At 42.2% G+C, this 226,805-nt stretch carries 262 protein-coding genes, 1 other RNA gene and 4 riboswitches (2 of these 267 running past the window's edge); of the genes, 61 read left to right on the top strand and 202 right to left on the bottom strand.

Going from position 1 to position 226,805, the window contains the following annotated elements:
* From ACSVDE_RS07660 to ACSVDE_RS07645, 4 genes are all read right to left on the bottom strand, one after another.
* Window positions 1-8,012 carry the 5' portion of a carboxypeptidase regulatory-like domain-containing protein gene (locus ACSVDE_RS07660; RefSeq protein WP_439300334.1) on the bottom strand. It extends 2,284 nt beyond the left edge of the window, so 8,012 of the gene's 10,296 nt are visible here — the first part of the coding sequence; it begins with the start codon at window positions 8,010-8,012; the stop codon falls past the left edge of the window.
* 188 nt (window positions 8,013-8,200) lie between these two features.
* On the bottom strand, window positions 8,201-9,136 hold the full coding sequence (locus tag ACSVDE_RS07655; RefSeq protein WP_439300333.1) for an NADP-dependent oxidoreductase: 936 nt from the start codon (window positions 9,134-9,136) through the stop codon (window positions 8,201-8,203).
* Window positions 9,137-9,352: 216 nt separating this feature from the next.
* Window positions 9,353-9,781 (bottom strand): DUF1801 domain-containing protein, encoded by a 429-nt coding sequence (locus ACSVDE_RS07650; RefSeq protein ID WP_439300332.1) that lies wholly within the window; start codon window positions 9,779-9,781, stop codon window positions 9,353-9,355.
* Entirely contained in the window at window positions 9,774-10,121 is a 348-nt protein-coding gene (locus ACSVDE_RS07645) for a VOC family protein (protein WP_439300331.1), read from the bottom strand. Before ACSVDE_RS07645 ends, ACSVDE_RS07650 begins: the two co-directional genes overlap by 8 nt.
* Window positions 10,122-10,260: 139 nt before the next feature.
* On the opposite strand from ACSVDE_RS07645, the gene aldA reads away from it, so the two are divergent.
* Window positions 10,261-11,709: an aldehyde dehydrogenase gene (gene aldA / locus ACSVDE_RS07640; RefSeq protein WP_439300330.1), complete on the top strand. Its 1,449-nt coding sequence runs from the start codon at window positions 10,261-10,263 to the stop codon at window positions 11,707-11,709.
* A gap of 61 nt (window positions 11,710-11,770) precedes the next feature.
* Here the strand turns inward: aldA and ACSVDE_RS07635 are convergent, their stop codons facing one another.
* The 4 genes from ACSVDE_RS07635 to ACSVDE_RS07620 all read right to left on the bottom strand — a co-directional run bounded on the left by ACSVDE_RS07635 (window position 11,771) and on the right by ACSVDE_RS07620 (window position 18,442).
* A complete protein-coding gene (locus ACSVDE_RS07635) occupies window positions 11,771-12,724 on the bottom strand; it encodes an aminoimidazole riboside kinase (RefSeq protein ID WP_439300329.1) in 954 nt (317 codons plus the stop codon).
* Between the two features lie 148 nt (window positions 12,725-12,872).
* A complete protein-coding gene (gene odhB / locus ACSVDE_RS07630; RefSeq protein ID WP_439300328.1) occupies window positions 12,873-14,168 on the bottom strand; it encodes a 2-oxoglutarate dehydrogenase complex dihydrolipoyllysine-residue succinyltransferase in 1,296 nt (431 codons plus the stop codon).
* Complete coding sequence (locus tag ACSVDE_RS07625; protein ID WP_439300327.1) at window positions 14,165-17,041, bottom strand: 2-oxoglutarate dehydrogenase E1 component; 2,877 nt, start codon at window positions 17,039-17,041, stop codon at window positions 14,165-14,167. The genes odhB and ACSVDE_RS07625 overlap by 4 nt, the downstream gene beginning before the upstream one ends.
* Window positions 17,042-17,323: 282 nt before the next feature.
* The gene (locus tag ACSVDE_RS07620) at window positions 17,324-18,442 is read right to left on the bottom strand and encodes an MBL fold metallo-hydrolase (protein WP_439300326.1); all 1,119 of its coding nucleotides are present in this window, start codon (window positions 18,440-18,442) and stop codon (window positions 17,324-17,326) included.
* 232 nt (window positions 18,443-18,674) lie between these two features.
* On the opposite strand from ACSVDE_RS07620, the gene ACSVDE_RS07615 reads away from it, so the two are divergent.
* From ACSVDE_RS07615 to ACSVDE_RS07605, 3 genes are all read left to right on the top strand, one after another.
* Window positions 18,675-18,821, top strand: a complete 147-nt coding sequence (locus ACSVDE_RS07615) for a hypothetical protein (protein WP_439300325.1) — start codon at window positions 18,675-18,677, stop codon at window positions 18,819-18,821.
* A gap of 116 nt (window positions 18,822-18,937) precedes the next feature.
* The gene (locus ACSVDE_RS07610; protein ID WP_439300324.1) at window positions 18,938-19,375 is read left to right on the top strand and encodes a hypothetical protein; all 438 of its coding nucleotides are present in this window, start codon (window positions 18,938-18,940) and stop codon (window positions 19,373-19,375) included.
* 84 nt (window positions 19,376-19,459) lie between these two features.
* Complete coding sequence (locus ACSVDE_RS07605) at window positions 19,460-20,710, top strand: YeeE/YedE family protein (protein WP_439301952.1); 1,251 nt, start codon at window positions 19,460-19,462, stop codon at window positions 20,708-20,710.
* Window positions 20,711-20,845: 135 nt separating this feature from the next.
* Here ACSVDE_RS07605 and ACSVDE_RS07600 read toward each other — a convergent pair whose 3' ends face one another.
* Both ACSVDE_RS07600 and ACSVDE_RS07595 read right to left on the bottom strand, forming a co-directional pair.
* Window positions 20,846-22,792: an aconitate hydratase gene (locus ACSVDE_RS07600; RefSeq protein ID WP_439300323.1), complete on the bottom strand. Its 1,947-nt coding sequence runs from the start codon at window positions 22,790-22,792 to the stop codon at window positions 20,846-20,848.
* Window positions 22,793-22,911: 119 nt separating this feature from the next.
* Window positions 22,912-24,120, bottom strand: a complete 1,209-nt coding sequence (locus ACSVDE_RS07595; protein WP_439300322.1) for an MFS transporter — start codon at window positions 24,118-24,120, stop codon at window positions 22,912-22,914.
* Between the two features lie 180 nt (window positions 24,121-24,300).
* Here ACSVDE_RS07595 and ACSVDE_RS07590 point away from each other — a divergent pair, with 180 nt between their 5' ends.
* On the top strand, window positions 24,301-24,603 hold the full coding sequence (locus ACSVDE_RS07590) for a hypothetical protein (protein WP_439300321.1): 303 nt from the start codon (window positions 24,301-24,303) through the stop codon (window positions 24,601-24,603).
* Between the two features lie 23 nt (window positions 24,604-24,626).
* Here ACSVDE_RS07590 and ACSVDE_RS07585 read toward each other — a convergent pair whose 3' ends face one another.
* The 3 genes from ACSVDE_RS07585 to ACSVDE_RS07575 form a co-directional block, all read right to left on the bottom strand.
* Window positions 24,627-25,655, bottom strand: coding sequence for a serine hydrolase domain-containing protein (locus ACSVDE_RS07585; RefSeq protein WP_439300320.1), 1,029 nt, complete (start codon window positions 25,653-25,655; stop codon window positions 24,627-24,629).
* Between the two features lie 145 nt (window positions 25,656-25,800).
* On the bottom strand, window positions 25,801-26,634 hold the full coding sequence (locus ACSVDE_RS07580) for a response regulator (protein ID WP_439300319.1): 834 nt from the start codon (window positions 26,632-26,634) through the stop codon (window positions 25,801-25,803).
* 48 nt (window positions 26,635-26,682) lie between these two features.
* Window positions 26,683-28,320 (bottom strand): GspE/PulE family protein, encoded by a 1,638-nt coding sequence (locus ACSVDE_RS07575; RefSeq protein WP_439300318.1) that lies wholly within the window; start codon window positions 28,318-28,320, stop codon window positions 26,683-26,685.
* A gap of 74 nt (window positions 28,321-28,394) precedes the next feature.
* Window positions 28,395-28,483: riboswitch (cyclic di-GMP riboswitch) on the bottom strand.
* 335 nt (window positions 28,484-28,818) lie between these two features.
* Here ACSVDE_RS07575 and ACSVDE_RS07570 point away from each other — a divergent pair.
* Window positions 28,819-29,889 carry a GGDEF domain-containing protein gene (locus ACSVDE_RS07570; RefSeq protein ID WP_439300317.1) on the top strand — a complete coding sequence of 357 codons (1,071 nt, stop codon included), beginning with the start codon at window positions 28,819-28,821 and terminating at the stop codon, window positions 29,887-29,889.
* A gap of 48 nt (window positions 29,890-29,937) precedes the next feature.
* On the opposite strand, the gene ACSVDE_RS07565 is transcribed toward ACSVDE_RS07570, so the two are convergent.
* The 13 genes from ACSVDE_RS07565 to shc form a co-directional block, all read right to left on the bottom strand.
* Window positions 29,938-30,387: a PCYCGC motif-containing (lipo)protein gene (locus tag ACSVDE_RS07565; protein WP_439300316.1), complete on the bottom strand. Its 450-nt coding sequence runs from the start codon at window positions 30,385-30,387 to the stop codon at window positions 29,938-29,940.
* Window positions 30,388-30,492: 105 nt separating this feature from the next.
* Entirely contained in the window at window positions 30,493-31,038 is a 546-nt protein-coding gene (locus ACSVDE_RS07560; protein WP_439300315.1) for a ribonuclease H-like YkuK family protein, read from the bottom strand.
* A gap of 258 nt (window positions 31,039-31,296) precedes the next feature.
* Complete coding sequence (locus ACSVDE_RS07555; RefSeq protein WP_439300314.1) at window positions 31,297-32,013, bottom strand: ATP-binding protein; 717 nt, start codon at window positions 32,011-32,013, stop codon at window positions 31,297-31,299.
* Window positions 32,010-32,501 (bottom strand): ECF transporter S component, encoded by a 492-nt coding sequence (locus tag ACSVDE_RS07550; RefSeq protein WP_439300313.1) that lies wholly within the window; start codon window positions 32,499-32,501, stop codon window positions 32,010-32,012. Before ACSVDE_RS07550 ends, ACSVDE_RS07555 begins: the two co-directional genes overlap by 4 nt.
* A complete protein-coding gene (locus tag ACSVDE_RS07545; RefSeq protein WP_439300312.1) occupies window positions 32,491-33,081 on the bottom strand; it encodes a cob(I)yrinic acid a,c-diamide adenosyltransferase in 591 nt (196 codons plus the stop codon). The genes ACSVDE_RS07550 and ACSVDE_RS07545 overlap by 11 nt, the downstream gene beginning before the upstream one ends.
* Window positions 33,081-33,524 carry a bifunctional adenosylcobinamide kinase/adenosylcobinamide-phosphate guanylyltransferase gene (locus ACSVDE_RS07540; protein WP_439300311.1) on the bottom strand — a complete coding sequence of 148 codons (444 nt, stop codon included), beginning with the start codon at window positions 33,522-33,524 and terminating at the stop codon, window positions 33,081-33,083. Before ACSVDE_RS07540 ends, ACSVDE_RS07545 begins: the two co-directional genes overlap by 1 nt.
* Window positions 33,476-34,075 carry a histidine phosphatase family protein gene (locus ACSVDE_RS07535; RefSeq protein WP_439301951.1) on the bottom strand — a complete coding sequence of 200 codons (600 nt, stop codon included), beginning with the start codon at window positions 34,073-34,075 and terminating at the stop codon, window positions 33,476-33,478. The genes ACSVDE_RS07540 and ACSVDE_RS07535 overlap by 49 nt, the downstream gene beginning before the upstream one ends.
* Entirely contained in the window at window positions 34,042-34,830 is a 789-nt protein-coding gene (gene cobS / locus ACSVDE_RS07530) for an adenosylcobinamide-GDP ribazoletransferase (RefSeq protein WP_439300310.1), read from the bottom strand. Before cobS ends, ACSVDE_RS07535 begins: the two co-directional genes overlap by 34 nt.
* Window positions 34,831-35,373, bottom strand: coding sequence for a bifunctional adenosylcobinamide kinase/adenosylcobinamide-phosphate guanylyltransferase (locus ACSVDE_RS07525; protein ID WP_439300309.1), 543 nt, complete (start codon window positions 35,371-35,373; stop codon window positions 34,831-34,833).
* A gap of 60 nt (window positions 35,374-35,433) precedes the next feature.
* On the bottom strand, window positions 35,434-36,900 hold the full coding sequence (locus tag ACSVDE_RS07520; RefSeq protein ID WP_439300308.1) for an adenosylcobinamide amidohydrolase: 1,467 nt from the start codon (window positions 36,898-36,900) through the stop codon (window positions 35,434-35,436).
* 1 nt (window position 36,901) lies between these two features.
* On the bottom strand, window positions 36,902-37,963 hold the full coding sequence (locus tag ACSVDE_RS07515) for a FecCD family ABC transporter permease (RefSeq protein ID WP_439300307.1): 1,062 nt from the start codon (window positions 37,961-37,963) through the stop codon (window positions 36,902-36,904).
* On the bottom strand, window positions 37,923-38,897 hold the full coding sequence (locus tag ACSVDE_RS07510) for an ABC transporter substrate-binding protein (RefSeq protein ID WP_439300306.1): 975 nt from the start codon (window positions 38,895-38,897) through the stop codon (window positions 37,923-37,925). The genes ACSVDE_RS07515 and ACSVDE_RS07510 overlap by 41 nt, the downstream gene beginning before the upstream one ends.
* 151 nt (window positions 38,898-39,048) lie before the next feature.
* Window positions 39,049-39,242, bottom strand: a riboswitch (cobalamin riboswitch).
* A 165-nt stretch (window positions 39,243-39,407) separates the two neighbouring features.
* Window positions 39,408-41,288 (bottom strand): squalene--hopene cyclase, encoded by a 1,881-nt coding sequence (gene shc, locus ACSVDE_RS07505; RefSeq protein WP_439300305.1) that lies wholly within the window; start codon window positions 41,286-41,288, stop codon window positions 39,408-39,410.
* Between the two features lie 70 nt (window positions 41,289-41,358).
* Here shc and ACSVDE_RS07500 point away from each other — a divergent pair, with 70 nt between their 5' ends.
* Window positions 41,359-42,402, top strand: a complete 1,044-nt coding sequence (locus tag ACSVDE_RS07500) for a DUF2515 family protein (RefSeq protein ID WP_439300304.1) — start codon at window positions 41,359-41,361, stop codon at window positions 42,400-42,402.
* 3 nt (window positions 42,403-42,405) lie between these two features.
* Here ACSVDE_RS07500 and ACSVDE_RS07495 read toward each other — a convergent pair whose 3' ends face one another.
* The 4 genes from ACSVDE_RS07495 to ACSVDE_RS07480 are packed head-to-tail and all read right to left on the bottom strand — an operon-like array spanning window position 42,406 to window position 46,499.
* The gene (locus tag ACSVDE_RS07495; protein WP_439300303.1) at window positions 42,406-43,503 is read right to left on the bottom strand and encodes a GerAB/ArcD/ProY family transporter; all 1,098 of its coding nucleotides are present in this window, start codon (window positions 43,501-43,503) and stop codon (window positions 42,406-42,408) included.
* Between the two features lie 15 nt (window positions 43,504-43,518).
* Window positions 43,519-43,752, bottom strand: coding sequence for a hypothetical protein (locus ACSVDE_RS07490; protein ID WP_439300302.1), 234 nt, complete (start codon window positions 43,750-43,752; stop codon window positions 43,519-43,521).
* Between the two features lie 4 nt (window positions 43,753-43,756).
* Window positions 43,757-44,953, bottom strand: coding sequence for a Ger(x)C family spore germination protein (locus ACSVDE_RS07485; protein WP_439300301.1), 1,197 nt, complete (start codon window positions 44,951-44,953; stop codon window positions 43,757-43,759).
* Window positions 44,954-44,966: 13 nt separating this feature from the next.
* Window positions 44,967-46,499, bottom strand: coding sequence for a spore germination protein (locus ACSVDE_RS07480; protein WP_439300300.1), 1,533 nt, complete (start codon window positions 46,497-46,499; stop codon window positions 44,967-44,969).
* 179 nt (window positions 46,500-46,678) lie between these two features.
* Between ACSVDE_RS07480 and ACSVDE_RS07475 the strand changes: the two genes are divergently transcribed.
* Window positions 46,679-48,436 (top strand): Rieske (2Fe-2S) protein, encoded by a 1,758-nt coding sequence (locus ACSVDE_RS07475; protein WP_439301950.1) that lies wholly within the window; start codon window positions 46,679-46,681, stop codon window positions 48,434-48,436.
* Between the two features lie 161 nt (window positions 48,437-48,597).
* Here the strand turns inward: ACSVDE_RS07475 and ACSVDE_RS07470 are convergent, their stop codons facing one another.
* Entirely contained in the window at window positions 48,598-48,687 is a 90-nt protein-coding gene (locus tag ACSVDE_RS07470; protein ID WP_439300299.1) for a YjcZ family sporulation protein, read from the bottom strand.
* Window positions 48,688-48,931: 244 nt separating this feature from the next.
* Between ACSVDE_RS07470 and ACSVDE_RS07465 the strand changes: the two genes are divergently transcribed.
* Both ACSVDE_RS07465 and ACSVDE_RS07460 read left to right on the top strand, forming a co-directional pair.
* Window positions 48,932-49,084: a hypothetical protein gene (locus tag ACSVDE_RS07465; RefSeq protein WP_439302032.1), complete on the top strand. Its 153-nt coding sequence runs from the start codon at window positions 48,932-48,934 to the stop codon at window positions 49,082-49,084.
* On the top strand, window positions 49,018-49,206 hold the full coding sequence (locus tag ACSVDE_RS07460) for a hypothetical protein (protein ID WP_439301949.1): 189 nt from the start codon (window positions 49,018-49,020) through the stop codon (window positions 49,204-49,206). Before ACSVDE_RS07465 ends, ACSVDE_RS07460 begins: the two co-directional genes overlap by 67 nt.
* 86 nt (window positions 49,207-49,292) lie before the next feature.
* On the opposite strand, the gene ACSVDE_RS07455 is transcribed toward ACSVDE_RS07460, so the two are convergent.
* Entirely contained in the window at window positions 49,293-49,898 is a 606-nt protein-coding gene (locus ACSVDE_RS07455; protein ID WP_439300298.1) for a tetratricopeptide repeat protein, read from the bottom strand.
* A 45-nt stretch (window positions 49,899-49,943) separates the two neighbouring features.
* A complete protein-coding gene (locus ACSVDE_RS07450; protein ID WP_439300297.1) occupies window positions 49,944-50,081 on the bottom strand; it encodes a TlpA family protein disulfide reductase in 138 nt (45 codons plus the stop codon).
* Window positions 50,082-50,198: 117 nt separating this feature from the next.
* Here ACSVDE_RS07450 and ACSVDE_RS07445 point away from each other — a divergent pair, with 117 nt between their 5' ends.
* Entirely contained in the window at window positions 50,199-50,357 is a 159-nt protein-coding gene (locus ACSVDE_RS07445) for a YjcZ family sporulation protein (RefSeq protein WP_439300296.1), read from the top strand.
* 137 nt (window positions 50,358-50,494) lie between these two features.
* Window positions 50,495-50,809 carry a hypothetical protein gene (locus tag ACSVDE_RS07440; protein ID WP_439300295.1) on the top strand — a complete coding sequence of 105 codons (315 nt, stop codon included), beginning with the start codon at window positions 50,495-50,497 and terminating at the stop codon, window positions 50,807-50,809.
* A 173-nt stretch (window positions 50,810-50,982) separates the two neighbouring features.
* On the opposite strand, the gene ACSVDE_RS07435 is transcribed toward ACSVDE_RS07440, so the two are convergent.
* The 4 genes from ACSVDE_RS07435 to ACSVDE_RS07420 are packed head-to-tail and all read right to left on the bottom strand — an operon-like array spanning window position 50,983 to window position 54,422.
* The gene (locus ACSVDE_RS07435; protein WP_226548971.1) at window positions 50,983-51,279 is read right to left on the bottom strand and encodes a 4Fe-4S dicluster domain-containing protein; all 297 of its coding nucleotides are present in this window, start codon (window positions 51,277-51,279) and stop codon (window positions 50,983-50,985) included.
* A complete protein-coding gene (locus ACSVDE_RS07430; RefSeq protein ID WP_439300294.1) occupies window positions 51,279-52,574 on the bottom strand; it encodes an FAD-dependent oxidoreductase in 1,296 nt (431 codons plus the stop codon). The genes ACSVDE_RS07435 and ACSVDE_RS07430 overlap by 1 nt, the downstream gene beginning before the upstream one ends.
* Window positions 52,558-53,592, bottom strand: a complete 1,035-nt coding sequence (locus tag ACSVDE_RS07425; protein ID WP_439300293.1) for an electron transfer flavoprotein subunit alpha/FixB family protein — start codon at window positions 53,590-53,592, stop codon at window positions 52,558-52,560. Before ACSVDE_RS07425 ends, ACSVDE_RS07430 begins: the two co-directional genes overlap by 17 nt.
* A complete protein-coding gene (locus ACSVDE_RS07420) occupies window positions 53,589-54,422 on the bottom strand; it encodes an electron transfer flavoprotein subunit beta/FixA family protein (protein ID WP_439300292.1) in 834 nt (277 codons plus the stop codon). Before ACSVDE_RS07420 ends, ACSVDE_RS07425 begins: the two co-directional genes overlap by 4 nt.
* Window positions 54,423-54,767: 345 nt before the next feature.
* On the opposite strand from ACSVDE_RS07420, the gene ACSVDE_RS07415 reads away from it, so the two are divergent.
* Genes ACSVDE_RS07415 through ACSVDE_RS07405 form a run of 3 tightly spaced genes read left to right on the top strand, consistent with a single transcriptional unit; the run spans window position 54,768 to window position 57,243 of the window.
* Window positions 54,768-55,085, top strand: a complete 318-nt coding sequence (locus ACSVDE_RS07415) for a DUF4212 domain-containing protein (RefSeq protein ID WP_439300291.1) — start codon at window positions 54,768-54,770, stop codon at window positions 55,083-55,085.
* Entirely contained in the window at window positions 55,082-56,767 is a 1,686-nt protein-coding gene (locus ACSVDE_RS07410; protein WP_439300290.1) for a sodium:solute symporter family protein, read from the top strand. The genes ACSVDE_RS07415 and ACSVDE_RS07410 overlap by 4 nt, the downstream gene beginning before the upstream one ends.
* A 53-nt stretch (window positions 56,768-56,820) precedes the next feature.
* Window positions 56,821-57,243 (top strand): hypothetical protein, encoded by a 423-nt coding sequence (locus ACSVDE_RS07405; RefSeq protein ID WP_439300289.1) that lies wholly within the window; start codon window positions 56,821-56,823, stop codon window positions 57,241-57,243.
* Between the two features lie 7 nt (window positions 57,244-57,250).
* Here the strand turns inward: ACSVDE_RS07405 and ACSVDE_RS07400 are convergent, their stop codons facing one another.
* Window positions 57,251-58,846 carry a multicopper oxidase family protein gene (locus ACSVDE_RS07400; RefSeq protein ID WP_439300288.1) on the bottom strand — a complete coding sequence of 532 codons (1,596 nt, stop codon included), beginning with the start codon at window positions 58,844-58,846 and terminating at the stop codon, window positions 57,251-57,253.
* Between the two features lie 134 nt (window positions 58,847-58,980).
* Here ACSVDE_RS07400 and ACSVDE_RS07395 point away from each other — a divergent pair, with 134 nt between their 5' ends.
* On the top strand, window positions 58,981-59,439 hold the full coding sequence (locus tag ACSVDE_RS07395) for a DUF2512 family protein (protein WP_439300287.1): 459 nt from the start codon (window positions 58,981-58,983) through the stop codon (window positions 59,437-59,439).
* A gap of 50 nt (window positions 59,440-59,489) precedes the next feature.
* Here the strand turns inward: ACSVDE_RS07395 and ACSVDE_RS07390 are convergent, their stop codons facing one another.
* From ACSVDE_RS07390 to ACSVDE_RS07360, 7 genes are all read right to left on the bottom strand, one after another.
* Window positions 59,490-60,251 carry an NRDE family protein gene (locus ACSVDE_RS07390; protein ID WP_439300286.1) on the bottom strand — a complete coding sequence of 254 codons (762 nt, stop codon included), beginning with the start codon at window positions 60,249-60,251 and terminating at the stop codon, window positions 59,490-59,492.
* Between the two features lie 85 nt (window positions 60,252-60,336).
* Window positions 60,337-60,798 (bottom strand): DinB family protein, encoded by a 462-nt coding sequence (locus tag ACSVDE_RS07385; protein ID WP_439300285.1) that lies wholly within the window; start codon window positions 60,796-60,798, stop codon window positions 60,337-60,339.
* Between the two features lie 11 nt (window positions 60,799-60,809).
* A complete protein-coding gene (locus ACSVDE_RS07380; protein WP_439301948.1) occupies window positions 60,810-61,466 on the bottom strand; it encodes an HAD family hydrolase in 657 nt (218 codons plus the stop codon).
* 14 nt (window positions 61,467-61,480) lie between these two features.
* Window positions 61,481-61,927: a GNAT family N-acetyltransferase gene (locus ACSVDE_RS07375; RefSeq protein WP_439300284.1), complete on the bottom strand. Its 447-nt coding sequence runs from the start codon at window positions 61,925-61,927 to the stop codon at window positions 61,481-61,483.
* Window positions 61,928-62,043: 116 nt separating this feature from the next.
* On the bottom strand, window positions 62,044-62,241 hold the full coding sequence (locus ACSVDE_RS07370) for a hypothetical protein (protein WP_439300283.1): 198 nt from the start codon (window positions 62,239-62,241) through the stop codon (window positions 62,044-62,046).
* Between the two features lie 96 nt (window positions 62,242-62,337).
* Window positions 62,338-62,943 (bottom strand): superoxide dismutase family protein, encoded by a 606-nt coding sequence (locus ACSVDE_RS07365; RefSeq protein ID WP_439300282.1) that lies wholly within the window; start codon window positions 62,941-62,943, stop codon window positions 62,338-62,340.
* Window positions 62,944-63,103: 160 nt separating this feature from the next.
* Window positions 63,104-64,162 carry an alkene reductase gene (locus ACSVDE_RS07360; protein WP_439300281.1) on the bottom strand — a complete coding sequence of 353 codons (1,059 nt, stop codon included), beginning with the start codon at window positions 64,160-64,162 and terminating at the stop codon, window positions 63,104-63,106.
* A gap of 182 nt (window positions 64,163-64,344) precedes the next feature.
* Here ACSVDE_RS07360 and ACSVDE_RS07355 point away from each other — a divergent pair, with 182 nt between their 5' ends.
* Together ACSVDE_RS07355 and ACSVDE_RS07350 are read left to right on the top strand one after the other, a co-directional pair.
* Entirely contained in the window at window positions 64,345-64,782 is a 438-nt protein-coding gene (locus tag ACSVDE_RS07355; protein WP_439300280.1) for an Lrp/AsnC family transcriptional regulator, read from the top strand.
* Between the two features lie 77 nt (window positions 64,783-64,859).
* Window positions 64,860-65,366, top strand: a complete 507-nt coding sequence (locus tag ACSVDE_RS07350) for a GNAT family N-acetyltransferase (protein WP_439300279.1) — start codon at window positions 64,860-64,862, stop codon at window positions 65,364-65,366.
* 98 nt (window positions 65,367-65,464) lie between these two features.
* Here ACSVDE_RS07350 and ACSVDE_RS07345 read toward each other — a convergent pair whose 3' ends face one another.
* The 14 genes from ACSVDE_RS07345 to trpD all read right to left on the bottom strand — a co-directional run bounded on the left by ACSVDE_RS07345 (window position 65,465) and on the right by trpD (window position 76,708).
* A complete protein-coding gene (locus tag ACSVDE_RS07345) occupies window positions 65,465-65,800 on the bottom strand; it encodes an MGMT family protein (RefSeq protein WP_439300278.1) in 336 nt (111 codons plus the stop codon).
* Window positions 65,797-65,991, bottom strand: a complete 195-nt coding sequence (locus tag ACSVDE_RS07340) for a hypothetical protein (protein ID WP_439300277.1) — start codon at window positions 65,989-65,991, stop codon at window positions 65,797-65,799. Before ACSVDE_RS07340 ends, ACSVDE_RS07345 begins: the two co-directional genes overlap by 4 nt.
* Complete coding sequence (locus tag ACSVDE_RS07335; RefSeq protein ID WP_439300276.1) at window positions 65,992-67,134, bottom strand: amidohydrolase family protein; 1,143 nt, start codon at window positions 67,132-67,134, stop codon at window positions 65,992-65,994. It lies immediately after the preceding gene.
* Window positions 67,135-67,689 carry a GrpB family protein gene (locus tag ACSVDE_RS07330; protein WP_439300275.1) on the bottom strand — a complete coding sequence of 185 codons (555 nt, stop codon included), beginning with the start codon at window positions 67,687-67,689 and terminating at the stop codon, window positions 67,135-67,137. It lies immediately after the preceding gene.
* 6 nt (window positions 67,690-67,695) lie between these two features.
* A complete protein-coding gene (locus ACSVDE_RS07325) occupies window positions 67,696-68,223 on the bottom strand; it encodes a 5' nucleotidase, NT5C type (protein WP_439300274.1) in 528 nt (175 codons plus the stop codon).
* 26 nt (window positions 68,224-68,249) lie between these two features.
* Window positions 68,250-68,726, bottom strand: a complete 477-nt coding sequence (locus ACSVDE_RS07320; RefSeq protein ID WP_439300273.1) for a GNAT family N-acetyltransferase — start codon at window positions 68,724-68,726, stop codon at window positions 68,250-68,252.
* Between the two features lie 11 nt (window positions 68,727-68,737).
* Window positions 68,738-68,989, bottom strand: coding sequence for a hypothetical protein (locus ACSVDE_RS07315; RefSeq protein WP_439300272.1), 252 nt, complete (start codon window positions 68,987-68,989; stop codon window positions 68,738-68,740).
* Window positions 68,990-69,150: 161 nt separating this feature from the next.
* On the bottom strand, window positions 69,151-71,331 hold the full coding sequence (locus ACSVDE_RS07310) for an anthranilate synthase component I (RefSeq protein ID WP_439300271.1): 2,181 nt from the start codon (window positions 71,329-71,331) through the stop codon (window positions 69,151-69,153).
* 34 nt (window positions 71,332-71,365) lie between these two features.
* Entirely contained in the window at window positions 71,366-72,322 is a 957-nt protein-coding gene (locus ACSVDE_RS07305) for an aldolase catalytic domain-containing protein (RefSeq protein ID WP_439300270.1), read from the bottom strand.
* On the bottom strand, window positions 72,309-73,109 hold the full coding sequence (gene trpA, locus ACSVDE_RS07300; protein ID WP_439300269.1) for a tryptophan synthase subunit alpha: 801 nt from the start codon (window positions 73,107-73,109) through the stop codon (window positions 72,309-72,311). Before trpA ends, ACSVDE_RS07305 begins: the two co-directional genes overlap by 14 nt.
* Window positions 73,102-74,310 (bottom strand): tryptophan synthase subunit beta, encoded by a 1,209-nt coding sequence (gene trpB / locus ACSVDE_RS07295; RefSeq protein WP_439300268.1) that lies wholly within the window; start codon window positions 74,308-74,310, stop codon window positions 73,102-73,104. The genes trpA and trpB overlap by 8 nt, the downstream gene beginning before the upstream one ends.
* Window positions 74,285-74,935, bottom strand: coding sequence for a phosphoribosylanthranilate isomerase (locus ACSVDE_RS07290; protein WP_439300267.1), 651 nt, complete (start codon window positions 74,933-74,935; stop codon window positions 74,285-74,287). Before ACSVDE_RS07290 ends, trpB begins: the two co-directional genes overlap by 26 nt.
* Entirely contained in the window at window positions 74,932-75,693 is a 762-nt protein-coding gene (trpC, locus tag ACSVDE_RS07285; protein ID WP_439300266.1) for an indole-3-glycerol phosphate synthase TrpC, read from the bottom strand. Before trpC ends, ACSVDE_RS07290 begins: the two co-directional genes overlap by 4 nt.
* Entirely contained in the window at window positions 75,686-76,708 is a 1,023-nt protein-coding gene (gene trpD, locus ACSVDE_RS07280; RefSeq protein WP_439300265.1) for an anthranilate phosphoribosyltransferase, read from the bottom strand. Before trpD ends, trpC begins: the two co-directional genes overlap by 8 nt.
* Before the next feature lie 419 nt (window positions 76,709-77,127).
* Between trpD and ACSVDE_RS07275 the strand changes: the two genes are divergently transcribed.
* From ACSVDE_RS07275 to ACSVDE_RS07265, 3 genes are all read left to right on the top strand, one after another.
* A complete protein-coding gene (locus ACSVDE_RS07275; RefSeq protein ID WP_439300264.1) occupies window positions 77,128-78,186 on the top strand; it encodes a DUF4489 domain-containing protein in 1,059 nt (352 codons plus the stop codon).
* The gene (locus tag ACSVDE_RS07270) at window positions 78,186-78,662 is read left to right on the top strand and encodes a DUF4489 domain-containing protein (protein ID WP_439300263.1); all 477 of its coding nucleotides are present in this window, start codon (window positions 78,186-78,188) and stop codon (window positions 78,660-78,662) included. Before ACSVDE_RS07275 ends, ACSVDE_RS07270 begins: the two co-directional genes overlap by 1 nt.
* A 446-nt stretch (window positions 78,663-79,108) precedes the next feature.
* On the top strand, window positions 79,109-79,387 hold the full coding sequence (locus ACSVDE_RS07265) for a DUF3817 domain-containing protein (protein WP_439301947.1): 279 nt from the start codon (window positions 79,109-79,111) through the stop codon (window positions 79,385-79,387).
* A 93-nt stretch (window positions 79,388-79,480) separates the two neighbouring features.
* Here ACSVDE_RS07265 and ACSVDE_RS07260 read toward each other — a convergent pair whose 3' ends face one another.
* Window positions 79,481-79,915 carry a hypothetical protein gene (locus ACSVDE_RS07260; RefSeq protein ID WP_439300262.1) on the bottom strand — a complete coding sequence of 145 codons (435 nt, stop codon included), beginning with the start codon at window positions 79,913-79,915 and terminating at the stop codon, window positions 79,481-79,483.
* A gap of 186 nt (window positions 79,916-80,101) precedes the next feature.
* Here ACSVDE_RS07260 and ACSVDE_RS07255 point away from each other — a divergent pair, with 186 nt between their 5' ends.
* Window positions 80,102-80,626, top strand: a complete 525-nt coding sequence (locus ACSVDE_RS07255; RefSeq protein ID WP_439300261.1) for a hypothetical protein — start codon at window positions 80,102-80,104, stop codon at window positions 80,624-80,626.
* 76 nt (window positions 80,627-80,702) lie between these two features.
* The gene (locus ACSVDE_RS07250; RefSeq protein ID WP_439300260.1) at window positions 80,703-81,371 is read left to right on the top strand and encodes a TVP38/TMEM64 family protein; all 669 of its coding nucleotides are present in this window, start codon (window positions 80,703-80,705) and stop codon (window positions 81,369-81,371) included.
* A 40-nt stretch (window positions 81,372-81,411) separates the two neighbouring features.
* Here ACSVDE_RS07250 and ACSVDE_RS07245 read toward each other — a convergent pair whose 3' ends face one another.
* Window positions 81,412-81,672 carry a glutaredoxin family protein gene (locus ACSVDE_RS07245; RefSeq protein ID WP_439300259.1) on the bottom strand — a complete coding sequence of 87 codons (261 nt, stop codon included), beginning with the start codon at window positions 81,670-81,672 and terminating at the stop codon, window positions 81,412-81,414.
* A gap of 124 nt (window positions 81,673-81,796) precedes the next feature.
* Between ACSVDE_RS07245 and ACSVDE_RS07240 the strand changes: the two genes are divergently transcribed.
* On the top strand, window positions 81,797-82,474 hold the full coding sequence (locus tag ACSVDE_RS07240; protein ID WP_439300258.1) for a Crp/Fnr family transcriptional regulator: 678 nt from the start codon (window positions 81,797-81,799) through the stop codon (window positions 82,472-82,474).
* Between the two features lie 36 nt (window positions 82,475-82,510).
* On the opposite strand, the gene ACSVDE_RS07235 is transcribed toward ACSVDE_RS07240, so the two are convergent.
* From ACSVDE_RS07235 to ACSVDE_RS07210, 6 genes are read right to left on the bottom strand one after another with little or no spacing between them, the layout of a single operon-like run.
* Window positions 82,511-83,944: a dihydrolipoyl dehydrogenase family protein gene (locus ACSVDE_RS07235; protein WP_439300257.1), complete on the bottom strand. Its 1,434-nt coding sequence runs from the start codon at window positions 83,942-83,944 to the stop codon at window positions 82,511-82,513.
* The gene (locus ACSVDE_RS07230) at window positions 83,928-84,614 is read right to left on the bottom strand and encodes a TVP38/TMEM64 family protein (RefSeq protein WP_439300256.1); all 687 of its coding nucleotides are present in this window, start codon (window positions 84,612-84,614) and stop codon (window positions 83,928-83,930) included. The genes ACSVDE_RS07235 and ACSVDE_RS07230 overlap by 17 nt, the downstream gene beginning before the upstream one ends.
* A complete protein-coding gene (locus ACSVDE_RS07225) occupies window positions 84,592-85,611 on the bottom strand; it encodes an ABC transporter ATP-binding protein (RefSeq protein ID WP_439300255.1) in 1,020 nt (339 codons plus the stop codon). The genes ACSVDE_RS07230 and ACSVDE_RS07225 overlap by 23 nt, the downstream gene beginning before the upstream one ends.
* Window positions 85,612-85,630: 19 nt before the next feature.
* Window positions 85,631-86,425 carry an ABC transporter permease gene (locus ACSVDE_RS07220; protein ID WP_439300254.1) on the bottom strand — a complete coding sequence of 265 codons (795 nt, stop codon included), beginning with the start codon at window positions 86,423-86,425 and terminating at the stop codon, window positions 85,631-85,633.
* A 2-nt stretch (window positions 86,426-86,427) separates the two neighbouring features.
* Window positions 86,428-87,294: an ABC transporter permease gene (locus ACSVDE_RS07215; protein ID WP_439300253.1), complete on the bottom strand. Its 867-nt coding sequence runs from the start codon at window positions 87,292-87,294 to the stop codon at window positions 86,428-86,430.
* On the bottom strand, window positions 87,275-88,510 hold the full coding sequence (locus tag ACSVDE_RS07210) for an ABC transporter substrate-binding protein (RefSeq protein ID WP_439300252.1): 1,236 nt from the start codon (window positions 88,508-88,510) through the stop codon (window positions 87,275-87,277). The genes ACSVDE_RS07215 and ACSVDE_RS07210 overlap by 20 nt, the downstream gene beginning before the upstream one ends.
* A gap of 180 nt (window positions 88,511-88,690) precedes the next feature.
* Here ACSVDE_RS07210 and ACSVDE_RS07205 point away from each other — a divergent pair, with 180 nt between their 5' ends.
* Window positions 88,691-89,275: a CDP-alcohol phosphatidyltransferase family protein gene (locus tag ACSVDE_RS07205; RefSeq protein WP_439300251.1), complete on the top strand. Its 585-nt coding sequence runs from the start codon at window positions 88,691-88,693 to the stop codon at window positions 89,273-89,275.
* Between the two features lie 31 nt (window positions 89,276-89,306).
* Here ACSVDE_RS07205 and ACSVDE_RS07200 read toward each other — a convergent pair whose 3' ends face one another.
* From ACSVDE_RS07200 to ACSVDE_RS07180, 5 genes are all read right to left on the bottom strand, one after another.
* Window positions 89,307-89,594 (bottom strand): peroxidase-related enzyme, encoded by a 288-nt coding sequence (locus ACSVDE_RS07200; protein WP_439301946.1) that lies wholly within the window; start codon window positions 89,592-89,594, stop codon window positions 89,307-89,309.
* On the bottom strand, window positions 89,595-89,834 hold the full coding sequence (locus tag ACSVDE_RS07195; RefSeq protein WP_439300250.1) for a peroxidase: 240 nt from the start codon (window positions 89,832-89,834) through the stop codon (window positions 89,595-89,597). It abuts the gene before it with no gap.
* A gap of 28 nt (window positions 89,835-89,862) precedes the next feature.
* Complete coding sequence (locus ACSVDE_RS07190; protein ID WP_439300249.1) at window positions 89,863-90,405, bottom strand: hypothetical protein; 543 nt, start codon at window positions 90,403-90,405, stop codon at window positions 89,863-89,865.
* A 141-nt stretch (window positions 90,406-90,546) separates the two neighbouring features.
* Entirely contained in the window at window positions 90,547-91,161 is a 615-nt protein-coding gene (locus ACSVDE_RS07185; RefSeq protein ID WP_439300248.1) for an alpha/beta hydrolase, read from the bottom strand.
* 24 nt (window positions 91,162-91,185) lie between these two features.
* Window positions 91,186-92,160 (bottom strand): ring-cleaving dioxygenase, encoded by a 975-nt coding sequence (locus ACSVDE_RS07180; RefSeq protein WP_439300247.1) that lies wholly within the window; start codon window positions 92,158-92,160, stop codon window positions 91,186-91,188.
* 155 nt (window positions 92,161-92,315) lie between these two features.
* Here ACSVDE_RS07180 and ACSVDE_RS07175 point away from each other — a divergent pair, with 155 nt between their 5' ends.
* Entirely contained in the window at window positions 92,316-92,759 is a 444-nt protein-coding gene (locus ACSVDE_RS07175) for an OsmC family protein (protein WP_439300246.1), read from the top strand.
* On the opposite strand, the gene ACSVDE_RS07170 is transcribed toward ACSVDE_RS07175, so the two are convergent.
* The 12 genes from ACSVDE_RS07170 to ACSVDE_RS07115 all read right to left on the bottom strand — a co-directional run bounded on the left by ACSVDE_RS07170 (window position 92,746) and on the right by ACSVDE_RS07115 (window position 104,781).
* Window positions 92,746-93,576 (bottom strand): hypothetical protein, encoded by an 831-nt coding sequence (locus ACSVDE_RS07170; protein ID WP_439300245.1) that lies wholly within the window; start codon window positions 93,574-93,576, stop codon window positions 92,746-92,748. The genes ACSVDE_RS07175 and ACSVDE_RS07170 overlap by 14 nt on opposite strands.
* A gap of 138 nt (window positions 93,577-93,714) precedes the next feature.
* Complete coding sequence (locus tag ACSVDE_RS07165) at window positions 93,715-95,031, bottom strand: M15 family metallopeptidase (RefSeq protein ID WP_439300244.1); 1,317 nt, start codon at window positions 95,029-95,031, stop codon at window positions 93,715-93,717.
* Between the two features lie 12 nt (window positions 95,032-95,043).
* Window positions 95,044-95,760 carry a hypothetical protein gene (locus tag ACSVDE_RS07160; RefSeq protein WP_439300243.1) on the bottom strand — a complete coding sequence of 239 codons (717 nt, stop codon included), beginning with the start codon at window positions 95,758-95,760 and terminating at the stop codon, window positions 95,044-95,046.
* Window positions 95,757-96,305, bottom strand: a complete 549-nt coding sequence (locus ACSVDE_RS07155; RefSeq protein ID WP_439300242.1) for a sigma-70 family RNA polymerase sigma factor — start codon at window positions 96,303-96,305, stop codon at window positions 95,757-95,759. Before ACSVDE_RS07155 ends, ACSVDE_RS07160 begins: the two co-directional genes overlap by 4 nt.
* Window positions 96,306-96,492: 187 nt before the next feature.
* Window positions 96,493-96,999, bottom strand: coding sequence for a hypothetical protein (locus tag ACSVDE_RS07150; protein WP_439300241.1), 507 nt, complete (start codon window positions 96,997-96,999; stop codon window positions 96,493-96,495).
* Window positions 97,000-97,152: 153 nt separating this feature from the next.
* Window positions 97,153-98,331 carry an acyl-CoA dehydrogenase family protein gene (locus ACSVDE_RS07145; RefSeq protein ID WP_439300240.1) on the bottom strand — a complete coding sequence of 393 codons (1,179 nt, stop codon included), beginning with the start codon at window positions 98,329-98,331 and terminating at the stop codon, window positions 97,153-97,155.
* A 105-nt stretch (window positions 98,332-98,436) separates the two neighbouring features.
* Window positions 98,437-98,637: a hypothetical protein gene (locus tag ACSVDE_RS07140; protein ID WP_226548824.1), complete on the bottom strand. Its 201-nt coding sequence runs from the start codon at window positions 98,635-98,637 to the stop codon at window positions 98,437-98,439.
* A gap of 422 nt (window positions 98,638-99,059) precedes the next feature.
* Window positions 99,060-99,710: a methanogen output domain 1-containing protein gene (locus tag ACSVDE_RS07135; protein WP_439300239.1), complete on the bottom strand. Its 651-nt coding sequence runs from the start codon at window positions 99,708-99,710 to the stop codon at window positions 99,060-99,062.
* A 116-nt stretch (window positions 99,711-99,826) separates the two neighbouring features.
* Entirely contained in the window at window positions 99,827-101,242 is a 1,416-nt protein-coding gene (locus ACSVDE_RS07130; RefSeq protein ID WP_439300238.1) for an alanine/glycine:cation symporter family protein, read from the bottom strand.
* A gap of 249 nt (window positions 101,243-101,491) precedes the next feature.
* Window positions 101,492-102,013, bottom strand: a complete 522-nt coding sequence (locus ACSVDE_RS07125) for a DinB family protein (protein ID WP_439300237.1) — start codon at window positions 102,011-102,013, stop codon at window positions 101,492-101,494.
* A gap of 93 nt (window positions 102,014-102,106) precedes the next feature.
* Window positions 102,107-102,541, bottom strand: a complete 435-nt coding sequence (locus ACSVDE_RS07120) for a DUF4395 domain-containing protein (protein WP_439300236.1) — start codon at window positions 102,539-102,541, stop codon at window positions 102,107-102,109.
* An 80-nt stretch (window positions 102,542-102,621) separates the two neighbouring features.
* The gene (locus ACSVDE_RS07115; protein ID WP_439300235.1) at window positions 102,622-104,781 is read right to left on the bottom strand and encodes a beta-propeller domain-containing protein; all 2,160 of its coding nucleotides are present in this window, start codon (window positions 104,779-104,781) and stop codon (window positions 102,622-102,624) included.
* Between the two features lie 98 nt (window positions 104,782-104,879).
* On the opposite strand from ACSVDE_RS07115, the gene proC reads away from it, so the two are divergent.
* Both proC and ACSVDE_RS07105 read left to right on the top strand, forming a co-directional pair.
* Window positions 104,880-105,707 (top strand): pyrroline-5-carboxylate reductase, encoded by an 828-nt coding sequence (proC, locus tag ACSVDE_RS07110; protein ID WP_439300234.1) that lies wholly within the window; start codon window positions 104,880-104,882, stop codon window positions 105,705-105,707.
* Between the two features lie 58 nt (window positions 105,708-105,765).
* Complete coding sequence (locus ACSVDE_RS07105; RefSeq protein ID WP_439300233.1) at window positions 105,766-106,143, top strand: PH domain-containing protein; 378 nt, start codon at window positions 105,766-105,768, stop codon at window positions 106,141-106,143.
* A gap of 52 nt (window positions 106,144-106,195) precedes the next feature.
* Here the strand turns inward: ACSVDE_RS07105 and ACSVDE_RS07100 are convergent, their stop codons facing one another.
* Entirely contained in the window at window positions 106,196-106,387 is a 192-nt protein-coding gene (locus ACSVDE_RS07100) for a hypothetical protein (RefSeq protein WP_439300232.1), read from the bottom strand.
* 213 nt (window positions 106,388-106,600) lie between these two features.
* Here ACSVDE_RS07100 and ACSVDE_RS07095 point away from each other — a divergent pair, with 213 nt between their 5' ends.
* Complete coding sequence (locus ACSVDE_RS07095) at window positions 106,601-107,107, top strand: DoxX family protein (RefSeq protein WP_439300231.1); 507 nt, start codon at window positions 106,601-106,603, stop codon at window positions 107,105-107,107.
* 41 nt (window positions 107,108-107,148) lie between these two features.
* Here ACSVDE_RS07095 and ACSVDE_RS07090 read toward each other — a convergent pair whose 3' ends face one another.
* The 3 genes from ACSVDE_RS07090 to egtD form a co-directional block, all read right to left on the bottom strand.
* Complete coding sequence (locus tag ACSVDE_RS07090; RefSeq protein ID WP_439300230.1) at window positions 107,149-108,042, bottom strand: DUF3307 domain-containing protein; 894 nt, start codon at window positions 108,040-108,042, stop codon at window positions 107,149-107,151.
* Window position 108,043: 1 nt separating this feature from the next.
* Window positions 108,044-108,742, bottom strand: coding sequence for a hypothetical protein (locus ACSVDE_RS07085; protein ID WP_439300229.1), 699 nt, complete (start codon window positions 108,740-108,742; stop codon window positions 108,044-108,046).
* 154 nt (window positions 108,743-108,896) lie between these two features.
* A complete protein-coding gene (gene egtD / locus ACSVDE_RS07080) occupies window positions 108,897-109,856 on the bottom strand; it encodes an L-histidine N(alpha)-methyltransferase (protein WP_439300228.1) in 960 nt (319 codons plus the stop codon).
* Window positions 109,857-110,083: 227 nt separating this feature from the next.
* Between egtD and ACSVDE_RS07075 the strand changes: the two genes are divergently transcribed.
* Both ACSVDE_RS07075 and ACSVDE_RS07070 read left to right on the top strand, forming a co-directional pair.
* A complete protein-coding gene (locus tag ACSVDE_RS07075) occupies window positions 110,084-111,703 on the top strand; it encodes an ABC-F family ATP-binding cassette domain-containing protein (protein WP_439300227.1) in 1,620 nt (539 codons plus the stop codon).
* A gap of 501 nt (window positions 111,704-112,204) precedes the next feature.
* Complete coding sequence (locus ACSVDE_RS07070; RefSeq protein ID WP_439300226.1) at window positions 112,205-112,483, top strand: hypothetical protein; 279 nt, start codon at window positions 112,205-112,207, stop codon at window positions 112,481-112,483.
* A gap of 372 nt (window positions 112,484-112,855) precedes the next feature.
* Here ACSVDE_RS07070 and gvpU read toward each other — a convergent pair whose 3' ends face one another.
* From gvpU to gvpA (ACSVDE_RS07000), 14 genes are read right to left on the bottom strand one after another with little or no spacing between them, the layout of a single operon-like run.
* Window positions 112,856-113,272, bottom strand: a complete 417-nt coding sequence (gene gvpU, locus ACSVDE_RS07065) for a gas vesicle accessory protein GvpU (protein ID WP_439300225.1) — start codon at window positions 113,270-113,272, stop codon at window positions 112,856-112,858.
* Between the two features lie 24 nt (window positions 113,273-113,296).
* Window positions 113,297-113,953, bottom strand: a complete 657-nt coding sequence (gene gvpT, locus ACSVDE_RS07060) for a GvpT/GvpP family gas vesicle accessory protein (protein WP_439300224.1) — start codon at window positions 113,951-113,953, stop codon at window positions 113,297-113,299.
* A 22-nt stretch (window positions 113,954-113,975) separates the two neighbouring features.
* Window positions 113,976-114,308, bottom strand: coding sequence for a gas vesicle protein GvpJ (gene gvpJ / locus ACSVDE_RS07055; protein ID WP_439300223.1), 333 nt, complete (start codon window positions 114,306-114,308; stop codon window positions 113,976-113,978).
* A 37-nt stretch (window positions 114,309-114,345) separates the two neighbouring features.
* The gene (locus ACSVDE_RS07050) at window positions 114,346-114,630 is read right to left on the bottom strand and encodes a gas vesicle protein K (RefSeq protein ID WP_439300222.1); all 285 of its coding nucleotides are present in this window, start codon (window positions 114,628-114,630) and stop codon (window positions 114,346-114,348) included.
* A complete protein-coding gene (locus ACSVDE_RS07045) occupies window positions 114,581-114,859 on the bottom strand; it encodes a gas vesicle protein (protein ID WP_439300221.1) in 279 nt (92 codons plus the stop codon). Before ACSVDE_RS07045 ends, ACSVDE_RS07050 begins: the two co-directional genes overlap by 50 nt.
* A gap of 16 nt (window positions 114,860-114,875) precedes the next feature.
* Complete coding sequence (locus ACSVDE_RS07040) at window positions 114,876-115,679, bottom strand: GvpL/GvpF family gas vesicle protein (protein ID WP_439300220.1); 804 nt, start codon at window positions 115,677-115,679, stop codon at window positions 114,876-114,878.
* Window positions 115,680-115,689: 10 nt separating this feature from the next.
* Window positions 115,690-115,941, bottom strand: coding sequence for a gas vesicle protein GvpG (locus ACSVDE_RS07035; RefSeq protein WP_439300219.1), 252 nt, complete (start codon window positions 115,939-115,941; stop codon window positions 115,690-115,692).
* Window positions 115,941-116,708, bottom strand: coding sequence for a GvpL/GvpF family gas vesicle protein (locus ACSVDE_RS07030; protein ID WP_439300218.1), 768 nt, complete (start codon window positions 116,706-116,708; stop codon window positions 115,941-115,943). The genes ACSVDE_RS07035 and ACSVDE_RS07030 overlap by 1 nt, the downstream gene beginning before the upstream one ends.
* A 28-nt stretch (window positions 116,709-116,736) precedes the next feature.
* Entirely contained in the window at window positions 116,737-117,648 is a 912-nt protein-coding gene (gene gvpN / locus ACSVDE_RS07025; protein ID WP_439300217.1) for a gas vesicle protein GvpN, read from the bottom strand.
* 22 nt (window positions 117,649-117,670) lie between these two features.
* A complete protein-coding gene (gene gvpO, locus ACSVDE_RS07020) occupies window positions 117,671-117,937 on the bottom strand; it encodes a gas vesicle protein GvpO (RefSeq protein ID WP_439300216.1) in 267 nt (88 codons plus the stop codon).
* Between the two features lie 58 nt (window positions 117,938-117,995).
* Complete coding sequence (gene gvpA / locus ACSVDE_RS07015) at window positions 117,996-118,259, bottom strand: gas vesicle structural protein GvpA (RefSeq protein WP_439300215.1); 264 nt, start codon at window positions 118,257-118,259, stop codon at window positions 117,996-117,998.
* Between the two features lie 23 nt (window positions 118,260-118,282).
* On the bottom strand, window positions 118,283-118,729 hold the full coding sequence (gene gvpQ / locus ACSVDE_RS07010; RefSeq protein ID WP_439300214.1) for a gas vesicle protein GvpQ: 447 nt from the start codon (window positions 118,727-118,729) through the stop codon (window positions 118,283-118,285).
* 30 nt (window positions 118,730-118,759) lie between these two features.
* On the bottom strand, window positions 118,760-119,152 hold the full coding sequence (locus ACSVDE_RS07005) for a GvpT/GvpP family gas vesicle accessory protein (RefSeq protein ID WP_439300213.1): 393 nt from the start codon (window positions 119,150-119,152) through the stop codon (window positions 118,760-118,762).
* A gap of 41 nt (window positions 119,153-119,193) precedes the next feature.
* The gene (gene gvpA / locus ACSVDE_RS07000; RefSeq protein ID WP_439300212.1) at window positions 119,194-119,451 is read right to left on the bottom strand and encodes a gas vesicle structural protein GvpA; all 258 of its coding nucleotides are present in this window, start codon (window positions 119,449-119,451) and stop codon (window positions 119,194-119,196) included.
* A gap of 381 nt (window positions 119,452-119,832) precedes the next feature.
* On the opposite strand from gvpA (ACSVDE_RS07000), the gene ACSVDE_RS06995 reads away from it, so the two are divergent.
* Complete coding sequence (locus ACSVDE_RS06995; RefSeq protein WP_439300211.1) at window positions 119,833-121,224, top strand: S8 family peptidase; 1,392 nt, start codon at window positions 119,833-119,835, stop codon at window positions 121,222-121,224.
* Window positions 121,225-121,271: 47 nt separating this feature from the next.
* Here the strand turns inward: ACSVDE_RS06995 and ACSVDE_RS06990 are convergent, their stop codons facing one another.
* Both ACSVDE_RS06990 and ACSVDE_RS06985 read right to left on the bottom strand, forming a co-directional pair.
* A complete protein-coding gene (locus tag ACSVDE_RS06990) occupies window positions 121,272-121,739 on the bottom strand; it encodes an Hsp20/alpha crystallin family protein (protein WP_439300210.1) in 468 nt (155 codons plus the stop codon).
* A 26-nt stretch (window positions 121,740-121,765) separates the two neighbouring features.
* Window positions 121,766-121,990, bottom strand: a complete 225-nt coding sequence (locus ACSVDE_RS06985) for a spore germination protein (RefSeq protein WP_439300209.1) — start codon at window positions 121,988-121,990, stop codon at window positions 121,766-121,768.
* A 142-nt stretch (window positions 121,991-122,132) separates the two neighbouring features.
* Here ACSVDE_RS06985 and ACSVDE_RS06980 point away from each other — a divergent pair, with 142 nt between their 5' ends.
* The 6 genes from ACSVDE_RS06980 (at window position 122,133) to ACSVDE_RS06955 (ending at window position 124,351) form a co-directional block, all read left to right on the top strand.
* Window positions 122,133-122,357, top strand: a complete 225-nt coding sequence (locus ACSVDE_RS06980; protein ID WP_439300208.1) for a spore germination protein — start codon at window positions 122,133-122,135, stop codon at window positions 122,355-122,357.
* A gap of 112 nt (window positions 122,358-122,469) precedes the next feature.
* Window positions 122,470-123,108, top strand: a complete 639-nt coding sequence (gene gerPC, locus ACSVDE_RS06975) for a spore germination protein GerPC (RefSeq protein ID WP_439300207.1) — start codon at window positions 122,470-122,472, stop codon at window positions 123,106-123,108.
* Window positions 123,098-123,277, top strand: a complete 180-nt coding sequence (locus ACSVDE_RS06970) for a spore gernimation protein GerPD (protein WP_226548758.1) — start codon at window positions 123,098-123,100, stop codon at window positions 123,275-123,277. Before gerPC ends, ACSVDE_RS06970 begins: the two co-directional genes overlap by 11 nt.
* 4 nt (window positions 123,278-123,281) lie before the next feature.
* Window positions 123,282-123,653: a spore germination protein GerPE gene (locus ACSVDE_RS06965; protein WP_439300206.1), complete on the top strand. Its 372-nt coding sequence runs from the start codon at window positions 123,282-123,284 to the stop codon at window positions 123,651-123,653.
* A gap of 12 nt (window positions 123,654-123,665) precedes the next feature.
* Entirely contained in the window at window positions 123,666-123,908 is a 243-nt protein-coding gene (locus tag ACSVDE_RS06960) for a spore germination protein GerPB (RefSeq protein WP_439300205.1), read from the top strand.
* 14 nt (window positions 123,909-123,922) lie between these two features.
* The gene (locus ACSVDE_RS06955) at window positions 123,923-124,351 is read left to right on the top strand and encodes an Hsp20/alpha crystallin family protein (protein WP_439300204.1); all 429 of its coding nucleotides are present in this window, start codon (window positions 123,923-123,925) and stop codon (window positions 124,349-124,351) included.
* Between the two features lie 96 nt (window positions 124,352-124,447).
* Here ACSVDE_RS06955 and ACSVDE_RS06950 read toward each other — a convergent pair whose 3' ends face one another.
* Window positions 124,448-124,669: a spore germination protein gene (locus ACSVDE_RS06950; RefSeq protein WP_439300203.1), complete on the bottom strand. Its 222-nt coding sequence runs from the start codon at window positions 124,667-124,669 to the stop codon at window positions 124,448-124,450.
* A gap of 163 nt (window positions 124,670-124,832) precedes the next feature.
* Entirely contained in the window at window positions 124,833-124,931 is a 99-nt protein-coding gene (locus tag ACSVDE_RS06945) for a YjcZ family sporulation protein (RefSeq protein ID WP_226548748.1), read from the bottom strand.
* Between the two features lie 351 nt (window positions 124,932-125,282).
* Here ACSVDE_RS06945 and ACSVDE_RS06940 point away from each other — a divergent pair, with 351 nt between their 5' ends.
* Window positions 125,283-126,650, top strand: coding sequence for a YjiH family protein (locus tag ACSVDE_RS06940; RefSeq protein ID WP_439300202.1), 1,368 nt, complete (start codon window positions 125,283-125,285; stop codon window positions 126,648-126,650).
* A gap of 44 nt (window positions 126,651-126,694) precedes the next feature.
* On the opposite strand, the gene ACSVDE_RS06935 is transcribed toward ACSVDE_RS06940, so the two are convergent.
* A complete protein-coding gene (locus ACSVDE_RS06935; protein WP_439300201.1) occupies window positions 126,695-126,940 on the bottom strand; it encodes a hypothetical protein in 246 nt (81 codons plus the stop codon).
* Window positions 126,941-127,070: 130 nt separating this feature from the next.
* Window positions 127,071-127,385: a thioredoxin family protein gene (locus ACSVDE_RS06930; protein WP_439300200.1), complete on the bottom strand. Its 315-nt coding sequence runs from the start codon at window positions 127,383-127,385 to the stop codon at window positions 127,071-127,073.
* 143 nt (window positions 127,386-127,528) lie between these two features.
* On the opposite strand from ACSVDE_RS06930, the gene ACSVDE_RS06925 reads away from it, so the two are divergent.
* On the top strand, window positions 127,529-128,416 hold the full coding sequence (locus ACSVDE_RS06925; protein WP_439300199.1) for a cation diffusion facilitator family transporter: 888 nt from the start codon (window positions 127,529-127,531) through the stop codon (window positions 128,414-128,416).
* Window positions 128,417-128,430: 14 nt separating this feature from the next.
* On the opposite strand, the gene ACSVDE_RS06920 is transcribed toward ACSVDE_RS06925, so the two are convergent.
* Together ACSVDE_RS06920 and ACSVDE_RS06915 are read right to left on the bottom strand one after the other, a co-directional pair.
* Window positions 128,431-128,937 carry a DUF6141 family protein gene (locus ACSVDE_RS06920; RefSeq protein ID WP_439300198.1) on the bottom strand — a complete coding sequence of 169 codons (507 nt, stop codon included), beginning with the start codon at window positions 128,935-128,937 and terminating at the stop codon, window positions 128,431-128,433.
* Between the two features lie 14 nt (window positions 128,938-128,951).
* A complete protein-coding gene (locus ACSVDE_RS06915; protein ID WP_439300197.1) occupies window positions 128,952-129,818 on the bottom strand; it encodes a GNAT family N-acetyltransferase in 867 nt (288 codons plus the stop codon).
* A 362-nt stretch (window positions 129,819-130,180) separates the two neighbouring features.
* Between ACSVDE_RS06915 and ACSVDE_RS06910 the strand changes: the two genes are divergently transcribed.
* A complete protein-coding gene (locus ACSVDE_RS06910; protein ID WP_439300196.1) occupies window positions 130,181-130,954 on the top strand; it encodes a DeoR/GlpR family DNA-binding transcription regulator in 774 nt (257 codons plus the stop codon).
* Between the two features lie 59 nt (window positions 130,955-131,013).
* Here the strand turns inward: ACSVDE_RS06910 and ACSVDE_RS06905 are convergent, their stop codons facing one another.
* The 5 genes from ACSVDE_RS06905 to ACSVDE_RS06885 form a co-directional block, all read right to left on the bottom strand.
* Entirely contained in the window at window positions 131,014-131,730 is a 717-nt protein-coding gene (locus ACSVDE_RS06905) for a class I SAM-dependent methyltransferase (protein ID WP_439300195.1), read from the bottom strand.
* Window positions 131,731-131,832: 102 nt separating this feature from the next.
* Window positions 131,833-133,059: a S41 family peptidase gene (locus tag ACSVDE_RS06900; RefSeq protein WP_439300194.1), complete on the bottom strand. Its 1,227-nt coding sequence runs from the start codon at window positions 133,057-133,059 to the stop codon at window positions 131,833-131,835.
* 20 nt (window positions 133,060-133,079) lie between these two features.
* Window positions 133,080-133,817, bottom strand: a complete 738-nt coding sequence (locus ACSVDE_RS06895) for a hypothetical protein (protein ID WP_439300193.1) — start codon at window positions 133,815-133,817, stop codon at window positions 133,080-133,082.
* A 17-nt stretch (window positions 133,818-133,834) separates the two neighbouring features.
* The gene (locus tag ACSVDE_RS06890) at window positions 133,835-134,455 is read right to left on the bottom strand and encodes a LysE family translocator (protein WP_439300192.1); all 621 of its coding nucleotides are present in this window, start codon (window positions 134,453-134,455) and stop codon (window positions 133,835-133,837) included.
* A 95-nt stretch (window positions 134,456-134,550) separates the two neighbouring features.
* A complete protein-coding gene (locus ACSVDE_RS06885; RefSeq protein ID WP_439300191.1) occupies window positions 134,551-135,561 on the bottom strand; it encodes an NADP-dependent oxidoreductase in 1,011 nt (336 codons plus the stop codon).
* A gap of 122 nt (window positions 135,562-135,683) precedes the next feature.
* Here ACSVDE_RS06885 and ACSVDE_RS06880 point away from each other — a divergent pair, with 122 nt between their 5' ends.
* Both ACSVDE_RS06880 and ACSVDE_RS06875 read left to right on the top strand, forming a co-directional pair.
* Window positions 135,684-137,063 carry an MATE family efflux transporter gene (locus ACSVDE_RS06880; protein ID WP_439300190.1) on the top strand — a complete coding sequence of 460 codons (1,380 nt, stop codon included), beginning with the start codon at window positions 135,684-135,686 and terminating at the stop codon, window positions 137,061-137,063.
* Between the two features lie 56 nt (window positions 137,064-137,119).
* On the top strand, window positions 137,120-137,305 hold the full coding sequence (locus tag ACSVDE_RS06875) for a polyribonucleotide nucleotidyltransferase (protein WP_439300189.1): 186 nt from the start codon (window positions 137,120-137,122) through the stop codon (window positions 137,303-137,305).
* A 233-nt stretch (window positions 137,306-137,538) separates the two neighbouring features.
* Here the strand turns inward: ACSVDE_RS06875 and ACSVDE_RS06870 are convergent, their stop codons facing one another.
* The 16 genes from ACSVDE_RS06870 to gltB form a co-directional block, all read right to left on the bottom strand.
* Window positions 137,539-137,868 (bottom strand): four-helix bundle copper-binding protein, encoded by a 330-nt coding sequence (locus tag ACSVDE_RS06870; RefSeq protein WP_439300188.1) that lies wholly within the window; start codon window positions 137,866-137,868, stop codon window positions 137,539-137,541.
* 88 nt (window positions 137,869-137,956) lie between these two features.
* Window positions 137,957-138,463 (bottom strand): mismatch-specific DNA-glycosylase, encoded by a 507-nt coding sequence (locus tag ACSVDE_RS06865; protein ID WP_439300187.1) that lies wholly within the window; start codon window positions 138,461-138,463, stop codon window positions 137,957-137,959.
* Window positions 138,456-139,064, bottom strand: coding sequence for a DUF502 domain-containing protein (locus ACSVDE_RS06860; protein WP_439300186.1), 609 nt, complete (start codon window positions 139,062-139,064; stop codon window positions 138,456-138,458). Before ACSVDE_RS06860 ends, ACSVDE_RS06865 begins: the two co-directional genes overlap by 8 nt.
* 75 nt (window positions 139,065-139,139) lie before the next feature.
* Window positions 139,140-139,781 carry a TetR/AcrR family transcriptional regulator gene (locus tag ACSVDE_RS06855; RefSeq protein WP_439300185.1) on the bottom strand — a complete coding sequence of 214 codons (642 nt, stop codon included), beginning with the start codon at window positions 139,779-139,781 and terminating at the stop codon, window positions 139,140-139,142.
* A gap of 15 nt (window positions 139,782-139,796) precedes the next feature.
* Entirely contained in the window at window positions 139,797-140,594 is a 798-nt protein-coding gene (locus ACSVDE_RS06850; RefSeq protein WP_439300184.1) for an ABC transporter permease subunit, read from the bottom strand.
* Window positions 140,584-141,489 carry an ATP-binding cassette domain-containing protein gene (locus ACSVDE_RS06845; RefSeq protein WP_439300183.1) on the bottom strand — a complete coding sequence of 302 codons (906 nt, stop codon included), beginning with the start codon at window positions 141,487-141,489 and terminating at the stop codon, window positions 140,584-140,586. Before ACSVDE_RS06845 ends, ACSVDE_RS06850 begins: the two co-directional genes overlap by 11 nt.
* A 135-nt stretch (window positions 141,490-141,624) precedes the next feature.
* Window positions 141,625-141,816, bottom strand: coding sequence for a hypothetical protein (locus tag ACSVDE_RS06840; protein WP_439300182.1), 192 nt, complete (start codon window positions 141,814-141,816; stop codon window positions 141,625-141,627).
* A 75-nt stretch (window positions 141,817-141,891) separates the two neighbouring features.
* On the bottom strand, window positions 141,892-142,365 hold the full coding sequence (locus ACSVDE_RS06835; protein WP_439300181.1) for a glycine/sarcosine/betaine reductase selenoprotein B family protein: 474 nt from the start codon (window positions 142,363-142,365) through the stop codon (window positions 141,892-141,894).
* A gap of 73 nt (window positions 142,366-142,438) precedes the next feature.
* On the bottom strand, window positions 142,439-143,272 hold the full coding sequence (locus ACSVDE_RS06830) for an aldo/keto reductase (protein ID WP_439300180.1): 834 nt from the start codon (window positions 143,270-143,272) through the stop codon (window positions 142,439-142,441).
* A 76-nt stretch (window positions 143,273-143,348) separates the two neighbouring features.
* Complete coding sequence (locus tag ACSVDE_RS06825; RefSeq protein ID WP_439300179.1) at window positions 143,349-144,209, bottom strand: lipase/acyltransferase domain-containing protein; 861 nt, start codon at window positions 144,207-144,209, stop codon at window positions 143,349-143,351.
* Between the two features lie 4 nt (window positions 144,210-144,213).
* Complete coding sequence (locus ACSVDE_RS06820) at window positions 144,214-144,942, bottom strand: nucleotidyltransferase domain-containing protein (RefSeq protein WP_439300178.1); 729 nt, start codon at window positions 144,940-144,942, stop codon at window positions 144,214-144,216.
* 205 nt (window positions 144,943-145,147) lie between these two features.
* Window positions 145,148-146,095 (bottom strand): S8 family peptidase, encoded by a 948-nt coding sequence (locus tag ACSVDE_RS06815; RefSeq protein ID WP_439300177.1) that lies wholly within the window; start codon window positions 146,093-146,095, stop codon window positions 145,148-145,150.
* A 134-nt stretch (window positions 146,096-146,229) separates the two neighbouring features.
* Window positions 146,230-147,501, bottom strand: coding sequence for an ergothioneine biosynthesis protein EgtB (gene egtB / locus ACSVDE_RS06810; protein ID WP_439300176.1), 1,272 nt, complete (start codon window positions 147,499-147,501; stop codon window positions 146,230-146,232).
* Window positions 147,502-147,616: 115 nt separating this feature from the next.
* A complete protein-coding gene (locus tag ACSVDE_RS06805; RefSeq protein ID WP_226548700.1) occupies window positions 147,617-147,760 on the bottom strand; it encodes a hypothetical protein in 144 nt (47 codons plus the stop codon).
* A gap of 76 nt (window positions 147,761-147,836) precedes the next feature.
* On the bottom strand, window positions 147,837-149,318 hold the full coding sequence (locus tag ACSVDE_RS06800; RefSeq protein WP_439300175.1) for a glutamate synthase subunit beta: 1,482 nt from the start codon (window positions 149,316-149,318) through the stop codon (window positions 147,837-147,839).
* Window positions 149,319-149,332: 14 nt separating this feature from the next.
* Window positions 149,333-153,859 carry a glutamate synthase large subunit gene (gene gltB / locus ACSVDE_RS06795; protein WP_439300174.1) on the bottom strand — a complete coding sequence of 1,509 codons (4,527 nt, stop codon included), beginning with the start codon at window positions 153,857-153,859 and terminating at the stop codon, window positions 149,333-149,335.
* Between the two features lie 192 nt (window positions 153,860-154,051).
* Between gltB and ACSVDE_RS06790 the strand changes: the two genes are divergently transcribed.
* The gene (locus ACSVDE_RS06790) at window positions 154,052-154,957 is read left to right on the top strand and encodes a LysR family transcriptional regulator (protein ID WP_439300173.1); all 906 of its coding nucleotides are present in this window, start codon (window positions 154,052-154,054) and stop codon (window positions 154,955-154,957) included.
* 386 nt (window positions 154,958-155,343) lie between these two features.
* Here ACSVDE_RS06790 and ACSVDE_RS06785 read toward each other — a convergent pair whose 3' ends face one another.
* The 4 genes from ACSVDE_RS06785 to ACSVDE_RS06770 form a co-directional block, all read right to left on the bottom strand.
* Window positions 155,344-155,796: a hypothetical protein gene (locus ACSVDE_RS06785; protein WP_439301945.1), complete on the bottom strand. Its 453-nt coding sequence runs from the start codon at window positions 155,794-155,796 to the stop codon at window positions 155,344-155,346.
* 60 nt (window positions 155,797-155,856) lie between these two features.
* Window positions 155,857-156,117, bottom strand: a complete 261-nt coding sequence (locus tag ACSVDE_RS06780) for a hypothetical protein (protein ID WP_439300172.1) — start codon at window positions 156,115-156,117, stop codon at window positions 155,857-155,859.
* Window positions 156,118-156,132: 15 nt separating this feature from the next.
* The gene (locus tag ACSVDE_RS06775) at window positions 156,133-156,657 is read right to left on the bottom strand and encodes a GNAT family N-acetyltransferase (RefSeq protein WP_439300171.1); all 525 of its coding nucleotides are present in this window, start codon (window positions 156,655-156,657) and stop codon (window positions 156,133-156,135) included.
* Window positions 156,658-156,723: 66 nt separating this feature from the next.
* Window positions 156,724-157,377, bottom strand: a complete 654-nt coding sequence (locus tag ACSVDE_RS06770; RefSeq protein ID WP_439300170.1) for a ribonuclease H family protein — start codon at window positions 157,375-157,377, stop codon at window positions 156,724-156,726.
* A gap of 100 nt (window positions 157,378-157,477) precedes the next feature.
* Here ACSVDE_RS06770 and ACSVDE_RS06765 point away from each other — a divergent pair, with 100 nt between their 5' ends.
* A complete protein-coding gene (locus ACSVDE_RS06765) occupies window positions 157,478-159,280 on the top strand; it encodes a dihydroorotate dehydrogenase (protein WP_439300169.1) in 1,803 nt (600 codons plus the stop codon).
* A 26-nt stretch (window positions 159,281-159,306) separates the two neighbouring features.
* On the opposite strand, the gene ACSVDE_RS06760 is transcribed toward ACSVDE_RS06765, so the two are convergent.
* The 3 genes from ACSVDE_RS06760 to ACSVDE_RS06750 form a co-directional block, all read right to left on the bottom strand.
* Complete coding sequence (locus ACSVDE_RS06760; protein WP_439300168.1) at window positions 159,307-159,630, bottom strand: hypothetical protein; 324 nt, start codon at window positions 159,628-159,630, stop codon at window positions 159,307-159,309.
* Between the two features lie 162 nt (window positions 159,631-159,792).
* Window positions 159,793-160,773: an NAD(P)-dependent alcohol dehydrogenase gene (locus tag ACSVDE_RS06755; protein WP_439300167.1), complete on the bottom strand. Its 981-nt coding sequence runs from the start codon at window positions 160,771-160,773 to the stop codon at window positions 159,793-159,795.
* 181 nt (window positions 160,774-160,954) lie between these two features.
* Window positions 160,955-161,824 (bottom strand): 50S ribosomal protein L11 methyltransferase, encoded by an 870-nt coding sequence (locus ACSVDE_RS06750; protein WP_439300166.1) that lies wholly within the window; start codon window positions 161,822-161,824, stop codon window positions 160,955-160,957.
* Between the two features lie 75 nt (window positions 161,825-161,899).
* On the opposite strand from ACSVDE_RS06750, the gene ACSVDE_RS06745 reads away from it, so the two are divergent.
* Window positions 161,900-162,151: a hypothetical protein gene (locus tag ACSVDE_RS06745; RefSeq protein WP_439300165.1), complete on the top strand. Its 252-nt coding sequence runs from the start codon at window positions 161,900-161,902 to the stop codon at window positions 162,149-162,151.
* Window positions 162,152-162,235: 84 nt separating this feature from the next.
* Here ACSVDE_RS06745 and ACSVDE_RS06740 read toward each other — a convergent pair whose 3' ends face one another.
* Both ACSVDE_RS06740 and ACSVDE_RS06735 read right to left on the bottom strand, forming a co-directional pair.
* Window positions 162,236-162,679, bottom strand: a complete 444-nt coding sequence (locus ACSVDE_RS06740) for a YhcN/YlaJ family sporulation lipoprotein (RefSeq protein WP_439300164.1) — start codon at window positions 162,677-162,679, stop codon at window positions 162,236-162,238.
* Window positions 162,680-162,700: 21 nt separating this feature from the next.
* Complete coding sequence (locus ACSVDE_RS06735; RefSeq protein WP_439300163.1) at window positions 162,701-163,819, bottom strand: MGDG synthase family glycosyltransferase; 1,119 nt, start codon at window positions 163,817-163,819, stop codon at window positions 162,701-162,703.
* Between the two features lie 152 nt (window positions 163,820-163,971).
* Here ACSVDE_RS06735 and ACSVDE_RS06730 point away from each other — a divergent pair, with 152 nt between their 5' ends.
* Together ACSVDE_RS06730 and ACSVDE_RS06725 are read left to right on the top strand one after the other, a co-directional pair.
* Complete coding sequence (locus ACSVDE_RS06730) at window positions 163,972-164,541, top strand: YkoP family protein (RefSeq protein ID WP_439300162.1); 570 nt, start codon at window positions 163,972-163,974, stop codon at window positions 164,539-164,541.
* A 147-nt stretch (window positions 164,542-164,688) separates the two neighbouring features.
* Window positions 164,689-165,456, top strand: a complete 768-nt coding sequence (locus ACSVDE_RS06725; RefSeq protein ID WP_439301944.1) for a metallophosphoesterase — start codon at window positions 164,689-164,691, stop codon at window positions 165,454-165,456.
* A gap of 49 nt (window positions 165,457-165,505) precedes the next feature.
* Here ACSVDE_RS06725 and ACSVDE_RS06720 read toward each other — a convergent pair whose 3' ends face one another.
* Window positions 165,506-166,186, bottom strand: a complete 681-nt coding sequence (locus tag ACSVDE_RS06720) for a GDSL-type esterase/lipase family protein (RefSeq protein WP_439300161.1) — start codon at window positions 166,184-166,186, stop codon at window positions 165,506-165,508.
* A 170-nt stretch (window positions 166,187-166,356) separates the two neighbouring features.
* Here ACSVDE_RS06720 and ACSVDE_RS06715 point away from each other — a divergent pair, with 170 nt between their 5' ends.
* Window positions 166,357-167,412 (top strand): M20/M25/M40 family metallo-hydrolase, encoded by a 1,056-nt coding sequence (locus tag ACSVDE_RS06715; protein ID WP_439300160.1) that lies wholly within the window; start codon window positions 166,357-166,359, stop codon window positions 167,410-167,412.
* A 33-nt stretch (window positions 167,413-167,445) separates the two neighbouring features.
* On the opposite strand, the gene ACSVDE_RS06710 is transcribed toward ACSVDE_RS06715, so the two are convergent.
* Window positions 167,446-168,075, bottom strand: coding sequence for an NUDIX hydrolase (locus ACSVDE_RS06710; RefSeq protein WP_439300159.1), 630 nt, complete (start codon window positions 168,073-168,075; stop codon window positions 167,446-167,448).
* A 37-nt stretch (window positions 168,076-168,112) separates the two neighbouring features.
* Entirely contained in the window at window positions 168,113-169,954 is a 1,842-nt protein-coding gene (locus ACSVDE_RS06705) for a PAS domain S-box protein (protein WP_439300158.1), read from the bottom strand.
* Window positions 169,955-170,159: 205 nt separating this feature from the next.
* On the opposite strand from ACSVDE_RS06705, the gene ACSVDE_RS06700 reads away from it, so the two are divergent.
* Window positions 170,160-170,501: a hypothetical protein gene (locus ACSVDE_RS06700; protein ID WP_439300157.1), complete on the top strand. Its 342-nt coding sequence runs from the start codon at window positions 170,160-170,162 to the stop codon at window positions 170,499-170,501.
* Between the two features lie 51 nt (window positions 170,502-170,552).
* On the opposite strand, the gene ACSVDE_RS06695 is transcribed toward ACSVDE_RS06700, so the two are convergent.
* The 4 genes from ACSVDE_RS06695 to ACSVDE_RS06680 form a co-directional block, all read right to left on the bottom strand.
* Window positions 170,553-171,077, bottom strand: a complete 525-nt coding sequence (locus ACSVDE_RS06695; RefSeq protein WP_439300156.1) for an acyl-CoA thioesterase — start codon at window positions 171,075-171,077, stop codon at window positions 170,553-170,555.
* A 94-nt stretch (window positions 171,078-171,171) separates the two neighbouring features.
* Window positions 171,172-171,567: a DUF350 domain-containing protein gene (locus ACSVDE_RS06690; RefSeq protein WP_439300155.1), complete on the bottom strand. Its 396-nt coding sequence runs from the start codon at window positions 171,565-171,567 to the stop codon at window positions 171,172-171,174.
* A 27-nt stretch (window positions 171,568-171,594) separates the two neighbouring features.
* Entirely contained in the window at window positions 171,595-172,848 is a 1,254-nt protein-coding gene (locus ACSVDE_RS06685; RefSeq protein WP_439300154.1) for a glutathionylspermidine synthase family protein, read from the bottom strand.
* Window positions 172,849-172,850: 2 nt separating this feature from the next.
* Entirely contained in the window at window positions 172,851-173,171 is a 321-nt protein-coding gene (locus ACSVDE_RS06680; RefSeq protein WP_439300153.1) for a hypothetical protein, read from the bottom strand.
* A 54-nt stretch (window positions 173,172-173,225) separates the two neighbouring features.
* Here ACSVDE_RS06680 and ACSVDE_RS06675 point away from each other — a divergent pair, with 54 nt between their 5' ends.
* Window positions 173,226-173,675 (top strand): hypothetical protein, encoded by a 450-nt coding sequence (locus tag ACSVDE_RS06675; RefSeq protein ID WP_439300152.1) that lies wholly within the window; start codon window positions 173,226-173,228, stop codon window positions 173,673-173,675.
* 25 nt (window positions 173,676-173,700) lie between these two features.
* On the opposite strand, the gene ACSVDE_RS06670 is transcribed toward ACSVDE_RS06675, so the two are convergent.
* From ACSVDE_RS06670 to trhO (ACSVDE_RS06630), 9 genes are all read right to left on the bottom strand, one after another.
* Window positions 173,701-174,213: a 2'-5' RNA ligase family protein gene (locus ACSVDE_RS06670; protein ID WP_439300151.1), complete on the bottom strand. Its 513-nt coding sequence runs from the start codon at window positions 174,211-174,213 to the stop codon at window positions 173,701-173,703.
* The gene (locus ACSVDE_RS06665; protein WP_439300150.1) at window positions 174,210-175,004 is read right to left on the bottom strand and encodes a DUF817 domain-containing protein; all 795 of its coding nucleotides are present in this window, start codon (window positions 175,002-175,004) and stop codon (window positions 174,210-174,212) included. Before ACSVDE_RS06665 ends, ACSVDE_RS06670 begins: the two co-directional genes overlap by 4 nt.
* A 214-nt stretch (window positions 175,005-175,218) precedes the next feature.
* Complete coding sequence (locus ACSVDE_RS06660) at window positions 175,219-176,190, bottom strand: HD domain-containing protein (RefSeq protein WP_439300149.1); 972 nt, start codon at window positions 176,188-176,190, stop codon at window positions 175,219-175,221.
* Window positions 176,191-176,261: 71 nt separating this feature from the next.
* Entirely contained in the window at window positions 176,262-176,744 is a 483-nt protein-coding gene (locus ACSVDE_RS06655) for a dihydrofolate reductase (protein ID WP_439300148.1), read from the bottom strand.
* Entirely contained in the window at window positions 176,741-177,535 is a 795-nt protein-coding gene (locus ACSVDE_RS06650; RefSeq protein ID WP_439300147.1) for a thymidylate synthase, read from the bottom strand. Before ACSVDE_RS06650 ends, ACSVDE_RS06655 begins: the two co-directional genes overlap by 4 nt.
* Window positions 177,536-177,671: 136 nt before the next feature.
* Window positions 177,672-178,325: a YpjP family protein gene (locus tag ACSVDE_RS06645; RefSeq protein ID WP_439300146.1), complete on the bottom strand. Its 654-nt coding sequence runs from the start codon at window positions 178,323-178,325 to the stop codon at window positions 177,672-177,674.
* Between the two features lie 114 nt (window positions 178,326-178,439).
* Window positions 178,440-179,624 carry a stage II sporulation protein P gene (spoIIP, locus tag ACSVDE_RS06640; protein WP_439300145.1) on the bottom strand — a complete coding sequence of 395 codons (1,185 nt, stop codon included), beginning with the start codon at window positions 179,622-179,624 and terminating at the stop codon, window positions 178,440-178,442.
* Between the two features lie 121 nt (window positions 179,625-179,745).
* On the bottom strand, window positions 179,746-180,129 hold the full coding sequence (kapB, locus tag ACSVDE_RS06635; RefSeq protein ID WP_439300144.1) for a sporulation phosphorelay system protein KapB: 384 nt from the start codon (window positions 180,127-180,129) through the stop codon (window positions 179,746-179,748).
* Window positions 180,130-180,143: 14 nt separating this feature from the next.
* Window positions 180,144-181,043: an oxygen-dependent tRNA uridine(34) hydroxylase TrhO gene (gene trhO, locus ACSVDE_RS06630; protein ID WP_439300143.1), complete on the bottom strand. Its 900-nt coding sequence runs from the start codon at window positions 181,041-181,043 to the stop codon at window positions 180,144-180,146.
* A 113-nt stretch (window positions 181,044-181,156) separates the two neighbouring features.
* On the opposite strand from trhO (ACSVDE_RS06630), the gene ACSVDE_RS06625 reads away from it, so the two are divergent.
* Window positions 181,157-181,687, top strand: coding sequence for a D-glycero-alpha-D-manno-heptose-1,7-bisphosphate 7-phosphatase (locus ACSVDE_RS06625; protein WP_439300142.1), 531 nt, complete (start codon window positions 181,157-181,159; stop codon window positions 181,685-181,687).
* A gap of 32 nt (window positions 181,688-181,719) precedes the next feature.
* Here the strand turns inward: ACSVDE_RS06625 and sleB are convergent, their stop codons facing one another.
* The 9 genes from sleB to ACSVDE_RS06580 all read right to left on the bottom strand — a co-directional run bounded on the left by sleB (window position 181,720) and on the right by ACSVDE_RS06580 (window position 189,573).
* Window positions 181,720-182,373: a spore cortex-lytic enzyme gene (gene sleB / locus ACSVDE_RS06620; RefSeq protein WP_439300141.1), complete on the bottom strand. Its 654-nt coding sequence runs from the start codon at window positions 182,371-182,373 to the stop codon at window positions 181,720-181,722.
* Between the two features lie 167 nt (window positions 182,374-182,540).
* Window positions 182,541-182,729 (bottom strand): glutaredoxin family protein, encoded by a 189-nt coding sequence (locus tag ACSVDE_RS06615; RefSeq protein ID WP_439300140.1) that lies wholly within the window; start codon window positions 182,727-182,729, stop codon window positions 182,541-182,543.
* A gap of 120 nt (window positions 182,730-182,849) precedes the next feature.
* A complete protein-coding gene (locus ACSVDE_RS06610; protein ID WP_439300139.1) occupies window positions 182,850-183,626 on the bottom strand; it encodes an ABC transporter permease in 777 nt (258 codons plus the stop codon).
* A complete protein-coding gene (locus ACSVDE_RS06605; RefSeq protein ID WP_439300138.1) occupies window positions 183,623-184,531 on the bottom strand; it encodes an ABC transporter ATP-binding protein in 909 nt (302 codons plus the stop codon). The genes ACSVDE_RS06610 and ACSVDE_RS06605 overlap by 4 nt, the downstream gene beginning before the upstream one ends.
* 2 nt (window positions 184,532-184,533) lie before the next feature.
* Window positions 184,534-184,731, bottom strand: a complete 198-nt coding sequence (locus ACSVDE_RS06600) for a PLD nuclease N-terminal domain-containing protein (RefSeq protein ID WP_439300137.1) — start codon at window positions 184,729-184,731, stop codon at window positions 184,534-184,536.
* Between the two features lie 203 nt (window positions 184,732-184,934).
* Entirely contained in the window at window positions 184,935-185,849 is a 915-nt protein-coding gene (trhO, locus tag ACSVDE_RS06595) for an oxygen-dependent tRNA uridine(34) hydroxylase TrhO (RefSeq protein ID WP_439300136.1), read from the bottom strand.
* Between the two features lie 120 nt (window positions 185,850-185,969).
* Window positions 185,970-187,004: a threonine aldolase family protein gene (locus ACSVDE_RS06590; RefSeq protein ID WP_439300135.1), complete on the bottom strand. Its 1,035-nt coding sequence runs from the start codon at window positions 187,002-187,004 to the stop codon at window positions 185,970-185,972.
* A 136-nt stretch (window positions 187,005-187,140) separates the two neighbouring features.
* A complete protein-coding gene (locus ACSVDE_RS06585) occupies window positions 187,141-188,454 on the bottom strand; it encodes an MDR family MFS transporter (RefSeq protein ID WP_439300134.1) in 1,314 nt (437 codons plus the stop codon).
* Between the two features lie 342 nt (window positions 188,455-188,796).
* Complete coding sequence (locus tag ACSVDE_RS06580; protein ID WP_439300133.1) at window positions 188,797-189,573, bottom strand: class I SAM-dependent methyltransferase; 777 nt, start codon at window positions 189,571-189,573, stop codon at window positions 188,797-188,799.
* A 137-nt stretch (window positions 189,574-189,710) separates the two neighbouring features.
* Here ACSVDE_RS06580 and ACSVDE_RS06575 point away from each other — a divergent pair, with 137 nt between their 5' ends.
* Complete coding sequence (locus tag ACSVDE_RS06575; protein ID WP_439301943.1) at window positions 189,711-189,905, top strand: YjcZ family sporulation protein; 195 nt, start codon at window positions 189,711-189,713, stop codon at window positions 189,903-189,905.
* Between the two features lie 203 nt (window positions 189,906-190,108).
* Window positions 190,109-192,280 carry an MMPL family transporter gene (locus ACSVDE_RS06570; protein ID WP_439300132.1) on the top strand — a complete coding sequence of 724 codons (2,172 nt, stop codon included), beginning with the start codon at window positions 190,109-190,111 and terminating at the stop codon, window positions 192,278-192,280.
* 41 nt (window positions 192,281-192,321) lie between these two features.
* On the opposite strand, the gene ACSVDE_RS06565 is transcribed toward ACSVDE_RS06570, so the two are convergent.
* The 4 genes from ACSVDE_RS06565 to ACSVDE_RS06550 form a co-directional block, all read right to left on the bottom strand.
* Entirely contained in the window at window positions 192,322-193,104 is a 783-nt protein-coding gene (locus tag ACSVDE_RS06565; protein ID WP_439300131.1) for an ABC transporter permease, read from the bottom strand.
* Window positions 193,101-194,069, bottom strand: a complete 969-nt coding sequence (locus ACSVDE_RS06560) for an ATP-binding cassette domain-containing protein (RefSeq protein WP_439300130.1) — start codon at window positions 194,067-194,069, stop codon at window positions 193,101-193,103. Before ACSVDE_RS06560 ends, ACSVDE_RS06565 begins: the two co-directional genes overlap by 4 nt.
* A gap of 97 nt (window positions 194,070-194,166) precedes the next feature.
* Window positions 194,167-194,601 (bottom strand): BrxA/BrxB family bacilliredoxin, encoded by a 435-nt coding sequence (locus ACSVDE_RS06555; RefSeq protein ID WP_439300129.1) that lies wholly within the window; start codon window positions 194,599-194,601, stop codon window positions 194,167-194,169.
* 74 nt (window positions 194,602-194,675) lie between these two features.
* Window positions 194,676-195,806, bottom strand: a complete 1,131-nt coding sequence (locus tag ACSVDE_RS06550) for a conserved virulence factor C family protein (protein ID WP_439300128.1) — start codon at window positions 195,804-195,806, stop codon at window positions 194,676-194,678.
* Window positions 195,807-196,022: 216 nt separating this feature from the next.
* Here ACSVDE_RS06550 and ACSVDE_RS06545 point away from each other — a divergent pair, with 216 nt between their 5' ends.
* The gene (locus ACSVDE_RS06545; RefSeq protein ID WP_439300127.1) at window positions 196,023-196,163 is read left to right on the top strand and encodes a hypothetical protein; all 141 of its coding nucleotides are present in this window, start codon (window positions 196,023-196,025) and stop codon (window positions 196,161-196,163) included.
* Window positions 196,164-196,227: 64 nt separating this feature from the next.
* Here the strand turns inward: ACSVDE_RS06545 and ACSVDE_RS06540 are convergent, their stop codons facing one another.
* The 3 genes from ACSVDE_RS06540 to ACSVDE_RS06530 all read right to left on the bottom strand — a co-directional run bounded on the left by ACSVDE_RS06540 (window position 196,228) and on the right by ACSVDE_RS06530 (window position 200,535).
* Window positions 196,228-196,770, bottom strand: coding sequence for an SWIM zinc finger family protein (locus ACSVDE_RS06540; RefSeq protein WP_439300126.1), 543 nt, complete (start codon window positions 196,768-196,770; stop codon window positions 196,228-196,230).
* A complete protein-coding gene (locus ACSVDE_RS06535; protein WP_439300125.1) occupies window positions 196,767-199,793 on the bottom strand; it encodes an SNF2-related protein in 3,027 nt (1,008 codons plus the stop codon). Before ACSVDE_RS06535 ends, ACSVDE_RS06540 begins: the two co-directional genes overlap by 4 nt.
* Window positions 199,794-199,926: 133 nt before the next feature.
* A complete protein-coding gene (locus tag ACSVDE_RS06530; protein WP_439300124.1) occupies window positions 199,927-200,535 on the bottom strand; it encodes a DUF3298 domain-containing protein in 609 nt (202 codons plus the stop codon).
* Window positions 200,536-200,615: 80 nt separating this feature from the next.
* Between ACSVDE_RS06530 and ACSVDE_RS06525 the strand changes: the two genes are divergently transcribed.
* Window positions 200,616-201,107 (top strand): GNAT family N-acetyltransferase, encoded by a 492-nt coding sequence (locus tag ACSVDE_RS06525; protein WP_439300123.1) that lies wholly within the window; start codon window positions 200,616-200,618, stop codon window positions 201,105-201,107.
* A gap of 181 nt (window positions 201,108-201,288) precedes the next feature.
* On the opposite strand, the gene ACSVDE_RS06520 is transcribed toward ACSVDE_RS06525, so the two are convergent.
* The 5 genes from ACSVDE_RS06520 to ACSVDE_RS06500 form a co-directional block, all read right to left on the bottom strand.
* Window positions 201,289-201,603 (bottom strand): hypothetical protein, encoded by a 315-nt coding sequence (locus ACSVDE_RS06520; RefSeq protein ID WP_439300122.1) that lies wholly within the window; start codon window positions 201,601-201,603, stop codon window positions 201,289-201,291.
* Window positions 201,590-202,159, bottom strand: coding sequence for a cysteine hydrolase family protein (locus ACSVDE_RS06515; RefSeq protein ID WP_439300121.1), 570 nt, complete (start codon window positions 202,157-202,159; stop codon window positions 201,590-201,592). Before ACSVDE_RS06515 ends, ACSVDE_RS06520 begins: the two co-directional genes overlap by 14 nt.
* Before the next feature lie 241 nt (window positions 202,160-202,400).
* Entirely contained in the window at window positions 202,401-204,089 is a 1,689-nt protein-coding gene (locus ACSVDE_RS06510) for a formate--tetrahydrofolate ligase (protein ID WP_439300120.1), read from the bottom strand.
* Between the two features lie 123 nt (window positions 204,090-204,212).
* Window positions 204,213-205,070 (bottom strand): CvfB family protein, encoded by an 858-nt coding sequence (locus tag ACSVDE_RS06505; RefSeq protein ID WP_439300119.1) that lies wholly within the window; start codon window positions 205,068-205,070, stop codon window positions 204,213-204,215.
* A 55-nt stretch (window positions 205,071-205,125) separates the two neighbouring features.
* Window positions 205,126-205,539 (bottom strand): VOC family protein, encoded by a 414-nt coding sequence (locus ACSVDE_RS06500; RefSeq protein WP_439300118.1) that lies wholly within the window; start codon window positions 205,537-205,539, stop codon window positions 205,126-205,128.
* A 92-nt stretch (window positions 205,540-205,631) separates the two neighbouring features.
* On the opposite strand from ACSVDE_RS06500, the gene ACSVDE_RS06495 reads away from it, so the two are divergent.
* Entirely contained in the window at window positions 205,632-205,952 is a 321-nt protein-coding gene (locus ACSVDE_RS06495) for a 2Fe-2S iron-sulfur cluster-binding protein (RefSeq protein WP_439300117.1), read from the top strand.
* Between the two features lie 45 nt (window positions 205,953-205,997).
* Here ACSVDE_RS06495 and ACSVDE_RS06490 read toward each other — a convergent pair whose 3' ends face one another.
* From ACSVDE_RS06490 to ACSVDE_RS06475, 4 genes are all read right to left on the bottom strand, one after another.
* A complete protein-coding gene (locus ACSVDE_RS06490; protein WP_439300116.1) occupies window positions 205,998-206,639 on the bottom strand; it encodes an HD domain-containing protein in 642 nt (213 codons plus the stop codon).
* A gap of 50 nt (window positions 206,640-206,689) precedes the next feature.
* Window positions 206,690-206,968 carry a DUF6123 family protein gene (locus ACSVDE_RS06485; RefSeq protein WP_439300115.1) on the bottom strand — a complete coding sequence of 93 codons (279 nt, stop codon included), beginning with the start codon at window positions 206,966-206,968 and terminating at the stop codon, window positions 206,690-206,692.
* A gap of 87 nt (window positions 206,969-207,055) precedes the next feature.
* A complete protein-coding gene (locus tag ACSVDE_RS06480; RefSeq protein ID WP_439300114.1) occupies window positions 207,056-207,250 on the bottom strand; it encodes a zinc-finger domain-containing protein in 195 nt (64 codons plus the stop codon).
* Window positions 207,251-207,365: 115 nt separating this feature from the next.
* The gene (locus ACSVDE_RS06475; RefSeq protein WP_439300113.1) at window positions 207,366-207,899 is read right to left on the bottom strand and encodes a type 1 glutamine amidotransferase domain-containing protein; all 534 of its coding nucleotides are present in this window, start codon (window positions 207,897-207,899) and stop codon (window positions 207,366-207,368) included.
* A gap of 330 nt (window positions 207,900-208,229) precedes the next feature.
* On the opposite strand from ACSVDE_RS06475, the gene ACSVDE_RS06470 reads away from it, so the two are divergent.
* Window positions 208,230-208,622, top strand: a complete 393-nt coding sequence (locus tag ACSVDE_RS06470) for a reverse transcriptase-like protein (protein WP_439300112.1) — start codon at window positions 208,230-208,232, stop codon at window positions 208,620-208,622.
* Here ACSVDE_RS06470 and ACSVDE_RS06465 read toward each other — a convergent pair.
* From ACSVDE_RS06465 to ssrS, 6 genes are all read right to left on the bottom strand, one after another.
* On the bottom strand, window positions 208,619-209,635 hold the full coding sequence (locus tag ACSVDE_RS06465) for a hypothetical protein (RefSeq protein ID WP_439300111.1): 1,017 nt from the start codon (window positions 209,633-209,635) through the stop codon (window positions 208,619-208,621). The two genes, ACSVDE_RS06470 and ACSVDE_RS06465, sit on opposite strands and share 4 nt — an antisense overlap.
* Window positions 209,625-210,590, bottom strand: a complete 966-nt coding sequence (locus ACSVDE_RS06460) for an ABC transporter permease subunit (RefSeq protein WP_439300110.1) — start codon at window positions 210,588-210,590, stop codon at window positions 209,625-209,627. Before ACSVDE_RS06460 ends, ACSVDE_RS06465 begins: the two co-directional genes overlap by 11 nt.
* Window positions 210,591-210,683: 93 nt before the next feature.
* Window positions 210,684-211,691 carry a hypothetical protein gene (locus ACSVDE_RS06455; protein ID WP_439300109.1) on the bottom strand — a complete coding sequence of 336 codons (1,008 nt, stop codon included), beginning with the start codon at window positions 211,689-211,691 and terminating at the stop codon, window positions 210,684-210,686.
* A complete protein-coding gene (locus tag ACSVDE_RS06450; protein ID WP_439300108.1) occupies window positions 211,681-212,646 on the bottom strand; it encodes an ABC transporter permease subunit in 966 nt (321 codons plus the stop codon). Before ACSVDE_RS06450 ends, ACSVDE_RS06455 begins: the two co-directional genes overlap by 11 nt.
* 86 nt (window positions 212,647-212,732) lie before the next feature.
* A complete protein-coding gene (locus ACSVDE_RS06445; RefSeq protein ID WP_439300107.1) occupies window positions 212,733-213,608 on the bottom strand; it encodes a 5'-3' exonuclease in 876 nt (291 codons plus the stop codon).
* Window positions 213,609-213,714: 106 nt separating this feature from the next.
* A non-coding RNA gene (ssrS, locus tag ACSVDE_RS06440) (6S RNA) lies at window positions 213,715-213,900 on the bottom strand.
* A 263-nt stretch (window positions 213,901-214,163) separates the two neighbouring features.
* Window positions 214,164-214,245, top strand: a riboswitch (cyclic di-GMP riboswitch).
* 30 nt (window positions 214,246-214,275) lie between these two features.
* On the opposite strand from ssrS, the gene ACSVDE_RS06435 reads away from it, so the two are divergent.
* Entirely contained in the window at window positions 214,276-214,419 is a 144-nt protein-coding gene (locus tag ACSVDE_RS06435) for an anti-repressor SinI family protein (RefSeq protein WP_439300106.1), read from the top strand.
* Window positions 214,420-214,508: 89 nt separating this feature from the next.
* Window positions 214,509-214,835 carry a helix-turn-helix domain-containing protein gene (locus tag ACSVDE_RS06430; protein WP_439300105.1) on the top strand — a complete coding sequence of 109 codons (327 nt, stop codon included), beginning with the start codon at window positions 214,509-214,511 and terminating at the stop codon, window positions 214,833-214,835.
* A gap of 40 nt (window positions 214,836-214,875) precedes the next feature.
* Here ACSVDE_RS06430 and ACSVDE_RS06425 read toward each other — a convergent pair whose 3' ends face one another.
* From ACSVDE_RS06425 to ACSVDE_RS06385, 9 genes are all read right to left on the bottom strand, one after another.
* Complete coding sequence (locus ACSVDE_RS06425) at window positions 214,876-215,187, bottom strand: helix-turn-helix domain-containing protein (RefSeq protein WP_439300104.1); 312 nt, start codon at window positions 215,185-215,187, stop codon at window positions 214,876-214,878.
* Between the two features lie 25 nt (window positions 215,188-215,212).
* Window positions 215,213-215,464, bottom strand: a complete 252-nt coding sequence (locus ACSVDE_RS06420; RefSeq protein WP_439300103.1) for a hypothetical protein — start codon at window positions 215,462-215,464, stop codon at window positions 215,213-215,215.
* 139 nt (window positions 215,465-215,603) lie between these two features.
* Window positions 215,604-216,221: a class D sortase gene (locus ACSVDE_RS06415; RefSeq protein WP_439300102.1), complete on the bottom strand. Its 618-nt coding sequence runs from the start codon at window positions 216,219-216,221 to the stop codon at window positions 215,604-215,606.
* A gap of 6 nt (window positions 216,222-216,227) precedes the next feature.
* Entirely contained in the window at window positions 216,228-216,908 is a 681-nt protein-coding gene (locus ACSVDE_RS06410; RefSeq protein WP_439300101.1) for an LPXTG cell wall anchor domain-containing protein, read from the bottom strand.
* Between the two features lie 108 nt (window positions 216,909-217,016).
* Window positions 217,017-217,613, bottom strand: a complete 597-nt coding sequence (locus ACSVDE_RS06405; protein ID WP_439300100.1) for a TasA family protein — start codon at window positions 217,611-217,613, stop codon at window positions 217,017-217,019.
* Between the two features lie 79 nt (window positions 217,614-217,692).
* The gene (gene sipW, locus ACSVDE_RS06400) at window positions 217,693-218,265 is read right to left on the bottom strand and encodes a signal peptidase I SipW (RefSeq protein WP_439300099.1); all 573 of its coding nucleotides are present in this window, start codon (window positions 218,263-218,265) and stop codon (window positions 217,693-217,695) included.
* Window positions 218,266-218,270: 5 nt separating this feature from the next.
* Window positions 218,271-218,969: a SipW-dependent-type signal peptide-containing protein gene (locus tag ACSVDE_RS06395; RefSeq protein WP_439300098.1), complete on the bottom strand. Its 699-nt coding sequence runs from the start codon at window positions 218,967-218,969 to the stop codon at window positions 218,271-218,273.
* Window positions 218,970-219,220: 251 nt separating this feature from the next.
* The gene (locus tag ACSVDE_RS06390; RefSeq protein WP_439300097.1) at window positions 219,221-219,358 is read right to left on the bottom strand and encodes an anti-repressor SinI family protein; all 138 of its coding nucleotides are present in this window, start codon (window positions 219,356-219,358) and stop codon (window positions 219,221-219,223) included.
* A 43-nt stretch (window positions 219,359-219,401) separates the two neighbouring features.
* A riboswitch (cyclic di-GMP riboswitch) is annotated at window positions 219,402-219,483 on the bottom strand.
* Between the two features lie 129 nt (window positions 219,484-219,612).
* The gene (locus tag ACSVDE_RS06385) at window positions 219,613-219,744 is read right to left on the bottom strand and encodes a hypothetical protein (RefSeq protein ID WP_318289917.1); all 132 of its coding nucleotides are present in this window, start codon (window positions 219,742-219,744) and stop codon (window positions 219,613-219,615) included.
* A gap of 93 nt (window positions 219,745-219,837) precedes the next feature.
* Here ACSVDE_RS06385 and ACSVDE_RS06380 point away from each other — a divergent pair, with 93 nt between their 5' ends.
* Window positions 219,838-220,098: a DNA alkylation repair protein gene (locus ACSVDE_RS06380; RefSeq protein WP_439300096.1), complete on the top strand. Its 261-nt coding sequence runs from the start codon at window positions 219,838-219,840 to the stop codon at window positions 220,096-220,098.
* A gap of 31 nt (window positions 220,099-220,129) precedes the next feature.
* On the opposite strand, the gene ACSVDE_RS06375 is transcribed toward ACSVDE_RS06380, so the two are convergent.
* The 6 genes from ACSVDE_RS06375 to ACSVDE_RS06350 form a co-directional block, all read right to left on the bottom strand.
* A complete protein-coding gene (locus ACSVDE_RS06375; RefSeq protein ID WP_439300095.1) occupies window positions 220,130-220,540 on the bottom strand; it encodes an ester cyclase in 411 nt (136 codons plus the stop codon).
* A gap of 101 nt (window positions 220,541-220,641) precedes the next feature.
* Window positions 220,642-222,072 carry a hypothetical protein gene (locus ACSVDE_RS06370; protein WP_439300094.1) on the bottom strand — a complete coding sequence of 477 codons (1,431 nt, stop codon included), beginning with the start codon at window positions 222,070-222,072 and terminating at the stop codon, window positions 220,642-220,644.
* A 54-nt stretch (window positions 222,073-222,126) separates the two neighbouring features.
* A complete protein-coding gene (locus tag ACSVDE_RS06365; RefSeq protein WP_439300093.1) occupies window positions 222,127-223,635 on the bottom strand; it encodes a hypothetical protein in 1,509 nt (502 codons plus the stop codon).
* A gap of 18 nt (window positions 223,636-223,653) precedes the next feature.
* Window positions 223,654-225,057 carry a hypothetical protein gene (locus ACSVDE_RS06360; RefSeq protein WP_439300092.1) on the bottom strand — a complete coding sequence of 468 codons (1,404 nt, stop codon included), beginning with the start codon at window positions 225,055-225,057 and terminating at the stop codon, window positions 223,654-223,656.
* 237 nt (window positions 225,058-225,294) lie between these two features.
* The gene (locus ACSVDE_RS06355; RefSeq protein ID WP_439301942.1) at window positions 225,295-226,539 is read right to left on the bottom strand and encodes a peptidase; all 1,245 of its coding nucleotides are present in this window, start codon (window positions 226,537-226,539) and stop codon (window positions 225,295-225,297) included.
* A 46-nt stretch (window positions 226,540-226,585) separates the two neighbouring features.
* On the bottom strand, window positions 226,586-226,805 hold the 3' end of the coding sequence (locus ACSVDE_RS06350; RefSeq protein ID WP_439300091.1) for a 3-oxoacid CoA-transferase subunit B. It continues 446 nt past the right edge of the window; the window shows 220 of its 666 coding nt (coding positions 447-666); its start codon lies off the right edge, out of view; it ends in the stop codon at window positions 226,586-226,588.

The raw sequence follows: 226,805 nt of genomic DNA, 5'->3' as shown, positions 1-226,805 counted from the left end.
CCGCTAATCACTCCGAATATGGAAAGCAGGTTGAAATTTGCTGTAGCCGTCTCGTTACTTATTACGACTGCGCCAATAGAAGCCATACCATATCCAGGTTGATCTGCAGTTAATTGATAAGACTGTGGTTGGAGATCCTGGAACGAATAGCTGCCGTTTTCATCTGTTAAATTAGAACCAATGATTAAACCATTCAAGAGGACATTAATGACGGTCCCTGAAATAGGTGTTCCGTTTTCATCTAATACCGTACCAGCAATTGAACCTGGTTCCGGAACCAGGGTGAAGCTAAGCGTTTCAAATTCACCTGGAGAAATGGTGACTCCTTGTGAGATGCTATGATGATTAGCAGCAAGGATGGTTACTGCAAACGTTCCTACTGGTAAATTTCCAATGGAGAAGGTGCCGTCTCCATCTGTTATACCGGAACCTATACTCGATCCATTCACATCAATGACTTTCACTGCCGCTCCTTCTAGCGGACCTTCTGTCCCCGTAACGGTACCAGAAATAACGCCTGGATCTGGTGCTAAGAAGCCGTCAATCGTTATCGTTTCATTTGCATTAATGATCGCTCCTGTTGTGAAAGTCTTATAGTTTGATGATGTCATTGTTAATGTATAGTTTCCTGGAGCAAGGCCTGAAATGACATAGCTTCCTTCAGGGTCTGTTATAGCACGATTCGCAGGCTGCAAACTGTCTGCATAGAAGACTTGGATGAGAGCACCGGGAAGTGGTGATCCCTCTTCGTCAAAAATGGTTCCGATTAAACTACCTGGTTGAGCTATCAAATCAAAATCAAGGTTAATGGCTTCCCCAGGTAGTGACGTAAATCCTTGTTTTCCAGTCTGATAATCTACATGATTGACCAACAAAGCGTAACTACCAGGTTTGAAATTTTCAATCAAGTATTGCCCTTGTTCATCTGTTTGAACCTCAAACACATTTGCCCCAGAGGTGTCTACAAGCCTAATCAGTACGTTCGTTAAAGGTACACTTCCGGTTGTAACAGTTCCACTGATGCTGGAAGGATTGAGCGAAAGTGAAAAGTCGTGTGTATGTGTTACGCCATTCTCAATCAAAACAGAGCCACTTTTATCTCCATAGTTGTCTTTCGTGACAACGATCGTATAGGTACCGACAGAGAGTGTTCCGAAGTTATAATTCCCCTCACTGTCAGTCAGAACATTATTGATGACTGGTCCGAACGGACTTATTGATCTGACTTCGACAGACGCCCCAGTTAATGGTGTTTCTGTATCAACATCAATTATGTTACCGATTAGTATTCCGCCAATTGGAGTCAAGGTGATATTGACGACTGTTTCTTCATCTGCGCGAATGGTCCCGGCAATTGAATTGCTCCCGAAATTAGTGGCATTTGCCAATATGGTATATTCATCTACTTGAAGCGTAGCGGTGTAAGATCCATCTAAATCTGTAATGAACGTTGCGACGGTTGTGTTGGTCGGGTCAACAATTTGCACCGTGCTGCTACTGATCGGTATGCCGTCTGGATCCATGACTGTACCTGATAAAAGACCAGTGATCGGTGAGAGGGTGAGTTGGGTGTTCGATATTTCTCCAGGTTCAACAATAATTCCAATGGAGGAAGGGCTGAATTCTGGAGCAGTTGCTTTCAAGTTTAGCGCACCTGGCTGAATATCTGTTAGAAGGAATTCCCCATTCTGGTCACTCGTAATGGTAGCTACGATCACTCCCGTGACATCAAAGATTTCGATGAAACTCCCAGGAATCGGAATGCCTGTTTGGGATGATACAATCCTTCCTTCAACGGTGCCGCCTTTTAAGGTAAGCGGAACTGTCAGGTCAGCAATTTCACCGTTTTTTATGTTCGCTCCTACTGTTGTCGTTTGATAGGTGTCTGCAATGACATTGACTTGATATGTCCCAGCAGAAAGGTTCAGAACTTCAAACGTTCCATCAATCAACGCCTGTAGAGTTTGCAGTAATGCCCCGTTATTGTTCAATAATCGAATGGCGATTGGAGTATTTGTAATAGGATTCCCGTTTTCATTAACCGCTCTTCCCTTAATCGAACCGCCGATGCCTTCAAGTTGGAAAATTACTTCACTCGTCTGATTGGAAACGATGATAACGCCTTTTTCATCCTGGACGTAATACGGCGAGCTTGCGATTACTGTATACATACCTGGTGATAGCAGTGGAGATACGAAATTCCCGATTGGATCAGAGTTGGTTGATATGATGGGGATTCCTTCAGGTGTCAGTATGGAAATGAGGACTCCTGCTATCCCTTCACTACTTTCAACACTGGTTACATTTCCTCTGAACATCCCTCCAAGTGCGATCATTTGGATGTTTAAATCATCATATTCTTCGCCCGGCTGTACAGAAATGCCTGTAGTAAACTCTGCATAATCATCTATACCTGCTATGATTGTGAAGTTACCGCTCGGGAGATTTCCAATGGCAAAGTTACCGTCGATATCTGAGATCCCATTTCCGATTTCAACTTCGTTTTCATCAATGATCCGCACACTGACATTCGCTAAAGGATTATCATTCTCATCAAGTACCGTTCCTGATACGGTCACTGGGTCAGGGTCAAGTTGAAATTCCACTTCTGTTATCCCGTTCGGCTCAACGATTATACCTTTGATTTCCTCACTGTAATTAAGTGTATAAGCCGTGATGGTAAATGACCCCGGAACGACTCCTTCAATGAGGAAGTCTCCGCTTGCCCCTGCTGTTCTTCTGGCTACCGGTACGGTTGAACCGGGGGAATACACTTCAGCCTGAGCGCCGACTAGAGGAGATCCTGTCTCGGCATCCAGTATCAGACCCGATATTTTACCTGGTTCAGGTTGGAAAAAAATATCTGCAATGACAGTCTCTCCAGGTTCCGGATTTATAGAGATTTGAACTCTCTGATAAATTGGAAAGATGGCGGAAATAAGATACTGACCGGATGTGAAACCCGAAAAACGATAAAAACCATTCATATCGGTATTAATAACTTGAATGGAGCTTCCATGTATGTCTAACAATCTTACGAAAACATTCGGTACAGGTTCTCCGGTTGCTTCGTCGCGTATTGTACCTTCAACTGTAGATGGGAACGGTTCTAGTGCAAAGTCCACTGTTCGTGTACCGTTCGCTGGTATCATGACGGATGCGCTTGAGGATCCGTAACGATCATCCGCAAACACGATGACTGTATAAGTACCTGCATAGAGGCCTTGTGTTTGATAATTCCCCTGGTCATCGGTCAATGTATTTGCATACACCGGACCCGCAGGTGTCAAATAACGCACTTGGATATTGACGCCAGGAATAGGTGCACCTGTAACAATATCTGTAATGGTACCTAACAAATTCCCTGGCTCTGGTGTCAGTATGAAACTCAGTGAAGTCGTTTGATCGGATAATACAACGAATGTTGCACTTTGACTTGAGAATCCTTCTGCCGTGACGAGCGCGCGGTAAGAACCTGGAGAAAGGTTTGGAAACGTAAATTGGCCATAACTATCGGTCACAACGTGGTTTTCTAATGATTTCCCTGCATTGATGACCGTCACGACTGCAGTTGTTAGCGGGTCACTTGATAGTTGGTTCGTCACATAACCCGTTACTGCTCCTGGATTTTTGGTCAGGGCAATATCGATATCTGTGCCACTTTCAGGCACTGTTACCGTCACGATTTGATTACCGTAACCTTCTGCATTCACGTTCAACAGATAGATTCCAGGAGATAAGGAATTGAATGAAAATAGTCCAGTTTCACTAGGGTACTGGTTCGTCACGAATACGCCAGTATTTTTCGTTAAAGAAATAGTAACAGCTGTTCCCGTAATAGGATTTCCTGATTCCGAATCCACTACTGTACCAGATAAGGTTGTAAGAATAGGAGATAATTGTATGTTTATGTTATTGATTTCACCAGGTGTCAGGATGACGGATACGAGATTAGAAGTATAACCTTCTAAAGCGGCTGTAACGAAATACGTCCCTTCAGACAAATTGGGTATGATGAAAGAACCATTTGGCTGAGCCAGCAGTGCTTGCAAGAGTTCTCCATTTGCTCCTTTGAGCTTGATTTGTACATTGTCACCACCAATTGGATCTCCCTTGTCATCAGTGACCTGCCCAGCAATGTTTCCGACTAAGCTTTTTAAAGCAATGTTGAGTCCCGAAGTTTGTTCACTCTGTACAATCACCCCTGATATCTCTGTCGAATAATTGGGAGCTGAGGCTGTGACAGTATAAGACTCAGGCCCAATATTCCTGAACAAGAATTTTCCGAACTGATCGGTGGTCGTGTATTTGATGAGAATCCCTTGACTGTTACGTAGCAAAATGGAAGCTCCTGTTATCACACTACCAGAAGTAAAATCAAAAACGCCGCCAGAAATCGTCCCTCTCGTTCTAGCCATGTTGAAATTTATATCCGTTACATCCTGCCCCGGACTTACGGTAACTGTACCTGTGGTCGTTGTGTGCATCATCAATTTAGCAATGAGGGCATAGCTTCCGGGAGGAACATTACCTATATAATAATTCCCATCAATATCGGTATTGCCATATGCAATTGGTGTTTCGTTCGCATCCAATAACGAGATCGTAACGTTCGGTAAGACAGTCCCGAGATCATTGATCACATTACCACTGATTGAACCAGGAGAAGGCTTGATGGTCAGTGAAACGTTCGTCTCCGAACCAGTTTCTACGTAGGCGCCTGTGCATGCTATTGAATAATTAAGCGCAGAGGCTTTAAGGATGTAATTCCCTTGAGCAAGGTTTTGGAATTGAAAAGTACCAGTAGGATCTGCAGCAGTAGAGTTGACGAGCTGGTTATCCATTGAGATCAGCTGTATGATTGTATTCTCAGCAATTGGAGTGACGGTCCCTCGGATGGAACCTGGATTAGGTGTCAACTGGATATCGATACTTTTAGTGAATCCCCAAGGAACAATCTCCCCGACAAGGTTGGTTTCGTATCCTTCCGCAACAACTGCAAGTGTATAGATACCCGCTGGTAAACCCATCGACAAAAAGTGCCCATCTGTACTCGTAATCATAGAGTCTACTTGGAATCCAAGTGCATTACTGATATTAATCGTCGCACCAGCAATTGGATCCCCTGAGTTGATGTCTGTTAATGTACCGGTTATGAATCCAGGTAATGGTTCCAGTCCGATACGTGTCGAAGTAGTTTGGCCGGGTTCGGTTTTCACACTTGCATACGAACTACGGAAGCCGTCTGTGCTCGCATTGACGGTGTAGGTATTCGGCAAGATGTTTTCAAAAATGAATTCACCCTCTATGTTGGAAAACGTTGTCGCCAATACCACTCCATTCGAATCAATCAATTGCATTTGGATGGATTCGCCTTTGATTGGCTCTTGTGTATCTATATTGATGACTGAACCTATGATAGTAGATGGATTCGGTTTAAGTGAGAAGCTTAGCTGTGACTCGTTTCCGGAAGTAACAATGGCTCCACCTAGTTGTGTTTGGTAATTCGTGAAGGATGCAGTCACAGAATAACTGCCTGGATTGAGGTCATTCACATTATATCCACCATTAGAATTGGTGAGGATTCTTGCAACGAGAACATCTGAATCTGAATTATTCACAAGGATAACAGCACCTGGAAGCGGATCACCGTTTTCTTTGGTAACTAAACCATTAATCGTGCCAAAAATCGTTTTGATGTTTGCATTGAGAAGAGTCGTTTCATTGTTTTCAATGATGGCACCAAGAGAAGTAGTTGAATATCCATCAGCTGTGAAAATCACCGTGTACCTACCAGGACTCAATCCACTGATGGTATATGTGCCATCTGAGTTGGCAAACGTTTTGGCCATGACCACGTGGTTGGACACAACATCTACTTTGGCTCCACTGACCGGTAGCCCATCCGACCGTACCGTTCCGGTTAGAACACCTGTCAACTTTTTTAGTGAGACATTCAATTCAGTCGTCTGATCGGGCTCAATGTATGCACTGATGTTTTTGGCTCCACGTCCATCTGCAGCAATGGTAATGACATAATTCCCTGGTGTGAGTGAGTCCACGGCATATTGTCCATTTATATCTGTTATTGCATGTGCGTTTGTGATACCAAAGGCATCGGTTATTTTCAGACTAGCCTCTGATAATGGATCGCCTGTATCCTCGTCTGTAATGGTACCGGTTAGTGAACCCGGATTCGGTAACAGATTCATGTTGACTTCCTCAGTCTCCCCAGATCCTACTGTGAAACCGATATTCCTTGTTTGGAACGAGGTAGCACTTCCTCGTAGTCGATAAGAGCCTGGAGCAAGTTTGTTGATTACGTATTCCCCAATACCATTTGTAGTGGTAGAAGCTACTACGATCCCAGTAGCTCCGATTACTTCCACATTGGCATTTGATAATGGACTTCCATCGCCACTTATGGTTCCTTGTACGGTTCCTGGGTTAGGTGATAAGACAAAATTGGTTGTAGTGGTCTGATTTGGGAAGATATCTTCTCCGATTGACGCAGATTGAAAGTTATTTGCTGTAGCGGTTATGACATAGTGGCCAGGTTGTATGTTCGGAATTACATATTGCCCTGTAGGAGAGGTCGTGGTCGAAGCGACAACACCCCCTATATTGTTTGCTATGAAAACATCGGCATTGTTGATCGGGGTTGCATCATTGGCAGTTACGGTTCCTTGTAGGTCTCCGGACAATGGAACTAAATAAAGGTTTAGGATTGTCACGTTATCTTCGGTTATTTGAATATTACTTGTCGCAGTCGAAAAATTGGATTTCGTAAATTCTAACGTGTACGTTCCAGGAGGAATATTCGTAAAGTTATAATCTCCGTAAAAATCGGTTTGTGTCACGGCTACTTCGGTTCCACCAGATAGTAGACGTACATTTACATTTTCTTCTGGTAGCCCATCTACATTGTCAAGGGCATTTCCTGCCGCACCACCTGTTGATTGGACATCAACTGAAACAGCGGTCGTTACAGGGATGAGCTCTCCTCCAGTGAACAAGTCATAGCCAATACCAGTCGCTGAATTCAATATTTGATTACCAGAAGTATAGAACAATCCATTTTCCACAAAGTTCAATGTTGCACTCTGACCGGCCTCTAAATCTCCAACCGTCCATGTAAGCGTTTTGGTAGCTTGGTTATATGCAGTAGAACCTTGAGTGGTTGATTGGACATTAAATGAGGAGACCACATCTAAATTGACCATATCGAGCACATTCAATATGGTAGCCTGACTTTTCCCAACATTTGTGAGTGTGATGCTGCCGCTCCACTCTTCATTTTGTCCTGCAACCGGCGAACTCGGTCCAGAATCAATTTCTTTCGTAATCTGGAGGCGAGCTCTTACATTTCCATCTTCCATCGTGACCGGGTCGGATAGTGCATCTTTAAATTGATAGTCTTCAGATCTTCTTAATGAGTCTTTATTATAATTGTTGTTATTCGCTGCAGTGAATGCGACCATTTGTAAAGGACTGTTTGGTGATACATCTAAATAAGAAAAAAATGTGGAAGCTGGGATCAGGAAATCAACAAAATAGTTTTGAGTGTTTCCGAATGTGGAGTCAGCTTGCAACACACGAGCCACATCGAAGTTGATGATTTGTCGTGAATAATTTGGTTCTCCTCTCCCATTCGTTCCCTCGGCTCGATCAGTCCAGGAATTAAATCGCTTTTTGACATTTTGAATAAGATTGACTCTATTCTTACGTCCATTGACAGCTAGTAGCCAGTCGTAAGTCCCTTCTACTCCTGTTGTGTTCAATAAGACACCCCAGGCGTAATTCGCAAACGAAGTTTTTGCCTTGTTTCGTGGATCTGAACGGATACGCATTCGAAAATAGACGTTAACAGTATCATAAGCGAAGTAAAAAGAAGGGAAAATTGCGTTCCCTACAATATCCGTACCTGCGGGATTGATATCCTTCACCACATCTGCATAATCATTACCACCTACTGTTATAGGGGTAAATTGACGAGTATTCGGAAAAGGCATTTCTACACCCCCTAGAAAAGAAAATAATCCCATTAACATTATGCAGAAATGTCAACATAAATTACTTTTATACTTCTAGTATCTAGTATGTGGATTTAAATGACATTTTTGGATTGATTGAATTAAAAAACATCAACTGCTTTGACCAAACAGTTGATGTTTTGGATGTTGAGGTGCAAACGGCAAATTTACTTTACTTTGATAACAATTTTACCTTTCGCATGGTGCGTTTCACTAAGAGCATGTGCTTCTTGAAGGTTTTCCTCTGTGAAATCAAAAGCTTCCCCAATGATCGGTTTTAATTGACCTGCTTTATATAATTCTGCAAGTTTTTGCAGTTGATCTCCATTTGGTTCCAACCATACAAACCCTGCCTCGACTTTATGTTCATTTGCTTCATCCTCGTTAGGTGGTTGTACGATCGATACAAGCTTTCCATTTTCTTTCAAGACTTCATAACTCTTGGATTGAACTTCTCCGCCAATTGAATCCAGAACGAGATCAAAGTCTTGAAGAATATCAGAGAAATCTGCATGCTTATAATCAATCACTTGATCTGCTCCAAGTGACTTTAAGAACTCATGGTTTTTCTCACTGGCCGTTGTCGCTACATATGCTCCGTAACTTTTGGCAATCTGAATAGCGAAATTACCGACACCACCAGCACCAGCGTGAATAAGAACCTTATCGTTTTCCTTGATTTTACCGAAATCAACTAAACATTGCCAGGCCGTCAGTCCTGCAAGAGGAATGGAAGCGGCTTCTTCGAAGCTCATTTCCTCAGGCATATGCGCAAGTAGATTCTCCTCAACTGGCACGTATTCTGCATAAGTACCTTGGTTGGTTGTAGCAGGTCTTGTGAAAACCCGGTCTCCAACATTGAACCCAGTGACATTTTTCCCTTTTTCCACTATTACACCCGCTGCATCCCAGCCAAGAATCAACGGAAATTCGAATGGTAGCATATCTTTAAGATAGCCTTCTCTTACCTTCCAATCTATAGGGTTGATGGATGTTGCATGAATCTCCACTAACACCTGTTCATCATTGATCGTTGGTCTTTCGACCTCTCTTTCCTTTAAGGTCTCTTTTCCTCCATATTGATCAATTACGATAGCTTTCATGATTCAAAACCTCCTTCTGAGTGGAAATGATAATACACTTTCAACAAAAGATAAAACTTCCTGCTTGTTAGGATGACGTTATCCCGACAGCATTATTCAAAATATGGATGAAGTTGAATACATTAACTAACTTATGAATAAAAGAAAAAAGAAACTGGAATAAATTCAGTTTCTTTTTGTACAGATAAGGTGTCTCTATTGTTATATTCGGACCCTTTAGTTCCTCACCTCATAGGTCTCCCTTAAGAATTCTATGGACCGGTTGATAAGTGCTTTCAGTACATCTACGTCGATGTCTGCCACTTTATTGATATACACACAAGCTTTCCCAGAGGTGTGCTTTCCGAATTGATTTAGTAATTCCTCGCGTTTTATATCATCACCAGTAGCGAAATACAGGCTGATTTTTGCTTTTCTTGGAGAAAATCCGACTAGTGGTGCATCTCCTTCATGTCCTGTTTTATATTTGTAATGGTACGAGCCGAAGCCGATAATGCTAGGCCCCCACATTTTCGCTTTATAACCTGTCGTTTCCGTAAAAATGTCCAATAGTCGGTAGGCATCTTCCTTTTTCTTCGGACTTTCTACATTTTCAATGAACTCGATGACACTGTTGTCATTTTCTTTCGTTTTCAATTCATACATTTTCTGCTCCTCCTTTATCTTCCCATACATTGAATACCATTCCGTAAGGGTCCCTCACATAGCAGTCTTTCCCTTTTCCTTCCCATCGGACAATGGCACAACCGTTATGAACGAGGTAATCCTTCGCCTCTGATAAATCCTCAACAATCAACTCCATGACAGGTCCCATGTTTTCCTCCCCATCAATGAGAAAAATGTTGTTATGAAAAGTTCTGAATTCAACTTCGTCTACAACACTGTTACGCGGTTGCTGAAAGCCTAGGACTCTTTCATAAAACGATTGGGCTTCTGAAACATTATGTACTTGGAAACCGATATTTTTTGAGACTTTAAATTTCATATCTGCGCCCCCTTCTTTGCCTATTGGCTCTTATCTTCTTTCGTTTCACTTCTATCATTCTCCTCCTTGAGCATGAAATGTTTAGCACACACCCCGGAGTGGAAGGTACAGAGTAACTTTATTTAGGGAGGAAGCGCTTTTGCAGACACATCAACTTTATATTAATGGAGAATATGTGCAATCCACAGGAAATGAAACGATAGATGTGATCAATCCTGCTACCGAAGAGGTGATCTCTCGTATACCGAACGGAACCGAAGAGGATGCAAATAAAGCCATTGAGGCGGCATACAATGCTCAAAAGAAATGGGCTAAGGTCCCTTCCAATGAACGGGGTCAAATCGTTCGTAAGCTCGGTGATGAGTTGGAAGCGAGACGCGAACGATTCATCGAGCTCTTAATAGAAGAACAAGGAAAAAGCTACGAGCATGCGTCTGCTGAAGTGGAACTTGCGATCGACTATTTCCGATACATGTCCGAATGGGCGCGAAGAATTGAAGGTGAAATATTACCGAGCGATCGGCCGAATGAAAACATATTGATCAAACGCAAGCCAATCGGCGTGGTTGCAGGTATCGTGCCTTGGAACTTTCCTGTCTTTATATTGGCACGAAAAGTGGCAACTGCACTGATTTCAGGATGTACAATCGTCTTAAAACCGAGTCAACAAACCCCGAATACAGCAGTTGAATTTACCCGTATCATCTCAGAAATGGATATTCCAGCAGGCGTTTATAATCTTGTGACCGGGAAAGGGTCAGAGATTGGGAATGCGATGGCCTCCCATCCAAAGGTGCGCATGGTTTCTATGACAGGTAGTATCGGAGCAGGTACGAAAATCATGGAGGCTGCTGCTCAGAATATCACGAAGATGAATCTGGAACTTGGCGGAAAAGCGCCAGCGATTGTTTCCGAACATGCCGATTTGGATCTTGCTGTAGAAAACATCAAGCTGTCCAGAATCGTTAATGCCGGGCAAGCGTGTACCAATGCTGAACGCGTATATGTCCACGAAAAAGTAGCGGATACATTCATAGAGAAGCTGACGAAAGCCTTGAGTGAAGTTCGATATGGCAATCCAGCGGAAGATCGCGAAGCGGACATTGGTCCACTCGTAAGTAAGGACCGCCTTGAAACCGTCCATGAAATAGTCGAACGTGCCAAAGAACAAGGTGCAAAAATTCTTACCGGTGGAAAACCAGCTGATGTAGAGAGAGGTTTCTTCTATGAGCCCACTCTTATCACCAATGTCACGCAGGATATGGAAATCATGCGAGATGAAATTTTCGGACCGGTCCTCCCTGTTATGACCTACAAAACGTTTGATGAAGCAATTGAATTGGCTAATGACACCGATTATGGCCTCTCCTCTTCCATCTATACGGAAAATGTGCACGAAGCGATGCGAGCTGCCAACGAGTTGGAGTTCGGTGAAACTTTCGTGAATCGCGAAAACTTTGAAGCTGTGCAAGGATATCATGCAGGTATGAAGAAGTCAGGACTAGGAGGCGCAGATGGGAAACATGGACTAGAAGATTTCTTAGTCACTCATGTCGTATACATGCAGTATAAAGATGACATCCAGTAACCAAAGCGTATGGAATATGAAACAGGGTGACACGATACGTGTCACCTTTTTTTGAATTGAATCATCTTCCATCCAATATTTCGGATACTTCTTTTAAAGTAGGGAGAGCTGTCATTGCACCTTTCGTAGAAGCGGCTAATGCTCCAGATACGCTTGCAAATTGAGCCATCTGGGTAACCTCTTCAATTGTAATTGATTGTACCTCACCTTGATATTGATGCAAGGAATAAAGGAAAGCGGAAACGAATGCGTCTCCTGCTCCCGTCGTATCGATCGCTTTTACATTCATGGCCGGAATGTGAGCTTGATCGTCCGTTGTATGTACATAACTTCCTTCACTTCCAAGAGTGACAAGAATGAGTGGTATGTCATATGTCTTTCTCAGCTGTTCGATGCCACTCTCCATATCCGTTTCACCCGAAAGGAATGAGAGCTCCTCCTCTGATACCTTCAGCACATCGACTTCATTCAGTACACTCATAATTGTATCACGTGCCTGTTCTTCAGAATCCCACAAAGCCATTCGAAGGTTAGGATCATATGACACCATCATTCCATTTTCTTTCGCAAGCTTGATGGCGCACTTTGTCGCATCTTTAGCAGGATTGCTGATCATCGAAATGGAACCGAAGTGGAGGATTTTACTTTCCTTGAAGAGTTCTGTATTTATTTCGTCCTTGTGCAAAAACCAATCAGCACTAGGATTGATATAAAAATCGAAACTTCTTTCTCCATCCTCATTGTTCGTCACGAAAACAACACCAGTCCGTACTTCTGGTGTCAGGATCATGTTGTTCGTATTCACGTTAAATCCTGTTAATGTCTCCATTAGGAAATGCCCTAACACATCATCTCCTACTTTACCGATAAAAGTGGAAAGCAAGCCTAATCTCGCTACACCAACTGCTACATTCGCCGGGGCACCTCCAGGGCTTTTCTGATAATTGGTATTGTCATCATCCAATGGGATGAAATCGACGAGTGCTTCGCCGAGGGACAAAATTCCTCTTTTCAAACCTCTAACCTCCCATAGACATTTTCGCTAAACCTAGTTGTAGCTTATCACGAACCATCTTGGAAATCCGCTAATATCCTTTTCATCGATAGAAAAAACTCAACCGGACGTTTCCGGGTGAGTTCATCGTCTAACAACTTATTTGTAATTAACCTTCTAAAAGAAGTGATTCTGGATCTTCAAGAAGCTCTTTTACTTTCACTAAGAAGCTTACGGCTTCACTACCGTCTACGATACGGTGGTCGTAGGACAATGCGATGTACATCATCGGACGGTTTTCCATGCGTTCCTTATCAATTGCAACCGGACGCCATTGGATCTTATGCATTCCAAGGATACCGACTTGAGGTGCATTCAAGATCGGGGAAGACATTAATGAACCGAACACTCCACCATTGGTAATCGTGAATGAACCACCTTGCAACTCATCTAGCGTCAATTTCTTGTTACGTGCTTTCTGTGCAAGGTTCTTGATTTCTTTTTCAATACTCGCAAAGCTCAACTTATCTGCATCACGTACGACTGGTACGACGAGTCCTTCTTCTGCACCTACCGCGATACCGATGTCATAGAACTTTTTAAGTACGATTTCATCGCCTTGGATTTCAGCATTCAAGCGAGGGAACTTCTTCAACGCTGCAACAACAGCTTTCGTGTAGAAGGACATGTATCCAAGCTTGACATCATTTTGCTCTAGGAACTGTTCTTTACGACGTTCACGGAGCTCGTTGATGGCTGTGAGATCCACTTCGTTATACGTTGTCAACATTGCAGCTGTTTGTTGTGCTTCAACGAGACGCTTTGCAATTGTTTGACGACGGCGAGACATCTTAACGCGTTCAACTGGTTTTTCATATTGCTGCTGATCAGAAGAACTTGTGGTCTGCTTCCCTTTTGACTCTTGTTTTGGAGCGGATGGTTGTTCTGACTTAGGTCCCTCTGCATGCGCACGAACATCTTCAGAGCGTACTCTTCCAAGTGGATCCGTAGCTTTCACTTTGTTCAAGTCGACACCTAGCTTGCGCGCCAACTTACGAGTAGCAGGAGATGCCATCGGACGATCCGTATCGTCACGATCTTCTTCCGCCGCTTCGTTCTCTTCTTTTTGTTCTTCTTTAGTACTTGGAGCTTCTTCTTTCTTATCTTCTTTAGAAGCATCCTTACTTTCTTCCTTACCGGACTCTTCTGATTTCGCGCTGGAAGCTTCACCGTTTTCGTTCAACTTCGCGATCGTTTCACCAACTTCAACTGTATCGCCAGCTTCTTTCAAGAATTCTTCAATGACACCATCAATTTCTGCACTTACTTCTACATTGACTTTGTCTGTTTCCAATTCACAGACAGGGTCACCTTTGCTGACTTTGTCTCCAACATTCACTAACCATTCGGAAATGGTTCCTTCTGAGATAGATTCTGCAAGTTCTGGTACTTTGATATCGCTCACGATACATTACCTCCTTCAGTTGTCACAGTGTTCGTTTGATTTAGGTTCAATGCTTGATTTAGGATGCGTTCTTGTTCTTTTTTATGAACATCTGGTTCCCCACCAGCAGGGCTGGATCGATCAGGGCGTCCAACATAAGAGATCGTTACACGATTGGAAGCGATGGACTTGATTCTGGATTCGATGTAGAACCATGCTCCCATGTTTTTCGGCTCCTCTTGCACCCATACGATTTCTTCTAGGTTTTCATACTGTTCAAGGTGTTCAACGATTTCATCTTCTGGGAATGGATACAGTTGTTCCATACGTAGTACGTCGACCCAATCCCAATCTTTTTCGTTTGATTCCATTGCTGTCTGAAGATCGATTGCCACCTTACCTGTACATAAAAGAAGTCGTTTCACTTTTTCCTTCTTCACTTCACGGTTCGGTTGTTTCATTACAGGCTTGAACTCACCTTCACTGAATTCTCCTGGTTTAGAAGCTACCCGTGGATTACGAAGCAAGCTTTTTGGTGTCATGATGACCAATGGCCGTACTTCATCCCGTTCTAGAATAGCAGCCTGTTTCCGTAAAATGTGGAAATATTGTGCTGCGCTTGTCAGGTTTGCGACTGTCCAGTTGTTTTCTGCAGACAGTTGAAGGAATCGTTCTAAGCGTCCGCTTGAATGCTCTGGTCCTTGTCCTTCATAGCCATGAGGTAATAAGAGGACCATTCCGGAGCGTTGTCCCCATTTCGCCCGACCAGCAGAGATGAATTGGTCGTAAATGACCTGTGCCGCATTGGCAAAGTCACCATATTGAGCTTCCCAAAGAACGAGCGTTTCCGGAGCAATGACATTATAGCCATATTCATATCCGACAACAGATGCTTCGGATAGTGGGCTATTATGAATTGCGAAGGATGCATTCGCTTCTGTCAATTTGTGCAATGGTGAGTACACTTCTCCTGTTTCAGGATCATGTAAGACGATATGTCGTTGAGCGAATGTTCCGCGCTCCGTATCCTGACCGGTAAGGCGGATCGGAGTTCCGTCCTTCAAGATACTTGCATATGCCAGTATTTCAGCGAGAGCCCAGTCGACTTTACCGTCTTCATCCAATGCCTTATCACGACGGGTCAAGATCTTCTTCAACTTAGGATAAACTTTGAATTCTTCAGGCCATTGTAGCAAACCTTCATTCATTGAACGCAATTCATCCAACTCAACAGATGTTTTGATTTTCGGTAATCCGTTTACGATTTCTTCGGGCGCATTGACTTCATCGATTTCACGCTTGTCTTTTGACACTTTGTCATATTCGGACTGAAGCATGTCCTGAACATCGGATTGGATTTGTTTCGCTTGTTCTTCATCGATCGTTCCATCATTTTGTAGAACTTCAGAATAAAGATGACGGACGGTCGGATGGTTGTTTACGATTTCATAAAGCTTAGGGTTCGTTGCATTCGGATCATCCATCTCGTTATGCCCATATCGACGGTAACCGATCAGGTCGATCAAGAAATCTTTCTTGAAGCGCATACGATACTGATACGCCAGATGCATCGCTGCAAGGCAAGCTTCCGGATCATCAGCGTTTACATGGACAATCGGTATCTCAAATCCTTTTGCAAGGTCACTCGCATATTTCGTAGAGCGTGAGTCTGTACTTTTCGTTGTAAAACCAAGTAGGTTATTCGCAATGATATGTACAGTCCCACCGATTTGATATCCAGGCAATTGACTCAAGTTCAATGTTTCCGCCACAATTCCTTCTCCAGGGAAAGCTGCATCCCCGTGGATCAAGATGGAAAATGCTTTGGATACATCTTGCTTCGGATATCCTGCTGAGCTTCGGTCCTCTTGGGCTGCACGTGTATATCCTTCTACTACAGGATCGACATACTCCAAGTGACTTGGATTGTTTGCGAGTGTGAGTACCGCCGGTTCAGTCGTTCCTTCTTCAATTTCACGATTTCCACCTAAGTGGTACTTCACATCACCCGTCCATCCGTAATTGATTCCCATAGAACCTTCTGATGGTACAAGTTCTTTGTTTGGTGAGTGCTGGAATTCTGCAAAGATTTTTTCATACGGCTTCCCTAATACGTGAGCAAGCACGTTCAATCGACCACGGTGAGCCATTCCAATCATCACATTTCGTGCTCCATCCTTTATACCCGACTGAATGATGTTGTCGAGCATCGGAACCATTGAATCCAATCCTTCGATGGAAAATCTTTTCTGACCGACGAATGTACGATGAAGGAAGTTTTCGAATCCTTCGACTTCTGCCAAACGCTTCAGCAGTGACACGCGGTCATCATTGGATAGCTTCTGGTAGACAGAACCGCTCTCCACCATTTCATAAAGCCAGTTGCGTTCTTCATCTTCATGTACGTGGCTGAATTCGTACGCTAGAGATTTCGTATAGACCTCTCTTAGACGTAGGATGGCATCGTAGCCTGTACGGATGTTGTTTGGTGCTTCGGACCACACGATATCGGCAGGAATCTCTTTCAAGTCTTCATCAGAAAGACCGTATTCCTTAGGATCGAGTAATCGTACTTCTTCAGCATTTTTCATTATTGGGTTAGTTTCTGCAGCTAAATGACCATATGTGCGGATATTCTCTGCTAGTTTGACCGCTGCAACCACTTTCTTCATTGTGCCTGCGTCCTGTTTCATTTCAACTGGTGCAGTTGAATGGTCAGCAACATCATCACTAGAAGTTGGTGGAGGTCCCCATTTATCAAATAATTCCTTTAATTCAGGTTCGACCGAATCTGGATCCTCTTTGTACTGATCGTATAGTTCGATCGCATAGCCAAGGTTTGGACCAGAAAATCCTTGCCATGGCTTCTCGTTGTTTGGTCCATTTGTAGCCATTTCATTTAACCTCCTAGTTACATATGGGATAACTGTGTTTGAACCATCTTCAAGCTTTTTATCAACAATAGAAATGACAGTCGTTTTCGAAGTCTAATCTACTCTTAGAATTCCTTAAAAGCAAGTAAACTAAACTTCCTAGACCATAGTAACATAACAACGCTTTCAGTGGGTTATAAAGCGTTCAATTTCTGATAAATTTCGAACAAAACCGACAATTTATAATATTAGAAAAGGCTGAACGTTCAAGTTCAGCCTTTCAACCTCATCTATTCCGACTTTTCAGCTGATTGCACAGCGGTTTGGACCGACTTCCATCTCTTGTTGCTCTTCCGCATCAGGAGTTTTTTGACCCATGTTCGTTTTTCGGATTTGTTCATGACTGTTCGGTTGTGGTGGCAAATTATCCGTAACCATATGATTGAATTGATCCGGATCTTCTATATTCAATCGTTCGTTTTCCTTATAAAGAGTACTTAGTTTGGCTTGAACACTGCCATCCTCATTCATCTCTTCCATTTCTCCAAAATGTGAAGGGAGTACTGTCAGGTCATCTGACAATTGTTCGTATCGTTCGTATAAGGTGTTTCTCAGATCGTCTACCCAGTCGTCAGCTTTCCCAGCCAGATCCGGACGTCCGATCGAATCGACGAATAAGATATCTCCTGTCAATAAATATTCATCATCGACAATTAGGCTCGTACTACCAATGGTATGTCCAGGCGTATAAATCGGCTTGATTTCGGTATCTCCTACCTTAATAACCTTCCCATCTTCTAAAGGTTGATATTCAAATTGAACACCTTCATCATCTTTTGGCGGGAACCAATAATCCGCATTTGAATCGTCTGCCAATTGTCTTCCTCCGGATATATGATCTGCATGTAAATGAGAATCAACGACGACTTTGATGGTCCATCCTTTTTGACGCACAAAATCTTCATAAACCTCAGTCATCCGGTTTGAATCAATGATTGCGACTTCCCCATTTGATTCAATCAGATAAGACAAACAACCTTTCCCGATTCTTACGAATTGATGGATTGAACCTCCATTCTTCGTTTCTCCAATATGAATAGGTTCGAGATGTTCACTCCAAGCAGTCATGCCTCCTTCCACATATGTGATATCTTGTACACCTGCATCCTTCAATATCGATACTGCTTTTTGTGAAGAAACGCCTTTTGCGCACATGACATAGATGTTTTTGTCTGTTGGCAGTTGCTCCTTTACATCCTCGACGCCATTTTCCAGTTCATTAAAGGGTATATTCATGCTCCGGACGGTGTTTCCTTCAACCGACCAATCTTCATAGTCTTCTTGTTTCCTTACATCCAGGAGAAATACTTCTTCTTTGTTTAAGATTTTCTGCACGAGTTCTTTGACTGTTAAAGGTTCCATAATTGATCTACTCCTCCATTCTTGGATTTGTCTCATCATAGCTTTCCCTGTAGTACTTGATGAATGCCCTCATTTTTGCCATACCCCAATACGTATGTAAGCTAACATAAATCATGGAGCTCCTTTAATTGTAATTGTCAGAATATTTAGGTGTATCACTTGCAAAATGTAGCGAATCGAGGGACAATAATAGTAACAATCCAATAAAATACTCGTGAGGAGTGACGAAAAAATGCATTCGTTGAGGAAGGGCTTGCGGATTTTCGTATTTTCTAACCTTGCAGTCTTTGGATTCTTGTTATTGCTCCCTGCACTCATGATTACAGGTGATCTCGAAATCGTAAAAGAGTTCATCAGTTACCTGAACAAAGATAAATAATTCGAATCTTCTTTAAGAAAACCAGCTGTTACGCTGGTTTTTTTGTTTGGTAGCAAGAGTACAAGCAAGAGCGTCATACAATACCTCTAGACAAATATCTATAAGGAGGGATTGTATTGAGACAGAATAACATTTGGGAACCAACAGCTACTGCAATCAACAGAAGTTTGTACGGTGAATTGATGGTCTGCTCTATGAGCACTCAACTCTTTTATATTCCAGAGACGGCACAATTGGAGGGCAATAAACAAATGCATGACCATCTCGTACCCGCTTCTTATCACCGTGTTACAGCTGCCGGCTCTGCACTGAGAATGATGAACGGCGAAACTCAGCCTGCAGTCATTCAGACGTACGTGGGATGTATTAAAAATGCAGAAAAAGAAGACCAACAGGTACGTGCTGGTTTAGAGGTCATGTTAGAAAATGCTCCGAGCAACTATGAATCATTCGTACAAACCATCATCCAATGGCAAGACTATGCTGAACAAAACTTACAAGAAGCGAAAAAATCTGCAATGCAAGTGACTGGTCCAAATGTTTGGCAAAGTTAGACGACGTGTTCAATCATTTTACATGGTATAGGTTTTGTATTATGATTCCTTCATATCCGAGTAAACAAATAAGAAATGGAGGAAATTAATTTGGCTATAAAAGAAACAGCTTTGCATGAAGATACGCCACTTGGATCACCCGTCCTCCCATCGCCTCAAGCTTTACTTGTCACGGGTGGACTGATTACGACTGCAGTGCTGAGTTATGCGATTCTTTCTTCATCAGGTTTGCAACAAAGTATGACGATGTGGCTTGGTCTTTTACTAGGTTATACATTATTCCATGCTCGATTTGGATTCACATCTGCATTCAGAAGGCTGCTCTCGGTTGGAAATGGTGAAGCGATGCGCGCGCACATGATTATGTTGGCGGTCGCATGTACTCTCTTTGCACCGATCCTTTCCATAGGAGTCGGATTCTTCGATCAAGCACCTGCAGGTTATGTTGCGCCAGTAGGCACGAGTGTCGTCGTCGGAGCGTTCCTGTTCGGTATCGGTATGCAGTTAGGTGGAGGCTGTGCTTCAGGAACCTTGTATGCGGTCGGTGGCGGTCGTTCCGCTATGTTCATCACATTGTTCGCGTTCATCATTGGTTCGGTTTTGGGTGCGTGGCATTGGGATTTCTGGGTGAATCAAACCCCTTCTTTCCCTGCTATTTCTTTGGCAACTAGTACGAACCTCGGCTACACAGGCGCTTGGGTTGTACAACTCGGCATTTTTGCAGCCATATTTGGTGGGACATACTTGATTGCAAAAAAACGTAGACCTCCTTCTATTAAACCCTTACCTACTACAAAAGGCTGGAAAAGGGTTTTACGTGGCTCATGGCCATTATGGGTAGCAGCAATCGCGTTAGGCGTACTGAATGCTGTGACTTTGATGGTAAGAGGAAACCCTTGGGGAGTGACGAGTGCTTTTGCATTATGGGGTTCCAAGATGGCGATGGCACTTGGCATTGATGTGACTCAGTGGGTCTATTGGTCAGGCGATCGAGGAAATGCATTGAACCAATCCATTCTGGCTGACTCCACAAGTGTATTGAATTTCGGAGTCATTTTGGGTGCATTCCTTGCATCAGCAACCGGCGGTGTGTTTGCACTGAAGAAAGTCGGTCTGAAACGAGTCGCAGCTGCGATTGTTGGTGGTTTACTGATGGGTTATGGAGCACGAATAGCATTTGGTTGTAACATAGGAGCATACTTCGGAGGAATCGCTTCCTTCAGCCTTCATGGTTGGGTTTGGATGGTGATGGCACTTGCCGGAACTTTTCTCGCACTTTATCTACGACCGTTGTTCGGCATGTCTGTACCTAAACCAAAAGACACCTTTTGTTAAATGGAAAAAAGGACTGTCCCAGAGTTTCGTATTGAACTCTGAAGGACAGTCCTTTTCTTATAACAAACCTGCTCCATCACAAGCTTTACAAATTTGATTGCGATCCACCATAGTTGATCCTCCTTATCTAGGCTGTTATTTCTGGCGATCTCTTTCCCAATTGATTAAGCCACCTTTTAACATCATCTCTACCTGTCGCTCGGACATGGTATGCTTCGCTTTAATTTCTTTATTTTTACCTTTCACTGTTACCGTGATTTCTTTACCGGATTTCAATTGTTCCCTCAAATTGGAAAGTTGGAGGATGTCTTGGTCATCCAATGCATCAAAATCTTCTTCATTACTGAAGGTGAGTGGCAGTACCCCGAAGTTCACGAGATTTTGCCAGTGGATCCTTGCAAAATCCTTCACCAAGGCGATCCGTAAACCTAAATACCGCGGAGCAAGTGCGGCATGTTCTCGACTAGATCCCTGACCATAGTTGAATCCGCCGACAATGGCATGTCCGCCTTTATCCTTGATATCCATTGCACGATCATAATAGTTCTCATCAACGATTTCGAAGGTAAACTTACTGATCTCAGGGAGATTGCTTCGATACGGAAGGACTCGAGCCCCACCTGCTAATATCTCATCGGTCGAAATGTTATCTCCCATCTTCAATAGAATCGGTAACTCCATTTCGTTTGGAAGTTCGTTCATTTCAGGAATGGATGCGATATTCGGTCCTTTTGCCAACTCTACCTGCTTGGCTTCCTCTTCAGGGAGCGGCTGTTCCAGTAATGCATCATCCACAGTCGGATGGTCTTTATCTTTTACAATTGGATAATCCATGTCCAACTTACGAGGATCCGTAATTTTTCCTGTCAATGCTGAAGCGGCAGCTGTTTCTGGACTGCACAGGAATACGCTGTCTTCCTTCGTACCTGATCGTCCAGGGAAATTCCGTGGTGTCGTCCTCAAGCTGTTGCGACCAGTTGCGGGTGCTTGACCCATCCCGATACAACCGTTACAACCGGCCTGATGAAGTCGAGCTCCAGCCGTTAAAAGACTCCCGATATGCCCGTCCTCAACCAAATCTGTCAACATTTGACGAGATGTTGGATTGATATCGAAAGAAACCCCTTGAGCGATTTTCTTCCCTTTCACGATTTCCGCTGCAATCGCAAAATCACGGAACCCAGGATTTGCTGATGAACCAATATAAGATTGATAAATCGGTTCGCCTTCCACTTCACGAACTGGGACCACATTCCCAGGGCTTGAAGGTTTTGCAATCATCGGTTCAATTTCAGAGAGATTGATCTCTTCATGGAGGTCATACTCTGCTCCATCATCTGCTAAAAGCTCTGTCCAGTCCTCTTCCCTCTCCTGACTTTTCAAGAATCGCTTCACTTCCTGATCTGATGGGAAGACAGTGGTCGTCGCACCAAGTTCAGCACCCATATTTGCGATGACATGCCGATCCATTGCGGTCAGATTTTCAAGTCCAGGTCCATAATATTCGATGATTTTACCGACTCCGCCTTTTACGTCGTGACGCCGTAAAAGCTCTAAAATGACGTCCTTCGCACTTACCCATTCCGGAAGTTTACCCGTCAATTTGATGCCCCAGACCTTCGGCATTTTGATATAAATCGGCTCACCTGCTATCGCCATCGCAACGTCGATCCCCCCTGCACCCATGGCAAGCATTCCCATGGACCCGTTTGCACATGTGTGGCTATCTGAGCCGAGTAATGTTTTACCAGGTTTCGCTAATCGCTGCATATGTACTGGATGACTGACCCCATTACCTGGGCGACTGTAAAATAATCCAAACCGTTTGGTCGCACTTTGCAAGAATAAGTGGTCATCCGGGTTCTTGCTGTCCTCCTGGATGATGTTATGGTCAACGTACTGAGCTGATACTTCTGTTTTGGCTCGATCGAGTTTCATCGCTTCAAGCTCTAACATCACCATCGTACCTGTCGCATCTTGAGTGAGGGTTTGATCGATTTTCAAACCGATTTCACTCCCAGGTTTCATTTCTCCAGAAACTAAATGGTCTTTGATTAACTTTTGTGATACGTTCATTGCCATGACTCTTCCCTCCTAGGATTATTGGTCTAAGTTCACGTACGGTGTTGATGTGATCATGGTCCAATTTCACATCATTTAATAAACCTGTACCCCTTTTCAAATCGTCTTACACGTTGAAATCAGGCTTTTCTTACTACTTGTGTTTTCCATTCAAGCATGAAAATTGTCATTAGAATGGCAGCTGCACCAATCAATGCCAAAACGATAAAAACAGCGTTCATTGAACTTTTAAGAAGGATGGAAACGATCGGTGGCCCAACTGCTACACCAATGAAACGAGTGCTGCTGTAAAAAGACGTAATCGTCCCCCGCTCTTCCTTTTCTATCCCTTCCGTAATCAACGCATCTAGGCAGGGTAACGTAATTCCGATTCCAAGACCTGTCACAGATAACGCAATTAGGATGGTGATCAATTGAGAATCTAGAAACAGCAGTGACACGAGTGAAAGCAAAGCAATGAACCCGCCAAACAAGACGATTCTGTTCATCAGCATCACTTCTTTTCCGATTTTCTTCCCGGTGAAATAAGATGCGATACATAAGACGAGTAATGGAACGGCTAAATAAACCCCTTTTAACACGCCTTCAATTTTATAGGTCTTTTCAAGGATAAAGGACAAATAAATCAGGAAACCAAACAATATGAAAGTCATCATTCCACCAATGAATAAGACGCCTGCTAACCAACGACCGTTTTGATGGAAAATCTTCTTGATTTGCTTTACAAATTCCCCGAACGGAATCGGTTCGTCTTCACGTTTAGGAGGTTTAATGAAAAAAAAGATCAATATGATTGCAATAATCGATAAAAATGGAACGGACCAAAACGGAATATGCCAAGCCCAAATTGCAAGAAAAGCACCTAAGATCGGGCTGAGCACTTTACCAAACGTATTGGAGGTTTCAATTAGTCCTAGTCCTGCGCTCACCTCTTCTTCTGTTTTGAAAAGGTCACCTACGGTAGGTATGACGACTGGGAAGGCACCAGCTGCACCGGCACCTTGAAGAAACCTGCCTAGAAGGATCATCCCGTATGGGTCTTTCAAAGAAACTGCAGCCCAACTGCTGATCAAACCACCTATACCTACTAGAACTAGGCTAGGGATGATGATCTTTTTACGTCCAAAGTGATCGGATAAATAACCAGCAATGGGTATTAAGAAAATCGCGACCACCGAATAAATGGTGATGATCATGCTGGATTGAAACGGTGTGATATTGATTTCTTTTTCTATGATAGGAAGTACCGGGATGAACATGGAGTTCCCCAGAGTCATCAATAACGGAATGGATGCTAATGCGTATAAGGACCATTTCAGTTCTTTCATTTCCTTCTCTCCATGGGTTCAGATCGATTGATTGGGTTAGTGTGTGGGTAGATATCGGGAGCAAGCATGCCCTACACATTTTTACCTATTTAAGTTGAAATATGCATGCTAAGGTTATTGTGTAAGCCTTGAAATGTCCGCTATAATGAGCGTTATAAGAGGAAAAAAGGGGAAATGAAAGTGGATTCAAAAGATCTGGAGAACAAAATCATTCAGAACTACCAAAAAGACGAACATATGATGATCCTTGTATTTGCACAGTGGTGTATCAATCATGACCTGGACCCTCACGCTTTATACGTAAAAGCCTATCCGAATCAAGCAGCGAATCCTGCCCTTCAGCAAGCGATCGACCTGACCGTATCGAAAGAGGAATCTGAAGACATTGCCGATCAGACATTGCTTGGTGTCTTATCGTTGTTTGGGAATGATGATCTGGCTTTTGTGGTGAATGAAGAAATCGATAATCGGAAGAAAAAATAACCGCCGGACTCGGCGGTTATTTTTTAAGCATTCACTAGTTCTTCTTCAATTGCTTTCATGATGAAAAACGGACCGTCAGCTTGATTTGATGGAATCGCGATGATCAAACCAAATTCAGGGTATACAGCAGAGTGGAAGCTTACCCCAGGGTCATATCCCATGACATGGTATTTTAACAATTGCCCATCTTTCATGTTCAACCAGACGCCATAGCCGTAATAAGCATCCTCACGCGCTTTCATATGTCTAGACAGTAAGGTTTTGGTCATCGACTCACTCAATAATTTGTCCGCTAACAATCCTTCCCAAAGCTTGATCATATCGGCAGAGGTCACATAAGCCCCACCATCGGATCCACCTTTCAACGGCATAGTAAAGGTATTCGTCCGGTATGAGCCATCATCTTCATCAATATAGCCGATTGCCGTGTTACGAGGTAGACGGTCCAGTGAAAAATAACCTGAATTCGTCATATCGCACCGCTTAAAAATATTCTCTTCTACATAATCTGTGAAATCCATTCCAGTCAATTGTTCCACGACAAGTCCTAACACAATGTAACCGGCGTTATTGTAATGAAACCTTTCGCCAGGTTTGAACATCTGTTCTTTTTGTTGGAACAAAGGTAGAAAGTCTTCCAATTTTCGTACTTGGTACATGGGGATCGTTTTCCACAGGTCTTCATAATCATCCATTACGGATTCATCAAAATAGTCCGGAATACCAGACGAATGTGTGAGTAGGTGATGAATGGTCAACTCCCTTGAGAAGTTCGGAAACGCGATATCCAAACAATCTGTCAAACGGGTATCAAATGTTAACAATTCTTTCTCAACCAACTGGCAAATGGCAATGGCCGTGAACAACTTGCACCCGGATGCAATGGCGAATCGGGTATCGGATTGTACAGGAAGTGATTCTGACCGGTTGTAAAGGCCAGAAGTTTTTTGAAGTACGGTCTCTCCCTCTTTTTTTATGTGGACAACTCCAGAAAAAGAGTGTTCCTCTATTATTTCATCTACTCTCTTTTCAAAAGTTAAGCTTTTCATCATTCTCAATCATCTCCATATTGTTAGAACTGCTTAACTACCTTCTCTATTCCCATCGGGAGACCTGCAATGAATTTATAAATGAGCCAACTTACTCCAAATTCAGTAAAAAAGCTGCTCCCTTTCAAAAAAAGGAAACAGCCTACCTTCATGATCCATTCATTCTTTTACCTTCTTCAAGACGTTGCTCAAGCCAATCATGTAGTTCTCTGAACCCATCTAGGGTCAATTGGATGGATTGTTTCTCGTTCTGTTCATCCATCATATCAATTGTGATGTTGTTATCATTTTCTGTATAGGTGAATGAGTAGGCTCTGTTCTCCCCCTGAATTTCTTCTTCCCAGTTGCACATATAACTTGTCTTAAATTGTATTTTCTTATCTGATTTAGAAATCATAGATCGTTTTCTCTTTTCTACTGGTTGAGCTAGCGCTGTCTGGTCTGACTCCTGTTCAATCGCGGTTGCTTCAATTGAAGCTGCGACCTCTACGGGACCAATTTCAGTGGTTGGAATATGGTTAACATTCTCTACCATGCTTACAGACTCTTCCACTACTTCTTCCTCTATAACATCATTCTTCGGCTCTTCCTCATCTTCAGGTGTCAGGGGTTTTAAATGGGGTTCTGCGTAACGTTTAACGATTTCTTGCATGTAGTCTGGTTTGAATGGCTTCATAAGGTATCCAACTGCTCCTGCATCCAATGCTTCTTGAATCAGATCTTTTTGATTGCTTGCAGAACAAACGAGAATGACGGCTTCCGCATCATACACTAATATCTCCTTAATCGCATCCAACCCGTTCATTTCAGGCATGGTCAGATCCATCATGACTACATCCGGTTCCAATTCCTTGAATTTTTCCACAGCTTCCTTTCCGTTCACCGCTTCACCTACAACATGGTACCCGTGTTGGATCAGACATTCTCTTGCCATTTTTCTCATAAAGCTTGTATCATCTACGACTAGAAAATTGTAAGACATCCCATTTTTCCCCCTTAATCAATTTAAATGCAAACATTGATTCATTCCTCATTGGATATTGGTTAGAACGTCATCGACGGTTGTTATACCCTCTTTGACTTTTGTAAGGCCATCGTGAAGGAGCGTTTGAAATTCTTTTTCTTCCAGGTGTTCTCGGAACGCTTCTGCTGGACGGTTCTGTAAGATCATGTCTCTAAGTACATCGTCGATTGTCAATACTTCGTGGATTCCGACCAATCCTTTATAACCTGTATTGTTGCACAGCTTACATCCATCACCACGTACAACAGCAATCTTCGAACTTTTATTTGTCGTTACGAAGGAGCGGAAATTCCCGATTGCACTTTTGCTTTTCGCATCATCTGAAGGAACCAGTCCATGTGCTTCAAAAAGCTTGGATTCTTCATCAGACGCAGGCATGCTTTTCGCACACCGCTCACAAACCTTTCTCACCAATCGTTGGCTAACGATACAAGTTAAGGAGGTTGCGAGGAGATATGGCTCGATGCCCATATCAAGAATTCTTCGGATCGTTCCAACTGCATCTTTCCCATGGATCGAACCTAGAACGAGCCGTCCGGATAGTGATATTCGAGTTGATGCTTCTACTGTTTGTTTGTCCTCTAGATGACTGACCATGATGACATTAGGATCTTGAGTTAGCATTGTGCTTAATCCATTCGTGAAATTAAATCCGATTGAATCATTCACTTCCACTTGGGTAATTCCATCCAGCCGTCTATCAACACTTTGTTCAACGGATACAATTTTATGTTTTGGGTGATTGATATGGTCGAGAATGGAATACAGTGAAGTCGTTTTTCCACTCATTGATGGTCCTGAGATAAGGACAAAGCCGCTGCGACGATCAATGGCTGATTCCACTTGTTTCAGGTTGTTTTCACTAAAGCCGAACTCATTAAGTTTCAACAATTGATCCGTACGATCGATTAATTTTAAGACCGCACTTTCCCCATTAATGGTTGGAACCGTAGAAACCCGAATGTCGTAATCCGTATTATACGCTTCCTTATGTATGTACCCGGTTTGCGGGAGTCCCCTTTTTGACGCATTTAAACTCGCTATTGTTTTGATCCTACCTATAATTGATTCTTTCAGATCGTTTGAAATAACCTTTTGTTTTTCAAGCATCTGATTGATGCGATACTTGACTGAAAGACCATCTTTTTCAGCATCCAAGTGAATATCACTCGCATTTTGCTGGACAGCATACTCGATGATATCATTCAGCTCTTTAACAGAACTCAAAACCCCATAGTGATCGATAATCGCCATCTCTAGTTCACTTCTTGTTGCAATACAAGGTTGGACGATCATACCAGTCGTCTCCTGGATATCTTTGATGGCCTCTTGATTAAGGGGATCCACCATAGCCACTTTAAGCTTTCCACTCATTTGTTCAATCGGTATGAAGCAATGTTTTCTGGCTAGGGCTTCATGTATGAGTTGAATGGTACTACGGTTCGGTACAATCTCATCCATATTCACGACAGGTATGCCAAGTTGAAATTCTAGGGCTTCAGCGAGTTGACGTTCGGTTATGAGATGATCCTCTACTAATATTTCCCCTATCTTTTTAAAGGAATGGGTTTGTTTTTGGAGCGCGTTTTCAAGTTGATCCTCTGTAATCAGTCCATTCATGACCAATAATTCACCTATGCGCATATACAACCTCCTTTTGGTACTATTCCGACATTGATAGAAATAAAAGGATATTAATAGACATAAAAAGCCAATGTTTGAGCGGCCCGACGATCATGCCTCGTGAAGAGGATTAGACTCGTAGCTTTGCGTCCCCAACTTTCGTATGGGTTTGCCTTTTTTCATTCATTTGGCTTGAGTGGAATTTATTTTCTGTCTAGGAAAAATGACCCTTTTCTGTATGTTTCAATTATACTGTAAACCTATAGTTGGAAAAATAGAGCATTATCACTAAATTGAATGCTAGATAAAAAGGACCAACAAGTGAGTATTTTATGTTTTCAGAAAATAATACATAGGTATTTGTAACTAAGTTACAAACCAAGGGATTAGGTATAATGATGTGTTTCTAGATTACTCGATTATGTCGAAATAAAGAATATTATAGATTTTTAATCCATGAACCCTACCTGATTATGGTAAAATACTCATTACATCATGTTCTTAGGGTGATCTTACATAATGAAGGACTTAATATTTCACACAACACTGATCTTATCGTATTTGTTTTTAGTTGGATTCATCATGGGTTGGCGTGAACAGAACTTTTCACGGTTTGTAAACAGGCTGTTCATTGGAACTGGTACAGGGCTAATGGGAATCGTATTGATGTATTATTCTATAAGAATCACAGAAACAGTAATACTTGATATGCGGCACTTGTTCATGATTATCGCTGCCTTGTTTGGTGGTCCTATTTCGGCAATGCTTTCAGCAGTAATTATTGCCTCCGGAAGAATTTTACTCTTCGGAGTTACAGAAGCGTCATTGACGGTAGCTGTCTTGTTTGTATTCATCGGTGTCATTTACAGTTTGATTGCGAAATTGAGATACAACAATTACATTAAAGGATTCATCATGAACATGGTCACATTAGTGCTCGTATTCATGGTCATCAATCATCTTGTCAGTTTTACTCAAGCTATGGAAAGCACCATTTATCTATTCGCCATCTCAATTCCAGTCGGTTTTTTGACCGTTTCCCTTTGGATCTATCTTTATCGGTATAACGAGATGGTCAAGACTTATAAAGCACAAGCGAAGGTCGATTTTTTGACCAGCTTGAACAATGTCCGTAAGTTTGATGAAGAGATGAACGCATTTAAAAAACACCGGCTCCCAAAAGGCGAACGGTTATCGATTTTATTGATTGATATCGACTTCTTTAAGAAAGTGAATGATACTTATGGGCATGAAGCTGGAGATGAAGTCCTCCGCCAATTAGGTCAGGTATTGAAATCGAAAGCCAGGATGAAAGATATCGTGTCCAGAAATGGTGGCGAAGAGTTTTCGATCTTACTTCCAGATTGTGATTTGGAAACTGCTGAGGAAATAGCAGAACGCATACGAAATGCTGTAGAGAACCATATTTTCGATTTACCGGATGGGTCTGGCATCCAAATTACTGTATCCATCGGTGTAGCGAGCTTTCCGGACACCGTTAAAGTGTTTGATAAGTTATATAAGGAAGCGGATGAGGGTCTTTATAAAGCAAAACGCACAGGCAGGAATAAAGTTTGTGTCCCTACATAAAAAAGTGCGACCACGATGTTTTTCTAACTCATCGTGGTCGCTTTTTCATTACATCGGTTTAGGTGTTGGAGTAGGCTCCATCCCACTTTGACCGTATTTAGCTTCAATCATTGCTCTAATGTCTTTCAGGTCTGTCCCTTTTTCATATTCGAATTTAGCCTCACGGGCTATATTGACACAAATTCCTCAGCCAAGTCCCATATCATCCAGAACCGCCACGTTGTCTTCGATCTGATCTACGAAACAATCGGTATTGTTATTGTGGCCGGCATCATGGTGACACCCACAATAACACGGTATGTAATCCAATACTTCAGGATGGTGGACAGCAAAATCATAGGCTTCAATAGTAGCAGCATCAACCCCAAGATCCTTGAGGTGCGTCCAATCATTATTGTGCATATCATGGGTCATTTTGGTTGGTTGTTCTTCACTGCTACAAGCAGAAAGGAATAGAAACAGAGAAACCATCAGTAGGAAAATCCTTTTTCGGCACATGTTGTTCACCTCATACCTATCGTTACATAGTAACAGTATATCTGATAAATCAAAATAAAACATGTACCGATCTAACCTTTTTTGTTACTTTTTTATGAACGATTATTACTTCGTATAACGGTTCGCATAACTGGAAGCGACAAGTGACTCAGGTTTGATTTTTGCTTCAATGCCGTGCGCTTCAATCCGTGCGACCATTTCGGCGACGAATTCCCGTGTCTTATTCTGTTTTCCTTTCCCAATATCTAGATGCCCTTCCATAATGAAGCTTGATCCTTTATATACATGAGGAAGGACGATGTTGATGAACTGATTCTTGAGGTTTTCATCGAAAAGTGAGGCGACTTCTTCTGTCAAAGAGGTTTCATAGGAGATTTTCTGATGTAAATTCCGTATAGGATCGGGGTATCGGATTTTTCGATAGCATGCCCATGCTCCTTTTCCGACCCGTTGCATAACAAGCCCGGTAATGAAGATCGTTTCATTTTGATATACATGAGAATCGGTTCCAATCATGAGCTTATAGTTACCTAGTGGCTCTTTCCTCATGAAAGTAAGCATATGTTCACGGACTTCTTCAAAGGTCAGATGAGCGAAGGTCAGATTTCTGAAAGTCATCGGCTGATCCGCAAAGAAATAATGGTCTACCATATGCCGTTATCTCCTTTTTCTTAGCTTTGGAATTCTGAAATTCTGAAATATCAAATCCTGAGAGTAAATATAATCTTAAAATACCCATAAAACACTTTTGTTATAAAAATCATATGTCATTTCTTGTCTCACATACATAAATCATTGAAAAACTTACAGGAAATTTACAGTGTTATACTACTATCTTATTCAACCGAAGTACAAGATGTGTGGGACTTTACTATATGCAAAAAAGGAAGACCAATGATGGTCTCCCCTTCAACCCTTTATTCTGTCTATCATTTCAAGTGGATAAAATAATTCTCTGCATTTAGAGTGGATTTCCTCTTCGTGATTGATTGGATAAGATACGATCGTGCATGTGGAAGGTCCTGCGGATGCATGGAGGTCAAGTTCAGAGTTAACTTTAAAATCCTTGTGAAAGATTTGTTCCAGTTCCGCTTGTATTCCTTTTGAACCGACTGGCCATAAGTAAACATCCTCAAGTGCAGAAAGAGATTTAAACATTTCCAAAGGGATGACGAAACTCGAATGATCCATAACGCCTTGTCCGACCAAAGGTTTTCCAATGACAGCCCATCCGAACTCAGGACGAAACGATGGCATACTCCTTTTGACATGTTTGGCCTTCCCCGCCACTGCAATCCCGATGGCGGACTGGACCATTGAAAAATTACTTTCCGAACTTCCAGAAACATTTATGTGTCGCATTTCTAGCTCTTCTAGACCTTTATGTATCCCTTTCATCAATGAATGCCAATGACCTTCACCGTTGAAATTATGGAGGATGATCGAGGTTGGCTCACCACCTGCAGCCAAACACTCCATGACGGCAACTCGGAAGGAGTAATAGGCTAAGATGTCATATGGGACCTTTACCTCATCATTGTCTTTCTCACCAATTCCTCCACTGTTATCGCTTGTAAATATCAAGAATTGTTCAGACGTAATAGGTTGAATGACCGCATTTCTCAAGAGCTCCACTCCTTCATCGGACTTTTATTGAACATATTAGCACCCTTATGAACACTTATGACCGCGAGAATTGTATTCACGACTGCGCTCAACAATAAGGAAGGAACGATTGCGGTGTAAAAGGAAGCCCCGATGATCCAAATGAACGGTAAAGGCGCTAACAAAGCATTGCCACATACGAAAACGACACATGCTAGTCGCTTGATGCCTCTTTGGTATAGTCCACTAAAAAGGTATACAAAAAACGCCATCTCAAGACTGATGAGGACATGAAAAGGTCCAAGTGGCATACCTCCGAACAGAGCAGAAATCAAATGTCCAATGCCCGCCACAATCGCTCCAGGTATGCTGCCAATAAGCATACCTGCCATGAGGGCTGGAAATGTGTCTAATCCGATACTCCCAATAACAGCGGGTATCTTAATGGCGCCACCGATTGCCGAAAATGCTGTGAACAATGCTACTAGGCTGATGATTTTAGTTCGCATCTTCCGATCTTCCTTTAGGTTTTTTGAAAACAATCGCACTCCTCGCATATTCAACATCTTTCACATTCAGTCTGAAGTTGATGACTCTTGATAGCGCAAAAAAATAGTCCGATAGACGATTCAAGTATTGGAGTGGGCGTTCAATATCCTCAGCACCTGATTTCATAAGGTGTACGACCAATCTCTCTGCTCTTCTTGTAATCGTCCTGGCTATGTGGATGGATACTGCCGGTTTTGTACCGCCTGGAAGGATGAACTTTTCCAATTCAGGCGTTTCTGCAATCATTATATCGATCCGTTTTTCCAAGTAGGTGATTGATTCATGAGTGAGCTTCGGTTCATTCTTTTTCGTAATGTTGGAAAGATCTCCTCCACAGTCAAATAATTCATGCTGGATTTTCTCCAAATCAAAGCACACATCATTAAACAAGTCGGCATCCAATTCCGCTATCGCTTGGCCCACGAAAGCATTCAATTCATCTATGGTCCCATATGCTTCGACGCGGATATCGTCTTTATCGACTCTTCCTCCAATTACACTGGTTGTACCTGAATCACCTGTACGCGTATAAATTTTCATCATTTCGCCTCCGATTTAATGGTTTGATGAATGCCATACCAGATCAAATCTACCCGGCTAGCATGTTTGCTGATTTGTTGATAGCACCTTCCTGTGAGATCTCTCCAGTTACGTTCCTCGGACGAAATAGGGACAATTCCTTTCGTGATATCCGTACCGATCAGGATCATCTGTTTCGTGGTTTGTCTCTCCCAATCCATCCATCTTTCCAATAACTGCTCCCAATAGAATTCTGGTTGATCTTGCCTCATCACCTCATGCCGAATCCAGTTTTCTAGTCCTTCAAGGACGACCAGTGTGTGAGACAAATGATTGACATCTGTTGGTAACGAAGCGTTTTCATATTGTGATATCCAGATATACTCATCCCTGAGCGTTAAATTATAGTGTTGCTTTACCCAAGCACGCTTCCCGTTGAAGGAACCTCCTGTAACGAAGTGCATCGCTCTCCCCTCCTTAATTGACTCTCGGTAAAAGTAAGTTCGTAACCTGCTGCAAACGGGACTTCCCATTCCCAGAAGTTCTTGGGAACCGGAGCAAATCGGTGTAGCAAGCTTCGAATGACACCACCATGTGTGACGAGCGCAAGCCGTCTTCCCTTCCGATCGGCTAGTATTTTACTCCAGCCTTGCATAATCCTTTCTTGAAATTCATCCAACCCTTCTCCATCGGGAGGAGCGATTTGATCAGGATCGTCCAGCCATTTTTGGTAGTGAAGGTCGTGTTTCAGAGATTCATAGGTATGTCCTTCCCATGAACCGAAATTCATTTCCCTGAATTCCTTCAACAAAGTCGGTTCAGAATGTGGAAACAGTCGAAGACATGTTTGCTGACATCGCTTCAAGTCACTTGAAAAAAATTGGTCATATTCCTTGTGTGCAGGAGATATCCTATGTGCTTCATCTTCACCCAAAGAAAGATCATCCCATCCACAATATGTCCGGGTTCGATTGGCTTTCGTTATACCATGTCGATAGAGAGCAATATCCACCATGTCATCCATGCGAATAGTTCAACACCTTCCACTGAAGCCCCTATTACATCTCCGGTCATCCCGCCGAACCACTTCACGCTCTTCTTTCGAATGAACAGAAAAGTAATAAGACCCATTCCTGTTAAGGTAACGAAAAGGAAGATATTTATATCTGTTATTACCCATACGATAAACATGATGCCCCAAAATACCCAGTATTGAGGCATTCTCTTCTTCTTCACTGACTGATGGAATAAAGAAGCTAATCCTTCGTCTTTCGCGGGTGTGACGTGGACTAACAAATACCCCATGACCGTTCTGCTGATAAACGGAATGAGAATGATCGTAATGAATGCCTCGTTATTGGTAAATGATAAAATTTCATATATGAATAGGAACTTAGCGGCAAGTAGAATGATGACCGAAAGAACACCAAAGGCACCTGTTCTAGGATCTTTCATGATTTCAATCCGTTTTCTGACATCTTGATGAGAAAAAAACGCATCACTCGTATCCATCCAGCCGTCCAGATGGATCCCTCCTGTCAATACAATAGACAATACCCAGAGAGCAAAGGCAATGGCTATGGTTGAAAAAGGAGAAAACTGACTCAAAGCCACCACGATTAGATAATAGATGATACCTTGTAAAAGACCTAACAACGGAAATGTTTTGACCGCACGCTCAAGATGTGGCTGGTCCATCGGTATTTCCATTCGGATCGGTATGGAAGTGAAAAATTGCAGGTTCAGTAAGAACCCTTTTATGTATCCCACTTAAGTCACCCCTTTCATTACGATAGGAATGCCACATTCAACATGGAAAGCTTCGGAAGCTCGTTCCACAACTTGTTGATGGATCTTCCCCAGGACTTTTTTATAAGTCAGGACAACCTCGGAGTCCGTAGCTGCATCAAAAAAGACATCATTGCTGACAAGGATAAGGGTATGACAAGACCTGGCGATCATCTCAATATCCTCTACCATTTTAGCTCTGATGTGCTCTCCCCTTTTTTCACCGCCAATAAAAAACTCATTGTTCAACCATGTTGTCAAACAGTCCAAAAGTACAATATCTGTCTTTTGAAAATGCTTCGCTACAACTCGGATGTCTGTTGCTTGTTCAATGGTATTCCAGCTATCTAGTCGTCTGTCTTGTTGATGTCGTTGGATGCGTGATTCCATTTCTGGGTCGGTGGGAACCCCTGTTGCCACGTATTGAAGTTTACCAACAGAGTTCAGCGAAGCCTTCTGAGCCAATTTTTCTGCAAAGCGGCTTTTTCCACTTCGTACACCTCCACTGATGAAGACGATTTTCATCCTTATCCCCCTTCTCCTGATAAAACAAAAAGGAGCATTCACTCCTTTTTGTACATCCGTTTAATTGTCCATTCTTTTCCGATAATGCGCGATTGCTTCACTTGTACATGTGTAAACGGCCTGGCTGATCATTTTTCCTAATGGGGTGATGGTGCCTCCGAATTCGATCTCTTCTCCCTGCTGGGTAGAAGCGATTAAGATGCTGTCGGTTGCTGTCCCTGTGGCTAATGTCCCTGTAACCGGATCACGGACTTCCAGATCATGAAGTACCTTCGTTTTCACCTCTGTAGCGGTCATCATGCTTTGAATGAATGCTTCTTCGGTCATGCTCCCATTCACAAAAATCCAAGTATTGATTGTACCTGGCTGCAATTCCATCTCGTGGTGTCCACTCTTCGAAGCATCGATGGCATGTCCTACTCCAGCAGTAACGACGACGAACATGGAGAATCCTTCGCCATCCAAGAAGAGGTAAGAAAAATCCTCCAGATTGACTGCTGTCATCATCCCTACACAATCAGAGGGCTCATAACCGGTTTCTTTCAAATAATGCCGCATTTCCTCCCGATGGTCATTGCAATCGTAATCGAGTCCGACTCGACGATTGATGAACGTATCATGCCAACCCGTTCCGGAACCGATGACCCCGGAAGATAAGGTTTTCATGGGCTGAGGGGTTCGGATGACAATTCGTTCTTGGGTTCTATTCAACATCTCTGCATTGACTTTAAAAATGTGTCGGTCTTCCTGCTTTTCTGGAAGAAGCACCATTTGTGGTGCCGGGACCTTCGGGTGTGCCTGTTTCTTTATTTTCGTCCGGTAAACCGCCTGCACCCGATCTTCTCTTAACACTTCATTTGGTTTATGATGGATGTTCAGTTTGCCGTCTTCCATCAACAGCAATTGATCACAATATAATCCTGCAAGATTCAAGTCATGGAAGATGGAGATGACGGTCAATCCTTTTTCTCGTGTCCATGCTTTCAGCACATCCAATAATTCTTTCTGGTAAGACAGATCTAAATGGTTCGTCGGTTCATCAAGCAGGAGGATCTGAGGTTCTTGTGCAAGAGCTTGTGCGAGGAACACCCGTTGTTTTTCTCCTCCAGACAACGCTTGTATATCTTTGTTTTGAAAATGATGAATACCGGTTTGCTTCATGACAGATTGAACGATTGCTTCATCTTTGGGACTCCATGTTTGGAACCAACCTGATTGATGAGCATACCTTCCTAGCGCGACCGTATCTTTTACCGAATATGAAAAGCTCTGATTCGAATGCTGTGGTAGAACGGCTATGATTTTAGCCAATTCTTTCGCGGAGAAGGATTGTATCGGTTGATTCGCGATATCAACTGTACCTTTTTGGAAGGGTAAGATTCCGCTGATCATTTTCAACAACGTCGTCTTCCCACTTCCGTTGGGACCCAGTATACCGAACATTTCCCCATTGTTGACTCGAAATGATAGATCTTTGACGATCGGTACGCCAGCATATCCACCTGTCAGATTTTGAACGTTCAACATATTAACCACTTCTTTCTGATCTGCTCTTCATTAAGATCAGTGCAAAAACAGGCGCACCAATCAATGCAGTGATGACCCCGATCGGGAGTTCAGTCGGAGATATGATCGTCCGAGCAACAAGATCTGCTAAAATTAAGAAACCACTACCTGTCAAGATGGAAAGTGGCAGAAGATGCTTGTGGTCCGATCCCCATAACAATCTCGTCAGATGCGGAATAACAAGGCCGACGAATCCGATTGTTCCAGAAACAGCGACGGCAGCCCCAGTCAATATCGAACCTGCCGTCAGCACCGATAACTTTCTACGGTGAACATCTACACCGAGATGATGTGCCCGTTCTTCCCCAAAGGACATCGCGTTCAATTCTCTTGCATTGAAAAGGAGTATCCCAGCTCCTATGATCAAGAATGGCAGGATGATCTTGACATACACCCATCCACGCATGGATACACTGCCTAACAGCCATCCAATGATCTGTCTCAATTCATCTCCAGTAAGTGCAATCATCAATGAGATGACGGCGCTGAGAAAGGAACCGAATATGATACCCGTCAATATGATTGTTTCCACTCTCATGGATTTTTCAATTTTACGAGCAAAACTTAAAACAAGGACGATTGTCATAAACGATGAAACAATACTCAATAATGGTAATGTGAATGCTCCGACAAATGGTATGGATATTTGAAAAAACAACGTGACGACTGCTCCGACGGATGCACCGGAAGAGACTCCCAAAGTATACGGATCAGCTAACGGATTTCGGAGTAAGCCTTGAAAAGCGGCTCCTGCTATAGCAAGAGATGCGCCGACAAGGCTTGCCAGTATCACTCTTGGCAGCCGGACATTCAATACGATGTTCGTATGCATAGAATCAACTTGAGCTAAAGATATAAACGGAAAAATTTCATGACCTACAATGCGGATAATGCTTGAAATTGGTACATGCACGGTTCCGATTGAGATTCCGAGCACCATACTGATCAGTAGAAACAAGACGGAGCAAGCATAAGCGAGCAGTCTATTGTTCGCCAAACGCTTCCGGATAGACCGATTTTGCAAGCTCCTCTACTCCTTCAACCAATCTCGGACCTGACCGAGTGACCAGATCAGAGTGCACATCATATACCTGCTCCTCTTCAACAGCTGTCACATTGCTCCATCCTTCTCGTTGTAACACTTGTTGTTTTGGATTCTCTGTATAATAGCCATAGGTGGTAATAATGACATCTGGATTCTTATCAATGATCGTCTCTTGGTCGATTTTGGCCCATCCATCTATATCCTTTGAAACATTTTCTGCATTGATGATTTGGAGCATTTCATGCATGAACGTGTTTTTACCTGGTGTATAGATTTCCGGCTCTGGAGATACCTCGATGAACACAGATTTCTGATCTTCTATTTTCGCTACCTTCTTTTTAATGTCTTCCACTTTTGTTTTCATGTCTTCAATGATGGTATCGGCTTTGCTAGTTTCACCAGTTGCTTTACCGATCATTTCAATAGAGTCATAGACCTCTTCGAAATTTGCCGCTTCATTCACAACGATGACTGCGATGCCAGAATCACGTAGCTGTTGAATCGCATCAGATGCCATTTGGACACCAGATTCATGTGCGAGTACCAGGTCAGGATTCAAGGAGATGATTTTCTCCACATTCAGTTCTTGACCTCCAACCTTCTCTTTTTCACTTACCTCTTCAGGGTAGTTGTCATAGTCAGAAACCCCGACGATTTTTTTCCCTAAACCTAATTCATAAGCAACCTCTGTATTACTCGGTATGAGAGAGATGATGTTTTTTGGTTGGTCCTCAATCGTCACCTCTTGATCTGCGGCATCTTTAATCGTTACTGGAAAAGAAGCTTCATCTGTCTGTTCTGCAGTCTGATCGTTCGAAGAACCATTTTCAGATTGAGTTGGTTCATCATTACAGCCTGCCATTAAACCAAGGACGAGAAATAATGATAGAAAGATAGATAATACGTTTTTCATGAAGAATCCTCCTGAATGTTAGTGTAGTACGCTTTCATTTTCTGCAAAATAAAAAACATCTCCACGTAAGAACATGAAGATGTCGTATTGAACAAGTGATCGTGCAGAGCAATCAAATATCCGTGACACACCTCCCTATCCGCGTAGGTTTCAAGTGCTTGCAGAAATGGCAGGTCTCCTGGCTCATGGTCATTGTGGTCTACACCTTCCCGTACTTGACCGTACAGTGGCTAATCGCAGATTCACTCCCAATTACAGTGGCGGGACCGCGTTGGAATTACACCAACTTCCCTTTTAAGAGTTTGATGTTCTAACATCAAACTCACCAATTTCTTTATGTATGAAATTTTCCTAATATCGATTATACACCAGACTGATGGTTCAAAAGCAACCTTTTTTCGTAGATTGTGTAAAAATTTGATAGACGATGTCTACTATTCCTACAACTATTAATGAGCATTGTGAACGGTAAGAGAGTGATCTTTGAGTAAGGACCACCCTCCTAAGCACCTATACCAACCCATACTTGTTCCGATAATGACTCAATGCCATAAGTGGCCAAATATACCGGTAACTGTGGTAGTGGATGTAAAATCCAGCTGCCATCCCCTGACCTTTCGGGTATTGTTCGGTCCATCCTTCTTTATTGCCATTTCTGACTAGAAAATCGATGCCATTGTCTATCTTCGCATTTGGGACGTCTGATATCGAAATCAGAGCATCTAAAGCCCAGGCGGTCTGTGTCAACGTACTTTCTCCAAGGGGGATGTATTTTCGTTCAATATCACTATTGCAGGACTCCCCCCATCCGCCATCCTGGTTTTGTATGGAGTAAAGCCAATCGACGGCTCGCTTTACGGTCTTATCATCCTTACCTTTTCCACATGCAGCCATGCCGGTCAGAGCCGCCCAAGTCCCATAGATGTAACAGATGCCCCACCTCCCATACCAGGAACCATCTTCACGTTGGTTTTGTGCGAGCCATTTCAGCCCCTTTTTGATGGCGGGATGATTTCTATTCAATTGCGTATAGTTCCCTAGAAACTCTAACGTTCTCCCTGTCAAATCTGCAGTAGAGGGATCCAGGAGAAGGTATTCCGCTCCTTGAATGGGAGCAAGCGCCAACCATTTCTTATCAACCCCTCTTTCAAAAGCAGGCCACCCACCATCCTGATTCTGCATCGACAGTATCCATTTCAGGCCGCTCTTCCAATATTGCTGATAGGAGGGATTTTCGGACACTTGCGTTCGAATGGCACGTAGACTTGCGGTCGTATCATCTACATCTGGGTTGATTGTATTGATATTGGAAAAACCCCATCCTCCTGGAATGGTGTCTGGATTGTTCAACACCCAATCACCGAATTTGTATTGTTGACGGGTCAATAAATACTGATTCGCTTTTTGTATGGCTGGTATTGTGTAAGACAAACCAGCATCTTGTAGCGTATGACTGATCAAGGAAGTATTCCACACATCTGCAGTCGTATATTGCATATGGATGGTTCCATCCATATGATCCGCCATGCTGAAAATACCTCTACATGCGTTGATGATTAATGGATGATTTTTAGGATAACCGAGCGACAACAGAGCAAAGATCATGAAAAAGGTCGCACTGTAGTAGCTTAGGAGTGTTCCATCAGGTTCAATTCGTTTCAGCATATATTGTAAAGCCGCTTCGATGCTTTTTGCTTTCAGTTTCTCAGGTGTTTCTGATAATTTTTGTAATTGTTCATTGATTATTGTTAACATGCCACGCCATTCTCTCGTCTGAGATACACTCGTTCTCTTTTGTTCAGATGTATACAGATGCTTAAGATCTGGAGTATATGAAGTTGGCAATTGAAATTTCTTTTCCCTAAGAATCAACACGGGGGCAAGGTTCGCTCTCCCGAATACAGAAAAATCATAAAAATTTAATGGAGCTTTTAAGGGGAAAAGCATAATCTCAATCGGCATGGATACGATGGAAGACCAGTCATACTGTCCTGTAAGAGCGAGCAGGAATTTCGTAAATGTACCAGCATGCTCTATACCTCCCTCTCGTGTTATGAAGGATGAAGCCTTCTCCATATAGGGATCATCTTTCTTTACATAGCCTGAATAGAGTAAGGCATTATAGGCTTGAATAGTCGATGACAAGTCTCCATTCGGTTGGTCCTTGAACAGTTTCCACGATCCATCTCCCTCTTGCTTTCGGAGGAGTCTTTCCTTTAACGACTGAATGAAACCCTCCTCATGTATTCCCAAACTTCGTAATAAAATGATGGTATAGGCATCGGTCGCTATACCCGTTTCAAATGCATAATTCCAAGATCCATCTGAAGATTGATTGCTCAACAATTTGGCTACGATCCGTTCCATTTCTTGTTCAATGTTATCTACCAACGTCATCAACCTCCTTTCACCATCTTATTCAGAGGTTTGAGTGGACATCACACTTAGAGGAGGTGCAAATATGCATGATTCTCATTATATGGAGCTTGTACACTCCATCCAACAAGAGACCAAAGCATTGAACGTAAACAACGTAACCAGGACGATGGCTTACTTGGACTATTTTCGAAGGAACCCTGAAATTGACTGGTCTTTCCTTGCCCACATGGTCTCGAGAAATGCTGGTTGGAATATGACGGATCTGAAAGGAGAATTTCTTCCTAAGCTTCTTTCTGAAGAGGAAAGGACTCATTATTTCATGTGGCTTGAACGGGGAAATTGGTTGATTTTCCAGGATGCTTTTCCTCAGTTATTGCTTTATGAAGCTAGTAAGAGACAGCGAGCTCCTTTGTTTTCATTACTTCATCATTTTCATGTTTCACGTTTCATGGAAAAGAACTGGAATGACTTTTGGCGCGACGAGGATCAGTCCAAGTTGACCATCGCTCTGATCATCAATGAACAGAACTATATTGAAACAAGAATTATCCAGAATGAAGAATATAAAGTGAAGATCATGGACAAAACATCGTTTGCCCTCCAAGACCTGTTGAATCTCAACTACATTCTATTTCCCTATGAAGAAGGATCCAGTAGAGTTAATTTACTTGGTCGCATCGTTCACGATTTTACGTCCCTAGAGGAACGAATCAGCATCGGAAAATGTCTGTATGCGATTCTTTTCCAGTCTTCAGGTCACCTACAATCCGTACTCAACTGGGCTTTCAAACAAAATCATACGGCATCAAGAAAAGACTTCTGGCCACACCTCTTCCATGATGTGAAAGTTTCCTTGCCAGGTAGACTATTCAACCCACAAATCAAATCCTGCAACTTGAAAAAAGGTGTCCCGAAACTTTACAGTCCACAACTTCAATATGTATGGCCTGATGTGGACCATGAAGCTCCAATGATTCACGATTGGTACCAAGGAGCATTGCCGAATGACTTGTTTTCTCCAACACTTGGAGATGAGAGTAACAGTGTTAAAAAGAACTACTGCAGCTCACTGGAAAAACTCAGCCTTGCGGTATACACAAAGAAAGCGATATTTGAGCGTAGGTGAGGTTCAATTTAGTGTATCTTCTCTTCTTACGAGGGAAACGCCCCATAAAATGAGAGGAAACACAAATCCGAACAGAAATACGTAAATTTGCATCGTTTCGGTGAACTCAATGAGAAATGCCACATTTGGAAAAATATTATTTGCCAGTACGTACATAAGCAATCCTAGTGGCAAAGTCAGCACTTTATAATCCTTGATTTCGAGTGTCTGTGCGAGCCCTAGCGATACGACGTATGTTAAGATCGTCAGCTTCATGAAGACCGTTGTAAACCAAATGAATGCCACCATCGCTTCAACTCGTTGGAAGAATCCTCCCAGATTGATTTGTTTTGCAAGGTCATAACTTGAATATATGCTTTCTGTCGTCTCTTCTACTCCAGCAACCAGTATAGAAACTGATGAAACAAGTATAAGAAGAACGCCACCAACCATTGTGCCGATCAACATTCCATTCTTCGTTTTTTCAGGTCGGTTCACATACGGTATGATCATCATGAATACGATGAGTTCTAAAAAAGGAAATGTGAGAAAGGAAAAGCTTGCATGAAGGACCGGTTTGAGTCCGTTCTCTAACACAGGTTGTACCTTACGTATGTCGATTTGAGGAGCAATCGTGAACAATAAAACAAAATATAACAGAAGGACCCAGGGAAGAAATAATTCACCAGCACGGGAAAACGTCTCCAACCCTAGTCGAACCGCTAGGATGACAACAAGTAGAAAACTGATATGGATAGCTTGTATCGGTGTTTCGACCATCATCACCGTCACCATGAAATCCCCTATGTCCCTAAGTACAAAAACACAAAGCAGAAACACGAACAAGATGAGGTAAATGATGGAGACGATCTTTCCGATCCATTTCCCAAAGAGGGCTTCCAGGATCTCCGCAAAATTTTTCTCTGGGTACTTTGATGCAAGCTTATAATATAAGAGGGTTACAGATAACCCTATCCCTAAACTGATTAAGCCGGATATCCATGTATCTTGTTTCGCATTAGTAGCAAGGATAGATGGAATGACCAAAATCGTTGTTCCGATGACATAAAAAAGAACGAGGATCGTAAATTGGCGGACACTGATCTTTCCCTTTTCAATCATCTCCATCCTCCTTTGTTACTTGAAGATTTCATAAAACTTTTCTGTGATCGGACTTAATATCGATTGTATCCATAATAATGGTGATGGAATCATTCTTCCCGTATTCTGATAGATCAACAATCCGAGACCGATACACAATGTAACCCCGAATACCAACAATGCCCTTTTGTTGCGTACCTTCCATAAGGGAACACCATCCATACCGATAATAATAATGATTGCAATGAAAATGAATAAGAAATTCCACATGGGATTACTCCTTCAAGTTATTGATGAATGGATTACTTCTTCTTCCGGATTGACGGATATTCACCTCAACCTTGACGTTAATTGGCATATCGACGAAAGTTTCATCCCATTTTGATTTGATGCGTTTCCAATAAGCAGGATGTGCACGATGGATCTCATCTCCAAAACCAAAAATATCAAGCTGGAAATCTTCTTTCGCTACAGTGATTGCATGGTTGATTTGCATTTCAATATCTTTCTCGGTTTGCTTCTCCAATCGCTCGATCGTTTCGGAAGTCTGCAAATTGATAGGACACTCGACCTCTCCTACGTTCCCAGTAGCTTTTACATTTACCTCCATATGAGGCTGACCATTCATCATTTTGCTGGTCATTTTTGAATTTGTATTCAATATCTCTATGGATATGCTGTCCTTTTCTTCCTTACAAGGAATGTTCACAATTGTGCTGGTGACATCACTGATGATATAGTTGTACCCTTTGCTCTGAGACTCATCCAGCCAGCCTTTTAATCGATCCCCTTCAAAAACTGCCAAATCATTGTATTGAAGTCTCGTCGATGGATCTACTGACTGTAAATTTTCCATCTGTTTTCCTGCTTTCTCATCCCCTATAATCTGTACACCACTGATGACAGGATGCTTACCCTGGCTTGTAAACTGATCCAGCAAATCTCCGAATTTCAAAGCGGCGGTAGGTGCCCAAACTTTTGATGAAGTTTCCAGCTTGGTAAAAAGGTTTTGCGCTGTAATCTTTTCGACAGGTACCAAGAGATCAAGAATGTCTTGTGCATCGTGATCCTTTGCAATGACGACGTAAAAATCAGGTCGGAATTCCTGATCACGTTCCATTAAATCTAGCGAAGTGGCAATACCTTCTTCAGCAGCCTTCTCTCCAATTACGAGCATCCGTAGGTGTGGAAAATACGTTTTACGAGGGACGGTTTTGGTCATCCTTCGTAAGGCTTCAAACAGTGAATCCCCTTTTTCTTGATACGTTACAATCGGTGCACGTGATCCACCGGATTGTTTTGTCGAGATTTCAGCAGGATTGACCAGTTGGACAGTGAGAAGAACTTGATCATCTTCTGTCTTATCGATTCCTAAACCCACCGCTATTCCAATTTCATTCAATTCCCTGCTGTTCCAACACCCGCTTAAGATGAGAAGGGAAATATAGACTACGATCAATCTCAGTTTCATCACGATCTCCCTTTCATTTTGACCCTTTTGTCTTTTGTCGGACGACATCCTTCTGACTCAACAGTTTAGGTCGAGTGAATAAAAGATTTTGTGGCAAACGGATAAGGGTATCTTTCTGGTCTTGCAAATTTGATGGTGCCAATGGCGACATGTATGGAATACCAAATGAACGTAAGCTACAGAGATGTAAGGAAAGCGCGAATAATCCTAAAGCTATTCCATAAAGACCGAATGTAGCAGCAAACATCATAAATAAAAATCGAAGTATACGGATTGAAATGGCCAAATTGTACGAAGGAATGATGAAATTTGAAATCGCTGTGATGGAAACGACGATGACCATGGCAGGCGAAACGAAGCCAGCTTCCACAGCTGCCTGTCCAACGACTAATGCCCCTACAATGGATATCGTCTGTCCAACAGCGACAGGCAATCGAATTCCCGCTTCTCTCAGTATCTCAAGCGTCACTTCCATTAAAATCGCTTCGAAAATGGCTGGAAAAGGGATCCCTTCTCTTTGTGCAGCAAGACTGATCAACAGATTCGTCGGCAACATCTCTTGATGGAATGTACTCAGTGCAATGTAAAAAGCAGGCCCAAGCAAGGAGACGAAGAAGCTGAAAACCCTTAATAATCGCAGTAAACTTGATATGTCCCACCGCTGGTAGGAATCTTCTGCTGAATGGAAGAATTGTACGAAAAGGGCTGGAACCAATAAGACGAATGGGGATCCGTTTACAATAATGGCGACTTTGCCTTCCAACAATCCAGCAGCGATGACATCCGGTTTTTCAGAATTGAATGTAGTTGGAAACGGTGAATACGTCTCATCTTCTATCAATTCCTCTATGTTTCCACTTTCTAAAATCGCATCGATGTCGATCCGGTCAAGCCGTTGATTGACTTCTTCTACGATCTTTTCATTGACCACTCCTTCAAGAAACAAGACTGCTACATCTGTCCGGGTGGAGCGTCCAATGACCTTGGATTTGACCCGTAAGTTCGGATCTCTGATTTTTCTCCGAACCATAGCTGTATTCAGTTCAATGGATTCCGTGAAGGCCTCTTTCGGTCCCCGGACCACAGGTTCAGCCGTAGACTCCTGAACACCTCTGAAATTTTGATTGTCCGCATCAATTACATAACCAAGCTCTTCACCCTCCATCAGTAATACCGCATCACCTGATAGGATGGATTGTATTAATTCATTCAGATTCTCAAACTGTTCAAGTTCACCGATCGGCAATTCCTTAGATTGTTGAGTAACCTCATCCGTTCTTTGAATGACCAAATTCGTCGTAAAATGATTGACTGTTGAAGCATCTACAATCCCCTTCAAAAAGATCAGAGACGCGTTCTTCGATTTTGCCGACATGAGCGTGAATCTTTTCACTTGTAAATCGGAACTGTTTCCCAGGGCTTGTGTAATGACCTCCACATTTTCTTCCATGTTTGAAGAAAGCGGTCTTGGTCGATCGGTAACTTCGAAAGCGTGAGGTTCTGACTTGTCTAAAGATTTTCGGATCGGTTTTTTTCGATAGCCCATGAAGAACTCTCCTGCTGTTCATTTCTTTTAGCTTTCCATGTAGATTCGCCTTTATGCATTATTTGGAAATTGTTCATCTCAGACTTTTGAATGAGAGATGTTTCTACTTATGAAGGATTCAAGATGAAAATCGTTAATTTAAACTAATAGGTGTAGAAAAACAAAGGAGGGTTCACATGTTGGAAGAAAAAATCGAAGCAGGATCAATTGAAAATTTGAAACAAGAAGGCGCAAAAGTCATTAAAGGCGGGAATCATGGAATTGCTGTCTTTGTGCATGATGGAGAAATTCACGCTGTGGATAATCGTTGCCCACATATGGGGTTCCCGCTTCATATGGGAAGCTTGTGCGATGGTATCCTCACTTGTCATTGGCACCATGCACGCTTTGATGTGAAAAGTGGCGGAACACTCGACCCATGGGCAGATGATGTACCGACTTATCCGGTTGAAGTTGTAAATGATCAAGTGTATGTCGTACCGGTCCCTCATCAGAAAACCACCATCCAGAAACTCCAAAGACGGTTACGAGAAGGACTAGAACAAAGTTTAAGCCTTGTAATTGCCAAGGCAGTCGTCGGGTTGGTCGAAGCAGGCGTGTCCCCTACTGAAATTTCCAAAGTAGGAATTGAGTTCGGCACGAAACATCGGCAAAGTGGCTGGAGATCAGGTTTGACAATTTTGACAGCCATGACGAACGTCTTGCCCAAACTTGATAAAACAGGTCAGATTTTAGCGTTGTATCAAGGATTGGTACATGTTGCAAGAGAAAGTTCAGGGATGGGGACACGTTTTTTGTTAGGCTCTTTGCCGCAAACCGATCTTGGAGAAAATCAAACGAAAGAACAATTGATGAAATGGTATCGACATTGTGTCGAAGTCCGGGACCAGCAAGGTGCTGAACGAGTACTGTTGACTGCAATTGAAACGTGTTGGTCCGATGAACAGATTTCAGATATGATGATGACTGCTGTTACAGACCACTTTTACATCAATGCCGGACATACCCTTGATTTCCATAACAAAGCGTTCGAAATATTGGAGCATATCGGGGATGAATCTCGTCCGTACATTCTTTCTTCCCTCTTACCAGGGATTTCGAATGTAACTCGAAGTGAAGAATCACACAGTTGGCAATCGCCGGTCAATTTGGTTAAACCCTTACACCAAGCGTTTGAAAAACTTCCTGATATTCTAAAAAATGAAGGATCAGAGACATCCATTGATGAAGAAGCGATTCTTGAGCAGATCCTATCTGATCGACCTGTGGAAACCGTACAGGTTATGATGGAATCATTAGAAAGTGGTCTTTCTCCTGAGAGACTTGCGCAGCTGGTTTCATTAGCAGCAGCCGAACGGATCGCCCATTTTCATACGCAGAATGATTTCAGCGATTGGATTACAGTATTGCACACTTTCACCCATGCGCATGCGGTGCATCAATCGTTGAAACGTTCGAGAACGGTTGAATTGACACGCGGTGTTTTCCATGCGGCGATGAGCGTTTATTTGGACCGGTTTTTGAACATGCCGAAAGCAAGAAAGCCGAAACCGACCGACGAGCCGTTAGATTCTGATAACCTATCTGAACTGCTGGATCTTATGAATAAGCAGCAGCAAGTTACGGAGGCTGCGAAATGGGTGGTGACCTATCTTTCCAATAATGGTGATAAATCAAGTCTCTTCAATACATTAGGGCATGCTTTATTACGGGAGGATGCTGAATTCCACTCTTTCCAAATGTATGAAGCAGCATTAATGGAACATGATGAATGGGAAAAGGATGAAAGTTCTCTCGCAAAACGGGCTCAGGAAACGTTGATTGTTGCTGTCACCCGCTATCTTGCAGGTCACGCTCCAACTTCCCGCGAAATGCCACACATGGCTACCATTGCGATGAGGCTACAACGCGGAGAGAGGCTATTTGAAGAAGAATAATGGTAAAAATAATAGTGCTCTATCGGCCTACACGCTGATGGAGCATTTTTATGTAAAAAATCACCGCAACTTCCTCACATGTATCTCATTTAAGAATAGAAAAAGGTGACTATGATAGCCACCCTCTTTACTTACCTCACCTGACTTCTACAGGAAAGGTCCTACCAGCTTACGAAAGCACACCCTACAATGATGAGTAGGACAAACAATACGACGATCAAAGCGAAACCATTTCCACGTCCGTATGACATAAAAAAACTCCTTTCTCCAGTGAATTAAAGAAGGTTTACTTCTTATTATCACCGTATGCATGTCTGGCACTTTTGTTTGGACAAGTGTACTAGAAGGTTGTACACATTTTTTGCAAATCTTCATTAAGAGCCAGTCTTTTCCGTGAATTGTTAGGTGTTCAAACAATCCATCCCATTGGACAAGTCATATAGTATTACTAGTTCATAGATACCTAGTAGGTGACAAGGGAGGTTCAAAAAATGTTTGAAGATCGGCGAACCAAGAAGGGTTTTTGTATTTTTCCAGGTTACAGATATTGTGGACCCGGCTGCAGCGGACCAGGGTTTCCAATTAACGATGTTGATGCTGCTTGTAAAATACATGATGAGTGTTATGAAATGTATGGACCTTGTTTAGAATGTGACCTGGAATTCATGGAGAGGTTACGAGAGGAAATGCAATATGACACAGAGGTAGGTCGACATGCACGAATCATGTATCGTTTCATGAGAATCAAGACTTTCTTCGCCCGTTATTAGTTTAATCTTATAATCATTTCATAAAAAAAAGAGGAACTCTGAAGAGTCCTCTAGATACATAGAATTCAGGTTTTATTGATTTTAGACTACTGACTGGTTCCTGGGATTTCACACCCTTCAGGACCACAATCAAGCTCACCGTTCTTCTTCGCCTCTTCTTCCCTCTCTTGTTTCAGAAGCGTTTGTTGCCAGTCGGTATCGATCTTATCCGTAAATTTCTCAGGGTGGCGGATATACCATCTTTGCTTTCGAATAAGGAAGTTATCCGGATCTAACTGAAGGGCTTCGTCCAGTTCCTTCAATGCATCTTCCTTTTGTTCGTTTTTCAAGTATTGCATACCGAGCTTGTATTTTGTTTCGGCCAGTTGGATTTGCACCTGTTCGACTTGGGATGGTGGTGAATAATAGGAGTCTTCCAACTCTATCTTTTCTACTTTTTCGTCCAGTAACTGCTTGACGGCATCGAGATGTGTTTTCTCCGTCACTTTAAAGCCTTGCTTGATCAACCTAATCGTTCCATTTTCATCTACAAAAATTCCGTTCGGGACAATTTTAAATTGGAAAAGACTACTCAGTTTGTTCTCCGTATCAACGACTGTCGTGAATGTGGTTCCTTCCACATAAGGTTTGACCACTTCAGGACCTTGTAGATCGACTGCTACAGATAAAATCTCAAAATCTTCTCTTGCCATTTGCTCATAGAATTCCTGCCATCCAGGCAGTTGCTCCCGGCATCTTCACCAGGATGCCCACATGAAGATCAGTGCTTTCTTGCCCTTCAGTTGTGCCGTTGAAAAAGTTTTCCCGTCAAGGTCCTGTAGTTGCACATCCGGTATAGTTTCAAGCAACATGACATCATCTCCTTTGCCAACCATTATAAAGGCTCCTGAATTAAATGAAAAAATATATGCCCATTTTTCTTGTAGCTATTCGATAGCCTGTCCACATCGAATCCAATACACATATAGTAGATATGAAAGGAGGTTTTGAATATGAGTGATGATGCTGTAGGTGGAATCAGTGGGAGAACTTTTGCGCTTCTCGTAATCTTGTTCATCCTATTGATTATCGTAGGAGCTGCTTGCGTTGGTGGTACTCGACGTCGTCGAGGAGGATTCTGCTGCGGAGGTGGCGGCGGGTTCTTCTATTAATTGGAATGAGATGAGGTTGACGTTTGTCAATCTCATTTTTTTATATGTTTTCTGACAATTCTATAATCATTCGTCTTGGTCGTACATATACTGTTATAAGACAATTTTTCAGTTCTAATATCAAGGGAGTGAGGTCTATGAGGAACGTCCCGAACTACGGTGAATTTTATCAGAGAGCTCTGATCACCATCGGAGAATCTGATCGTAGTTCAGTAGATTGTGAGACATGTACACATTGGTTGATTGTATTAGAGGGTAGTGAAATGGATAAAGATACAGGGGCTTACCATTGGAACGTGGTCGTCTTCCCTTCGAAAAAGTGTGGAGGATTCAATTATAAGCTTCCTTACTTCGTATCTGAACGTTTCTCTTCCATTCATAAAGCCATTGACTACACGAGTCAGTTGGAGAAAATGGCGAAAGAAGATCAGTTGGTTACGATTGTTAAATAAAAAAAGAGAATGAAGCCTACCTTCCTCTCTTTTTGAAGTGGTTTGTGAAATAGTGTACATAAACAAATACATATGTATCTGATTGATAAAAAGGCAACACCTTATGATGAGGTGTTTTTTTGATGGATAGAAAAAAAGAGCTGGTTCTTATTGAACCAGCTCTCCAACCTTATCTAACCTAACCTGAAGATGATCCCGTGACCGCCTTTCGGGTAGACCCAGTCGATGTTTTCATGTGGACATCCGATTCGGCAGCTCCCACACTCATGACAACCTTCATATCCGATGTGCATCCGGATGTCTTCCCACTTATAAATTTCTGCCGGACAAAAAAGTGTACAGATCTTATCTGGACAATCGGTCATACAGATTTCAGGATTCTTCACATGAAGATGGGACTTCGTGTCTGCGTTGAATCGGACGAGGTACTGCTTTTCTTCAATGGATTGTGTTTTCTTCTCCTCACTCATTATTTCATCACCTTCCATGCCCGGTACATATCCCGGGCGATTTTGATCTTTTCCCTTGGAGATCCGATGTCTTTCCAAATCTTCTTCTGCTTTTCCCATTTAGACGTACCGTCCACTGTGAACATCTGACTGGCAGCACGATTCATCATAGGAATATACTGGTCGAAGTATTGCGGGAATTTATCAAAATGATGAGTGGAGTCTTTGTACTTTTTCATATCTTGACCGACGAAGCTCGCCATCAGCTTCACACGGTACTGATCCAGTGTCCCCTCTGAAAAATCCTCTTTTTCCATTGCATCCAGGACTGTTTCAGCAGCATATCTTCCGGAAGTCATCGCAAGGTTCGATCCTTCACGGTGAATAGCGTTCACGAGTTGTGCAGCATCTCCAACCACGATGACGCCATTACCAACGACTTTCCCCATTGATTTATAGCCGCCTTCTGGAATCAAGTGGGCCAAATATTCTTGCTGCTCTCCCCCTTGCAGATACGGTCTGATCATCGGATGACCTTTCACGTAATCCAATAATTCGTATGGTCTAATCTTATGTTTGATCAATCCGGATAATAACGTTCCGACACCGATGCTTAACGAATCTTTATTTGTATATAGGAAACCGGTCCCCAGGATGCCTTTCGTGGCATCTCCGAACAATTCGATTGTACAGCCTTGATTCGGTTCGAGATTGAAGCGGTCTTCTATGATCTTCTTATCGAGCTTCAAGATTTCCATCGTGGCGAGTGCAACTTCATCAGGTTTGTATTCTTTATGGAAGCCAAGTGATTTTGCCAGAAGTGAATTCACACCATCTGCTAAAACGACCACATCAGCAAATACGTCTCCGTCCGGTCGATCGGTCCTGACGCCGATGACCTTTCCTTTTTCAACAATACATTCAGTTACGACGGTTTCATTGACTAACAAAGCTCCTTGTTCAACCGCCTTCGATGCGAACCATTGATCGAACTTGGCACGCAAGACGGTGAAGTTGTTATATGGTTCTTGCCCCCATTCCATCCCTTTGTATCCGAAAGTGACGGCAGACTCCTTATCCATCATCATGAACCGTTGTTCAACAATCGGTCTTTCAAGGGGTGCTTCTTTATAGAAATCAGGAATGACGTCCTCCATCATTTTTCTGTACAGGACACCGCCCATGACGTTTTTGGATCCAGGGTACTCGCCTCTTTCCAATAGAAGAACCTTCGCTCCTCCTTTGGCTAGTTCGAAAGCACATGAAATTCCAGCTGGCCCTGCACCGACGATGATACAATCAAACTTCTCTGGCATGGTCGACCTCCTTCCTGGACAATTCCTGATCAAACGCTTTGATCATTAACGGGAGGATTTCAAAAGCATCTCCCACTATTCCGTAATGACAAGCTTCAAATATGGCTGCATCCGGATCTTTATTGATGGCGATGATCATACCGGAATTTTTCATTCCGACGAGGTGTTGGATCGCTCCTGAAATGCCGACCGCTATATATATTTTCGGAGTGACGGTAACACCTGTCTGCCCGACCTGATGGTGGTGCTCGATCCAACCGGCTTCGACGACATCTCGGCTCGCTCCGACTGCTCCGCCTAATGTATTCGCTAATTGATGAATCAGCTTGAATCCTTCTGCACTTCCTAGTCCTTTTCCACCAGCCACCACGATATCGGCTTCATCAATTCGCACTTTCTTTGTCGTCGTTTTGACGATTTCCAATACTTTTGTACGAATATCATCTTCCTTAACGTCTATCGATTCCTCGACGAGCTCACCAACTCGTCCTTCTTCAGGCTCTAGTGCTTTCATCACCTTCGGACGGACTGTCGCCATCTGAGGTCGGTACTTTTTACATAAAATCGTTGCCATGATATTTCCACCGAATGCAGGGCGACTTGCGAGCAATAACCCGGTGTCTTCCTCTACATCCAACTCGGTCGTATCAGCAGTCAGCCCCGTTGGTAAGTCTGTCGCGACAGCGCTTGCAAGGTCTTTTCCTGTTGAAGTTGCACCAAACAGTATGATTTCTGGTTTATGCTTTTCACTACAATGGAGCAACGCCTTCATGTAAGATTCGGTCCTGTAATGGGTGAAAATCTCCTGATCATAGACATAGACGACATCTGCCCCGTATTCAAACGCAACGGTCGACAGATGCTTCACATCATTCCCGATGATGATGCCGCCCAGTTTAACGCCTCGTTTGTCCGCCAGCCTTCTACCAGCCCCTAACAATTCAAGAGAAACAGGAGCGACCGAATCTCCATCTTCCTCCAAAAACACCCATACACCGCTGTAGTCTTCAAAATTCATGATGAAGAACCTCCTTTCAAACGGAACAGTTCTTTCTTCTCTAAAACGACAGAAAGAAGCTGATTCACTTGTTCTTCCGCATTTCCTTCAAGCATCTTACCGCCTTCAGGTTTAGGAGGTGCCCAAACTTTCGCTACGATGGTCGGAGAACCCTTCAATCCTAATTGCTTAATGTCCACCTCTTCTAAATCATCGACTGACCAAATATGTGGTTCGTATCGTGCAGCTTTGAGCATATTCGGAAAAGGCGAATAAGGCACTTCATTAATTTCTTTCTCTACGGACATGAGACAAGGAAGACTGGATTGGATGACTTCATGTCCATCTTCAATCTTACGGTGGACGATGACATATCCCTCGTCTTTATTGATAACCTCTACCTTTTTGACCGAGGTCAAAGGTGGAATATCCAAACGCCTGGCGATTCCTGGACCGACTTGTCCAGTATCACCGTCGATGGTCATCTTCCCACACAGGACCAGGTCGACAGGTCTGATTTTCGAAATCTTTTCAATGGCTTTCGTCAGAGCATAACTCGTTGCCAATGTGTCAGCACCAGCAAATTTCCGGTCAGAAATCATATAGCCTTCATCAGCTCCGATTTCAATACATTTCTTGATGGCCTTGACCGCTGGCGGCGGTCCCATCGTCAATACAGAAACGATACCTCCATATCGTTTCTTGATTCTGACAGCCTCTTCCACAGCATGAGCATCATATGGGTTCAAAATCGCCGGCGCACTGGCCCGATCCATGGTATTGGTTTTAGGATTCATCTTGATGATTTTCGTATCAGGCACTTGCTTGATGCAAGCGACGATATGTAGCATTGGACACCTCTCCTTTTCTACGAAAATCGTACAATTCTCGTACTTATGAATTGTCTATACACTTTAACTATATTAACGAGAGATGGTGATAATGCTGATTTTAGAGATGAAATCTAACCAAACACGGAAAAGGAATACGACTAGAGTTGTATTAATTAGTTCATTCCTATCAATCTTGTTCTATTTTCGTTTTAAAATTTAAAATATTCAAACATTTAATGTATAATTTTGGATGAAAGAAAATAGAAGATTACCTTTGTATTGAAAGGTGGTGATCCATCAAGGACCATGAACCTTCATCCATCTGTCGAATTAGTCACGGAACATGATCAGGAGGTGTAGTAGATGAAAGACATCGAACAAGACATGACAAAAAAGCAGCATGAATATTGGAAGAAAAATACTCGTCTAATCAAGGTGCTGCTCGTCATTTGGGCACTCGTTTCCTTAGTCGCTGCCATCATACTTGCGAAACCTCTCAGTGAAGTTCAGTTCTTTGGTGTTCCATTGGCTTTTTGGTTTGCACAACAAGGTTCAATCATCATCTTTTTGATCTTGATTTTTTATTATGCTAAACGGATGGACAAGCTCGATGAAGAGTATGACGTACAGGAGGTCATATTGACGAAGAAGAAAACGAAGGATAAGGGGGTATCGACATGAGTGTAGAAACCCTTACCTTGACGCTCGTCGTTCTTACCTTCGCCATCTACCTCTATATCGGGTGGCGCTCAAAAGTGAAAGATACGAGCAATTTCTTCGTGGCTGGAAATGACATTCCGGCAGTCGCGAATGGAGCTGCAATTGCTGCGGACTGGATGTCAGCTGCATCGTTCATCTCGATGGCAGGTCTGATCTCATTCCTAGGGTATGACGGCACCATCTATTTGATGGGCTGGACAGGGGGATATGTACTCCTTGCCCTCCTCTTAGCACCGTATCTGCGTAAATTCGGTCGCTATACGGTACCGGATTTCATCGGTGACCGCTATTATTCCAATGGTGCACGTGCGGTTGCGGCAGTAGCCACAATCTTCATCTCACTTACATATGTAGCGGGACAGATGCGTGGTGTCGGAATCGTATTCAGCCGTTATCTACAAGTGGACATTGTCATTGGCGTACTTATAGGAATGGCCATTGTCGCATTTTTTGCCGTACTAGGTGGAATGAAAGGAATCACCTGGACACAGGTCGTCCAATATTCTATCCTGATTGTCGCTTTCCTGATTCCAGCAGTTGCCATCTCGTTCAAATTGACAGGAAACCCTGTACCTCAATTGGCTTTGACATTCAGTGATATTGCGAAAGAATTGAGTGTCCTACAGGTTGAACTGGGACTGAAGGAATATTTAGCTCCATTCCAGAACATGTCCGCTCTCAATGTATTTGCGGTCACACTGGCGCTTATGATTGGAACGGCTGGTTTACCTCACGTCATCATCCGATTTTATACAGTCAAAAACGTCCGTGCAGCAAGATGGTCTGCTGGATGGGCATTGCTATTCATCGCATTGCTCTATACAACAGCACCCGCGATAGGTGTTTTTGCAAAATATAATCTAATCAACAGTTTTAACGATCAACCGATCAACGAAGTTCGTGAAACAGCATGGGTCTCGAAGTGGGAAGAAACGGGGTTACTGACGCTTGATGATAAAAATGGAGACGGCGTTCTAGCCTTCTCATCCAATGAAGCAACGAATGAAGTGACTATTGACCGGGATATCATTGTGCTATCTACTCCGGAAGTAGCTGGTCTTGCTCCAATCGTTATCGCGCTGGTAGCAGCAGGAGGTCTAGCGGCTGCTTTATCCACCGCATCAGGTTTATTGCTGGCCATGTCCAGCGCAGTTTCCCATGATATTTATTTCAGAATCTACAGGCCGAATGCAAGTGAGGAACAGCGTTTGAAAGTCGGTCGACTGATGATTTTTTTGGCTGTTATCGTTGCTGGTTATTTCGGCATCAACCCACCAGGATTTGTTGGCGAAGTGGTCGCATTCGCCTTCGGGTTAGCGGCAGCCAGCTTATTCCCTGCAATATTACTAGGCATCTTCGATCGACGGATGAATCGTGAAGGAGCGATTTGGGGAATTTCAGTGGGTCTAGCCTTTACTGTTATCATGATCCTTTTGATGCGCTCACCTCAAATCTTCGGTACAGACGCACCTGTTCTGGAAAGTTTCTTTGGCATCAACGCTCAAGGAATCGGAGTAGTCGGTGCATTGTTGAATTTCATCATCTCTTTCATCGTTTCACGAAGGACAGCAGCACCACCAGAAGACATTCAACAAATGGTGGAAGATATCCGCGTACCGAAGGTGATGGACAAGACAGGTTGAACAATTGGGGGAGAATCTTCCCCCCTTTTTACATATCGAGGAGGAAATGATTTATGACGGTTTTCTTCGGACTACTTACGCTTGCGTTATATATGTTTCAACCTTATCTGGATTTGAAAGTGATCAAGAAAGCACTTGGAATCGCTCTTTTCCTGGAGATTTTTTATCTGCTTGGACATTACATCGCAGATTGGCCATTCCCGACACCTACCGTCATATTTCAAATCATCATTGTATCCGCATTAGGAGTAGCGTTAGGGGTCATCTTTTCTCGGATTTGGCCACTACCGAGAAACAAAGGTTTCGAACGGATCATGCGCACCCTGCTCATCGTCATCCCATCCCTCGGTATCGGAGTCGGTTTGCAGCTCGTTCTACAAGGAAACTTTGCAACACAGGCCATCTATCTCATATTTGCCTTGTCCGCTTGGTTAGGATCCGGACATTTCATAAAAGAAAACCCGAAAGAAGGATGAATACAGGTTATTCATCCTTCTTTCTTTTGTATCGTATTCTTTTGAAAAGCTGGTGAAGACGACTTTGTTTCGGGATGACTTCGTACGGCCGCATCATCTCTTGATCCTCGTGTTCGAGCATGTGACAGTGCCATACATACCGGCCTGTATAAGGTTGGAATTTTCCGATGATACGTGTAACCTCACCTGGGTTCGCACTTACGATGTCTTTCCAGCCCTTTTCGTATGGTTCAGGTCCCCTTCGATCACCTGTGTATTTCAAGTTTCCCGTTTCGTTAAAATAATCGACATCAAACGATTGCCGATCCAAGATTTGAAACTGGATGAGGTGGAGATGAATCGGATGTGTGTCGTCGCTGATATTGATGAGGCTCCAAATTTCAATTGCCCCTAACTCAGGGTTCTCCGTTATCGGATCGTCCCATCTAAGGTCATCCAATAACATGATTGGTCGACCGTAAGCATCCTCTCGGTGAACTAAAGTCAAAGGTCGGATGATGGACGCTTGGTTTTCATTGTAGTATTTGATCTTATTCAATGTTTTCGGTATCACAGATGTGTCCTTTTCAGTGAGAGGTTTCGTCACCTTAAAAGCCATGATTTGCCCGGTCGTTGACGGATCTGGCAGTTCGCCATCCGGAAAAGGCGCTGGTGCCTTATTCCTCAATACGATCGTCTGCCCTTTCAAATCCGAAAAATCAACGATCAGATCAATCCTCTCCCCGGGTGCGAGTAAGAAACTTTTCAATTCCAGAGGTTCTTCTCTAAGTCCCCCATCAGTTCCAATCTGGTAAAAAGACTGTTGGTTGCTCAAGGAAATCCGGTAAAATCTTGCGTTTGATCCGTTCACCAATCTGAAACGATATTTTCTTGGTTCAAGCTCTAAATAAGGCCATACGACTCCATTAACAAGATTGGTGTTACCGAAGAATTCCGGTACAACCGATGGATAGACGGGTGTCGTCATATTATCGGGCTTCGCAGGATAATAAAATGTTCCATCGGGATTGAACGATCGATCTTGAATCAGCAATGGAATCTCAAACGCTCCTTTAGGGAGGTTCAATTGTTCCTCATGTTCATCTCTTATGATATACATTCCTGCTAACCCAGCATAAATGTTCAGGCGCGTTATGCCGATTGCGTGATCATGATACCAGAGCATCGTCGCTTCCATGTCATTCGGGTACTCATATGTGTCTTGTTCAAAAAAAGATCCAACCACCTGATAATTTTTCGTAAACCAGGCGTCCGGGTATCCATCACTGTCCGGTTTTACACGCGCTCCGTGCAAATGGACGACGGTGCGAACATCGGGAACCTGTACTCCAGCACCATGGACAGTGTGATCAAGTGGTAGGATATGTTCAGCCGGCAAATCATTCATCCATCTTACTCGAATCTTCTGATTCCGTTTCACTTCCAATGTAGGACCAGGATAAATCCCTTGATACCCCCAAATGACAGTATCTGGTAAGTCTTTATGAAGCTTTTGATACATTTGTTTCATGGTCACTTCATAATAGGCAACCCCTTCTTTCACATACAAAGGTCTCTGTATTTTCGGAATGGGAAGAGGTGTATTGAACGGGTTGATCTTCATGGTACCCCTCCTAGTTGTGCTGTTCCTCCATTACTTATGTATGCGCCTCAAACCTGTACCATGTTCAGCGTAATATTAAAAAGCGAATGGGAAACCATAGAAATAGAAAAGATGAATAAAAGGAGCTATCCAATTTGAATATCAGACATATTGTTGCGATCTCTTCTAAATTTGTCATTGTATACGGTCTTTGCCTTTCTGTTTTGACGCCGTTTTTCGGGGTGTCGATACTGAATGCTTTATGGGTATCCGCCTTGATTACGGCAATCGGTTACCCAATCGGGGATCTGTACGTGTTGAAGAAACTAGGCAATTTCTTTGCTACTGCGCTTGATTTCGGGTTCGTGTTCATCGTCCTGTTTCTTTTAGCCGAGCCGATCGTCGATACAGCCTATAATCGCCTCCTCGGAGCAGGGATCACTTCCTTAGGTATTGCGGCTTCGGAATTTGTTTACCATATGTTTATAGAAGTGACGAATCCTCTCCACCCATCCAAAGCAGATGTTAAAGGACACGGATACGCTGTTGAAGTTGGAGAAGAGTTTGCACCAGCAGATGATAAGTTAATCAACGAAAGCGACGAAGACAAGTAGAAAACAAGAAAGGTGACGTGGCATTCTGTTTCAGATGCCCGTCACCTTTTTTATTCGAAATGGAAAGAGAAATGTTCGGTGTTCAGTTCACCATCAATTAAACTTCTTTCAGTCAAATCTACGTAGCGATTCAAACCGAGTTTCAAAACCGTCGAAGAACGTGTTCCATACCGTTCCGATTCAATGAAGATGGAAGACAATTTTTCCTCCCATTCCAAGCCAATCCCAGTGTCCGGTAACAGGTGGCGGTCAGCCGGATCTCGGTTATTCAATATTTCAAACAAGCATTCTTCATCCATTTCCTCTGATTTCGAAAGACATTGCTCCAAGTCTTCCTTCCCTCTTTCAACTTTCGGCCAAGGGGTATCTAGGAAATGATTGCTGAGTCCATAAATTCCAGGTGGAAGCTCTCTGATTTCATTTTGGACATTCGAATAATAAAAGAGTGCCTCTTCATTTCCAACAATCAAGTTGTAGCCACGATAATGGTTCCGATCTTCTTGCTTTTCTTTTAGAAATTCAAATGTGTCTTTTTTACTCTTTAAATAATCTGAAACGAGTTGGCCTCGTGAAATTTTGTTTTCCGTCGGTTCATTGGGATCCCTGAAATTCGTCAAGGCTGCAAATCTTCCTTTTGTCGATACCCCCATCCACGTCCCCTTTTCTTTCAGGTCTCGTCCTGCAAGAATGGATGGGTCATCCTCCCAGAAATGAACAGGGGCAGTCGGTCTTTCATAAAATTCGTCTCGGTTTGCTGCAACAATGAGTGGATATTGATTGTGTATTTTATAAGCGAAAAATAAGACGCACATTCGCTACCCTCGTTTCTGGTCTTTTTCTTTTAATCTTATGATTATTGTTCCTGACGAGAGACCATCGTACACGTAATAAGCCCTATTATTTGGAAAGAACCAGTCTTCTGTCGATCAGATTGGCTGAAACAGGCTTGCGACCGATTTCTCTTGACCAAATGGAGAGTTGTCCACTATGGTGGATCTCATGCGCTATGATATGGCGGAGGATCTCACCTTTCCTGAACTTGTTGAACCGAAGATCCAACTCTTCTTCCATTTGATTGGTCCAATTCCCTAGGTATGCTTCCACTTCCGGATGGCATTCTTCAGAAAGATCAATGACCTTTTGTAGCGAATCATACTTATGGAAAGCTTCTTCGATATCAGGTTTTCCTTGTAAAATTTGAATCCAGCTATATTCTACGTCGACAATGTGGTACAACGTTTCAAGAATACTTCCGACTCCACCTGTACGCTTTGCAAGTAATTCATCTTCTGGAACTTGCTTGCACCATTCAAACCATTCATTTCGGACCTGCCAATTGTATTGGAATAAAGTGAGCATTCGGTACCCTCCTATTGAGTTTTACTTTGGTTTACAACATCCATGTGAAAGAATTCCTCCACTGTTTCCAGTATGTGATCAGGTTCTACTGCAAATTCCGCTACTTGCGTATTCGGTAACCACTGTACACCGATCGTAAATACGCCTGCTCTCTTCCCGGCCTCAATATCAGCGTCGCTGTCACCAAGAAACATCGCTTCTTCTTTCTTTGCGTCCATCATCTGTAAAATTTCAATCAAGCCTTCTGGGTCCGGTTTCGTCTGTTCGACTTCATCCCCCGCCACTGTGACATCAAAAAATGCTTCCATCTGCAATTCTTTCAAAGAAATATCAAGGCTTCTTCGGGATTTACCAGTTACGATTCCGAGCTTGAATCCATTTCCCTTTAATTGTGATAACAATTGATGCATGTCCTTATTGAAATCAACAAACTTAGAATGTTGCTCAGCATATGTTTCAAAATACCACTCTATTGCCTCTTCGTACCGATCGTTTTCCAATTGATTTCGTATGATTTCCGTTTCAGGAGGTCCAAACATGCTTTTGATTTCTTCAGGGTGATATTCTTTCTGATCGAATTGGTGGAAGACGGTGTTGAAGGAATGAAAACAGAGAGGTAATGTATCTGCCAAAGTTCCATCGAAATCGAAAATGATCGTTTTCATGATAATCATCCTTTCCGCTATTCTACTGGGAGAAAATAATAAAAATGATCTGTGTCCTTTTGGTATCCTAGTTTTTCATAAAGCGCTTGAGCTTGGACATTATCATCAGCTGTTTCAAGCAAAATACCGGAAGCATCGGTATGCTCTGCAAGTATTTTCGCTTTGGCCATCAAGGCTTCAGCCACTCCTTCACGACGATGTTTTTCAGCCACAAACAGGTCATTCAATAACCATTGCCTCTTCAGACCTACGGATGTGAAAATGGGATAAAGCTGTACGAACCCCATCGGTCGACCTTCCTCATCGTGAGCAATGTATATGATGGATTCTTCATTTTTTATACGTTGACGAAGAAACGCTTTCCCTGCTTCAAAATCAGAGGCTTTTCCGTAAAACACTCGATATTGATCAAAGAGGTCTGCAATATCGTCCAATTCATTCATTGTCACTGGATTGATGATCATAGAATTACGTCACTCCTCATGGTAATAATTACTAACTCAAGGATATCTCAGTACGGCCGATTTTGCACTTAATTAGAAAAAGGCAACCCAGTCAGGTTGCCTGAAAAGAGTACCACTCAAGCCTTGTGTATCATCTGTTTCACACCTTTGAAAATCAGAACCGCAGCAAATACAATAACCGTGATGATTCCAATGATATCAATTGCAGAATCGAAGCTTGCCAAAAAGGTGCCTTCTAATGAAATACCTAGCAACAAATAACCCGCTACCAACGCTGCAAAATACGTGAAGATATTCCCTTGCACGTCATTCACCCCTTTCATCCTGTTTTTGAAAACAAAAAAAGGGAAGTGGTGCAAGTGTATGACGCAAAATCAAGATTTATACAGGGACAAGCATCGGTAATTGGCTCACTCTGCTTTACTGATGACACCACATGCTACACGACTACCAGCATCTCCAGATGGCTGGGACTCTTGATCATCAGCACCTTTATGAATGATGAACGCAGTTCCGGTTGAACCAATCAGTGAATTGGGTTCGCCGCTTTTCAGTGTGACTTTTTCGGCGAGTATGTCTTCTTGAACGGCTCCATCCTCATTGACATGAAGGTTCGGCAAATCCCCAGCATGAGCTTCGTTTCCATGATCGGTGCCGTGACTTGCATCATTCGGGTTGAAGTGACCTCCAGCAGACTTAAAATCTGGTGCCTCACAAATGCCTTTCTCATGAATGTGAAAACCGTGTTCTTCTGGCGATAGATTGGATGCCTTGATAGTGATCAATACCCCTTCGAATTGCTGTTCCAGATCGACCGTGCCGATCTTGTCGCCATCACTATTCTTTAGATCAACAGAGACCGGAACAATGTCATCCTTAACGTTGCCTTCATTTTCATTCCCACTCAATGTAGGGTTATCTTCGTCATTAGGAGCGTCTTCACCTACATTTGTGCTACATGCTGCTAGTGACATAACAAACAGAAATAAGATGGAATACAATAGCCAACGTTTCATCCAAATCTCCCCCTGCAATTATTTGTTACAGGACCCTTCACAGATTTCCCAGATTTTAAACGTTTTGCAGGATAATGTGGCCTTCTTTCCTAATGAAAATCCACCCTTCTTCCTACGAAAAAACGGTCACATCATTATATTTAAGATTATCTACTTTTTTCTATGTGAGCTTTATCAAATGCTTTTGGCTATCATAGATTTCTAATGGTTTTCCTCTCTCGAGCTTTGTTACAAAATCTGGATTAGCAAGCAATGGCCGACCGAATGCTGCTAGATTGATAACATTATTTTGAATTGCGGTTTCAGCCATTTCAGGATTAAGATTTCCGACACCTATAATATTACTGTCCCAGTGCTTTCGAACAACTTCATGAAATGTCTGGCCCCTTAGTAACACTTTGTCAAATTGATGTACCGAGGGATGAATGATCTTAATACCCACCTCTTTAAAAGCTTCCGTAAATGTCTGAATGGTGGTTTCCGGGTCTCTCCACTTGTATTGAGGTGCATCATCTTTCAATTCAGAAAAGCGGATGATTGTATTATTATCTCCAGCTTCAGACATAACGGCTTGAAGAACTTCTTTCATAAACGTTATCCGCTTAGCCAGATGTCCACCATACTCGTCTGTACGATGATTGGAGACTTCCGAATTGAACTGATCAATCAAATACCCATGAGCCCCATGGACTTCTACACCATCAAAACCAGCTTGCATTGCATTATGGGCAGCTGTGGCATATTGTTTGATTGTTTCTTTGATATCCTCTTCCGTCATTTCCTCAGGCCTATCAAACGGTTTTCCATAACGATGTACATGTCCTATTGCTCTGATGGCAGAAGGAGCTTGAGGAGGTAAACCAGCCGCTACTTCATGGTGTGTAAGTCTACCTACATGCCACAGTTGGGCAATGATGGTCCCATATTCTTCATGTACAGCATCTGTTACTTTTCGCCATCCTTTAACCTGTTCGTTTGTATATAAACCAGACAGGTTGAAAGTACCCTTCGCACGTGGGCTGATTATGATTCCTTCTGTAATGATAAGACCAACTCCATCAGCAGCTCTCTTCCTGTAGTACTCGACAACATCATCTCCCACAACACCAGTCTTGTCATCAGCAAAACCACGTGTCATGGGAGCCATCGTTATTTTGTTCTTAAGCTTCCAATTACCAATCCGGAAAGGGCTTAGTAAATTTGGATAAATGTCTTCCATTTTGGATTCTCCTTTTCTGTATGGATTACAATAATGGTAATGAATTGAAAAGGAATTTTACATGCATAATCCAATGCCTTTTAAATGATTCTGTTATAAAATTAAGAAAATAATTGAGCTTAACAAATGAATTTAAAGGTGTAAATTTTTGCGTAAATTTACATGGATAAGGGGGAAAGAAAGTGGATAAAACGGATATTGAAATATTAATCAATCTGCAAAACAATGCACGAATTTCAATGACTGAATTAGGTAAAATGGTCTCAATGTCACAGCCTGCGGTCACAGAGAGGATAAAAAGGCTTGAGGAAAATAAGGTGATTGATCATTACCGTGCAATCCTAACCCCGCAAAAAGTTAACAGAACAACAACGGCTTTCTTATTATTTCATACTAAGAATTGTGAAAAGTTCATCCAGTTCTGTAAAGGATCATCAGATGTGGTTGAATTACATCGAATTAGCGGTCGATACAATTACTTACTTAAAGTTGTATCTGAATCAATGGAAACATTAGAAACCTTTATTGATACTAGTGGAGAACACGGGGATTCTACAACTTTGGTAGTCTTATCTTCTCCGATCGACTTCAAAAACATTACACCTATCATCAAAGATTAGTGTTTGTTTAGAATATTCTTGCTGCCTTGATTTAAATGAATTCGAATTTCCATACTAATGAAGGGGTTGCCCAATAAATGAAAGTATTTGAAACTGAACGACTGACACTCCGATGGATAGAAGATAGAGATGCAAAGTTTATCTATACGCTTTTAAATGAACCAGGATGGATCAAGTATATTGGGGATAAAGGTATTCATAATTTAGGTGATGCTACCTCCTATATTAAAAACGGCCCTCGTGCTATGTATGAACGCGAGGGGTTTGGACTTTTCTTAGCACAACTCAAAGAATGTCAGACGCCTATCGGATTGTGTGGTCTGATAAAACGAGAAGGACTTGTGGACGTCGACATCGGTTTTGCCTTTCTTAAAGATTATCAATCTAATGGATATGCTTTTGAAGCAGCTAGCAAAACATTAGAATATGCTAAAAACATTGGGTTGAAAAAAATTGTGGCCATTACCACTAAAGATAATCAATCATCCTCTAAGCTCTTGGGGAAACTCGGAATGAGCCATGATGGTTGTGTGACTCTACCTGGTGATAGGGAAGAATTAAATAAGTATACAGTAGTATTGTAAGTGAGATGACTGGTACCATAATACGCTTATCGTAGCACTGTATTTTTCGACCAAAACAAACCCTCAAACTATACGGTTTGAGGGTTTGTTAACCATAATCATATGATGTTAACATCGTCCATTTCATGATCAGGCTCAAATCTGAACTGGCTTAGATCAACCCGATTTGATGAATCCACATGTACGCCTTCTTCTTCCAACGCTTCTATTTGCATTCGCGCTAAAGTTTCTTCCTGAATGGAGATTTCCCCTTTTGCGTTGATGACCCTGTGCCAAGGCAGCTCATAGGCTTTGCTCATGGTATGGAGTACGCGGACTACTTGTCGTGCTCCTCTCGGGCTTCCTGCCAGTTTTGCAATTTGACCATATGTCATCACTTTTCCAGGAGGAATATCACCGATGATGTTGATGACTTCATTTGTGAAAGGTTTCAAGCTGAATCCCTACCATTCTTTTGATAGATTAATGATGTAAAACCAAGAGAGATTCCCAGTCCTATAAAAATGATTGCAAATGTCTGGGATTGCTCCACTTTCAATAGATTCATCATACATACAAATCCAAGCGCGATAAAGATCACGGATAACACGAAGTTCATTTTACCAAAACGAGTGAGATTATTCATTCAAGACTCCTTCAAACTTTTCTTTTTTAGATCAAAGATCAATTCATTAGCTTCACGTTTATTTAATTTGTACGTTTTGGGATTGAGTTTCAATTCGTTTGTTAAGGTTTTGATTTCCTGTATTTGATTATCGGTTGGGGGCTGATTCTCGATCAACCGTTCATAATTCTGATAAGCGACTTTTCCAGCCGTTTCAGGAGTAAGCAAATGAATTAATTCGTACATCGCTTTATACGCATTTTCCAAACCGATTTCGTAACCTGAATCTGATCCTAAAAAGAACTGATCAGAATACTCTTCAATGAGCGGAACAAAATCTGCCAGCTGTTGTTCACTGTTTTCATTATAACGGGTGAAGCCAGGAAAGAAATCAATATAGAGATGATCATGATTCCTTAATAATGATCTTAAATTTTCAGGTGTGTTATGGACATTCGCATGCGCATAAACAAAAATGGTGTCTGGGTGAATTCGTAGAGCCTTCTTCAAGTAGGCCATGTTCTTTCCGTTTGGTGGGTCGATATGAAGTAAAATCGGTACCTGATACTCAGCACATAAATCATAGATTTCAGGTAAGAGACCCCAGTGCGGGTGTTCAGCTTTCCACGGTAGACCGGAATGACTCGAATAAGTGGATGCAGCAAAGAGTTCACCAATATTAAGGTATCCTTGCTCCAACTTTTGTCTAACCTTTTCAATGCCATCCGAGTCCTCTGATAATGGAATGCCTGCAAATGATGGATAAATATGATCCGGATATTTTTCGTAATACTGCCAAGCTAACTTGTCAGTTTGAATGGCTTCGGGTTCAGAGACGTTCCCAAATAAAACGGTACGATCAATACCATACTTTTTCCAGGTTTCCAATAGAGAGCTACTTAGCTCACTTTTCCGTCTCTCTGAAGCATCTAATAAGGGAGCGTCGTGACTATGTACATCTATGACAGTAAGTTTTTCGTACACTTCGTGTAGAGGGGTGGAGCTATCCGAGTCCTTTCTCATCTGCTCAATGGTGTTTGCAACGTTCTCTACCCTTTTATAATCAGTTGTGCTGATTACGTTCACCTGGTTTGCATCGTTGTATATGTACCAGGTAAGGAATAAGACAGTACCGATCAATGCTGGAAAAATGATTTTTTTCATTTAAGAACCTCTTAAATCCGTATCTTGCATTAAATGATCCAGAATACCTTTGATGAATTCAGTTTTACCTGCGGTATAAGCTTCACGATGATTTGACGAGTTTGCCAGATTCCTTTTTAATTGACCGTACTTTCTAACGATTTCAGGATTCGTTCTCAAAAAATCTCTGAACATGATATGCTTTTTTAGCTCTTCGTTATCTTTTGTACAAACGTACAGGTGATGTTTCATCCAATCATTCCGATGCCAATCTTCAGTGACACTTGAGTTTGTTTTACGGAATGCTTCACGCCCAAGTATTCCTAAGTCACCTTCGTGTTCGTACCCTAACTTTTTAAATCTAGTTATGATTTCCGGTAGTAGCTCATTGCAGTCGATAACAATATCGATATCAAGAATCGGTTTAGCGATAAGTCCAGTCACAGACGTGCTTCCTACATGTTCAATTGCTAAGATTAAATCTGATAAATCATGTTGAATTCCTTGCTTGATTAGATTAAAACTATTTTTCCATTCTGGGTCGTAGGGTCTGAGATCTATCTTGTTTGTACACATACTCTATTACTCCCCTATTAACAATTGATAGACTTCTTTCCAGGAATCAACTCTCGTGTATTTTTGTTCGTGAATGTTATGTGACGCAGTGAAAAGGATGCCCTCTCCTTTGAAATTTGCAAAGTGTTTCGGATTATCATCAATCAGATAATCTGCATGAATGATACTTTTATCCCCACAAAATACGAAATTCATATCATTCAAGAAAGGAAAGTGTTCTTTAAGCCATTCATGTTTTGCTGTGAATGAATTGGGATGCTCCATAGCCGCTGTCGTAATATATACCTCGTACTGTTTTGTCAGTTCGCGGATCACTTCTTGACTACCTTCCATTACCTCTAAATCACGGAAAAACGTTGGATCGTCCACAAAATCTAAGATTTCTCGAGACAATGATGCTCTTATTTTCCATAAACGAGTACCATTCAGATCCTCCATCTTCAAATCTTCTTTATAGGCTTCGTTATAAACTTGAAGATGTTTTTTTGTGAAATCAGCTATGACCTCATCCATATCTATCGCAATTCTTTTCAAACTCTACTCCCCCAACTGTCTGCTAATCAACCTAATAGATTTTTGACAAATAAAACCTTATCATTTCCTAGTCCATCGTAGTTTGAGTGAACAGGTAACCCATTTATATCCTTGTCTCCAGGTATGATTTCAAAACCAATATGTAAGTGGAATTCGATTGAGTTTGCATTAATTGGTGATGTGATGACGTATACCTTATTTACATGTTGTTTTTCTATAACTTCAAAAAACGTCTCATAGAGCCGTTTCCCCTTCCCCAATTTACGCTGTTTTGGATCAATACCTACGAGATGGATGTAAGCTTCATCTTCTCTTGTTTGGGAGATGAATCCAATCAGAAAACCCGTAACTTCATTTTCTTCTTCAACTACGAAACTCGTATTCTGAAAATGATCGCATAAAAAGCGGGGCAATAGATGAGATACCTCTCGTCCGCCCCACCAATCATTCATTTTAGGTAAGATTGTTAAGAAATCATCAGAGGTGATGTGTCTGATATACATTGATACCATCCTTATCTCTGCATTTCTCTTTTGTGCTGACCTCTCTCGATCATGGACCAGATGATGTAGATGAATGCAGATATCCCTATGATGATGAGAGCGCTATCCAACAATAAGTCGACATCCAGTTCATTGATTGTTCGGATTGCTTCTCCTCCACCATCACCCATGTGTTGTATGGTCATTCCACTATAATCCAGGGTGAAATAAGCAATCAGTGCTCCAATAATAATGCCCGCGAGTATGGAAACCAGACCTTTCATCACTCATCCCTCCATTCACACTTTCCATACACTTCTATATATTGTGATGATTTCCTTTAATATGGGTGAAGGTTTCTATTAGTTGCTCTTGTAAGGATCTTCTCCATCTTAGGTACTCATAAAAATACCTGCAGCTCTATTAGACTGCAGGTAACTTTTGTTTACACTTTTACTTTTTTCTCATGCTTGCGTACTGCGTTCATCACATTGTGGATGATTTTGATTCCGATTTGATCGGCCGAACTGACAATTGATTCTGGGTGGAACTGAACCGCATAGATGGGAAGGTCTAGATGTTCTATCGCCATCGGGATATCGTCATCAGACCGCGCCGTTAATTCCAAGGATTCCGAAATCGTTTCGGCATAAATAGAATGGTAGCGGCTGGCTTGAAATCGCGTTGGTAACCCATCAAACAATTGAGATACTCCCATTTTAGTGATATGGGCGGTTTTCCCATGTTGAGGGTAATCAAGGACACCTAAAGATCCTCCAAAGTATTCTACAATTCCTTGAAATCCTAAACAAACGCCGAAGATCGGAATCTTTTTTTCGATACATCGTTCAATGGTTGAAGAAACATCAAATCGTTCAGGCAGTCCAGGCCCTGGAGACAGGACAACCAAATCAAAGCGTGATTCATTCATCAATGCTTCACGTGCAAAAGGTGCTCTGAGCGTAACGACTTCAGCTCCTGTTTGTTTAAAGTAGTTGGCTAACGTGTGGACGAAGGAATCTTCGTGATCCACAATAAGAATTTTTTTGCCATTACCAGGTTGGGTTGATTGAGCTGTTTCATGACCGGTATTCGACTGCTTGATCGCCTTCCGAAGACCTGCAGCTTTCGTCAACGTTTCTTCTTCTTCCGCTTCAGGGATGGAATCATAAAGTAAGGTTGCTCCTACACGAATTTCGGCGACATCATCCTTCAACCGTATCGTCCTCAAGGTCAATCCTGTATTCAAATCTCCATTGAAACTGTACCATCCGACGGCACCACCGTACCAGCCTCTTGGGGTCTCCTCATGGTTTTCGATCCAATCGATGGCTGCTTTTTTCGGAGCACCTGTAACGGTTACTGCCCACATGTGTGTCAAGAACGCATCCAGCGCATCAAATTCCGGTCTCATATAACCTTCGACATGGTCAACCGTATGGATCAAGTGGGAATACAGTTCGATCTGTCTTCTGCCCACAACGTTAACAGAGCCAGGTATGCAGATTCTAGACTTGTCATTCCGGTCGACATCCGTACACATCGTCAGCTCTTCTTCATCTTTTTTCGAATTGAGGAGTTTCCGAATTTGTTCGGCGTCCTCAATCGCATTGTTCCCACGTTTGATGGTCCCGGAGATCGGACAGGTTTCCACCCGATTGCCTTCGACTCTGACATACATTTCAGGAGATGAACCGACCAGTATCTCATTCCCTAAGTTGATGATGAATCCATATGGGCTCGGATTGATTTCCTGTAGCCGTTCAAATACTTCAGATGGTTTGGACTCACACGATTCATAAATGGTCTGGGATGGTACAACTTCAAACATATCCCCCATTTTGAAGGCAGCTTTAGCTTGATGAACGAGATTGGCATATTTACCCGGCTTATACTCCTGCACAGATCGTACGGAGCTTTTATTTTGAGTTATCTTTGTTCCTGATCGCTTGAAATGTTCCGTATGCTGATTTCCGTATTGAAAATCGTACGATAACTGGTAAGCCTGTTTCGTTTGATGATCAATAACGGTGATTTCATCGGGGAGATAGAGGACCAGATCCGCTTGATTTTTCTCTCTCCTCAATTTTTGTTGGATGGCTTCAAATTGAAAGACGAGATCGTATCCGAATGCACCATACAAACCCAGGAAAGAGTCTTCCTCAGACGCAAACAATGATTTGATTGCTCTGATGACCGTGAAGATAGATGGTTGCATACTTCTTTCTTCCTCTGTAAAAACAGCCTCCGTCTCTATCACCTTTCCAGTCAGTACCGTTTTATCCAATGAGAGAGAAGCCAATTCCTCAATGCTTTCTAAATGCGTCTGGATCGCATTCAGCAATACATTGCCTCTCGCATTCAACGCCTTGACCGAGAATTCCCTTCCTTTTGCTCGGATCACTATGGGTGGATGGATGAAACCCACGTCCCATCTGGAATAACGGCCAGGGTACTCGTATCGGCTTGAAAATAGCCCACCTTGGCTGTGGTCGATATCCTTTAGGATCAGCTCCAGCTCCTCTGAGCCTTCCACAACAACTTTTGACCGAGAGATCTTCATTCCGCCTTCTGTCTCATACTCATGTAAAGTTTGTTTGTTCATCAATTGTAAGAAGTTCCTCATGCTCAACTAACTCTCCTGTCTCAGCTTTTCTCAACTATTTTGCAGCTTGAAGAGGGTTCTCTTCCATGCTTTTAGATTGCTCATAAAACGCTACGTACTTGTCTTTCAATTCATCCTTTTCTCGTAAAGCGATCGCTTTCCTAGGATGATCATTCATCTGACCTGAAATGGCATAAGGAATCAGATAACCCCATTCCATTTCTTTACGAAGCGGGATTAGGCTTTCTTCTATGGCCTTTAGAACGGGTTTAAGATCATATTTTGGTTGTAGATAACCAATCAACAATTCGGTGGGACAATTGCCTGCTGCTCTTCCCATTCCATACACTGTCGAATCCAAAAACCTGCTTCCTGCTTGCTCTGCTGCAATGGTGTTGGCGAAAGCAAGCTGCAAATTGTTGTGTGCATGGATACCGATTTGTTTATCTGGTAACATGCGCTTGTAAATTTCCGCCAATCTACGGATTTCTTCCATGTACAAGCTTCCGAACGAGTCGACGATATAGACCACATCGACTGAACAATGTTGGACTTTCCTCAACTTTTGTTTCAATTCCACCTGATCCACATTCGATACTGCCATGATGTTCAGACACGTCTCATATCCTTTTTCATGCAACACATTGACAGTGGTGATGGCTTCTTCAATTTGAGAACTGTAGCAAGCAACACGGATCATGTCGATCAGACTATCTTGTGCTATCGGTATATCATCTAGTGTAAACTTTCCGATATCCACCATAACGGACAACTTGGTCCGCTTCTTAATGGGAATGGTTTTCGTTAATAGGTCTTCCCGACAGAAGCGCCAAGGTCCAGTATCCTCATCTCCCACTAACCCAGGTGCGTTTTTATAACCGATTTCCATATATTCGATCCCTGCTTGATCAAGCGCTTCATACAAATTACTTACGAACTCGATGCTGAAATTCCAATTGTTCACGAGTCCTCCATCTCGAATCGTACAGTCGATGATTTTAGCTGTTGACATGTTGTTCACCTTTTACGAGTGAAGATAAGTAAGCTCTAAAGGCACTTCTGAAATCAGCAGATGGATCTTCTCTCAACTCGTGTGCTTTCTTGATCAATGAGCTACCGATGATGACTCCGTCACACACTTCCCCTACATCGATGAACTGCTGTCTCGTTGAGATCCCGAATCCTAATGCCACCGGCACATCTGTATAGAACTTCGATTCTTGCAAAAGTCTTTTCGTTTCAGGATGGAAGTCTTTTCGTTCACCTGTGACTCCTAGAGAAGAAACACAGTATAAAAAGCCTTGGGCGGACTGAGCAATCTGAATCAACCGCTCAGGGGAGGTCGTTGGTGCGACCAGAGATATGAAGCTGATGGACTCTGCATCACATCTTTCCCGCAAGTTTTCACTCTCTTCAAATGGCAGGTCTGGAATCAATAACCCATCAATATCGTTCTCTTTAGCCAATTGGAAGAACTGCTCCTCTCCAAGTCGTAGGAAAGGATTAATATAAGTGAAGATGAGGACTGGAATTTCCAAACCTCTCTTACGCATTTCTCCGACAAGTTTCATCGCTTTTCCGATGGTCATTCCTTTAGCACGTTTCGCTGCCTCTTGAATGACGGGGCCATCAGCAAGCGGATCCGAATAAGGAATTCCAAGCTCTAGAACATTCGCTCCTTCTTCTTGTAAAATCAACGCGGTCTCGATGGTGTCTTCCGGTGTAGGATCTCCTGCCATGATGAACGGGATGAACAATGGTTTAGAATCGTTTTTCAATGATTCGAATCGCTTATTCATTGCTTCCTTCCTCCTCTAGCAAATTCATGATGGTTGTTACATCTTTATCACCACGTCCGGAAAGACAAACGACAATGGACGTGTGTTCAGGCTGGACTTCTGCCTCTTTAAATGCTTGCGCCAAGGCATGTGCACTTTCGATCGCGGGTAAAATCCCTTCTTCCTCTGAGAGAATTTTCAGTGCATCTAACGCTTCTGCGTCTGTAATCGTTTTGTAGGTCACCCGTTTAGACGCAGCCAGGTAAGAATGTTCCGGTCCTACACCTGGGTAATCGAGACCTGCAGAAATGGAGTAAGGTTCAACGATTTGACCACTCTCATCCTGATTGAGATATGTCATTGAGCCATGTAACACACCGATTGAACCTGTCGTGATGGAAGCGGCATGTCTGCCTGTCTCGATTCCTAGTCCTCCAGCTTCTACTCCGATGAGATTCACTTCCTGATCTTCCAGAAAGGGATGGAACATGCCCATCGCGTTACTGCCACCACCCACACAGGCGATGACGGTTTCTGGAAGTTTTCGTTCAAACTCAACATGCTGCTCCTTCGTTTCCAAACCGATGACCCGTTGGAAATCCCGTACGATCATAGGATAAGGATGAGGTCCAACGACCGAACCGATGCAATAGAAGGTATCCTGCACGGCACCTGCCCAGTACCGGATCGCTTCATTCGTAGCATCTTTCAAGGTTTTGCTGCCGCTTGTCACTGAGACGACCTCTGCTCCCAGCAGCTTCATCCGGAAAACATTCAACGATTGACGTTCAATGTCTTCTTTACCCATGAATACTTTACAAGACAGTCCGTAACGAGCACATGCAGTCGCGACTGCTACACCATGTTGGCCTGCTCCTGTCTCTGCAACGACTTTCGTTTTGTTCATTCTTTTAGCGAGTAAAACTTGTCCGATGGCATTGTTGATCTTGTGCGCACCTGTGTGGTTCAAATCTTCACGTTTCAAGTAGATTTTTGCTCCACCAAATCTTTTGGTCGTGTTTTCCGCATAAGTGAGCGGTGTCGGTCTACCGGAATATAAGTTCAATTCTTTATGAAGCTCTTCCTGAAAGTCGGGATCCTGAATGGCTTCATGAAATTCGCCTTCCAATTCTTCTAGAGCGAACATTAACGTTTCAGGAACATATCGCCCTCCGAATTGCCCGAAACGTCCTTTTTTATCTGGATACAATGCTGTTGGCATATGCGTTCATCCTTTCTGTCAGTTTGCTGATTTCCGTTTCACTTTTCCGTTCATTTTGTTCTACACCGCTCGACAGGTCGATCCCGAGAGGTTTTTTAGAAAGACACGCTTGTACATTGTCTGGATGGATACCACCCGCGATCAAACAAAGCTTTTCATTCTTTTTTGCGAGTTCTGTATAAGCAGGAATCGCTTCCCAATCAAAACGAATACCTGTCCCACCGGTTTTTCCTTTCACCTTTGTATCAATGACGAATCCATCAACTACTGCCATGTAGTCGGCCATTTCATCGAGCGTCTGTTCAGAATGAGGCAGTGCCTTCCAGATAACTTTATCCGTCTGGGCTTTCACTTGCTTGATGAATGAGACAGATTCTGTGCCATGGAGCTGAAGGACATCTAGATCTACCTCTACCAATGTTTCTTTGATTTGCTTTAAGGTCGGATTTACGAATACACCGACATGAGAAATGCCTTGGTTTCCGATGGTCCAACGCTTCACGTCCTGAGGCGCAACTCTCCTTTTGCTTTCTGCAAAAATGAATCCGGCATAATCGGCCGAGCTTTTTTGGATTTTCACATAATCTTCACGTGAACGTGCTCCACAAATCTTCAATTTGGTCATTCTATATCACCAAACAAATCGGCTATACATTTGGGGATGGATTTCGCACGCATCAACGTTTCACCGACCAGTATCCCTTTTGCTCCAGCTTTTCCGACCAATGAGACATCCTCCTTCGTAACGATGCCACTCTCACTTATGAAGGGGACATTTTCTGGGATCTGTTCAGCAATTATCCGCGTATGCTCCACTCTCGTTTCAAATGTCCGGAGATCACGGTTATTGATACCTAGTAGATCTGGTGTAAAGTTTGAAAGCGCGGTGTCCAACTCATCGATGGAATGCACCTCGAGTAACACTTCCAGTCCAAGTTCTTTTGCTACTACAAAAAGTTCTTTTGCCTGCACCGGTTCCAAAATAGCTTGGATCAACAGGATTGCATCGGCCCCAATCGCCTTGCTTTCCTCTACCTGGATCGGATCAATGATGAAGTCCTTTCTCAGAAGAGGTAGATGGGTAGCATTCCGGATTTCCGTCAAGTACGCCTTCGATCCCTGGAAGTAATCACGATCTGTCAGAACGGAAATTGCATCGGCACCAGCCTGTTCGTATGTTTTTGCAATTTCAACAGGTTCGATATGTTCACGTATGAGCCCTTTTGAAGGTGATGCTTTCTTCACCTCTGCAATGAGTCCCAGCTGACGAGTCGGGTACTTTATTGCATCAGACAAAGACCGGATCGGGTAAGCATGATCTTCAAAGGATGTTGGTATATCTAAGAGTTCCTGCTTTTTCGTTTCGACGATTTTGTTAAGCATACGAACGCTCCTCTGTGTTCGTCATGCTCAAATAGTGGTTCATGACCCTACCAGATTCCAATGCGTCTTTCACAATCGGGACGGCTTTTATAAAAGAATCCGCTTTTCCAGAAGCGACTAGACCGGCAGCTGCATTCAGGATGACGATGTTTTTAGCTGACGAATTGGAAGTGCCTCCGAATACCTGGCGGATCAAGTGGGCACTTTCACTCGGTGAACCGACTTGTATGTCTTTCAAAGATCCTCTCGAAAGCCCGAAATCTTCTGGAATCAGTTCCATGGATTCAATGGAATCCGGCGTCACCACCAGCACTTTTGTGGAGGTCGTAATCGTGCACTCATCCAAGCCATCTGAGCCTGTGACAATCAGAGCTTTTTGAATGCCGAGTCGTTGAACGACCTGCGCCATTTTATCCGCCAACATCGGTTCATAAACCCCGATCAATTGTCGGCTGCAGCCAGCTGGATTACAGAGCGGTCCGAGTATGTTGAACACCGTACGGAAACCGATGTCCTTTCTCGGCTGCACAGCATGTTTCATCGCAGGATGATAGAGTGGCGCGAATAAGAACGTCATCGAATGCGAATCCAAAGCGTTCAGCGCTTCTTTTACACCAGATTGTGTCGGAATGTTCAGTTGTTCAAGAACATCTGCGCTTCCACTTTTCGAAGAGAATGAACGGTTACCATGCTTCGCGACCTTTACGCCTAACGCTGACATGACGATGGCTGATGCTGTGGAAATGTTGAATGTGCTGGAACCATCTCCGCCAGTGCCGCATGTATCTACAGCATCTTCAAGGTTCACGGGGAAACGGACGGCATGTTCTCGCATTGAACGTGCAAAGCCTGTCAGTTCATCAACCGTTTCACCACGCATCCTTAAAATGGTCAGTAAACTAGCAAGCTGACTGGAGTTGACCTGCCCCGTCATGATCTGGTCCATGATCGATTTGGCTTCTTTTTCTGTAAAAGTAAAGCCCTCTATTGCTCTCTTTAATTGGATTTGTATCATTTGTAGTCTCCTCTCGATCTATTTGATTCATAGGTAGATCAAGAGAAGTTCAAGGTGGGATAAATTTGAGTTGTACATCAATACATAGAAGTTCCATCTCTATCACTCTCCATTTCTGAACGGAGTACGGATAGAGCTGAGGTATGGAAATAGGAAGGTATAAAAATAAAAAAATCCTATGGACATAAAGGTGCCCAAGGATTTGTCTTCTGTAAACGTACCTTAGCTCGCCTCAACTCTCTCAAACTCGTCTCTCATTCTCATCTCAACTAATCTAATTTCATTCTAAAAACTTAAACTTATAGTAGTAAATTTACTGACAATTTGTCAAGAGATTAATTTTATGTTCCTCTTTTTGCATACAATGGATTAGTTGAATGGTTAGGCTCTTTTCAATACAACGAGAAAAGGAGATCATGATGGCCAAATTGAAGTCATTGCCCTTCGTGAAATGTGGAAAAGTGTTCGATTCTCCCTTGCCAGATTCTCTCGATATGAGTATGCCCCCGATTGTACTTGGAGAGGTCAAGGTGGAAGTTCCTAATCAACGGGATGAACGTAATGTTTGTGTTCTCGTAACATTCTCAGAGTTCATTAACTTTGCCTTGCTGGGTCTTAACCCAAAGCTATCGATCATTTATCGTTTTGTGCGGATGAATCATGGCTCACATGATGCTCAAATTCTGCAAGAGTACGAATTTCTGTTCGAATCTGCTCGAGCAGATGAAGTAGCGAACGTGACTACGAACCAACCGACTGTCCTTACTGTGTGTGATTGCATGGATAAGGGCACATCAGGTTCGTTTACCTATCGCCTGGAGATCACTCAGATTGATTCAAACAGTCTAGAGAATCTAGAAATCGTGAACAAAAGCATCACTGCCACTGTTTTGGATGAACAGACAGAAAACAACGATATCCAAATGCGGAGAGGCCCAAGAGGTCCGTTGCTATTCCTCGATCGAAATTTTTCACTTCCGAAAAAAACAACGAACGGGCAGGCTTTTGTCGCTTGTGGGAGAGTGTTCAATCCAGTGTTACCATTGCGCCTTTCCGTTTCTGACCCGCCCGTAGTTCTGACTCAAGTGACTGTTCGACCAGAAGTGGTGAAAAAACCCTGTGTGTTGGTCAATTTTTCAGGATTCTTAACGTCGATTCTACGGAATGCAGACTTCAGTAACTTGACGTTCCGTTTGGTCAAATCAAGAACAGACGGCTCTGGCCGAAAAGTGCTGCAAACGTGGCCATTTTTGAGGGAATTCGTGAGTGACACGAATATTAAAGAACCGATTGTGTTCAACTTTTGTGACTGCTTGGACGACGTAAAGGCGGATGCTGAAATCCTGTACACTTTTGAACTCATTGAAGCTACTCTTTCTCAGCAATCCTCCTATAACATTACTCAGAAAAGCATGACCGCCCAGGTCTATACCGGTATCGACCAACAGAAGAGATCAAATCATAAGGAGAAGAACTGATGCATGGAGATTCGCAAACACCTATTTTGAATTGTGGACGCATCCGACGAGTGAAATTTCCCCAACAGTTGTCGATGGATGACCCTCCTGTCACACTTGCTGAAGTTGCTGTGAATACAGGTAAAGTGAACCTGCCGAGTGTTCTGTTCAACTACTCTCAAGTATTATCGTTTCAAACGACTGGAGCGAACCTCGATTTGACGATCACATACCGGTTGATCCGGATATCGAGAGCTTCCAAAACGGTGAAAAACCTTGAAGAATGGACATTCAGAGGTGCAGAGATCATCCCTACAGATGTACCGGATCTGGATACGATCGAACCCCTGGTGGTCAATTTCTGTGATACTGGTTTGGAAAAAGACCAATCATTTGTGTATCGGTTCCAGCTCGCTGAAGTAATTACCAATAATGCGAGGTATCGCATTTCCGATCAAGTCATTACGGCGATTGTATTGGATGGAGCCAGTGATTAAGAAATTTAATGGAAAAATGCTGCCCGGAAGTGTTGGGGCAGCATTTTTTGGTAGTAATATGTACCCGATTTGCAAAACATATGTCTGTTTTTGTTAGAATCTATTGCATTTTTGTCCGAACATGCGCAAAAATTGTCTGAACCAAGCGTGATTTGGTCCGAACATTAGAGAAAATTCTAAAACCCAACATCCAATCACTCTCATTTCTGCAAAAAATCATAGTATTTTGCTCGGTCATTCCAACTTTTGAACAAAAAGCGATGAAGTGTTCCTCGTTTTGATGAGTTTTTAATCGAACTGCGATTCAAAATCACTAATTTTATGCAAATTCCCAACCACAACCCCGATTGTCATAATTCGTATACAAAAAATACGTATGTTTTCTGATCTGGATTGTTATAATGGCTTTGAGTACAAGTTTTTAGGAGTTGAGAGATTTGAATAATTTGCTGAAAACGTTTCGTATTGTTGGATATTCTGAAGGGGTTTCCTTCCTGCTCCTCCTTGGGATCGCCATGCCTTTAAAATATATGTTCGATTACCCAATGGCGGTAAGCGTTGTCGGTGCAATCCACGGTGGTCTCTTCGTTCTTTATTGCATGATGGTCGTCTATCTGAAGTTCAACTACCGCTGGTCCATCCGAAAAGCGGCAATGGGTATCATCGCATCTGTCCTACCGTTCGGTCCATTCGTATTTGACGCTAAAATGATCCGCAGTTCATGATCAAATAAGGTAACCATCAGCTTCTGCTGATGGTTTTTTCTTTTTCAAAAACGAAAAGACTGCCTCAAACGGGCAGCCTTTCTTCATCAGTCGTTATCGATTTGTTTTACTGTAAACGAATGCAAGAATCAGTGCGAAACCGAGATGCGTAACAAGGTTCATCAATTGAGCACCTGTAAATGCCTGCCCGATCATGACACCCATACCGAGCATCGCTGGCATGATCAATAGTGGCCCTACTACCCAAAGCACAATTCCATAGATGATGGCTAAACCATAAATGTTTTTCCTACCAGATGCTAATACTCCGAATCCTAGACCGAAAATCACGCTGATCACCATATGCACAAACCATCCGACCGCGACGCTTTCTGAACCGACCAACATTGCGACCATTGGCAACTTGCCCATCAGTTGCATGAAAATACCGAAGATGATACCCGCTACAACGCCTCCGATTGCCGAAGCTTTTAATGAAGTTCCCATTGTCAACGGATTCGTTTCACTCATACTCTTCACTTCTGCCATTTTTCATTCACTCCTTTTCATAAGTTACTTTTATTATAAAAAGGAAGCGCTATCATTACTGTAAGTTAAATTACAAAACATTCAAAAAACGGATACCATTTATAGGAATTGTTATAGGCATCCGCACAATAAACGAAACAGATTCATATACTGCATCAATTCAAACCGATCTTTAGGAGGATCATGATGCATCATTACCACTACACTACCATTCTGAGACTTCTCGGTTATTGGCCGGAGCCCCAACGTCGTATAGGTTATGAGTTGATTCAGAAATATGGAATGCCGGATGAGTACACAACGAGTGCACTCCTATGGTTTCACCGAGGACCTTGGAATAATATCATGTTGTTCCGCGAGTCGGTTCCACATGACTTCCCGACCCCACACAAAGATTTCCTGGAGCAGACGATCAGCTACAAAGTACCCATTGAATTTTACGACGACATTGCCAAGTTTGATGGCAGTGTCTATCCCGACCGTACGAGTGGTGAACTCTCGGTCAAGTGTCATAATGAACCGATGAACATTTTGACGTTGAATCTCGTTCATGATCTTGTTACTGGAAAAAGGACCGTTGAAGAAGCGAGAGCTTTCTATGGTCAAGTCGCAAGTGCCTTCAACAAAGGAGATCATAGTTCACCTTTTACTCAACGTCTGCTCTTTGCAAAACAAACCAACACTGCCGATCCAGATGTGGCCATCATTTGATAAGTCCGTACATTCGTTTTTTCAGAGTCAAAGCCTTATAATGAGAAGCAATTCACCATATTAGGAGTTAGACATCTTGAAAAAAATCGGTTTATATTTGGTACTTATCTTCATTGTTCTTTTATTGATTATAAAAGGTGATCAACTGATTGGCTTATTGACGAGTGGATCATTGGATCGAGTCGTCGGGTACGTGCAATCATGGGGAATTTTTGCACCACTCATCAGTATAGGGCTGATGATTTTCCAGGCGATTGCAGCGCCCATACCAGCTTTCCTGATAACTGCAACGAACGGCTTATTATTCGGGGTTGTTTGGGGATTCGTCATTTCCTGGATCGGTGCCATGTTAGGAGCAATCGTATCATTTTATCTTGCCAAACGACTCGGTTATGATTTTGTGAAAAAGAAGGTCAATGAGACTGGGTGGTTGAATCATTTAGAGCGGCTTAATGGAAAGTATGGATTCTGGATTGTACTGATTGCAAGGCTTGTCCCGGTCGTCTCATTCGACTTGATCAGTTTTGCCGCTGGACTCGCAGGTATGAAGCTCAGAACCTTTTTGGTTTCAACCGGCATCGGCATGCTACCAGCTACAATTGCTTATACGATGCTAGGTCATGACATGAGGAACATTCAACAATTCAACGAACGGATGTTGATCATCATCAGTGCTTTGGTGGGAGTGACCTTAATCGCCATGCTACTGAAAAAGAAATACAAATCTGAGAAACCAGGGGGCTGAAATCGGTCGTAGACCATCAACTTGCCCTGGTTTTATTTTTTCAACGATCGTTATTAAAACCAAAATCTCCATTGATCAATTGTTGGATTTCTTCCAGCCGATCTCCTTTAATGGTACGATTACGATAGATGAAAAGAGGAACGTAAACTTCACCAATCTGTTCCTTCACATCCTTATGTCTAGAGGGTGTTTCAGATAAGTTGACCTCATTGAATTCTATTTGGAACGACATCAGATAGTTTTTCACAGTCTGACATCTAGAACAACTGTCGATGGTATACAATACAGGTGTATCACTCATGACACAGACCTCCTATTCCCCATCATTTTACCGGAACAATAGGACTGAAGTATGTAATATATCTTACTTTTCCTTCGATCTAATCCTTATATAATAAAAGTAGCTAATAGGAGGGTATACCGATATGGACAAACTAACCTATCTCTCACAAATCAACTTATTTGAAGAAATGCCGATGAATGAACTTGAAGAAATCGATCGTATATCTGACATGCAACCTTTGAAGAAAGGGTCCACGATCTTTACACCAGAAACGAATATACAAGCGTTATATCTGTTGAAAAAAGGACAAGTACGTCTTTATCGTATGAGTGAAAATGGCAAGCAATTTACGGTAGATATCTTAGGTGACGGGAATATCTTTGGAGAAACTGCCACTTTCTCCTTAACAGAGGAACAAGATTATGCAGAAGCGATGTCCGATGTCTATTTGTGTGTCATTGGAAAAACCGAATTCGAAAAATTGATCGAACAAAATCCGAAGCTTGCCATCAAGCTGATCGAGATCTTATCTGCCCGCCTCAAGGATATATATGAAGTCAGTGAACAAATCGCTTTAAGAGACGTTCGTTATCGTGTTCTGTCTCTTTTGCTGAAGCTAAGTGAGAAGTTCGGAAAGCGTAGTAAAGAGTGGCAGACGATCGATGTGAAGATCACCCATCATGATATTGCAACCATGGTCGGTTCCAGTCGAGAAACCGTCAGTTCAATCATAAGTCAATTGAAAAAAGAAGGACTGATCAAAAAGTCGATCGTTTCGATGAAAATCAATGCCGATAAGGCGAAGAAAGAGCTCGAATAAAGGTGGTGACCAGTCTGGTCACCACCTTTATTTGGATCAACGGAAGATTTGTATATACTTTTCTGTAATTTTCGGTATGACGCCTTCAAACAATTTTTCTCTCCAGAATTGATTGGCCGCATTTTCCAAAATAGCGCCATGAGTAGGATAAGGATGTATGACGTTCGAAAGATCTCCGATTTTGTTCCCTTGTGTTTTTGCAAACACGATCTCTTGCATCCAATCTCCTGCATTTCTCCCAACAGCATGAGCACCGAGGATTTCCCCTTTTTGTGAAGTGATGACTTTCACCAACCCAACGTCATCTCGATCTGTTGCAAATCGGTCGACATCTTTGTTTTCCACTTTAAACACTTTTATGGAATCTCCGTGCTTTTCTTTTGCTTCCTTCTCCGTCATCCCAAGATGATATACTTCCGGATCCGTATACGTGACCCATGGAAGATTTTCATAGTTGATCTTGCCTTTGAATCCAATCAAAGCATTTCTGACGACCAATTTTCCTTCCATCCCTGCAGCATGAGTAAACGGATATTGTCCATTTGTATCTCCCACTGCAAAGATATTGGACACTGTCGTTTGGAGATGCTCATTAACGACTACATTACCTTTATCCAGCTGAACACCGATCTCCTCCAGTCCGAGATTGTCGGTATTCGGTTTCCGACCGGTTGCGATCAGTATGTCATCGGCTTCAAGATCAATCTTGTTGCCTTCTTTTTCAACCGTTAGAAGTTTAGTGCCATTTTCAAGACGAACGCTCTTGGCCATCGAATTGTACAGAAAATCCATTTCTTTCTCTAGTTCACTTTTAATAACCGGAATCATGTCTTCATCTTCACGACCGAAAATCGTATCGGAAGTCTCTACGACGGTCACTTTTGATCCAAAACGTGCAAGTGACTGAGCCATCTCAAGACCAATTGCTCCTCCACCGATGACGACGAGGCGTTTCGGAAGCTCCTTTAAATTGAAAATCGTTTCATTTGTCAGGTAATCTACCTCTTCAATTCCCTCAATCGGTGGTATGAATGGTCTGGAACCAGTCGCGATGACGAACCTTTTCCCTTTCAGAATCTTGCCGTTATCCAGCTCGAATTGTTGAGAGTCGACGAAACGTCCAGTACGTTGTGAATAGATATCAACGCCAAGTGACTCAAAGCGTTCATGGCTGTCATGATGTTGTAAGTCTGAAATGGCGGAACGGACTCTTTCCATTGCTACAGCTATGTCGGCTTGTCCATTAACAGTCAATCCGAATTTTGCCGCTGCCTTCTGAGCGTTATAAACTTCTTTTGCACTTTTGATGAGTGCTTTAGATGGAACACATCCATAATGAAGGCAGTCTCCTCCGAGGAGCTCATTCTTTTCAATAAGAGCGACCTGTGCCCCCAGACTCGCTGCACCGGCGGCAACCGTCAGGCCACCCGCTCCGCCTCCGATTACTATCAGATCATATGGTTTCATCATCAACTAGCACTCCTTCCTTCTCTTTTTGTTTCTTCATCCATCTATTTCTCACCCACATCGGAATCAAAGTTAAAGTGGCGAAAACACCGACTGCCAATAGAATGATTTTCGGGTCCCCTGTTACGAGACTGCTCCCAAGGAAGTTATAAGCGAATGTACCAGGGATGATTCCTATTAATGTTCCCAAAAAGAAGTCACGAAAACGGACTTTCGATATCCCAGCAGAATAACTGATGAGATCAAAGTTGAATAAAGGGATGAAGCGGAATAGAAGGACATAGAAAAATCCGTTCTTTTCAAGTTGCGATTGGATGGCTTTTCCCTTTCCTTTCCATTCTTTATTGGCAATGTTCTTCCCGAGTTTACGGGCTACAATGAAGGATAATAATGCCCCTGCTGTCGCACCAAGTACGGTATAGATTGTACCGAACAATGGTCCGAAGGCTAGTCCCCCTGTTATGGAGAGGACAGACGCTGGGAAGAAGATCAATGGCCGGACCGTGTACAAAAGCATGTAGATGATCGGTGCAAATATACCGAAGCCTATGATCCAATCCCTGATTTCATTTGCGTTTATGTTCAATTGAGTTGTACTGAACCAGATTGCGACAATAATGAAAACACCAATTAAGATCCATTTCAACCATTTATGAGTAAGCAACGATTTCATTCTCTCCTTCTCCCCCTTTCTTCCTCTTACGAACTTCATCAAAATGATGAATACTGTTTTTTGTATATTTCAACACTACAGATGAACCTTTGTTGATATCATGCTTTTTTGAAGAAGGGATGGTGATTGTCTGTTCTAATTGAGGAACTCGGATATGGTAGATCTTTTGTCCGTACTCTAAACTTTCATTCACCACTTCCCCTTCCATTTGAAGGTTTGTTGAAGGAGCATCAGAAGGTATGAGTGTCAACTTCTGGGTTGGAATGAAGCCCTCTTCTAATACCAAACCTTCTGAAAAGAATCCCGCCACGAAAGGGTTGCATGGATGTAAGGATAGGACTTCCGGATGACCGACTTGTTGAATCCGTCCCATTCCCATAACAGCAAGACGATCCCCCATAAAAGATGCTTCTTCTTTATCATGAGTGATGAACAGAGCCGTCACTCCTTCTTCGACAAGTACATTTCGAACGTACTGTCGCAATTCATAGCGAAGGGATTGATCGAGGTTGCTGAATGGTTCATCCAGCAACAACAAGTCCGGCTTTGTGACAAGAGCACGTGCGAGTGCAACTCTTTGTTGTTGACCACCGGATAGTTCATATGGGAACTTCTTTTCATGATCACTCATATCCACTTTTGCGAGCATCTCTCGTGCGGATCGTATTCTTTCCCTTTTTGCGATCTTTTTCATTTTCAACCCGTAGGTTACATTTTCTAATACATTCATGTGTGGAAAGAGCAAAGAATCCTGGAACATTAATACGATGCCACGATTATCCGATCGGTCGGACAAATCTGTTCCATTCATTCTCATGATGCCTTCATGCCTTTCAAGTCCTGCCATACATCTCAAAAGAGTTGTTTTCCCACATCCGGATGGTCCGACGACACTTAAGATCTCGCCTTGTTTCATAGAAAGAGAGAGATCATCCAGAATGATCTTTTGATCGTTATAATGTTTGGTGATGTTCTGTAATTCAATGTAATTCTCCATATATAAGAATTCCTTTCCATCAAGGTTGTCGAATCATCGTTGTTACACTTTTGCAAACCAGTTCGATCACGAACCAGAAGAAGATCGGCAAGACAGCAAATAACAAAGTGAACGCTGCCATGATCGGTTGATCTGCACTAGAGAAATAAGGGTAATAGATGATCGGCAAGGTTGTGATGATGCCTCCCCCGATAATTGCAGTCAAGGCATATTGACTGAGGGTGATGACAACTGTAAGAACGATGGCACTTCGGATGCTCGGCATCAGCATCGGCACTGTAATCGTCCAGAATTGTTTTTGTCGACTTGCACCAAGGACGGTAGCTTGTTCATACCACTTCGTCCCTACCCTTTCATATCCCGTACGCAAGATTCGGATTGCATAAGGAACACAAGGAAGTAGGTGGACTAAGATGACCCCCGATAGTGTGTCTGCTAGATTGAAACGTATCATGGTTAAATGCAAACCCATGACGATGAAGAGCAGCGGTATCAATAATGGAAGCATCAGAGTGGTCTCAATGAGTGTCTTTCCTTTAAACTGCTCGAATGCGAGTGCTCGTGCCGCAGGCATGCTGATGACCATAGTCAACATGACGACCGCAGCTGTAATGACCATCGAATTTCCTAATGCTTGAAGCAAACTTGGATCCTCCAAAACAGCTCTCCATGCCCTCATTCCAAAATGTTGAGGCAAAAGATTCGGCCACATCCAACGGGAAGATAAGCTTTGGATGCCCACTAACAAGACGGGACCTATCGTTAAAATGATGGAGAATACCAACAACGTTTTTAAGAATATGTTTTTAACCATCCTTAACTTCCTTTCATCAAACGGTGTCGGTATTTTTGGGTGGAGGAGTATAACGCGATCGTCAACACCACGATGATTGCTGTTACAACAATCAATGAGGCAAATGCGACCGGTCTTTGATCCCAGTTTCCATCGTAAAACCAGTCAAACGCCAGCACTGGTGTCATTTGTGGAAACGTAACCCCAAGTAGATAAGGTACTTCAAATGCTGCGAAAATAAATGCGAATAAGATGATGGCAACCTCAATGATCGTTGGCCACAGATATGGCCATTGAGCCGTAAAGAACTCATCACGCTTCTTGCCGCCCAATGTCTGTACGACATCTTTCAAACGTTGGTCCATTTGTACATATACCGGGAGTAACATCAAAACGACAAAAGGGATCTCTTTCCAAACATATGTCAGTATGATTCCGATCCCACTTGTATCATTTACTAGATTCGGAAAGTCAGTCAACTCGGAGATTGCGCCGAATTGAAAAAGCAATCCGGAAATCCATCCGCTATCTGAGAATAATAAAACGATTAAATATCCTGCAGCGAAATGTGGAAAAAGCATAGGAACCCATATCACAGCTTTCCAACGATCCTTCACAAGATAAGGATAAAGAAAATGAGTCAAACAAAGACCAATCAGTAAAGAGATGATCGTAGAAACCAAAGTGATATAAAGGGTGTACCCAAGTGATGTCCAGAACGTACTATTTGCAAAAAGTGTCCGATAAGCTTCAAATGTCCATGAAAAGTCCATTTGTAAGCTTTCCAATATACCATTGAACACGCCATACCCCAACAGCCCGGCAATCAGGAGGAATGCCGGGGCAAGTTGCAGGTAAGGGAGAGCTCGTTTATTTTTGTACAACTTCATTGAGCCAATGCTCCTTAATCCAATCAATGTAAGTAGAGTTCAGTTCAGGTAAGTAAGCTTCCTCCAGGTCTTTTGTCGACAATACCGAATCACCTCGATCCAGTGCTTTCAACTCTTTTTGGATGTCGTTCGGTAAGCGATCTGATTCAAGTACCATGCCTTCCCCCCACATTGAAGGATTCATCTTAGCCAACTGAGCTTCAGGTGACTCCATAAAGTTGATCGCAACCATTGCACCTGCCGGGTTCGGACTATTGAAAGGAATGCTCAGATAATGGGTATTCCCGATGGAACCGACATCCAATACAAATGACTTTGTAGAAGGAGGGAATACGCCATCCTTGATTAATCCTTCTCCACGGGCTTCGTTGAATCCGAGTGTAAACCAAACTTCCCCTTTACTGTAAAGTTGGTCAAGTTGAGATAAGGATTCTGGATACGTTTTACCTTCTCTCCATAAATGAGGCGAAATCTCTTTGAGATCTTTCCAAAATGCTTCATCTTCTCCTTCAAGCCAGGAAGGGTCATCCTTTTCGGTCAAATTCGGATTTTGTTCGGTCTTCTCATATAGGACATGTCTTAAAAATGCGTTTCCTGAAAAATCTTTCGGGTTTGGATAAGTGAACTTACCAGGATGCTCTTTCACGAACGATTTCAACTCATCCATGTTTTTTGGAGGATTTTCCACTTTGTCAGAGTCATACCACATGACAAATTGCACATTCCCCCAAGGTGCTTCCATACCATCTATGTTTGTTCCCATATCAGACTTCGTAAAATTTTTGTCCTGATTGATGTATTCTTCATAGTTCGGAAGTTTGGATGCAAAGGAACCGAGCAACAGCTTATTTTCCTTTGCGTTTTTGAAGTTTTCACCGTTGATCCAGATGATGTCGATCGTACCTTTGTCTTTCCCTGCTTTCTTTTCGGTTTGAAGCTTTTGTATGAATTCATTTGTATCCATAGGGTGTCTTTTTAGAGTAACGTCATGATCCTCTTTCAATCTTGGGGCCACCCACTCATCAATATAGCGATTGATCCCATTATCCCCGCCCCACATGAAGAGATTGACTGTCGACCCTTTTGCTTCTTTTTCGATGTCTTCCCATTTTTCTTCAAGGACCTTTGATGTTTGACTCTCACCGTTACCTGCAGAATTACATGCTGCTAGAAACATTGAGACTATCATTATTAGTGCTGTGATTTTAAGCTTCATTCGTCCTGACCCTCCGATAATATTTGATTTTCATACAACTCTAATGTAAGTATAGTAGTTATCCACTATGATTTATGTAAGGTGTATTACAGTATCTCTTCCCTATTATGGGTAAACTTAGTAATATATTCACACAATTTAAATGATTGATTACAGTATTTTTAATAAGGTGGTCATAACATGCTGGATACTCATGCAAGGAAATATGTACAGCCAATCATAGAAAAGACGGCAGATTTCTTTATAAAAGCAGGACTCAGTGCCAATCAGGTCACGTATCTTGGATTTTTCGTAGGAGTATCCACAGGTATTTTTGCCTATCTCGGATATCCAATCATAGCAGTATTCGTGCTCTGGCTCTCTGGTTTTCTAGATGCAGTGGATGGAACGATGGCTCGAAAGACAAAACCATCCCCATGGGGCACCCTATTAGATATAACGTTTGATCGGCTTGTTGAGATCAGTGTGATCATTGGTTTAGCGTTCAGATTTCAGGAATCCATGTGGGCGTTGCTACTTTTGAGTGTTTCCATCATTTTCGCTATGACGGTTTTCCTCACTGTAGGAGCTCTTTCTGAGAAAAATGGCATCAAGTCCTTCTATTATCAGGCAGGACTTGCAGAACGAACAGAAGGCTTTATCCTTTTCTCTCTCATGATTTTGTTTTCACAATATTTGACTGTCATCACATTGGTGTTTCTGGCAATTGAGTTGTTCACAACCTTCCAACGGCTTTTAGAAGCTCGGAAACTGTTAAAGGGTTGACGTAAATACGTCAACCCTTTTCAAGTTGATGTTATTTCTCCAACTTTACACCAAGGCCTTCAGCCATTCGGTTTACAAAATTGAAATAGGATGCAATTTGGCATATATCAAGAATTTCAAGGTCAGTACATCCTAGGTCCTTCAGCAAGTTGACATCCTCATCTTTTACCGCACTGGGCTCTTGTGTCAATTTTACAGCATAGTCAAGGATCACTCTTTCCTTTTCAGTCAGATCCGCTTCTTTATAGTTCTGCTTGATTTGTTGGACAAATTCCTCATCTTTCACAAGTAAATGGAGCGCCGCCCCATGATGTTCAATTCAGTAAAAGCATTCATTCGTCGAAGAAACGACGGTTGCAATCATCTCCCTCAACCTTCTTGGTAATGGAGATTTTCCGAACATGATGACCCGGTAATAGTCTAAATGGGCTTCTAATGATTTTGGATTCAAGGAGTGGACTCTCAAAATGTTCGCCATTTGACCATTGAAACGGTCATATAGTTCCTTCATTTTTCCTTCAGCTCGTTCATGATCGATGATTTCAATTCGTGCAGACATATGTATGAACCCCCTTTTCAATAGTTTATCAAATGTTTGATCTTTTCTTCGACTTTTTAAGCTTCACTCTTTCCACAATCAAGTAAACGATTGCCGCTACGAAGAAAATGGAGTGGGTGATGCTGAATTCTCTCCCATAAAAATCAGGGTCCCAATAAGAAATAGGTCCTCTGACAATATAATCATTCAACGGATATAAAATGGGAACGGCATCTTCGACATGTGTTAGAAGATCAATGATGATATGGCCCAACCATCCATAGAGAACGGCTTTCCATGGTGACAGCCGCCATTTTGTCAATAGGATCGTAATGATCATAAGGAAGAGCCATACAGGAATCGAATGCCCTAGTTGTCTTAACACGATGACAAGCGGGTGATCAAACATTTGGTGGACGATACTATGTAATTCAAAAGCATTTTCTTCTATCGGAAAACGTATCGCCATATAGAGGAACATGATGTAGTAAATGATATCTGGTAAGATGCTCCCGAAAACGAAAAACTTAGCAAGGCGTTTTTGTTTACGGAAGATAAAGTATGTCCAGAACCCATGATGAATCGTGTTCATAGACAACCTCCTTTTGAGAACACTTATCTTTAAGTAAATCATGTGACCTCAACTGAATCTGTAAGTTATATTACATATAGAAGAGGTGACCCCTTAGGTGCTGGACGAACACGCTCTGAATGGGTCACCTTCAATAATGGATCATATCATATTGGTTTTGTACCAGGCGTTGGCCTTCTCCACTTCTTCTCTAGTCAACTGGTGGCCACCATTGGTCCAGAACTCCTCAACTGCTGCTCCAGATTTACGAAGTTCTTCAGCTAGTTCTTGCGTTTCATCCATCGGAATGAGCGGATCGTTCTTACCTGCTCCGATAAAGACGGGAATTCCATCAAGAGAAGGCAATTGGAAGTTCTTCAAAGGCACCATCGCATGAAACAATATAGCACCTTTCAAAGCATCTTGATAGTGATATAACAAACTGCCAGCTATATTGGCACCGTTCGAATAACCGATTGCGACGACATGGTTACGATCAAATCCGTATTCCTTTGACATATCCTCAATGAAATCATTGAGATCATTCGTACGGCGTTTCAAATCTTCTTCGTCAAAAACCCCTTCACGCAGTCTTCTGAAGAAGCGAGGCATGCCGTTCTCCTCAACATTTCCTCTTACTCCAAGAATCGATGCTTCAGGATCGATCATTTCGGCTAATGGCAACAGGTCCTTTTCATTTCCACCTGTACCGTGTAACAATAGTAAAGTTGGTGCATTTTTGTCTTTGCCTTCTATAAATATGTGTTGGTGTTCCAAGTAAGCGTCCTCCTTCGTGTCAACTTATTCTTTCGTATCGAGTGGCTTCAATCGCTCTTCAATCTCTTTACGGTCATTTTCGAAGTATGGAGGCAATGCGAGGCTTTCACCAAGAGATTCGAACGGTTCATCTCCTTCAAAGCCAGGTCCATCTGTTGCTAATTCGAATAAGATTCCATTCGGTTCTCTGAAGTATAATGATTTGAAATAATATCGTTCTACAAAGCCTGAGTTGGGGATTCGCAGCTCTTTGATGTAGTCGCCCCACTTTTGCAACTCTTCTTCACCTTCAACACGATAAGCAACGTGATGAACACTTCCTCGTCCGGGTCTTTCTGGAGGTAGATCATTTCGTTCAATCAAATGAACTTCAGCACCATTTCCACCCTCACCGGTTTCATATACATCAACTTGATTGTTATCACGTTGATAGCTTCCTATTTTTGTGAATCCAAGTACATTTGTAAGAATTTGTTCTGTTTTATCAATCTTTGGGATCGTAAGGAATACAGGACCGAGACCTGTAATACCGTATTCCACTGGTACAGGACTCTTTTCCCATGGCTTCCCGCTCTCCACGCCAGTGTCGTGTTCATCAGAGATGAGCATGAGGCGTTGACCTTCAAAATCCTTGAAAGAGATCGTCGCTCTATCGTTTATGTGATGAATCTCACCATGCTCTACTTCATATTTGATGAATCGTTTTTTCCAGAAGTCTAACGCTTCATCTGATGGTACTCTCAATGAAGTCGTGGAAATGCTACTCGTACCTTCATAGGTTTGACCGGCCATTGGGATTTCAAAAAAGGTAAGGTCCGTTCCTGGATTTCCTCTTTCATCCGCATAGAAAAGATGATAAACGGACGGATCGTCTTGGTTGATCGTCTTCTTCACAAGACGCATACCTAATACTTTTGTATAAAACTCATAATTCCTCTTAGCTTCTCCTGTAATTGCAGAAACATGGTGTATACCTTTTAGCGGCTTTCGTTCGCTCATACCTCAACACTCCAATCCAGCATATTAATTACTAACTAATAGTAAGTGACCTTCATTTAATAGTATACCATTAAATGACGATTACAAAACATTTGTGCTCAAATCAGAGAAACCATAAAATGGACAGTAGTAAGACTATGAGGAGGAAATCTACAATGGCAGAACATCGTTTCCATTTGAAAGCAGATTGGCCAGGCCATAGAAATGACGTAGGAGAAATAGAAACAGCAAATTTAAGGACAAAGGTTTCCATTCCACCTGAAATGGATGGACCAGGAATCGGAACCAATCCCGATGAAATGTTATTAGGTGCCGCTGCAACTTGTTATATCATCACGCTAGCAGCGATGTTGGAAAGAAGTCGGATGGATAAACAGTCACTCACGATGGAATCGGAAGGAATCGTCGATGTGACCAATCAAGTGATTACATATAAGGCGATCATCCATCGTCCTAAACTCATCTTGAAGAATGGATCGGACAAAGAGATGAAGAAAGCTCAAAAACTCATTGATAAAGCAGAAGAATCTTGCATGATATCAAGGGCGATCAAAGGCAATGTCCATGTCAGTGTAGAACCCCTTATTACCTTTGAATAAGTTTTTTCGCCCATCTGATAACGGAATGATCGGCATCGACAACAAATTCCTGACCTCGGGCGACAGATTGAAAATATTCCTCTTTCCAGCTAGTCGGCTTATGGTAACTGATCGGACAGTCCCTGAAACATTCGGGTAAATCCCAGCAAGACTTATTCATGCCTTTCTTCGTCAATACATACTGTTCGTCATAGTTGAAAGTCCCGTATCCTGCCTTCTTTTCACTCCAATCCAGCGTATTTCGAGCGATGTAGATGGTATTCCTCTCTTTCTTTCGCTTGGCTGGAGTGACATGAGGGTGGTCCTTCATCCAATCTTGGACAGCCGCAGATGGATGGACTTGATGAATTTCATCCACTTGGAGGTACCCATAAATGATATGCCTGCCTTTTTGATCTGCAGGGTCGAAAATCAATCGATTCCCTTTACGCAATGTGTTTCGAAACCAGCCGAAGAACAGGAATAGGTCTCCTTCTTCTACCCCTTGATTTTCCAGGTGGCGTTGGGCAGCTCCACTTTGACCGAAGATTCCCTTCCAACCCTTTTTCCTTCTTAACGTATTCTTCTGAAGGTCAGGGTCCAAATGACAGTAGGTTTTTTCATCAAGAGACGTCCATTGATTGTTCACCTTTACTTTATCTTTAAAAGAATGCATCACATCCATATATGATTGTTGATTGAAAGCAAGGTTGTTGTACGCTATGCTAGAATCTTGATCAGGAATGGGCAAAGACAACAAGGTTCCATCTGGCAAAATCGGACTAGGATAACCTCCAGATGAAGAGTCGAATCCCTTCCTGCTTAAAACGATTTTCATGTATTTCACCTCTCTTGACTATGAAACCATAATCGGAGCACTCTATAAACTCATTCGCACCTATTTGTAAAAATCCTGTCGTAGAATGAAAAAGTAGGCTGTCCATTTTACTTGGACAACCTACTAGATTGATCTTCCTTATTGGAATCCTCGATATTCTTCAAGGGTCAGTTGCTTAGAATGAATATACCCTGCAGCTTTCTTTCCAACGTATCTTAGATGCCAAGGCTCATAACTATATCCTGTAATATCAGATTCACCTTTCGGGTAGCGGATGATGAAGCCATACTCATGAGCGTGATTCAGCACCCATTGTCCTTCCTCGGTCTGATCGAACGATTGGATGAGTCTGTAATCCACAGCTGGAGACGTTACGTCCATCGCTAAACCGGTTTGATGTTCACTTTCCCCGGGTTGAGCACTGACTTTATTCGCTTCCTCTTTACTGCCATAACGGTCTACATTGGAAGCAAAGATGGCTTCTTGGCGATCATAGGAGCGGTAACCGGATTGGGCGAACAACTCTAAACCTTGACTGTTCGCATCTTCAAACATTTGGTCTAGCGCTGTTGCAGCTTCTGAGCGGAGTAACTTCTTCGGTAGATCCTCTTCAAATGGAAACGGGACTGGTGTTTCGACTAGATCATTCGGTACATAGGAGTCGGGTAAATGACGTTTTTTATTAACAACTGCTAATATGGAGCTTGGCTTGTCAACGATCACAGGAGAACTTTCTGTTGGTTCAGGATCTTTGTGTTTTTCAGGATCCTTGGATGCTTGATTTTCTTCGCTTGTGTTTTTGTCTTCATTTTGTTGTTCCGTTTGCTGCTTCTCTTCTTTGTTTGTGTCTGAATCATCCGTGGATTGTTTTTCCTCAGTCGAATGCTTTTCCTCTTTGTGCTGCTCTTCCTGTTCGGTTTGTTCCTCTTGTTTCACTTCTACTTCCCTTGCTGAAATTTTCCATTGATCTTCTGTATACTGATAGGTGATTTTAAGCGTATATTTTCCTCTTAACTGATTCTGTGTTGTTTGGATGACGACATAGGTCGTTTCCGATTGTTGTTTCTCTTCAAATTCTTCATCTGTATTCAACCATACGGGCGCATCTTGTTTTTTGAGATAAAGATCATCATTTTTTTCTTCGAAGTATTGGTCAACATAATGTTCAGCCACATCTTTTGCTACTATGGCTTCAAGATGCTGGATGAGTGATTCTTTATCGGAGAATGCTTTCACCCTTTGTTGTGCATTCGTCTCTTGCATCAGCAAATCTTTGAAAGAAGATTCAATTTTTGCATAAGCTGGCTCTTTGATGGGATCCTCATTTTCTTTATCTCTTTGTTCTTCACCATTTGCAACCTCATGATTTGGCTCATTGTCAGTACCGGCTTCATCATTTTGACAGCCTCCTAAAATGATGAACGTAGAAATCAATAGTACCGACAAAAGTCTCATTGTATGACCTCCTTATCCTTCTTCTTTATATTCAATGTCATATTTGGTAATCAACCATTTTCCATCCATCCACTCGAACTCCGTTTGAATGACGTAGGTTCCGTTTAATTCATTAGAACGTAGTTGTTCGATTTTGAATTTGCCTTCCCCATTCTCTTCCAAACGAATATCAGAGAAATCAAATCGTTTGATTCCATGGAATGTTTTAGGTTTCAGTTCCCCGTCCTTTTCTTCCATAAAACTATTGACCCATTTCTGAGCAACTTCTTCAGTCGCTGACTTTTTCACTTGAGTGATCGCATCCTCCACGGAGTCATACCGGGTAACCGTGTTGTTCTCGTCAAGCTCAGGGTACACATCCTCATAAAACTGTTTAAGTAACGCTTCTGCTTTTTCTTCTGAGAACGTTTCAGGTTGTTGCTCAGTGTCCTGATCATCTTGCTCTTTTTCATCCTCTGAAGGTTGTTCCTGGGATGGCTCCTGTTCCTCTTGCGGCTTTTCCTGTTGACCAGTCTGCTGCTGTAATGATTGGAAGCCGATAGCTGCAACAATGATCAATAGAATGGATAATGTTGCAAAGCTGAGTGTTTTTTTGAAAAAGAAGGTACCCTTCGGTTGTTTCTGTTCCAACTCTTCAAGCTTCTGAAAAGTTTCACGTTTCTTATCCTCAGAGAAATGAATTTCATCCAAGGATGATTTTTGCTTCAAATCATTTAGATCCCTTTTCATACTTCTTCATTCCTTTTTTCTAAATACTCTTCTAGCATTTGTCTGGCTCTTCTCAATCTCGTACGTACCGAAGTATCCTTCAAATCCAGAATTTCACTGATTTCCTTTGTGGAATAATCTTGATAATAATGCAAAATGGTCACTTCACGGTATTTGACTGGTAATTGTAATACAAATTGGGTCAACGCATCATGTTCCATCTGAGTCGTCACTTCCGATTCAGGGGTTTCATGCGTTTTCGGTTGACTGAAAAAAGGCAAATCAAATTGCATATACCTCTTCCAACCACTTTTCAAGTGATCTTTACACTTGTTGATGGTTATCCGGTTCAACCATGTTTTCAGAGAAGAATTGCCTTTAAAGCTATCGAGTTTCGTATAACATTTCAAGAAAACGTCCTGAGCAATATCTTCTGCTGTCGTCATATCTTTCACATAGGAATAAGCCAAACGAGTCATATGGGACCCATGCTCGTTCATGACCTCTCGTAAAACATCCTCTTTATTCAATTGGTTGGTCTTGTACCTCTCAATCAAGCTCTCCACTGTCAACAACCACCCTTTTTCCGCTCCGTATATTTAGACGAAGATCTTATCCATTACAATTCAAAAAATTTTCTCTTATATAATGTGTACCCAGGAAAAACAAAATAAAAAAGATAGAATGCCATAAAAAAACTGCACGGCCAAATGTGACTAACATTTGGTCGTGCAGTTCTGCATGCCCTCGGATTCAATAGGCTTGATTCCAGACAATTTTACCTGATTTATTATGATAATCAACTTCTACTTGAAAGTTATGCTTTTCATAAAAATGAATGAGTCGATCTAAATGATCCCAATCACGATCGGAGATGTCTCCTGTAATATAAGGGATGTTTTTATCTTTTGCGAGCTCTTTCAAATAATGGATGCATATCGTTCCGTAACCTTTGTTCTCAGGACCTTTAATATCACCAATATGAATGCGATCTTCATCTGGGAATAGAGCCTGCAGTGCAAAATCCCAAACGCCTCGGAAAGCAGAATCACAGTCATTAAGCATAAGGTTGCAACGTTCTTCTTCTTCCGCTTTATAAACGATGACCAAGTTGTCCTCTTTCGTTTGATCGACACCGACAACGTCCCACTTTTTCGCGATTTCCTTCATGTCGTTTTGCATACGGAATACTTGCATTTCCATTTCTTCTAGATCTCGGTCGTTTTCTTCAGTAAAAACAGATTGATAGGCTAATGACATTGTGTTTCTCCTTTCTTCAGCAATGATTTGAATCGTTGTTTAAATGTTTTGTGTTAAAAATGATCCAACACACAATTTTCCATTTTACAAGATTTGAATCACTTTTTCAAATCTCCACTAAAAAAGACTCCTTAACAGGAGTCTGTAACGTGACTATTCACCGTTTCCCCCATGCAGTGCTCGACGTGCAAGTGTCTGTATGACAGCATCATCCATTGGTGGATTGTGTAAACCGGCACGAACATCCCGATAATACCGTTCGAAGCTAGAGGATTTCGAGAGCCCCCTTCCACCGACAATCCGCATGGCGAGGTCAACTACATCATTTGCCGTATTGGTTGCGATTGTCTTTACCGCAGCAAGATCTGGCCCTAATTCACTTCGCTTATCAGGTTGTGCATCCCATTTTTCAGCAACGGCGTACATGAAGTAACGAGCATTTAATAAGGCAAGGTCCATCTTCCCAATCTTTTCTTGTATATGAGGAACTTCAGATATGGGCTTGTTCAGGCTGTTCGGTTGATAGGTTTGTGCGAATTCGATGGCATCGTTTCTTGCTGCCAGTGCTATACCAAGGTAACAAGCGGGTATATGGAGCAACCAGCCTTTTGGGATGGATTTCTCTGGATTAGGCTTCTTCGTCTCAACCATCCTGCTTCCAGCTACATGTACAGTATTCAGCACTAAATCATCACTTGCTGTTCCTCTCATTCCTAATGTGTCCCACGTATGCTCGATTTCTACCCCTTTCTGATTTCTTTCTACGAGAAACCATCCTATTTCTTTTGTATCTTCTATAGAGGCTGAAACGATATAATAATCTAGCACATCTGCCATGGAGGTAAAGGATTTTCTCCCATTCAGTATATAGCCATCTTCTGTTTTCGTCGCATTCGTTTCAGGGATGCCCCCACGGGTAGGACTACCAGTAGCAGGCTCTGTCGCCGCACGGTTAATGATTTTGTGTTTGTCTATTATTTGTGATCCTAACCAGTTGAACATGTCATCCGTCCATAATTGTTCATCTCGAAGTTCCATCACAATACCAAGGTGCCAGCCTATAGATAGTGCAACGGAAGGATCTCCTTCCGCCAGTTTTTCCTGTGATAGGAGAAATTCATATAAGGAAGCGTTCTTGCCTCCAATCTCTTCAGGTAGGGTTAGTGTTATGTAGCCAGATTGTTTGAGATCATTTAAATTTTCAAGGGAGAATGTTCCTTCCCTGTCGGTCTCCTTCGCTCTTTTTTTCACTTTATCCGACACAGACTTGGCTAACGAGTACAGTGCTTTCTGTCGATCTGTTTTAACAAAAGGCTCATCCATTTTCCACATCTGAAAACCACTCCAACTCATTCAATTGTATAAAGCATACTAAACCTGTCGGAATTTATTCAACTGTGATGCTTTCTACACAGAAAGAAAGGGCCTTTTCTGGCCCTATTTACTCTCACGGAGGCAATTTCTTTTTACTAGATACTTCAGATGCTGGACAGGCATGGATCCATACCCTTGTTGATCCCCTAGATTAAATGAGACCACATTCCGGAAATGAGATGTGATTTTCAATGTTGTAGCTGAATTGAAGTTGACGGAACCTGGATCTGTAATCTGATAAATCGTGCCATCTTTAAGGTTCATGGAGACACTCCTCAAACTATTTTTATTCTAGTATCTCCAGACTCAGCATCATTATATGTTGATACAAAAAAAATCCCTGGACAACTTACATCCAAAAGATTTCTAGAGTTTATTTATTCACTGGTTCTTTCAAATTTTCAGCCAATCCCTCTTGATAGGCCATTTCTAGATACATGGAAACAAGTTGGCGAATTTTCGGTTCTACCCCTAAAACCTCCAGGTGAGTCATACATTTCCTTATGGAAGAACTACTTGGATCAACGTTCAACACCTCTAACAACTCCCTCCGAACATGGATTCAACAAAATCATGTACGTGGCCCTAATCCCTAAGCACGAATGTTGTTAAATCAAGTATGAGGGTTGTTAGTCATTAATGATACCCCTTCGCCCAAACTTCTTATTGTTCGACAATAAAAATAGTCATTTTACTCCTTCTCGATTCCGTAATAATTCAACTTCAGCCTTCAGGTTCTCTAATTCGTCGAGTAAAGACAGAATCATCTCATCACTTTTTTGCATTTCATCATTCAAATACTGTATCGTCTCTTCTTCCCAAATGAATGGATTCCCATTAGAAGGGGACATAGGTAGGTTATCATATACAATTCCGTCCTCTTTAGGAGCAGGCTTAAAGTAAATCACAACTTCGCAACCGGGATCCCCCATTGCAATCCGTTTCTTCAAATGTACCTGTCCAAAACCCATCTTACGGGCTGCAATCCCTCCAAAGACGCTAGAAGTCATCATACAGAGGTGTGGTGCATCTTGAACAATTTCCCCGAAAGGACATCCAGTAGCTTTGACGACAGCATAATCCTCATTGATCTCAGATATGCGGAAATGCCCCCCAATCGAATTCTTTAAATCGACAATCACTTCAGCATATCGATCAACTGTCCAATCATCTTCTGGATTACAATAGAATGATTCGATCCACTCCCCGGTTTTTATCCCTAATTGTTTGATATACTCCTCTGCATGTTCCCCTACTGTCCGTCTGTGTAAGTGAGCATATTGTGTGACCAGTTTTGACAGAAAGATTGTTGCATTGAAACTTTGGTTCTCTGACATAGTAATCTCCCTTCCCAAAACCTTTTTCCTCTATTATACAGAATATTCTAATATATTTATATTAAAAATATTGTTTAATATAAAAAAAGGCAGGTTCCCCTGCCTTTTTTTCGTCATTAACCTGCGATATCTTTCTTTTGTTTGACGCCATCTCCCCAGCACTCTGTATTTTCAATGCCGAGTTTGACTGGATCGAACGTAGGATCTTTTCCTTCTTTACGTTGCATTTCATAGTCTTTAAGAACTTTGAAGGCAACTTTTCCAAGAAGTGCAATCCCTACCAAGTTGATCAAAGTCATCAATGCCATGAATAAGTCTGCCAGACTCCAAACGAATGCGAGTGGAAGCATTGCACCGACCATGACCATTCCCATTGTAGCTAACCGGTATACAAAAATGGCTGGCTTGCTTTCCTTGATGAATTCGATATTCGTTTCACCATAGTAGTAGCTTCCGATAATTGAACTGAAAGCAAATAAGAAGATTGCAACTGCGATGAAGATCGTAGCTGCGTTACCAACATGATCTCCAAGAGAATCCTGAAGCAACTGGATTCCGGCAACATCGCCAGTTTGGTAGATCCCTGACATCAGGATGATGAACGCTGTCGCAGAACACACAATCAATGTATCAAGGAATACGCCAAGTGTTTGGATGAACCCTTGTTTTGCTGGGTGGGAAACACTTGCAGTCGCTGCTGCGTTCGGCGCACTACCCATACCAGCTTCGTTAGAGAATAGTCCACGTTTAACACCATTCATGATTGCGGCACCGATTCCACCACCGATAGCTTGTTCTAATCCGAATGCACTCTTGATGATTAACATGAACATTTCTGGGATTTGTCCAACATTCAAAATGAGTACGACAATCGCCAGGATAATATAAAGAACAGCCATGATTGGAACGACTACAGAAGATACGTTCGCGATACGGTGTACGCCACCGAAAATGACCAATCCAGTAAGGACCGTAATGACGATACCAACTACTGTACCATTGAAGTTGAATGCATTTTCATATGCAGCAGAAATCGTGTTACTTTGTACCGAGTTAAAAATAAGACCGAAAGTTAATGCAATTAGTACTGCAAAAATGATTCCAAGCCATCTTTTCCCGAGTCCTTTTTCAATGTAGTAAGCAGGACCTCCACGGAATGCTGATTTATCCTTGATTTTGTAAACCTGAGCAAGTGTACTTTCTACAAAACTCGTTGCTCCACCTACTAATGCTACGATCCACATCCAGAATACAGCCCCTGGACCACCAAGACCGATCGCTACGGCAACCCCAGCAAGGTTACCTGTACCAATACGTGTAGCTGCACCGATACAGAAAGATTTGAATGAAGAAATGCTTTTTCCATCTGTAATCGTTGATTTCTCAAATAATACTCTTGTCATCTCTCCGAGGTAGCGGAACTGTACGAATCTTGTTGCTACCGTGAAGTATACTCCTAGCCCAAGTAAAGCGGCGATCAGAACATACCCCCATAAATACGTATTCAAAAATCCTACGATGTTTTCTAACACAATACCTAACCCCTTTTCCCATTTTTTGTTTTTTCTGAATTTTTAACTTAAATATTATTATAATAAAAGCTTGTCTATTTGCAACAACTTTCTGCATATTCTTACATTTCGACTTCCGAAATATCGCGGATTTTACCTTATAAAACAACATTTTGTTACATGATTATTCGTGTGCAAATTATTTTTTTTGTAAAGAAGATCTTGTGTAAAAAATGGAAAATCCAACATTAGAATGCTGGATCATGACTTCTATTTGGATAGAATCCGTAGATACTCTTTCCACGGTCCTACATCCTGGGTATAACGATTTGCCATCACTCTTGTGATTTGTGAGATATGATTCAGATCATGGACGACCCATGTAGAGAGTAATTGATGAAGCGATACCTCTCCGAACGCTGGATGTATCCCTTTTAATTCAAGCTCTGCTACGTTTGAAATAGAATCGATCTCATTGAGATTCTGATCGCGTAACCTTCTGAATTCTTCAAGTAACTCTTCCAATGATCGGTCTTTGTTCCGAGTCAGATGTTCGAATCGATCAAAGGGTTGAAACTCCAAGTTGTCACCTTGTGAACGAATGATCTGTACTCTTTCCAGCCAATCCCTTCGTTCCCCGTCTATGAGATGACCTACAACATCAAATGGAGACCATGTATCCTTTCCTTCATCAGTCCGGATCCAGTTCTCCGACAATCCGGAGAGCAATGACGCCAAAACATTTGGGGTGTTCCTTAATATTTCTTTTGCTTCTTTCAAATCGAAATTCATCTTCTCCACCTCCAATAAGTTACAAGTTAATTGTACACGAAAAAAAGAGACTTACCCGATCATTCCGGCAAGTCTTCAAGTAATTGATCGTTACTATGATTTGTTCCGTTGGATCCTTTGATAACGGTATCGACTCCATTGATATCGAACGAAACAACCTATACAAAACCCCATTATGGCAATGAAGGAAGCAGCTGCGACCATGCCACTCGATAAGTAATACAAAGTTTCTGATCCTATTCGTTCTCCTATTAACGCACTTATCAATAAGATTACAGCGATCAATTGATTGAATTGTTGTTGTTCGCGATCTTCTTGTATATAGGATGAATGATCCTTTTTGAGAAAGTGGCGTGCCAGTTTCATTACTGGATTATATTTAAATAGTAAACCGGAAAGTCCAGTAATCAACGGGAAAAGTAAAACCCATTCCGAACTGGTGAACCAAGCAACAACTACGGAAAGAAAAATGAACCATTGATTCGTTCTTATGATGGGTCTAGGAATGGATTGGATAGAATGAGACATTTATATAAGACCTTTCTTATATGAATGATATGGTTATCTTAACCTTATTCATATGGAAAGGGAAGTGTGAGCACTCGGCATTATGGTATTTCAATTGCACCAATCTGCTCATATGTCTTCATTTCGTGTGTGACGATACTGTTGTTGGAAAAGCTGTATAAGTGATCGTCGATATAGATCAATCGATGAATTTCCTGTTCCCACGGCGATTGATATAAGTCTGAAACGTCCGCATGTGAAATCTCTTCTATTAACTTTAAACCATCTTTCATCGTGATCTGGTAAACGTGGGCTCCGTTAAACAAGTAGCCCCCCGTTTTTTCATTGTACATTTGTAATGGAAAAGCGAACAAATTCTTTGAAGGTTCAAACAAGAGCGCTTTATGGTCATGGTTCAAAGGTGAGTAGGTTCCGCTTCCACCAATGATTTTGGTGTGAATTTCTTTTGGATCATGCATATCTTTTACGTTGAAGATCGAAATTTTTATGCCGTCTGTTTGAATCATCGGTTCTCGACTACCCTTAAGGTTCACCAGTTTTGTGTGGTGACCGAAACCGATGATATGGTCCTCATCATAAGGGTGCAGATAATTACTGAAACCTGGAATTTTGAGCTCTCCCTTTACTTCTGGGTTCCGGGGATCACTAGCATCAATTACAAAGAGAGGATCCACTTGTTTGAACGTGACAATATAGATCCTTTCATTCATGAACCGTGCAGAATAGATCCTTTCCCCCTCAGCTAATCCCTCTACTTTTCCAATCAAGTTCAAGTGTTCGTCATAAATGAACAAGTGGTTAAAGGATTGTGTACGATCATCTCCTGAAAATCCACTAGTTGTCGCGATTCTGAAATTCCCCTCGAATTCATCCATAGAAAACTGGTTCAGAACCGTTCCTTTAACAGTTACGGAAGCTTTGTAATCTATTTCTCCATCCTCGATGGTGAACTTATAAACATCAGTGTCCGGTGTATAACTTCTCCTGAATTCTGAATCATTAACTACATTTGTTTGGACAGCAATATAAAGGTTCTCCTTGGACATAAACAACTCTCCGCCTCCACCAAGAAATGTCTCGTGAAATGCTGGACTTTCCGGTTTATCGATATTGATGGAAGAGATTGTCGTGTAATGGGATTCATTTGTATCAGGAAAGTACTGAATCTCATCATAATCAATGACATTCATCTTGTTGCTCATAGCCGTATCTCTGAACCTTGGTCGAAGTTCGACTTTTTCATCCCCCTTTTCGAACGTACGCCAAACTGGAGGGTGATATTGGGAAATCAAGTAAACATGTTCCTGAGATCTTCGAGCAGACAAATAGGACCCTTCGATTTCCACTTCCCTTTCCAAGATTGGGTTGGATACATTTTCAACATCATATACCTTCATTTGAACACTATGAAAGGCAGTTCTTGCAATAGAATCCTCAGAGCCAGATGACTTTTGTTCGTGGGATGTTTCGCTTTGATAGGAATGACCCATTACGATGAGCTTATTGCCATATAGGAGTAATTGGTGTGGAGAAAATGCCATATCCTCAAAACGGATGGTAGTCATCAATTTCAATTCGTCAGCAGGTTTTGCTCTCGTGATATGGAGTTTGTTACGGACTAATTGGTAAATGAAATCACCATCATTCTTGATCGTGTCCGGTTCATCTACACCCTGTACCTGGATATTCGTAGTTGAATGACTTTGATCAGAATTCCCACTGCTGCTATTGTCAGCCATTTCCATTGATGATTCACCATCTGCTGAGGATTTTTCCATGACATGTACACTGTTCTTATGGCTCTTTTCAAAATAGGCCTGAAGTCTTTGTTTTGATCCAATTACGGGTAAGCGATCTTTCACAACGAATTGAATGCGCTCTCCATCGAGCTTTCTTCCACCAACGGATTGAATGTCTTCAGTAAGATGGAGTGTGAAGTAATTACTTTCTGAGTCATAACCTTCGTGTGGAGATGCAATGGAAATGGACCTGTTATCTTCGTTCAGCTTAATGGATACAGCTTGTTTCTCCCCATCCTCATTTGTGACATACACACTTTTATCTGTTACCGAATGTGCATTCAATTCTTTTGAAAATGCCAAGTCCAGATTTTTATTTTGCAACAAAATTTTCCCTCCATCTTCCCATTCATTAAGCACCTTCAGTTCGGTTGTATAATAGACAGCAATGGTGAATATTGTGACAAACATTACACCAGCGAGCAGCCACCATTTCTTCATAAAAAACGCCCCCTTTTTCCTAGAGACGTTTTCCATTAAGATTCCGTTACAAAAACTTCCTTTTCAAGAACATGAAGTTCTGGTAGGTTTAAATAACGATGGATTCAGAAGGGTTGGATGACATGGAAAAATACCGTTTATTAGTGATTGGTGCAGGCAGGATGGCAGAGGCCGTTACATCTGGTCTGCTGAGTCAAGAGGAGTCCCTATTTTCGACAATCCTGGTTGCAAACAGGTCTGATCAAAAACGCTTGGAGACATTTGCTAGTAAGTATGATGTAGAAGTTACGACAGATTGGAAGTCAGCAGTTTCCAATTCGGACGTGATTCTATTGGCTGCACCTCCGAAGGCACATGAACATCTGTTGCACGAACTGTCCAGTCAATTGGATGAGCAACTCATACTTACCGTTGCAGCTGGCATAGACCCTACCTATATGGAAAGTCAACTACCCGACGGTACACCAGTCTGTTGGTTGATGCCGAACACAGCTGCTCTCGTTCAAAAATCGATGACGACTTATACATGTGGTAGGCATGTGGATCAGACACACCGAAAAATCATCGAACATATTTTGGACTCAATTGGTGACTATGAAGAACTGACAGAACAACAGGTACATGATTTGACAGCTATAACCGGTAGCGCTCCTGCTTTCCTTTATCTGGTTACTGAAGCGTTGGAAGAAGCCGCCCAAGCTTATGGTCTCACAGATGAACAAGCACAGCGGTTAGTTACGAAAATGATCAGCGGTTCAGCTGCAATGCTGGAGACTAATACACCCGCAGTAGAGTTAAGGGATCAAGTAACGACACCGGGAGGTTCAACAGCAGCTGGTGTCGAGGTTTTGGAGCAATCTGATTTGAAAAAAGTCTTGAAACAAGCCGTATACGCAACAAACGAGCATGCCAGAAAAATACATTAGGTAGGAAATTCTGCTCAAATCTCGAATGGTATAGGTAATGTATAAGGAGGGATTTCAAATGGGCATTTTAGATGGTTTGATGGGCAATGCATCAGAGGCAGATCTGAATGCAGTCGCTAAAGACCTCGAACAGATTGTAACGGAAGGTGAACGCGTCGAAAAAGCATTCAAAATCATCCGTGACATGATTGTATTCACAAACAAACGATTGATTTTGATTGATAAACAAGGTATGACAGGTAAAAAGGTGGAATATCATTCTGTACCCTATAGAAGTATTACGCATTACAGTGTAGAAACCGCCGGAACATTCGATATGGATGCAGAGTTGAAAATTTATATTTCGAGTACTGCACAACCGATTTCAAAACAATTCCGTAAAGACAACAGTATATTTGATGTCCAACGGGCACTTGCCACTTATGTGAATGCCTGATGAATAAAGGATGACCGGAAACGAATTTCCGGTCATTTTTTTATGTTTCAAATTAGTAACGATCTTTGTTTCGCTCTATTTGTTTATTAAGTGCATCTGCTGTTTTGTCTACAGCATTCATTGCGGCACTTTCTGTAGCTTCCACCGCATTTTGAACACTGTCAAAAGCGGTATCAGCGCCGTCCTTAATATTCTTTGCAGCTCGCTCCACTGCACGTTGTCCATCATTTCGTTTATGAGACATTTTCAGTCCTCCTTTGCTGTCAGTAAAGAACATTATTAGGTTTTTACTGTTGATTGAAATTATGCGCCAATCGTACTATTGACAGAAACCACCATATCCATAAGGAATTCGAACCATTTATCTTTCTATTTGTTGCCCTAATGCAAAAACGAAGTCTATAATGTGTATTAGCGCTAAAATGTTTCCTTAAGGAAAAACACAGGAGGTTTTTACATGTTTTTGTCTTTTATTAGGCGTAACGTCTATGCAAGTTATGGTTTGACCTTAATCCGCGTTTACTTAGGATTTATATGGTTGCAAGCAAGTTGGGGAAAGATAACGGGTTCATTTGATGCAACTGGCTATTTGAAAGGGGCTTTGTCAAAAGCGGAAGGCGAACACCCTGCTGTCTCTGGGTGGTGGGCATCTTTTATTGAAAATGTTGCTTTACCGAATGTTTCAATCATCAACTTCATGGTTCCATGGGGTGAATTTTTGGTTGGAGTTGCCTTAATACTTGGCGTATTCACCAGTTTTTCAGTATTAATGGGGCTTATCATGAATTTTTCTTATATCTTTTCAGGATCTGCTGGTCAGAATCCATCTATGGTGATTATGGGGTTCCTCGTTCTGATTGCAGGGTATAATGCTGCTCATTTCGGAATGGATCGCTGGATTTCGAAAAAAGCTCGTACAACTACTGAAAGTTCACAGCCGAAGGATCCGGCATATGACAATTAAAAGATATGAGGGTGACGGAAACGATCCAGTCACCCTCTTTTTTATAGTATTCTAAGGATTCCATAGCCTAGAACAATCCCGATCCCAGCACTTAATAAACTTCCGATCAAATAGTATTCCGCGAAGGATTTGCTTTCAAATTGTTTGAAACGGGTCAAGGATTTTACAGCAATTAAGAATGTCATCCCGTGTGGAATACCTTGGACGATGAAGATCATGATCAACACTCGTTCAATCATGCCTATATAACGTCCGATCTGTTTTGGAGAATCTTTATAATATTGATCGGTACGAATAGTCGTAACTTCATTCACTTCTTCCCCTTTTTCATTGAAAAAGGTTTTGATTTCTGTTTTTTCATCGGTAATACTGTACATATTTTTTTGCAATGTCGGGTTGGGACCAAGATCCCTCAATACGATACCTAAGAAATACCCGGCTCCTTCTGTTGCTAGGATGAGGATGACTCCAATCATGAGCAACTTCGATAAATCCGTTACTTCTACTCCATCAAATAAAAATGTCAATAGTGCATTATTCAGCTCAATCCATGAATAGGAAGACAATCCAAAAAGATTGAAAAATAGGAGTATGAACGTGACGTGAACGAATTGATCGAGTATGAATAAGCTCGCTCGAATACCCACCCTATCATGCTGCCGATTGATCCATTCCTTCAACCAATCCACAGCATAGTGCGTAAGAGCTATTGAAATTAAAACACCACAAATACTAACAATAAGGGTAGTAGGATTCGTTTCGCCCCAGGTGAAGTAAATTACAGTACCTATCAACATGACCACGAAATGTATCAATACATGTAATCCTAAACCTTTATGCAAATGGTCCTTTTTCAGTCGGATGATCCGATTCGTCTGTAAAACGAAATCTGCCAAAAAGTGAGTGAAAAGAATGACTAAGAGAAATTGGAACACTTTATCTCTCCTCGCTCTTCATTCTGTCTTGCATGTCCCCTAATAACGCCATAAGGCTATTCTCCATTTCAATGACTGTATGGTATTGAGCTCTAGATAATAGATAGGAAACGGTCGATTTTGCAGATTTATATCCAAGCTGCTGACCAATTTGCTCATAGGTAGCATCAGGATGCGTTTCAAGTAAGCCAATGACTTCCTTTTGCTTTTCACTGCGACCGATCTTCTTTTCAGTAATAGCATAATTGAGGGCATTCAATGCTTGATAAGGGAACTTCTTTGAGTAAAAAAAGACTGTGGAACGTTTCGTTTCGATGATCCATGGCTTGATCTCTTGATGCTTGTCCTTCAAATACCGATCCCGAGCATCAAGTGCATTCAGGACAGCAGACCCGTTCATCGTGTGTATCGTCGAGTCTTGTGTATCAAGAACTCCGAGTCCGATGCCGATATACAGATCAATTCCTTCTTTGGACAGGAATTCTTCAAGCCATCGAGAAACCTGGAATCCAGTACGGAAACTTTCAATCACACCAAGTAACTCATCTCCGTTGCGCACGTCAAATGGCACGAGAACGTCATCTCGATGTCGATCATTGATGTATTCAGCGCACCGCAGTAATGCTAATCGAAGCTGTTCTTTATCTTTCTTCCGAGAGTCTTTAACATCTACTGCGATACACATACTCGCTATTCCCATAAAACTCACCACCTATAGTTGATGTTTTTTCATCAATATCTATTTAGTTGATGTAATTATAACAACTATAACAAACTATAACCAATATACAATAGGAATATCGGAGTAATTAAAAAAGAGGATTCTGATTGAGCAAGAATCCTCCGTTGTAGTGCTATTTGACAGTGAAGTAATGAATGCTGAAATGTCCCTTTTCGTCCAACCATACTGCTTCTCTCTTGAACCCACATTGCTCTGTGATTTTTTTGAATTCCTCAGGTTCATATTTGTAGGAATTTTCTGTGTGGATTGATTCACCTTCTCTGAAGTGAAAAATGTCTTCATCAATGGACACTTTTTGATCAACCGTACTGATCAAATGCATTTCAATTCGACCGATTTCTTCATTATAAAATGCATGGTGGCGAAAGGTGTCTAGCTTAAAGTCAGCAGAATGCTCCCTATTGATTCTTTTCAGTAGGTTCAAATTAAACTCAGCTGTAACATTTTGGCTGTCATTGTATGCATCTTCCAATATTGGCAGCTCTTTTTTTGTATCAACACCAATCAGTAGTCCATCTCCTTTCTGGAGAAGTTTTGATGTCCGCTTCAAAAAATTTTGCCCTACGAGTGGTTCGAAATTGCCATATGTGGATCCGGGAAAAAAGACAACTCTTTTCTTGGCCTTCCTTACTTCAATCGGTAGCTGGAACGGTTTTGTATAATCCGTACAAATGCCTTTGATCATCAGTTTGGGAAACCTATGAGAAAGATGGTTGACCGATTCCTCTAGGATGGATTTTGAAATATCTACTGGAATGTAAGCTGCTGGCTCCTGTAAATTTTCCAGCAATAGACTGATCTTCGTATGACTCCCGCTTCCAAACTCTAGTATTGAAGTGTCCTTTCCTATCATCTCGGATATCAAACAGCTATACTCCTTCATGATCTTCAATTCGGTTCGAGTAGGGTAGTATTCCGGTAATACTGTAATCTGTTCAAACAGTTGTGAACCTGCTTCATCATACAAAAGCTTCGGATCAGTCTGTTTGGGATCCTTTCTCAGTCCCATTACAATCTCTTCTTTAAAATCCATCAATTTCGGTTGAAAATCCAAAACTTCAACGTTTTTCATTTTGGCCTCCATCATGAATTTATCTTTGTATTCCTATATTAGCACTTGGGTTTTTGGAAGGCATGTGAATAGTCTTGAGATTTCATACATTTCTGACCATTCAAAACCTGTCCCTTACCAATTGTTGATTTCTTGGCATATGTGTCAAAGAAATAGCGATCATCTCGCTCTCAAAGCAAGAACGTGATATAATTCCTTCGTAGCTGAATTATGGAGGAATGTAAAAAATGATTACTGTTACAAATGTAGGTTTGCGATTTGCCGATCGCAAACTCTTTGAAGACGTCAATATAAAATTTACTCCTGGGAATTGTTATGGATTGATCGGGGCAAACGGTGCCGGTAAATCGACCTTCCTTAAAATTCTTTCTGGAGAAGTTGAACCACAAAATGGTGATGTTCATGTCCCACCTGGCCAACGCTTGGCTGTATTGAAACAGGACCACTTCGAGTACGAAGAATACGAAGTGATGAATACGGTCATCATGGGGCACGAACGCCTTTATGAAATCATACAAGAGAAGGACGCAATTTATGCAAAACCGGATTTCTCTGAAGAAGATGGAATTAAGGCTGCTGAACTAGAAGGAGAATTCGCGGAACTAAATGGTTGGGAAGCAGAATCCAACGCAGCTGTCCTTTTGAAAGGTCTTGGTATTGAAGAAGAACTTCATACGAAGAAAATGGCAGACCTGACAGGTTCCCAAAAGGTTAAGGTTCTTCTTGCTCAAGCTCTATTCGGAAATCCTGACATCCTTCTACTGGATGAGCCGACGAACGGTCTTGACTTGAAAGCGACTCATTGGCTGGAAGAATTCCTGATCAACTTCGAGAACACAGTCATCGTTGTATCCCATGACCGTCACTTCTTGAATAAAGTATGTACGCATATTGCCGACCTGGACTTTGGAAAAATTCAAATTTATGTCGGTAACTATGACTTCTGGTATGAGTCCAGTCAACTTGCTCAAAAGATGGCGTCCGAGCAAAACAAAAAGAAAGAAGAAAAGATCAAAGAATTGGAGAAGTTCATTGCGCGGTTCAGTGCGAACGCTTCGAAATCCAAGCAGGCCACTTCTCGTAAGAAGTTGCTTGATAAAATCACGCTTGATGACATCAAACCATCTTCCCGACGTTATCCATTCGTAGGATTTTCACCTGCACGAGAAATCGGTAACGATCTTCTAAGAGTCGAAGGTCTCACGAAAACAATCAATGGTGAGAAAGTATTGGACAATGTCAGCTTTGTCATGAACAAGGATGACAAGATTGCCCTAGTCGGTAAAAATGAAATTGCCAAAACGACGCTCATGAAGATACTCATGGGTGAGATGGAACCAGACAGCGGCTCATTCAAGTGGGGTGTCACGACTTCTCAAGCTTACTTCCCGAAAGACAACTCAGAGTATTTTGAAGGATGCGAACTCAACCTTGTGGATTGGCTCCGTCAATACTCCCCTGAGGATGACAGTGATACGTTCCTGCGCGGTTTCTTAGGCCGTATGCTCTTCTCCGGCGATGAGGTCAAGAAGAAAGCAAGTGTCCTGTCTGGGGGAGAAAAAGTACGCTGTATGCTATCGAAGATGATGCTGAGTCATGCGAATGTGCTATTGCTCGACGAGCCGACGAACCACTTGGACCTCGAATCCATCACGGCTTTGAACAATGGTCTGATCAAGTTCAAAGGTTCGATGCTATTCGCATCTCATGACCACCAATTCGTACAAACCATTGCAAACCGCATTATCGAGATTACCGATCATGGAATCATGGATAAGGAAATGGCATACGACGAATACCTTGAAAACAAAGAAATCCAACAGCAACTTGAAAAAATGTATGCTTAAGTATTGAGGCTGCACAAATAAACTTTGTGCAGCTTTTTTCTATGGTGTTGGGTGCGGGTTGTGGTAGTAAGATTGTCCTGATTTCTAAAACCTACCTGCCAAATTCTAAAACCCGAGCTCTCTTTTACAAAACCAACGTCCGTTTTTCCAAAACCAGCTTCACTTTTTCTAAAACATCCATCCAAATTTCTAAAACAAGTCCCCACCTTTCACATCCCAGCCCCTTCTCAACCACACGATTGTGACTTCGGCACCTTGTTCGTCAAGTTGTATAGGAAAAAATGGCTGTTTTTTTAAAATAATAGGAATTTTTCACAAGAATCATATATTTCTCCGTTATTCTCCTTTATAATGATAATAAGATAACTGTACGGTTCTTATTACATTTCTTAAGCATTCTACGCTTTAAACTGCGCTTGGTGATGACAAGTTCTCTCCTATTTGATCCAATTGACGTCAAACCACTCATTTCTTATTCCTTTTTAGAAAGTAGGTAATCCTATGGAATCTATCGTAATCCGCTCTTTCCAAAATGATGAAGTACGCTTTGCATTCGTTTATAATGGAAGATTATATACGATGATTATGAATTGGTCCGTTGAAGAGAAACGCTGGAATCTTCAAACCTATGATCAGGAATTGTTGAAAGATCCGGATCGACATAACTTTATCGTGACTCAGTTACTCTCAAATGAGCGGGTGCAAGAGTTTTTCAAAGAGAAAAACATCCATATGGAACAAATAGACTGTAAGGAATGCGGAAATGTTGCGGTTGAATAATCGTCAAGGTTGATACGATGTGTATCAACCTTTTTTATTTGATTTCTCATAAGCTCAGCTTATATGTTACAAGTCCTACAGATAAGCAACTTGTCATTTACCAGCTTTTTGAAGAGGTTTAAAATTTATGGCAAAAGGAAGAACAATACTGTACACCCTTTTACAATTAGCCACCGAAAATTATTATGTTTGGAGGGTTCCCCTTGTTCCGCAAGCGCCTGGTAATCGTAAGCATCTTCGCAGGTTCGTTTCTTGGAATGGCAAGCCACGTAATCGGTTAATGCAACCCGAACATCCTATCCCCTTTCTAAAAAGGGGATTTTTTTCTGAAATCAAAAAACGACGGATTGCCCGTCGTTTTCATCATCGTAATCATGATGATTTCTTTTCTGAACTGCTTTTTGATTCCGATATTTTACCTAGGAAGAAACCGTCGATTTGATCCAACTTTCCTCTCCATAAAATCTTTCCTTTAGAAGGAGTCGGTTTGCTGTCACCACAGTAAACGCGAGTATTTTTCAAATGGATGAAATTTGCTTCAGCATCATTATATTCATCTGTCGCTTCACTCGCGGCAGCTAATTCTTCACTCAGTTTCTGAGAGATGTCATTGCCGTTCTCAAGCTTTCCGCTGAGCGCTTCGAAATATTCTTTTGCAGAGATCATCGTGCCAGAAACGACTGCCCCATTGACATTCAAGGTGATATCAAGTGATAAGTCCCCTGTATTGGATGCTTTTACGAAATATTCAAGAACGTTGTCTTTGTCGGTTACTTTTTCCGAACTCATTGAGATCACTCCCTTATGATTTGCTCAAGATGACGTATCATCATCGCTCGTCAATGCAGTATCGTCATCCTCTTTCTTTTTAGTCGAATTTTTGGAGCTAGTGGAGTTGTTGTTACTTTTATTGTTCGTTGATTTACTCTTTTTGCCATCCTTATCGTCATCGTCTTCTTCATCGTCCTGATTTTCAGTCTGCTTTTTACTTTTACTGTTTGTCGTTTTCTTTTTCGCTTTCGACTCATCCGATGATTCTTCGTCTTCCTTCTTTTCATCTAACTCTTTGTCGAGCAACTGATTGATCTTCTCTTCTAATGAATCGAGCTTTTCCTGTAGTTTCTGATTTTCATTTCTCAGTTCTTCTATCTCTTCAGTGTCTACTTGTTCAGTAGTCGCTCCTACTTCTGTTTCAGCACCTTCTGCATTCGCATTACGCCTACGGTTTATGAAGTCTGTAGTGGACGTTTTTACAGAGTTGAACGCTGACATGGATTTCTCTTTTGCCGAGCGACCCAAAACCATACCTCTATTTTTGATCGCTTCCTTGTCGATCCTCTGCAACATTTTCTTGCCATTTTCAGGTGTAGCAAAGTATCCTAGAGCTGCACCAAGAATACCACCAGCTACTGTCCTTGATAGTGGTTTACCGGATTCATTATTAGTAGATGACTTTTTTTCTTCTCCCATATTTGACGCCTCCTCTTATTGATCATTCATTTTCCTTCGCATTCCAGCGATTGGTATCATCCAACTTATGTTCAAGCTGTTCTAAACGGCTTTTCAATTCTTCATTCTCTTCTTGTAATGCTTGTGTATGTTTTTCTGAAGCTTTAGAGCTTAAGTAAGGATCGTTTTCCCACCAATCCATGCCGATTTCCTTTGCTTTATCGACTGATGCTATGATGAGGCGAATCTTGATGGACAATAATTCCACATCCGCTAATCCGACTCGGATATCTCCTGCAATGACGACACCCTTGTCCAGCACCTTTTCCAAAACATCTACGATTGAATGTGATTGCACAGGATGTTCAACAGACATCTCTCATCCCTCCTTGGTCCCGTTCAGACACATGTTGCTATAGCAAATGACCTAATGGGCCGAGATCGATATTCAAGTCTTCTTCATCAAGATCAAAGAGATCTTTCAGTTCTTCCATCTTTTCTTCAAGATTCATCAAAGCTACACCCAAGTCTTCGATCTGTTCTTCTGAAAGCGCGCCACCTTCTACTCTTCTCAGTGCATTCCGTTCTACAACCTGTCGTAATAATTCAATGACGGTGAGCACTAATTGGGCAAGACCTTGTTGTGCATTATCCGGGTCGATTTCTATTCTTGAGTCCGTATGATTCATTGACTGCATTCGTCAGATCACCTCTCTGTTCATCTAGTTCTACCGATGTAATCGTTGAATCTCCTTTTGCTTGCACGAGGGTTTCAACCGAAGAGATCATCACGCGTAGATCTAAATAAACCAAATCTACTCCCGCTACTGATATGATGATATCACCCTTTATGGCGACACCTTTATCCAAAATGACATCTAATAGATCGATCAGTGCAATATCTTTGTTTTCAATTGATTCATGCATCCCGTCACCCCTCTGTTCAAGACAATCCGGAAAAGTGATAGGCTGGCCAAGGACCTGATACTTCGAACTTCCAGCCTTGAGGATTCAAGTCCTTTTGGAGACTCTTGATTTCTTCCAGATACGAATCGACTGTTTGGTCGGGAAGTAAGAAGACACTGTTCCAAGCCATACGTTCATTCATACCTGTGACATCCTTGTTCCAATTACGCTTAACTTCTGCTTTCTGCGAATACTTTTTCAAGCGGTCATGTACATCCTCACATAATGTGTTCTTCTCTTTCTCCATTTCTTGCTCGATCAACTGGTCTAATTTCTTCTTCTCGAAAAATCGCTTACCGGGAGACAACGAATCAAGATTTCGTCTCATCTCTTCCACGGCTGGAGAATCACCTTGACCTTTCCACTTTTTCTCGTCCAAGTAGATTTTGAGGTTCCATTCCTGATTCCCATCCAATGAGTCGAAAATGTCCATCAGTTTATCTTCATTTTCGCGGATCGTTTTCTTTACATTTTGCTCTGACTCATAAATCGTACAAAAGGAAGAGGGGATGATATCCGGGTACACCTTATACAAGGAAATCAAGGTCTCATGATGATGGAAAGCTTTCGATTTCAACCATTCCATGTCCTGATCGATTTTCGATTTGATGATCTCTTCTGAGTAATCATCAGGATCCAGCGCACATAAGATTGCTGTAATTTGACGGTCTTCAATCATATAAAGCTCTGTCTCACCATCAAATCCTTGTAAAGATGGAAGGTGATTCTGGTGTCGTTTAGAAGTAGGTATAAATCCATATAAATAGCTTAGATACTCCATCTTTCATCCCTCATTTCTTGGTCAATTCTTCCCACTGCTCCAACTCTCTCAGCTTTGCGATTTCATAGCGTTGCAACAGGATCTCTTCCTTTTCTTTAAAAACTTCTTCTGGAATTTCTTCGAGCTCATACATCATCTGCAATTGAATCAGCTTTTGTTGAATGGTATTCAAGTCGTATAATTCCTTGTCCACTTCCTCTTTCACCTTTTCACCGACTTTGACGACGGCATTCATTGGTGCAGTTACTAATTTATGAAGCATCAGCCTTCCTCCACACTCAAACGGATATTGACGAAATTATATACAGGCCAGGGTCCTGTATATTTGAAATCAACTTTGTCTTTCCATTTTTCATGTGCTTCATTCACTTTTGCATCAAAGTCTTCCTCTTGTTTTCTGTCAATCAGAAATGATGCGTTCAGGAGCATCTTTTCACCAAGGGGATCATTCGCTACCGCAGCTTCCGCTGTTTCTTCAAGAGGCTGATACACTTCGGATTTTATTTCACCTTGAATTTGAGAAACCATCTTCTGGGCAAAGCCCCCTAATTGGATACGATCATAATAGCTTGCAGCTTCTGACTTCCCTTTTACAGAGTTGGCTTTTTTCATCATCTCTGGATGTTCGTTGACTCTTGATTCGAGCCATTCTTTTTTGCCGATGACTTTCAAACCGAGCTCCATTTTGCCTTTTATCTTTGGGAAAAGTTGTTCGAATTGCGGATACAGGTTTTTAAGGAGAACTTCTACATCCTCTACACTCTTGAAAACATTACCGAAACTGATCGGTATGACGGTGTCCTTCCGATTCATCACTTCAGAAATGGTATTTTGATGAAACATCAAATTCTCTTTATTAGGATGGTAGATTTTCAATGGCACTTGAGCTACGACCATCGCAGCATCTTTATAGCGGATGGTGAAAATCTCGTATTCTCTTCCATCCATTTCAACGATTCCGAATTCATCTTCTTGATCGGTCTGTATTCCACAAAACAAATAGATTCCCATCTTGTCTTGACGATCCAAATGACTCACTCCCTATACCGACTTTTCATTATAACTTCTCACATGCTTGGATGACCCGTTTCGATGCTTCTGATGATGTGATCCCCTCTTCTGTAGCTGACTGACTCAATGGATAAGCAAGTATATCGATACAGAGTTGTTGGAATTCCTCGTTCTGCCCTTCAATAGGGATATCATCTTCCATCGCAATTCTGGCAATCATTAATGATGATCTTAAACTAGGTCCATTCCAATCTACTGTGCCTTGTTCTCTTAATAAGGAGACCAAGTTTGTAATCGCTTCTGCATCTTCTAAATCCATACCTAGCTTTTCAGAAACGATTTCTGCTTCTTTCTCTTTGCTTTTGTACTCGACGAATAACGTGATCATCCGGTCGAATAAAGCATCGGGGCTATTGAATACCCCTGCATATTCCCCGGGGTTGCTTGTAAAGATCACCGAGAAATCAGGATGGACCTTCACAAAAGGTTCTGTCGTTTTCGATCCGTATAGCGGTAGAACCCCTTCTTCCAATATGGATAAAAATAGATTATTCGTCGTCGGTCGAGACCGAGTGAACTCATCATACACAAGGGTGTATCCATTTTTGACCGCTTCTAGGAGTCGTCCATCCCTCCATGTTTCAGTAACGCTTTCATCCTTTTTATAAACGGAACGGACATATTGGTCGACCACTTTTTTGCTTGTATATCCCGTAAAATCTCCAATCAAGTCTTTATTATCGAGCTCATGATTACCGTGAATGAGCATCACAGGTCTTTTTCTTTTCTTAGCAAGGGCTAGAGCGAGGGAGGTTTTACCCGAACCCGTCGGACCTGTGAAATGTACTGGATACCCAGCTTTCAAGTATTGTAAGGATCGGTATAGGAGATGTGTCATTTCTTGGTCCTCTATCAAAGCCCTTGAATCTTTCATTCTTTTTTCTCTCAATTCAGCCATTGAAGCCTCCTACTGCTCTCCTTTAGACTTCAACATGGAGTGCGCTTCGATATCTTATATCTTGCCGTTTGAAAGAAGTGACCTCTTTATTTTTGTTGACCAGCACTTCATAAGTACCGACCATTTCGTCTTTTGCGTATTTCTTCATATACTCTTTTTCCTCGATCACTTCTATGGTGACACTCCAACCTTCATCTTCCCGCGCTTCAACAGAAGTAATTTTATGCGGCGGGGCCACATGTTCATTGAAGAATTCTGCAACATTATTCATGATTTGTTTGATTTCCATAGCCGCCTCCACTTCAATCTGATGGTAGGAGCAGGGGCTTTAATGAAGCCCCATTTCCCTATACACTGAATTGTGCACTTCTTCTTTCATTGCTTTGAGAAGGTAGTCCTTCTTCTTCAACTCCATCACGTAAAAGTCCCACTGCTTCTGCATATCGAAGCCAGGTGTCTACGCTTGCAATGACCACACGTGCTTCCACTGTAAGAATCTCGATTCCTACGACAGAGACCCGTGCAAATGCGTCAATGACGATTCCTTTATCGAGTATCCGATCGATTACCTCTGCCAAACTTGAGCTATCCGTCGTTTTTTGAACAGACATGATGAATGTCTCCCTTCTGTGTTTTAGGATCCTAACGTCTTGATATCTGTAGAAGATTTGATATTTGTTGAACTTTTAATCTGGGTAGAGCTTTTGATGTTCTGAGAGCTTTTGATCTCCTGGACACTTTTAATGTTCTTTACGCCTTTTATCTTGGTATTTTCATTAGAGGACAGCTTTTGTTGGAATTCTTCACCTGCATCCTTTACTTTCTCAAGCTTGTCCCTTACAGATAATAAGACATCCTGTACCTTCTCTTTCGCCTTTTCTGCCTGACCATGTACCTTTTCTGCATTTTCTTCTTTCGCATCAGCCATACGATCCGATACTTGGTCCGCTTTTGATTGGACATGGTCTTCTACTTTTTCAACGGCGTGCTCTTTTACTTTTTCTTTCGCTTTTTCCTTCAGGCTGGATGGTGCGAGCTGTACAGCCTTGTTGATGACTTTTTTGATAGGCTTGGATGCCATGTGATCCCCCCTTCACAGAGTCAAGGGTTTTCATTTCTTACTTTCCATCAGGGCATCGAGCTTCTCTTCTATGCGTTGAAGATGTTCATTCAATTGTTTGTTTTCTTCTTTCAACTCTTGATAACGATCTGAATCATCATTTTCCTGCTGGTTACCTTGGGAAGCATCACGTTTAAGCCTGTATCCTGCTGCAGTTTCACGAAACGTCATCACTAATTGATCGGTGATGATTTGTTGTGCTGTTCGTCTCAACTCGTTTCCTGCAGCTCTCATCGTTTCGGATTGATTGATGTTCTGAATCACTTTCTTTCCCGTACCAGGAGTAGTCAGTAGTCCGATGCCAGCACCAATAATTCCTCCCAATACAGCGAAATTCATCGATAACGTTTGATTGGAGTCATCTTTTTTTGATTGATTTGCCAATAGGTATCACTCCCTTCTAATCTTGCTTAATAAAATGTGCATCAAATACTGAATTGAGCCTGGCGATTTCTTTCTTCAATCTGTCCTTCTTCCTGGACATCATCTCGAAGCAATCCTACCGCATTGGCATATCTAAGCCACGTATCAACACTTGCAATGACGACCCGAGCTTCAACTGTCAAAATTTCAATACCGACAAGTGAGACCCTGGCGAAGGCATCTATCACTATCCCTTTGTCCAAAATACGATCGATGACTTCTGCTAAACTCGAGCTGTCCGTGGTCTTTTGGATACTCAACTGAATCGCTCCCTTCCTAGAGATCAAATCATTGAAAATCTGAATATTTTTTCTTAAATATAATGGGGATATACCCGCTAACAAATTGGAATAAAACCGCAAAACCTATCTATTTGATGGACTTACCAATATTTTCATATATTATTATCGAATAAAGTTTATTCGAAATGGAAAATTGCCTGCTATGTAAAGGTTCTCTGCTGAAAACTCTTTCTAATAAGACAAACATAACAATTTGATTACAGTTTATATTTTTTTATATTGAATGGTATTTTCTCTATTTCAGAATAGAAATTGACCGTTGCTCATATGGAATGCCTTTTTAAATATTTTCCTTGAAAATACACATCCTAACGATAGATGTTAGGAGGAGGCTTTCTGATGAGAAGTAAAAATTGGACACTAACCGTTGCTGTTCTCGCGTTGATTACGGGCGTCATTCTCTTACTCCCTGCTGATGAAGTGGAAGCACCGCTCGTTGTAGGAGAAGATTCTACAAAACGGATCATTCCAGACAAACTCTCTACAAAGCAATCTAATCAACTAGTGAAGATGGATTCCATTCAATATGGTAAAAATCTGGTACGGAAACTAGATACAAGTTCATCGATTGGTGTCATTCGTCATAAAACAAAAGTAAGCAGTCACTATCAAGACCGTGAAGTTACCGTTAAATTCAATCGGAAACCAACGAAAGAAGAATTGAGTCGTTTTGCCAATGAAATTGATGGTCAGGTGAGAAAAGAACTGGATTCGACTTATATCTTCAAGTCGAATACCCTTTCAACTCCGAAGCTTGTTCAATATTTCAACGAACAAGATCGTATAGTTTATGCTGAACCGAACTACATCTACTTGCAAAACGAAACGGATGATGAATTATATAGTCGTTACCAATGGAACCTGCCTGCTATCAGAACGGAAGACGGATGGAAGATATCCAGAGGAAATGAAGATGTCATCATCGCTATCATTGATACAGGTATTGATATGAAGCATCCCGATCTAGCTAAAAGAATTGTGGATGGTTACAATGTGTTGAATGAATCACCAATGCCGAATGATGACAACGGACATGGCACCCATGTCGCAGGAATCATCGCTTCAGAGACGAACAATGGTGTCGGTATTGCCGGTATGACCTGGTATAACCGGATTATGCCAATCAAAGCGATGAATGCAGATGGATATGGAACATCCTTCGATGTCGCTCAAGGAATTCGTTGGGCAGTAGAGCATGGAGCTGACGTCATCAACATGAGCTTAGGGAACTATAAAGCCTCTAAGGCATTGAAGGAAGCGATTGACTACGCTTATGAAAAAGATGTCATCATGGTTGCCGCTTCTGGGAATGAGAATACGAATCAGACGAGTTATCCGGCAGCCTTTGACAACGTCATCGGAGTTGCAGCTGTCAATCTGAACTTGAACCGAGCTGAGTTTTCGAATTATGGAGATTATATTGATGTCGCAGCACCTGGGGTGGATATTGCAAGCACTTATCTAGAAGGACAATATGCATCGCTTTCCGGTACTTCGATGGCGACTCCGCACGTTGCTGCACTTGCTGGTCTCATCAAGTCTTATCAACCGGATCTGAAGAATAGCGACATCATACGAATCATTGAAGAGACGACAGATGATGTTGGCGATCCTGGCAAAGATATTTACACTGGAAACGGTGTGATCAACGTTGCATCAGCTCTCGAATCTGCTAATGAAACGAAAAATCCCCTGAGCAACTTTGGAAAATGGTTCAAAGGTATACGATAAAAAGAGGATGCCCGGACTTTCAACGGGCATCCTCTTTTACAGGATTGTCACTCTTGGTCAATTTCAATAATTTGAGAATGGTTATGGTTACCTTTAGGAACTTTAACTGTCAGACGATTGCCGGACATAGAAGCTTTGATGCTTTTAGGAGCAACATTGGGGGGTAAAGGCAAATATCTTTCAATCCGTTTTGAGAAATTTTCTTTCTTCAGGATCTCCCCTTCATTGTTTTGAATCTGTTCGGTCTCAAACCGTTGAATCAAGATTCTTAACTGATGGTTCACCAAATCAAGATTCACTTTATCTTGGTCACTTACCGGTAAAGTTGCCTGAATGATCACTTCATTTTCTGTTTCAGTACTATCGACATGAAAGAAATAATTGTTTTGAAAGTGGTTTAAGTGATGGTCGAATTCTTTCAGAGAATGTGCCAATTGTTGATCGATCGATTTCAACAACCCATCCAATCGTTCATCGTTAAAAAGGTTTTTCAATTGTTCCTTCCAGAAGTCCACTGTATACTCCCTCCTTTATCCTATCATCAGAAGTTCGCTAAGTTGTTGGAATCGCTGATATCAGGATCCAACGTATTCGTCATATTCCAGAAGTTGTTCACAAGCATGAAGTCGCCAGTGTTACCTCCACCCGATCCACTTGCAGATTTAGATGTGGATTTTGGAGAAATGTACAATGTATCCCCGAAGTTCACGGTTCCATTACTTTCAACTGTACTGATTTTAATTGGAGCTAAAATGACCGAAGGCAAAAGACTCTCCCCTTTCTTGAAAGGATCCTTGGGCTGATTTACTAAGGTATTGTATGCATATCAATAGAAAGGGGTACTCATTAACAATCAATTAGGTATATGCATATGTTGAAAGAAATAACTTCTAAAGGATGTTTTACACATGCCTGCCATGGTTGGAGCTATCAAAATCAACGAAATATCCGGCACAGCCATCTTCAATGTGGGAGATGTGTACCATATGTCACCTCAAAGTCAAACGAAGACGTTTGCCGGCGCAGGCTCTTTCAATACGGGGGATTACCTTCAGGTCAATAATGGCTATAGTGTGACACACACCATAGACTCGGATGTCATTGATTCAAGTAATATCGGAAATCAGGGCTAGCCGCTCTATCGAAATTCCACTTCATCCTGACGACTTGTTTCATATATTTATGCGGAGGCTGTGTTAAAAACTTATCCATTCCGCATAGGTTAGAAATAAGGGGGTGATGGGCTTGAGCAACATCAATTACTTACACCAGCGAATCCAACAGCTAGAAGAGATGATCAGACAATTACAAGCGAAAACGGATTCGTTTGAGAACATGATCACATCCCTGCAAAACGAATTGAGCCAATTGAAAAGCTCACCCCAGACATCCATTGAATACAAGTTCGATCAATTAAAAATAGAAACCCTTGAAGGTACGTTGAATATCGGTCTCACCCCTGGTGGGAACGGTTTTGAAAATATTGAGGATCTCGGCGTAAATGGAGGAAACTTCAAGGTCAATCAACAGCAACAAGATACAGAAGCACCCTATACGAATGAAATGTATAACTGGATCAACCAAGGAGTCGATCATTATTTAAACAATGATGTGTTCAATGATATTAAGAAAGTCGAACGACAAACCCAGTACCGATTGAATGAATCCCAGTTGAAATTGGTGGTAGAAGATATCAAGAAACAGATGGGGTTACGACTACCACATTATATGATGGCTGCGAAAAAGGAAAACATCCGATCCAATCCTTCTCAAGAGGCTGATCGAATCATGACACAAATCAAAAAAGATATTTTGACGGGAATTGAAATATACTTAAATAATGAAAAGAAGAAATCTCAAGGAGGCCAACAGGATGGAACTTAATGTCATCAACCGGGATATATCTGTAGGAGATATCCGAATCATCGGTATTGGTACATCCGCGATGGTACTTGTCGGAGATAGTGATGTGATCAACTGTCAATCCATGTTCGACACGCCACCTGAATCATTGATCATTGGTACGCCTCTCGTCCCGTTATCAAAGGAATAATCAGATGGATCGCACTTCTGTTGTTCAGAATATGCAAATCACTTCCCTTGTTTCTGCGTCCATTGTCCAGATTGGTGATACCAGAATCCTCACCCCTTCTTCCAAAGCCTTGGCTGTACAAAGACAAGAATCGACCTATGATCCAAAAGAGCACGAGTTTGATATGTATCCGATGTTTACCGCACCATTCCCTCCATTCGAATATGAAACCATTCCTGTCAACACGGTTCAAGAAGTACCAGCAATTCATGTCAACTCCATAAAAATCATCGGTATAGCTGCTTCTTCAGTAGTACGTGTCGGAAAGACTGATTACATTTGCAATGAAGCACGTGTGAAGCATATCCGACAGTTTACTTTGAATCCATATGATTAGGAGGGTTTGGGGATGAATGTATACGTCAATCAAACGATCTCAATCCAAACCATCCGAATCGATGGTCTATCCAACTCTTCCGTACTTCAAATTGGAACGAGCGGAGTCATCAAACCGGTCTCATACCTTTCCAATACGGGAGGGTATACCGGACCTGCACCGGCAATTGAAAATCCATTCGGCAGTGTCATTGAGCAACCTTTTGAAGGACCTCTTGTGCCTTTATCAGGTCCACGTGAACCAAAAGCAACATAATGTGAGGAGATTGTATGGATACTTGGTCTAAAATGATGGAATGGAAGCAAGTTGCAGATAAATACATGAATCAAAGCTTCTTTCCGGATTATCAGCAACCTAAGAAACAAAGTCCGCAGGTGAATATTTATGAATCTGATAATGAACTGTTATGTCTCATATCCTTGCCTGGATTGAATCGTGTAGATGATGTCGAAGTGTATGTATACAAAAGTTCCATAAAATTAATTGGCAATACGACGTTACAAACGCATGGGATGTCATTGAAACAAGATGAAATATTCCAAGGGAGATTCGAGCGGGATATCACTTTACCTTATTCAGTCCGTGAAGAGCCGATTGATGCCTATTATCAAAAAGGTGTTTTATATATTCGACTTTATAGACTTTTGACCGATGACCGTCCAAAAAAGAAGGTACAAATCAAAGATCATGGAGAATAATAGTAGGGCTTGCCCGAAAATTTTGCACACATCTCATGTCGCTAACACCCTTAAGGTGTATGAGTTGTCCCAAAATGATCGGTAAGCCCTTTCCTTTTATACGTTTCCAACATTGTTGCTATCCGAGACATCTGGATCAATAGCTACAACTGCGCTGAACAGGTTATTCACTTGAGAAAAATCCCCAGTATTTCCTCCCCCTGAACCTGTAACTGATTTTGAAGTAGAAACGGGTGAATTATAAAACAGGTCTCCAAAATTGACATTTCCATCATTGACAGTTGAAATCTTGATGGCACCTAATATGATAGATGGCATATATACACTCCTTCAGTTTGTCTCAAAAGAAAAAGAGTCGGACCCACCTGGTTATATAGGCCAACCCTTCAATAGATGAATGTTTATTCTATATTATATTCATTTATATATAGGTAGTAAAAGGAGTGAGTACCCCTTTCACTTACCTAAGTAGGTTGGTTCCTTAGTATAGGAAACAAGCACATCCTACAATAATAAGGAGAATAAACAATACTACGATCAAGGCAAAACCTGCTCCATAGCCGTAACCCATGAAATACATCCTCCTCCCTTAAGGTCTTGAAAGAATATTCTTTTCAATACATCCTATGTATGTGTGATTTTTTTGATAGGTACAAGTGGCGATATTTTTTAAAGTTTTTTTATTTTTTTAAGAAAAACGCTCGAAATTTCACCTTTTTTTGAAAATTTAAGTATGTTATAATTATACTGTTTCGTTTTTAGAGATGCATCGTTATGCACTCTTTTTTAATTGCTGCCTCGTATTCATCCAAGCAAAAACTCGTATCCTTTCATGTTTATTCAGTCTGGATCGATATGGGCAAAGCTTTGAATATCAAGGTATGCGGAGAGATTAGGATTTCATATTTCAACAGAGAGGTGAACGAACTAGATGGACCAACAAAAGACGAACTCAAATCAACTTACATTATTCAATTACTTGAAATTCGCCATTCCTTCTCTAATCGGTATTTTCCTGTTTATGATACCGATTACTTTCAAAGGAGAAGTCACGATACCTGTCGCACTTCTCGCAGATTGGGTACAACAGGTGTTGGAAGGAAAACTTCCTGCAATTATGACGATCATCATTGCTCTTACGGTTGTCCTGACCCTATTTGCATCAATCTTGAAGCCTACATTCCTAACGGAAAGACCATTTCTGAATTCTCTATTAGTGGTTCGCCCAATATGGGTGTTTGCTAGAGTACTAGGATTGATTTTTGCAGTCATGACTTTATTCCAACTTGGACCTGAGGCTGTATGGTCAGATGCAACGGGAGGTCTTCTGCTAGAGGGGCTTATCCCAGTCCTCTTTTCCGTATTTTTATTTGCGGGATTATTTTTACCATTGCTTCTGAACTTTGGGTTACTAGAGTTGTTCGGAGCGTTATTGACAAAAATCATGAGACCGCTTTTCACATTACCAGGCCGTTCTTCGATCGACTGTCTTGCATCCTGGTTGGGAGATGGTACGATCGGTGTGCTATTGACAAGTAAGCAGTACCAGGAAGGGAACTATTCCAAGCGTGAAGCAGCTGTAATCGGAACGACCTTCTCAGTCGTATCCATTACATTCACGATCGTTGTCCTTCAGCAGATGGAGTTAGAAGCGTATTTCGGTCCATATTATCTGACGATCGTGTTGGCTGGACTAGCTGCGGCATTAATTATGCCTAGGATTCCGCCGCTATCAAAGAAAAAGGACACATATGTGGATGAATCTGACGTTCAAAAAAGCGAGGAAATTCCTGAAGGGATGACCATTTTGGGGCATGGGCTTCGTTCTGCAGCCGCAACTGCAAAAAAGACGCGGAGTTTTGATGCCATCATCAAAGGCGGAACTCAAAATGTGCTCGACATGTGGATGGGTGTCATTCCGATTGTTATGGCAATCGGGACAATCGCATTGATTGTTGCTGAAAATACACCATTCTTTGAGTGGATCGGTGCACCATTTGTACCTCTCCTTCAAATCATGCAAGTACCAGAGGCTGCAGCTGCTGCGCAAACAATGGTTGTCGGATTTGCAGATATGTTCTTGCCGGCACTGATCGCGTCTGAACTTATCCAAAGTGAAATGACAAGGTTCATCATAGCTTGTCTATCCGTAACACAATTGATTTACATGTCTGAAGTCGGTGGTTTGTTACTAGGTTCTAAAATACCAGTGAACTTCAAGGATCTCGTAATCATATTCCTAGAAAGAACATTGATTACGTTGCCTGTCATCGTCATCATGGCACATATCATATTTTAAAAAAAGACGGCTGACCTGATTAAATTGGGTCAGCCTATTTAATGTTACCAGTTAAACCAGAAGTTGCGTATACGTTTTTCTTCGTCATCAACTTCTTCTTCTGTCTCATCTTCTTCCCGTTCCTCATCAAGTTCTTCTTCGTGATCTTCTAGTTCCAGTTCTTCTTCATCTGAATCATCAACACCGATCCCCCACATTGCGTCCCAAATGTTGACTTCTGGTCTTTCTCTTTCTTCGGCCTGATTCGTTTCAACATCATGGTTAGCATTACCACTCGATTTTCTTTTCATATTCACCTCTCCCTTCCATCTGTTATTACAGTATTGATGGAAGGGATATTTGGTAACGGATAATCGCCTATGTTAGGTGAATAAAATAAAAAGAGGTAGGGCTGTTTAGCCTACCTCTTATCTCGGACAATTATTGTTCCTCAAAGAATGAACGGACAGATTCAGGTGTTTTGGCATTTGCGCTGTGCAAGTGACCTTTTTTCTCACCTTTTTCATACACAAGCAAACTCGGAATCCCCATCACTTCGTATTTTTCAGCTAGCTCAGGAAAATCGTCCTTGTCGATCTGATACCATTGCTTATCATTATTTTCTTCAATGATATCACCAATGAACATATCAAGACGCTTACAATCCGGGCACCAATCTGCTTCAAATTTCACGACTGACTTTGTATCTTGGTTGATGATTTCATAAAATTCTTTTTCACTTGTTATTGTTTTCATACTGGTTCCCCCTCTTGTTCTTTCAATACTAGTATACAAAAGAGCAATACGTTTGTTAATCAATCTGTTTTCAATATAATGATGTAAAATAAGCGGGTTCCGAGTATCCTATAAAAAATGACATGGTCGGGAGGAAGGCAATCATGGACCACCATCAACACGAACATAACTATGAGAATAAAAATGCGTTGCGAATATCGTTTTTCTTGATCAGTATATTCATGACTGTCGAAGTAGTTGGCGGGTTATGGACGAACAGCCTTGCATTATTATCTGATGCAGGTCATATGTTCAGTGATGCTGCATCCCTTGGACTGAGCTTTCTAGCCGTTCATTTCGGAAGCAAAAAACCAAATGATTCTAAAACATTTGGTTACAAAAGATTTGAAATTCTCGCCGCATTCATAAATGGTTTAGCGCTAGTTGTGATTTCTTTATTCATCATATATGAAGCGTATGAGAGGTTTATGGACCCTCCCGATGTAGCTGGATATGGGATGCTTTCCATTGCGGCGATCGGATTGATAATCAATTTGGTTGTGGTCTACATACTGATGAAAGGAAATCACCATGACAACTTGAATGTCAAAAGCGCTCTTCTTCATGTTATTGGGGATCTACTAGGTTCTATAGGTGCTATCTTGGCTGCAGTGATCATCATATGGACCGGTTGGGGTTATGCGGATCCTTTAGCTAGTGTCATCGTTGCCATATTGATTCTGATCAGCGGGTGGCGGGTAACATGGGAAGCGATCCATGTGCTAATGGAAGGCACACCACAACATATTAGCATAAGTGATATTAAGGTATCACTTGAATCACTTACACAAATTAAAGGTGTACACGACTTGCATGTATGGTCGATTACATCTGGCTATGTTGCATTAAGCTGCCATATCGTAGTGGAGCCTGGGAGTAATTATCAAGGCATATTGAACCAGGCATCGGATCAACTAAGAAGGGATTTCAACATCAATCACACAACGATTCAGATTGAAGAGGAACCAGAACATTGTGATGGCTGTAATTGATGCGATTTTTAACATCATTCCTTCCAAACAATACTGTCCAGTACCTCTTTAACTTCATCCGGTTTTTGGGTACCGATTAGCATGTTTTTTCCATTCTTGAGTTCGATTCTTATCCCATGGTTCCCTTTTACATTATATCCTTTTTCTCCATCTAGGCTAATCCGAATCCCATAACCCCAAAACTCCCTTATCGGATGATAGGTTTCAACTTGGATAGAATTGATTTCTGAAAAAAGAAAGGTTTGTTTCTTGATCATCAATGGTTTAAATTGAACGTGGATGGACTGATCCGTAACCTTTATTTCCAGTCTCAAGGTAAGAAAGAAAATGGGAAATCCGATACCGAACAAAACCCATAACACGATCAAGACTGGATCAGAAGCAGGATTGGTTCCGAAAGGTAGTCCATAAATGATTTGTTGTATAAAGCCGTACCACATCAAACTGGTTAAAGCGACTACAATAAGAACAACCCACCATAACGTCATCTTTTGCTTCTCTTCATACATGATCTTTTCCACTCTAAACCACGTCCTTATCTGTCAAACTGAAAAACGACGGAATCTCCGATCGGGTTGTAACCAATCTTCTGATAAATGCTGTTGGACGTCGGATTGGATAGATCCGTATACAACGTACAGAATGAATATCCCTCATTCAACAACCGATCGCTCAGTTCAGTTACACAGGCAGTAGCGTAACCTTTCCGTTGATGCTCAGGAGGAGTGTAAACAAAATTAACGCTGACTCCATTTTTCGTACCGCGTGCTTTCCGAGCCATAGATACCGGTTCATCATTGACCAGCCATAGATAAACACTTTGTTCCTGTATGAATTGCCTTGCTTTTTCCTCTGCCTGCTCTTTAGTGAAAGGATTTTCGGTAACAAATGAAAACTGATATCCCCATTCTTTAATGACATCTAAATCATTGAATGTAGCGAGCCGTAATTTCCCGGACCTTTGGATATCTTCTTTCACTTTCGTCAGTTTATAGATACGTTGATCCATTGCCATTTTATATGATTTTCCTGTTTTTTCAGCCCAAATGGTTGCGAAAAGCTTAGAAATCGATTTCTCTCCAATGACACCAGGTAAAGGAACCCCTTCGGTCAACAAATAGTCGATGGCATATTCGACTGCGCTTTTTATCTTTGGATTTAGCGGATCGCCAAACACCCCCATTTTGTATGGTGGGGTCATCAACAAGTACAGCACAGGTTCATGACCGTTCTGTATGGTTAGAAAATAAGGAGGTGGATCAGTCTGCGTCCCTTCTTGTTCCTGTTTTACACAGCGATTCAATATGCCGATAGGAAGATTGTTTAACGCTTCTTGTTTATACAAATCGTGATGAGCATACTCTGCGTACTTCCTTGCACTAGTAAAAGTTATAGCTTCCATTTCTCTACCCTTCCTTCGAACGTCTATTGTAATGTCAGTACCCTTATAATTACATACAAAAAGTACGGAATCCTTCCTTCCGTACCCACTTTGTCTCTACACATGATGAGAATCGTCTATGAAGTTTCGTTCCGGACCATCAGCAAAAGACTCAGTTCCAAGAATACGAGTAAAGTGATAAGGATAAAACCAATCATAACCTATTCTCCGTTTCTTTAAGGTATATAATCAATCATAAGCCATTTCACTATTCTAATCAATAAGTAATTATAAGTAATTTTGCGTAAATACTTTTTGCTTACTTTACTTAAAACACTTATAATGGAATTAAATACTACTATGCGTAACAAGTGAGGTCGATTATGTATCAAGATGAACGTTTAATTGAAATAAAAAAATACTTAAAAGATCATAAACGTATAACCGTAAGTGAAATGATGGAGAGGTATGAGATATCTAGAGATACAGCTAGAAGGGATCTTGTAAAACTGGAAAAGGATACTGACGTAATCAGGACGAGAGGTGGTGCGAAATTACGTACATCATCTTTACCTGAGCTTAGTAAAAACAGTGAATCAAACGGGTATTCCGCGCTCTCGATACAAAGGATCACGAACTATGCGAAATCCATTGTAAAAGAAGGCGATTCTCTACTGTTGGATGGATCTAAAACAGTTGAGTCTTTAACGAATGTATTAACAACACCTCATATTAAGGTCGTTACAAATGCCATCGCCTTGCTTCATATACTCTCTGAGCGTGAACATGTACACATTCATCTCCTTGGTGGAAGATACAATAAAAACAAAAGTTTTTTGTACGGTCCAACATTGATCAAAAGTCTAAATGATTTTCATACTGATAAAGTGTTTATTGGAGCTGAAGGAATGACAGCAGAAGGGATTTCATACAGCAGCGAGGAAGAAGCCTTGGTGAATCAGGCTATGATTAAACGAGGAGACGAAGTAATTGTTCTCATCAGACATTCATCTTTTGGTTCAGAAGCGTTTTATAGAAGTATTCAGTGCCATCAAATCGACAAGGTCATTACTGACAAACATCCTGGAGCTGTCTTTGAGGAGATATTCGAGGAAAACAATGTGGAATTGATTGTCGCTGACAAATCCACAAAATAAAATGCACAAAACAACCCCCATCTTATTGAAGCTGAGTGCTTAAAAGATGGGGGTCGTCTTTATAGATCGGTCATTTTTTGTGCACGCACAAATAGGAACTGTGGACGTTTTGTCAATCGCTCATATTTTTCAGGGAGAACTTTTCTGAACTCTTCTGTCGGCATTGGTTCAATGATTTTTTCGATGACGAATCCATTCAAGTATAACGGCTTTAATATTTCATTCAAAGGGCGGCGATAGAATTGCACTTCCACTGAACCCTCAGGCGTTTCCCATTCATCTGTCAATAATTCCGTTGCAAAGTAATTATCGCAATTGAACAGTGTGAAATCCATGAATGGATGGTGTACGGAAAAAATGAGTCTCCCTTTGTTTTTGAGTATACGATTGAATTCCTGCATGGTTCCTTCCCAATCTTTTAAATAATGAAGCGTAAGCGCCGAAACGATGACATCATATTTGTTAGATTGGATGTTTAACGGTTGATTCAAATCAGCAGTGAACACTTCTGCTACTTTTCCAACACGTTGTTTTGTCATGTTGATCATGTTTTCGCTGAAATCAACAGACGTCACTTTTGCACCATGATCTAGTAACCACTCCGTATACCAACCTGCACCACATCCTGCATCGAGTACGGTTTTATTTTCTACATCTGGCAATAAGGATAACGTGCCTGGTCGTTCATAATACGCATTAAATGGTTTTGTATCTACATGGCGGAAATAATAATCGGCTAGCTTTTGATATGACTCGTATGAGATAGACTTTTCCATACTGTACACTCCTGTTTATAGCTGATCATTTTCGTCAAAAAGGCTGGTATGTACGTGTAAATTAATGCGGACTATAGTCAACTATACTAAAATAACAACATCTTAAGCCTTTTGAAGTCGGTTATTGTAATCTAATGCATGACGCAAATCGACATCTTCATCAAGGTGTTCAGGGGTCCAAGGGATATGGTGGTCAGGCTGTACACCAATATTGTCAATCCCTTTTCCTTGTTGGACTCGATCACTGATTGATGTAGGATACCAGAGTTCGAACCCCTTGGAAGGGAAAGATTCTTTGGCAACATTGCTATAATCCAATACCCCCTTTGTAGGTCTACCTATCATCCTAACTTTAGGAGATTGTGAAGCAATCAAGGCAAATTGATCTCCCGAACTGCCGCAATATCGATCGGTTATGATCATCACAGTTTCAGGTGCTGTGAGTCCATCAATCACTTCTTCATTAGTATCCAAATCGAATTGGACAAAACCTTGTTCCTTATATTTCTTCATATTATCGATGAATGAGAGAATAACATCGTCTTGCCCATATTGTTCGAGAAATCCATTGAATAGGTCCATTCTGTTATCGTAGTTCCGTTTTGTAATCAGATGATAAGTTGAATCATATGTGATGATGGATTCAGGTGGGAAGATATACTTCAACAGAGGTTCATATACCGCATCCATGCCCCCTCTGTTACTCCTAATATCGATGATCAATTTTTCTTTTTTAATGATCTTGTTGTGATTCTCTTTCAACAAAGTCACCATTTGTTCCTTGTCCATAAAGTCATTGATCGATAACAATCCGACATCGGAGCGGATATCCATATATGTATACTTTGAATCATGCTTCGGATTTTCATAGAAGCGGATATCCATTTCAAGCACATTTCCTTGCAGATCTTCAATGGAAATACATTTTGCTCTTTCCAATACGCTTGACCAATTTTGTTCATTTGTATCGTATGTATGAAGAGGCTGTTGATCAATCTGGGTGATTTTCATACCAGGACTCAGCCTTTTTTCCGAATCTACATGGGTAACATACAATTTGTTAACATAATATTCTACTCGGTAACCTATGTAATTTAAATTCGATGTTCCTTCCATCATCTTAAATTTAACATGTTGATCCTTGAAAGCTGACAAGTAATCAGTAACGATCTCATAAAAGGTTTGGTTATCTAATGAACCGTTCTGATCGGCTAGTTTAAGCTCTCTAAAGAAGTAGTCGGGATCATCCCAACCCTTTTTCGCTTCACATCCTGAATAATCCTCATGCATGATTGAGACAATTTCTTTAAAAATCTCCCTAAATCCCATACGAAACAAACTCCTCTATTTTAAATGTAATAAATCCACCCTTCTTCTGTTGCGGTTTCTTTATGTATGCAAGGGTCTTGTAAGGTAACATTCTCGATGAATTGCCCATTCCCTTTAAATAGTAAAGCTAAGATTGAACATATGGCTGCATCATACGCATCTGATCTCGGATTGATTTCAGATGGGATCCGTTTAAGAATCTCTTCCTTAATAAAGGACTGTTCCATAGACTTCACCAACGCAGGATAAACTTCAATCATCACGTGTTTACTCGATTTGTTCCCTTGCTGAGGAATCATTTTAAAGCCTTCCTCTCGGCTCCATTTCAAGGCATAAGATAAAGCCAACGTAGTATTGTTGCCGAGTTTGTCAAATGGAGCAGAAAGCGGTTTTTTGCCAAACTTCTCAAAAATATGTCGCTCTGTATCGCGGTATGCAAACGGGTTTTGTATTTCTTTGGATGGGAATTTTAGCTCATGATCTTCCTGATTCACGAGCTTTCTGTAGGCTATAGGAAAGCCTAGAGAAGCATCCATTCCAATTGTAACTTCCTCAAATTCTTCTATACTTATTTTAGGGTCCAATGCTTCTAATATGGATTGAGGTGTCCAGTGTTGATGTTTTTTCAGATTGGTGTTCCTCGGTGTGCCAATCCATTCGAACTTTTGTGTGTCAAGATTGAATGTGGCAGCGGCAATCCCTTGTTTGGATCCCATCCATCCACCGACATCCCAACCAATACCTAATATTTTTGTCATAAGACTCTCTCCAATCGTTATTTCCCTTCAAACAACAGCCGGATAGAGAAGAATGCGAATACCAACCCTTTCATGCGGTTGATCCATTTGACGATTATTGGATTCCCCCAAAGTTTCTCTCCCACTGTTCCTGCAGAAATAGACAATACAGTGAAAATGATCAGTGCCTGAACAATGAATAATACTCCTAAAATCGTCATTTGCAATGGTACGGCACCGCTTTTCACAGATACAAATTGAGGAAGGAATGCAAGAAAGAAAATGGACACTTTCGGGTTCAAAATGTTCATGAAGATGCCTTTCCTATACAACGCTGATAAGGTATACTGTTTCACTTTTTGTTGCTCAGGCTGGGCGTTCTCTCTGAAGGCTTGGATAGCAAGATACAATAAGTAGATGGCCCCGATGAACTTTATCAAGTTGAAAGCGAGGCTAGATTGATAGAGAATCGCTGAAATCCCGATTGCTGCAGCTAGTGTGTGACCGATGAGGCCTGTACATAACCCAAGACCTGTGGCAATTCCTGCTTTCTTTCCATGCGAAACGCTCTGCGCAAATACGAACATGAAATCTGGTCCTGGTGTAATTGTCAATAATACAGATGCTAAGATGAAATAACTGATCGTGTTTATATCCAATGAACTATTCTCCTTTTATGTACTATTTATCTAGTTTATCAAATTATATTGAGCTGACCCAATATAAATTGAATCAGCTCAAGTATTCTTGTATTCTAGTTTGAAGGTTCTGCAACTCTTACGATGTATTTGCCGATATTCTCGCCCTTGAATAGTCCTATAAACGCATCTGGTATTCTTTCAAATCCTTCAACTACTGTCTCTTTGTATTGTAATTTACCTTCCTGTAACCATTTGGCTAAATCGGATACTGCGTCTTCGAAGTGCGCGCCGTAATCAGATACAATGAAGCCTTTCATCAAAGCGCTATTTACGAGTAAGTTTGGCTGAACACGTATACCTAAATCGGGTTTTTTCAAGTTATAAAGTGAAATCTGTCCGCAAACCGGAATTCGTGCGCCTTTATTGATTAATCTGAGTACGGCATCTGAGACTTCTCCACCTACATTATCAAAATAGACATCTACTCCATCTGGGCAAGCTTGTTTCAACGATTCTTGTAAATCATCAGACTTATAATTCACCACTGCATCAAACTTCAGCTCATCTTTAAGATAGGCAAGTTTCTCTTCCGATCCTGCAATACCTACTACACGAGCGCCAGCGATTTTAGCAATCTGTCCAACGACCGTTCCGACCGCACCAGCTGCTCCAGAAATGACGACTGTTTCGCCGGGCTCTGGTTTTCCGATATCCAATAATCCGAAATAAGCTGTAATACCAGGCATTCCGATCACACCTAAATGAGTTGTGAGAGGGGCTTGAGAAGGGTCGATTTTACGTAGGGCATCTTCATGTGCGAGTTGATAGGTCGCCCACCCTAGATTGCCGATGACGAAATCTCCTTCCTCCAATTCCGTGCTGTTCGATTGGTGGACTTGAGCAATCACCCCTCCTGAGATGACCTCATCCAAGCCATAAGGCTCTACATAGGATTTCTGATCATTCATACGTCCTCTCATGTATGGATCTACAGAGATGTATAGCGCCTTCAGCACCACTTCTCCGGTATCTGGAGCTCTTAAGTCCTCTTCAGTCCATTTGAAATTGTCTTCATTTGGCATACCAACTGGTCTCTTACCTAAACGGATTTGTTTTGCTTTCATTCTCACATTCCACCTTTCCACTTGTCATCCATTATAAATTTCAAGTAGAAAGAAAGGAAATAGATTGCTTGGATATGTATAATGGATAGTTGTAATGAATTTTTGAAACAGAGGTCGTTATTATGTATAAGACAGATACGATATCAGGAAAATTACGTCAATTCATGGTCATTCTCCTACCCATACTGATTACTCAAGTCGGTTTGTTGGCCATGAACTTTTTTGATACGGTCATGAGTGGTCGTGCTGGAGCAAATGATCTTGCTGGTGTTGCAATCGGTTCAAGTCTTTGGGTACCGGTTTTCACTGGATTGACAGGTATTTTAATGGCTTTGACACCGATTGTGGCTCAATTGATCGGGGCGAAAAAGGAAGGTCAAGTATCATTTTCAGTATTACAAGGCGTATACCTTGCCATCTTCTTGTCGGTTGTCGTTGTTCTTCTCGGTTCTTTGGTACTGGATTTGATCTTAAATGGTATGGATCTTACCGATGAAGTGACTTATATCGCAAAGCATTACTTAATCGGATTAGCCTTTGGAATTTTGCCTTTATTCGTGTACACCGCATTAAGAAGTTTCATTGATGCATTGGGAGAGACGAGAACCACTATGTTCATCACTCTCCTATCTTTACCGGTTAATGTATTGTTCAACTACTTATTGATCTTCGGAAAACTTGGCTTCCCTGAACTCGGAGGAATCGGAGCTGGATATGCATCTGCTATCACATACTGGTTCATTTTTTTCGTTGTCCTATTGGTAGTCCATCGGATACGACCATTTTCAATTTATGGCATCTTCAAAACTTTTTATCGAGTATCGTTCGGGAAGTGGAAAGAGATATTGAAGATCGGAGTTCCAATCGGTTTATCTATTTTCTTTGAAGTGAGCATATTTGCAGCAGTTACACTTCTAATGAGTCGATTTGATACCGTCACCATTGCTGCCCACCAAGCCGCGATCAACTTTGCCTCCTTACTTTACATGGCGCCCCTTAGTGTATCGATGGCTTTGACGATTGCAGTAGGGTTCGAAATTGGGGCTCATCGACCGAAAGACGCCAAGCAATACAGTGTCTTGGGAATAATCATTGCTGTTGGTTTTGCACTCTTGTCTGCTGTCCTGCTACTTCTGTTCAATGAACAAATCGCAGGCTTGTATACGAAAGATCAGGCCGTTTTACAGTTGATTGCGCATTTCTTGATCTATGCAATCTTCTTCCAACTTTCAGATGCCATTGCGGCTCCGATTCAGGGTGCACTGAGAGGTTATAAAGACGTCAACATCACACTGATCATGGCATTGATTTCTTATTGGGTCGTGGGACTACCGCTTGGATTTGTTTTGGCAAACTATACTGATTTCGGTGCTTTCGGATATTGGATCGGTTTGAGTTCGGGACTGACGAGCGGTGCGATTACACTCTATCTCCGACTTAGATGGCTACAAAATAGATATGCTAACAAGCTTACAGAGGATGTTCCTGAAGGCACTTCATAATCAGGAAGACGCATCCGATATTATGGATAAGTCTTGCATTGGAGGTGTAGAACGGAATGGAACTTTCATCATTCATGGCGAGCAATTTGCAACAATTACGCCATACGTTGAATATGAATTTGTTGGATGGAAATCTTGCTAAACAAGCTGCCCAATCCACAGTCATGCTGAAAGATTTTCAAGAAGCACAACAGCAGGTTCAACACCCAACATCCGGACATCGAGTGGATGTGAAAGTGTAAGTCGTTATAACGAAGAGGCTGAATCAAGAGGAGTTTCTCCCTTTTGAAATCAGCCTCTTTTATTATGATGGTGAGGAACGGATTCGGCTTATAAATTCTAAATTAGGATAATCATATCAGAATTTGGCTTATAATCATCATTTTTCCTGCGAAGTGCCCACGCACACAACCCTCCATTCACAAAAAAAACAGAGCCGACGCTTCGTCGGCTCTGTTTTTTAAATTTTCTTATGTCAGTATAATCTCTGCCTGCAGCGTTCTGCTACCTCGTAACAGATTTCAGTCAAATTGTATTCTGAAGAGATCGGATGGGATTTGCATTCATTACCACATGCTTCACAGATCAATTCACAAAGCTGGCAAACTTCTTTCGAAAAAGGAGTTTCTCGTTGTAAAGTTAATGCGGTATAAGCACATATATCATAGCATTCAAGGATCAGTCTCGAGCATTCATCTATCGATTCATCAGATGACTGGATGTTGCTGCGTTTGAGCCAATCTTCGCAGAGGTCACGACATTCCATACATAATTCAATTAGGTTTTGATCGGACTCTTTAGCCATCTCTTATACGCCTCCAACAGTATGTTACTATACTGTATCCGTTCTACAGTGAACGTAAACTCCGAGGCGACAATATTTTTTCATTGATTCAAAACTTTGTTGAAAGTTGTTCATAAATAGAGACCACTTCGTCTAGTTTCATCCTTACAAGACCGCTAGATGAAGGAGCAACGAAATCTCTCACACCAGGCACAACCGACTCTTCCTGGAAGCCCCAATCTACTTTTCTTCTGCCGCTGTATTGTTGATAAACGCCTTTCCCAACGAAACATACGACTTTTGGCTTATATTGTTGAATCTTTTCATTTAGTTGGAGCTTACCTTCTACATACTCTTCTTTCGTAATATCTGCAGCTTCCTTTGTCGGTCTGGAAACAATGTTCGTGAATCCATAACCATACAGATCGATGAATTTTCGCCCATCTTCAGGCTTATGCAATTGGTCCGTCAAACCAGATCGATAGAGGATTTTCCAAAACCGGTTATTCGGATTAGCGTAATTATGACCCGTTTCGCTGGAACGTATGCTAGGATTGAAGCCTACAAAGATAATGTTCAGATCGTCATCAAGAATATCGGGTACAGGGTTAAGCATGTGTATCCCCTTCTTTTCTCCGTTCGTTCTTTCTGACACTCATTCCACCAGATAATACGAATTTCATAGCATCTTCTGCCTTCATATCCAATATTTCAACTTCCTCTTTCGGAATAAGGAATGTCATACCAGCCACCTGGAAGGTTTGTGGTACGTATACGGCTATATGATCGACTAATGGATCGGCAATCGAATCAACTTCTTCAGACGTTACAAAGCCAATGGCTTTCATATTTGTGCCAGGTATATAGACCAACGCCACCTTGGAGAATGACTTTTTATCTCCTGCAAATGACTGGAGCGTATCCTTAATAATGGAATATAAACTCTTCACTAGAGGAATGCGATCCAACCACTTATCAAGCAGTTCGACTACTTTTCCACTTATATATTGTTTAGATAACCAACCTAGCAGTGTAATCAAAAGAATGGAAGCGAGCAACCCTAGACCAGGAACATAATCTTCTTGTAAAATCCCTCTGAATGTCTGTCCAAGAATGTTGTCCAGAAATTCAAAAACTTTAATCACGACATAGATGACCAGTATGATAGGAACCACAGTTACGATTCCGTTCAGAAAATTTTTCGCAAATGCTTTCATCCTATACCTCCAAAGATAAAGAAATAGGAGCAACAAATGACTGTCACTCCCTTAGCTTCATCTATTATAGCATTTTTAACGATAAACACCGTGTTTGATGACATCGATGTACTGATTCAACCGATTCAATAAAGGGTCGGGATGTTCCAATAATTCCTCTTCCTGACCTTTATATTGTTGCAGAATGGACCGATTGAATTGCTCCATCACCGTCATGACATATTCCAATACAAAGGGTACAGTGAGACCTTCACGTAAATCAGACTCATTCAAGTAGGCGAACAAAAGCGCTTGATTCTGCTCAATCGCCTGTTGTTGAATCTCTTTGAACAAAGCTGCGATTTCAGCTTCAATCTCTTTAGGTGTATCCAGGAAGGACTTCAATAACACGTGATACTCATCGGGATACCTTGAAAATGTCTCCATCTTCATGATCGCCGTTTTCTTGATGCGTTCGAAGAAATCCTCCTCTTGTAGGTCTTTTAATCGTTCATAAATCTGAACATGCACGATATCAGCTGATTGCTTCAAAAGATACAAATACAAACCTTTTTTATTCTTGAAGTAATGGAAAAGCAAGCCTTTCGAGATTCCTGCTTTTTCCGTTATCTTGTTCGTTGAAGTGTTTTCATATCCGTTCGTTGCAAACTCTGCCATGCACGTTTTGATGATTTGTTGTTTCTTCTCTTCTGGTAAATTCTCGAATGTACGGTTCATTGGGAACCTCCCACTTTAGACGGCGATATCTTTTTTACGGTAATACAAGTACGTACTGATTGTACAGATGATCATTATTGATAACATGATCGCTAGGTATAGTCCCTTAATGGATTCATTCGTAATGATATCTGCTGCATCCACATATACGAATGGACTCATGTATTTCAAGTTCTCGAGTTTATCCGAAACGCTTGAAATCACCTGCAGAAAATAGGTGATGAAAACCAATCCTACCGTAATCGATAGAATCTGACGTCCTTTTCTAAAAATACTTGATAATAGGAATGCGATGGATGCAAAAGTTAAATGCAAGAGAATTGGAGCGATTGACATCAACACGAATGGGTAAAATTCAAACGTGCCATCATCAACGAGCATGAACCCTGTTAAATTGATCAATGAAACAAACAAGTTGAACAAAACGACATTGACGATGATAACGAGCATTTTTTGGGTAACGAGAGACGTTCTAGAAATCGGTTTGGATAGAAGGAATTCAATCGTCTTCTCTCCTTCTTCTTTCGCTAGCATATTTCCAGCCAAGAGAACGACATAAATGCTACCGATCAAAGTAATAAGCATATAACCTTCAATCGCATAGAATCCTAATACAGTTCCCAAACTCAACTGATCCATATTGAATGCTTTTTTGATTCCTTCAGGATAGGCTTCTAATAATGCTTCCAGATTGCCCTGTTGTTTGGCGAAGTCAGGATAGATCTGCATCATCAAGAAGACTAAGCCTCCAAGGATGACCGACCAGATCAATAATGATTTGAAATTCCATTTCAATTCTTGCTTAAAGATCATCTTCCATCCCTCCATTCTCCGTTTCATAGAAATGCATGAAAATTTCATCCAGTGAGGGTTCTTCTATTACAACGTCTCGATAATCTTCTTTACTTAATGCATTGATCAGTTCATGTATATCGCCTCTGAACAGAATCGTCAACGTAAGACCAAGTTGTTCTTGTTGGATGATACCATCTACATTTAAATTCAGGGTTTGACCTTCTGAAAGGAGGATGCTCACTTTCTTGAACTGATTTTTCGTCAGATTTTCAATCGTATCGTTCGCAATCAATTTCCCTTCTTTAATGATGGCTACACGGTCGCACATTTTTTGTACTTCACTTAAGATGTGCGATGAAAAGAAGATGGTTACTCCCTTCTTCTTTTCTTCCATCAACAGATCAAAGAAGGTATGCTGCATTAATGGATCGAGGCCGCCAGTAGGTTCATCCATGATCAGGAGTCGCGGTTCATGTATTAAGGCTTGAACAATTCCTACTTTTTTACGGTTACCGAATGAAAGATCCTCGAATTTTTTATGAACGTCTAAATCCAAACGCTCTGTCAGTTCATTCATTCGTTTTTTATACGATTTATTTTGATAAAACCCTGCAGAATAATGAAGGAGATCTTTCACCTTCATGTTTTCATAGAAATGGACTTCTGAAGGCAGATATCCCACTTCTTGTTTAATGGCCATCGATTGAGTCACAATGTCTTTCCCGAAAATCTTTGCTGATCCACTCGTTGGAAAGATGAAGTTCAACAACGTACGGATCGTCGTACTTTTCCCTGCACCATTCGGACCTATGAAACCATAGACCTCTCCTTCTTCCACACTGAATGTTAGATCCGAGACGGCTTGATGTTTTCCATAGTACTTCGTGAGATGATCCATCTCAATAACCTTCATTTCAAGACCCCCTTCAATTGATTGACCACCTAGTCAATATTAAGTATATACCGATTTGACCATGTGGTCAATAACCACATAAAGAGAAAAGGCTGTCCAAAAATGGTTTCCCATTTCAGACAGCCTCCTACGCTTTTACCCTTTATATGAGATGTCGGAATCTTGGATCGTACCCGATTCTTTTGCATCTGTAAGAAGTTGTAAAGCTGCTTTTAACACCGCTTTTTGTTGATCGATGTTCTTCGGTTGACCAACAGGGCTTCCGAAAGGAAACCTGGAATACAGTGAACGAGCAGGCTTTACAATCTCGGCGATCTCTTTTGCCATAGTCAAAGTAACCGTCGGAATATCGTGTTCCTCAATTGTACGTGCGACCAGACCGGCCGTCTGTTGACAGATTGGTCAGGACGGTACCAGAATAGCAAAATCCACTTGTTGCAGCTGTAATTTTTCAGCTACTTCCTTTGCAGTCACCGTTTTGAGAGGATGTGGAATTGGAACGTAACCCATGAATGAATAATGGACATCCGCTACTGATCCGATAGAACCTTCTTCACTTAGGTGTTTTAACATTTCTAGCGGGAATACCACATTGCGGTCTTCGTTCGCCTTCGAGTGATCATAATGCTCATGGGCGATGGAAAGTTGATCATAGTCCACATCATGTCGTATTTCTCTGTACGAAGGGTCTCCCAAACCATAATGGTCTTGAAAAGGAGGTTGTCCTTTCACATAAATGCCACCCGTTGTAATGATGACCCCTTTAGCTTCTTCAATCGGCTTGTTCAATGTTGCAAAAGCACCGGGCTCATTCCGCTCATACTTGAACGAAGGTACCCAGCGTTCCTGAACCGCTTTTTCCACTTTCTCGATCACACGATCACCTCTTCAAATTGTAGGTTGCAAGAAAAGTATTCCCAATGGCGTGCCGACCATAACTTATTTAAGTTTAAAAATCGAAATTGTCCGGATCTGGACCGAACCGTTCATTCTCATTCAATTGGTCGATCTTTTTCATTTCATCATCCGTAAGTATAAAGTCGAACAGCTCGGAATTTTCGCGGATCCTTGATGGATTTACGGATTTAGGAATGGTGATGATGTTATGTTGCAAGTCCCAACGAAGGATGACTTGTGCTGGTGACTTCCCATACTTCTCACCAATCTCTTTTAATGTTGGATGATCCAGTAATTTACCATGCATGAGCGGAGACCATGCTTCCACCAAGATGTTTTCCTTGTCGCAGAAAGCGCGTACGTCTTTTTGGGTCAATTTCGGGTGGAATTCGATCTGGTTGACCATCGGCTTGATGTTCGCATCTTTTATCAAATCCTCTAAGTGATGTACATTGAAGTTACATACGCCAATTGCTTTCGCACGCCCATCTTCATAAAGTTTCTCCATCGCTTTCCATGTATCATTATACTTACCTTCTACAGGCCAATGAATCAAATAGAGATCGACATAGTCGAGTCCTAATTTTTCAAGGCTTTCATCAAACGCTTTCAAAGTGCTTTCGTATCCTTGATCTTTGTTCCATACTTTTGTCGTGATGAACAGTTCTTCACGAGGAACATTCGCATCCTTGATTGCTTGACCTACACCTTCCTCGTTTTTATAAATGGCAGCTGTATCAATGCTACGGTATCCAACTTCTAAAGCAGTCTTAACAGAATCAATGACTTCAGAGCCTTCTTCGACCTTGAATACACCGAACCCTAAGCGCGGCATTTCAATTCCATTATGTAATTGTACTGTGTCTTGGATTTTCGTAATCAACATGGATCACTCCTTTAATGGATATATCGCAATTATATGGGAAATTCAAAAAAGGTGTAAGCGATTTGCTTACACCTCTTTATTGGATGGAACGGTGTAACTTTAGAAGTCGGTCAACGATAAATGAAATCGTATTGTCGTCTTTTACGTACTGGAAGTGTGATAACGGAGTCCAGCTCGTGAGGAGATTGCCAGTATTGAATTCAAGATCTTCGACCACCGCTTGTTCATAAGCTTTATTGAGTGTTTTCAGAGGATACCCGAGTACATCATCCTTATCAAAAATATTCCACCATCCTCCTTTTGCATCCGGAAAGTGCCTCTGAAACGGCTTGGCTGGCACTTGAATCGGTCTGTTGAAGTCAGCATAACGTAAACTCCATAATGCAAGAGGAGAGCCCAAAGATATGAAAGCTGACAGTGTTTCACCTTTCATAAGAGGCGTTGCGTCACGAAGCCAATTACGTACATATGGCAATTGATCTTTTTCTTTCTGGAGGTCATAGAAGAAATTACTTGTAATGACTGTCCCCAGACTGTGACCGACTACAACAAGTGGTGCTTGATCCCCGACCTGCTCATTCAAACGCTTCAATGCATGAAAATATACTTCATGGACCCGTTCATAGTTTTGGAACTGATCACTGGTCGGTTGATAAGCGATCGCATCTCCTAAAAATTCAATGATAAATTTACGCAAAGTACTGAAATCAAGTTGTCCTCCTTTATTCAGGGCTTCCCACAACTCTTTTTCACGATCATTGAAAACGGTCGCCCAGTAGATAGGTATAAACGCAAAGTCATCAATGGAAAGGTCGTATTTATCCTTTTTCGCCTTTTCGATGATTTGCTCTTTCAAGCGTGTAATGAGGATTTCAGCAAAATCTTCTTTCTGAATACCAGCTCCATGTATGACTGCAATGCCAATCTTTTGATTCATGGAATCACCTCTCTCGTTTCTTCTCCGTTTTTCCTAGTTGGAATCCATCGAACAACCTTCCACCATGTGGCTCTAAAATGGTGTCTGCTAGGTCGATGATCTTGCTGTCATCATTCGTTTTATAGTACTGATCAAATGCGTTCATGAACGTGTTCGCAAAGCCTTTATCATAGTGTTTCAAAGCGCGATAAGACCATTTCGAGCTGCCGACCCATCTCCCATTCGTCCAAAGTAGAAATTCTTGTAGACGATCGGCCAACGTATTGACGATGAATATTTGTTCGAATCGATCTGGACGACCGATCAAATCATCAAGTAGATCCGTAATAAAATACCTCTTCATGTTGATCGTTTCTTGACTCCAAGGTGTCGGTCCTTTTTCAAGAAGCCCTTTCGCCTCTGCCTTTATTGCTTGTAGGACTCCTTTATCTTGAATGACGACTCCTTCTGCAACCATCCTTGGCATAGAAGGAGTACCTCTGTCACAATCCGATTGAAAATACTGCTGATAAGAGGAGAGGTTATGTACGAATATTTCAACTGGCCAACCTTGAAATATGAATGATCGGCGGTAAGAGGCGAGAATGCTATCATCAAAAATGACCACGTCCAGGTCAGATGACGGTGTGGCTTCACCTCGGACAACACTTCCTGCCAGTAAGGCACCTTGGCAATTTGAATAATGTGTATCAATCAGTTTTTGTGCAGTTTCTAATGGCGATAATCGATCCATGAATGTATACGCTCACTTTCATTGGAAATGTTTTTACATTTCATTTGTAATGTCCCTTTTCACTCCCTTCCTTTCGACAATCATCAAATCAATCCCTCCTGACCATGCTTAAGATCATAGTAGTCGACATCTCGTTATGGAATCTTTCTGTGTGGATGAAAATAAAAAAACCCTAGAGAAATGTTTTTTCATCTGGGGTCATTTTTCAACTACTTTTTCTAGATTGAATACCTTTCGATAAATCCAATACGCCCCTCCCGACGGAAACACGATCAAAATCCAACCTTTGGGTGTTATTCATCAGGAGATTGTAGATTTCCCTTTCGGTCAACCTTCTTCTTAATTGGGATTCATATCCTTGGATCAGTAATGCCGCTGCACCGGCTACATGAGGTGTTGCCATAGATGTACCGGAGGATCTAGCGTATTTACTGTTAATGTATGTGGATGTGATGTTCACTCCTGGAGCTACTAGATCAATTTCATCATTCGTGTTGGTAAAACCAGCTGGGTACAATTTCTCATCAATTGCTCCAACGCAAACGACTTCAGGGTAATACCCTGGATATGTTCGTTCAAAAGAATATGCCCGTCCATCCCCAAGATTTCCAGCTGCGCACACGACCAGTATATTTTTTGCGACTGCCCTTTTGACAGCTGCATGGAGTCTGGGATCATCAGCTGGTCCACCAAGCGACATGGAAATGACCCGAACTCTTTCTCGGTTCGGTCCCCTCCAATTGATGGCATAATGGACACCACGGATCAAATTCTCATAAGAGCTTGCGCCGCTTGCGGGTATGACTTTCAAGACCAATAATTGGGCTTCTGGTGCAACACCTGCGACCCCGAATCCGTTCAAGTTGGCTGCAATTGTTCCAGCTACATGGGTACCATGGAAGTGGTTGTCGGAATAGTCCGTTGGATCGCCACCATGATCGGAAGTAAAGTTACGACCGCCGATGATTCGGCCTTGGAGATCTGGATGATCTGGCTGACATCCTGTATCCAATACCGCTATAGTAACTCCTTTTCCTCTATATCCAAGATCCCACATCTTTCTGGCGTTGATCATATCAACACCATAAGGTACTTCCCGTCGTAAAACGTTTGAATTCACCATTTGAGAGGGGAACCAATGTAGATCTGACATCTTTAATCTCCTTTACACTCAAATCACTTTGCTCATATACCTATTAGATTCAAGTGAAAGGAAAACGGTATGGTGTCTTGTCCATAGAACAGGAAAAAGGGGCTGAATCCTTTTTGGATCAACCCCTTTGTAAATCAAAGGTCTTTTGCTAACCTAAGACCGCTGAATTGCCATCTCTTATCCGGATGGAAGAAATTCCGATATGTCAGTCTCATATGAGTGGAATGGGTGGCACAAGAACCTCCTCTTAATACCATCTGATTACACATGAATTTTGCATTATATTCCCCTAATGTTCCTTCCAAAGGTTTAGACCTCGGATATGGAACATACGGGCTTGAGGTCCACTCCCAAACGTCTCCGAACGTTTTCATCATACGATTACTTTGATCGTTGTATTCTGCTGTGGGATGATAGTAACCTTGATCGGCAAAGTTTCCTTCAACATTCTGATTCTTCATAGCATGCTCCCATTCCGTTTCAGTCGGAAGCCTGTACCCTGCCCATCGTGCGAACGCATCTGCTTCATAAAAGCTGATGTGTGTAACAGGTTCGTCTTCATCCACCTTTTGCATACCTGATAGTGTGAACAAATACCATTCCCCATCTTTTTTCTCCCAATATAACGGGGCTTCCCATTGTTCCTCTTTTACAATCGACCATCCTTCAGATAGCCAATATTCAGGCTTTTCATAGCCGCCCTCTTCCATAAAGGAAATGTATTCGCCATTTGTAACGGGCCTGTTCGCTAAGGCAAAGCTGTCCAGCCAGGATTTATGGATTGGTCGCTCATTGTCGAATGAAAATCCTTCATCTTCACAATGACCCGTTGCAACGATCCCCTCCTCAAAACTTACCCATTCCAGTGTGGGCGCAACCGTTTTTGAATTGGGAATGGGCTGTTGATAGACTGGCTTCAAAGGATTGATGGAGAAATTATACTTGATGTCTGTAACGAGTAACTCTTGATGCTGTTGTTCATGCTGCAATCCGATCTCAAGCAACGGTTGGATCCGATCACAGGTATCCGTATCACATCCTTCAAGTAAGCGGGTCATCTGTTCATCGACATAATCGCGGTATTGGAAGATCTCATTCACAGACGGTCTAGCCAATAAACCTCTCGCATGCCTTGGATACGGCTTCCCGTGAGTCTCATAATAAGAATTGAACAAGTAATCATATGTATCATTGAACCTTGTAAAGCTCTCTAAATATGGAACAAGGATGAAGGTCTCGAAAAACCAGGTCGTGTGGGCAAGATGCCACTTTGGCGGACTCACATCAGGGATCGCCTGGATGACGAAATCTTCAATTTCCAATGGAGAAACGATTTGCTTGGAGAAACCTCGAATTTGTTTATACTGCTGTAAGAGCTTGGTTGTTTGATGATTTATGACAGACATTTCGCTCTCTCCTCTCAAATGTACTACACAAAATATACTCTTCTTTTCCCTGATCTAGAATCCTGCAAACAACTGAAAAACGAAAGAAGCTGAACCTGTTTGGCTCAGCTTCAATTTATCGTTCGTTTTTTTCGTCTTCTTGTTTTTGTAAGTCGATCGGTTCATCTCTGGCGAATTCTTCGCGAGCAATTTTCGATCCTTTCGGTGGTCGATTGATGGTTCCCTGACGCTTATGCTCAAAGTTTTTGCCTCTTCCCATAGGACGGGCACCTCCTTGGAGAAATTAGGTGGTCATATTAACAGGTTGCCCATAGAACAACTGTTTTATCATCCCATCAAACGGAAACAGCTGACATCTTAGAACTCATCAAATAGTCGTGTACTTCTTTCGCAGCTTCCTGTCCTTCACGGATCGCCCATACGACAAGACTTTGACCTCTTCGGGCATCACCAGCTGCAAATACGCCATCTACACTCGTCTTATAAGTTGTTTTTTCCGTCCAGACGAGCCCTCGTTCCGTCGCTTTCAAGTTGAAATGGTCCAAGATTTCTTTTTCCGGTCCTGTAAACCCGATTGCAATCAATACGAGCTGTGCGTCCCAGTCTTTTTCAGTACCTGGGATTTCAACCGTCACAAGTTCACCGTTCTTGTTTTCCTTCTTGACTTGCATCGTCCGTAATGATGATACTTTTCCGTCTGCTCCCCCTTTGAACGATTGGGTCAAAATTTCATATTTACGAGGATCGTTTTTGAATTGTTGATGAGCTTCTTCATACGCATATTCCAAGGAAAAGGTCATTGGCGTATGCGGCCATGGATTATCTTCAGCCCGTTCTTTTGGAAGTTCAGGATGCTTTCCGAACTGGACAACACTTTTACATTTCTGGCGTAATGCGGTTGCAACGCAGTCTGCACCTGTATCTCCTCCGCCAATGACAATGACGTCTTTCCCTTCTGCTGAAATGCTCGGTTCGGTTTTCGAATTCAATGATTTCGTCGATTCCGTCAGGTACTCCATAGCAAAATGAATGCCTTCACTTTCGCGTTCTTCTATCGGTATATCACGCGGTTGTTGAGCCCCTGTACAGATTACGACGGCGTCAAATTCCTTCTGTAACTCTTCCCGGCTGACATCCACTCCTATTTCTGTGTTCAACCTGAACTCGATCCCTTCTTTTTCAAGAAGATCAATTCGTCGTTCAATCGTCCTCTTTTCCAATTTCATGTTCGGAATCCCGTACATGAGGAGACCGCCAGGACGGTCTTCTCTTTCAAAGATCGTAACCAGATGTCCGGCTTTATTCAGTTCGTCAGCAGCGGTCAATCCTGCAGGACCTGAACCAATGACGGCAACTCGTTTCCCTGTACGGGAAGAAGGAGGTTCAGGTTGAATCCATCCATTATCAAACCCGCGCTCAATGATTTCGTTTTCGATTGATTTGATCGTCACAGGGTCATCGTTGATACCGAGCACGCACGATCCTTCACACGGAGCAGGGCACACCCGACCTGTGAATTCAGGAAAGTTGTTCGTCAACTCCAGACGATCTAAAGCTTGCTTCCATTTCCCTTGGTGCACCAGCTCGTTCCACTCTGGGATCAGATTGTTGATTGGACAGCCGATCGAGGATCTGCCCCACTCCATACCTGTATGGCAGAAAGGGGTTCCGCAATCCATGCATCTGGCACCTTGTTGTTTCAAATCTTTCTCGTCATGACGTTCTGTATATTCATTCCAATCATTGATCCGCTTTTTCGGATTTCGCTCTTCATTGTCTTTCCGAGCATATTCTAAAAATCCCTTTGGATTACCCATGATGAGCTCCCTCCTTATTTGGTCAATGTTTCTGTGCCATTTGAAGCTTTCTTTCTCCGGTCATCATCTTGTTGGAGTTTCCGTTTATACTCCTCCGGGATGATTTTGACAAATTGGCTCACAGCTTCCTGCCAATGGTTGAGAATGTACCTTGCCCGGGCACTTCCGGTATATTGGACATGCTTTTGAAGCATTTGTTTGATGTGTTGGCTCTCTTCATAATCCTCCAGGTCTTCAAAAAGGACCATCTCTGGATTACATCGGGCTTTGACAGATTTTCGATCAGTAGTCCAAATATACGAAATGCCTCCTGACATTCCAGCTGCAAAGTTTTTACCGATAGAGCCGAGTACGATGACTCTGCCTCCAGTCATATACTCGCATCCATTATCGCCTAAGCCTTCAACGACAGCATGAGCACCGCTGTTCCGTACGGCAAAACGTTCACCAGCTGCTCCGTTGATGTATACCTGACCGGATGTTGCACCAAATAAGGCGACATTTCCAATCACCACTTCCTCCATTTGTTGGAACGTGCTTGCACGAGGAGGTGCGATGATGATTTTACCTCCAGATAATCCTTTTCCTACATAATCATTTGCATCCCCAATAACTTTCAAAGTGATTCCTTTCGGAACAAATGCTCCAAAACTTTGCCCTGCAGATCCTTCAAAGGTAAGATTGACTGTATCCTCTGGTAAGCCTTTCGCACCGTGTTTTTCAGTCACAGCATAGCCGAGTCTCGTACCTACAGCGCGGTCCGTGTTCCGGATCGGTGACTTGACGAACACCGGCTTGTGATTCAATAAGCTTTGCTCCACTTTAGGAATCAGATGTGCCTCATCCAAGTGGTTCTCGTTATATTCAGTACGATATGGTCTTTTTTTCGTTTTCCAAGCATGGTCCGTTTGCAATAATAGCGGATTGAAATCCAAGTGCTGCGCTTTCGGATGTTCCAGTGCTTTATCATTCACTTTCAGCAGTTCTGTTCTACCGATCAATTCGTCGAGAGACCTCACTCCGAGTTGTGCCATTAATTCTCGGATTTCCTCTGCGATGAAGCGCATATAATTGACGACATGATCCGCTTGACCTAGGAACTTCTTTCGTAGTTCGGGGTTTTGAGTTGCAATTCCCACTGGGCAAGTATCCAAATGACATGCTCGCATCAGAATACATCCAAGTACGACGAGCGGAGCCGTTGAAAACCCATACTCTTCTGCTCCGAACATTGCGGCTTTCAAGACATCTGCACCTGTCATCAACTTTCCGTCTGTTTCGAGCACGACTTTATCTCGCAAATTATTCAGGATTAATGTTTGATGGGCCTCTGCTAAACCGAGCTCCCAAGGTAAACCAGCATGACGGATGCTCGTTTTTGGAGATGCACCTGTACCACCTTCATATCCACTGATCAGAATGACATCGGCTTTTCCTTTTGCCACTCCAGCTGCAATCGTTCCTACACCTGTCTTGGCAACCAATTTGACGCTGATGCGTGCTTTCGGGTTCGCATGCTTCAAGTCATAAATCAGCTGAGCAAGGTCTTCAATGGAATAAATGTCGTGGTGTGGTGGAGGTGAAATCAAACCGACTCCAGGTGTTGATCCTCGAACCTCTGCAATCCACGGGTGTACTTTTTTACCCGGAAGGTGCCCACCTTCTCCAGGCTTTGCCCCTTGAGCCATTTTGATCTGGATTTCTTCAGCACTCGAGAGGTAATGGCTGTTTACGCCGAAACGTCCAGAAGCCACCTGTTTGATGGCACTCTTTCTGCTGTCACCATTAGCGTCAGGAATGAAACGGTCCGGGTCTTCCCCGCCTTCACCGCTATTACTTTTACCTCCGATCCGGTTCATGGCGACTGCGAGAATTTCATGTGCTTCCTTACTCAATGAACCGTAAGACATTGCTCCAGTCTTGAACCGTTTCCAGATTGCCTCGACCGGCTCAACTTCATCTAACGGTATCGGTTGAACATCGTTGGTATTGAAATCGAATAGATCTCGCAAATAGGTCACTTTCTCCGTGTTAACAAGCTCGGAAAACTTTTTATATAACTCTTTGTCGTTCGTTCGACAAGCGTGCTGGAGTGTATGGATCGTTTTCGGATTGAAAGAGTGATGTTCTCCCGTACTTCTCCATTGCATATCTCCGCCTGCTTCAAGAGTTGGATTCAAAGTGAAGTAAGCCGTATGGTGGCGTTTGATCGATTCGTCCGCAATCGTAGTGAGATCGATTCCGCCTAACTTTGAAGAAGTCCCTTTAAAGTATTTTGAAATGACGGATTCTGAAATCCCGATCGCTTCGAATGTTTGAGCTCCACGATAACTTTGAATCGTGGAAATCCCCATCTTGGACATGACTTTCACGATCCCTGAAGTAGCGGCATCTCTGAAACGATCAACGGCTTCCATGTAGTCGTAATCGGTCACATGTTCCTGATCAATCAAGCTTTGGATCGTTCGATAGGCGAGATACGGATACACCATGTCTGCACCAAAACCGATCAACACCGAAAATTGGTGAACATCTCTTGCTTCTGCCGTTTCCATAATGATGCTCGCCTTCGTACGTAATCCTTTTTCCACTAAGTAGTGATGGAGTCCACTTACGATGAGTAACGATGGAATCGGAACTCGATTCTCATCCATTTTTCGATCGGATAAAACGATCAAGGAAACACCTTGGCGTATCGACCTTTCGACTTGTTTAAACACGTTTTCCAGCGCTGATTCCATCGTTGCACTTTCACCTGTGAAGCACGTCGAGATTTTCGTTGATCGGAAATCATTCCGCCCGTTATGGATGATCTCTTCGAACTCCTCTTTTTTCAATATAGGTGTATATAACCGGATTCGTTTACAATGTTGCGGACCTTCATCCAGCACATTCGCTTTCGCACCAATGTAAGAAGTTGTTGAGGTGATCGCTTTTTCCCGGATGGCATCGATCGGTGGATTGGTCACCTGAGCAAACAGCTGTTTGAAATAATTGAACAATAGCTGTGGTCTGTCAGATAGCACCGCTAGTGGCGTGTCATTCCCCATCGACCCAATCGGATCCTTCTTTTCATTCACCATTGGCAATATATTTTTCATGATCTCTTCATTTGTATATCCGTGTGCAAGCTGATAGGTCAAAAGCTCGCCTTCAATCATTTTTTCAAAGCGAGGGCCATCATTTTGTGCATGCAAGCTGACAAGAGACTCGTTCAGCCATTTGCGATAAGGATATTGCGTCGCAATCTCACGCTTAACATCTTCATTTAGAAGCACTTCGTTTTTCTCAAGGTCGATCAGAATCATTTCTCCAGGAGCCAATCGTCCTTTCTTCACGACTTTATCTGGCTCGACATCCAACACACCTACTTCTGAAGAAAAGATGATGGTATTATCATCCGTCAAATAGTAGCGTGCCGGTCGTAGTCCGTTCCGGTCGATGGAAGCTCCGATCTGCTTGCCATTCGTATATGCAAGTGCTGTCGGTCCATCCCACGGCTCCATGATGCAACTCATATACTCGAAACAAGCTCGTTCCGGATCCGTCATCTGGTCGTTGAAATCCCAAGCTTCGGGAACCATCAACATGGCGGTGTGCGCCAACGAACGGCCATTCATGACAAGGTACTCGAAGGTCTGATCGAGCATTCCAGAATCGCTGGAATCTTCAGACACAACAGGGAGCAAGTCATCATGGCGTTTCCCATAGACCGTGGAAACAGCCGCAGACTCACGGGTTTTCATCCAATTCACATTCCCTGTAATCGTATTGATCTCCCCGTTGTGCATGAGCATGCGGTTCGGATGAGCTCGTTCCCATGACGGAAACGTATTCGTACTGTAACGGGAGTGGACCATACCGAACATGGAGGTCGTCACTGGATTCGCTAAATCCAAATAAAACTGATCCAGCTGATACGACGTTAGCATTCCTTTATATACGATTGCATCTGGGGATAAGCTCGCAATGTAAAATGGACCTTTCCCGATATTGTCCAAATCCATAACACGCTTTTCGATCACCCTTCGAATCAAATACAAGGATTGATTGAACTTTTCGCTCGTAAAAATGTCATCCGGTTTACGAATGAACATTTGTCGGATGTATGGCATCGTTTCTTTCGCGGATGAGGTGACAATCGTTTCATCTACAGGGACCGTTCTCCAGCCGATGAAGTGGTGTCCCTCTTCATTCACAGTACGCTCAATCGTTTCTTCGATCTGTTGGCGCAAAGACTCCTTTTGAGGTAAAAAAACCATCCCTACTGCATAATCGCCTTGTTTCGGGAGGGTTTCATTCCATGTTTTACGGAAAAGTTGATCCGGCATTTGTATCATGATGCCTGCCCCGTCTCCGGAGTCAGGGTCAGCTCCTTGCCCGCCTCTATGTTCCAGCCGGCATAGGATCGTCAATGCATCCTTAATGGTTTTATGAGTCGAAGTCCCGTCGACTTGCGCAACGAAACCGATACCACAAGCGTCACTTTCATATTTGGGATCGTATAAACCTTGCTTCTCTGGTAGTCCTGTTCGAATCATCCTATCACCCCATAGCGCTTATATTTTTTAAAAAGGAATACCCCTAAACTTGAAAGAGTACTCCTCTAATCGTTCGAAAATTTCTGACAAAAGGTTAGTTTAAATGTTATGGGTTTTCTGTTATGCTTTCAATATATAAATTAGATTGAATTGATCTCATTTTGAGATTAAGCGCTTACAAGGGTTGATATAATGGAACTGAGACAAATCAGGTATTTTATAAAAGTTGCGGAAATAGAGCATGTCAGTGAAGCAGCAGCCGAATTGCACGTTGCACAATCTGCGGTCAGCCGACAAATCGCAAACTTAGAAGAGGAACTCGGGGTGAAACTCTTTTTCCGTGAAGGACGAAACATCCGTTTGACCCCAGTTGGGAGGATCTTTTTGGAGCGTGCTCAGTTGGCCGTATTGGAAATCGAGAAAGCGAAACAGGAAGTGTATGAGTTCTTGAACCCTGAAACAGGGACAATTCGGCTCGGTTTTCCGAACAGCTTAGCTGCGAAGACATTGCCATCCGTCATCTCCGCCTTTCGGAAAGAACACCCGCAAATCGGCTTTCAGCTCCGTCAGGGCACTGTGAGCGAGTTGACGACCGCCGTCATCCAGGGGCATATTGATCTTGCATTCGTCTCCCCGGTTCCTGGAAAACAGGATGACGTGAAGGGGCATATCTTTTTTACCGAGAAAATCATGGCATTGTTGCCTGAGCAGCATTCACTGGCAGGTGAGCTTCATTTGAGACTTAGCCAGTTGAAGCACGATCCGTTTGTCATGTTCCGGCAAGGATATGTACTGAGGGATTTAGTAATGAGAGCTTGTCAGCAGGTCGGCTTCAACCCACGTATTGCGTTTGAAGGAGAAGATGTGGACACGATCAAAGGGCTCGTATCTGCTGGACTTGGCGTGAGCTTACTCCCTGAGATCACCTTACATGAGCGACCGGATCGAGATACTGTGGCGATTGAGGTCATCGAACCGAATGTCAAAAGAACGGTCGGTATCATCATTCCGCAAAACCGGGAACTCGCCCCATCCGAGAAGATTTTCTTCCAGTTCTTAAAGGAATTCTATGAAAAGCTGAACCGATTCGGACAATGAAAGAAAGCTCAGAGCGTTTGCGCTTTGAGCTTTTACCTTATTTAGATGTGGTAGATGCGTTCTATCCTTCATTTTGGGATTTTGCCGTTTTGAAGGATAGAAAACACCTCTTTCTATCCTTCATTTTGGGATTTCGCTGATTTGAAGGATAGAAAGCCCCTCTTTCTATCCTCCATTTTGGGGTTTTGCTGATTTGAAGGATAGAAAGCACCTCTTTCTATCCTCCATTTTGAGATTTTGCTGATTTGAAGGATAGAAAGCACCTCTTTCTATCCTTCATTTTGGGATCTCGCTGATTTGAAGGATAGAAAGCCCCTCTTTCTATCCTCCATTTTGGGATTTGCAGATTTGAAGGATAGAAAGCCATTCTCATACACCGCTACCCATTACATGCACGATTCTATTGAATTCGATAGTACGCTTGGACCTAGTTTGTTGGTAATTGAGTTAGATAACCTAACTTGAACGAACACGTTTTTCATTTCAGCTGTAATTAAACCAATTCGACCAGCCCAAGTGGGTGCATCGTCTTCTGGTGTTGGATAAAGAGTGAAACGCCAGCTGATTTCTTCTGGTATGTAAGCGAATCCTTCGTACCGATCGTAATCACCAAAGAAAGCTGGATCTGGTAAATGTACTGCTAGAATGCTTATATTTGTTCTGGCAAAGCTCGGGGGATTCAATTGCACTTTATAGATTAAAGCACTACCCATAGCATTTTTCAGATGATCTGGTTCGTTTGGTTTCAATACCATGGAACAAGGCATTGATAAGGCTATAGCTTCTAATGGAAACAAGAATATACTCAATAACAGGACGATGACAATGAATCGTTTCATGGAGACCTCACTCACAACTATGTCTTTCCTCTATTGTTGCCTGCTACTTTCAAATATTTATTACAACCAATCCCGGATATTCACATAGATCAACGTGATGATCATCAGGCCGATGAATCCGATCCAAATGTAACCTATGATGCGGATTGGTTTAGGCAGTCCCTTCATATTGATGCGACCAACATTTCTGGTCGGATAACCTTCGATGCGTCCGAGGTGATCCAACGCACTGTTGATTGGTCGCGAGGCAGAACCTTTCCGTCTGTGGTACTCCAATCGTTTCTCCGTTCTTTTTCTCACTTTTTCAAGTTCTTTTTCCATTCGTTCTCTCCACTCCTACAATTCCACTTCATATTTACAATGCTGACCAAATTTGTTTTTGACTTCCTTTAAAGGATAACGCTTCTGATAATAAGCATTTAAACTTTCATTGCTTGCTAAACAATCGAAGCGCATCGTATTCAGTCCAGACTCTCTTACATAGTCTTCTGACCAGTCGAGGATTTGGTTCCCTAAACCTTCCCCTGCAAAATCTCGATGTACAACGACTCTATGTAAGTAAACGACAGGATCATTCGCTTCATCTTCCCACATATCAAAATCCCACTCACTTGGTTTTAATTCCAGTGTAGCGGTCGCGATCGGTCGTTCCTTTTCGTAAAAAAGAAACGTACTCCCATTTCGGATAGAGTCCTTTACCTCTTGCGTGTTGCCTTCCAAGTCGTTCAGGTAATAGTCCCATTGGGTCGTACCCTTCGTTTGGATCCATTCAGCTGCGTTAACCAACAGATCCAATACTGTATTGATATCTTCCATCGTCGCTGTTTTTACTTTCATATTTTCCCCTACGTATGCATTCACTTGAACGCCTCCTTATATGAACCTGTCTACAACTTCCATTATGCACTCTCCATTTCCTTCCAATGATTATAATTCTATGGTACTCGATATCTCTACCCCGTTCAGCGCTTGTGTAGCCAGTTTATCCGCTTCCTGATTCTTTTTCCGGGAGAGGAGCTCATACTCAGGTTGAAGTCCAAGCCGATTCAGTTTTTGATCAATACGATCCGCCCATCTGGTCAACTCTTCTTCAAAGCAGGCCCACTCTCCATTCAGCTGATTGATGACCACTTGTGAGTCCCCTACGATTCTAATAGGCAAATGATGCACTCCTAAATTTTCAAGTTCTTTCAACGCTAGATGAAGCGCAGCATATTCGGCCTCATTATTGGATTGGAGCTCATCGACACTTGCATTCTTCCGTAGCCGAAAAGACTTTCCGCTTTGGTCATAATAGATCACACAACCCAAACCGGATCGCCGGGATTCTAACTCATATCCTCCATCAAAATACACCTTTATATTGTGCGGTTCCGTTTCGATTCCTTTTAAAAATTCCTTTAATTCCTTTACCGACCATGTAGAATCTTGAGAGTCGATGAACGAAAGGTTCTTCACCCGTCCTGTCCGTTCTAAGTCCTCTGCCATTTTTATCGCTTTGTCCGCGTTCATCTCATCGGATTGGAAAAGGGTTTCTAGACCCTTTGGCGTTCGGTATGTAAAATCAATTCGTACGTTCATGTTGAAGCCTCCTTCGAACCTATTCTTCCCTACATAAACAAAAAATTCCTTCATGTATGTGGATGAATATTTTACAATGAAAAGGAAGGAGAGAAACGTTATGCCAGATTGGTCTTATCACACATTTTTTAAACCGTTGTTATTCAACTTGAAACCTGCTAAAGCCCGTTCTATAACCCTTAATATGATGAACACCCTTATTTCGATTCCTTATGGATATCGGATCATCGAATTTTTTGGCCATATGGCTTCATCCCCTGCCATCCGCAAAAACGTATGTGGTGTAGAAGTGGAAAGTCCTGTTGGTTTAAGTGGCCAGGTGGATCCTAAGCTTCAAGGGATTTCAGCACTTTCGAACCTAGGATTCGGTTACATTGAAGTCGGTCCAATTACAATTGACCCTGTTCATGAACCAGAGATCAAACTTCATCAGGAGTACAACACGATAGAGTACAGTCACCTACAAGAAAACACAGGTTTCACTCATGTTGAAGAAGTATTGTCCAACAGAAAACTGAAGATACCTGTACTATTCCGTATTGGAGAAGCCTCTCTTCAAGATACTCTGAAAATCATACATAAGCTGAAGAAATATGCTGATTGGTTTGTGCTTGATACATCCTTCCATGCGGAAACGTTAGCTGAGATAAAAGAAGCTGCGGGTAAACCTATTCTAGTAAATGTAGAGAAACAACATGAGATTGATCATTCCATCGAATGGATCGATGGATTTTACATCCCAGAAGGAAAAAAGGTTGAACAATCTAATCATGTAGGGCCTCTTGAATTGGATCATCATTTGGAAAGGATTCATCAACTACAATCCTATGAAAAATCGATTATCGTTTCAGGTGGGATCCATGAACCTGCTGATGCTATTACCTTAATGGGAGCTGGAGCAGACTTGGTTCAAATACATAGTGGATTCATTTTTTCGGGTCCAGGTCTACCGAAACGGATCAATGAAGCTTTAACATATGAAGTGAAACAGAAACAGCCAACCCAACCTGGATGGTTGGCGAGTTTTCTCATGGGACTTGGGGTCTTCATTGCGGGTATCATCGCCACTTTTGTCGGTTTGACGGATGTCATTCTTTCGCCTGATGAGCGATTTCTCGGCATGACGAAACAAGAAATTCAGCATTTCAGTGATCATCTATTCAAATTCATGTCTCATGATCGCATCAGTCTTGCGGGGGTCATGATTTCGGCTGGTTTCTTGTATATGATGCTCGCTTATCATGGCATCCGGAATGGATCACATTGGGCAAGAAAGGTATTTTACATAGCCGCGACACTTGGTTTTTTGAACTTCTTTTATTTTATCGGTTTCGGATATCTGGATCCGATTCACTTGCTATACAATGGGCTCATTCTACCTTTTTTCCTCTACGGATTTATTAAAACACGGAACATGCCTTTGGGAAGTGAAGGAAGCAATACACGAAATACAACAGCCTGGAGGAAGAGTCAATTTGGACAAACGATGTTCATCATTCTCGGAGGAGCTTTCTTGACGGCTGGAATTGTCATTTCTTACATCGGGATGACGGACGTTTTTGTAAAAGAAGATCTCGGATTTCTGGAACTTGATCCTGAACACATCCATGATCATAATCAACAGTTCATATCGTTGATTGCTCATGATCGCGCTGGCTTTGGTGGAGCTTTGATATCGGCAGGGATTATGATTGCACTGATTGCGATGTGGGGATACCGTGAAGGTGAGGAATGGATTTGGTGGACGTTGACACTCGGAGGTATTCCTGGCTTTGCAGCTGGTATCGGCATTCACTATCATATCGGTTATGTGGATCAATACCATCTAGCACCTGCCTATTTTGCAGTCTTACTATATGTTCTAGGTGTGGTCTATTCTTACCCGTACTTAATGAAACGCTAAAATAGCGCTCGACAAGAGCGCTATTTTCATGCGGTGAAATAAGGTAAGTAATAGATGAACGTCACTACACCACTTGTAACCAGGTAGACGATCGTTCCAACCATGAAGGAATTGAGCGTTACCGTAAAAGGTTTGGACACACCAGTACTAACCCCCGTAGTCCCTTTGATGGTTGCATTCAGTATATTTGTAGATTGATTGTGATTCAGAAGAATCATCCAAACCACTCCAAAAACGAGCAACCCACTAAGAAAAATGGTTTCCATGTAACTCCACCCTACTAACCTTGAAAATAACCAAGCAATACCTGCGTTCCCTAGGATCGATGCTGTAAAATACAAGAACTTCATGAAACCCCACCTTCTATGTATCGTTAGTCATACTTACGTATGAGAAGGACGAAGGTTTCAAATATTTTACATAATATCCCTGCAAGTTTTTATCTCGTACTCTTTTCCCAACTTCATTCCTCGCTACGCCTATATAATAGAAGGAAGTGTCGTTTTTTAATCCTAGTCACTTCTCGCTTCCCAATTGATGACGACATTGCCCACTTTATGTCCCTCATCTACGTAACGATGAGCCTCCGCAATCTGTTCTTTTGTATATTTTCTGTCGATTACTGCTTTGATTTTCCCTTCTTCAATAAGCTCTTTCAGATATTTGAGATCTCCTGGATCTTCCCCCGCAATACCACTTATGATTTTTTTCTTACCGAATTTCGATGTGATGAGGATTTGTGCAACTTCTCGATAGTCGACGACTGCTGTAACGTACAAGCCTTTCTCTTGCAATGATTTTTTGCTCCTAGAGAAAGGCGACTTCCCTAACGTATCAAAAATCAGATCGTATTTTTCACCGTTCTTCGTGTAATCTTCGTTTTTATAATCGATCACATGATCTGCTCCTAATGATTTCACTAGTTCAACATTTCTAGTACTGCACACTCCTGTAACTTCTGCTCCAAAAAGTTTCGCCAGTTGAATGGCATATGTCCCTACACTGCCGGAAGCCCCGTAGATCAAGACCTTTTGGCCAGCTTGGATTTTACCTTTTCGAAGGAAATCAAGTGCCGACACGGCTCCAAAGGGAACGGACGCTGCTTCTTCGTATGACATGCTGGAAGGTTTCAATGAAAGTGACCCAGCTTCTCTTACGCTGATATACTCCGCATAAGTGCCTTTTCCACAGAATCCATATACCTGGTCACCTTTACAGAACTGTGTGACGTCCTTCCCCACTTCTTCAATTTGACCGGAGAAATCCATTCCAAGTATGTTCTTTCTCGGTCTTCTGATTCCAAGCGCCATTTTTGAAATCGGCCATAATGGTAAGGTCTTACGATTGCCGTTCCGGATTCTTGAATCTCCTGAACTGACCGTGGTGGCATGGACCCTGATCAGCACTTCGTTCTCCTGAAGCTCAGGTTTTTCCAGTTCATGCATTTCCAAAACGTCTGGTGGTCCATAGCGATTACACAAGACAGCTTTCATCGATCTTCCTCCCCTTACATGTGTCCATTACGAAAATATAATATGGGAAATTTCTCTATCAAATCACTATTTCCTTCTTTTATCTTGTGTGACATTAAGCTGCTGTAAAGTTTCTGCAAGTGACGTGACCATTGATCAACAGCTGGATATATAAAAAACTGTGGATTTTCTCCACAGTTTTTTACTTTCTCATAAAATGGATCGTCATCCATTCGTCGTTTATATGCTTTTCTACAGCTTCATAACCATATCGCTCAAAGTAGTCCAACAGTTTTCCATGACTCCACTCAACTACACCAGAAATGAGGAAATGTTCAACTTCGTTTTTGAAAAAAAACTGTTGTTCTAGAATTTGAATCGTCTCCTCCGTACCAATATTGATAAAGACCCAATCCAACTTCCCGTAACTTTCCGGCTTTTCATTGATGAGGTCTTTTTGCTGTACTTCGATTCGTTCCACACCATTCAATTCAGCATTCGCATACACTTCTCTTTCACTTGGTTGAATGTCTATCGCAATCATTTTTTCAGCATTCTTCTTCGCTGCTGCTATGCTCAGTATACCGGACCCCGTTCCGATATCCATGACGCTTTGTGAAGTCAAATCATTATGAAGCAATACACGCAAGCAATCACGAGTCGTGACGTGTGCTCCCGTACCGAAGCCTCCCATTGATTCTAGGAGAATCTGCTTTTTACCTGGAGTTGGATCGTGCTGAGGTGTGACAATCTCCCACTCCTCATCCACTTCTATTCGCGGAATGGGCTGCTGCCACTCTTGCAATTCATAAGGTTCATTTTTAATCTGACCAGTGTCATGATCCAGAAGTCGAGCGAGTTTCTTCGTCGTATCGGACGCATTTTCTGTTGGGATGATCACATGTAAATCAACGTCCTGATCTTCTGTTACCTCATAATCATAGCCGTTTTCATTTCGAGACACTTCAATCGGTTGATCGTAAAAGGCATTGTAATAACCCTCGATAGCAAGTTTTTCAATCGCTTCCTCTACCGTTGGAAAAGGTAATCGGATGATAAATTCATATTCCATAATCCGTTCGTCCTCCTACACTTGTATGTATATCTTGGGATTTGGCTAGAATGGATACTAAAAAGGTGATTCACTATGGAATTATACCGCATCTTTTATACGTTTCGCACGAGGGATCTTAACTTCATCACCATTACAGGAATGGATATGATCAACCGGAAGCTTTTTTCCGTGCTCGTCTATTCTCCCGACGACTCAATTGATCTCCTACATTCCCTGACTCGGGATCTTCCCGAGCCATTGTACGATCTGATTCTGGAAGAAAAAGCAAAGATTGACCTGGGTTATTATGACTTGGCTACCTGGGAAAGGAACGTCATCCACTAGGATGATGTTCTTTTTTATGACATATAAAAAAGCCCTCTCTCTAATCCGCGTCAGGAATAGTACTTCGAAAGGACTTCTACACATTCAACCCTCGTCTTTTGACAGCTTGATCAAGGAGACGACTTTCTTATGGATTTCTCGTTCTGACAACTTCTTACTTGCATGTTGATTTTCCAGTTCCATTATTTTCATGAAGATTTTCTTATCCGGTGAAACCGTTACTTCCATTTCTGGGTATTTTGAATCCATTTTCTTCTTTACTTTCTTTTCAATGCCTTCTATTTGGAAGCGATCGATATTTGTCACTTTGATAGCCACCAACAGTTTATCTTTGGAATGGATGATTTCTACATCTTCGACACCTTTCATATCAATTACTTCTTTCTCAATGGATGTCGATTCATTCGTCGATAACTCTTGTGTCGAAATCGTATTCTTCATATCTGTTTGTGGTTCGTCTTTACATCCTGTTAAAAAGATAAGGGCTGTAATGGTAAGTACTGATCCTTGTAAAATGATCCTTTTCATAACATCTCACCTTTCTCATTACTATGATTTAATATTCTCATTCGTGGTTTGAGCGATACTCTCATTGATTAAATTGAGGATGGATTTGTCAGTTAGCCGCGTATGATAGACGTCCAACTGTTTCTGTAGGACTTCAAATTCCCTTTTATCATCCAAAAATCGAAGCAAATACTCTTCTGCCCCTCTCCACTCCCTCAGATTTTGGACGAGATTCTGACTTCTCAAGTAAGTGAAGTTGTATTCCTCTTGGCCTGGCAGGTAGTCATAGATGAAAATCGGTAGCCTCGACTTTAAGCACTCCGACATGGTGACGCCACCAGGTTTAGATATGATCCCATCACATCGCTCATACAACTCATTCAGTTGTTCCTTGCATTGGATATAAGAAAACGGCTTGATTTGAGGATGTTTCCAGGCTTCTATCCGAGCGAATAGTTTTTGATTGTTCCCACACAAAACGTTGTATTGAATGCGACCTTTTGGCTTCAGCGCGTGGATGAACCTATTGAGCTTGCCGGTGCCTTGAGCTCCACCAGAAATCAAGATTTCATAGTGATCCTTCCGCTCATAATTCCTACGATCTGTTATTCGAATAGCACCGTCTGTCGGTATCCCTGTCATGACGATCTGACTTTCATCCACCTTTCGCTGTATCAATTCATGCGTGAAAGGTGCATCAGGGACCATATGCAGGTTGATGTATTCGTCCCCCCACAAATGATTGATGAAATAATCTGTGTAGATATTGATGACAGGGACATCCACCTTCCCTTTCCTTTTCAAGATGTTCAGTAAATGAGAGGGAAGCGCATGTGTACATATCACAACATCTGGCCGGTAATCGGATAAGATCTTCATCATGTTCCTCAAGAACAGTTTTTCGTAAAATTTGAAAGGTAGGCTCGTGTTACCGTTCGGAAGCGCGATCCGCTTATACACCTTGCTGTAAAATGCCGGACTATATGTAATCCATTTCAAGTACGCCTGAGAAACGATCGTCTCCCCTTTTCCGAAGGTATACGAAAGAAGTTCAACCTTTTGGCAGTCAAATTCATTGCTGATTTTTTGTTGGACACTATCTGCCACATGATGATGACCAGAATTGATCGTCAGGAGCGGCATGATCAATGCACGTTTCATTCTCCATCCACCCATTTTTTCTTTTTAGTGTTTGAAGAAAGATGAAAATCATTCAACTGGTTCAATATCCTGTTATTACCTCTTTTACAATGGTACGTCCGTGAGAAAAATAAGAACGATTCAAACTGTATGATTTAAAGGAGAACGTCAACATGGAATTCATTAGAGGATATGCTTTGTCCATCTGGAGCTTCTTAGATCCGTTGTATTACATGTTTACACGATTGACCTATCTGGATCGATGTGCAGGCTCACGTGGATGTATCTTCCGTGTCAGATTGACCCGTTACAAAGGAAGAACAATCACACTGTCAGATGGAACAGTGTTCAAGAAGAATGATGTATTAGTGAAAATCCATCTGCATAACGTTCGTCTACTTAAAGACATGGCGGGTATAACGAACGATTTCCAGAAGATGATTTACTTATATAAGAAAATACAAACATCACTACCACACGTTGCTGACTATATAGAAAAGCATCATCAACAAGGCGAGATCAAAGGCATTATCGGAATTACCTTATTGGATCGAGGATGTAAGAAACTCGGCTTTGAACCCTATACCATTCAGAGTCATTGTTACCGTATATTCAAGCTATCTGCACTGCTACCGATCTCCCTCCTTTCAAGAGGAGGAGAAAGGCATTTTTTTCATGCCAAGCCCCAATACTTGATGATGTCCAAAGACAAGTTGTACCAACGTTATAGACAACCAAGATAGTGACTCCCAGCATTTACCGGTTCCAATCCTCTCTCAATTTCCTATAATTGTATATGGGAGGGGATTGACTTGTTCGTAAGTGCTTTTTTTATTTTTATCATCGTTGTTGCAATAGTCAAGGCCCACAAGAATACGAAAGATATACAAATGGAAAAGGTCCGCATTGAGGCGAGGCATACTCGTTCTGGACAGTCACTAAAGGTATTACAGATTTCAGATATGCATTTGGAAAACCTGTCGATTAGTCCAAAGGAGCTTTATACTCGATTGAAAGACGAGGATTTCGATTTGATTGCTTTGACAGGAGATTTCCTGGATCGAAAGCGCACTTTGAAAAAGCTGCCTGACTATCTTGAGACCTTCCAAAAGCTCAATCCCCCGCTTGGCATGTATGCCGTGTTCGGGAATCACGATTATGTATTGAGAGAAGGACACTTTAAGCAACTTGAGCAGCTGTTGAATCGATATGGTTGCCAAACCATGCGTAATGAACATACACAAATCGATGTGAATGGGGTTAAAATCAACATTATCGGAATTGACGATTATGGTACAGGTCACAGTGACCTATTCGCTTCTTATGATGGATTAGAAGAGTCTGACTACAATCTAGTACTGACACACGATCCGAACGTTGTACTTGATATGGATGGTTCTCAGTTCGACTATCTGTTATCTGGTCACTTCCATAATGGTCAGATTCACTGGCCGAAACCCTATCATCTTGTAAAAATGGGAAAGCTTGCACGGATGAACATGGTAAAAGGGTTGTTGTATATGCATGAAAAACCGTTTTACATCAGTGAAGGCTTAGGACAGACAGGACTGAACATCCGAGTCGGATCAAGACCTGAATTGACCATTCACGAGATACAAATCGGTAAAGCACAAACACAGAGTGTCGCTGTTTCATAAATGAGAAAGCTGATAAACGGACGATTGTTGTAGAGACAATCGTTTTTTATCAGCTTTTTTCTATGCAGGGAAATAAGTAGCGCCTATCCATCAGTGAAGCTAGTGGATCAAATCCTGTTTTGTCTAACGCATCGGCAATGATGGTATATCCTATTTTGTTCGGATGAAGCCCGTCAATCGCAAGTGCATTCCTTCCGTGTTCTTTGAAGCCTTCAAAAATGTCCGCCATCAAGATTCTTTTCCGGTTGAACCGCTTCAATTGTGTATTGAAAGTATGGATCCATTTATCACTGAAATCCAACTGGGTATAAGGGTTGTATAGCCCCACTAATCGGACGTAATAATCCTCTTGACCGGTTTTTATTTTTTGGACCTCTTTCAACATAGATGCTATGTTCAACATACTTTGCTTGATCGTCTCCTTGAAGACGACTTGATCTTTCTTCTTATAATACGTCCGCAGTGCTCGCTTAAGATCATTCCCACCTGCAGTAATTGTGATAACATTCGCATTTTGTATAGCTTCCCGGACTTTCCGTTTTTTAAAAAACTTAAGTATTTGTTTTGTTGTAGCGCCATTCCGCGCATATACGAACCTGTCTACATCCATCTGAAAAACACTTTCCAACGCTTGAGTATACAGGGTTACGAAATTCGGGTTCATCAATGAACCTACTCCAATCGTCAAGGAATCCCCGATCGCTACATATTTTACCGTTCTTTTCTCCAAACATTCTCACCACCCTTATACTTCTATCGCTCTCTATAAGTTATGTAAATGATGGATGATTGAAATGGACAACTGTGTAGGAGATTAAAATGGTTAAAACGCCGAGAGCCTTTGTGTTTTTCTGTTTTTACAGTTATGATGGTAATGGATATTTTACTAGGAGGTACGTCATGGAATTCGAATCGCAAAATTTCTTGAAAGAATTATTATCTACCCCTTCACCTTCTGGGTTTGAAATGGGGATACAACGCAAATGGATGGATTATGTGCGTACATTTGCTGATAAAATTGAAACGGATAATATTGGAAACGCTTACGGAGTGATCAACCCAGATGCTCCATTCAAAGTATTGCTTGCTGGTCACTGTGATGAAATCGGGTTCATGATCAATCGCATTGACGAAAATGGATTCCTGCATTTTACTAAGCTCGGCGGAATCAGCCCAAAGCCTTCCATCGGCATGAAGGTAGAAATCCTCGGGAGCAAACAGACCATTTCGGGGGTCATCGGGGTAAATGCAGAGCATCATGGTGGCATTAACGATGACTTTGGTTTTGAGGATCTTTACATAGATTGTGGAGCGAAAAGTAAAGAAGAAATGGAAGAATACGTTCAAATCGGTGATCTCGCCATCTATCGTAGGAACGTTGAATTCTTGTTGAATGATCGCATCAGCGGTCGAGGATTGGACAACCGTACAGGGTCTTTCATCGTTGCTGAAGTATTGCGCAGAGTGGCTAAGAAAAACCCGAAAGTAGGCGTCTATTCTGTCAGTACAGTGAATGAAGAAACCAATATGGGTGGCGCATATTTCGCAGCTTCCCAGGTGGAACCGGATTTTGCACTTGCAGTTGATGTGACATTTGCGACAGATTACCCAGGTGTGAACAAGAATAAGCATGGGGATATCCGACTCGATGGTGGTCCTGTATTAGCAAAAGGAGCACCGATCCACCACAAGCTGAACAATATGCTGGAAGAAACGGCACGGAAGCACAAGATCAACGTTCAATACGAGCTGACCCCACGTGTAACCGGAACTGATGCTGATCGCATGCGTCTTACGGGTAAAGGTGTACCTGTATCGCTTGTTTCTCTCCCACTTCGGTACATGCACTCTCCTGTGGAAACTGCAAGCCTGCAAGATATTGAAGATGAGATTACTTTGATAACAGAAATGATCCTTTCATTGGATGGAAACGAAAACTTGAAACCTGTAGAATGATGATAAAGAAAGGTTGATCCAGATACGAACGGATCAACCTTTTATAATGGAATCGATTTTTGAAGAGATCGTTTCAAAATAATCATCTTCATGCGGGACAAAATGATTTCGAGTCACCTTTTTGTGAATCGGTTGTTTGTCTCCATCATCAAACATCTGAAATCCTTCTACTTCTAACTCCTCTATTTCTTTGAAGCAGAATTGTTTGAACAAATCGAATTCTGACTTCACAATGCCTGAAACTTCATCCTCTTGGACCTTGAACGTGGGTGCTTCGTCATTATGCATTCTGTGTAAAAAGGTATGGGCAAGCTCATTATCAATGAAATCTTCCCTTTTTAAAGAGTAATGAATGATACCTAGCTGGTCCAGATCTGCCAATTCCACATCCAAGCCAATCTCTTCTTGTACCTCTCGTTTACCATCTTCAATGGATTCATTCGCCATCAAATGACCAGCAGCTGTGATGTCTAAGAGTCCAGGATAGTCTGCTTTATGCTTGCTTCGGATTTGAAAATAAATGTAGGGGACGTCATTTTCAAAACGGATCAACCAGTAATGAAAAGTATGATGCCAGTACCCCTTTCTATGGACTTCGTCTCGTGAAAAAACACCAATCGAATTCTGATTCTCGTCGAAAGCTTCTATAAGTTCTGATGTCATTTTTGTACTCCTTCAAGTCTAGGTGCTTCAAGTTTAGTTACTTTGGATTATGAGGTAGATGAATTTTTACGGTTGTTCCTTCCCCCACTTTACTTTCATAATGAACATGCCCTTTATGATTGGAGATGATCTTTTGGCTGATCATCAGTCCAAGGCCGGTACCGTTTTCTTTCGTCGTAAAAAACGGAGTCCCGATTTTCTCTAAATCTTCTTTGGATATCCCTTTTCCGTTATCTTTTATCAGTACGACGATTCCCTCAGCTTCACGCTTAACAGAAACGTCTATTTTTCCACCATAGGAACAAGCTTCAATTCCATTTTTAATATAATTGAGAAAGACTTGTTTCAGTTGGTTTCCATCACAATAGATAGTTGGAATGTCATTTTCGATATCGAAGGAAATTTCTACATTTTCCATAATGGCCTGACTGTCCACTAATGCTAATAGATGGCTTAACAAATGATGAATGTGTGTTTCTGAGAACTTTGAAGTCTGAGGTTTTGCGAGCAGTAGGAATTCACTGACAATCAAATTGATGCGCTCGACTTCTGATAACATCAGCTCATAATAGGTTTTCGTCAAGTCGTCTCCATTGGAGTGAAAATATTGCAGAAAACCTTTCAACGATGTGAGAGGATTACGAATTTCATGGGCGATGCTTGCTGCCAATTGCCCAATGACTGCAAGCTTATCAGAGTTCCTCAATAATTCTTCTGTATTTTTACGTTCTGTTAAATCACGGATAACCATGACGATAGATGTAATGGTTCCGTTCTCATCCAATACCGGCATGCATCTTGCTTCCACTGGAATCCACTCACCCTTCGCATTTTGCTCACGGTATTCGATATTGACCGGTTGCTTCATCTTAATCATCTGCTGGTAAAGCTCATTCGCTGAAGACAAGTCTAGCGGGTGTACATATTGAAAACCGTTCCTGAACTGGTAATCGGACTCGCTTCTTCCTAAAATCATTTTATGGGAAGGAGATGCATAAAGGATCGAATTGTCCAAATCCAGTACACGGATCATATCGGCTGTATTTTCGGCGATCAACCTATATTTCGCTTCACTTTCACGCAATACTTCAACATTCTTCTTCCGTTCGGTAATGTCTCGAAGAATGTTTGCCATCGCAATCATTTCCCCGTTCTCATCATAAATAGGAGAATACGTGATTGCTACATCGATCAGTTGACCATCTTTACGTTTACGTACGGTCTCATATTCGACAACAGATTTACCGGATTTTACTTTCCGCTGCAGAAAGTCAACCTCTTCTCGATACGATTCATCTGGAATGGTCACCACCTTACCGCCAAGTAACTCTTCTCTAGAATACAAGAAGATATCTTCCGTTGCCCGGTTCAGTTTAAGGATATTTCCATCCATGTCAAATAGGCCGATGGCATCAGCAGAATGATTGATGAACGATTCCCAGTATGCATTTTCGGATTTCAGATCTTTCGTTTCTTTAAGTTCCTCTGTTCGATCTTTCGTTTGGATGAAACGACCAATGATTTCATCGCGGATGATGATCGGTATGCTTGTCATCTCAAAGACAATGGATTTCTCGGAGTGACGTGTTTTCATTTTGCCTTTATAGTGATGGGTATCTTCAGAGTATAACGTTTCATATAATTCGTTTTCATCATCAAAGGTAATCCACTCATGGATCGGTGTATAAAAGTATTCTTTGGAGTCGGCAGGTAATAGAGTTCTTCCGGCCTGGTTCACTTGCAAGACCATTCCATTCAAATCGATTGCCCAGATTGCATCACTGTTATGCTCGAACAGTGATTGGTACATATCTGAGTTCAACAACTGATGAATGTCAGAGCTGCATTCCAAAGCTTTCAAACGTTTATTCGAATACATTCTGGTACCTCACTGATTGGTTTATTTTCTAATTACATAGTTTGACAAAACCTCTCCATTACCTCCCGCTTCTTGTAAAATATTTTGAAGTTCCTGTCGAATAGAGCGTTACATTGTCGAGTGCTTAACTGCAGCATGAACGTTTAGCACCCGTCCAGTTGTGGAATGGGTACGTATAATACGAAACTATAAAGAGGTGATGAGCATGACCGAACGTAATACGTTTTTTGTATCACCAAAAGGGGATATTTATCCTACACCCGTTGAGTCTCAGTTTCAATTATTCGAGATCAGAGCGACAGACTATGAATTGAATGAATTCAAAGTAGCAGTAGAGGAATTCAACTCGTCTGAAGATGTGGAAAAAGAGGACTTCTGGTCTTTGAATCACTTCAAGGAGAGCGAAGTGGACAAAGATCGTGAAGTAACGTATACGAAGCTTGTAGAGATTTATAAGTGGATTTACACACTTGGTACTTCAGAGACTAAAAAACATATCGAGGGCATGAATGTATTGCCTAGATTAAGTGAACGACCACAGTTATGACGCAAAAAAACAGGTTGGACTCCCCAACCTGTTTTTTTGCGTCAACATTTGTTAAAAGCGTTCCCACGGTTTTTGTGTTCCGAAATTCTGAGCTAGCTGCTTGCTTTCATTTCGTCGCTTTCGTCTTCTCTCTGCACGTTTGGGTGCCCCTTCAAATAACCATTTCTCTTCTTCTGTTTCAGCTATGACATTCGGGACAGGCGCTGGATTTCCGTCCTCATCAACAGCGACGAATGTCAAAAAGGATAAGGCACATAATTTGCGTTCTCCTGTAAGGAGGTTTTCCGAAATCACTTTTACGAACACTTCCATGGATGTCCGGTGTGTCCAAGATACAAATGCCTCCAGGCAAACCGAATATCCTTCTTTAATCGGATGGAGGAAGTCGACCGAATCACTTGAAGCGGTTACGACATGCTGACGGGCATGACGCGTCGCTGCGATGGCTGCAACATCATCGATATACGCCATCAACTTCCCACCGAATAATGTTCCATGTGTATTTGTATCCGGAGGTAGCACATGACTGCTCTTTACCGTCCTGGATTCTCTGACACTTTTTGCTTTTACCGTCATAATCACTTACCCCTCAGTTTCAGTTTGTTAGTAGCTTTTACGCGGTTATGATATATCATACACAGAATGGAAGCAAGTAATTGATTTAATCGAATCAGTACGTAAGCGATCCTGCGATTGTCAGGCCAAGAGCGATGGATACGAACAGTAAGAACAATCCTACCGCTTGATTATCATCATCAATCGCTTTCGTAATATGAAATCTAGGTGTCATCCATTCCACAATATAGAAGGCAACAATTTGGACGATAATCGCGACAGCGCCCCACACGACCATATCATACAAGCTGATCGAGTTTGCAATCGAAGCGTAAAGCACGATTGATAAACCGATGATCTTACCGCCAAGTGCGTACGCTGCAGCCTTGTTTCCTTGTGAAATCAACTGGAACTCCTTATTTTTCGTCGTCATTTCAAATAAGAAGATCCCCACAATCAATAAGCCTAGCCCAACAGCAAAATATGATAAAAAGTTCAATAATAGTTCCATTTGCCTCTTCCTTTCTAAACGGTTTATTTATTTCATTCCTAGTGGCAAAAAGTACGCTTTATTATCCGTAATTTCGTTACCTGCACGAAGACCGATGGCACTTGCTTTTCCTTTGATCAGAAAACTTCCAATCAAGAGATGGCCTTTCTGTAAGCCATTGGATGTCCTGATCGACGTCGATGGTAACGTGACAAATTGTTGATAGACAGGGATGGAACTCTGATAGGTACGGTTTTCATCCGCATTGACTAGGTTGCCACTGCCATTGAATACTTCAACCGTATCCCCTTCCCGTCCGAAACTTGGTTTTTTCACATAAGGAACTCCGCGTTCTTTAAATGGTACGTCATCCAAATAAGTCGGTAGGAAATACGTACGTATCCACTGTCGTTCTTCTGCAGTGTAGTAAGGATTCTGTTCCTCATACAATCCCCATATGACAGCTTGAACCGCTTTTGACTGAAGGAGAAAGGCGGATAAGGGATTGAAACAGATGACGCTTTTGTCATGAATCAATTGTAGAAGATCTACTCCAACTTTTGCTCCGGTATTTGGGTCCTGGTCATTAATGAGATGCTCCAAAGGATAAGTCTGTCGGTAGAGTACATCAATCGGTTCTCCTTGATCGTCCAACAGCAAGCGGGTATCGCTATCCTTCCACAATTGTAATTGGTGTAGAGGGACATAGCGTGCGTCCAGTTCACTGATTTCCATCAAGTATTGTGTCGTCAGACGGTCTTCTTCATGATCCCCATGAGATGTGAACACGATGTTGGCATCATCCGTCTTATGAAGGGAATGTATACTTTTCGTCACCGTCGTATGTATGGTTTTTGCCAGGTCCCTCTCATATCCTTCGTTTGGATCTTCGTATCCGAAGTGTTTAGCTGCTGCAGCATTAATATGGAACACTTCTTTTTCAAATGTAGGTGTATCTGCATTCACTTCAAGTACTTTCAATCCATCAGAAGTTTTCACAAAATCCACCCGGGATATCAACATTTCAGCAGATATACTTTTCGTTCGGATGAAGGGTATGACTTCTTCTGGGATATCCAGTTGCAACAACGTTTCGTCATCTAGATTACGTAACAATCCAGCAGTCTTCTGATAGATTTGACCTACCTTTTCGGTCGCATTTCGGATTTCATCGATTTCACTTCGGGACATTGGATAGCAATCATATAGCGCGTACTCCTCACCGTCTAGATCATGCCAGAAATCTTGGAATGTCCCGTAGAATGTTTCTCGGTTTTTAATATGTTGATCGTTTGAAAACACAATCAGCCTCCGAACCCTCCTTTAGAGCCGGACCCAAATCCGCCCTTGAAACCTTTACTGGAGCGATATTTTTTGTAGGCAGAACTGCCGAGCAATTTGCTCTTTGATTTATAATACTTACCAGCATAGAAATAATGGCCGTAGAAGTTTGAGTCATGATCCTCACATTCATAAACGCCTTCATCCGCTTCCCACTCCCACTCATCACAGTTCTCATCATCTGGTTCTGGTGGTAAGCTTTGTTGACCACAGCCTGTCAAAGAGGTAGCCACGACTGTAGACAAAACTCCTGTCATCAATTTTTTTGTTTTTGATCCTTTCATCCGTATCCCTCCTTTTATATAATCAAACTATCCGATGATTAGGTGGTGAATAGATTGAATACCCTCACAGATCGCTTGGAATATCGACTTTTCGATGAAAAGAATGGATTTCCTGCTCTCTATCATTATGAAGGCTTAACCTCTGGTGAACTTTTTGCTCGCCGTATGTGTGATTTTTACATAAAAAACAACCAAATATACACGAAGACGTCAACCGCTTATGAAACCGACTTGTTCGTGATCTACCTATCCGTAGATGCGAAGGAAGAAGTTTTTGACGATGCTCCGATCTATGAATATGTCACAATCGAGCTGAGAGAATGGAAAGAACATGTTGATTCCCCAGTCCTCCATACGATTGAATGTCAGAACCATGAAGAAGTGGTCGGTTATATCGGTTCGGATTACATCCAATTGAAAAATGCCGAATATGAAACAGTCGCCTCTGAAATCGATGAGGATCGCCGCGCTTATGTCATGTATATCAAGCCGTCTACAATGTAACGTACGATTGAGGTAGTAAAAAGATTCACATTACATGAACATATTCCACGATGGACGCTTCATTTTCTCCGATTGTTTCTAACGTGATTCGATCAACCGTTAAAGTAACCGGTTCATTGATCAGCTGTGCAATTTCATTTTGCACAGCTTTCGCTTTTTCCAGGTCATTGAAGCGTCCGATGGTGATGTGCGGTATGTATTGGTGAGTAGTTGATCTGTATTCTTTAAACGGACCAGAATATAACTTCAAATTCAATTGTTGAATGATCTCTTTACCATCCTTCACCAACCAGAATAAGCATCCATCCTCAGCTACTACTGTGTCTTCTAAAGTGATCTGGAACGGATTGAAGTCTTTCAATATGCGTGACATGTGATGTTGGCACTGTTCCGTTGTCATCTCATTTTTAAATGGAAAGACCAAAGTGATGTGAGGTGGAATTTTTCCATACAATGGATCATGTTTTGCCCGAATTTGCTCTACGATCGGAAGTATATGACGATTAAGGAAAATGGAAATGGTCCTTTTCTTTTTCATGCCTGTTCCTTCCCCTTCAACATTTTCAGGTGAGCAACAATCAAGAAACTGACGATAACGAGCAAGAACCATGAACTCAGTTTTCCTAAATCAACAAGAGACCATGCTTCCTTTTGATAAGGGTAGTGCCATGCTTTGAAAAAGGTTGCAATGTTCTCAGCAATCCAGACGAAAAATCCGATTAAAAAGTACGCAAGGATAATCGGCATTTGATACGTATTCCCTCTTACTTTGAACATGACATAGGTTCTGAAGAACAATAGGAATAGGATCCCGACCAACCACCAGCGAATATCAAAAATATAGTGGTGCGTAAAAAAGTTCAAGTAAATCGCAGCCCCTAACAGTGTTGTCAATAAAACATTCGGCCAGGCAATGATTTCGACATGAAGCCTTCTCCAAGCCTGACATAAATAGCTGGCAACACTCGCATACATGAATCCACTATATAGCGGGACACCTAGGATTTTCGTATAGGCCTCCTCTGGATACGACCATGATCCCATATTCACTTTGAATAACTCTAGTAAAAGTCCAATGATATGAAACACACAAATGACTTTCAATTCGTCCATCGATTCAAAACGACCAACCACCATGAGGATTTGAGTTGCAATACAAATCAATAACATTAAATCATATCTCGGGATCGCTATGTATGCCTGGAATTGGTCCGTCAAAAACAAGCTCGAAAAGATGACGAGAGGAAAGATACAAGACATGGCTTCATGATAAGTGAATACCGTTAAGTCTTTTAAATATCGAGACCCTTTTTCATAAACGACCTCCAACCCAATCCCTCCTTGTTTACAAGCCTTTTTTTAAGGCAGTTTTCGGAAACTTTGTCGCTATTGCACTTGAAGAAAGTATAAAATACTTTCTTCAGTATAAGGGCAATTAAAACATGATGTTGCAATTGTGTTGAAGTGTCCGAGTGCCTTTATTAAACTGTTTTATTAAATTTTGTTTTTAAAAATTCCATTTCTAGTACGGTACGTGAAATTTTTATTTTGAGATTTTGATCTTGGCACCTTTTAAAGATCGTTCCTTTGCCTTTTCATTCATATCCATCACTTTTTTAGAAAGTTGGCTTACTGGTAAGCTTTCTTTCCCGACAATCACTTCAGGATCGATCAACCTCATCTTTTTCTTTACTTCGATGTCGTAATCCTGGTCGTTGGCATGGACCACAACAGAATCCGATAACTTGTTCCGTAGTGATAGAATCTCAGGTTCTTTACTGTTCTCTATCAGCCTCAATAATGCATCGTCTGTCATTAAAAAGTCTTCTTTTGTTATGATCGCCTTCTTTAGTGAAGCTTTTAATAGTTCAGACATCATATGATTGCTGTAAATGTTGAGCGGGTGTAGAAAAAAGTCCAGTACTTCTTGATAATAGTGGTCCACAAACCATTCAGCAGCACTTACATCTTTTACATGGATTCTACCATTATACAAACTCAGGCTTTGCAGGAAGTCCTCTACTTCTTGCTTAGTAATTTCGCCATATTCATACAGATCCCTTAGTGTATAATCGATGCGATCCGCACATAAGCGTGGTGCTGGCTGTTCGAGGATCTTCCAATTGGCTTCTTCTAACACATCATCTAGGTTTACATTGTATTTTTCCAGAATAGATGGTAGGTCTGACTCCATTACCATCTGTTCCTTGATCTGTTCATGGTAATCCTCATTTTCTTGTTGCAAAGCATCATCTACAACATGGGAAAATGCGGTGTGTGATACGTCATGAAGAAGTCCTGCAATTTGCTCTTCTAGGCTACCTCCCAGAAGTCTTATCAAACACATCACTCCGACTGAATGTTCGTATCTCGTATTCTTCCACTTCGGATTGACGAGATAGCTTGCTCCATTTTGATGGACACCTTTTAAGCGCTGAACCGCATCTGAGTCGATTAAATCTACTAGAACCGGTTCCAGCTCAAAACGTCCATATAAGGAATCCTCTATGTACATCCTTCCACTCCTTTGTAAAAAAGAAGAGTGCCTGACTTCGGTCAGACACCTTCTACGTCGCTCTCATGATGTCAGTCTGTCTTACGGTCGTAAACACAGAAATAATAGTCGTACGGGTTCTTTTCGTCTTTGATCCCTATTTCTTTTGAGGTCAGTTCCCATTCAGATTCATCATACTCCGGGAAGAAAGTGTCCCCTTCAAACTCTTCATCAATGTAAGTCATATAGAGGCGATCCGCATCATCGAGTACTTGCTCATAGATTTTCGCACCACCGATGACAATCGTTTCGTCCCCATCTTGTTGCAACGCTTCTTCGATTGAATGTGTCACAATACATCCTTCTGCTTCGTATTCTTTATCATTGGTCACAATGACATTTTTACGATTCGGGAGGGGTTTACCGATTGATTCATAGGTTTTCCGTCCCATGATGACCGTATGTCCCGTGGATACCTGTTTGAACCACTTCAGATCCTCTGGTAATCGCCACGGCAAATCATTGTTTTTACCAATAACGTGGTTCTTTCCCATTGCGAAAAGTAATGAAATCATACAGAAACGGCTCCTTTGATGTGTGGATGTGGATCGTAATTTTCCAATGTAAAATCTTCAAATTTGAAATCAAAAATCGATTTCACTTCTGGATTAATGGTCATGGTCGGAAGCTCACGGGTGTCTCTAGTGAGCTGCAGTTCCACCTGTTCAATATGGTTCAAGTAGATGTGCGCATCTCCGAAGGTATGTACGAATTCACCTGGTTCGAGATCGCACACTTGCGCAATCATCATGGTAAGTAGTGCATATGATGCGATGTTGAAAGGTACTCCCAAGAATGTGTCAGCTGATCTTTGATAGAGCTGACACGACAACTTGCCATCGTTCACATAGAATTGGAACAAGCAGTGACATGGTGTGAGTGCCATATCATCGAGTTCTCCGGCATTCCATGCATTGACGACAAGTCTTCTGGAATCCGGGTTTTGTTTGATTTCCTCAACGACACGTGTGATTTGGTCGACAGTCCCGCCATCCGGTTTCGTCCAGGAACGCCACTGTTTCCCGTATACCGGACCAAGGTCACCATTTTCATCCGCCCATTCATTCCAGATCCGAACGCCATTCTCTTGAAGATATTTGACATTCGTATCGCCATTCAAGAACCATAGGAGTTCATGGATGATAGATTTCAAATGGAGTTTTTTCGTCGTAACCATCGGAAAGCCTTTTTGGAGATCGAATCTCATCTGGTAACCGAAAACACTGATCGTTCCGGTGCCTGTACGATCTTCTTTCTTTGTGCCATTCTCTAGAATGTGACGGCACAAATCCAAATATTGTTCCATGGAATCCCTCTCTTCTATTCAATTTATAATGCTTGTCCCAATTATAGCATTATGCATTCATGGTCGAAATGTAATTTAGAAATTCTGTGGCAAGGTAATTCGGCCTATAAGAAAAAGCAACCTGTACTCAGGTTGCTTAACTCATCCAATTCGGTGGTGTATTTTTATCCCAGTAGATGCTCCCTAGTTCATGATGGCTTTCAAAGTTGTCTTCTGATACATGATAGTGGAACGAAAACCAGTATCCTTGCCCTGGTGGATGTTCTCTTCGTACGTGTAAACGAAACACATCTTGATTTGTGTGTTCATTTTTGATGTGGAAGATCTTTTCGCTCTTCCCAGGGGTAGGTCGTTCTGTAATCGTCAAGTTCCTTAACATCTCTTCTTCAAGATGTGCACTCAGTTGCGAGATCGTTTCTTCAATCTTTGGCAAAATAACGGTTCGGAATTCCTCGCCACGTTTTGCCTCGATCCGGTCTCCGAATTTTTCTTTCGTCTGTTCGGTTGCTTGATACACAGAATAAGCAACGAAAGCTTCTTTTAACTCATCTGTTTCTTCGTATGTAGCTGCAACCTCTTGCCAAGGTTTTTGGAAGAGGTCGACTTCTGGTTCGTCATCTATTATTTGTTCAAAATCAAACGATTCTAAGTTGGCTTGATTAACCGCAGAAGTCGTTTCTGTCGGAGTTCGTTCATCACTCTCTGCTAACAAATGCGGAGGCGGCGTAACAGTTCCTAATGTGAAGACCGTAATCAGTACGACGAGCGTTTTCCTTAACCAGTTCGGCATGTGCATTCAACCTCAGTCTACTTAAAGATTTGTAACTTCATTATCTCACAACGAGTTTGTGATAAGTGTGAGAATAATGTGAAGATTTACTCCACTTACATAATTCGTTACAAATCAGTTACCTCCTGCATTCACTTTCTCATCTTTCCAATAATATTCAGCAAACACTTCTGCGAAAGCTTCCATTGAGCGTTGAATTTCTTCGAGGTTATTGTCCACACCGCCGACCTCCATTAGAGCTGCACGATCTGAGAGGTCTTGATTATAAAGTCCGTTGTTCCCTGCAATCTTTGGTTTTACAAGAATCCCGCGGCTGAGTCCGGGATACTTCTCCTCGAGCAATTTGTGGAGTTCACTTGCAAGTTGTTCGTTCTTTTCATAATCAGGATTCGCTTTACCTATGACAAACATGAGTTTTGCGTACGTTTTACCATTAATCGTAGCCGTTGTTTTATCTCTTCTGAGAGAATCTCGATGCAGATCGAAACTGAAATCAATGTTGTTGTTAACTGATACAGCTTCCTTCACAATCTCTCTGGACAATTGATAAGCATTTCCATGCTCCCATCCCCGACTTTTCAACATTTCTCCAGTATTTGTCCGATCTTGTTGGGAACCAATTCCCCTCTTCTCCAGTTCGCTGGCTAGCATTTCCCCTACTCGAACCATGTTCGCTTTCGGATTAGAACTGTTGGCATCATTCGGTACTTTCGCATCTTTCAACAATGGAAGAAAGGACTCATAGGAATGCGACTGATAGATATAAACGACTTTTCGCCCACCTGTCGTCATGTTCGGTTCGGGTGTGTCTTTTGAACCTTCTACATTCAGTTTTTCTTCTGCAACTTCACGTTCTTTCAAGAGGACATCCAAAGGCGGAGCGGATTCAATTGGCAACGTCGTATAATCCGTTCCTTCTCCGGCGACAAGAATTTCTGTATCAAAGATCGCGAATCCAGGTAGTTCCCGACCAAGTAAAGAGCGAATATCGCCTGGTTTGATATTCGTCGCTAACTCGAACGAGAGGCTTTGAATGGAAGGGGGTTCATATGAATTCGGAAGCCCTTGCTGGAAATAGGGATTCACAGTGCCCATGAACGTCACCAACTGTTCAGTGGAAAAGATATTGAGCGTGCCTTTCAAGGAACTGGATTGAAATCTTTTCTCGAAAAAGGAGGATGCTAATATGGAAACAGTGATGAACAGGATCAACACAATGACAGCATAAATCCCTGCTCGCTTGACGAACGTTTCGTTATTCGACTTTTTCAGATTGTAGATGAGTCGATTGTGTTTCATGCGCTCTCATTCCTTTCAACCAGCTTTATACTCTATGAATATGTACAAGCCAATCGAAATAGAAGTAGATTTGATAGAAAAGAAAACCCGCATCAATCAACGATTGACGCGGGTTAATGAATTATTTCTGATAATCTTTTGATAGAATCTCGAGCTTTTGATAGGATGCTTTAGCATATTCGCTTTCCTCATCCTTCAGTTGATCCATCTGTTTATGAAGAGCTTCCATCAAGGACTCATCATACCCCGGAATCTCTCCTTCATACGGTTTAATGCTTGAAAGTGGAACGAGTGCTTTTTCCGTATACGCCAGGGCTTTCCGCTCATGGAAAAGCTGAACGTCCACCTGATTCGGTGAATGGAGGTCCCCTTGTTTCGGATGGACGATGACCGCCAAAACCTTCACGACGGCTTTTTGTAGTTTCGGCTTGAAATCAATGACCTCACCGATGTATCGACCTGTTTTGTAAGTGGCCGTCACTTTATCTCCAATTTCGATTGACATGTACTTCACCTCAATTATTTGGATGCTGTGAAAGCTTCTTTACATTCATTTGAACAGCAGCTTTCATATTCTTCTTTACAATTCTCGCATGTGATGTGGAGCTTGTCACACTCATCAATTGGACAATTCACGAATTGTTCAGCTTGCGTTCCGCAATGATGGCATTTGCCGACGATTTTCTGATCGTCCGTTTGATTGATATCCGTTGTCATCCGCTCATCAAACACGAAACACTTCCCATCAAAGTGGGCACCTTTCGTCTCTGGGTCTTGGCCGTATTTGATGATGCCACCATGCAGTTGATTGACATTTTCGAATCCTTCTCGAACAAGGTATCCGGAAAACTTTTCACACCGAATTCCGCCGGTACAATACGTTAAAATCTTTTTGTCCTTCTTGTCTGCTAGATTCTTTTGAATCCATTCCGGCAAATCCCTGAATGCTTTGATATCCGGTCGGATAGCATTTCTGAAATGGCCGATATCATACTCATAGTCGTTCCGCGCATCCAGTACGATGACGTCTTCATCTTCCAACGCTTCCTTCCATTCTTTCGGGGAAAGGTGTCTTCCTGTCACCTCGTTCGGGTCAAGGTCATCATCCAGTCTCAATGAAACGATTTCATCTCTTGCTTTGACCGAAATCCGATTGAATGCGTGCGCGTCAGATGCTTCGCGTTTGAATTCCATATCTTCAAATCGCGGGTCTGCGTGCAGAGCTTTCATGTACGCTTCAGTTTGTTCCAAAGTTCCGGATACGGTTCCGTTGATCCCTTCCCTCGCTACGAGTACACGACCGAAAACGCCAAGTTCCTTGCAGAATTTCAGGTGCTTTCGTGCAAAATACTCAGGATCTTCAATATCTACATATTTATAAAACAGCAAAATCTCATAGTTGTTTGTCTCTTCTATCATTCTGATCACCTTTTTGTATTGTTTTCCACCGTTTATCTTACCAAAAAACGCTTCATAGTTCACATGTTATTGTATCTTATGGGAATCATGTATGTATCAGGAGGTCGAATGTTATGCAGAAAGCGGTGTTCTTGGACCGGGATGGCGTCATCAACGACAACAAACGACCGGTGAATCGTCCAGAGGAATTGATATTATACCCGAAGGCTGGTGAAGCGATACGACTGTTGAATGAAGCCGGCTACAGAGTGTTCGTCGTGACCAATCAGGGCGGTGTCGGGCTAGGATATTTGTCTGAACAAGACTTGAAAGAAATCCATGCCAAAATGGAAGAAGACCTAAAGACGGCTGGTACTGGTGTTCACGAAATTCGGGCGTGCACGCACAAGCCACATGAAGGATGCGTATGCCGCAAACCAGATGCAGGGATGATTCTGGAGTTGGCTGAGAAACATAGCATCGATCTTCACCACAGCTATATGGTCGGAGATCGTATCACGGATATTCAAGCAGGAGAAAAAGCGGGAACGCAAACCATTTTTATCGGTGATGAAGATGTAGAAGCTGATTTCATTACTGACTCTCTTTATGAAGCAGTCCAATGGATATTAGAACGTGATGAACATGGTTGTACGATAGAATAAGAAAGAGGCAGCCTTTCGCTGCCTCTTGTTGGTTACTTCGCAAAGATATGCTTTCCGATTTGGGTAATTTGGGTTCTTGACCAGATCCAATCGGATGTCGCAGTGTTCGGATTGAAGTAGAATGTCGCACCTTTAGATGGATCCCAACCTTGGATCGCATGATAAACAGCGCGATAAGCATCCTTATCAGGAGACATGTTGTATTGTCCGTCCGCTACTGCAGTAAATGCGAGACTCTCGAACAGGACATCCTCTACTTCATTTGGAAACTTAGATGAGTCAACACGGTTCAAGATAACGGAAGCGACCGCTACCTTCCCTTTATAAGGTTCACCACGAGCTTCCCCGTGGACCATTTGTGCCATCATCTGAATTTCTTCCTCACTGAATGTTGTGTTGTATATTGTTGAAAACGTTTGGTGTCCAGCAATGCCATCAACTTTCAGTCCATGCTTACGTTGAAATTGGACCACCGCGTTTTTGGTTTGCTGTCCATATACGCCATCTATTTTTGCTTCATAAAAACCTAGCTGTTGGAGACGGTGTTGTAAGTTCCAGACTTGACCATACTTGTCACCGACCTGAACCGTCTTCGTGTGAGCTGAAGCTTGTTCAGTCGGGATGGTTACAACCGTACCGATCGTCAGTGTAACAGCCAGGAGTAGTTTTCCTATATTTTTGAACATATGGGTTGCACCTCCTAGTCAAACACTACTTTTATATTGTAAAAGGAGCCTAACTTCTGTCTCAATAGGAGGTTAGCGGAAATAGATGAAGGTTTTTCCAGCGTGTTGTAGTCTACATAATATTGTTATGGTTGCATATGAAAAAGACAGCTAGGATAGCTGTCTTTTTACGCGAGGTTCAATAGTTTTGTCAGTTGATCTGGATCAAATCCTGTAATCACTTGATCACCGATGATGATTGTCGGTGTTGACATGGAATCGTATTTCTCAATCATTTCGTCTCTTGCTTCTGCATTTTCAGCCACATTGTACTGTGTGAACTCAACATTATGCTGTGAAAGAAACTCTTTCACCATATGACAAGGTGGTCAGGAAGGCTGCGAATAAACGATTACGTTTGGTTGTGTCATTGTACATTCACTCCTTTACTTTTAAGGTACCAAAGTTGGAGGAAAATAATCAAAGAGTTTGCTTCATCAAGCCAATTCTTTGTTTTTCAATGTAAAAATGGAAGCAACCAACAGCATGATGACCAATACCAGCGTTACGCCAGCCGTCCCCCATAGCTCTGTCGGGATCACTCCGGTGTTCAACGTATCCATGATGTATTCTGATAAACGGTTCGGGCTCCATACAAGATATTTATTGAATATGTTTGTCAGGATGCTTGATGCGATTATGGTGATGAACGTCAAAAATGCTACAACGCCTGAATTTTTGACGAGCGTATTCATGAAAACGGAAATGCTCACCACGAGGATCAACCACAAGCTGTAGAACAGCAATGTATGCATGAATTGGCTGAACGAGAGTTCTCCGAACAATACGCTTGTATAATACCAGCTCATCAACACGCCACATGCCAGTGATACCCATACGAGTAACACCGTTGCAGCCCATTTAGCGGTGATGTACGTACTGTATTTGACCGGTTTCACAAGGATCAACTCTGCAACTCCGCTACGCCGTTCACGAGCGATCATACCCATTGTCATCAAAACGATGATCAAAACACCGAGCTGGCTGAACTGGCTAAGACTTGCCATCAAGATGTCTTCCGCCAGGAATTCGGGGAGGTTGATGGTTGCGCCGTCCGGCATACCCCCAACAGCATCAAGGATTTTCGGCAAATAATATGTACTGATTGGATCCATAACACCAAGCAAAACGAAGACGATCGGTACCCAAATCCACTTGAAGTTACGCCATAATTCAAGATTTTCTCTCTTGAAAACCGCTGCCCACTGCCTCATTTCTGCACCACCTTCATGAACATATCCTCAAGCGTTGTTTTTCCGACTTCGAATTTTGTCAGCGGCCATTTGTTAAATTGAACTGCATCTAAAATTTCTTCACGGCCTTGATTCATATTTTGAACGAACACATGAATAGAGTCTTTATTCATTTCCACTCGCTCGACTGATGGAAGCTGGCTGATTAGATTCTGATAATCAGCGGTTTCATTCGCAAAACAAATATCGATTTTCTCCACTTGATGTCTGTTACGTACTTCGCGGATCGGACCTGATTCTAGAATCTCACCGTGATGCATGACAAGCAGCTCATTACAAATTTCCTCCGCATCGTTCAGGATATGGGTCGAAAACAGCAATGTCGTATGTTCTTTTAAGCTGTCCATCAGTGTGAGGACCTCCCTACGCCCGATTGGATCAAGAGCTGAAACAGGCTCATCCAGTAGGAGTAGTTTCGGGCTATGTATGAGCGCTTGAGCGATACCAAGTCGTTGTTTCATTCCACCCGAATATTTTCTGATCCTCTGACCGGACGCATCGATAATACCCACTAGTTTCAACAGCTCATCTGCACGAGTGGACGCTTCCTTTTTCGTTAAATTAGCGAGCTGCCCGACATAGACGAGAAACTCTTTTCCAGTCATCCAATCATGGAAAGCGGGATATTGCGGAAGATAACCGATATGCTGGCGGATGTCCTTCGATTCCTTCAACTCTTCGAATTGAATTGAACCAGAGGTAGACCGGATCAAACCAGAGAGCATTCGGAGTGTCGTCGTTTTCCCCGCTCCATTCGGTCCCAGTAGTGCAACACACTTTCCTGGCTCAAGGTCGAAACTGACATTCTTGACGACATGCTTCCCATCGAACTGTTTATTGAGACGATTCACGTTAATCATGGACATCGTTATTGCTTCCTTCCAAAAATGAAATATAAAATCGGTCCGAACAAGTTTACCAATAAAATTATCAAAACCCACATCCAACGTGGACCATTCGTCTCTTTGTGGCGGATTAGATCCACTAAAGCGACAACAATCAAAATCAATTGAATGATGATGATCGGAATGACCAAATCCCAGCGGATCATCTGTAACTCTTCCATCGTGATATCCCCCTTTTTCTCAAACCTACATTACTATATACGATTATGTAGTAAAGAAGATTCAAATGGTAGTAAAAAATGATGACAGTGCCAGGTACCGCTCACAAACGTAGTGATATCAACGGTTGCCGAGCGGTACCTGGGACGACTGAAGCATTAGAAAAGCACTGCCACGGATGGCAGTGCTTCTTAGTTCGTTTGATTTATGCTTCTTGAGTTTCTTGTGCTTTGTTATAACGGTTGCGTGGGTGTTCACGGCACTCGTCTGAGCAAGAGCGCATATGCTCTTCTTCACACTCAGGACATGCTACGTGCTGTAGGTTACACTCTGGGTTCGCACAATTAACGTAGCGATCCTCTGGCTTACCACAATAATAACATTTCCCGACAACCTTTTCCTCCACCTGGTTGATTGGCACTGAAATTCTTTCATCGAAAACGTAACATTTTCCGTCGTAAAGTTGACCCTGCGTTTTCGGGTTCTTGCTGTAGTTGATAATACCACCGTGTAACTGGTTTACGTCTTCAAATCCTTCTTCTTTTAAGAATCCTGAGAATTTCTCACAACGGATTCCGCCTGTGCAATATGTGAGGATCTTTTTGCCTTCGAATTTTTCACGATTTTCTTTGATCCAATCCGGTAATTCACGGAATGTTTGGATGTCCGGACGAATCGCTCCTCTGAAGTGTCCGATGTCATATTCGTAGTCATTACGAGCGTCGATGATGATCACATCATCCAGTTTCATCGCTTCGTAAAACTCTTCAGGAGACAAGTGCTTTCCTGTCGTGACATTCGGGTTGATTTCTTTCAGGACACCAGAGTTTACAAGTTCCGGACGATAGCGGACGTGCATCTTTTTGAACGCATGTCCATCTGCTTCATCTATTTTAAACTCAGTATCTTTAAAACGTTCATCGCTTGTTAGAGCTTCGATGTATGCATCCGTTTTTTCAACGGGACCTGAAAGTGTACCATTGATCCCTTCATCAGCTACCAAGATACGGCCTTTCAAACCGAGCTCTTTACACATTTTCAAATGTTCATCTTTAAACTGTTCTCCGTTCTCAATCGGAACGTACTTGTAATAAAGTAAAACACGATATGGTTTTGTCATGTTGAATCACCTATTTCATTAGTATTGTATTGCAGGTACAACACCAGTTACGACATAATATATTAGCAAAAAGAACCTGCATTTGGCAAGTTCTTTTTGACTAATTTCAATTTTTGTCCATTATTTTTGCACAGGCTGTAAAAGTTGATGGAACACTCGAAGCGTTTGTTTGATATCGCGATCAGTGATGTGATGGTGTGTCGTCAAGCGGATTGTGGTAGGTCCGAATGGAACCGCTAGTATACCTTGAGCCTTCAAGTCCTCTAGCAATTGTCCAACCGATTTTCCCGTATTTTCAATGTCAGCAACGACAATATTCGTATCCACTTGGTTGACGATCTCCAACTCTTCGATCGCTTTCAGCCCTTCCGCAAGATTCCTCGCTCGAACATGATCTTCCTTAAGTCGATCTGCCATCTTCGTTATAGCAATCATACCAGGTGCCGCCAAAACACCGACTTGTCGGAGTCCACCTCCAAGACGTTTTCTCCATTTTCGTGCTCGTTGTATGAATGCATTGCTGCCTGCGATGATGGACCCAGCTGGTGCACCGAGTCCTTTGGAAAGGCAGATCTGTACTGTCGTCGTGTGTTCCGTGAATGCAGAAACAGGTAACTCCAATTCCGCAGCGGCATTGAACAATCGAGCTCCATCGAGGTGGACTGGAATCTTGTGTTCCTGTGCGACTTGATGAACTTCTCTCATGTTCTCGATCGGTACAATTGCACCACCTGCGCGATTGTGCGTGTTTTCTATACAGATCAATCCCGTTTCAGGAAAATGGATATCGTCACCGCGCACCGCATTTTTCAATAGGTCTGGTCGGATTTTACCCCGTTCGCCTTTGATTGTTCTAGTCTGAACGCCTGCAAATGCTGATATCGCTCCACCTTCATAGTAAAAAATGTGAGCATCCTCCTCGAGCAATACCTCGTTCCCAGGCTGACAATGAGTAAGTACGGCAATCTGGTTCCCTTGCGTGCCACTCGTCACGAATAATGCTGCTTCTTTTCCAAGGATTTCAGTCGCTTTCTCTTCAAGACGTTGGACAGTCGGGTCTTCTCCGTATACGTCATCGCCAACTTCTGCTTCATACATCGCTCTTCGCATTTCTTCTGTCGGTTTTGTTATCGTGTCACTTCGTAAATCAATCATGAATGACCGCTCCTTTTCAAACTTTTAGAAAGTAGATGATGTCGTTAGAGCATTTCTAATATCATTTCGCCATCGATTAAGAAACCCCTACTCCAAAATGGGAGTAAGGGTCGGTTAGTGTTCATTTTAACATAGCTTATTGGTTTACAGTCGAAACATTTCCCTGAGTGACGGAAGACTCTGCACTCGGGCGGTCATCTACCCAACGATCAAGTGAAAGATAGATGATTCCTGCAATGATACAGCCGATACCCAGGATCGTGTAAAGGATGTTTCCAAGTCCCAGATCAAGCAAGTAACCTCCGAGCAATGGACCGGTTACACCACCAAGAATCCATTGAAGACCTGCAGCCCCCATATAGGTTCCTCGTAAGTGTTCCGGTGCAAGATTGGCTACGAATGTCATTTGTACAGGTGACATGAGCATCTCACCTAATGTGTAAATGCCATAAATCGCAAGGAATATGAGCATGATCGCCCAGTAACTTGTTCCGATGGCAGTGAACGCTTGTGGAAGCCAACCGACTGCGAGAAGTCCGAATCCAAACAAGATACAGCCATAAAGCATCACTTTTCCGATTGCCCGGTTCCCTGCCCATCGTGAGATCGGAAACTGGAACAAGACGACGAGCAATCCGTTGAACGCAAGCATGTAAGTGAACGGATTCTGTGCATCTGTCAAGTTCGGCAACGTTTGATCGAAGTGGAGCGGCAGCATCCCTTCCGTTTGCGTGAACGACATCGAAATGACGACTCCAGTGATGATGAAGATGAACAATAACTTGTCTCGTAAAATCACTTGGAATGGGCTCGGAAGATCTTGCTTCTCTTCTTTCTGAGAAGCTTCCTCAAGAGTTTCTTTTTTCTCAGATTTCGGTAAGCTTTCCCGGATCCAGATCAAGACGATGAGCGCATAGAAGAACATGCTCACCGCAGAAACCATAAAAATGACCTGCTTCGAGAAAAGCACGACCGAAGCACCGATTAAAGGTCCGATGGCAGCACCGATGTTGTGCCCCATCCTTAAAAGGCCGAATGCTTCTGTCCGTTTATCCGGCTCCGTCACATCCGCAACCATTGCAGAGGCAGCAGGATGGAACAACGAATTGAAAAATCCTAAAAACAACGATAAGATAACGAACGCCCAAAACCCGTCAAACCAGACGAATCCAAGCATCACGACTGCATTTCCTGCCATTGAGCCAACCATCAACGGCTTCCGGCCGTAAATGTCTGCGAGACGACCACCGATCATCGTCCCGAAGACGGATGCTAATGGTGAGACACCCATGACAATGCCGACTTCCCAAATATGATCGACCCGGTCTTTCAAATATAAGGCCAAGAAAGGAAGCAACATCATGAATGCAATTCCATTGATGGACTCTCCGATGAAACGGATCCAGACATTCCGGTCCATTTCTTTGTAAGCTCTCCATGTTTCTTTCATTTTTTCTACCAACTTTCTGCATGTGCGTTAGTACGAGGAAGACTACATTTGATCATTGAATCATTGGTATCATAAAACTTGGCGAACAAAAAAAGCCATGGGATAGAAAACACCCATAGCTTCACACGTATACAAAACACCCGTTCAAAACAAAGTTCGTGTTACGTCGCCAAGTGGTATCTACCTGAAATTCGGTCCATATGTAGTTGAACGATGAATTGCTGTTGCTGCTGTACGAATTTCATCAATACCACTCCTTCCAAAATTTTGTACTCTACAAACCAAGTATAAAGAACCCTTCTCTAAAAGTAAACGGTTTCTGAACAAGTGCCTACTCATTGCTTATTTAACTTTAATGTGGCCGAAGTGAAAGGCAGAGGTCTTTCGAATTTCGACATCGAAACCGAATTGGGCGAATCGGTTGCTCTTATAATGATCTTTCAACACGACACGCTCTCGAGCGACCCGCTTTGCCTCTTCGATGATTTCTTCAGAAATCGGTTCGTACACTGCAAAGTCCTTCAGCGGTGCAATGCCATCTGAAGTGACGATCGTTTCCTCGAACATCGGATCGAAATAGACGACATCAAAACTATCTGTTTGACATTGCCGCAAATAATCCAGATGATCCCCCTCCTTCACCTCAACACGACGCATCGCTTCATAAATCAGAGGATTTTCATCTTCATAGACTTTCAGGCCAAGTGTTGTAAGTAAAGCAATCGTCGAACTCCCTTCAATACCGACGACTTTACCATTCTTTCCGACTACAAAGCTCGCAACGATACTGTCCGAAGCCCACCCCAATGTACAATCTAAAATGGACATCCCTTCTCTCAATCGAGCATTTCGTACAAGAGGGTCGTCCTCTCCTCTCATCAATCGTTTGATTCTGAAAAGCGAGGAATTCGGATGGAAGAATACAGGACTGGAAGACCCTTTCGGATAAAAGAGAAATCTTTCTCTTCGCACGACAATGATTCCGTCTTCCACGAGGTCCATCATTTTATCAATCGAGCGATCCTGCCGATCCACATACGGTATCCCTAGCTCGTTACCGACTTCTTTTGCCCGATGTTTCAATTCGATTTTCGCTTTTCCACCAGTCGTAATGATCATTTCTAAACACCTCGAAAAAATAGGTTTGTACACAAAAATTCCACTAGTGTCCCCGTTGCATATAAGGCAATTGTACATATTTTGTAGTAAGACAGAACAGATTATATCAAATTTGGAGGGGAAGTCTGTTGGAAAAGATGAAAAAATATATGCCTAAGAAAAAGGAAATGGACTACGGATATGATCATTGTTATCCGATGCACCATGGTTATGGATACGATGGATACTGCGATGGATATGGTCATGGATTCACGATCATCGTCGTTTTATTCATTCTCTTGATCATCGTCGGTTGCGCCTGTGCCGGTGGGGGAAAAGGTAAAGACCACTAATCGCTGATTCAAGTGAATTCGCTCAATGCCTACTAAAGTGTAAACTACTCCAGTGTGTTTTTTTGCATGTCAAAAACAGCCAAACTCATTAGATCTGATTGTAAGATATCACAATCGGATCTTTTTTTATGCAGAATTATCCATACATTCCCATCATCAAGTGTATAATATCCACATATCATCTGTTTGATTTGGAGGAAATCATGAGAAATTCATTTTTACATACGTACAGTACCCTTTTGTTCCGTTTCAAGAAAACCATCATCTTTCTATGGTGTATCCTTGCGATTGCACTCGGGCTGTTCGCCTGGAAAATGCCTTCAATTCTTGAAGGCAGTGGTTTCGAAACCAAAGGCTCTTTCAATGAGACTCAAAAGATCCTTAAAGAAGATTTCAATCAACCGAAATCGTCCATGACGATCGTCATAGAGTCAGAAAGCTATAAGGCTGATTCAGATGAATTCAAGAATTACGTGCGAGATACAATCGAAGACTTAGAGGGAGTGGATCATCTTTCAAGCATCACCTCCCCCAACCAAAACACAAAAATGGCCAAAGACAATATCGCTTACATTCTTCTCGGATTTGATAAAAGTTTTACCGAACTGAAAGATTCCATTGAACAGATCCGAGAGAACCTGGAAGACACTGAGGATTTCAATGCGAGTCTGACAGGCGGCGCGGTCATTTCTGAAGACATGAACAAAGCTAGTCAAGAAGATTTGAAGCGAGCTGAAGCCATTGGTATCCCTGCTGCGCTCATCATCCTTCTTTTCGCATTCGGTGGCGTTGTGGCAGCATTCATTCCACTACTCATCGGCGTCGTAAGTGTCGTCAGTTCTCTCGGGATCCTTTATTTCATCGGACAGGAGCTTGATTTGTCCATTTTCCTGTTGAACGTCGTCCCGATGATCGGTCTTGCACTTGGAATCGATTTCGCATTACTCCTTGTTAATCGGTTCCGTGAAGAGATCGATAAGAGATCCATCGAGCAAGCGATTGACGTTTCAATCCAAACTGCCGGCAGGTCGATCGCCTTTTCCGGGCTCTGCGTGTTCCTAGGACTCTCTTCCATGCTGTTCATCGACATCGATATTTTCCAAACGGTGGCGATCGGGGGGATGGTCGTCGTCATCTTATCGGTGATCTGTGCCCTTACATTCCTCCCTGCAGTTTTAGGGATACTGGGACACAAAATCAATAAATGGAAAGTTTTAAAAGCAAAAGAAAAGAAAGTGAGCAACTGGTATCGATTCGCCCAATTCGTCATGAAGCGTCCGGTTTCCATGTTCCTGATTGCACTCGTCATTCTCATCACGGCGATCCTGCCCCTAGGCAACTTGAACTTGACCATTCCGGAAGCCGAAGCCTTACCGAAGTCATACGAATCGAGACAGGCGTTCGAGACGTTCAAAGACACGTTCGGTGAACAAGAGTTGTATCCTGTCACGATGATTGTTGATGGTGGAGAAGAGCTCCTCGACTCGAAGGAAACGTTGGATGATCTGGAAGATCTGCAAAACGAACTGAAAGATGAACCCATCGTAGATCGAGTCGAATCCGTCTTCTCAACAACAGGTGTACCACCCGAACAACTCCATTCCATGGTGGAATCCGAAACACTTCCTTCCGGTCTGAATAAAGCGGTTGAGTCGTATGTTCAAGAGGATAAGTCCATCTTCCGAGTCTATCTGAACGTGGATACGACATCCAGCCAAGCGAAAGACTGGGTTCGAGAGTGGAACGGGACTTATGAGGAATATGAACTGATTCTGGGAGGAAACAGTAAATTCACCCAGGAGATTTTCGATGAAATCTATGAAAAAGCACCATATGCCGTGGCTTTCGTTCTCCTTACCACCTATATCATATTGTTGATTGCGTTCCGTTCACTATTCATACCGTTAAAAGCCATCGTGATGAATGTGATCAGCTTGAGTGCAACATTCGGCATCGTCGTATGGATTTTCCAGGAAGGGCATTTCGTCGACCCTGTTAATGGCATCGGTCTGATGATTCCAGTATTCACGTTCGGTATCGTATTTGGACTCAGCATGGATTACGAGGTCTTCCTCATTTCCCGCATCCAAGAATATTACGAGGAAACGAAGGACAATGACTATGCGACCTTGATGGGCTTGACATCAACGAGTAAAATCATCACATCCGCTGCGTTGATTATGATCGTTGTGACAGGCGCGTTTGCGTTTACCGGCGTTGTGCCCGTCAAACAAATGGGGGTATCGATCGCGCTCGCAATCTTCCTCGACGCAACACTCGTCCGGATGGTCCTCGTTCCTTCCCTTATGAAGCTGATGGGCCACTGGAATTGGTGGATGCCGAAGCTCAGGAAACAGCGACAACCGAATCATTGACTTAAAAAAGGACCCAAGCACTGGGTCCTTTTTCTATCGTTTTATCCGCGACTGACCGCTTTCTTCGCGTTCAATGCAGCAAAACTGATTGTGATTACACAAATGATTACGATCGCTGTCAAACCTTTCACAAGTTCTTCCCACACCCAACCGTCGATCAACACCGCACGCATGCTCTCAAATATGTACGTCGTCGGGTTGATGACTGCTGCTACTCTCAGCCATTGCGCTTCAATCAGCTCATACGGAACGAACGTGGTACTCAAAAAAATGAGAGGGAAAAAGATGAGCGTACCGGCCTGTGCAGCCTGTGCATTCTTCGTCCGTAAAGCGACGCCAGCAGAATAGCCTGCAAATGCAAGCCCCCATCCGATTGCGATGAGTATGACCACAAGCATCCCACCGACACCGGTTGCCACTTCCAAGCCTAACAGAAGTCCTACGACAAGGATTAGTATCGTCTGGACACAGAGCTGGAGCATTCCGGCGATAATCGGACCTAGAACAATCGCCAGCCGTGAAGACGGCGTCAACAACAGCTTGGAGAAATATCCATTTTCCAGGTCTCGAACGAGGGATTGCCCCGCTCCACCAGCCCCACCGATGGCAGCAGAAACGATCGATACCGGTAAAATGAATGCCAAATAGTTGGCTCCCTCGAATTCCGGTAGCTCAGAAATGCCACTTAATCCGCCCTCATACACGAATAGGAAAAACAAACTGATCATCAAGTTCGGAATGAAGGTGAAAGGGTTACGGAGCGTGACTAACACGCTTCTTTTGGTATGTAGATACGTCTCGACGAAAAACGAAGCTTTGCTCATGCCTGCTCCACACTCCTTTGTGACTTTTTCAAACGCTCACCCGTAACGTTCAGAAACACATCATCCAATGTCGGAGGCGAGACGTTCAGTTTTACCAATGGGATGTGGGATTCATCGAGTTGTCGGATCATCTCTGGCAATTGTGCCGTACCGTTTTCAATGTAAATTTGCAGTTGCTCCTTCAAGTCGATGACATTCTCGGATTTGTTTGTGAACAGTTCCTTCGCGCTCAGTGCGTCATCCCGCGATTCAAACTGTAACGTGACGAGATCCACACCGATCGAGCTTTTCAATTCCTCTGCGGTTCCCGTTGCGACGATGGTTCCCTTGTCTATGATACTGATCCGATCCGCCAATTGGTCCGCTTCTTCCAGGTATTGTGTCGTTAAAAAGATCGTCGTACCGAGCTCTTTATTGAGATGCCGGATTTCTTCCCATACCGCTTTTCGGTTCATCGGATCAAGTCCAGTCGTCGGTTCATCGAGAAAAAGCACCTTCGGGCTATGTACGAGAGCGAGCGCCAAATCAAGTCGACGCCTCATACCACCGGAATAGTTGCCACACTGACGATCCGCATCACTAGTCAAATCTACAAGTTCAAGCAGCTCGTTTGCCCGCTCTTTCGCTTGCGAACCATTCAAACCGAACAACCTCGACTGGAGGATGAGAAGCTCTCTGCCTGTCAAGTTCGGGTCCACACCCGTTTCTTGCAGTGCAACTCCGATGTTTTGGCGAATTTTTTCGGGTTCTTTTTCCGTATCATAACCTGCAACGGTGATGGATCCTGCTGTAGGAGTCAATAACGTGGTCAGCATTTGGACGGTCGTCGATTTCCCAGCTCCATTCGGTCCGAGAAAAGCGAAAAACTCCCCTTCGTCTACTTCAAAGGTCACATCCTTCACTGCTTGTACATTCCCCTTGAACGTTTTCGCAAGATTTTCAACACGGATGATTGGTGAAGTCATTGCCATCACTCCTTTTTGTAATAAGAAGAAAAAACCCTATCAAATCAAAATTTGATAGGGTCTGCATCGTTGTCATCCTGTTTTTTGTATGCCCTTTTTATTTGCAGTGGGTTTCAAATGCGTTCGTCAGGTTCTGGACGATATCTTCCGGATCATGGTCTTCAATTTCTTCTCTTGGTACGAAGTGGACCAATTCTTTACCTTTCAACAGTGCGATTGAAGGAGAAGATGGTTCAACATCCAAGAAATAAGAACGCATGACTGAAGTTGCGACTTTATCTTGGCCGGCAAATACAGTTACAAGGTGGTCTGGTGCGTTTTCAAGTTGAGCTGCTGTACGTACGGCAGGACGTGCTAGACCTGCAGCGCAACCACAAACAGAGTTGATCATCACGAGTGTCGTACCTTCAGCGTTTTCCATATATTCATCGACTTCTTCAGGTGTGCGAAGCTCTTTGAAACCTGCTTCTGTCAATTCATCTCTCATTGGTTGTACAAGTTGTCTCATATATTCTTCATATGCCATGGACATGGAACATACCTCCATTATTCTTTGTCTTTCATTAACTTTATCATGAGGTCATTGAAACATCAATTGACTTTCCGTTACTTGCCTTTTTGAATCGTTTCCGTCATCTGTTTCCATACGGAACCTTTCGCTTCTTCCCCGCCTTCAATCCGTTCTAAAGCCATATTCACTTGCATCGCCACTTCGAATTCAGGGTCGTCTTTCGCTGCTTTCAATGCTGGAATCGCTGACTCGTCTCCAACTTCATATAAAAACATCGCTGCACGCCAGCGGACGAGTTTGTTCTTGTCCTTCAACGAATCGATCATCACTGGAATTGCCTCTTTAAATCCGAGGTCCGACATGCAATCTCCGGCCGTTCGACGGACTGTCACACTTTTATCCTGGAGTGCTTTCGTCATGTATGGAAGCACTTCTTGGTCTTCAATCATACCTAGGTAAACGGTTGCCAGACGACGAATAGATGTTTTCTCATCATCCAACGCTTTTTCCAGTACAGGAAGATCCATTTTCGTCGGTTCCATCTGTTCGAGCGCTGCGTAACGATCTTTCCAATCAGGCTGTTCCATCATATCCATCGTCACTTTGTACGCTTGTTTTCGCTTAGAGATGTCAGCCGTATTTTGTTCAAATGCCTGCTCCTTCAAGGCAGATAGACGTGCGTCATCATAAGCGGCACTGATTTCTTCTGCCACTTCTTTACCGACCTCATCCATGTCACCGTAACGTGGACTTTGCTCGATCCATTGACGCTCCATCACAACATTGTCTGAAGCACTTTGAGCCGCCATGACGGTTTCCATGAATCGGTCTGGTAAACCGACTCGCTCTTCCGTTTCACCTTTGATCAGTTTGATTTGCATCGGAATACGACGGAACTTTTGGATGAACACTTTGATCTCTTCAAAATCTTCATCCTTTTCCTCTTGCTCCGCCTCTACCTCAGCTGTTTCATCTCCCATCACTTGACGGGCTTTCGGCAGAATCACTTTCCAATCGTGCTTCGCATTCCGTTCGAGCGCGATGAAATCAGCAACATAGTAAAGTCCTTTCACACCTTCGATGCTTAACAATGCATTCAACGGTGCGGGTGCTTCATCTATCTGGTCTGCTTTGAAATTCATGTTTTTCCCGCTCGGTAAGGCTTCATCTACAATCAACTTCATTGTATTCGGACTTGGTGTCGGTTCGATACCGCGCAGTTTCATAATACAAAAACCCCTTTCTGAAACGTTCCTTGCCTCTACTCAAAATATAACATACGTATGAAGAAATCTCATATCGTTCGGCTCGCAGAGAATTGTCTTTCATTGTCATATGTTTGTAACTTTTGTAGTTTTATGTTAAAAATGTTCATTTTTCTGAAAAACGGGTATATAAAAGTATAGGTTTCATCCATTCATTATTTTAAAGGAGAGGATATGATGAAGAAGCTCCCAGTCGAAGGCAGAGTCATCCGCATTACAGAAGACCGAATCGTCACTGTACAAGGACAACAAGTCATCACCTATAATCGAGCTTATTATGAGATTGTCCCTCCAACCTATCAGGATCAACCTGCATAAGCACTCATACTTAATCAACAGCATACGCAAGTCAAAAGGGTTGACCTGATGCAGGTCAACCCTCTTACTGTCTTTTCTTCAATTCGTCCATCACCGATACAACACGAGCATGGACCGTTTCAATGTAATCCTTGTTTGGTATGTTTCGGCTTCCTCTATACGAATGGAGCTCTAAAATTGAACTCGTTTGTGCTGCCACTTTTTGTTGCAGTTCGTTCAATGGTTCTTCGATTTGTGCCGATCGTTCCATTCTAACCCTGTCTTCTGTATCTTTCTGTTCCGTAGACAGTTCATTCAGTATGAAAAACATCGTCGCACAAACGCCATGTTTACAGATCGGCTTCTCATCAGGACAGGAGCATACCACCTCATAATCGTTCAAAATCGGTATACCGTCTTCCAGCCTGTAGTATCCTCGAACTTCATACGGATCATGCTGCCCTTCAATCTGGCACTCGAAATGATTCGGAAACACCTGAAAGCCATGGACACGATGATCGTTGTAAAGGTTCATTCCTTTTTGGAACCTGGTATAGTCCACACGTTCTGAAAACTGATTCAACCATTGTTGGAGTTTCGTTTCCGACTTTCGCCCTTTTTTCGTCATGAGTGCAGCACCTTCTCCCGTAACCGAATCAGCTCAATCAATTCTTTATCGCTCATTTCCGTCACCCATTGATCTTCATGACTGACGATTTGTGAGGTGAGATGGGACTTCCGATCAATCAATTTATCGATTCCTTCTTCAAGCGTCCCTTTCGTAATCATTTTATACACGCTCACGTTTTGCTCCTGACCGATCCGGTATGCACGGTCCGTTGCCTGGTTTTCAACCGCAGGATTCCACCAACGGTCGAGATGGATGACATGATTGGCTTCGGTCAGATTCAATCCGACTCCACCCGCTTTAATTGACAAGATGAATACGCATTTCTTCGATTCCGTTTCCCGGAATTGCTTCAGCATCTGTTCACGCTTCTGCGACGGAATGCCTCCATGTAAAAAGAACACCTTCATTTCAGTGGTTTCCTTTTCCAACAATCCCTTCAGTAAATCACCCATTTTGACATATTGAGTGAAGACGAGGGCTTTTTCCCCTTCCTTCACCTTACTGTCTAAAATTTGCAGAAACTCGGTGATCTTCCCGGAGTGAGAAGCAATCGGTTCATCCCACGTCAACAAGGATGGATGGTTACAAACCTGCTTCAATTTCGTGATGCCACCGAGTATCGTGCCTCGTCTTTCCATTCCAGTCGTAGACTGAAGCTTTTCTCGGATCTGATCGACGACCATCTGATAAAGGGAGGCTTGCTCCTTCGTCAGCTGACAATGGATTTTCGTCTCCGTTTTTTCCGGCAACTCTTCGACAATGGACGTCTGTTGCTTGGATCGCCGCAATAAGAACGGCTGTATCAAGCGTTTCAATACTTCGACCCGTTCTTTTTTACCTTCCTTTTCAATCGGACGGATGAACTGTTGGCTGAAGGAACTCCGGTTGCCAAGGTAACCGGGATTCAAGAAATCCGAAATCGACCAAAGCTCCTCCAAGCGGTTTTCCATGGGCGTTCCGGTCAGAGCAATCCGGTGAACTGATTTTAACGAACGGACCAGACGACTTTGTTTCGTAGTCGGGTTCTTGATCATTTGCGCCTCATCTAGGATGACCGCATTCCACTCCTCGTTTTCAAATAGATGTTGATCCCGTAAAAGCAGCGCGTAGCTCGTAATGAGTACATCTTCACCTTTAAGTTCATGTTGGAAGGTGGGCACATCTTTAGCCCGGTCCGCTCCATGATGCACTTTTGAATTCAATGATGGGGCGAAGCGTTCTAATTCCCGTTTCCAATTGCCAAGAACCGATGTCGGGCAAATGATCAGATGAGGCTTCGCTTCCCGCTTGATATCCAACAAATACGTGATTGCCTGGATCGTTTTCCCGAGCCCCATGTCGTCTGCAAGGCAAACACCGATCCTTTTGTCCCGATGCGAACGCATCCATTGAAAGCCTTTTTTCTGATAAGGACGGAGCACACCTCGGAAACTTTCTGGAATCTCATATTGTTCTTCGGTTGGTGTTAGGAAATACTTCAGATAGTCTTGCACTTCACGGTCCATGTGGAGATCGATGTCCGAATCGAAATCCTGATTTTTGGCGTTCACACCAACTAATGTCGCAAACGATGCTTTACTCCGGATGATCGGATCTAGCTCACCGATTTCCTCGAAAATCTCTTCAATTTTCGATTGCGGCAGCATGATCCATTTACCGTCTTTTTCAATGATGTATTGCTGTCGGTAGACGAGTCGTTTGAACTCTTCGACTGACAGCTCGATATCACCGATCGCAATCTGCCAGTTGAAGTTCAATAAACTGCTCAATCCGACCCCTTCTCCATGGTCGTTTTTCACGTTCAGAGAGACCGATACATCCTCTCGATCCATCGATTCGAGCGTCAAGCCAGCCGGGAACGTCAATTGGATGTCCATCGACTTCAGTACACTCAAGTTTTCATGGAGCGTACGCATCGTATCGAGCGAAATTTCTGCCGTCCCGGATTGTCGAAGTTTCCGTTGGGACTGATAGAGCGCATCATCCATCTGAACGAGGTAATTGATGCGGTCATCTACCCAGTTTTTAATATATGAACGGACGATCCGCTGATCATCCATCGGTAGTCTCAATGATTCCCCTTCTTGTTCACCTGTGATGTAGATCTGCACGCCCCAATGTCTCATCTCTTCGTCATCCATAGGGAAGCAGTTGATGTCCATCGATCCGACGGTAAAACCTGTCTGGATGAACGGCTGCTTGAAGTTGACTAGCCCTTTTTCCAATGTACGGAAGGAATCTGTGCTGATTGGCGCATGCCACTTCCGCACTTCACGAATCAGGATGTGCAATTGTTGAAGCTCCGACTTCTGATCGACGATATGGAAAAAGCTCGCATTTGAAGTTAGAAGCGCTTTTTCCCATCGGACCATGATATCTGAATGTTCCACAGTTAAGCCTTCCAAATCGATTTCAGGTCCAGAGGTGAGATGGACTTTGATGATCTGGTCCGCCCAGATGTCGATCATCAGATTTTGCCACTCGCGGATTGGGAACGTTGAAAGATGCTCAAATGAGAAGATAAGTGGTGAGGCGGATTTCAACCAATCGGAAAGCGCTTGACCTTCGAGTACGGTTCTCGCAATCATCCACTGCGCATAGGCATAATGCCGCTTCTCTTTCGTGATTTCATAGATTGTCGGGAAGTATTGTCCGCCCCGTATGAGTGTTTCAAGACTTCTCGCGACTGTCTCCCAATACACGAAACTTTCACCGAAATAAAAGGAGCCCTTTGTCGTATGTGCGACTGGCTGCTGTAAAAAGAGGTACACCCGCCACATGTCGACGAGCAGTCCTTCCACTTCGTAATGCTTTTCATCCCAATCTACGATGAGCGTTTTGCTCTCTTCTTTTTCACTTGTGAAAACATGCGAAATCCCCGATTCCCCAAGCAGCCAGTGCAACCTGGACTTGCTGATGGAAATCGGTTCGCCATTCGGGCGTGTGACCCATATGAGAAACTTCCCGCGTTCGTCGAGGGAAGGTATGAATGTCATTTGTAAGTGATAGTATGTAATCATCGCCTAACTCCTATTGGAACGAATTTATCCCATAAAGACCATTTTATCACAAAAAAGCACTCCATAAAAACTTCCATCGGAAGGGATCGAGTTGTTGTCAAAAAAAGCCCACGTATGTATCGTGGGCATTTGTCTAACGGGACGTCAGTTGGCGGATCGGACTATCCATCGCAGCCATCGAACGAACCTCTCCTAACGGGATCGGCACTTCAAGAAATCCATAGACGTAAGGTGTGTATTCATACAGCTGGTAAAAAAGCACGAGATCCTCGTCTGTTAGGTAAAACTCCTGATCATCCGTAATCGTCTGTATCTCGTTGATCAACTGGATGTTTTCCTTTTTTACATAGTCCTTCACATAGCGGGTCAGTCTCGTTTTGTAATAGCTGTTCTTCGAAAACAGTTCAGGGAACGTATAGTTGTGCCCTGTGAGCGTTGAAAAAGTGAGTGCCTTCTGGATTTGCATCGGGTGGGCAGCATGCTCTATGAAATAAAAGAGGATGAGTACGACGCTGTAGACGCCATTCCGGTTCACTTTCGTTTCATATCGGACCTCCACAGTGGTGGCATCGGGTTGGTTCCCCTCCTCCACTAGCTCATCCACTAACTCCCGGATCTCCCTATTGATCTTTGCCTCCGCTTTTTTGTCCTTCATATCCACAAGTTTTGGATACGAAACTTTCACAATCTCATGTTCTTTCTTTATCGTAATCACTTTAACTGGTTTAAATTTATCATACATTCCATTCCCTCTTTCCAATTGGGGACTAGGCGTCTATCATGAATGGTATATCTTATTCATTTCGGGATGGAGTGGTGTCTATGATTCGGAAAGCGACGATTGATGATGTGACGCAAATTGCTGAAGTCCATGTGTCAAGCTGGAAAACGACGTATAAAGGGATTGTGAGTGATTCGTTCCTTGCTCAACTATCGGTTGAACGTAAAATTGAGCAATGGACTCAGGTCATCCAGCAGACTGGCGGATTCATGTACGTAGCTGAAGAGAATGGGAGAATTGTAGGTTTTGTGAATGGCGGCAGACGTCGGATTGAGGAGATTCCTTACGACGGCGAGATTTATGCAATCTATTTGTTGAGTGAATGTCAGGGGAAAGGGTTTGGGAAGCGATTATTTGAAGCGTCCGTGGACTGGATGAAAAGCGAAGGCTTGAATTCCATGTATGTGTGGGTGTTAGAAGAGAATTCATCGAAGTTTTTCTATGAAAAGATGGGTGGACGAGCATTTAAAGAGGATCAGCTTGAAATTGAAGGGGTTAAACACACCGAAATTGCATACGGGTGGGAGTTTTAAAGTGAGGTTTTAGAAATTTAGGGATCGGTTTTAGAAAAACAGCTGGGTGTTTTAGAAATTTCGGGGGTGGTTTTGTAAAAATCCCTTGCGGTTTTAGAAAAATGACCACCTGTTTTGTAAAATAGGTCTTTAGTACGACAAAAATCTGACCCCGCTCGTTTGGGATCAGATTTTTTTACCGCTAATCAAAGGATTTTTTCTCGACACCATCGTAGATGTCTTCCAATTCGGTCAGGAAATTCAGCAGGAGAGGTCCTGGAAGCTGCTCCTGAATTTCCTCTATTTCAGGCATCGCTTCCAGCTCATCATAACTCGGGGGCTTTGGTTCTAGCTGCTCATACCAGAACTTCAGCTTTTCTACCATCTCGTAAAAATGCTGTTCAAATCGCTCTGCCCACTCAGCCCCTTCATCTCCAGAGGTTTTCTGCATGTGGCTCCAATCATCGAGCGCTTTCTGAAACGTATTTTTCACCTGTTCAAAATCACTTGCTGACATTGGATCCTTCTGCGGCATTAACGACTTCAGCGCCGAGCGTATTCTTAAAGTGGCCAAGCGCCCATTCATGACCAGCCTGGTTGAAGCTCTGGACTGCATCTTCGTGAACGACGATCTTGAATCCTTTGTTGTAGGCATCAATTGCAGTATGTAGCACGCAAATATCGGTACATACCCCGACGAGATGAAGCTCTTGCACTCCGCGTTCGCGGAGTTTCAGTTCCAGGTCCGTCCCTGCAAAAGCGCTATAACGCGTTTTGTCCATCCAGTACACTTTATCTTTCACTTTTTCATAGTACTCGCCAAGTGAACCGTATTGATAGCGTCCAGCAGTGCCACGGATGTTATGAGGCGGGAACAGGCTGTTCTCTGGATGATGCGGATCGTTTTCGTCATGCACATCCACTGCGAAAACGACATACTCCCCTGCGTCCACAAACGTCTTCGTCAATTCTGTAATCCGAGCTTCAATAGCCTGGCCTGGCTCTCCACACGTCAAACGACCGTCATCTGCCACAAAATCATTCGTATAATCGATTACGACTAACGCTTTCACGTCTTGAATACCCCCTTCATTATTCTACTTTCATTATAACAAAGTCTTTGTCAGGAAGTTTCTACTACAATCCCGGATTTTTCTGTGAAAAATCTCCGATTATCTGTAAGAATCCAATTTTTTCTGTAAAAAATTCAATTAATTGTGTAAGAATCACAGTTAATTCTGTAAGTTTTCCGATTTATTCTGTAAAAATGAAAAAGGACTGACTCCACGTCAGTCCTCTCATCATCAAATTATTCTAGAACAATCCTTCTGCTTTCCCGTCGTCGGTGACGTCCATGTTCAGTGCAGCTGGTTTTTTCGGCAAACCAGGCATCGTCATGACGTTTCCTGTCAGCGCGACGATGAATCCAGCTCCGATGGAAGCTTTCAACTCACGGATCTGAACGCGGAAACCTTCCGGACGTCCGAGCAGCGTCGGATCATCCGACAGTGAATACTGTGTTTTTGCCATACAGACTGGAAGGTTGTCCCACCCAAGATCTGTGTATTCTTTCAATTGTTTCTTCGCTTTCTTCGAGAAGTCTACGCCTTCAGCGCCGTAAACCTTCGTCACGATCGTCTCGATTTTCTCTTCGAGCGATTGGTCCAATGTATAAAGCGGTTTGTAGTTGTTTTCACCCGTGTCGATCATGTCGACGACCTTCTGAGCAAGCTCTTCGCCGCCTTTTCCGCCGTCAGCCCAAACTTTTGCGACCGCAACTTCGACGCCTTTCTTCGCACACCATTCTTTTACAAATTCCACTTCGCGGTCGGTATCCTTCACGAAATGGTTCAATGCAACAACGAACGGCAATCCGAACGACTGAACGGTTTCAATGTGCTTCTCGAGGTTGACCATTCCTTTTTCCAAAGCGGCCAAGTCTTCTTTCTGGAGCTCATCTTTCGGTACACCACCATGCATCTTCAACGCACGGACCGTTGCGACGACAACGACGAGGTTCGGGTCGATTTCACCGTAACGAGCTTTGATATCAAGGAATTTCTCTGCCCCAAGATCCGCACCGAAACCGGATTCTGTCACAACGTAATCGCCAAGCTTGGAAGCCATTTTCGTCGCGATGACACTGTTACAGCCGTGCGCGATGTTCGCGAATGGTCCGCCGTGAATCAATGCTGGCGTATTTTCTAATGTCTGAACGAGGTTCGGCTTGATCGCATCTTTCAATAAGAGCGTCAACGCACCTTCCACACCTAGATCTTTTACCGTAACAGGCTCTTTATTTACATCATAAGCCACGACCATGCGGGATAGACGCTCTTTTAAGTCGCGGACATTACGTGCAAGGCAGAAAATCGCCATGATTTCAGAAGCGACCGTAATGTCGAAGCTGTCTTCACGCGGTACACCTTGCACAGCGCCGCCAAGCCCGACCACCACGTTACGTAACGCACGGTCATTCATGTCGATGACACGCTTCCAAACGATGCGGCGCGTATCAATGTTCAGTTCGTTCCCTTGATGGATATGGTTATCAATCAACGCAGAAAGTGCATTGTTCGCTGTCGTAATCGCATGAATATCACCTGTAAAATGAAGGTTGATTTCCTCCATCGGCATGACCTGGGAGTAACCGCCGCCCGCAGCACCGCCTTTGATTCCCATGCTCGGTCCAAGGGATGGCTCGCGGAGTGCGATGACTGATTTTTTGCCGATTTTATTAAGAGCTTGTCCAAGACCGACTGTTACCGTCGATTTCCCTTCCCCTGCAGGTGTCGGGTTGATCGATGTGACGAGGACGACCTTTCCGTCTTTCGTATCCTTCAATCGGTCCATCACATCTAATGAAATTTTCGCTTTATAACGTCCGTATGGTTCCCACTCTTCTTCCGTCAAGTTCAATTGTTCAGCAATTTGTTGAATCGGTAAAAGCTCGGCCTCTTGGGCAATTTCAATGTCTGATTTCACTTTCGTATTTTCAACCATTTGACGTTCCTCCATCTTCTACATGATTTCTCTTTTTAACGTCTGCACATGAATAGATGTGCCTTCCATTATCAACGATAACAATAGTTTTTGGAAAATGAAAGCACTTTCATATAGAAAGGATTATTTTAATTTCGTACCTTCAGGAGACTGTTCTATCTTCTTCTCTTTCATCAGTTTCCCCATCGCTCGTTTGAAAGCTGCTTTCGATAATCCGAATGCCCGTTTGATGTCATCCGGGTTGGATTTATCGTTAAAGCGCATGAAACCGTCGTTTTGTTCCAGGTACGAAAGAATCTGTTGCGAATCCTCTTCGTAAGCGATCTCTTTGGGTGCTTTTAACGAGGCATTGACGCGACCGTCTTCCCGCACGAAGGTTACGCGCACCTGTAGACGTTGTCCCAGTCGGAGACGCTGACCACCTTCATCTCTATGTAAAAAGGCGATGTGCCGGTCGTCCGTGAAGATCATTGCTCCTTGTTCATTGAAGCGGTATACGTGACCCGTTATGTACTGGTTTCGGAGCGTTTCAGGAGCAGGCTCTGAAAGCGTCTCGATCTCTTCATTTGAAGCACGATCTGCAAATAACCGACCTTTTTTATCTGTACGAAGTCCGCAATACAACTTGTCACCTTCCTGTGGCCAGATAGAACGTTCATTCGGTAGATCGTCCTTTGATAAAAGGATGTCTTTCTTGATGCCGATGTCCATAAACACGCCAAGCTTCGGTTGTACGCCGACAATTTCCAGCCACGCGATGCTGTTCATGTCAATGAATGGCATTGTCGTTGTTGCAGCGAGACGTCCTTCATGATCATGATAAAGGAACACTTTCACTCTTTCATTTTCCTCAAGACCTTTTTCCGTTTCTGCTCGGTGAAGAAATACTTCTTCCCTTTTGGCGTTCATGAGCATATATCCAAGCTCGGTTTCACGAGAAACGACTAAATTTACAATTGTTCCAACTTCTAATGTATTCATCTATACAACTTCCTTTACTCGCTTTGTCTTCATATTCTATCCCATTATATCAGAATCATTGATTGGGATAATCGCAAAATTCGATAATGGTTCCTTGGGTGGAGGCTGGGTTCAAGTAAATGAGCCTTCTGCCTAACTGGTTCGTCCGATACGTATCTTCTAGGAATCGGATCCCATCTTTCCGACTTTCTTCAATAGCTTTATCCAGGTCTGGTACCCGGTATGCTATATGATGGACGCCTTTCCCTTTTTGCCGGATGAACCTGGCGACTGGTGACGTATGGGAAGTCGGCTGCAGGAGTTCGATCAGATCACCCTTCACTTTTACCGCAGCAACATGCACTTCAACTCCAGGCGTGTCGCTAGTATATCGATGATCGAGTTCACCTCCGAGAATATCTATGTAAAATTGGAGCGCTTCATCCAAGTCACGGACGGCAATACCGATATGATCCAATGTTTTTTCCACGGGTCATCATTCCTTTCACTAGTTTAACGTTGTATGGTTCAGGTAATGGTATAGTATAATAAGTAGGAATTCATCTCTAAAGGAGGAAGATCATGCCAAAAGTTACAGTACCCGACCATGGAACATTTGAAGTAGAAGAAGGTAAAAAGCTCGTCTTAGCGCTTGAAGACAATGGAATCAATATCCTCCACCGCTGCGGGGGAAAAGCGAAATGCACCACATGCCGCGTCGATGTTGAAGGCGGTGACTTTGGAGATCTGACCGACATTGAACAAGAAGCTTTCTCCAAAAAAGGCATTCAGGAAGGATTACGTTTGTCTTGCCAGGTTCGTGTCACTGAAGATGTAACTGTACGACCAATCATGACCGAAGAAAACTCCGAAATGGATGCAGGACCACGCCCAGCTGAATAATGGACTCATGTTTGGAGGACTTCGGTGAGCCGAAGTCCTTTTATATTATTGAACGTCTTTCCCTTCCCACTCTGCTAAAAATTGTTCCACGAACTGTTCGATGAATGTGTGGCGTTCTTCAGCTAGACGAATGCCTTCTTCTGTATTCATCAAGTCCTTCAACTTGAACAATTTTTCATAAAAATGATTGATGGAGGTGCTTTTTCCTTGGCGGTACTCTTCTTTTGTCATCTGTTGTGTTCGGGCAGGGATCGCTGGGTCGTACATCGCCTGACCTTTTGCACCTGAGTACATGAACGTCCGAGCAATGCCGATCGCTCCTAGAGCATCCAATCGGTCGGCGTCTTGCACCACTTCTCCTTCAAGCGTACTCATTCCCTTTTCGGGACCACTGCTAAACGACATCGTCGTGATGATCTCGACGATATGATCCATCTCTTTCTTTTCGATTCCTTCTTTTTTGAGGAGTTGAATAACTTCCTTAAGAGCAGTTTCTTCATCGCTGAACAGCTTGTCATCAATGAGATCATGGACAAGGGCTGCCAGTTCGCAGATCTTCAAATCTGCTCCTTCCACTTTTCCGATTTGTATCGCGAGCATACGAACCCGGTCGATATGCGCCCAATCATGCCCAGTCGAGTCCTTTATTAACTTTTCCATGACGAACTTCTCAATGTTCTTCAACATTCTTACCTCCCACAAAAGTAAAAAACAGCATCTCAGGAATGCTGTCGCTGTTATGAACTGGGTACGATTTCTTGATTTTTCACGAACCGCTTCGCATCATATGTACTTTGAGCACCAGATTGTTTCATCGCTTCCAATAAGGCAATGTAATAGCTGCCATCAAACCGGACTTGTACCTTCAATGTTGTTTCAATCGCAACATTCACGAGCTCATCGTCCGCATCCGTATACTTTTTCCCGAAATAGATGAAAGCAATGTCATCATCTGATAGATGAAAACCTTTGCTGCTCAAAAATTGAATGAATTCACCCGTAGATCTGTGACGCATATGTCTTTTGCCCTACCTCTATCTGAAAATTTATACATTCATTTTACCATAAATGAGAGGAAGTGGAACAAAAGCTCTAATATTTCGCTAACCTTCTACACGTTTCGACGATAACGATTCCCCAAGCATCTGCAGTCTTCTACCGATTGAGCAATCGCGGTTGCAGAAGCTTTGTGCATAATTTTTCCCATAGTCCTTTTTGAACGCTTCACACACGAAACAATCCCTGCAATAGGTTTTCAAGGTCCATTCAATTTCCTCTGTCACAACCTTTCTTTCCAATCGTCTCACTCCTGTACGTTCATTTACTTTCAGTATGCCTTTTCTAGTTTTATTTTATTGATGGAATCGTGGTGTATACCTTTTATCCAAGAGAAAACCACTCGCTATGGAGTGGTCAGTCTCTGTTGTTCTCTTCTAACACTTTGATGAGCTCCCGCGTATAGTCCGGTAAGTCAGGCGGTCGCCTGCTCGAAACGATGTGACCATCCACCGTCACCGCTTCGTCCCTCCAGACTGCGCCAGCATTTGTCATATCATCTTTTATGCCTGGTGTACTTGTCACCACTTTATCTTTAAGGATGTCGGCTGAAATCAAGACCCATCCAGCATGACAGATTTGTCCGATCGTCCGTTTCTGGTCATTCATGTACTGGACGATTTCAATCACTTTCTTATCGCGACGGAGTTTATCGGGTGCCCAGCCGCCTGGAACAAGAATTCCGTCGTATTCGTAGTAGTTCACGTCTTCATAGCTGTAATCGGCAACTGCCGGTACACCGTACTTTCCTTTGTATTCCTTGTTCTCTTCGGCACCGACGATGTGGACGGTGACGCCTTCTTCACGTAAGCGGAGTACTGGGTACCATAGTTCTAGATCCTCGAAATCATTTTCAACCAATGCCATAACTCTAGTGTTCGACAGCCTCATTGTGTGAACCTCCTTTTTACAAAACATTCGTACAAATGTCCATCTTACAGACCGTAAAAGAATCTGTAGCTAGATATGGTAGTACCTATTCCCAACTTGTATGATAAAATAAACGTTAAGTCGAGGGGATTTTTGGAGCTGCTCACTTCGTTCGGTGCTCGAAAAGCGTTTTTTCCCGTTTTCAGGGTGCGAAAGTGCCGCATACGGGGTGCGAAATCTGATTTTTCCCGTTTTCGGGGTGCGAAAGAACCTCTTGCGGTACCCGAAATCCGATCTCCACCGATTTCGGGGTGCGGACGGTAACAAATTTTTACAATTATAGGTGATTAGATGATAGACGTTTATGTAGATGGTGCCAGTTCAGGTAATCCTGGACCGTCTGGCGCAGGTATATTTATAAAAGGAGCTCCGGATGGAAGTCATTCCTACTCCATCCCGCTCGGTGAGATGTCGAACCATGAAGCAGAGTACCATGCTCTTATCCACGCATTGAAAATCTGCATCGACAAAGGTTACAAAATCGTTTCATTCCGGACCGACTCACAGCTAGTCGAACAAGCCGTCGAAAAGGAATATGTCAAAAAGAACGTATACCAGCCCCTCCTTCAACAAGTTCTTGTGTTGAAAGACGAGCTGGATCTGTTTTTCATCAAGTGGATTCCGAGTTCGCAAAACAGGAATGCTGATAAACTCGCTCGTGAAGCCATCCAAAAGAACGCTTAAATCTTTGTAAAATCCAACTCTGTAGCTGTCTTCTTTCGAAGGCGGCTTTTTCGTTCGCGCTTCTTTTTAACATATGGATTGATTTCAAGCGTTTGTGTTAAACCGTGTACCAGTAAGTTCATCATCAAAATGACGAACGAAAACCCTAGAATCGGTCCAAAAACAAGCATCGGGTTGAACATATATTCAGACCAATACTTTCCGATCAGTCCACCCCACTCATTCGACATCGTAAATGATTCCGTTATGATGACAACTTCTTTTCCTTCTATACGTTCATCCATTTTATATGTCTCACTTCCACCGATGAACACCTGGAGGATTCCTAAATGGACAAAGATGATCAGGACCGTACTGATTTGTTGAAGGAATAACACAAACATTTTTGGTACTAGGAACCTAGATACATGTTTTCTAAAAATGTGGAAGACGCCTCCCCCCAATGTAGGCGCATTTTGGATGAACTCGACTTTATAAACCTGTTCTAATTCCTTTGCGATCAGATTTGATAGTACGGGAACAGATAAAAAGATAATGACGACCGCAGGAAAGACGATCTTCGTTTCTAACGTATAGCTCCATGTAAAAATGACGAGGACAGGTCCAACGAGTAAATAAATGAAAATCACAAATGGAGCATAATGGAGTGTATCAAATAAACCATCGAATGTAAGGCGAGCTTTTTTCGGTGAAAGATACAATAAAAATCCGCCAAAGAAAGACAAAATCATTTGTATGAGACTGATGATGGCCGCTAGTGCAATCGTGTATTTGGCCCCGTCTATAACCCGATACAGATAATTTTCCCCCAGGTTATCTGATCCTAAAGGATACTCTAAGGACGGTTCGAAAGGCGCACTGTCATAAGGAAGACCCTCCTCATCATATAGGATCGTTACACGTTCTCCATCATATTTCAGCCAGGCCTCATACCCGAAGCTTAGCGTAAGTAGAACCGTTAATCCGATAAAGCTGAATACAATCCATGGATTTCTAATGAGTTTAAGCAGCATCTTCCATTCCCCTCCTTACTTTCGTTTCCGCAACTGACATCTTAATAAGTGAAGACAATACACTGATCAAGAAGTAAGGAAGGTAAATCATCAAGACCCCTACGATGAACAATGATGGATTCAATGGTCCATTCTCCACCAAGAACATCATGATTCCATTATAATTCATGAAGATCTCTATCATTAGCCAATTGGACAGCATGATCCAAAAGATCGTCTTGAAATGATTCCTTAAAGTCGGAATCGCATTGCGGAAAATATGGATACTGACGATCTTGAACCTTGCAACTCCCTTTCCTTTTGCGAGTTCCACGTATAATTGGTCTTCTTGATCTTCAAAAGCCAGCAATAGATATTTTACGAAATACACCGTTGGCAATATGGATAAGACCAATATCGGAAAAAATATGGCCTCGTCTCCATATGAATGGGTGGTATTGAACAGTACCACCCCCGTTTTTTTGAACACCATGATGATGGCAAGTTGAACGATCATGATGAAAAACACATCAGGAAGTGATTTTAAGACTGTGAGCATTGCCTTAAAAGCTCTTCTTACTTTTTTATTTGTCATCATGATGATGTGAACTGAGATGACAGAGAGACAAACGGCTACAACTAATCCACCTAAAAAGTAGGATGCAGACTTGAAGTAAAGTTCACTCAGTTCAGGGAATACAGGCAAGTCCTTACCGACTTTCGTCGAATAGGTCATCTCCCAAAACGTTCCGACTTCTCTCAGTGAAAGTGCAACTTGATCGAGGTATCCTTTCCAGTTGAACATGATGTCATCTGACATGTAGCTCGCATTTCCTAATATGTCCTTATTGAGCAGATAGAGGATTTCTTTGTTCACTTCCATGTTGAATAACAGAAATGGAAGACACCCGAACAAGATGATGCTCAAGACTGTCAGTAATGCTTTAAAACCGGATATTGCTAGAAATTTCCCCATAAAAAAGACCCCACTTTATTTTCTATAAAGTAGGGTTTCGACAAAATTCTCTTATTCCCTTTAATTGTTATTTATGTTATGTTCTTCCTTCCGTTAAATCTTTGAAAAATCCAATTCAGCAGCTTCCTTGTTTTGAAGGCGGCTTTTTTGTTTCCTTTTCTTTTTACCATATGGATTGATTTCAAGCGTTTGCGTCATGCCATGCACGAGCAGGTTCATCATCAAAATGACAAACGAAAACGCCAAAATCGGTCCGAAAATGAGCCAAGGGTATGCTATATAAAGTGACCAATACTTACCGATCAATCCACCCCACTCATTTGATAAAGTGAAGGTCTCAATCATAACACCACCATCTACACTTTCTGCCATTTTGTATGTTTCACTACCTCCGATGAACACCTCTAACACGCCTAAATGGACAAAGATGATCAACACCGTACTGATCTGTTGGAGGAACAATACAAACAGCTTCGGGATGAGGAATTTGGAAACATGCTTCCGGAAAATGTGGTAGACGCCACCTCCCAAGGTTGGTGCATTTTGAATAAACTCCACTTTATATAAATCCTCTAATTCCTTTGCAATCAGAGTGGAAAGCACAGGAACAGATAACAAAACGATGACGATGGCAGGAAAAATGATTCTCGTTTCAAGTGAGTAACTCCATACAAAGATATCAATGACTGTTCCCGCCAACAAATAAATAAAAATGGCGAAAGGCGCATAATGGAACGTATCAAATAAACCATCTGCAGTCAGTCTTACTTTTTTAGGTGCAATATATAGTAGAAATCCACCGAATAAAGATAAGATGATCTGGACGAGGCTGATTGAAGCTGCCAATCCGATCGTATACTTGGCTCCATCTACTATTCGATACAGATAATTTTCTCCTAGACTATCCGACCCTAACGGATACTGAAAAGAGGGCTCGAACGGCGCACTATCATAAGGCACACCATCCTCATCATATAAAACAGTAACCCGATCTCCATCATCTTTTAGCCATGCTTCATATCCAAAACTGAATGTCAGTAAAACCGTCAATCCAATAAAACTGACTAAAAACCACGGGTTACGTATCAATTTAAGCAGCATCTTCCATTCCCCTCCTAACGATTACTTTTTGAACAGACATCGTCATGAGTCCTGATAGTAAACTGATCGTATAGTAAGGGATGAAAATCATGACAACTCCTAAAATGAACAATGTCGGATTCAACGGTCCATTTTCCAAAAGGAACATCATGATCCCATTAAAGTCCATGAATATTTCAACCATCAACCAATTGGACAGCATAATCCAAAAGATTGTCTTGAAATGATTTTTTAAGGTAGGAATCGCATTACGGAAAATATGTAAACTCACGATACGAAAACGAACAACGCCCTTTCCCTTCGCAAGTTCCACATATAACTCTGACTCCTGATCCTCAAAAGCCAATAATAGAAATCTCACAAAATAAACCGTCGGCAATATCGCTAACAGCATGATTGGGAAAAAGATTGCTTCATCCCCGAATGAATGTGATGTATTAAACAACACCACATCCGTACGTCTGTATACCCAGATGATGATCAGTTGTGTAAGGATGATGTAAAACACATCCGGAAGGGATTTCATGATGGTCAATATTCCTTTAAGTACTCTTCTCACTTTCACGTTAGTCATCATAATGATGTGGACTAACATGACAGACAAGCTAACCGCTACTACTAATCCACCGAGAAAATAGGCAGCTGATTTTACATATAATTCTCTCATTTCTGGGAAGACAGGTAAGATTTGACCCGTTTTCGTCGAATACGTCATGTCCCAAAATGTAAATAGTTCCTTAATTGAAAGCGCAACTTGCTCGAAGTAAGCTCGCCAGTTGAAAATGATATCATCAACCAAGTAGCTCGCATTCGACATCATCTTTTTATTGATCAGATAAAGAATTTCTTTGTTCGACTCCATATTGAATAACAAATACGGAAGACAACTGAACAGGATGATGCCGGTAATGGTAAGCCCACCCTTCACCAATGAAACAGCCAATAAATTTCGCATAAAAAGACCCCACTTTATATTTTCTATAAAGTAGGGTTTCGACAAAGTTCTATCGTTTCCTTTTTTTGGTTTTATTAGTATACAACTTACATCCGAACGCGTAATTCGAGTCGTTCCACTTCTTGTTTCAGTTTTTCACGGTCAAGTCGTAAGGAGAATCCATCCCATGGCGTTTCATTCAATATCGGAATCTGTGTATCGATGGTTACGAGATCCTTACTGAGGAATGCCATCTCACGACCGGCAGCAATCTTCTTCAAGTAACGCTTGAAAATCGGATCCAGCTCTTCTTCCTCATAAATCGCTTCGACCGATCCGTACTGCTGGATCATCGGGAGCGCTGCTTTTTCCCCAACACCATGCACGCCAGGAATGTTGTCACTCTTATCACCAAGTAGTGCCTTCACATCAATCCATTGAGCAGGCGTAATCCCGAACTCGTCAGTGAAATGCTTCAGAGTGTATGCATTCTCTTCTTTCTTTTTCGCTATGATCTGAGACACTTTATCCGTTAAAAGCTGCAGCAAATCACGGTCGTTACTGTAGATGTAGCACTCTCCGTCCATTTCTTCCGACCAACGGCGTGACAAAGTACCCATGATGTCATCCGCTTCATATGGGCTGATCGCCATTTGTGTGACTCCTACAATATCGAACAGTTCCGTTACAGTTTGATACTGCTGAATGAGAGGTTCAGGCAGTTCGTTTCGTGTATCCTTATAATCTGGATACTTTTGACGGCGCAACGTTTCTTCACGCTTCACATCCCATGCAATCATAAGATGTGTCGGATCGTAAATTTCAATTAGATTCAAGAGCTTTTGAATTTTGACACGGAGTGCATTCGTGTACAATCCTTCACTGTTTGTCGTCAATTCATGGTCTTCTCGACCATAGCTCGTCGCAAAATAACATCGGCTTAACAGGTTGAATCCATCTATGATAATAAATCGGTTACTCATTTTTTTGTCCCCTTTTCCCCGGCTTTTCCTCTGTTCATTGTATCACATTTTACTTTATAAATAGAGAAGGACTGACCATTGCTGGCCAGCCCTTTCACAATATGTATGAGTTCCCGCACTTGCCGTGACACTTCATGACTCATAAACCCACTTTCGGCAGGTGGGTACCCGCATCAATCCGTTCGTCTTCCGCTTCCGAAGTTGCGGCATGACGTCTAGATCGAGATTTAGGGTTCCCTATGTCATGACATCGGTTTAAGACATAAACGTGTCACTAACAATGCAGGAACTTTATTATAACTAGGAATGGGTTGTTTGTAAAGAACTCCGATCATTGTCGAGTTGTTACAATTTATGGTATCTATCAGACCTTTCCTAATCGCTAAATCTAGTATGTCACTTTATCATCCACAGCATTCGCGTCAATATGTAGATAATCAGGTAATTTGTCGGATATTTCTGTCAATACGACAAAATTAGAACGAATTTTCATCGTAAACTTACAACTTTTGTAGTAGGCATTCTATATGATAGATAGTATAAAAATGGAAACCCTCCTTGCAAAGGCAAACCCGTTGAAAAGCGGCGACGCAAAGTCACAGATCTACGGATATACCAAGATGGCTGGGCTACCAAGAGGCAAGTTCTTAATTAGGAGGAATGGGTAATGGAAAAACGAGTTGAAAAAGAGAAGTTGGATTTAGAGTGGGTTGAGTTGATGAAAGCAGCAAAAAACAATGGCCTGACAAAAAGCGAAATCCGGGACTTTATTCGTAGTTTTTCCTTCAAAACCGTCCAATCAAAAGCGTAACTACACAGAAATACATAACAGATCACCAAGTTTTATGGTATAATGGGTTTAATTATCCAGAAGAATTTTGACTTGAAGGAGTTACAATTATGATTGGGGATCGTCTTAAACACTACAGAAATGAAAAAGGATTCTCTCTATCAGAGCTTGCAGAACGAGCGGGTGTGGCTAAGTCCTACCTCAGCTCAATTGAGCGTAATCTACAATCGAACCCTTCCATTCAATTCTTAGAAAAAGTATCGACAGTATTGAATGTACCTTTAGATAATCTATTACATGATGCAGTGGATGCAAAACATGAGGACCTAGATGAAGATTGGATGAGACTTGTACAAGAAGCCATGCAGTCCGGGGTTTCAAAAGACGAATTCAAAAGTTTCCTAGAGTATAATAAGTGGAAAAAAGAACAAGAATAATAATTAAGCACTCCCATTCTAATTTGGAATGGAGTGCTTTTTATTTTGCATCAAGGGAGAGAAATTGTTGCTGTAATATGAAGTTCCGTATTTCCGTTCTTGAAAGTCCTAACTGCCTTGCTTCCTTAATCAGATCCAACCATTCAGGATCAACGTACAATTTATCCATCTCATATACATCCAATCCTAATTCTTTTGCAATACGTACAACGGTAAAAAATGATGGATTTTGTATGATACCACTCTCTAGATTCAATATGTAAGCCTCCGTTACCTGGACAAGTTTCGCCAGTTCTTTTATAGAAATCTGTTGGGCAATCCGAGCTTGCCTTACTTTTTCTCCTAAATACATAACTGGGATCCCCCTTCTCCAAGGTCTAAACTTGAATATTAATCAGTGTACCTACCTTCAATTCTCTAAATAGAATTTCATCGTCTTGAATATAGATTTTTTCTCTACTCTTCACTTGTTCCATACGTTCTATAGATGATTTAGCATAAGAGTAAGAACATTTCCCCATCAGTTGGTTATTGATGTAGAGTTCTCCAATGTCTTCTTGTAAGTATCTCAAGGTAACCTTCTGATTATTAATATAGGAGATCGAATCACCATTTAATCTACGAATCATGGCAATCACCTTTTCTTATGGATTTTGTATACGTTTTGAAAACGATAACTTTTCAACGAGGATGTTCGTCGACGTTGAAGAAAAGTAATAGATAAAAGTATAAGAGCAACTAAGGTTCAACCTGCGCCAAGGCTTGGCTTCACCAAGTTTTCTTTATAGAAGCTTGAACAATCAAGCGATGTGTAGGGTCTTTGATAGGGTCACACGTTATTAAGGTTATGATGGATTGATCTTGATTTGATGCTAATACTGAAGTGTCATCTGGAAGAACACGCAAAGTGTTGTCCACAATATATGTGTATGTGGAAGTTTCGGTTGTAATGATGATCTCGTCACCATCTTCTAACTCATCAAGGCGGTTGAAGTCTTTTCCGTAGGTATAGCTGCGGTGTGCAGCAATCGCTGCATTCCCCTTCTCTCCTAATAGAGCAGTACCTTCGAGACGGCCAGCTCCTTTTTTCAAGTTCGGGATTGTTGCTCCTTCAAGAATTGGTAATGTAAGATCTATACTTGAAATTGAGATTGTGCCTATTAATTCACCTGTTGTTGGAAACGTTTTTGTTTGTTCTTTATTCTCTTCTGAAGCATATACCTTTGATAGTGAAGTGAAGCTCTGTCTTGCGGTTTCCTGATTAGATTGGTTCCATTCAGTAAGGAGTTGTTCTTGTTGATGAAGTGAGTACTGAGATTTGATAAAAGGGAAAGAGGCAACACCTATACCAATAAGTATGAGTAAAGAAGCCATAAGTAGTTTCATAGTGTGTTACCTCTTTAACCTGATTCTAGGACGATCACCTTTTAAACTTTGACGCAATACACCAACACCAACACCAGCCAACATAATTCCTGTTAAGTAATACCAGATAGGATTGGATTCACCAGTTTGTGGAAGAGCACTCTTAGGTGATTCATTTTCTGTTTTATCAGGATCTTTAGGTTCTTGAGTCGGGACTTCTTCTTTGGTAGCTTGAGCTGAAAACTCTAATTCAAAAGTCGTTCCTAACCCTTGAAACTCGTTTCCGGATTCAGATGGGAACGTTACTGTCACAACAAATTCGTCTGTATGGTGATGATCCAACTTACGTTCAGTTAGCTGATCAAACTTGTAAAGCTTATCCTCAAATAGTACTACTCCAGTTTGATCTTCAATCTTTAGATCCAATTGGTCGTAAAGCTTTTTAGATCCATCTTTAAATTTTGCTAATGTTCGATAATCAAAATCAATATTACCGTCATTACTAACGACTAACTTACGCTCAGCCCAATCACCAGGTTTTAAATTTTGCAAATCGAATAAATAGCTTGCAGGTGAAGTACTGATGTCCAACAGCGGGGCACTTTTCTCAGCACCAGTATCTTTTACAGGATGATAAAATACATTTACCAACATAATTGCACTATATAAGATTATTACTCTAACAAGTAATCTTTTTATCAATCTCATAAATTGACTCCTCATAAGAAAATTTTGTTATCCAAGGAGTTTCAAGTTTTTACTTTAATTAAGAGGAAGGTGGGATTACCCACCTTCCCATTCATTAAGTATTTCTTATTATCGTTCTTCTCCATCTGTTTGGTGACCAGTAAATGTCCACTGAAGGTTCAATGAATCTTGTTGGAATTCATTTTGATCAGTACCATCATCCACGAATTCAAATTGTACATAAAGTAAATCACTTGAACCAGCTACTAATCCTGTGCTACCCCATCTATCTCCGAAGATATGCTCCCATGTGTTTTCTACAGCTTCAGGAGACATTGACGATAAATCAGCAAGAGTAGTAGAGTAAACTGGTACATCCAACTTATCGATATTGAATAAGAAGTTTACTCGTATATGCTCACCCAAATCACGAGCATTATTGTTGCCATGATCTGTTACAGAATAAGAAGTATCGAGAATAACATTTTTGATATCGAGTGTACCACCATTGACAAGCTCAAAAGAACGAAGCATAGTATCCCCTGGCTTTAAATTGTCAACATCAATAATAGTAGTAGGATCAACTGATAGGTCCAATTTTCCTGCAGCAAAAGTATTACTTGCTGTTGCTGTATCACTAAAGTATGCAAAAGTCCCTCCACCGACCAACGACAATCCTAGTGCTGCTGATGCTACGCCCAAACCAATCTTCTTTTTAATACTCATGTTTCTTTTTCCTCCTTTACCCTATTGGGTATGTATATTTTTTATTTTGAACCCGCTGAATAGCGGTGATTCAACTTATTCAATTACTAGTAGTAGAACTAGATTCTTCTTTTTTAGGTACTTCAATTTCCTTAATAGCCTTCCAGATAGAGTAGGCAGAATAAATGATCAACAGTAATCCTGGAAGGATCAATAATATTGCTGTACCAATTTTTGAATTTGCAAAATTCATAAAATAGCCAAGTAACGGGATATTGAAGCCATCATATTTTCCAACAACATTTTCCGAAAGAACTGGGGATATGTCAGCACCATCATTGTTATCCCCTTTGGTGATGTATTGCACATGATTGGCGGTTTTTTTAACTTCTATAATTCTATGAGTGATTAACTTTTCTGCATCTTCCATGAAGGTGATGATGTCACCCTTTTTTAGTTTCTCTTTATTAATAGATGGATCTATAGCAATAATTGATCCTGTATCGAATGTGGGTTCCATCGAACCTGAAAGAACAGATTTTAGTTGATAACCCATGAACGTTGGTTCTCCACCTGATGCTTTCGAAGTTACAACCATGAAAACCATGACTATAAAAATGCCGAACAATAACCATGACGTAATGTTACTAACCCATTTCAATGTTGTTTTCATATACATCACTCCGTTGTTTCTTGATTATTTTCATTTTGGGGTTCATTACTACTTGTCTTATTCTCCTCTGTTTGTTTTGGATCAGGAACTTCAGGAGTCTTTTCTGTGTTTTGTCCTTTTCCTTCAATTACGTTATTTTCTTCATCTTCTTCAGAAGACTGAGATTGTGGCTCAGTTTCATTTGACCCATCAGTTTCATTTCCTTCTTCAGCTTCTTCAGATGATTGATCAGATTCACTTGCTTCAGTTTCATCATTTTCTGAGTTTTCTATTTGTTCTTGACTATTAGTATCATCTTGTACTTGATCTTCTTTTTCTTGTTTTGTATCATTTGTTTTGTCTGAACATGGAGCACCCGTATGATCATCACAATCTTTTTTGTTATGACCAGGGTTGTCTGGATCAGTTTGTTCTCCAGTATCATCGTCTCCATCTTCTGGTCCGTTTCCTAAACCTGCATTATCTTTACATAATTCTTTATGAGATTTTTTATATTCTTTGTCTGCACAAAAGTCAGTTGCTGCTGTCATCGTGCCTGATACTCTAGCTTGATCCGAGAAATAGGAATATGTACCTTGAATTGCATATCCCATTAGAAAAAATACAATAAGTGCCAGTGAAAAGTTTAGTAGTAATCTAAATCTCCTTTTTCTATTACCTTGACTCCTACTTCTTTTTTTTCTGCTTGGCAGTTCAAGCACCATTCCCACCTACTTTGTTATGGGTTTTGTAAGTGTTGTTCTTTTTAAAGAACATCTTACACTTGTGATTATATACCGTTATAAAGAACGTTTAAACCCTTCTATAGTACCATATCGTTCGTTTTGAAGAACAATACCTTAGTAATACTCGCTTATACTCCCTTTTTCGTAGTTTTTCAACTTTTTTACTATGTTCTTTTTACAGAACGACCACAAAGAAAAAGACCCACACAACCGGTGTGGGTCCTAAATATTTACTTCTGTATGTGGTGTTTTCTTGTTGTCATTTCCAGGAAAGCTTGGATCTCTTCTTTGGTCAGTCCGAGCGACTTTGCTTCAAGGATCAGTGCAACCCAGTCTTGGTCAATGATTTTAACAGGCACTTCATTCATTGGTAGCCCTCCTCTTATCACGATCCTGGATTTTAGTCTCCTGATATGTCGGGTCGGTTGCACCACTGACTCCGCGCAGCATAAGTGCCCAAATGTATATGCGCTTCATTGTCTCCCATAGCTATAACGAACTATTTAATTAGTTCTATTATATACATCTATAGTACTATGAAGCAACATTATTGTCAGAAAATTTTGTCATATATGGGAGTTGTTCTTTTGCTCAAATAGAACAAAAAAACAGTCCCTCTATTTCATTCGCTCTCCATCTTTTTCGCTTCTACTTCAGCGAAGTTTGGCATTTCACCTGATTTTGCGCGTTTTTCCATTGCTTTTGCATTATTGTTTCGTTGTGCGTTTGCATTTCCTTTTTTCTGTTTGCCCATTGGGATCCCTCCTATTCTTTTTCTTAGTATGAGCCATTCCGATTTCATAATTCTTCAAAATCTGGTCATTCTAAGTGATAGGAGGTGTTCGCTATGGGTGGACCTTATTTATGTCCCGGCTGCAAGACCAACCGAACGCGCTTTAACATGATTGAACAGATCCCTAAAGGTGTCAAACTGGATCCACAGTCAGGTGATGTGGTTGAGGAATATTCCAACGATCATTTAGATACGTTCCACATTCCTTATAGTGGATCCCATTATCGCGTCCAGTGCGGTGCTTGCGGTTTGATTGAGAATGAAGAAACGTTCAAGGCACGTGCAAGCTCGTCCCAAAATCCATTTTTGACATGAAAAAAGCCTCTATAATAGAGGCTTTTTCGCATTATACATTCTGCAATAGACCGAGTTGCTTCGGAATTTCGTATTCGTTGAAGCATACATAGTTTTCATAAATTTTTCCGTCTTTAAATTTGAAAAACGAACTGCCGTGGAGCTCTATGCGTTTATAGGTGGCAGGATAATATTGTAGAGGGGCTTTGTTCGTTCCTTTCATCTTCCAGTAGACGACGACACAACTCCCGTCCTGGTACATGTTCTCCGTACAATAGGTCAAATCTGGAAAAGCCTGCTGGTAGTCATTCATGTGTTCGGCGAAAGCATCCAATCCGAAAACACAGCGATCATCGTTTGATTTGAAGGTGAAATCTCGATGACAGTAGAGAAAAAAGTTGTCGTAACACCTCTCGTTCAATACTTCATCCTGAAACTTCTGAACGATCTGTTTATAAATCATCTCGTCTCCTCCCTCAAGTGTGATAAGACTAATTTGTATGCAGGTGGGACGGTGATTAGTACTTTTACAGATAAAAAAACACCTGAATATGATTCAGGTGTCTAATTCAAGCGGAAGGTGCTTTCTTTTTCATGGAAGTTAACTTGTTTTGAAATGTTGTATATTTTAATGTGCAGCGCTTCTACCTTTTTGAAGTCTTTTTTAGTCAGGCCGATCATTTGGGAAGCACTGCCCGACGTTGGCAAAAGATTGATCCGTACAGATTCCCCATCCTGATCGCGCACATCAATAATCGGATTGGCATGTAAGGGCTCTTCTTCATCATCGGGTCTGAAGTGTAAATCACGATCACCCTCCGCTTCAACCGCTATCGTAATAGCGTAATCGCTACCTTCAAAAACCTCTCCTAAGCTTCTGATATCTTCTAACCTGAAGGACACATCATGAATTTCCCCGATATCACGCTCCAATCGTCGCTCCTTTCCTCCGTTCTGAACCGCCTGAAGATGTTCTTTTTCAATTGTAAAATCGAGTTCATCTCCGGTGGTATAAAGTCCAGATAATAGCGAGAATTGGATTTCGTCATTCAGTAGGCTTGGATAATGATGGAGTTGAATGTAAGTATGACCTTCTTCATCTTTTAGAATGGAGCTATTGCCCATCATACCATTCACTCTAAATGTTAACGTCCGTAGCTCAGTTTTCGTTTGTAGTGAAAAATAGAGACGATCGTCATATAAATGCTTATCGAATTTCGTATAAGTGATGCTGGATTGTTCCTTCAAATCAACGGATTGGTCGAGTTGAAACGTTTCCAGTTTAGGATTGAATTCCTGAAAGCGATAAGGAATTTCAACATCCTCCATCGTCTTGGTTTCTGCACCATTTTCTTTTTTCGTCACAAGCTCGATGTTCTTCAGATCCACTTGATGGATGGATTCCGCAGCGTCATTAAAGTTGGATGGACCTTCTGACCAATTTCGAATTTGGTCATACAGATCTTCTGTCATGACAGGAATCAAGACCGTTCTTCGGTACAACCGGTTCTCATAAACGACCCCATCATTCGGCCAATAGTTCCCACCCACCTGATTATGAGTTTGGACGGTCATATTCAAAGGGTCATCATCGTCTGGATGATAGGTTAACTCATTCACACGAAGATGTGGAATTGCCTCTGGAATTTTATCGCTCGGCAACAAATTGAAACTATAAGTCAGGATCAAATCAAGTCGGTGATTCCACATGGATTCGACCCTAAAATCTCTCTGTTCATCAATCAATGGGACTTTTACACCTTCAATTTCTTTCATCAGATCATATTGATAAGCTTTTATTAAAAGGTCTCCGTTATACCTCGACTGTCCAGCTAACAATGATTCAAGTTCATCTTCCGTATCTACAACTTTAAAATTCTCACGGTCAACCTCAAACGAAGTAGATGCTTCTTCTTTTGCATAGTTGCTAACAATGATAAAAGCTGCAATAAGAATCAGCACTGGGAGCAGCTTCAAATATGTCTTGGATTTCATCTCATCCCACCTTAACACCGACGTTGAAAAAGCACCCACACAGGTGCTTTTTCATCATTCACTTCCCAATGATACTTCATTTTCGGCAAAATCAACATACATTGGAAGATTGAATATGCGGATGTTCAATTCCTCAATTTCATCAAAAGAATGAGGTTCGAAACCATAGAAATGACCGGATTCATCTGAGTAGTGTTGATCTGCCCGAACCGGATTACCATCTTGATCTTTCACTTCCATCATGGGTTGCCCCCTAAAATGCATTTCTGCTTCAGGATGTTCTTTAATCGTTTCCAAGTATCTTTCATAGCTTTGGAAGTATATATGACGATCATACTCATGCTCTGGATCTACCTTTAAAAAGAAACCATAATTGTCCTGATGTGGTCCATTCGGGTTTATTTCCAATTTGACGAGTTCAAAATCTATCGTATTCACCACACCTAAATCACGATTGATTTCGTAAACATTTTCGTCTTGTTCCATTTTTGCTCGAAACTTTTGAAATTCATCCTTCGTAATCGTAAACGTTAATTCTTCATCTGTTGGATAGGATCCTGATAGGAGTGAAATCGTCGGCTCATCAGGTCCCAAATCGCCGTTGTAGGGGTCATGATAAATTTCGATATATTGTCTACCGTCTGCATCTTTACGAACGGACGATTGACCCTCGATTTTTCCATACTTGTAGTAAACTTCATTCAGTTCTAGAGGTGAATTCATCTCAAAATAAAGACGTTTCTGATGAAGCCTTGTTTCAAAATCTGTATAAGTGATGGACCTCCCATTCCCAAGATTGGTTGATTTGTTAACGGAGACGGATTCAAGCAACGGATCCTGACTCTTCATCTGGTAATCGAGCGCAATGTCCTGGAGTGCGAACTTTTCACCACCTGCATTCCCCTTCTTTACCAATTCCACCTCTTGAAGTTCGATTTTGGATATTTTCATGATTGCTTCATTAATATGATCAAAGTTATCCATTTCCTTACTATTTACCCAGCTGGATAATGTTTTTAAAACTTTTTCATTCCAGTCTGGTTCATAAACTACTCTACGGTAGATTCTGTTTTGAAAGACGACACCGTCACTTTGCCAATGTTGGTCCTGGAATCCACCATGTCTACCAACCCCGAGCTCGAGAGGATCTTCTCCATCTGCTGTCAGTTTTAACCGGTCAAACTCAAAGTAGGGAATATCATCCGGGCTTTCATCGTTGGGCAATACATCTAAGCTGTATGTCATGAAAAGACCTAGCCCTTGATTATATAATGATTCAATTCGGAATTCCCGTTGCTCCTCCACAACTGGGATATTGACGTTTTCAATTTCGGTGATAAGGTTATGTTTTTCCATGAGTTTGAACATTTCCGGGTCAAAGTATTGAACTTCTCTTCCGAGTCTTTCTTTCAATTCCTCTTCGGAATCGACGACAATGAACGCCTCACGATCGACTGCAAACGACGTTCGCTCTTTCTCTTTGAACATTTCACTAATAAAAAAGAAAGCACCTAAAATCAATAAAACTGGCAAAAGTTTTGCGAGCGTATTTTTCCCTTTCACAATTTTCCCCCTTAAAAATTACTCTGTGTGAATTGGAATCTCGATGAGTTCCATTTCTAATGGATACGGTTTTGAAAAATGGAAGAACCTGAAATTTAATTCATTCTGATCAATAAATACATCCTTAGCTATTTCAATATTAATATTAATACTATTTGCGCTCGGCTGACTTCTAACTTCCATAAGTTCTAACCTTTCCCCGTTACTGTTTGTCACTTCGACCAAAGGATCCATAAACAGATGCTTTTCATTTGGATCATGTTGTTTATGCTCCAAATACTCCGCATAATCTCTGAACCAATAGTCTTGATAATCGATGTTGTCCCCTTTTAAGTTGACATTGAAGGAGACAGCGTTTCCGTCAGGAGTTTCACGGTAATCCAGGCTTCTTGCTGTAAACGTATCATCACCGTTGATTTTTCCGAATGTTTCATTCAATGCAAGCATTGGTGGTTTTTCTTGAGATAAATCATTCTTGAAATCCTCCATATTCTTACCGGTTAGTTGATAGGTCGCTTCTTCATTGCTCGGAACAGATGCCTCTGTAAAATGGATAGATAATTTTCCAGAATCCATAGGCTTCTCATTGGCTTGAATGTATAATTCCCCTTCTCCATCTGATTGGATTGAAGATTGCATTCCATGTCCGTTCAAGCTATAAGTCAGCGCTTTCAACTGATCTTTATTTTCACCAATGTCTATATACAGCCGCTCTTCAAAAAATGACACTTCATAACGCTTGAACAGTAAGGTCGTATCAGGTGCCAATTGGACAACCCCATCCAATTGAGCGGATTCGAGTGGTTTTGTGAAATTTGTCATTTTCATATTCACAGTCAGAGGATTGAGTGATGTCATGTTCCAATCTTTATCAACCATCTGTAGATTGGTAAACGTCACACCATTTACCAATTCAAGCCGTTGCTGGACTGCGTCTCCATCTTCAACAGTTGGTAAGTTCCATTCCATGATTTCCTCGTGGAAACTAGGACTGTCCATCCCTTCAATCCAAATACTTCGGTAAAATCGCTCCTCATATACGAAACCTGTATTCGAGGTCGAATTCATTTTATTGTTTGGATTGGTTTCATATGGATCAACGAGAATACGTGCTTCTTGATTTTCTTCATTATGTAAAAAAATATCGCCGAACGTCATGTATGGGATGTCTTTCGGTTCTTCATCACTTGGCAATAGACTGACACTATAAATGATGAAAAATTCGGTATTGGCGTTCCAAACCTCATGTATTTTAATCGTTCGATTCGATTCCATGACCGGTATTTCTTCATGCTTAACCTTTTGAATTAAACCGTATTGATCCGCCTTCTTCAACCATTCACGTCGATAATCAGACCCCAGCCGACTGTATCGCTGTATCTTTTTGTAAGAATCGACGACATCGAAATTTTCTTCGCTCACTTGGACGTTCTGTACTTCTTCTTTCTGAAATTGATTACCTAACAAGATAAATAAGATGATGACAATTGCAATTGGTATTAGCTTCTTGATGATCGGTCCCTCCCCTTTCCCTTCATCCTACCATAAGTTCAATATTCTGGGAGAGGTTATCGGCGAAATAATCGGATGATTCTGTAAAATAAAAAAATCTGTCCTCAAGTAATAACAAAGATCCCATCGGTTACGATGGAATCCTTTTTAGAGCCCTTCCCCTTCACACCACTCATAGATGACGAGGCTGAAGATCTGAGCGACTTGGAACACTTTTTCAAGCTCGATGTATTCGTTCGGGTAATGCGCGTATGCCGTGACACCTGGGCCGAACACGATGGACGGTGTGTTTCCGACCTGAGTCAAAAGTCCACCATCTGTTCCCCAAGGAGACGCCTCAATCTCAGGAGGTTCACCCAATACTTCCTCATACTTGCTTTGAAGGATACCCATCAATTCGTGCTCGACGTCTATAGAACCTGGAAGCCACTGCGCACCGAACCATTCCACTTGAACCGGATGCTGTTGAATCCAGTTGTCCTCGATCTGGCGCATCGAGTGTTCGAATTCAGCTTTTATCTCTTCTAACGTCTCTTGAGGTCCAACTCCGATTCTGCCTTCAATCAATACTTCATCTGGTACAGAGGACGGCCAGCTTCCGCCTTCAATTTTTCCAATATTGATTGGTAGAGGGATCGGCGTATTCCTGTAAAGTGGATCATCCACCCGCTTGTTGCGCTCGTGTTCAAGGTTTTGTATCGCATGGATGACCGGCATCGCTTTCTCAATCGCACTGATGCCTTCATACCGGGTTCCACCGTGCGCGGATCGACCGTTGATCTTCAGTCGGAACCACATCGATCCTTGTTGTTTCGGAAAAATCTTCATGTTCGTCGGTTCGGGCACCAGGGCTGCATCAGCGGTATGACCTCTTAAAATCGCAGCCAGCGTGCCAGCCCCACCGCTCTCTTCTTCTATCACACTATGAAAAAGCACATCCCCCTTCAGCTTCACACCCAGTTCTTTCAAACACTGGATCGCCAGAAGTAGAGCGAGGTTGCCGCCTTTCATGTCAGTGACACCCCTGCCGTACATCTTCCCGTCTTCCATATGACCACTGTAAGGAGGATAATCCCACTGGTTCAAGTCACCGGGAGGCACGACATCGATATGCCCGTTCAATACGATCGACTTACCTCCACCGGTTCCTTTCCATGTACCTACGATGTTCGGACTCTTGGAAAAATCCTTTCGAGTTGCACAAAAGTAAGGGTGATTAAGGAATGCCTCGTCACTCGGAATCCAGTAGTCTACGTCTAATCCAAGATTTTCGAGATGCGCTTTTACGAGAAGCTGGACACCTTGCTCATTTCCCTGTTCACTACCCTCTTGGACGAGTTTCTGTAAAAGGTCCGTCGCCTCTTCCCGGTGTTCATCAATCCATTTTTTAATTTTCGTTTTCAGGATGAACGCCTCCTCCCAATATGTAAAAGATCGCTCACGATTGGATTGTCGTGAGCGTCGGACTCACTTGGAATGTCGCTTCTGTGGCCTTTTCAATCTGTTCGAGCGTATACGGATGCATGATTTCAATCAACTCAAGATGGTCGTCATTTACTTGGAAAACCGCCATTTCAGTGATGATCATGTGCGCCCCTTTTTGAACGGTCAATGGCAAATTACAGCGGTGAACGATTTTCGAGCCGCCATCCTTATTT

This window comes from Pseudalkalibacillus sp. Hm43, from assembly GCF_051842935.1.
In the GTDB taxonomy this organism is placed as follows: Bacteria; Bacillota; Bacilli; order Bacillales; family Fictibacillaceae; genus Pseudalkalibacillus.
The sequence above is the reverse complement of the archived record's forward strand: the minus strand, read 5'-3'. Positions and strand labels throughout refer to the sequence as shown.

Coding starts and splice junctions, on each gene's coding strand:
- ACSVDE_RS07245 (WP_439300259.1), bottom strand. CDS start 81,672: ATGAGTGATACACCTGTATTGTATACCATCGACAGTTGTTCTAGATGT.
- ACSVDE_RS07085 (WP_439300229.1), bottom strand. CDS start 108,742: ATGGGAATAGCGAGTATGTGTATCGCAGTAGATGTTAAAGACTCTCGG.
- ACSVDE_RS07035 (WP_439300219.1), bottom strand. CDS start 115,941: ATGCTTCATAAATTAGTAACTGCACCAATGAATGCCGTCGTCAAAGTC.
- ACSVDE_RS07415 (WP_439300291.1), top strand. CDS start 54,768: ATGAAAGACATCGAACAAGACATGACAAAAAAGCAGCATGAATATTGG.
- ACSVDE_RS07260 (WP_439300262.1), bottom strand. CDS start 79,915: ATGGCAGAAGTGAAGAGTATGAGTGAAACGAATCCGTTGACAATGGGA.
- ACSVDE_RS06760 (WP_439300168.1), bottom strand. CDS start 159,630: ATGAAGTTCTTGTATTTTACAGCATCGATCCTAGGGAACGCAGGTATT.
- ACSVDE_RS07410 (WP_439300290.1), top strand. CDS start 55,082: ATGAGTGTAGAAACCCTTACCTTGACGCTCGTCGTTCTTACCTTCGCC.
- ACSVDE_RS06525 (WP_439300123.1), top strand. CDS start 200,616: ATGATTCGGAAAGCGACGATTGATGATGTGACGCAAATTGCTGAAGTC.
- ACSVDE_RS07490 (WP_439300302.1), bottom strand. CDS start 43,752: ATGTGGAATTTCTTATTCATTTTCATTGCAATCATTATTATTATCGGT.
- ACSVDE_RS07095 (WP_439300231.1), top strand. CDS start 106,601: ATGTTTTTGTCTTTTATTAGGCGTAACGTCTATGCAAGTTATGGTTTG.
- ACSVDE_RS07580 (WP_439300319.1), bottom strand. CDS start 26,634: ATGTCTTACAATTTTCTAGTCGTAGATGATACAAGCTTTATGAGAAAA.
- ACSVDE_RS07545 (WP_439300312.1), bottom strand. CDS start 33,081: ATGAAAATTTATACGCGTACAGGTGATTCAGGTACAACCAGTGTAATT.
- ACSVDE_RS07645 (WP_439300331.1), bottom strand. CDS start 10,121: ATGAAATTTAAAGTCTCAAAAAATATCGGTTTCCAAGTACATAATGTT.
- ACSVDE_RS07205 (WP_439300251.1), top strand. CDS start 88,691: ATGCTGGATACTCATGCAAGGAAATATGTACAGCCAATCATAGAAAAG.
- ACSVDE_RS06535 (WP_439300125.1), bottom strand. CDS start 199,793: ATGATTACATACTATCACTTACAAATGACATTCATACCTTCCCTCGAC.
- ACSVDE_RS07615 (WP_439300325.1), top strand. CDS start 18,675: ATGCATTCGTTGAGGAAGGGCTTGCGGATTTTCGTATTTTCTAACCTT.
- ACSVDE_RS06475 (WP_439300113.1), bottom strand. CDS start 207,899: ATGAGGCTGTCGAACACTAGAGTTATGGCATTGGTTGAAAATGATTTC.
- ACSVDE_RS06390 (WP_439300097.1), bottom strand. CDS start 219,358: ATGAATGAAGTGCCTGTTAAAATCATTGACCAAGACTGGGTTGCACTG.
- ACSVDE_RS06455 (WP_439300109.1), bottom strand. CDS start 211,691: ATGCTGCTTAAATTGATACGTAACCCGTGGTTTTTAGTCAGTTTTATT.
- ACSVDE_RS06590 (WP_439300135.1), bottom strand. CDS start 187,004: ATGATTGATTTACGAAGTGACACGATAACAAAACCGACAGAAGAAATG.
- ACSVDE_RS07105 (WP_439300233.1), top strand. CDS start 105,766: ATGGGCATTTTAGATGGTTTGATGGGCAATGCATCAGAGGCAGATCTG.
- ACSVDE_RS06690 (WP_439300155.1), bottom strand. CDS start 171,567: ATGGAACTATTATTGAACTTTTTATCATATTTTGCTGTTGGGCTAGGC.
- ACSVDE_RS06880 (WP_439300190.1), top strand. CDS start 135,684: ATGTATAAGACAGATACGATATCAGGAAAATTACGTCAATTCATGGTC.
- ACSVDE_RS07455 (WP_439300298.1), bottom strand. CDS start 49,898: ATGGCAAGAGAAGATTTTGAGATTTTATCTGTAGCAGTCGATCTACAA.
- gvpO (WP_439300216.1), bottom strand. CDS start 117,937: ATGGAAATCAAACAAATCATGAATAATGTTGCAGAATTCTTCAATGAA.
- ACSVDE_RS06415 (WP_439300102.1), bottom strand. CDS start 216,221: ATGAAACTACTTATGGCTTCTTTACTCATACTTATTGGTATAGGTGTT.
- ACSVDE_RS07510 (WP_439300306.1), bottom strand. CDS start 38,897: ATGAAAAACGTATTATCTATCTTTCTATCATTATTTCTCGTCCTTGGT.
- gvpQ (WP_439300214.1), bottom strand. CDS start 118,729: ATGGCATCCAAGCCTATCAAAAAAGTCATCAACAAGGCTGTACAGCTC.
- ACSVDE_RS06905 (WP_439300195.1), bottom strand. CDS start 131,730: ATGGAAAAGTCTATCTCATACGAGTCATATCAAAAGCTAGCCGATTAT.
- ACSVDE_RS07070 (WP_439300226.1), top strand. CDS start 112,205: ATGGAATCTATCGTAATCCGCTCTTTCCAAAATGATGAAGTACGCTTT.
- ACSVDE_RS06575 (WP_439301943.1), top strand. CDS start 189,711: ATGAAAAAATATATGCCTAAGAAAAAGGAAATGGACTACGGATATGAT.
- ACSVDE_RS07340 (WP_439300277.1), bottom strand. CDS start 65,991: ATGAATAATCTCACTCGTTTTGGTAAAATGAACTTCGTGTTATCCGTG.
- gltB (WP_439300174.1), bottom strand. CDS start 153,859: ATGATTCGAACAGGACTACCAGAGAAGCAAGGTTTATACGATCCCAAA.
- trpB (WP_439300268.1), bottom strand. CDS start 74,310: ATGCCAACAGCATTGTATCCAGATAAAAAAGGACGTTTCGGGCAATTC.
- ACSVDE_RS06895 (WP_439300193.1), bottom strand. CDS start 133,817: ATGACAAAAATATTAGGTATTGGTTGGGATGTCGGTGGATGGATGGGA.
- trhO (WP_439300143.1), bottom strand. CDS start 181,043: ATGATAGAAGAGACAAACAACTATGAGATTTTGCTGTTTTATAAATAT.
- ACSVDE_RS06705 (WP_439300158.1), bottom strand. CDS start 169,954: ATGTATTCGAATAAACGTTTGAAAGCTTTGGAATGCAGCTCTGACATT.
- ACSVDE_RS07500 (WP_439300304.1), top strand. CDS start 41,359: ATGCATGATTCTCATTATATGGAGCTTGTACACTCCATCCAACAAGAG.
- ACSVDE_RS07480 (WP_439300300.1), bottom strand. CDS start 46,499: ATGGGCTATCGAAAAAAACCGATCCGAAAATCTTTAGACAAGTCAGAA.
- ACSVDE_RS06995 (WP_439300211.1), top strand. CDS start 119,833: ATGAGAAGTAAAAATTGGACACTAACCGTTGCTGTTCTCGCGTTGATT.
- trhO (WP_439300136.1), bottom strand. CDS start 185,849: ATGACAAAACCATATCGTGTTTTACTTTATTACAAGTACGTTCCGATT.
- ACSVDE_RS06740 (WP_439300164.1), bottom strand. CDS start 162,679: ATGAAAAGGATCATTTTACAAGGATCAGTACTTACCATTACAGCCCTT.
- ACSVDE_RS06700 (WP_439300157.1), top strand. CDS start 170,160: ATGACCGAACGTAATACGTTTTTTGTATCACCAAAAGGGGATATTTAT.
- ACSVDE_RS07180 (WP_439300247.1), bottom strand. CDS start 92,160: ATGAGCGAACGAAAGCCGCTAAAAGGTATACACCATGTTTCTGCAATT.
- ACSVDE_RS06945 (WP_226548748.1), bottom strand. CDS start 124,931: ATGTATTTCATGGGTTACGGCTATGGAGCAGGTTTTGCCTTGATCGTA.
- ACSVDE_RS06505 (WP_439300119.1), bottom strand. CDS start 205,070: ATGAATACATTAGAAGTTGGAACAATTGTAAATTTAGTCGTTTCTCGT.
- ACSVDE_RS06490 (WP_439300116.1), bottom strand. CDS start 206,639: ATGTTGAAGAACATTGAGAAGTTCGTCATGGAAAAGTTAATAAAGGAC.
- ACSVDE_RS06965 (WP_439300206.1), top strand. CDS start 123,282: ATGGATCGCACTTCTGTTGTTCAGAATATGCAAATCACTTCCCTTGTT.
- ACSVDE_RS07330 (WP_439300275.1), bottom strand. CDS start 67,689: ATGTGTACAAACAAGATAGATCTCAGACCCTACGACCCAGAATGGAAA.
- gvpU (WP_439300225.1), bottom strand. CDS start 113,272: ATGAGTTCGGAAAAAGTAACCGACAAAGACAACGTTCTTGAATATTTC.
- ACSVDE_RS07450 (WP_439300297.1), bottom strand. CDS start 50,081: ATGGTTGGCAAAGGAGATGATGTCATGTTGCTTGAAACTATACCGGAT.
- ACSVDE_RS07120 (WP_439300236.1), bottom strand. CDS start 102,541: ATGTCTCATTCTATCCAATCCATTCCTAGACCCATCATAAGAACGAAT.
- ACSVDE_RS07145 (WP_439300240.1), bottom strand. CDS start 98,331: ATGTGGAAAATGGATGAGCCTTTTGTTAAAACAGATCGACAGAAAGCA.
- ACSVDE_RS06735 (WP_439300163.1), bottom strand. CDS start 163,819: ATGAAACGTGCATTGATCATGCCGCTCCTGACGATCAATTCTGGTCAT.
- ACSVDE_RS06845 (WP_439300183.1), bottom strand. CDS start 141,489: ATGAAGGTTATTGAGATGGATCATCTCACGAAGTACTATGGAAAACAT.
- gvpA (WP_439300215.1), bottom strand. CDS start 118,259: ATGTCTGTTCAAAAAACGACGGATAGCTCAAGTTTGGCAGAGGTAATC.
- ACSVDE_RS07595 (WP_439300322.1), bottom strand. CDS start 24,120: ATGAAAGAACTGAAATGGTCCTTATACGCATTAGCATCCATTCCGTTA.
- ACSVDE_RS06825 (WP_439300179.1), bottom strand. CDS start 144,209: ATGAATCAAAAGATTGGCATTGCAGTCATACATGGAGCTGGTATTCAG.
- ACSVDE_RS06405 (WP_439300100.1), bottom strand. CDS start 217,613: ATGAGTATTAAAAAGAAGATTGGTTTGGGCGTAGCATCAGCAGCACTA.
- ACSVDE_RS07040 (WP_439300220.1), bottom strand. CDS start 115,679: ATGGAGTATCTAAGCTATTTATATGGATTTATACCTACTTCTAAACGA.
- ACSVDE_RS06715 (WP_439300160.1), top strand. CDS start 166,357: ATGGAATTCGAATCGCAAAATTTCTTGAAAGAATTATTATCTACCCCT.
- ACSVDE_RS06650 (WP_439300147.1), bottom strand. CDS start 177,535: ATGGAACAATATTTGGATTTGTGCCGTCACATTCTAGAGAATGGCACA.
- ACSVDE_RS06745 (WP_439300165.1), top strand. CDS start 161,900: ATGGAATTATACCGCATCTTTTATACGTTTCGCACGAGGGATCTTAAC.
- ACSVDE_RS07230 (WP_439300256.1), bottom strand. CDS start 84,614: ATGAAATCGTTGCTTACTCATAAATGGTTGAAATGGATCTTAATTGGT.
- ACSVDE_RS07125 (WP_439300237.1), bottom strand. CDS start 102,013: ATGAATTTCGATTTGAAAGAAGCAAAAGAAATATTAAGGAACACCCCA.
- ACSVDE_RS06420 (WP_439300103.1), bottom strand. CDS start 215,464: ATGATTCGTAGATTAAATGGTGATTCGATCTCCTATATTAATAATCAG.
- ACSVDE_RS06960 (WP_439300205.1), top strand. CDS start 123,666: ATGAATGTATACGTCAATCAAACGATCTCAATCCAAACCATCCGAATC.
- ACSVDE_RS06680 (WP_439300153.1), bottom strand. CDS start 173,171: ATGAAAGGATCAAAAACAAAAAAATTGATGACAGGAGTTTTGTCTACA.
- ACSVDE_RS06445 (WP_439300107.1), bottom strand. CDS start 213,608: ATGAGTAACCGATTTATTATCATAGATGGATTCAACCTGTTAAGCCGA.
- ACSVDE_RS07575 (WP_439300318.1), bottom strand. CDS start 28,320: ATGCGCATAGGTGAATTATTGGTCATGAATGGACTGATTACAGAGGAT.
- ACSVDE_RS07560 (WP_439300315.1), bottom strand. CDS start 31,038: ATGGTAGACCATTATTTCTTTGCGGATCAGCCGATGACTTTCAGAAAT.
- ACSVDE_RS07315 (WP_439300272.1), bottom strand. CDS start 68,989: ATGAAAGGTCTGGTTTCCATACTCGCGGGCATTATTATTGGAGCACTG.
- ACSVDE_RS06875 (WP_439300189.1), top strand. CDS start 137,120: ATGGAACTTTCATCATTCATGGCGAGCAATTTGCAACAATTACGCCAT.
- ACSVDE_RS07435 (WP_226548971.1), bottom strand. CDS start 51,279: ATGAGTGAGGAGAAGAAAACACAATCCATTGAAGAAAAGCAGTACCTC.
- ACSVDE_RS07240 (WP_439300258.1), top strand. CDS start 81,797: ATGGACAAACTAACCTATCTCTCACAAATCAACTTATTTGAAGAAATG.
- ACSVDE_RS07225 (WP_439300255.1), bottom strand. CDS start 85,611: ATGGAGAATTACATTGAATTACAGAACATCACCAAACATTATAACGAT.
- ACSVDE_RS07535 (WP_439301951.1), bottom strand. CDS start 34,075: ATGGTGGATATTGCTCTCTATCGACATGGTATAACGAAAGCCAATCGA.
- ACSVDE_RS06565 (WP_439300131.1), bottom strand. CDS start 193,104: ATGAGCAAAGCTTCGTTTTTCGTCGAGACGTATCTACATACCAAAAGA.
- ACSVDE_RS07360 (WP_439300281.1), bottom strand. CDS start 64,162: ATGGAAGACATTTATCCAAATTTACTAAGCCCTTTCCGGATTGGTAAT.
- ACSVDE_RS06980 (WP_439300208.1), top strand. CDS start 122,133: ATGCCTGCCATGGTTGGAGCTATCAAAATCAACGAAATATCCGGCACA.
- ACSVDE_RS07235 (WP_439300257.1), bottom strand. CDS start 83,944: ATGATGAAACCATATGATCTGATAGTAATCGGAGGCGGAGCGGGTGGC.
- gvpJ (WP_439300223.1), bottom strand. CDS start 114,308: ATGTCTGTTGAACATCCTGTGCAATCACATTCAATCGTAGATGTTTTG.
- ACSVDE_RS06550 (WP_439300128.1), bottom strand. CDS start 195,806: ATGAAACTGCGCGGTATCGAACCGACACCAAGTCCGAATACAATGAAG.
- ACSVDE_RS07305 (WP_439300270.1), bottom strand. CDS start 72,322: ATGTCAACAGCTAAAATCATCGACTGTACGATTCGAGATGGAGGACTC.
- ACSVDE_RS06770 (WP_439300170.1), bottom strand. CDS start 157,377: ATGAACGTACGAATTGATTTTACATACCGAACGCCAAAGGGTCTAGAA.
- ACSVDE_RS07190 (WP_439300249.1), bottom strand. CDS start 90,405: ATGAACACGATTCATCATGGGTTCTGGACATACTTTATCTTCCGTAAA.
- ACSVDE_RS06540 (WP_439300126.1), bottom strand. CDS start 196,770: ATGACGAAAAAAGGGCGAAAGTCGGAAACGAAACTCCAACAATGGTTG.
- ACSVDE_RS07540 (WP_439300311.1), bottom strand. CDS start 33,524: ATGCACTTCGTTACAGGAGGTTCCTTCAACGGGAAGCGTGCTTGGGTA.
- ACSVDE_RS07270 (WP_439300263.1), top strand. CDS start 78,186: ATGCATGGAGATTCGCAAACACCTATTTTGAATTGTGGACGCATCCGA.
- ACSVDE_RS07650 (WP_439300332.1), bottom strand. CDS start 9,781: ATGTATGAATTGAAAACGAAAGAAAATGACAACAGTGTCATCGAGTTC.
- ACSVDE_RS07440 (WP_439300295.1), top strand. CDS start 50,495: ATGAGGAACGTCCCGAACTACGGTGAATTTTATCAGAGAGCTCTGATC.
- proC (WP_439300234.1), top strand. CDS start 104,880: ATGGATTCAGAAGGGTTGGATGACATGGAAAAATACCGTTTATTAGTG.
- ACSVDE_RS06935 (WP_439300201.1), bottom strand. CDS start 126,940: ATGAAAAGAAAATCGAGTGGTAATGCTAACCATGATGTTGAAACGAAT.
- egtD (WP_439300228.1), bottom strand. CDS start 109,856: ATGAAAAACGTTGAAGTTTTGGATTTTCAACCGAAATTGATGGATTTT.
- ACSVDE_RS06530 (WP_439300124.1), bottom strand. CDS start 200,535: ATGTATGATAAATTTAAACCAGTTAAAGTGATTACGATAAAGAAAGAA.
- ACSVDE_RS07310 (WP_439300271.1), bottom strand. CDS start 71,331: ATGAGGAACTTCTTACAATTGATGAACAAACAAACTTTACATGAGTAT.
- ACSVDE_RS06925 (WP_439300199.1), top strand. CDS start 127,529: ATGGACCACCATCAACACGAACATAACTATGAGAATAAAAATGCGTTG.
- ACSVDE_RS06755 (WP_439300167.1), bottom strand. CDS start 160,773: ATGAAAGCTGTCTTGTGTAATCGCTATGGACCACCAGACGTTTTGGAA.
- ACSVDE_RS07115 (WP_439300235.1), bottom strand. CDS start 104,781: ATGAAGAAATGGTGGCTGCTCGCTGGTGTAATGTTTGTCACAATATTC.
- ACSVDE_RS06850 (WP_439300184.1), bottom strand. CDS start 140,594: ATGATCTTTAAGCAAGAATTGAAATGGAATTTCAAATCATTATTGATC.
- ACSVDE_RS07420 (WP_439300292.1), bottom strand. CDS start 54,422: ATGCTACATATCGTCGCTTGCATCAAGCAAGTGCCTGATACGAAAATC.
- ACSVDE_RS06495 (WP_439300117.1), top strand. CDS start 205,632: ATGCCAAAAGTTACAGTACCCGACCATGGAACATTTGAAGTAGAAGAA.
- ACSVDE_RS06580 (WP_439300133.1), bottom strand. CDS start 189,573: ATGATCATTACGACTGGTGGAAAAGCGAAAATCGAATTGAAACATCGG.
- ACSVDE_RS06800 (WP_439300175.1), bottom strand. CDS start 149,318: ATGGGTAATCCAAAGGGATTTTTAGAATATGCTCGGAAAGACAATGAA.
- ACSVDE_RS06860 (WP_439300186.1), bottom strand. CDS start 139,064: ATGAAAGCATTTGCGAAAAATTTTCTGAACGGAATCGTAACTGTGGTT.
- ACSVDE_RS07210 (WP_439300252.1), bottom strand. CDS start 88,510: ATGAAGCTTAAAATCACAGCACTAATAATGATAGTCTCAATGTTTCTA.
- ACSVDE_RS07495 (WP_439300303.1), bottom strand. CDS start 43,503: ATGATTGAAAAGGGAAAGATCAGTGTCCGCCAATTTACGATCCTCGTT.
- ACSVDE_RS07390 (WP_439300286.1), bottom strand. CDS start 60,251: ATGTGCGTCTTATTTTTCGCTTATAAAATACACAATCAATATCCACTC.
- ACSVDE_RS07335 (WP_439300276.1), bottom strand. CDS start 67,134: ATGAAAAAAATCATTTTTCCAGCATTGATCGGTACTGTCTTATTCCTT.
- ACSVDE_RS06380 (WP_439300096.1), top strand. CDS start 219,838: ATGGGTGGACCTTATTTATGTCCCGGCTGCAAGACCAACCGAACGCGC.
- ACSVDE_RS07655 (WP_439300333.1), bottom strand. CDS start 9,136: ATGAAAGCTATCGTAATTGATCAATATGGAGGAAAAGAGACCTTAAAG.
- ACSVDE_RS07215 (WP_439300253.1), bottom strand. CDS start 87,294: ATGAAGTTGTACAAAAATAAACGAGCTCTCCCTTACCTGCAACTTGCC.
- ACSVDE_RS06645 (WP_439300146.1), bottom strand. CDS start 178,325: ATGCCGAACTGGTTAAGGAAAACGCTCGTCGTACTGATTACGGTCTTC.
- gvpN (WP_439300217.1), bottom strand. CDS start 117,648: ATGGCTGAATTGAGAGAAAAAAGAATGAAAGATTCAAGGGCTTTGATA.
- ACSVDE_RS07350 (WP_439300279.1), top strand. CDS start 64,860: ATGAAAGTATTTGAAACTGAACGACTGACACTCCGATGGATAGAAGAT.
- gvpT (WP_439300224.1), bottom strand. CDS start 113,953: ATGGGAGAAGAAAAAAAGTCATCTACTAATAATGAATCCGGTAAACCA.
- ACSVDE_RS06465 (WP_439300111.1), bottom strand. CDS start 209,635: ATGCTGCTTAAACTCATTAGAAATCCATGGATTGTATTCAGCTTTATC.
- ACSVDE_RS06430 (WP_439300105.1), top strand. CDS start 214,509: ATGATTGGGGATCGTCTTAAACACTACAGAAATGAAAAAGGATTCTCT.
- ACSVDE_RS06660 (WP_439300149.1), bottom strand. CDS start 176,190: ATGTACATAGAGGATTCCTTATATGGACGTTTTGAGCTGGAACCGGTT.
- ACSVDE_RS06470 (WP_439300112.1), top strand. CDS start 208,230: ATGATAGACGTTTATGTAGATGGTGCCAGTTCAGGTAATCCTGGACCG.
- ACSVDE_RS06870 (WP_439300188.1), bottom strand. CDS start 137,868: ATGGCTAAAGAGTCCGATCAAAACCTAATTGAATTATGTATGGAATGT.
- ACSVDE_RS06605 (WP_439300138.1), bottom strand. CDS start 184,531: ATGTCCATGATTAACGTGAATCGTCTCAATAAACAGTTCGATGGGAAG.
- ACSVDE_RS06780 (WP_439300172.1), bottom strand. CDS start 156,117: ATGGAAAAAGAACTTGAAAAAGTGAGAAAAAGAACGGAGAAACGATTG.
- ACSVDE_RS07620 (WP_439300326.1), bottom strand. CDS start 18,442: ATGGAACCTTTAACAGTCAAAGAACTCGTGCAGAAAATCTTAAACAAA.
- ACSVDE_RS06375 (WP_439300095.1), bottom strand. CDS start 220,540: ATGATTTATAAACAGATCGTTCAGAAGTTTCAGGATGAAGTATTGAAC.
- ACSVDE_RS06930 (WP_439300200.1), bottom strand. CDS start 127,385: ATGAAAACAATAACAAGTGAAAAAGAATTTTATGAAATCATCAACCAA.
- ACSVDE_RS06460 (WP_439300110.1), bottom strand. CDS start 210,590: ATGGGGAAATTTCTAGCAATATCCGGTTTTAAAGCATTACTGACAGTC.
- ACSVDE_RS07160 (WP_439300243.1), bottom strand. CDS start 95,760: ATGAAAAGGGATCTAAATGATTTGAAGCAAAAATCATCCTTGGATGAA.
- kapB (WP_439300144.1), bottom strand. CDS start 180,129: ATGTCAATCGAAATTGGAGATAAAGTGACGGCCACTTACAAAACAGGT.
- ACSVDE_RS06900 (WP_439300194.1), bottom strand. CDS start 133,059: ATGGGATTTAGGGAGATTTTTAAAGAAATTGTCTCAATCATGCATGAG.
- trpA (WP_439300269.1), bottom strand. CDS start 73,109: ATGAATAAGCGATTCGAATCATTGAAAAACGATTCTAAACCATTGTTC.
- ACSVDE_RS06435 (WP_439300106.1), top strand. CDS start 214,276: ATGGAAAAACGAGTTGAAAAAGAGAAGTTGGATTTAGAGTGGGTTGAG.
- egtB (WP_439300176.1), bottom strand. CDS start 147,501: ATGTCTGTCATAAATCATCAAACAACCAAGCTCTTACAGCAGTATAAA.
- ACSVDE_RS07385 (WP_439300285.1), bottom strand. CDS start 60,798: ATGCTCACTTTATTCCAATACAATTGGCAGGTCCGAAATGAATGGTTT.
- ACSVDE_RS07275 (WP_439300264.1), top strand. CDS start 77,128: ATGGCCAAATTGAAGTCATTGCCCTTCGTGAAATGTGGAAAAGTGTTC.
- ACSVDE_RS06950 (WP_439300203.1), bottom strand. CDS start 124,669: ATGCCATCTATCATATTAGGTGCCATCAAGATTTCAACTGTCAATGAT.
- ACSVDE_RS07400 (WP_439300288.1), bottom strand. CDS start 58,846: ATGAAGATCAACCCGTTCAATACACCTCTTCCCATTCCGAAAATACAG.
- ACSVDE_RS07195 (WP_439300250.1), bottom strand. CDS start 89,834: ATGTCTGCACGAATTGAAATCATCGATCATGAACGAGCTGAAGGAAAA.
- ACSVDE_RS06385 (WP_318289917.1), bottom strand. CDS start 219,744: ATGGGCAAACAGAAAAAAGGAAATGCAAACGCACAACGAAACAATAAT.
- ACSVDE_RS06670 (WP_439300151.1), bottom strand. CDS start 174,213: ATGAAAAAGAAAAGGACCATTTCCATTTTCCTTAATCGTCATATACTT.
- ACSVDE_RS06765 (WP_439300169.1), top strand. CDS start 157,478: ATGCCAGATTGGTCTTATCACACATTTTTTAAACCGTTGTTATTCAAC.
- ACSVDE_RS07485 (WP_439300301.1), bottom strand. CDS start 44,953: ATGAAACTGAGATTGATCGTAGTCTATATTTCCCTTCTCATCTTAAGC.
- ACSVDE_RS06885 (WP_439300191.1), bottom strand. CDS start 135,561: ATGAAAGCAAAACAAATCCGTTTAGGTAAGAGACCAGTTGGTATGCCA.
- ACSVDE_RS07625 (WP_439300327.1), bottom strand. CDS start 17,041: ATGGCTACAAATGGACCAAACAACGAGAAGCCATGGCAAGGATTTTCT.
- ACSVDE_RS06940 (WP_439300202.1), top strand. CDS start 125,283: ATGGACCAACAAAAGACGAACTCAAATCAACTTACATTATTCAATTAC.
- ACSVDE_RS07430 (WP_439300294.1), bottom strand. CDS start 52,574: ATGCCAGAGAAGTTTGATTGTATCATCGTCGGTGCAGGGCCAGCTGGA.
- ACSVDE_RS06820 (WP_439300178.1), bottom strand. CDS start 144,942: ATGGATCGATTATCGCCATTAGAAACTGCACAAAAACTGATTGATACA.
- ACSVDE_RS07425 (WP_439300293.1), bottom strand. CDS start 53,592: ATGAATTTTGAAGACTACAGCGGTGTATGGGTGTTTTTGGAGGAAGAT.
- ACSVDE_RS06915 (WP_439300197.1), bottom strand. CDS start 129,818: ATGGAAGCTATAACTTTTACTAGTGCAAGGAAGTACGCAGAGTATGCT.
- ACSVDE_RS06815 (WP_439300177.1), bottom strand. CDS start 146,095: ATGTCAGATCTACATTGGTTCCCCTCTCAAATGGTGAATTCAAACGTT.
- ACSVDE_RS07570 (WP_439300317.1), top strand. CDS start 28,819: ATGAAGGACTTAATATTTCACACAACACTGATCTTATCGTATTTGTTT.
- ACSVDE_RS07320 (WP_439300273.1), bottom strand. CDS start 68,726: ATGTATATCAGACACATCACCTCTGATGATTTCTTAACAATCTTACCT.
- spoIIP (WP_439300145.1), bottom strand. CDS start 179,624: ATGAAACACAATCGACTCATCTACAATCTGAAAAAGTCGAATAACGAA.
- ACSVDE_RS07290 (WP_439300267.1), bottom strand. CDS start 74,935: ATGACCAAATTGAAGATTTGTGGAGCACGTTCACGTGAAGATTATGTG.
- ACSVDE_RS06730 (WP_439300162.1), top strand. CDS start 163,972: ATGGAATTCATTAGAGGATATGCTTTGTCCATCTGGAGCTTCTTAGAT.
- ACSVDE_RS06510 (WP_439300120.1), bottom strand. CDS start 204,089: ATGGTTGAAAATACGAAAGTGAAATCAGACATTGAAATTGCCCAAGAG.
- ACSVDE_RS06485 (WP_439300115.1), bottom strand. CDS start 206,968: ATGCGTCACAGATCTACGGGTGAATTCATTCAATTTTTGAGCAGCAAA.
- ACSVDE_RS07100 (WP_439300232.1), bottom strand. CDS start 106,387: ATGTCTCATAAACGAAATGATGGACAACGTGCAGTGGAGCGAGCTGCA.
- ACSVDE_RS06425 (WP_439300104.1), bottom strand. CDS start 215,187: ATGTATTTAGGAGAAAAAGTAAGGCAAGCTCGGATTGCCCAACAGATT.
- ACSVDE_RS06395 (WP_439300098.1), bottom strand. CDS start 218,969: ATGGTGCTTGAACTGCCAAGCAGAAAAAAAAGAAGTAGGAGTCAAGGT.
- ACSVDE_RS07585 (WP_439300320.1), bottom strand. CDS start 25,655: ATGATGAAAAGCTTAACTTTTGAAAAGAGAGTAGATGAAATAATAGAG.
- ACSVDE_RS07075 (WP_439300227.1), top strand. CDS start 110,084: ATGATTACTGTTACAAATGTAGGTTTGCGATTTGCCGATCGCAAACTC.
- ACSVDE_RS06855 (WP_439300185.1), bottom strand. CDS start 139,781: ATGAACCGTACATTCGAGAATTTACCAGAAGAGAAGAAACAACAAATC.
- ACSVDE_RS07135 (WP_439300239.1), bottom strand. CDS start 99,710: ATGTCAGAGAACCAAAGTTTCAATGCAACAATCTTTCTGTCAAAACTG.
- ACSVDE_RS06570 (WP_439300132.1), top strand. CDS start 190,109: ATGAGAAATTCATTTTTACATACGTACAGTACCCTTTTGTTCCGTTTC.
- ACSVDE_RS07525 (WP_439300309.1), bottom strand. CDS start 35,373: ATGAAAATCGTCTTCATCAGTGGAGGTGTACGAAGTGGAAAAAGCCGC.
- ACSVDE_RS07175 (WP_439300246.1), top strand. CDS start 92,316: ATGGCAGAACATCGTTTCCATTTGAAAGCAGATTGGCCAGGCCATAGA.
- ACSVDE_RS06625 (WP_439300142.1), top strand. CDS start 181,157: ATGCAGAAAGCGGTGTTCTTGGACCGGGATGGCGTCATCAACGACAAC.
- ACSVDE_RS07170 (WP_439300245.1), bottom strand. CDS start 93,576: ATGAAAATCGTTTTAAGCAGGAAGGGATTCGACTCTTCATCTGGAGGT.
- ACSVDE_RS07220 (WP_439300254.1), bottom strand. CDS start 86,425: ATGGTTAAAAACATATTCTTAAAAACGTTGTTGGTATTCTCCATCATT.
- ACSVDE_RS07520 (WP_439300308.1), bottom strand. CDS start 36,900: ATGTTGAACGTTCAAAATCTGACAGGTGGATATGCTGGCGTACCGATC.
- ACSVDE_RS06955 (WP_439300204.1), top strand. CDS start 123,923: ATGGATACTTGGTCTAAAATGATGGAATGGAAGCAAGTTGCAGATAAA.
- ACSVDE_RS07165 (WP_439300244.1), bottom strand. CDS start 95,031: ATGAGACTTTTGTCGGTACTATTGATTTCTACGTTCATCATTTTAGGA.
- trpD (WP_439300265.1), bottom strand. CDS start 76,708: ATGATACAAATCCAATTAAAGAGAGCAATAGAGGGCTTTACTTTTACA.
- ACSVDE_RS07550 (WP_439300313.1), bottom strand. CDS start 32,501: ATGCGAACTAAAATCATCAGCCTAGTAGCATTGTTCACAGCATTTTCG.
- ACSVDE_RS06710 (WP_439300159.1), bottom strand. CDS start 168,075: ATGACATCAGAACTTATAGAAGCTTTCGACGAGAATCAGAATTCGATT.
- ACSVDE_RS07405 (WP_439300289.1), top strand. CDS start 56,821: ATGACGGTTTTCTTCGGACTACTTACGCTTGCGTTATATATGTTTCAA.
- trpC (WP_439300266.1), bottom strand. CDS start 75,693: ATGCTTAACAAAATCGTCGAAACGAAAAAGCAGGAACTCTTAGATATA.
- ACSVDE_RS06805 (WP_226548700.1), bottom strand. CDS start 147,760: ATGGGAAGAGGCAAAAACTTTGAGCATAAGCGTCAGGGAACCATCAAT.
- ACSVDE_RS06970 (WP_226548758.1), top strand. CDS start 123,098: ATGGAACTTAATGTCATCAACCGGGATATATCTGTAGGAGATATCCGA.
- ACSVDE_RS06790 (WP_439300173.1), top strand. CDS start 154,052: ATGGAACTGAGACAAATCAGGTATTTTATAAAAGTTGCGGAAATAGAG.
- ACSVDE_RS06600 (WP_439300137.1), bottom strand. CDS start 184,731: ATGGAAGAGTTACAGATGATCCGCTGGGATTTGGTCATTCCGATCATC.
- ACSVDE_RS06585 (WP_439300134.1), bottom strand. CDS start 188,454: ATGAAAGAAACATGGAGAGCTTACAAAGAAATGGACCGGAATGTCTGG.
- ACSVDE_RS06410 (WP_439300101.1), bottom strand. CDS start 216,908: ATGAGATTGATAAAAAGATTACTTGTTAGAGTAATAATCTTATATAGT.
- ACSVDE_RS06830 (WP_439300180.1), bottom strand. CDS start 143,272: ATGTTGATTACGAAAATCCAAGACACAGTACAATTACATAATGGAATT.
- ACSVDE_RS07470 (WP_439300299.1), bottom strand. CDS start 48,687: ATGTCATACGGACGTGGAAATGGTTTCGCTTTGATCGTCGTATTGTTT.
- ACSVDE_RS06615 (WP_439300140.1), bottom strand. CDS start 182,729: ATGGTGAAAGAGTTTCTTTCACAGCATAATGTTGAGTTCACACAGTAC.
- ACSVDE_RS06865 (WP_439300187.1), bottom strand. CDS start 138,463: ATGCTTAACCCTGTACCCGATATTCTTGATGACGATCTGAACATTATC.
- ACSVDE_RS06610 (WP_439300139.1), bottom strand. CDS start 183,626: ATGAGGCAGTGGGCAGCGGTTTTCAAGAGAGAAAATCTTGAATTATGG.
- ACSVDE_RS06560 (WP_439300130.1), bottom strand. CDS start 194,069: ATGACTTCACCAATCATCCGTGTTGAAAATCTTGCGAAAACGTTCAAG.
- ACSVDE_RS06840 (WP_439300182.1), bottom strand. CDS start 141,816: ATGGCAAAAGAGATCGCCGAGATTGTAAAGCCTGCTCGTTCACTGTAT.
- ACSVDE_RS07445 (WP_439300296.1), top strand. CDS start 50,199: ATGAGTGATGATGCTGTAGGTGGAATCAGTGGGAGAACTTTTGCGCTT.
- ACSVDE_RS06695 (WP_439300156.1), bottom strand. CDS start 171,077: ATGACGGTAAAAGCAAAAAGTGTCAGAGAATCCAGGACGGTAAAGAGC.
- ACSVDE_RS06785 (WP_439301945.1), bottom strand. CDS start 155,796: ATGAAACGATTCATTGTCATCGTCCTGTTATTGAGTATATTCTTGTTT.
- ACSVDE_RS06545 (WP_439300127.1), top strand. CDS start 196,023: ATGAAGAAGCTCCCAGTCGAAGGCAGAGTCATCCGCATTACAGAAGAC.
- ACSVDE_RS07140 (WP_226548824.1), bottom strand. CDS start 98,637: ATGAACCTTAAAGATGGCACGATTTATCAGATTACAGATCCAGGTTCC.
- ACSVDE_RS06555 (WP_439300129.1), bottom strand. CDS start 194,601: ATGTCCATGGCATATGAAGAATATATGAGACAACTTGTACAACCAATG.
- ACSVDE_RS06750 (WP_439300166.1), bottom strand. CDS start 161,824: ATGGAATATGAATTTATCATCCGATTACCTTTTCCAACGGTAGAGGAA.
- ACSVDE_RS07045 (WP_439300221.1), bottom strand. CDS start 114,859: ATGCATGAATCAATTGAAAACAAAGATATTGCACTGATCGATCTATTA.
- ACSVDE_RS06370 (WP_439300094.1), bottom strand. CDS start 222,072: ATGAAATCCAAGACATATTTGAAGCTGCTCCCAGTGCTGATTCTTATT.
- ACSVDE_RS07050 (WP_439300222.1), bottom strand. CDS start 114,630: ATGCAGTCAATGAATCATACGGACTCAAGAATAGAAATCGACCCGGAT.
- ACSVDE_RS06655 (WP_439300148.1), bottom strand. CDS start 176,744: ATGATTTCATTACTTTTCGCAATGGGAAAGAACCACGTTATTGGTAAA.
- ACSVDE_RS06725 (WP_439301944.1), top strand. CDS start 164,689: ATGGAAAAGGTCCGCATTGAGGCGAGGCATACTCGTTCTGGACAGTCA.
- ACSVDE_RS07365 (WP_439300282.1), bottom strand. CDS start 62,943: ATGAAACGTTGGCTATTGTATTCCATCTTATTTCTGTTTGTTATGTCA.
- ACSVDE_RS07600 (WP_439300323.1), bottom strand. CDS start 22,792: ATGGCAATGAACGTATCACAAAAGTTAATCAAAGACCATTTAGTTTCT.
- ACSVDE_RS07255 (WP_439300261.1), top strand. CDS start 80,102: ATGCATCATTACCACTACACTACCATTCTGAGACTTCTCGGTTATTGG.
- ACSVDE_RS06910 (WP_439300196.1), top strand. CDS start 130,181: ATGTATCAAGATGAACGTTTAATTGAAATAAAAAAATACTTAAAAGAT.
- ACSVDE_RS07375 (WP_439300284.1), bottom strand. CDS start 61,927: ATGATCATCAATCCAGTGACAATGAATGAATTGGACGATATTGCAGAC.
- ACSVDE_RS07150 (WP_439300241.1), bottom strand. CDS start 96,999: ATGTCATTAGCCTATCAATCTGTTTTTACTGAAGAAAACGACCGAGAT.
- sleB (WP_439300141.1), bottom strand. CDS start 182,373: ATGTTCAAAAATATAGGAAAACTACTCCTGGCTGTTACACTGACGATC.
- ACSVDE_RS06520 (WP_439300122.1), bottom strand. CDS start 201,603: ATGTCAGCAAGTGATTTTGAACAGGTGAAAAATACGTTTCAGAAAGCG.
- ACSVDE_RS06450 (WP_439300108.1), bottom strand. CDS start 212,646: ATGCGAAATTTATTGGCTGTTTCATTGGTGAAGGGTGGGCTTACCATT.
- sipW (WP_439300099.1), bottom strand. CDS start 218,265: ATGAAAACAACATTGAAATGGGTTAGTAACATTACGTCATGGTTATTG.